Here is a 228,328-nt window from a genome sequence, read left to right as displayed (position 1 = left end):
CGAGGAGATCCAGGGACGCACCTGCTTGGTAGTCACGGAACTGCCGCATATGGTCAACCCTGACACCCTGGCCGCGAAGATCGCCTCCTACGTCAAGGACGGCAAGGTAGCCGGAATTGCGGACCTCCGCGACGAGTCTTCGGGACGCACCGGTCAGCGCCTGGTCATCGTGCTCAAGCGCGATGCGGTGGCCAAGGTTGTGCTCAACAACCTCTACAAGCACACCTCGCTGCAGGAGAATTTCTCCGCGAACATGCTGGCGATCGTCGACAGTGTGCCGCGCACCCTCAGCCTGGACTCGTTCCTGCGTCTGTGGGTCAAGCACCAGATCGAAGTCATCGTCCGTCGCACCGAGTTCCGGCTGCGTAAGGCCGAGGAACGCGCACACATTCTGCGTGGCTACCTCAAGGCACTCGATGCCCTCGATGAGGTCATCGCTCTGATCCGTCGTTCGCCTTCATCGGATGAAGCTCGTACCGGTCTGATGGAACTGCTCGAGGTCGATGAGATCCAGGCCAACGCCATTCTCGATCTGCAGCTGCGTCGCCTGGCCGCACTGGAACGTCTGAAGATCCAGGAAGAAGCCGAGAAGATCGAGCAGCAGATCGCCGAGTACAAATACATCCTCGCGACTCCCGCTCGTCAGCGCGAGATCGTGTCGGAAGAACTCGACGATATCGTCGATCGCTACGGTGACGACCGTCGGACCAAGATCCTGGCCGGATTCGACGGCGATGTGTCGATGGAAGACCTTATTCCGGAGGAAGAGGTCGTCGTCACCATCACCCGCGGCGGCTATGCCAAGCGCACCCAGAACCACCTGTACCGGGCCCAGCACCGCGGTGGCAAGGGGATCAAGGGCGCGAACCTGCGCGGCGATGACGTGGTCGAACAGTTCTTCGTCACCTCCACACACAACTGGCTGCTGTTCTTCACAAACACCGGTCGTGTCTACCGTGCGAAGGCCTACGAACTCCCCGAAGGTTCACGCGACGCCAAGGGCCAGCACGTGGCAAACCTGCTCGCTCTGCAGCCGGGCGAGACGATCGCCAAGGTGCTCTCGATCAGGGACTACGAAGAAGCTGAGTTCCTCATTCTGGCAACACAGTCCGGTGTGGTGAAGAAGACCCGTCTGAGCGAATACGACTCGAACCGCACGGGCGGCGTCATTGCAATCAACCTGCGCGAGTACAAGGGACAGCCGGATGAACTGGTCTCGGCACGGATCGTCAGCGCCGAGGACCACCTCCTGATGATCTCCCGCAAGGGAATGTCGATCCGTTTCGCAGCCGACGACGACTCGATTCGTCCCCTGGGCCGAGTCACCGGTGGCGTCACCGGCATGAAGTTCAAGGACGATGACGAGCTGCTGACCATGGATGTCATCCAGCCCGACACCTTCGTCTTCGTCGTGACAGAGGGCGGCTATGCGAAGCGAACTCCAGTCGACGAATACCGTCTGCAGGGCCGTGGCGGCCTGGGCATCCGGGTTGCCAAAATCACCGAACAGCGCGGAGACTTGGTGGGCGGACTGATCGTCGACGAGGGTGAAGAAGTCCTCGTCGTCATGGAACGCGGTAAGATCGTACGGTCGAATATCGATGAAGTTCCGGCTAAGGGACGCAACACGATGGGTGTGGTGTTCGCGAAACCGGGCAAAAATGATCGTATTATCGCTGTAACGCGTGGACCCGAGACCGTGGTCGAAGAAATTGACGAAGAAGCTGAGGAAACTGAGGGCGAAGACGTAGAGCCTCAGACCGGCAGCGAGGATGTGGAAGAGTGAGCGACAACAAACAGCCAGGCTCAGGCAAGATCATACGCACGTCCAGTGGTTCCACCCGCTTGACAGCAGGATCGTCGAAGAACGGGGAGAAGGCCGACTCTTCGGCCGCCGGCGGCAGTTCGACAGGTTCTGGCAACGCGGGCAACTCATCCGATAAGACCCGGGTGGTCGCTCCTCCTGCTCCCAAAGCCTCACCCAAGCCCAACCGAGCTCCTTCGGCGGGGCAATCCCCAGCCGGGCAGTCGACGGCTGCTGGAACCGCCACAGGCGGCTCCGCGCCCTCGAGCCAGGCGACAGGCTCACAGAAGCCTTCGTCAGGAACTGGCCAGACCACCTCGGCGAGGGAATCGGCAGCCAACACCATTCGCGCCAGCTCCGGCAGCGTGAAAATGGGTGTCAAGAACATGGTCGACAGCGGCAAGGGCAACAAAAAGAAGAAGGGCCCGCGCACCGTTCGCCTCACCGTCTCAGCGGTGGACCCATGGTCAGTCATGAAGATGTCGTTCCTCATGTCAGTGGCCATCGGCATCGCCACGATCGTGGCATTCATCGTCCTCTGGGTGGTCCTCCAGGCCACAGGCGTCATGAGCGGTCTGGAATCGACCATGACCGAAGTCGCGGGCGCGGAATCGGCTGAGAAGATCATCGGGATCTTCGGATTCGGCCGCGTCGTGGCGGCTGGCTTCATCATCGCGGTCATCAACATCGTCCTGATGACTGCCCTATCCACCTTGGCTGCGTTCATCTACAACATCGGATCTCTCATCGCAGGTGGCTTCCACCTGACGCTGACCGACGACTGAGACCTGCAGCAGCCTGGTACGGCTCTCAGCTGCTCCACCCTGCTCCCAGAACCTGAGGGCGGCTCCGGGTCCCTACACGGGGATTCTGAGCTGCCCTCAGGCGTTCTAAGGGTCGATCTCAGAGTATGATGAGATCATGTGAGGCGAGTCACTGTCAGCCGATTTGTGTTGGAATGACCCGTTGGGTATCGTTTTACTTCGGGTTCACCCCCTGAAAAGGGCCTATAGCTCAGGCGGTTAGAGCGCTTCGCTGATAACGAAGAGGTCCCTGGTTCAAGTCCAGGTAGGCCCACATCCTTTCGAGGAGGATCATGAAGAAATGGATTCTCAGTGGTCTCACACTTGTGGGACTCGGAGTTTTCTTCCGGTGGCGGCACGGCAATCAGAGTGCCCAAGCCGAATGGTCCGAACACACCGACTCGGTGTGAAGGTGAATCCCTTCTGGGGGTATGGCGCAATTGGTAGCGCACCTGCTTTGCAAGCAGGGGGTTAGGGGTTCGAGTCCCCTTACCTCCACCAGAAACACGAAGGCTCCGAATCGTATTGGTTCGGAGCCTTCGTATTCCTTCGCAGTGAGGATGCCGCATCAGCCGTCTGCGGTGGTCTCACTCCCGGACGGTGAGGGTGAGCGATCAGACTGTAGAAGGATGCCATTTCTATTGTGTCCTCCGGCCGGGACCGCCGAGTTCGATCCGACCATTTGCCCAGAGCAGCGACAACCAAGGGTCCACGCCGTGGTCGATCGCAGGAACCAAGCGCTCGAGTACTTTGGCAGCGAGCTTCGGATCCGATCGACAGTCCAGCCCAGATCATCTGGGGGTGTCCCAAGTGTGGACCAGCATCTCATCTCACGCCAATGCGGCGAAACCACTGGGATCAGGCGAACCGGGAGACATGACGGTTGGATCCAGCCATGCGAGTAGGGTTTTCCCGATATTCTCATGATCACGGAATAAGCTGATGTCGATTGCCGTTGTCCCCTTTGTCTGCACACAGAATCGGCTGCTGTGAGCAGGTTCCCGCCCAGTCCGGGCGATAACAGACCTTTTTCGATCGGAGCATCTCTTTGTCCAGCGACATCTCCCCCTCTCGTTCCCACGACCCGCGGGCTGACTCCATCGATCCAGCCGGGATGCGGGTGATCTGGCTGCTTCTGGTGGCCGCGTTCGTCGCGATCCTCAATGAAACGACGATGGCCATCGCGATCCCAGAGCTCAATGCTTCGCTGGGGATCCCACCGGAACTCGGTCAGTGGCTGACCAGCGCGTTCATGTTGACCATGGCCGTCGTCATTCCCACGACGGGCTTCCTTCTGCAGCGTTTCAGCACCCGCCATATCTTCCTGGCGGCAATGATCCTTTTCTCCGCCGGCACACTGATCTGTCTCGTGGCTCCAGGGTTCCCCGTCCTGCTCGTCGGGCGCGTTGTCCAGGCTGCCGGCACCGGCATCATGATGCCGTTGCTGATGACGACCATCATGAATGTCGTTCCTCCTCACTCGCGGGGTCGGATGATGGGTCGGGTCGGCCTGGTCATCTCGCTTGCCCCTGCAATCGGTCCGACGATGTCGGGCATCGTGCTCGACTCCCTGGGGTGGCGCTGGCTCTTCGCCATCGTCCTTCCGATCGCACTCATCGCCCTTGGCCTCGGCGCCAAGTGGATGACCAACCTGGGTGAGAGCACCCATGCTCCGATCGACTATGTCTCCGTCGTGCTCTCGGTCTTCGCCTTCGGTGGCATCGTCTTCGGCCTCAGCCAGTTCGGCGGCGGCCATAGCGGCGAAGGTGGAGGCGGCTCCACCACCGGCTTCGCTTGGACGGCGATCGCAGCCGGACTCGTCTTCCTGGGTCTCTTCGCCTGGCGACAGCTGATGCTGCAGAAGGAGGACCGGGCGCTGCTCGATCTGCGTGTGTTCACCGCGAAGAACTATGTCATCGCCGTCATCATCATGGCCGTCGTCTCGCTGGCCATGTTCGGCACTTTCTCCCTGCTTCCGCTCTACCTGCAGAACGTCGCCGGCCTCAACGCCACCCAGTCAGGTCTCGTCCTTCTGCCCGGATCGATCCTCATGGGCGTCCTCGCTCCCGTCATGGGACGAATCTACGACGCACGCGGCCCCAGAACCCTGCTGATTCCAGGATCGATCATGATCGCTGGGGCGATGTTCTCCTACGCCATGGTCGGCATCGGCACGCCCACGTGGGTCCTCGTCGTCATCCAAACTGTTATGTCACTTGGACTGGCCGCTTCGTTCACACCCCTGTTCTCCGCCTCACTGGGATCACTTGAACGGAAACTGTACTCACACGGATCCGCGGCGCTCAACACCATGCAGCAGGTGGCCGGAGCGGCTGGAACCGCGCTTCTCATCTCCATCTACTCCTCCGCCCTGCATTCGGGTGAGGCCGCCGGACGCACCGTCGCGGAGTCCGGTGCCCCGGGAGCGCACAATGCGTTCCTGCTGGCCTCAGTCATCGCCCTGGTGCCCGTGATCCTTTCCTTCTTCATCAAGAAGCCCGAAGACCAGGAGGATGCCCCCGCCGAGGCGGCCCCCTTGGCCCCGGAGACACCTGCCACCTGATCTGAGGACATCCCATTCCGGGACCACACCATGCTTTGGTGTGGCCCCGGACGTGCATCGGGCCGGTCTCAGACCGATTGAGCGCTCGGGGAGGAAGAGTTCGCCGACGCATCATCCTCAATGTCGTGCGCCGCTTGTTCCGTTCCTCCCGGTGTCTTCGAGGTCCTTCGCAGCTCTCCACCGCGTGCGAAGCCGGCGATGAGAAAGACGATGAGACCTGCAACCGTGACCAACGAGCCGGCCCACAGCGGAGACGAATAGCCGAGACCGGACGCAATGGTGAGGCCACCGATCCAGGCACCGACGGCATTTCCCACGTTGAAGGCGGCGATGTTCGTTCCCGACCCCAGGGTTTGCGCCTCCTTCGAGTGGATCATGATGCGCATCTGCAGCGCAGGCACGGCGGCGAAGCCGAAGCCGCCCATGAAGAACAGGGCGATGATGGTCCCGATCTGATTGCCGGCGACCCGGGAGAAGACGGCCAGAATGATGACGAGCCCGATGAGCAGGACCAGCAGCGTCATCCCGATGTTCTTATCCGCAGAACGCCCGCCGAGGAAGTTTCCGATGAACAGTCCCACTCCGAAGAGCGCCAGCAGCCACGGCACGGTCGAGCTGGCGAATCCGGACACGCCGGTGAGGGTGAAGGCCATATAGCTGAATGCTCCGAACATCCCGCCGTAGCCCAGGATCGTGATGAGGATCGAAGCCCAGACCTGCCCGGATGCGAAGATGCGGAATTCCCCGAGGATGCTGCCGGTCTTCTGCACCTGTGCAGCTGAGGCGGGGATGACCACGATGATGCCGATGAGTGCGACGACACCGATGATGCTGATCGCCCAGAAGGTCGACCTCCAACCGGTGGCTTGACCCAAGAACGTTCCCAGCGGCACACCGAGAACGTTCGCACTGGTCAGGCCCGCGAACATCATCGAGATGGCCGCGGCCTGACGGTTGGGAGCGACGAGACCCGCGGCAACGACCGAGCCGATGCCGAAGAAGGCTCCATGGCAGAGGGCTGCGATGATGCGGCCGAGCATCATGAGTTCGTAGCTCGGTGCGAGCGCCGAGAGGACGTTGCCGATGATGAAGAGGACCATGAGGCCGATGAGTGCGCTTTTACGGTTGAGCCTTGTCACGGCGACCGTGAGCACGATCGCTCCGACCGCCACTGCAAGCGCATAACCGGAGATGAGGTAGCCTGCAACGGTTTCGGTGACGCCGAAGTCGGCAGACACCTCGGGCAGCAGACCCATGATGACGAACTCTGTGAGTCCGATTCCGAACCCGCCGATGGCGAGTGCGAGCAATGCGAGTGGCATGGTGGTGACCTTCCAGAAATGTGTACCGTCGGTGCGATAGTTCAGTGCGCGTGCAATAGGCCGCGCGAGCATGGCCTATCGGTAGTGGAATTCACTGTCCTCGACGCACTCAGTCGCCAGGACGGATGGCATATGCGCATGCGCCAGCTGGCCCGAGCCGCGGCTCTGTCGAGCAGCGCGACGACGCGTTTGGTGACCCGCCTTGAGAATCGAGACCTGCTCACCAGGGTCCTCTGCGATGATGACCGCCGCGGGATCTACACAGAGTTGACCGCCGCGGGACGGACGCTGTTGGACGCAGCGAGGCCAACCCATGATGAGGTGTTGGAAGCCGCGCTGACTGAAGCCAGGCAGATGCCTGAGCTGGCGCCACTTGTCGCTGCCGTCTACGCCGAGCAGGTCGCGGTCTGAATTCAGGGTGCTGGTCGGTCCCCTCTGGAGCAGTCGGCGGTAGCCCGTGGCTTCGGCAGCATGCGCTGTTCCATCGACCCTCATTGAGCCACAAGCTCCTCATGCGTGAGCTTGACGGGTCCCGGATGGTGCACGGCACATCGTGTCCCTGGCTGCGTGGGTCGGTCTCCTCGCTTCGTTCCTGCTGACCCTGCTGGATTCACCTGTCGAGCTATGGGACTCGATGCTGGCGATCAGCCAGGTCTGGCATATTCCGAATGTCACCGATTCGGGAGTGGACTGGTGGGGACTCGTCTACTGTTTTCGAGGAGCGTAGGATGCTACCCACGATGAGAGGAAGTACTCAGAGCTGAGGAAGTGCTCATGACAGTTGAGATCCGACCCGCCGGAATCGAACGCTTCAATGATGTAGAGACGATGCTCGGGCCCAAGCGCAGCCCCAATGCCATTGCCTGCTGGTGCCTGACCTATCGCTTGGGCAGCAGAGAAGCTGCGAAGCTCGATGCTGTGCAGAGGCGGCAAACGGTTCGAGAACTCTGCACCCAGGAGCACCCACCAGGAATCCTGGCGTACTGTGACGGGGAAGTCGTCGGTTGGGCGTCGGTGGCTCCACGATCGCAGGTCGTGGAGCTCGCGGATGCGGAAACGTACCCCCACCTCGGCGAGGTGGAGCCGTGGTCGATCTTCTGCCTGCGCACTCGTGGTGGGAAACGTCGACGTGGAATCGGACAGTATGTTCTCCGAGGCGCAATCGATTTTGCCTGGGACAACGGCGCCGAGGTGATCGAAGCTTATCCTCTTGACACGACCGAGAAGATGGCGCCGATCTTCACCTACCCGGGCCTGCGGTCGATGTTCGAGAAGGAAGGATTTATGAAGGTCGCTGACACCGTGTCCGAGGTGGGAGGCTCGAATCGTGTGGTGATGCAGTTGGACAGGTCGTCATAGACCGCTCCGATTGCATCGGCCCTCCTCATGCGGGTAATATCGGCCTGTACTCCAGGGGGTATGGCGCAATTGGTAGCGCACCTGCTTTGCAAGCAGGGGGTTAGGGGTTCGAGTCCCCTTACCTCCACGTAAGTTGAGAAATTCGAAACCTGCCCCGCCTGATGGCGGGGCAGGTTCGCGTCCGGGTCCGGTTGGGGCGTCTCGCCCCGGTGCTCCTGAGCGAGGACAGCGGCAGCCGGCTCGGCTGGTAGGAACGTGACGTGTTCGTCCTCGTCGATGATGATCCGCTTGAACAGCGCGCGGTTGAGGATGCGGCGTTCAGCAGGTTCGCACTTGCTGTAGAGGTCCCCGAGGTCGGTGAGGACACCGAGGATCTGATCGAGTCCCTCGTGAGCGTTGTGGTAGGTGGTCGCGAGACTGTCGAGGCGGTTGGTGATCGCGTCCAGGCTGGTGCGGATGCGGTCCTGTTCGCTCTTGAGCAGGTCGAGCGGGATGGCGTCGGCGTAGTGGGCCTGGACGAGCTTGAGGCGTTCGGCTTCGAGCTTGTCGCGCTGGGCGGTCAGCACGGCGCGTTCATCGTCGCTGGAGGCTTCGAGCTGGGCGAACACCTGATGCAGGACCTGGCTGACGTGCTCGGCTTCCTCATTGGTGAGCCCGTTGGTGCCGTAGTCGCGTTCGATGCGGTCCTCGATCCGTTCGGCGAGGATCGCCGAGCGGGTGCAGCCGTTCTTCTTGCGTCGCCCTGAGCAGGTGAAGTACTCGTAGCGATCACCCTGCTTGTCACGGGGCCGTTCGATCATGAGCTTGGCGCCGCACGAGCAGCACACGGTCCCCTTGAGGTAGTGGTCGTATTTCTGGGGCCGCTCACCGACGGCGTTCTTCGCATCGAGCTGCGTCCGGACGCGCAGCCAGGTGTCTGTGTCGACCAGCGGGCTGTGGGCGCCGTCGTAGGTGACGCCGCGGAAGGTGACGGTGCCCTGGTAGTAGGGGTTGGTCAGGACCTTGTGCAGCCCCGTGGTGGTGACCGGCTTCGCCGGCTGGGAGGGCGTGGACCGGGTTGTCAGGCCACGGGTCTTCAACTCACGTGCGAGCGAGGACAGGGACCAGTCGCCGGTGGCGTAGGCGGTGAACGCGAACCGGATCAGGTCGGCGCGGTCGGGGTCCAATTCGATATCGCGGGCCTCTCGGCCCTTGGCGTCGGTGGTGCGCACGTTCAGGTAGCCCAACGGCGCTTTGGTCGGGGTGCCGCCGATTGAGGCCTTCTGCGTCATCCCTTTGAGGACTTCCTGGGCCAGGTTGAGGGAGTAGAACTCGGCCATCGACGCGAGGATGCCGTGCATGAGCATGCCGGAGGGGGACTCGTCGATGTTCTCCGTGACAGAGACCAGGGTGATGTTGGCCCCGCGCAGGGTGGAGTGGATGATCGCGTCATCGAGCCGGTTGCGAGCGAGTCGGTCGACCTTGTTGATGATGCAGTACCGCACCGGGTTGGCTGCGATGTAGTCGAGCATCTCCTGCAAGGCGCGGCGGCGGGCGGTCTTGGCGGACTCGCCGGGCTCGATGAACTCCTTGACGATGACCGCGCCGAGCTGTTCGGCCTTGCGCTGGGCGGCTTCTCGCTGGGCGGGGATGGACAGACCTTCTTCGAGGCCGTTGCGGGTGGCCTGGTCCTTGGTGGAGACCCGCAGGTAGGTGATCGCCGGTACCAGCCCGTCAGGTTTTTCCTCACCGGTCACGGCTATCTGGCGTCGTTTGTCAGTTGCCAGGGCGCGGAGTGCTGCGAGGTCGATGCCGGAGGGAAGGTCGAGGAACGTCATGGTGTGACTGCCTTTCAGGTGCCCAACTGTGGGTTGGGTGTCTGGGGCGCCGGATGGCGGTCACGTCAGGATTCGAAAAGAACACCCCTGAAGGGGGTTTAGGGTCTGTGCCAGCGACGCCGTGGTCGTCGTGTTGGCCTCTGATTCTACCGTCCGGGTGTGAGCAGTTGTCGGAGGTGCTTGCCTGCTTGGGCGGTGGCGTCGTCGTCGGATGCTCGCAGGGCGAGGCGGATGAGGACTTCGGCGACCTTCTCAGCGTCGATCTCCTCGCGCCGGTCGAATCGAACGCGGACCGGCCGGTCCGCGTCGGCCCGGTCGGTCTTGTGCGAATAAGAGCGAACCATCAGCGCTTGCCTTGCTCACGTTGGTCACCGGCGCGATGGTCGAACAGTTCACCGGTGGCGTCGTCGATGGTGGCGAAGAACGCGTCCTCGGCGGCTTGCCGTTGTCGGACCTGCTCGCGGACGAAGTCGACGAACTCATCGTCACGGTCAGCGATCACGTTGTCCTCCACCGGTGGTGCGGGCATTTCGCCGGGCCAGGTGGTCTGCCGGGTGGGGCGGTCTCGGTCGAGGCGGGTGCCGGAAGCAGCGATCCAGTCGCGCAGTCGCACCCTGGCGTCGGCGAAGTCGCGGTGCCAGCCGATGGGTGCGGAGCCGTTCTGTTCAGCGTCGTAGGCGCATAGCCAGTGCAGGTGCAGGGCAGATAGCTCCCAGACCAGTTCGGGGTGGTGGTGCCAGAACGGTGGGATCACGGCGGCGGGGAGCCCGTAGGTGTGGCGGAGCCAGTCGATCCACCGGTTCAGTTCCAGCCATTCTTGCTCCAGGTCGTGGGCTGAGAGCAGGTTCCAGTTCACCGGGTGCGGCGGTCCGCCCACCGACTCATTGGCCATCTCATCGCCGAAGTCGTCGTCCAGGTCGTCATCGAGGTCGCTCTCGTCGGGCTCCGGGGGCGGCATGTGGTCGCTCATGATGCTGTTCCTCCCGGTTCAGCGGCCCAGCACCGGAGCATCGGCAGCCGGCCGGGTTTGAGGCGGGTTGAACGCTCGATTGTGCTCACGGGTCGCGCTCTCGCGCTCTGCGGCTACACCGGTCCGGCGGGGTGTGCGGTCCACCTCGTAGCGGGTCCGGGCGGTATCGTGGCCGATCTTCTTGGCCACGAACTCCTCGCCCTCGATTTGTTGCCCGTCGCGGGTGTAGGAGTACTCGTGCGCGTAGCCTTCGGCGACGAAGTTGTCGCCTTTGGCGAACCGCTCGTAGGCGCGTTCGGCGGTGGCCCGGTACAGCACGAGGTTGCCGAAGCTCGGCTCTCGCTTCGTGAAGGACCCGTCCGGGTCCTTGCGGTAGTTCTCCTGCCCGAACCGGGCATAGAACCTTGCGTCACCGTTCTCCGTGGTGGTGAGCTGCGGATCGGTGGCGATGAACCCCGAGATGGACTGCTGCGTGCGGATAGCCATCGGACTTTCTCCTGACGATCAGTCGCGACCACCAGGACGTGGTCGCTGTGTCAGTCAGGTGCACGCCCCTACCCATGCAGGGCTCAGGACTGCGCGGGGTGGCGCAGCAGCGCTTCGATCTCTGCCCGGTCGGTCTTCAACTTGGCGGCGTCGGGCCGGGCCGGCCAGGCACGTAGGTCGGTGACGATGGGCGGTGCCGACCGCAGGAGGGTGATACCGGTGCCGAATGGCAGCGTTCTGATTCGGTCTGGCGGCAGGATCGGGACGCGACGGATGGAGCGCTGGTTCGAGCGGGTGCCGTGGTCGCCGAGGGTCACCGAGTCGGTGTATTCGTCGCGTTCGCCGATCAGGGTGGTCAGGTCTTGGAGGTCACGGCTGTTGGAGGCGCCGCCGAGGATGATCTTGACGATGCTGGCGTCCCAGATCGCGCCGGCGGCGTTCTCGTTCCACTTGTCCCGTGCCTGCGCCAGCGACTGCAAGACCGGGAGAGTGGTGATGCCGGTGCCCCCGCCTTCGGCCATCAGCGTCGGCAGTGACGGCAAGGGGGCCAGGTTGCCGATCTCGTCCAGCGCGAGCAGCAGGGGCGGGTCGAGGCGGGCGCCGGGTGAGCGCGCGGCGATCTTCCGTGCGGTTTCGATGAGGTCTTCGACAAACGCTGCCACCAGGGCGGCGGATGCGCCGGCACCGGCACCGGTGGCGAGCAGGTAGAGGGTGCCGCGTTCGGTGATGAAGTGTTCGGGGTCGAAGTCCTCACCGGGTCGTGGTGTCACGGCGTCGAGGACGCGGGGGTCGGCCAGCGCCCCGAGTGCCAGCGCCACGCCCTGCCAGATGGAGTCGCGGGTCTTCGGGTCGGCGTCGATCATCGCCCCGAGGGAATCCGCCCACCCGGTCGCCGCCTTTGTGCTGTTGGTGAGGATGGCGACGGCTTCGGCTGCCGCACTCGGGTCGAGGGTCCACCGAAACAGTTCGGCCGGTGGCCGGTGGTCGAGGGCGGCGGCGTGCAGGAGGGCTTGGAGGGCGGTGCGTGTTTTGCCTTCCCAGAAGCCCCCGGATTCGACCCCACCGGCGGACAGCCCGGTGGCCGCGGCGAGGCCGGTGGCGCGGATCATCGCGGTCAGCGGGTCTTCGCAGCCGCGGATAGGTGACCAGCGCAGTCCCGCCGGGACGCCATCGGCGAGGTGCTGGGGGTCGAACACCGCCACTGGTCCAATGCGCTGTCGGGCGCGGAGGGTGGCGGTGAGGTTGTCCGGCCGCGTGCTGGTGGTGACGACGGCGCCGGGCGCGTCGAGTATCGCCGGGATCACGATGTGCAGGCCTTTGCCGGATCGGGGTGGACCGATGAGCAGGATCGAGTCCTCCACACTCGCCCAGACCTCACGCCCCTTGGAGGTACCAATCCGATAGCCGACATCCGACGGCACTGGATCGCTCAGTGAGGGCCGAAGTGTCCCGGCGCGGCGTAGCAGCGCCTTGCCCGAAGCGGTCTGGGCGACTTCCTGGCTGGTGGCGGTCCCGGCGAGGCGCCGCGGGTCACGCTCGACCTTCCGTGAGTGCCGTCGTAACCGGCCCCACACCCATGCACCGGTGGCCATGAGCCCTGTGAGCAGGGCCGCGGTGGTGATCCAGTAGGCGACCGGGTGCAGGCCATCGGCGGCCAGCGCGCTTGCGGGGTCACCGGGGTTGAACAGCACCCCGAGTCCTGCGGCCGGGCCGGCTTCGGGTTGGTGTGTGCCGGTGAGGAACGCCGCGACGGACCCTGCGGCGCGCAGGATGAGCGCGACCCCGAACATGCCGACCAGGCCGATCAGGGCGGCGTTGGTCAGCTCCTCGCCCATGCTTCCGGTCTGCCGTTGCGGTGCGCTCACGGCAGCCGCCGCACATGCAGGGTCCCCGAGACGCGGCCCAGCAACACAACCTCACCCGTCCCGTCGCGCAGGACCTGCCGGAGGCGGTCGAGGTCGAGGAGGGTGCGGGCGTCCCCGGTGCCGGTGGCGTCGGTGTGGGAGACGATGATGGCGACGGCGACGTCCTCGCCTGGCACGAACCCGTCTGCGGTCACCTCGGCCAGCGCGGGGCCGCGGGGCTTCGTCGTGTGCTTCCCCCGCCCCGAGGCTGGCTCATTTGGTTCGGCATCGGCGGGTGGCGGGGTTCGGCGTCGGGCATGGATGATGTCGGTGAACACGGTTCCGTCGGTTTCGCGGACCTCGATGCGCACGGTGATCGTCCGGTCGGCGGTGATGGCGTCCAGGAGGGTTCCGAAGCTGCCCCGCGTCCACGTCTCTGCCTCTGATGGCGGCGGGAAGTCGGTGCCGTCGACGGTGACGCGCAGGGCGCCGGTCTCGGTGACGGTGATGACGACGTGGGGCAGCACCACCGGGGTCTCCTCGGGCTTGTGCGGGGGCGTGCGGTGTGGGGGTGTGCGGGTCATCACTTCACTCCCGAGGTCAGCCGGGAGCTGGTGTCGAACAGTTCCAGCTCGGCCGGATGCAGCTGGTGTTGTGTGACGAAGGCCCTGTCTTTGATCCGCCAGAGCCCCTGCCCGACCCCCAGGGATGGGAGGAGTTTCTGTTCGGTGCCGGTGAGTCCGAGGGCGTGGGCGGTGGGGCCGAGCTGATCGGACTCCTGCCGGTAGACGATCCGGGTCTCGGCATTGGCCAGGAGGCTGTTGGCGAGGGAGCGCATCGCGGAGCCGGCGTCGCCGACGTTGTCGAGGTCGGAGAGCTTGTGGAAGATCAGCATGTTCGCGATCCCGTAATGACGTGCCAGCCTCCAGTGCGCATCCATCCGGCGCAGCAGGGCAGGATGGGACATCAGCCGCCAGGCTTCGTCGTAGATCACCCAGCGCTGCCCACCGGCCGGGTCCAGCAGGGCCGATTCCATCCACGCCGACGAGCACGTCATCAACACCGACATGAGCGTGGAGTTCTCGGTGACCCGGGACAGGTCGAGGGAGATCATCGGCAGGTCGGGATCGAACGCCACGGTCGAGGGTCCGTCGAACAGGCCGGCGAGGTCACCGGCCACCAGGCGGCGCAGGGCGTGGCCGACGAGCCGGCCGTCTTCGGCCAACCTGCCGTCTGCTTCGTCGTTCGGTCGAAGGATGCGGTCGACGACCATCGGCAGGATCGGCACGGTGTTTTCCCGCACCGTCTTGGTCAGTGCCAGGTCGATCGCGGTGTGCTCCAAGGGTGTCAGCCCGCGGGCGAGGACGGTTTCGGCCAGGGCGCCGATGAGGTCGCGGCGGCGGGAGGCGACCGTGGTGGCCCACTGCGCATCCGAGAGCCCGGATGGTCGGTGGCCCTCGTCGAGGGGGTTGAGGCGGGTGTTCAGGCCGTGGCCGAGGACGATCGCTCGTCCGCCGACCGCTTCGGCCACCCGGGTGTGTTCGCCCTTGGGATCGCCGGGCACGTACACGCGCCGCCCGAACGGCAACGATCGCGTGTAGAGCGACTTCGCCAGGGAGGATTTGCCGGAGCCGACGATCCCGGCCAGGACGAGGTTGGGGGCGGTGATGACCCCGCGGGCGTAGAGCACCCAGGGGTCGTAGACGAAGGAGCCGCCGGAGTAGAGGTCTTGGCCGACGAACACTCCGTCGGCGCCGAGACCGCCCTCGGCGACGAACGGATACGCGCCGGCCAACGTCGCGGACGTGTCCTGGTGCCGGGGGAGGTGGAATCTGCCGGGTGTGCGCAGCGCTGCCGGTCCGGGTTCACCGGCGGCAGGCAGATACCGCGTGGCTTTGCGTTCGGCGCGCTCGGCCTCGGTCTTTGCTCGCGCTGCCGCCTGCTCGGTGCGGCGCTGTTCGGCTTGGAGGCGGGCGGCCGCCTCCCGGCGCTGCTTGCGCAGCCGGCGTCGCTCCTTCGCCGGAGCGACCAGCACCGAGGTGTGCAGCCTTTCGGTCTCGCGCGCGCTCATCGGGACAGCCCCCGCCCTGCCGGCCCGGCCGTGCGGGCGGGTCCGGCGAACCAGTCCTCCTGCGTCGCGGGCGATGTCCGCAGTGGCCGTTCCTGCATTGCTGTGCGGGTGGCATGCGATGTGCTCGTGTCGAGGGAACCGACGCCGGCGATGGCTTGGCGAGCGGGCACCACATCGGCGTCGTCCAGTTCCGTATCGGGTGGGACGGTGTGCTGGCGGAGCAGGCTGACGTGCCCCATGGCCGGGTTATAGGTCAGGGCGTAGTCGCCCTCGGTCACGACCCGGTCCAGTGCCCCGGTCGGGGGTGCGTCGTAGACGTAGCCGTTCTCCATGGCGGCGTCGGTGGTCTCCTCCCCGAAGTCCCACTGGGCCAGGTGGGTGATCGCGGGGTCGGTGCCGTCGCGGTCGATCAGGTCCAGCACCTCCTCGGCCTCCTCGCCCTGGAGGAACACCACGGAGACCCACCGCCGCTCGGCAGTATCGGTCGGCGCCTCGTGGGAGACGGCGGGCTCGGGGTGCCAGGCGATCCGCCCCGAGTGGCCGAACGCGGCGTCGAGGCGGTCCTGGGCCTGGTCGAGCAGGGTGCCGGCGTGGTGCAGCTCGTCGGCGGCAGCGAACACGCTGTCCGATCCTGCGAGGTGGTCGCCGTCGTCATCGTGGGCACGGTCGCGGTGGCTCAAATGCGTGTTCGCGAGCTGGTCGAGCACCTGCCGCAGCGACCGCACGCTGGCCACCAGGTCACCGAACACCGCGTACGTGTCGGCCGGATCGTCGAAGACCCGGCTGGCGTGCGCGAGACCGCGCAGCGCTTCGGATGCTTCAGCGGCATCTTTGAGCGGGTCATGGAACGTGGGCATGAGCGCCTCCTGTGGGCGAGAACGGAGAACCCCGGCATCCGGGGCTCGCCTGTCAGGTGCACGCACGCCCCCACCGTGAGCCTCACCCCGCAGTGAGTTGGGTCAGATGTGGCGGCACAGCGGCAGCGCGGCGGCGGTGAACGCCGCGGCCTGCTGGCCGACCAGCAGTCGGGTCTCGCAGGAGGCTTGGATGGCGGCCTGTTCGATCGCGGCCACGGCGGCGTCGAGTTCGTCGACGGTGGGTGCGGAGACGCTGATGAGGCCGGTGTAGCGCAGCACGCCGTGGCCGGCGGTCAGGTCGGCTTCCTGCTGGAGGACGTCGTGGTATTCGGCGGTGTGCGCGGCGTCTTCGATCTGCCCGATCTTGGCGCGTTGGGCCTGGTCGGAGATGTGTTCGACCTTCTTCTTGCGGATGTCCCGGGCCGCCTGGTCCGAGCGCATCGGCGTGCACAGCAGCGAGAACGAGCGCTGGATGCCGGTGGAGAGCAGCACCGGGGACAGGAAACCGGGGTAGACCATGGAGCGCGGCCACTCATTGATCCACAGCACGGCGTGGTGGGCGGAGTCGGTGCGCAGCCTGGTCCAGGATTCGTTGACGGCCACGGGTCCGGCCGTGGCGAGGTACTGGCCGAGTTCGCCGTGACGCGCCAAGGTGGCGGCGATGGCCGGGTCGTACGCGGCGCGCAGGATGACGGCAATCTGCCCCGGACTCAGCCAGCCCGAGGGGGTGAGGTCGGCCGAGCGTAGGGCGGCGGTGAGGGTGGACATCTCCTGGCGCAGCACGCCGGCGGCACCCCGGATGCCGCCCCCGGCGGTCCTGATCTGCCGCGCGGCGGTCTTCATGTCCAGGCTCAGGGACACGGTGGTGGCGTGGCGTTCCCCGGCGGGGCCGGCACGCTCGATCAACTCTGCGTAGGTGGTTGCGGCCCACGTGTCGTCGGCGGTGCCGTGGGTCGCCCACCATTCGGCCAGCCCGGTGCCGGAGTCCGGCAGGGTGCGCTCCAGCACCTGAAGGGTCGCGATCCGCCCGGAGCGGCACACGGTGGCCAGCACCCGGCCCCAGGAGGTGACCCGGCGTTCCTGCTCGCCGGGATCGAGCAGCACGAACGCGGGATGGGTCACCTCGCACACCACGGTCAGGGTCTGCTGGTGAGGGTCGTGAACCATCCCGGCACCGGTGTCGGGGTCGGTGTATTCACGCAGTCGGGCCATGTCGCCGGGCAGCGCGAGCGTGCCGGCCGGCCGTGGGGCAACGATGCGGCGCCGGTACAGAAGCTGGCCGCCGGTCGCACGCCACAGCCACCAGACGGTGACGGGCAGCCATTCCACGGCTGGACGCCCGGCGACCGGTACCCAGGTCAGGGCGGCGGCGAGCACCCAGACCGGCGCGGTGTAGGCCAGCAGGATGCCACCGCCTGCATACAGCGCGACCACGACCGAGAGAACACCGGTCGACAGCGTGATGAGTTGGGAGAGCGAGAGGCCGAGGAGGATGCCGCGGCGGGTCAGGCGGGAGAACTTGACCGGCACCAGCGCGGTCGAGGGCTCTTTCTGCTTCGAGGTCATGGCTGCCTCACTCCTTCCCGGTGGGCTTCGGCGCCGGCGGTGGTGGCGGCTTCGGCGGACGCGGCTCCGGCTGTGAGGGACCGGTCGACGGTGCCGTGGGTGCCGGCGTGGACGACGGCTTGGGCGTGGGGCTCGATGGCGGGGGCGCTTGCGATGGCGGTGGGGTGCTGCCGGACTGCCCGGCGGCGTCGGCGGCGGTCTCTCCCTGGCTGCCGAGCGCTGTGCCGGCCTGGGGGCCAGCGGTGGCGGCGTCCTTGGCGCCCTTCGCGGCGATCACCGCCGCTGCGGCCGGACCAGCCGCCGCAGCACCTGCACCTGCACCTGCACCAGCTCCAGCTGTGCCGCTCGCGCCGGCGGATCCGCTGCCGGCGGCGGCGGCTTTCCCTCCGCCTGCCCCGGCAGTGCTCCCCGCGGCCTGGGGTGTCGGAGTCTTCGGCTGAGGCGGGGTCTTCCCACCGCTCGCACCGCCACCGCCGCCACCGCTGTTCCCACTGCCACCGCCGCCACCGCCGCCACCGCCGCTGCCGCCCCCGCCGCTGCCGCTGTTGCCTCCGTCGAGGACCTTCTGCGGGCCGTCGCCGGCCGGTTTGCTCGGTGTCGGGATGGGCCGGTTGAGGGCGGTCTTGGCGTCCTGCTCGGACCCGATCGCGTGGTACATGTCGAAGCCCACAAAGGACAGGAACTTGTAGGTGAGGTAGGGGGCGAAGGCGGCCATCGCCATCAGCACGATCCCGGCGATCGGATCGCTGACCGAGGACAGGTCGCCATCGATCGGCGCCGCGACCTGGGTGACGGCGACGAGGAACATGACGACTAGGACCAGCTTGGAGCAGATCAGCGCGATGACGAACATCGCCCACTTGCCGATCCACCCCCGCGTGGCATCCCAGGACGCGCCGGAGAACGCCAGGGGTGCGAGCACGATCGCCACCAGTAGCAGCGCTTTTCGCACGAGGAGGGAGAGCCACACGATGGCCGCCGCGCTGATGGCCAGGCCGGCGAGGAAGATCGTGATGATCGCCCCCACCCCGGGTGCGGCGATGTTGATGCCGACCAGGCCGGCGGCCAGCAGGGTGATCTTGTCGCCCATCGACTCGGTGGTCTCGCCGGCGGCCTGGATGATCCCGACGCACAGCTGATCCACGATCTCCAACAACAACGCCGTCAGGGTGATGACGACGAAGCTGCCGAGCACGGACTTCGCTAGACCGAGCGCGGCGCGGGAGAGGGCGGTGGGGTCGCGGCGGATGAGTCCGGTGATGAGTTGGAGGCAGAAGAAGATCAGCATCACGAACACCGCGATGCCGAACAGGATGTTGTAGACCGCCACGTACTCGGGCCTCGTGACGTCCACCAGGGTGGTGGTGTCGAACACCGTCCAGACGGCTTCGAACAACCAGCCGGCGGCGGCGCCCATGGCTTGGGCGAGCCAGTCGAACGGCGCCGCCACCAGCGAGGCGGCGGCTTCGCCGGCGGTGTCGCACACGGCCGAGATGATGGGGACATCGCACACACCCACCGCAATCACTCCTCAGATCGAGTTGATGGAGGGGGTGGGTCAGACCTGCTGGCCGACGTTCCAGAAGAAGTTGATCAGCGTCACCGACGCGCCGCAGATCACTGCGGCGCCGCAGGAGACGAGGACGCCCACCTTGCCCCGGCCGGCCAGGTGCGGGTTGGAGGAGTTGGCGCCGAAGCCCCACACGATCGCCGAGATGATCAGGGCGAGGACGGACAGGATTAGGCCGATGGTCATGACGGCGCCGACGATGGTGCGCAGCTGGGCGATGCCGGGAAGACCGGAGTCGTTGGGGTCGATGTTGATGTTCATCGGCACCAGTGCGGGTGCGGCCAGGACGGTGGTGATGAGGTCGAACACGGTGGGTCTCCTGACGGACGGACCCGCCCCGGAGGGCGGGGAACGCGGATGGGTTTGTCGGTCAGGTGCACCGCCCGCCCCACAGTCCTAAGAACGCGGCGCGAGGGTTCGCGGGCAAGGGGGTCAGAGGTGCTGGCCGAGGTCGATGAGCCAGTTCAGCCACGCCACCCCGCCGCCGGCCAGAACCGCGGCACCGAGCGCGGTCCACGCGCCGATGCGCGCCTTGGTGGCGGTGGCGTGCTGGCCGTTGGCGGTGGCGAGTGCCCAGATGAGGGCGCAGACGATCAGCATCAACACGGCGATCACCAGGACGAAGGTGAGCAGCGCGCCGATCACTTCGCGCAGGTCGCCGATCCCACCGAGGCCGTCGAAGTCGGGGAACACGTCCATGCCGCTCAGCCCTTACCGAACGGTGACATGGAGGTGGTCGTAGTGGCCGCCGGTGACGTCGCCGGGGTCGTGCATGCCGCCGCCGTTGTAGCCGCGCCAACCATCCTCGTCGCGGGCCAGTGACCAGATCTTGCCCTGCCAGATCAGGTACTCGACACCGAGGGTTTCGGCGTGGTCCTTCATCCAGTCGGTGACGTCCCAGCCGGCTTCGAGCTGCGCCGGGGTGGGGTACTGGCCGATGGCGTTGCCGAAGGTCAGATCGCAGGCCCGGCCGAGCGGGTGTTCGGAGCGGGTGCCGGGACGCGGTGAGTAGCAGGCCCAGGAGGTGTCGGGGAAGGCGGCGGTGCCCTGCTGGTACAGGTGCAGCATCCGAGCGGTGATCTGTCCGTCGCTGGTGGGGTCATCCACGAGGCGGTCCGGGTCACCGTCGAGGGGGTCGGGCTCCCCGCCCGGCGTGCTGGTGTCGGGGTCGCAGCCGGCCGGGGCGCCGGTCTCGGGCTCGGGAAGGTCGGCGGCATCATGGGCGTTGAGCCAGGCGGCGGGGTCGGTGTGCTCGCCGTCGGTGCCGCCGGTCCGGACCTCGAAATGCAGATGCGGCCCGGTGCTGTTGCCGGAGGAGCCGATGTCGCCGATGTACTGGCCGGCGGTGACGGTGTCGCCGGGTTGGACGTGGATGCCGTGCTCCCACATGTGCCCGTACGCGGTCGCAACGGTCTGCCCGTTGAGGGTGTGTTCGATGACGATGAGCCCGCCGTAGCCGCCGGAGAACTCGGCGACGGTGACGGTGCCATCGGCCGCCGCGAGGATCGGGGTGCCGTCCGGGGCGGCGAAGTCGGTGCCGGTGTGGAACGAACTCTCCCCGGAGATCGGATGGACCCGCGGCCCGTACTCGCTGGTCAGCACCCAGGTACCCGCGGGCACCGGGAACACCACCCGCGAGGACTCCGCAGCAACAGTCTGCGCGGCCGGAACTGTGGTGCCGCCGGCCGTAGCGCCCGCGCTGGCTGTCGTGGTGGTGCCGGTGAGGGTGGTCAGGATGGTCTCGGCGACGGGCTCGTAGTTGCGGTACCGGTCGGGGTAGGCGGACACCTCGACGGCTTGGGCGGCTTCGCCCTTGTCCATCTGCTCCCAGCCGGGAATGTCCAACAGGCCCCGCGGTGAGGGGTGGTTGGGGCCGGTGGGTCCGCCGAAGAACGCCTGCGCCTGATACGTCGGGTCCATCAGCTCGGCGACGGTGCCCCACCCGGACTGCGGGCGCATCTGGAACAACCCCAGGGAGTCATGGTCGGAACCGTCGCCGTCGTTGGGATAGTCCGCCGACTCAGGATAGACGCTCGTGTTGGACAGCATCCGCAGGGTGGATTCGGTCAGCGCCGCCATCAGCGCGATCACCAGCCCGTCCCGGGTCACCCCGTCGATGCCGGACCCGGTCTCGATGATCGTCGCCGCATGCGTGAGCTGCTGATTGTTCAGTGTGAAGGTCTCGCCGTTGGCGGTCGTGACGGTGAGTTCGTCGGGGACGTCGCCGACCCTGACGCTTGTGCCGGCCACGGTGCAGGAGGCCGAGGCGGCAGGGTTCATCACCACCCCAACCCCGACCAGCACCAGCGACGGCGCCAGGAACACCAGCGCGAGAGCGGCGAGGGCGAGCTTCTTCACCATGAGCGCACCGCCGGCCTATCGGAGGGGGTTGTCGAGCTGGGACAGCCGCAGCAGGTGGCAGGTGTCGTAGGTCGGGCCGCAGACGAGGAACACGGTGAACGCCACCGGATGCTCGGAGGTGACCGTCTCGTCGTTCCAGACCCCGTCGCGGTGGCGGGTGCCCTCGATCGTGTAGGCGATGGTGCCCTCGGCGAGCTGCCCGGGTTGTGCCTGTTCGAGGGCCGCATCCCACGCGTCGGGGACGAACACCTGGTCGATGGTCAGGTGCTGGGCGGTGGCGTAGTGGCGCAGCTCAATCCAGGCGTCCCGGTTCGGCAGGTAGGTGGCGATGTCGGCGGCGAGCCCGGCCTGCTCGGCACCCGACGGGTCGCCGACGGCGAGGACGACCGAGGTGTAGTCCAGGGGCATGAACCCGCTGGCCGTGTCCCAGGCGAACAGCGCCGTCGCGACGTTGCGGGCGAAGGTCTCCGGATCAGCCGATGCCGATACGCTGGGCAGACGCGGTGTCGCGGTCGGGACCGGATCGCCGGGCGCTCCTGGATCGCTGGGGGAGGTCACAGCCGGTCCAGGCCCGGAGCCGCGGTTGGCGTCCTCGCCTGCGGTGGGTGGTCCGGCGAGGAGGCCGTAGACGCCGACACCGGCCAGCGCCAGGACCGTCACGAGGGCGGCGAGTGCGGCGATCAGCCGGTGACGGGAACGCGGGGCAGACAGGTCGGGAGTCTTCATGCCGTGTAGGTGCACCACGTGCATCCGCAGTCAGCCAAATGCTCAGAGGGCGCGCAGGTGTCCCCGTGCGGGCGGGGTCTCGTGGCCTGCCCGGCGGTCGCGGGCGATCCGCAGTTCCTCGGCGAACCTGCTGGTGCCCTCGACGGCGGTCAGGAAGGACTCGATCTGCTCATCGGTGAGTTCGGCGGCGAGCTGCTCGGCGTCGTAGTGGGTCCACCAGTTGGCCAGTTCGGTCCAGGTCAGCACGAACGCCCGCAGCGGATACTGCACTGGCGCAGCATCATCGTCGGCTGGCGACGTGGACCGGGGGGTGCGCTTCTTTGCTGTCGCGGTCTTGGCGCGGGCGAGCGCGTCGGCGGCAAGCTGGTGCAGGTCCGCCTCGCGGTGGTTCCTGGCCGTCTCGGCGAGATCGTGGATGTGCCGGTAGATCGGATCGACGGCGGCGCCGGCGTCGATCCGCTCCAGCTCGCCGGCCACGTAGTGGCGTAGCTCGGCCGGCTGGGCGGTGTCGTCGGCAAGCTGCTGGAGGTAGCTGATCTTGTCCAGCGTGGTGTGGGACGCACCGCCCGGGACCATCGCCGCCGCCTGCTCCCGGGTCTTCCCGGAGGCGCCAGGTGACGGTGGTGCACAATTTGCACCACCGTCACTTCCCGGCTGGTTCTCCGCACTGAACCGGGCCGCGGACTGCCTGCGGGCGGCGTCCTCGGCCATCAGCGCCTTCAGCTCCCGGTAGAGGGCGGCGGCCTCGGTCTGGGTCAGGGGTTTGTGCAGGACGTTGTCGTCCTGCTCGGCCAGCAGGTGCCCGAGCCGGTCGGAGATGCCCGAGCGGACCCACACGTTGACGGTCTTCCAGCCGAGCTGTTTGATCGCGGTCAGCCTCCTGGCCCCGCACACGAGCACGCCGTCGGGGGTGATGGTGATGGGTTGGAGGAGGCCGTCGCGGTCGATGGAGGCCGCCAGTTCGTCGATGTCGCCCAGCTCGGTGCGGTGTCGGCGCCCCACCTGGATCGAGGCGACGGTGCGTTCCAGCTCGATGAACCCCGCCGGCGCGCTCATCGCGACCCGCCCCCACGAGGATTCCGGCTGCCGGGGGAGGCGAGGGAGATGGTGAGCACGAGGTCGTCGTCGCGCAGCAGCACCGGCAGGCTCTCGCCGATCAGCAGCCGCAACAGCACGCCCCGCCCCGCGGTCGTGGCAGCGTAGGCAGGGTGGGGGTTACCCAGCAGCGACTTCAACAGCGCCGTCCAGGAGTGGCCGGGGATATCGAGCAAGGCGCGGGCCTGCTTGTCGCGGCGCAGCGCCTCGTAGGTGGCCTGGCGGGTGCCGGTCTTGGTCAGCACCCCGCACACATGCTCGATCCCGGCGCGCGCCGTGGCTGGCGGCCAGTCCAGCAGCGTGAACAACGCGATCGCATCCTCAACCGTGGAGCCCGCCGACGTGCACGCCCGTGACGACGCTGGTGCGCCGTCGTTCTCCTCATCCGTGGCCGGGGTGTCATCGGTGATCTGGAATGCGGAGTGGTAGTCGGCCAGCGGGTTCTCCCGGTCGGAGAAGCGTTCGGGGTCGTGGAACGCTGAGATGTGCGGGCGGCGTGCCTGGTGGACCGAGCACAGGAGTCCTTGGGCGCGTTCTTCGAAGATGCAGGTGATCCGCACCGCGTGGGTGACCACCGCCCACGGATCATTCGCCGTGCGGGCCGCTTGGGTGCGCATCACGTCGAACGCCGCACTGGCGGCCTCCCAGGGGTCCAGGCCGTGCTTGCGTGCCAGGGGCGTGTACTTCTCCGCCGCGTAGGCCATCAGTGCCGCGGCGGTGGGGTCGTGTTCCCACGCACCCGGCCCGGCATCGTGGAGGCGAGTCAGCAGCGTGCGTAGACCTTCGCTGCGCGTGAAATCCTCGCCGCTCTCGGTTCTGTGGCGATTGGTGGTGTGGGTGTTCTCGGTCATGGTGGGGGCACCTCCTGACAGGCAGGTGCGCACGCCGTCCCCAACGACGACGTCCATGCTGCCTGCCCGGGTGGTGCTCATGACCTCTCACCTGCTCAGCTCATCCGACCGGCGACCGCGACGGAACGGACTCGGTTGTCCTGCTGCGACCGAAGGCCGACAGCGGCGGCAACCGGCGCGCCCGATCCCCGAACCCCTGCACACCGGTGTTCGTGGCGGTGCGGGTGCGGCGAGCCAACTCGACCTCGAAGTCGATGCCCCGCCCCGCCAGCGCCGCCCCGTGGCGGGCGAGAAGGTCCGTAGGGCGCACCCACTCAACCCCCCGCGCACGCCGGCCCGCATCCTGGACGAGCCGCTCACGGCTGTTGCCCTGGAGACCAGCGATCCTCGCCGCTCGCACTGCCTCTGGTGTCTCCGTCTTCTCGGCCGGTGGTGTCTCGACCTGCTCGGCTGGCGTCGACCGCCGGTGGTTGGTCTCCGGCACCGGCGGTCGCCGGCGAGGTTCCTGCTGGTGGTCGTGATCGGGATTCATACGTCCTTCGCCTCCTCGGCATCGACGTGTTCGGTGGTATCGGGAAGGTGCGCACTGGTGAACCACCGGCCCACCGTGGAGGGGTGCACGCCCAGTTCGCGGGCGATCTTCTTGTTCGACCATCCCTGCCCGCGCAGTGCCGCCGCCCGCGCACGCCGGTCGGCGGAACCTGCCGCGGCATCGACGTGCGGGTCAGCGCGCCGGGCCGCTGATGCCTGCCTCGTGCCGGGAGCTGCGACGGGGTCGTTCTCCTGCCGGGTTGGCGCCGACAGCGCGGTGGCTTCCACGGCATCTGCTGGTGTCACCGCCGATACCGGCTCCCACGCTGCGTCCGGGCCGGGCTCCTCGATCGCGGACTCGTCGGTGGATGCGGGCACCTCGGCGGCGAGTTGCGGGCGGGTGAGGATGACGGTCAGGTGGGTGATCGCCAGCAGCACCACTGGCGGCACCGCCGCCACCGCAGCCGCCAGCACCCCAGGCACGTCCGCGTCGGCAGCCACCACGGCGTGGATCGCGTTGGCGGTCACCGACACGAGAGCGCCGCCGATCAGCAGCGCCCACGGATACCACGCCGACCGCTGGCCGGCCAGGGCGACGACGGCGACGGTGGCCACGACGATGATGCCGTCGACGATCAGCGGCCACGCCCACGCCTGTGAGCCGCCGACCCCGGAGCGGGCGGCCAGGTCCGCCAACGCCGTGAATGAGTATTTGAAGGCTTGGGGGCCACCCGTTCTTGCCGTTGGGGACCAGCGATATTGTCGGTGGGGACCAGCGGCCGCAGGTGTGGGGGCCACCGGCTCCCACGGGCTGTTCTCTCACTGATTCATGGTGGCGTTTTCACGCATGTTGTGGTTGCCGGTGTCCACCCAGATGGTGTTGTGCACGATGCGGTCCATGATCGCGTCGGCGTGGACTCCGGAGCCCAGGCGCTGGTGCCAGTCTTTCTTGGCGTACTGGGTGCAGAACACCGTCGATGCGGCGTCGTATCGGCGCTCAAGCAGTTCCAGCAGCATGCTGCGCATCGACTCATCGGGGTGGTCCAGCAGCCACTCGTCGATGACCAGCAGGGTGAAGGCCGCGTACTTCCTTCAGGAACTTCGTGCTCCCTTGGGGCTTGTCCTTCGCCAACGCCCAGGCTTCCTCCAGATTGGGCATCCGGATGTAGTGAGCCCGGATCCGGTGCTGGCAGGCCTGCTTGGCCAGAGCGCACCCCAGATAGGACTTCCCGGAGCCGGTGAAGCCCTGGAACACCACGTTCTGTTGGCGGGCGACGAAGGAACAGGTCCCGAGCTGGGCGATGACGTTGCGGTCCAGGCCCCGTTCGGAAGGAGCCTAAGCACGGTGGCCCCCAAACACGCCACTGCCGGCCCCCGAGCCCACTATCGGCCGGTCAGCGTACTGGCCCCCGAACGCACTACTGATGGCCCCCAACGAAGCGAGTATTCACGTGAACGACAGCCAGAACGCGCCGCCGGCGATGAACACCGTCCCGGCGACCGCCGTGATCACGGCCCACCGTCGACTCGTCGGACTGCTAGGGACGGTCATGACAACCGTCGTCCCGGAGCGGACGTCCGCACGGTCGCATCGCGAGCGAACCACCCGTCCGCGGCTCGCGGCGAGCCCTGCACCGTCGATGAAGGGCGGGCTTGGGGTTGGGTGGTGCGGTAGGCCGAGCGGACGGTCGTCGTGATCTCCCGCTCGCCCAACCCCGATTGCGAGGCCGCGGCCGTGAGCACATCGAGTGCATCGGGGGCGGGGACACCGTTCTCGGCCAGTCGGCAGGCGGCCCAGAACAGGCCCCGGTTGCGTTCCCCTTCGCCGCGGGCAGCGACCCACGTCGCCAGCCGCGACACATCCGCCGACCGCTGCACGTCGTCACTCGTCGTGGGCGGGGGCGTCGGGCGGGGGTCGAGGAAGTCCCGTAGCCGGTCCGAATCCAGCGTCGCCGAGGGGCCGGTGTTGATCTGCCGCACCCGGTAGCCGACAGTTGCACCGTTGGTGGACACCATCGAGGGTGGGAGGAGGATGTAGCCGCCGTCGCCACGGAAGTCCACGCCGGGGCGCGCGGCCTGCCAGGACCGCTGCGCCCGGTCAGGTGTCGCCGGGTAGTAGGCGTGCATCCCGCCCGACGGCGTGGACACCAGGAACGCCCACCTCGACACGAGGCCGGCACGGTAGGCGCGCTCGAACGCCTCATACCCGTCGGTGGGGGCGTGGACATCGACGTCCACCACCACCATCCCGGAGGTGGCGCCGGTGGGGACAGCGAGGTTCGCATCCGGGTGCGTCCGCCACCAGGCCTCCACCTGGCCGGGATCGGTGGTGGCGTCGTGGAACCCGTGCTCGGTGAGCGGACGCTTCCCGCCCGGCACGCACGGGAACACCGGCACGCCTGCGGCGGCGAGTTCTCGTGCTGCGGCGGAGACCGGCCATGGCCCGGTCATCTGCGTCAGCACACCCGCGAGCGCGTCCGTAGCGGCCATCACAGATCCCGTCCCTGCATCACGGCCGCGCTGGCCGCAGGACGGGTGCCCGTTTCGGGCACGGGCTCGACCTGCCTGCCCGACGCTGCGCGTTCGGCTCCGGCGCGCTCATGGGATGGCTGGTTGCGCTGCGGTGTTTCACGGTCGAGACCCGGTGGAGTGCCGTCACCGACTTGGGCGGTATCGAGCTGATCGAGGATCGTCAGGGCGGTCTTGCGGACCCGCTCGCCGGTGGCCTTGACGATCTCGACCGGTTCCTTGCCGTCCACCCGCGCGGCCCAGGTCGACACGTAGGGGATCGTGTACCCGGTCGTGTCCATGTGATGGGCGGCGCCGATCATCAGTGCCACCGATTCGGCCTCCACCTCCCCGATGCCGCGATGCTGGCGGGCGTCCTCCTGGTCAGGGCCGTGCAGCAGGACGTGCCCGAGTTCGTGGGCGAGCGTCTTGACCTGCGCGGCGGGGTCCATGTTCTCCCGGACCGCGACCGTCTTCGCGGTGTAGTCCGTCATGCCGTTGGCGCCGTGGATCATGCCTTCGTGCGGCACCGCCAGCACGGTGAACCCGCGCTCCTCAACCAGCTTGGCCAGACCATCCCACAACCCGACCGGTGCTTCGCCTTCCAGCAGCTTCGGTGCCGGCGGTTCCGGGATCGGGTCACCGGCAGTCTGGGAGGCGTCCCACACGTAGGCGGGCTTGGCGGTGATCATTTTCGAGCGCACGACCTCACCGGGGCGTGGCTTTTCGCCCTTGCCGAGCCGCCGCCACGACTCCGGGTCAGACGGTGTCGCGGTGGCGAATCGGCCGGTGACCGGGGCGAGGATCATGTATCCCGGCTGGCCCTTCTCCACCTGCCGGCCCAGGGTCTGCCACTGGCGATACCCGGCGACATAGGACGGCATCGGCTCGGGCACCCGACCCGCCTCGTAAGCCGCGGCATGCTGTGCCCAGATCAGCAGGGTGTTGGAGAACGATCTCGCCCTGAACTGTGCCGCGAACGTGAGCGCCCGGCCCCAGTCGTCGCCGGAGACGAGCTGTTCGACCGCACCGGTCAGCCGCTCGTGCAGCTCATCGAGCTTCGCCTCCCGCGCGGCCTGGGCTTCCTCCCGTGTCGTAGCCATCGTCTGTCTCCTCCCGATACCCTGAGCACCGGGCCGATCGGGCTCGGTGATCATCAGGTGCGCCGGGAACACCAGTGACGAGAGACGGACAACGACGGTGTGACCGTCAGTGCGCGGGTTGAACCCGACGAGTCCTACCGGACTACCAGCCCGTCAGGTGACGAGGGCGCGGGATCGGGCGATGATGCGGATACGCGTATCACAAAAGCGAATATCGGTATCGAACCGTCAAGTCGATGCCTTCTGCCGGACGAGCTGGCGGTAGCGGGTCGGGCTTGCTCCGACACACTGGCGGAACAGTCGCGCGGCGTGACCGCGGCTGTGCCACCCGACCGCACGCATCGCGACTTCGATCGGCAGATCGGTCTCACGCAGCAGAAGCGCCAACTCTTGGGCGCGCAGTGTCGCCAGGTACGTCATCGGTGTTTTCCCGTAGGCATCCACGAAGACTCGGCCCAACTGGGACGGCGAAAGATGCACTGCCTTGGCAAGCTCGTGCAGTGTCCACCGTTGTGCTGGCGCGCTGCGGAGGAGTTCAACGGCCTCGCGGGCTTCGGCCCGCAAGGGCGCGAACCGGCGGTAGTGGGGCAATCCAGGCCAGGTAGCCAACCGTTGGGACTGTGTCCGCCGCACCGGAGTCGTCTTGACGAAGGGGGTGATCACATCCAGCACCGCGAACAGCAGCGACTGGAGCCGGTAGAAGCTCTCCGGTGACGGTCCATCGATGCTGAGAGCAACCATCTCGTCCAGCCAGGGCATAAGCATCCCGGCGCGGTCCTCACCCAGGGTCAATATCTGTGCAGGCTCGGAGTACCGCTTGTTCATGAAGTCCTGCGCTTCAAGCCGGTCCGATAGCAGAGCGGCGTGCTGCCAGAACACCTGATCGATCACGTAGTCCCGATCCAGATAGAGCGTCGTGACGGTGATCGAACCCTCAGGCTCACTTCCGCACAGCGTGTTCGCTCCCAACATCACCACGTCACCGGTCGTAGCGGGTTTCTCGCCGAACTCACTGAGCAGGACCGCCGATCCAGCGCGCACAAAGATCAACTTCACGCAGTCATACGCGACTGGTCCCACCGGACGGAAAATTGTCCGAGTCCGCGCGAGAAGCGGACGGAATCGACCCGACGTGTCCGTCGGTGACTTCTCATGCGGGTCGAGGTCGGACGGCGCGGGGATTGAGTTCATCCTCACCGCTCACCAGTCAGATTCCTCGACGACCACCGCTAGTTCATCCCGCCGCAGTCCCTTGGCCGGAGCGTTGGCTGACAGTGGGAGAGCGTTCATCCGCTGTCCCGGGTTCGCGTGGAGTCGTTGAGGGCCGGTATTTCCGATGTGAGATCAATGATCTGGTCAACCCAGGCCTGATCCTCATCGTTATGGCTGATGATGAGAAGCGTTTGATCAGACTTCCGTTGTTGAAGAGAGGAGACGACCCGTCGTCGATTAGATTCGTCCAAACCGGTGGTTGGTTCGTCCACGATGAGCAAAGGCCGGTTTGCCAGCACCGCTCGGGCAAGCGAGAGTCGCTGACGTTGTCCGCCGGAAAGACCCTTCCCGTGTTCGCCGATCTCTCGATCCAGGGCGTGGCTCGGTCCGCCCAGGTCCGCGAGCAGTCCAAGTTCCGTCAGGACCGTGAGCATCTGAGCATCCGTGGTATGGATGTCGCCGTAGGCGAGAGCCTCGCGGACCGTCCCTGCCAGCAGAGGTGCATCTTGTTCTGCGATCGCCACGTGTCGCCTCGCTTCGTCCGGTGGCATGCGCAGCAGGTGGTGCCCGTCGAGTACGATCCGTCCTGCTTGGGGCTGGAGGAATCGACAGATTACGTTGACGAGTGTTGTCTTGCCGCTGCCCGAAGGTCCCCGGATCAGGAGTGAGTGCCCGCGGGGAATGCTCAACGACACGTTATTAAGAACGGGCGGCGCGGTGTCGTACTGCGCGGACAGTCCACTGATGTGCAGACCCGATGCCTCGTTCAATGTCTTGAGCGCCGCGGGAGTTTCCAGGGGTCTTGCCGGAGGTGCGTCCTCTCGAAGTTCATGGCCGGTGGATTCGTCGGGAAGTGTGATCACCTCGTTGATCCGGGCCAGTGCCCCCTTCGCTGTCGAGAGGCTGATGGTTGCCTCGATGAGGGCGCCGATTGGGACGACAAGGATGGTGGAGTATAGGAGCGCTGAGACGAGCGTGGCCAGGCTGATCTGGTCAGCCGCGACCCGCATTCCGCCGCCCAGCAGTAGGGCCAAGAAGCTGCCCGTCGCCGCGAGCTCGACCGCCGGGGTGACGGCTGCCGTCCACGTCGCGTACTTCTTGCCGGTCTCGAAGCCGTGATCGAAAGACCTATTGAGGCGGTTTCGTTCGCCTTCGGTCGCGTGGAACACGCGGATGGTGCGCATTCCGACCAGCGCACGATCCACGGTGGCACCAATCGTACCGAGTGTTTCCTGTCGCGCCGCCGATGCTGCCTCGATACGTTGCAGGAAGACCCAGGCGCCCGCGCCCGCCAAAATCATAATGACGGCCACGATCAAAAAGAGCACGGAGTCCAGCAGCCACAGCATGGTGCCGGCCCCTACCGCGGTCACCGTCGCGGTGACCACTTGAATATAGCCACGGGCCACGCCATCACGGATGGCATCGGCGTCCGTGGTGAACCGCGAGACGAGGTCGCCACCACGGTGCCGGGACAACGGAGTCAACGCCGAACGGAGGACAGCTTGCCCCATACCGATGCGCGCCCGGCGACTGCCGCGCTCGCCCATGGTCTGCTGCAAGTAGCCGCCGTAGGTCTCTGATGCGATCTGCACCACAGCCAAGGCGACGAGGATGGCGATCAATGGCACAACGGTATCCCCGCGCTCGACCATCTCAATCGTCCTGCCTACGATCATGGGCTGCACCAGTGACAGGCCGGCACCTCCCAGAACCAGCAGGAGTGCCACGACGAGGATGAACGGGCGCTCTCGCGCCAGACGCCAGATGGTCAGCGGCGTAGCTGGGTGTCCGCTCTTATGAGCTGTCATGGTCTCGCCGGCTTCGTGTCGAAGCGATCACGAAGCTGCCGCTAAACAAGCACATCCACGTCATCACCACGGCGGCAGGTCCGAATGCGGTTTCTGGTCATCGACCTCGGCGCATGCAAGCGAGAGGTTCTGGGCGCGGAGGAGGAGCCCAAGACCGTTGTTCAGCCGGATGAGCGGGGTCAGTACCGCATCGAAGATGCCGATGGGACGAACAGCGCGAGCCAGCGTCAGCTGTGTGCCGCCACTGACGGGTGCGAACCGCAGGTCGTACCAACCAAAGGGCTGGTCGTCCCACCGGTCATCCCAACGAACGTGCCCCTCTTCGTCCTCTGCGAGGACCAGACTCAACGTACTCGTGCGACCGCGCTTTGACACGGTCATAGTTAGAGTTCGGCCCGCGTCCGGCCGCATCGTGTCGGGAAACATAAGACAGTGCGGAGCACAGGTCGGATCGGCGGCAACCGAACGAACTAGCTGGGGGTCGGCAGGGATGAAGTGCGTCAGCTCGACTGCGGCGGTCCGGGTCTCTGCCTGCGCCTCGACAACACGATTGCGCCGCGGGATCGGAGTGGTCCACCCGCCGTGGTCACCGACTTCCTTGGATATAGCTTCCAGATCAGCGTCGCTGCGCTCAATCAGACCGCGGATCGTGCCGGATCGCTCTGCAAGCAAGGCCTTCAGAAGATCACGTTCAGTAGCGCGGCTGCCGAGGCTGTCGACGAGCCGGTCCGCCCGCTCGGCCATCGGCATTCGAGCATCATCTCGATTCAGCTCGTCGATCGTCAGCGGTGGCGATGAGGCAAGCGCGTGCACATCGACACCCAGGAAGGCAAGAGCTTCAGCGTGGACCGCGCTCGCGGCGGTGCGAGCGGAGTTCAGAGTGAGGCCGTACTGGGCGAGGGTCTGTGCCGCTGGTCCGCCAGCGGCGATCAGGCCGATTAGGAGGTGATCGAGGTCGATGTAGGGTTCCCGCGCACGGACGGCTTCGCGCCACCCGGCCATTAGGAAGATCGGCATCGTGCGTGCGCTCATCGGGCTCCTCCATGCTTCGGTGCCAGATCGGGGCGAACCCGGTTGCGGTACTTCTTGTGCACGGCTTGACGGGACACGCCGAGACTGTCCGCGATGTCGACCCAGCCAAGGCCGGCCGCAAGTGCGGCTTCCACCTGACGTAGTTCCAGCGTGTCCGCAAGGCGGCGCAATGCCGCGATGGCTCTCAGTCCCGACTCTGGGTCGGACAAGTCGGCCGCTCGAACGGCCAGGTCCATGGTCTCCATGCATGACAATTTACGTTGACATGGGGTGCAAGTCAAAGCTAGTTGTCTTGCAGGTAGTGTCATTACGCACGGGGCTTCGAGTTGGGCTATCGGGGATTGTGCCTGCTTGAGCCACGCGGGCGGACTGATCATCTGCCCTGAGTCCGCACCACGCCGCACTTGATCCTCGGTGCCCCCTTCAAGGATGCGCGATCGAGCATCGATACGACCTATGGCGCGTGGAGCCGCTGGGACACCGTCGCCGCCCAGCACCGTCCACGACTCCACGGCGTCGACCGGGGAGAGCACACGCTGGACGAGCATCGGATCATCCCTCAGCTCGGATAGTACCGGCCTGCACGTGATCGACTCGGCCTGCGTGCTCAGACATCCGGTCCGTCCTGGCGGTCGGCAGGGGCGGTAGCGGGCAATCGGATCAGAGCCGCCGCGCCGAGCAGGGCCAGGGCGATAGCGGCGATGATTATCGCGGCAGTGAAACCCACCTGCTGGACACCGAAGCCCGTGAGCAACGGCCCGCCGGCAAGGCCTGCGGCGTAGGCCAGGTTGTACAGCGAGAATGATCCACCCAGAGTTGGCGGGGTGGAGCGGAAGCCCTGATCGGCGATCATGGTCGTCGCCGGTGCCAGCAGGAGGGCTGAGGAGACTCCGAGCAGGATCATGCCGATGCTTGTCTGCCAGAGCTCGGCTGCGAACCCGATCACGATCAGGGCAGCGGCGACGGCGACGACACCGGTGCCGATCAGGAGCCGAGGCGGCGCGGTGGTCACGTAACGGCCCACGATGGGATTGGCGATGATCGCTGCCAGGGCAGCGAGACCGAAGAGCAATCCGATCGTCAAGGCGCTGGCCCCCAGATGCACCGGCAGGACCGGCTCGACGCCAGAGAGAACGGCCGCACCGACCGCGACAGCGATCACGATCGAGAGCGATCCCGGGACGCGCAGTACAGCAAGTGGTCCACCTATGTCGTCGGTGACCCGGGGAGAGCCCTTGACCAGGACGATACGCAGTACCCCGTCGATCAGGGCGATGGCGGCGGCGAAGAGGAACGGGGCTGCGGTGCCGAAGCGCTCGACGAGAAAGCCTGCCAGAGGCGGCCCCAGTAGCACGCCCAGAGTGAGCGAGGAGATGGCGATACCCATAGCCTGCCCTCGCTTGTCGAAGCGGGTGGTCGCGGCGATCAGCGACAGCGCCGCCACCCAGGACATGCCGCCGGCGATTCCTTGGGCGATCCGGGCCACCAGCAGCAGCCAGTATGGGCCGCCGGTGGCGAACAGCAGTGTCGCTGCCGCCAGACCGAGCAGCCCGATGAGCAGCGGGGTCTTGGGGCCGTGCCGGTCGACGATGCGCCCGGCGAACAGAGTGGCGATGATCATCGCCACCGCGTAGGAGGAGAACAGCACTCCGGTGGCTGCCGGTCCGGCCTCGACCACCGCGGGCAGCAGCGGGAGGACGGGCACGGCAAGGCCGTGGACGAGCATGTCGGTGAATACCGCTGCTGATCCCACGATCAGCGCGCGCGTGGGAGTGGTACCTCGCGCGAGGGAGGCAGAGTCGCGTGAAGTCATCTGTGTGGGACTTTCTAGGAGAGCAACCCTCTCACCAGTGCCGCGATCGCGGCGTCGAGGTGTTCGGGTTGCGGAAGGTCATCGGGTCGGGTCACCGCGGTCACGGTGAACCCTTGAATCAACACCAGCACCAGGCCGGCGACTGTCTTGGGTGGCACCGGCACGTCGGTGTCATCGCTCAACGACGCGGCGATCTGATCGCGCCACCCGTCAAGTGCCTCGTGCTTGCGACTGCTGTCATCGAGCGCTTGCGGAGCGACCAAGACCGTGGTGGAAGCCAGCGCACGGAACAGCTCATCGCTTCGCAGCAGCGCCACGAAATCACCCAGCAAGGCGTTCAGCTGGCCCGCAGCAGTGGGTAACGCGACCTCTTGGGTGAACAGCTGGTTCCCGTACTCCGCCCAGCCCCACTCCAGGGCCTCGGTCAGCAGCTCGGACTTGCTTCGAAAGTGATGGTGCACAGCGCCTCTCGTCACGCCGGCACGTTCAGCGACACGCTCGAACGTGGCTCCTGGCCAACCCTTCTCCTCGAAGGACATCAATGCCGCTTCCAGCAGCGCTACGCGGGTCTTCGCCGCATCCCCGGCCGATCGCTTCATACATACAGGCTAACACGTATGTAATTGGCGTCCACCCGCGAAGGTGAACTCAGCGCCGGCACCCTCGTCGTAGACACCGTCCGTGACACAGCGCCGAAAGTCATGTCATGCTGCGGGCCTCACGACTCCGAATATCGATCCTTACCGGACTGATCGCCTGACAGATGTACGCTCCCGACCACCACGACAGGGCGGCCAATCGACGGGACGAACGCCGACCATCCCCGGCGACACCTCTCGGAGACCCACCGAGCCGGCGGTACCTCGTGCCCGACCCTCTCGGAGCTGCCGTACCCGACCCTCTCAGAGCTGCCACACCTCTTGCAGATCGAGGGCATCGAGCATTATCGCAACAGATGTCACAGGCCTTGCCGCAGTTGGCCACGACGTTCTCGGGTCGGGTTGGCCTGATGCCGTGCGGCTGCTGGCGCCTTCGATGCATGTTACCGTAGATGCAACATAGTGATGTTTTAGGTAACGGATTGAGGATGGATGGCGGGCGAGTTTCCTGGGTCGGCCCGGCTGCTGTTGGTGCCGGGCGTGGTGCATCTGAACGAGCCCGCGGCGGCGTTTGAGGCGATGGTTACCGGGTGGTCCCGTCAGCAGCGCTCGCGGCAGCTCGGCGAGGTCACGGTCCGGTCCAGGGAACGACTGATCCGCCGATTCCAGGAGTTCTGCGAGGCGTATCCGTGGCAGTGGACGCCTGCCGATGTCGAGGACTTCACGGTGTCGCTGACGTCGGGGACGGACAGGCTGGCGTTGTCGACGATCCGCGGCTACCACCTGACGCTGCGGATGTTCTGCGACTACGTCACCGACTCGCGCTACGAATGGCCCACGCAATGCCATGACCGGTTCGGGCAGGTGCCCTCGCAGGTCTGCAACGAATGGAACACCGTCGCGCATCTCAACGACTACGAGGGTAGGCCGCAGCGCCGGCCGCTGACCTATCGCGAGCTGGAGACATTGTTCGACTGGCTCGACGACCGTGTCGATCGGATCGCCCGGTCGGGCCGCAAGGGCGCATTGGCGGGGTTGCGGGACGCGACGATGCTGAAGACGACGTACGCGTTCGGGTTGCGCCGCAACGAGGTGGCACGCCTCGATGTGGCGGACTTGCGCCCGAACCCGCACATGCGCGACTGGGGCAGCTACGGGTCGGTGCACGTGCGCTACGGGAAAGCGACCGCCGGGTCGCTGCCTCGTCGGCGCACGGTGCTGGCGGTCCCGGAGTTCGACTGGGCCGTCGACGGATTGCGGCAGTGGGTCGAGGAGGCGCTGCCGCTCTACGAGACGGGCGGGCATCCCGCGCTCTGGCTGACCGAGCGGCGCACCCGCGTGAAGGTCCGCCAGATCGACGACCTGTTCGCGACCGCCCGTGCCGAGATCGGGCTGGACGAGCATCTGAGCCTGCACTGTCTGCGGCACTCGTATGTGACACATCTGATCGAGCACGGCTACCCGGAACGGTTCGTCACCGAGCAGGTCGGGCACACGTATGCGTCGACGACGGCGATCTACACGTCGGTGTCCAACGACTTCAAGAACAAGACCCTCCAAGCCGCGCTGTCCAGGGTCTACGCGACGGACGAGAAGGAGCGAACATTATGAGGACGGTCCAGGTGCAGTGGAACCTGCGGCAGGTGATGGCCGATCGGGGCCTGTTCCAGACCAGCGAGCTGCTGCCCTTGCTGGAAGAACGCGGCATCCGCCTGACCCGCGAGCACGTCTATCGGCTCGTGACGAAGACGCCGCAACGGCTGAACACCGAGGTGCTGGTCGCGCTCTGCGATGCGCTGGGCTGCAGCCCGGCTGACCTGATCACTCCCGTCGTCGCCGAGCAGAAGCAAGCCAAGACCGGCACTACCGGTGAGGGTGGCCCGAAGATCGGCGAGCTGCGCCCGGTCCGCGCCAGAGTGCGGCGCCCCGACGGCGTGGACGAGTGACCCGCGAGACTGCGAGCCGGGACTGCGTCCGCTGCGGCACTCGGACCACGACGGTGATGCTGCCGACCGGGCCGATCTGCTATCGCTGCCGACGCGACATCGCCTACCACCCGACCGTCTGCCCGGAGTGCTTCGAGATGCGCCCGATTGCCTTCCCTTCGACGAGCAGTTACGGCACACTCGTCTGCGCCGCGTGCGCCGGCGAGGAGTCCGTGTTCGCCTGCGCCCAGTGCGGTCGCGAGGACCATCCCTATGGCTCCGACCGCTGTGCCCGCTGCATTCTCGCCGGCCGGCTCACCGAACTGTTCACCGACCCGGCCACCGGCCTTATTCACGAGCGGCTCCGTCCTGTCTTCGATGAGTTGGCCGCAGCGCCGCGCCCGCAGAGCGTGATCACCTGGCTGAAGAAGCCGCCCGCGACCGGCGCGAGCTTGCTCGGCCAGATGGCCCGCGGGCGGACACCGATCAGCCACGACACGTTCCGCGAACTGCCTGCGGACCGCTCGCACAACTACCTGCGCGACCTGCTCGCCTCAACCGGTGTCCTACCGCCGTATCACGCCCCGATCGAGCAGATGGAGCGCTGGCTCGGCGACAAGCTCGCGCCCCTCGGCGCCGATGACGCGGGCCTGATCGGCCGCTACGCCCGCTGGCACCTACTCCGCAACCTCCGCCGCGTCGCCGAGCGCAGCGGACTGACCAAGAGCGCGATCTACAGCGCACGCTCGCACGTCAACGGCGCGATCCGGCTCAGCCAGTGGGCAACCGCGCGCGGGATCACGATCAGCGGTCTCACCCAGACGCAGCTGGAGGCATACCTCGACGAGCATCCCGGCGGCCGCAACGGCCAGCAAGGCTTCGTCGCCTGGCTCGGCCGGACCCGCGCCAACGCTCGCATCACGATACCCGCGCGAGAGTCGACCCTGCCCGAGGTCATCGTCGCCGACACTGATCGCTGGGAACAGATCGATCGACTCCTCCATGAGGAGCAGATCGCCCTCTATGCCCGCATCGGTGGCCTGTTCACGCTCCTGTTCGCCCAGCCACTTGAGACGATCGTCGCGATGCGCACCGAGCAGATCGTAATCGACGACGGCCGTGTCATGGTCTGCTTCGACACCGTTCCCGTCGAGATGCCGCCCGGCTTGGACGACCTGATCCGCCGCCACCTCGCCCGCCCAAGCAGCCCGTCGATCGTGAGCACCGACCACGGTTGGCTGTTTCCCGGTAGGCACCCCGGCCGCCACATGGTCCGTGAGAACTTCCGCGCCAAGCTCGTCACGAGCGGCATCCGCCCGGGCCAGTCCCGTCACGCCGCGATGTTCGCCCTTGCCGGGAACATCCCCGCGCCCGTCCTCGCCGACCTCGTCGGCATCGCCGATACCACCGCGATTCGCTGGGCAGCCCTCGCCGCCCGCGACTGGTCCAGCTACATCGCGATGCGAAGCGACTGACCGAAGATAGCGGCTCGTTGATCAGTCAACGACGGCGGCAACCGCTTCGAGTTTCACCAGCTGGTCGTCATAGCCCAGCATCGTCACGCCCATCAGCGTGCTCGGCACGTCATGCAAAAGTATGCCTAACTAGCCAGCCAGGCGAACTGCTCCAGACGAGTAGTTCCATACCACCCGGCCGATCCCGACGCCGTATGTACCGCATCGGCTTACGAGATGGGCGATGCGTCGGCCCGACGAACGACTCGCTCGGCCGCTGGCACGAGCTACGCGCGCCAACGAGTGTCAACAAACGAGATACCTGTATCGCCGGAGGGGGAGCAGCGGTGTGCCCGCCGGCCTGATCGAGGACTTCCCGCCTGCCCGCCCCGGACCTTGCCGGCCGAGCCTAGCGCTGATCAGCGCGACCGATGGCCTCTGCGGCGTCGATGAAGGAGTGCCACTCGGCGCGGAGCGCCGCGCCCTGCGCGCGACCTGCGGCGGACAGCTCATAGACCTTCCTCGCGGGACCCGACTCGCTCTCCTCCCACTGCGCGACGATCGCTCCCTGGTCCTGGAGTCGCACCAGGGCCGGGTAGAGCTGGGCGCCCTTGATCGGCTGCAAGCCGGCCGCCACGAGGGCCTGCGAGATGCCGTACCCGTGCCGGGGCGCCACCGCCAGTACGTCGAGGATGAGCATCGTCAGTGACGCGCGCTGCCAGCCGGCGGTGCTCATCGCGCGTTCGCCCAGGGCCGGTCCTGCCAGCCGACGACGGGGGTGATCAGGGCGCTCAGCAGGAGTATCACCGCCACCGGGATGGTCAAGGCATCCCAGCTGCCATTCGCCAGGACGAGCGCGGCGATGACCAGCGGGGTGCCCGTGCCCGTACCCGTCGAGAGCCACCACCGCCTAGTGCGGGCGACCCGGTTGCCCTGGGCGATCTCCCGTGCGAGGACCAGGGGGTGGCCGAACTCGCTGGCGGCGCTCGACCCCGCCGAGGGGAGCACCTGCTCGACCTCGGCGACGTGACCGCGAGCCGTGGCCGCCGGGACGAGCCCGGCCCGCAGGCCCCCGCGGAAGCGGCGCAGCCACTCGGCGTCGGGCCAGCTCTCGCGCAGGCCCTGCCGGGGCATCCGGGAGCCGCCCACCAGCACGGCGATGCCCGGGAGGAGCAACCCGAGCGCGAGGAGCGGCACCGAGACGTCGTGGGCTATGACCCGGTCGAGACCCACGCTCGCCGCGGTCGCGATGCAGGCCACCGCGACCGCCCCCGTGGCGACGAGCACGCCCACCGTCGTGGCCGACCGGCCGCCGGCGAAGACCGCTCGCCCCACGACCCAACCCAAGAAGGCAATGAGCACGCCCACCGCGACGAGGCTGTGCGCGACCCCGATGTCGACCGACCAGCCGCTGCGCACGGCCGTGAGGACCGCGGCGACAGCACCGATCCCCAGCAGAGTGCCGCCCACCTCGATGAGCGCGGGTCGAAGCCCACCGCCCTGCGAGGTCAAGACGGCCTCCTCCGTTGTCGCGAGCTCGGCGACGTCCTCCGCCGCGAGATCGGCGGCGTCACCGAAGAGCTCCTCCGCAGGAAGCCTCGCGCCGCGGACCGCGTCGAGCAGCTCGCGCTCCCGCTCGTCGACCGCCGACGCCGGCACGTGCTTCCCCGTCATTCGCATCCGGTAGCGCGCCGCCCACTCACGGTCCCCCTCTGGCCACGTTCTGGCACTCGTCATCGCTGCACATCCCTATCTAGATCATATTCGTATCTAGATACTCGCACAGACTGGACGTTAAGGCAAAGACGCGAGGACATCGCTTGAGCCGCCCGGACACAGACCTGACCCGCCGGAGGCCCGGCGGCGGCTGCTATTCACCCACTTCTGACCCGGCAACGGCCAGCGGTCTCACACACGCCGCCGCGGCGGTCCTCTCCGGCGAGACTCTGCTCGCGGAAGTGGGCATGGAGCCAGGGACGCCGGGCCGGCTTGACCTACACCGCTGGTCGATCCTCCATCGGCGATGGCCCGCGTCCTTCATGCGGTCACCAGACACCCATAGGGACAACGCCGGTAACCGGTGGCCTTTACGGAGCCCTCCTACCCGCGGCCGGCAACAAACCCGGCGGCTCGTCCGCCAACATCGCTCAGCGCAGCGAATAATGCCCGCCCTCAATACCGCACGTCCCCCGACAAAGACGCTGCCGCAGCATGAGCCGGACTCTGGGAACTACCGTGGTTGTGTGAGTGCTTGGGAAGCGGTGAGCGGGCTCGTGAAGTTCCCGGACGGCCGTTCCATCAGAGGCACGGGAGTCCGGCGCCCCCGCGGCGACGTCCCGGCTCCGGACTTCGCTGTCTACTTGCTCGGCAGAGACCCCTTCATCGATGGCTGGCCGTACAGGTGGGTTAAGTGGCGCGACTTCTCCCTGCCCGACTCCATGGACGAAGCGATCAGCGCACTGGGCGAAGCCCATACTCGGGCGGAGCGCGAACGGGTTGAGATCGCCTGCGGTGGTGGGATGGGTCGCACCGGCACCGCCATGTCGCTCCTGGCGGTCATGAGCGGAGTCGAGCCCGCCGACGCCGTCGCCTGGGCGCGCGAGAACTACCACCTGCGCGCCGTCGAGACACGCCGACAGCGACAGTGGATCAAGGAGGCGGCGGCGCGCCTCCGCATGTGAGCGTGCGGGTTGCGCGCAAGCCCTTCGCGTTACCCGGACGCAACCACCTGCCACGAAGCCAGGAGGAGGCATCACGCAATCACATGTCCTTGAACTTGAAGAAGCTCGTTCAGTGCAATTCGGCAGCGTTGCGGTGGGCCGGTCATGAGCTTCAGTTCGTCCGTGGTGAGGGCGTCGTTGCCGCGCTCGGTCAGGATCGCCGGCTCTCGCATATACCTGGCCACCTCGTCTAGGTTGTCCTGCCGCTTCGTCGGGCCTCAGCACTTCGCGCGCTGTTGCGCTTGAGTCGCGCGGCGACGGCGATGGTCACGAGCGCCACGGCTGTGGCGACGGTGTTCGGGATGACGAGGGGCCAGTCGTGTCGGGACAGTCCGTAGAGGACCCAGAGCAGGAAGCCGGGGATGAGGAGGGCGAAGTACCCGAGCGATACATCGTCGGCTGATCGGGTCCGCAGCATCCGGTGAATCTGTAAGGCGGGGGCGATGGCCATCACGACTCCCCATGCCGCCGCCGCAAGACCAAGAACGTCAATGAGCACCATGTGGGCCTCCTACTGGTGGCCCTGGCTCTGGTCCTCGTCCGTACAGCACGGGGGGCGACACGAGGATGCGCTAAGACTACCAAGCGGGCCGTACAGGTGGGGTGTTGGATCACTGTGGGCCGCGAGTGGCGGTGCGGGGAGGAAAGCAGCTTGTCTCCGCCGCCGGCCGGTGTCGTCCGCTTCTCCCGCGCGTCAATCGCAGAGATGCGGGAAATGTCGGAGGCAAGGTCGACGAAGGTCGCAAGCCGGGCTGAAACCGTCAGATGAACGGCGTGTGCGGCCACGATTCTGGTCAGGGTGCGGCGACAAGCCACGGGCAGTTAGGACGCTCGACGAGGCTCAATATCACCCCACAACCTGGGGGCTTTGCGCTCTGGCTAGTTTTTCGGGCCGCGGATGGTTGGAGCGACCAGTTGTTGTTCGTAGGCGGTGATGACGAGCTGGGCGCGGTCGCGTGCACCCAGCTTCGACAAGAGGCTGCTGATGTGTGTCTTGACGGTGTTGTGGGAGACGGTCAGCTCTCGGGCGATCTCGTCGTTGGACAGTCCGCGCCCGACAAGCGTGAGCACTTCTGTTTCCCGTGCGGTGAGCCGTTCAACCTCGCGTGGGGCGCCGGGGGCGTGATGGTCGAGGAAGTGTTCGACGAGGTTCATGAGGATGGCGGGGGCAAAGAGCGATTCGCCGTGGTGGACGCGTCGGATGGCATCGATGAGCTGGTCGGGTCGGGCGTCTTTGAGGAGAAACCCGCTGGCGCCGGCGCGTAGCGCGCCGTAGACGTGGTCGTCGATCTCGAACATGGACAGCACGAGGACTCGCGTGTGGGCGAGGTCTGGTGTGCCGGTGATCTTTTCGGTGGCGTGGATGCCGTCGCCGTCGGGCATGCGGATGTCCATGAGGACCAGGTCGGGTCGTAGCTCTTGGGCGGTCCTGATGGCTTCTGCACCGGTGCCGGCCTCGCCGACCACGGTGAGGTCGGGTTCACGGTCGATCGCGATGCGCAGGCTGTGGCGTAGCAGCGCTTGATCGTCAACCAGCAGCAGCCGCACGGGCGCCTCGATTTGCGTTGTGGACTCTGGTGTCATGTGGCCTGCTCGGGTATCTGCGCGAGGAGGCGGAAACCGTCGTCGACTGGGCCGGTGATGAGGGTCCCGTGGTGGACAGAAAGTCGTTCGCGCAGTCCTCGCAGACCGTTGCCGGTGCCCGGGTGCAACCGCCACCCCGGCACACGCCCGTCGTCGCGGACGTCTACGCTGATGTTGTCGTGCACGCGCTGGATCGTGAGGTGCACGGTCGTCGGACCGGCATGCTGGAGGACATTGGTCAGCGCCTCGCGGACGGTTGCGCACACGGTCAGCTGCACCCCGGGTGGCACGTCGCCGAGGTCGCCCTGATCCACGGTCACAGTCAACCCGGCTCGCCGGGCGCTCTCGACGATGCCCGGCAGATCGGCCAGCGAATCGATGGGTCGCAGCGGCCCCGGGGCATCTCCGTTGCTCCGCAGCAGGGCGAGCATGCGGCGCAGCTCGGTAGTAGTCTCACGCCCGAGGCGTTCGATATCAGTCAGCGCCTGACGTCGTTCGGCATCGTCCTCGTCCTCAGTGAGATTCGCGGTGGCGGCCCGTACGGTCATCAACCCCAGTCCGTGGGAGGCGAGGTCGTGCAACTCGCGGGCGATCCGCAGCCGCTCAGCCTGCGCGGCTTTCTCCGCAGCCCAGTCGGTCAGCTGATCCTCGTAGGCGCGGCGCTGGGCGCGGGTGCGCAGCAGCGCCCAAGTGGTGACGATGACGGCGGCGGAGACGATAAGCGAGACCGCCACGACCAGGTAGGGCGAGTCCCGCCCCAGCGCCAGGAGGGCAAGCAGAAGCACGACCAGCACGCCAGCAGCGATCAGCCACGCGCGTGAATCCCAGGAGGGCCGCCCTTCGTGTTCCATACTCCTCAATCCTAGAAGACTGACTTCCCGGTGTCCTCACACCACGGGGTGACACACCCTGGGGTGAGAACGCGGGGGCAAGACCACCCCTGGCTGTGGTGAGTTTTGGCGCTCGCGTTGATGGCATAGAGGACATGCTCACGTTCGAACAGCTGACCAAGACACGCGGCTCCCGCGACATCCTCACCGACATTACCTTCCATGCCCGACCCGGGAGGGTGACCGGATTCCTCGGCCCCAACGGGGCCGGGAAGTCCTCCACTTTGCGCATCCTGCTCGGCCTGGACCGTCCCACCTCGGGTCAGGCGCTGGTGGATGGCCAACGATTCGCCTCGCTGCGCGACCCGCTGCGCAGCATCGGTGCGCTCCTTGACGGGTCCGGCGCCCACCGGTCCCGCACTGGCCGAGCCCACCTGCGTTGGGTTGCCCGATCGGCAGGCGTCGACAATAAGCGCGTCGAGGAGGTGTTGGAACTCGTCGGGATCGCCGACGCTGGCAGTAAGCGTGTGGCGACGTACTCGCTGGGCATGGGGCGCCGGCTCGGGCTCGCCGCGGCGCTGCTGGCCGACCCGGCGGCGCTGGTACTCGATGAGCCAATCAACGGGCTGGACCCCGAGGGCATCCGTTGGATTCGCACCTTCCTCCGCGAGCAGGCTCAGGCCGGGCGCACCGTGCTGCTGTCCTCCCACCTGATGGGGGAACTGGCCGAGACCGTCGATGATGTCGTGGTCATCCGCGACGGTCGGATCGTCGCCAATGGCACCCTGGTCGAGGTCACCGGGGACCACAAGAACCTCGAAGACGCATTCTTCAGCCTCACCGGCGACCGGGACCAGCGATGAGAGCACTACGCGCAGAGCTGTCTAAGCTCGCCACCCTGCCCTTCGCGTGGCTCGCCTTCGCGGCCGGACTTGTCGTACCGACCGGGATCGCCGTGATCACCAGCCTGACCAGCGACCCAGGTCCGGACACCGGCTTCGCCGAACTGGCCGTGGGAGTGCTCGGCGCGATCATCCTCGGTGTCGCAGGGATCGGCAGCGAGTACACCACCGAGGGTGAAGAATCTGCGGGAGGCCGGCAGATCACCACGACCCTCACCGCCATCCCCTCCCGAACCCGACTTCTGCTCGCGAAGACTGTGGCCGTGATCATTGCCACCGTGGTGCTGGCGGTGGCCGCGATCGCCGTCGTCTTCGGCACCGTCCACCTTCTGCTCGGCACCGACGCGCCCACACTCGACGGCCAGGCCCTCGCGCGGATGGGCGGGGCAGCCACCTATTGGGTGCTGATGGCGCTACTCGGCTTCGGGCTGACCGTGCTGACCCGCAACGGCATCATCCCCATGGCGATCCTGGTGGCGAACTCCTCCGCGGTCACCGTCACCTACCTCCTCGCGCAAAGCTTCCCCGTGGCGAACTACCTGCCCGACCTGGCCGGGATGCGCATGTTCACCACCGTGCGCACCGGCGTCGAGATCGCCCCGCTCACCGGGGGACTCATCATGACCGCCTGGGTCGCCGCGTTGCTGATCGCCGCAGGCGTCGTGTTCTCCCGGAGGGACGCATGACCACCACACTGATCTCCACACGCACCCGCGCCCAGGCGTTCCTCGACGCCGTCCGCGCCGAGGCCTCAAAGCTGTGGTCGCTGCCAGCGATCTGGCTGATCCTGGCCGGCACGATCGCGCTCACCATCGTCCTGTCGATCGCGTTTGGCGCGAACGCTCGAATCGGTCCGGGCTCCTCAGCGAACGTGCTCGACTACGGCGTCACTGCCGTCACCTGGACCCAATGCGGTTTCTTCCTGCTCGGCGTCATCGCCGTCACCTCCGAGTACATCGGTGGGCAGATCCGCACCACCCTGGTCGCCATCCCCGACCGGACGGCCCAGCGCTTGGCAGCCACTGCGGCGCTGGTCCCGCTCGCCTTCGCAGCCGCCGTGGTGACCGTCGTGGCGAGCATCACGACGATGCTCCTGACCACAGGGACCGGCGTGGGGCAGGTCGACCTCGCGCTGGCGCTTCGGATCACGTTGAGCGCCGCCGGATACCTCACCCTCATGGCGGTGCTCAGCTCCGCCTTAGGCTTCCTCATCCGCAGGGCGATCCCCACCGCGGCAATCCTGCTGGTCTACCTCCTCATCGTCAGCCCATTTCTCCAGGGCCAGAACTGGTATTTCCTGCCCGACATCGCCTCCTACACCCTCTGGTTCGCCACCATCCCCGACGATGCCCCACCAGCAGCCGTCTCGTGGCTCATCCTCCTCGCCTGGACCCTCGCGTTCCTGCTGCCCTCGATCATCGTGGCCAGAAGGCGCGACACGTGAGCATCTGCGGATGGAACCGCCGAGTGGGAAGCGAAAGATGATTCCCGGTGCCTGGACGGCGCGTGGGGCGGGTCTCTCGGATCGTGCCTCGCAGTCCGAGGGACCCGCCGGTTGTCACGGCGGCGACGATCATGACGAGCACCGGTGGCCTCATGCTTCAAGAGCCGGGAATTTATCAACCCATCGTGGCTCGCAGCAGGAGCATCCACGAGCCCACCGCTCCCATCGCCTACGACCGCGTGAAACTCATCTTCGTTCGGCACGGGTCGGCGATCCTGCTCAGCGAGTTCGGCGAGAAACCCGTCACCACAGGCGATGTGGTCCTGCTTGCGGCCAACACACTGTGCGGGAGCGAACCCGAAGGTTCGATCACCGTCACCACCCTCTACCTTGACCGGGACTACGTCATTGACCAGGTCTTCTGGCAGCACGCTGCGCTCCTGACCGACCGATTGCAAGCGCGTGACTTTGCGGAGGAGCTGTACTCCACGCCAGCCCAGATACTCCGCCTCGGTGCGGATGGGGCCGGGATGCTCATGCCCTGGCTCGATGAGCTGGTCGCGCTCAGCCTCAACGGCCCTTCTCCAGCGCAGTTCTATCGCCTTCAAGCGCTGCTGTTCTCTGTGCTCGATGTCGTGACGCCTCATGTCACGACGACCATGGCGCGTCACTCACCGTCACAACGCAGGTCCACGCGGTCACGTGTTCCGCGCTACCGCCACCTCGCGCCTCTGCGCACCGAAGCCCGCGCCGCGGCAGCGCTCTTGCGCGACGCCCCGGCCAAGCGGTGGACTCTGCCCGGGCTCGCTACTGCCGTGCACCTGTCACCCTCACAACTCGGCCGTATCTTCGTCGAGGCCTATGGAAAGACGCCGATGAGCTACCTCGCCACCGTCCGCGCCGAACAGTTGGCGCGGCTCCTGCGCGACACCGATCTAGCGGTGGACGCCGCGATGCAACAGGTCGGCTGGTACAGCCGAGGGCACGCCGCCCGAAGGTTTCGCCAGGCCGTCGGCGTCACGCCCAGCCGCTACCGGCAAGTCGTTCGCGCCCAGCGGCGCTTCACCGCTTGATCGCCGAAGCCACCGTCATCGCGCAGCGTGCACCTGCCTGGCATGACAGTGTCGATGCGGGCGATGAGCGCTGGCGACGGTTACAAGTACCTACTTCGCAGCGTGGTTGCCGCCGACGGTGACCGCTCCCTCTCAACACCCCTGACGCGTTACTACGCCGAGGCCGGCACCCCGTCCGGTCGCGAAAGTAGCTTCGTCTAGATCGGCTTAATCTCGGGCTCCTCAGCCTGCCCGCAGGGGAAGCAGCGACACCGTTCCATAGGGCAGGAGAGCGAACATAAAAAGTAGTGTGTATACTTTTGCAGTATGACCAGTCATACGGATGCCGAGACTCGCCGCTCGCAAGTGGCCGATGCACTCATGTCTACAGTTGCGGCTCGTGGCCTGGACGCCACGACGTTTCGTGACGTCGCCGAGGCTGCGGGGGTGTCGGTCGGTCTGGTGCAGCGGCACTTCCGCACCCGAGCCGAGTTAGTGCAATTCGGGGCTGAGATCACGATGGAACGAACTGAGAAGCGACTGCGGAACGTGACCATCGATGCCCCGTTCCGACAGTCAGTATTCAAGGCCGTGGAGAGTCTGCTGCCGCTGGATCAGAGCAGGAACGAAGAGTTCCGTGTCGCACTGGCGTTCTTCCAGGCCTCACTGCACGACTCCGAGATGGCCACGATCCACGCCGAAGGGATGACGCGACTCATCGACGGCCTCACCAACGCTTTCGCAGCCGCTCAGCAAGCCGGTGAGCTGGCTCCCGGTCACGTGCCAGCCGATGAGGCGCGTGGGCTTATCGCACTGATCGACGGCCTCTCGTTGCACGCTGTGGTCACCCCGGGTGCGTTCGATCCGCCAGCGATCCGCAGGATGCTCCATTCTCAACTTGACCGGGTCTTCACCATCGACGGATCAGCATGACTGTTTCGCTGGCTCTGGTCGTCCTCGGCCTGGCGCTGTTAGATACCACCAGTTTCGGCACCTCCCTGGTCCCGCTCTGGCTGCTGCTGGCTCCCGGGCGCGTGCGACCAGCCCGCATGATGGCCTATTTGTTCACCCTGACGGTGGCATACTTCCTCGCCGGCATCCTGCTCGCCCTCGGAGCCGACCGACTCCTGGACGCCATCGGCACCCTTCTGGATGCCGCCCCGCCAACAGCAGTTGAGATCGGATGGCTGCTCATCGGGGTTGCGCTCGTCGTGACGGCATGTCTGGTGCTCGCTCGCGCCAGAGCACGGCGTGCGCAGCCGGTCTCCGGACGGCTTGGACGCTGGCGTGATGACGCGATGACCGATCCGAGATCGTCTGCTGGTCTTATCCGCTTGGCGATGATCGCCTTCACCCTGGAGGTCGCCACGATGGTGCCCTACCTCGCGGCCATCGGACTGCTGACCCGGGCCGATATCGGATGGCCAGCCACGATCGCCTGGCTTGCGATCTACTGCCTGGTCATGGTGATACCGGCCGCCGCACTCACGCTCGTCCGGGTCTACGCCCACGAACGGATCGACCCCTTCCTCCGCCACCTGAGCGACTGGCTCGCACGCAACAGCACCACAACCGCAGGCATCACCCTCGGACTCATCGGCATCGTAATCACCATCGACGCCACCACCATCCTGGCAACGTGAGGCGCGACACGCGGCTGAACTTCCGCCGACGGAACTACCCCGAACAAGTGCCGCCGCCCGGACATTTTGCCAGGCCGTCCGTGTCACGCCAACCCGACACCGCCAACTCGTTCGCGCGCAGCAGCGCTTCACAACTTGATCGCCGAAGCCATAGTCATCGTGCAATGTGCACCTGACTTTCATGACCGTCTCGATGCGGGTGATGAGCGCCGGGGACGGCTACAAGTATCTCCTGCGCTCAGTCGCCGCTGCCGATGGTGACCGCTCGCTCTCGACCCCGCTCACGCGGTATTACGCGGAGCAAGGTACGCCCCCGGGACGGTGGCTGGGTTCCGGCCTCGCCGGCCTGGGTGATGGTCGGCTCTCGACCGGGGACCAGGTCTCGGAGGCGCAGCTTCAGCTCTTGGTCGGGATGGGCCGCGATCCTGTCTCCGGCGAGCCGCTAGGGCGAGCCTTCCCGCGGTACGCCGCGGTCGCCGAGCGCATCAAGCAGCGCGTCGAGCAACTGCCGGGTGAGCTGGGGCCGGCAGGTCGGGCCGAAGCTACGGCTCAGATCGAGAACGTGGAGACCACTCAGGGGACCAGGAGGGCGGTCGCCGGGTTCGACTACACATTCTCGGTGCCGAAGTCGGTCTCTGTGCTCTGGGGTGTCGCGGACGCAGGAATGCAGGCGTTGATCGCCGAGGCCCACCATGAGGCGGTGGCGGAGGTGGTGGATTTCATGGAGCGGGAGGTCGCCGCCACCCGTACCGGCATCTCGGCCGGCGATGGGGCGGTTGCCCAGGTCGATGTGACCGGGCTGATCGCGACCGCGTTCGATCACTACGACTCCCGGGCCGGAGACCCGCAGCTCCACACCCACGTGGTCGTGTCCAACAAGGTGCAGACGGCGCTGGATGGGCGGTGGCGGTCGTTGGATGGGCGGCCGATGCACGCCGCCGTGGTCGCCGTCTCGGAGCACTACAACGCGGTGCTGGCCGATCGGCTCACCCGTACCTTCGGCCTCGGCTGGGAGGCCCGCGAGCGGGGACGGGACCGGAACCCGTCCTGGGAGATCACCGGCGTCCCAGACGAGTTGATCGCAGCATTCTCTACCCGCTCGCACCACATCAAGGCCGAGGCCGACCGGCTCATCGCCGAGTACGTCGCCGAGCATGGTCAGCGACCGTCTGCGGCGACGATCGTGAAGCTGCGCGCCCAGGCCACCCTCGCCACCCGGCCGGACAAGGAGGTGCGGTCGCTGGCCGACCTCACCGCCGAGTGGCGTACCCGCGCCAGCAGCCTCCTCGGAGAGGACGTGACGACCTGGGCGCGCGGCGTGACGGGCACCGAGGCTCCGGTGGTGTTGCGGGTGGATGATGTGCCGCTGGAGACGGTCGCTGCACTCGGGGCCGCGGTGGTGGCCGTGGTCGGTGAGAAGCGCTCGACGTGGCGGCGGTGGAACCTGCACGCCGAGGCCTCGCGGCAGACGATGGGCTGGCGGTTCGCCAGCGCACGGGATCGGGAAGCGATCGTCGGGATGGTCGTCGATGCTGCCGAGCAGGCCTCGCTGCGGTTGACCCCGCCAGAACTGGCCAGCAGCCCTGCTACCTTCCGCCGCGTCGACGGGACGAGCGTGTTCCGGCCCAAGCACTCCACGGTGTTCTCCTCCGAGGAACTCCTCGCGGCCGAGGACCGGCTGCTCAGCCGCTCCGGCACCATCACCGCACCGACGGTCCCGGTGGTGACGATGGAGCAGATCACCGCCCGACCCGACAGCGAGGGGCGGATGCTCAGCGAGGATCAGGTCCAGGCGCTGATGAAGGTCGCAGTCTCGGGGCGCGTGGTCGATGTGCTGGTCGGTCCGGCCGGTGCGGGCAAGACCACTGCGATGAACGCCCTTCGGCGTACTTGGGAAAAGCACCATGGCCCCGGAAGCGTGGTCGGACTGGCACCGTCCGCGGTGGCCGCGCAGGTGCTGGCCGACGATCTCGGCATCGCCACGGAGAACACCGCGAAGTGGTGGAGCAACCGCCTCGCCCACGGTACGACGTTTCAGGCCGGGCAGCTCGTCATCATCGATGAGGCATCGCTGGCCGGCACCCTGTCCCTGGACCGGATCACCGTCCTCGCTGAGACTGCTGGGGCGAAGGTGCTGCTCGTCGGGGACTATGCACAGCTTCAGTCCGTGGACGCCGGCGGTGCCTTCTCCCTGCTCGTGGGCGACCGGGACGATGCTCCCGAGCTGGTCGACGTCCATCGGTTCACCAACGCGTGGGAGAAGACCGCGTCCCTCGAACTCCGGCATGGACGTACCGAGGTGATCGACAGCTACCTCGCCCATGACCGCATCCACGACGGCGATGCCGAGGACATGACCGATGGGGCCTACGCCGCCTGGCGCGCCGACCGCGATGAGGGGCTCGTCTCAGTGCTGATCGCCGAGACCCGCGACGACGTGACCACCCTCAACACGAGAGCCCGCGCCGACCTTATCCTCGACGGCACCCTCGCCCCCGGGCATGAGGTGGCGCTGCATGACGGCACCACCGCCGGTGTAGGGGACATAATCATCTCCCGCCGCAATGACCGCCGCCTGCGCAACCGTAGAGCGTGGGTGCGCAACGGCGACACCTGGACCATCACTGCCGTCCGCGACGACGGCTCGGTCACCATCCGCCCCACCGGGCGACGCCGCGGCGGGGCCATCGTTTTGCCTGCCTCTTATGTGGCCGAGCACGTCGATCTCGGGTAGCCGAGGTTCTGTAAACGCACCTACCTCTCACACGAGTAGGAAGGTGGGCCGACTGATGGGCCAGAACAAGCAGGAACAGACTACGGGAGCAGCGTCGCCGTTGCAGGCGGTGGTGTATGTGCGGATCAGTGATGATCCCGAGAGCACCGAACGCGGGGTTGACCGGCAGGAGGCCGACTGCCGAGCCTACGCGACCGCGCACGGATGGGAGGTCACAGCCGTGTTCAGGGAGAACGACACCTCGGCGTTCAAGCAGCGCACGATCACCTTGGCATCGGGTGAGCGGGTGCGACGCGTGGTTCGCCCGGAGTTCCGCGCGATGCTCAAACACCTGTCCGACGGGCAGGCGCAGGTGATGGTCGCCTATGACCTGGATCGAGCGGTGCGCGACCCGAGAGACTTGGAGGACTTGATCGACGCGAAAGTGCTGGCCGGGTTCACCGTGCGCTCAGTGACCGGCTCCCTACGATTGGACACCGATTCGGAGGTGGCGATGGCACGGGTGCTGGTCGCGATGGCGAACAAGTCCAGCGCCGACACCGCCCGCCGCGTCGCCCGTGCAGCCAAGCAGCAAGCCATCGAGGGCACCTGGCACGGGGGCAGGGTGCCGTTCGGCTACCGCGCCGAGTCCGGTGCCCTCATCATTGATCCGGTGGCCGGGCCGATGGTAGTCGAGGCCGCGCAGCGGGTGCTGGCCGGTGAGTCGCTATACCGGATTCGCAAGGACTGGAACGAGCGCGGCGTGCTGACCACCCACGGATGCGCGTGGTCGGACAAGACGATCAAGATGGTGCTGCGCAGCCCCTCCATCAAAGGCGTGCGCGAGTACCGCCCCGTACTGCCGGACGGCACCCGTGCGAAGACCTCGCAGATGCAGGTGCAAGCGGCCTGGCCTGCGATCCTCGATGAGGACACCTGGCAGCAGGTCTCCGATGTGCTCGATGCGCGGAAGCAGGCGCGGAACTTCCATCAGCCCGGCAGCGGCGCGGCGAAACGCATGTATCCGTTCTCGGGGCTGATCCGCTGCTCAGCGTGTGGGCGGGCGATGCTCCACCGAGGCGACGTGTACCAGTGCGTGCAGGCCACTCGCGGCGGGTGTCACCGCTCTATCCGCTCCGCCGACATCTCGAAACTGGTGGAAGAAGCAGTGCTGGCGACATTCGAGCAGATCACCCTCAGCCCCTCGAAGCGGGCGACGCCGAGCGCGGACGCGGGGGCGCGGGTCGGCCTCGCCGCCAGGCTCGACGCTGACCGGGAACGCCTAGCCCGGCTGGACGACGACCACTACGACGGGTTAATCGACAAGGCGATGTGGGTGCGTCAGCGGGCCAGGATCGCCGAACGGATCGAGGCGACCCGACGCGAGTACGCCGCCGCGATGCCCGAGCAGGAGGGGCCGGGGATCGACGTGACCACCGTCGCCAAAGAATGGGCAGGGCGCACCCCGCTGTGGCAGTGCCAAGCGACCAGCCTCATCTTGGAGGCCGTGCTCGTCCACGCTCTGCCGGAGGGGATGAACGGGGCGACCCCAGCACGTCGCCGCAACGAGACGGTCGAGGCGTTCCACGCCCGCCGTACCGTGTACCGCGCCGAGGTACTGGCCCACAGGGTGGAGTTCATCTGGCGAGCCTGAGCGCGGCTACCCGCAGGGCGGTTGTCGGCCCCGCATCTTGACTGGCGCAAAGCGGTTCAGGGTGCGGGGCCTTTCCGCATCTTGGCGACGGTGCGCTTGGTAAGGCGGGGTGCCGTGCAGAGTCCTCGCAGTTCGGCCAGCACCGCCGGATCGTCCACCGTCGTGGGCAAGCCCTGCGCCTGGCGTGAAGCAGCAGCCAGGCGTGCTCCCAGCGTGGAGACGGCAGGCTCTGACAGCGGCTCGGAGGAAGCGGGGGCGACAGCGGCGGGGTCGGTGGGGGTGCTCATGCTGATAGGTACGACGCCCCTCCCGCACGCTCGCTGTGGTTCAGGGTTCGGTCTGCTTGTCCGGGTTGGCGGCCCAAATCGCAGCCAACAGGCCGGTGTCGCAGCGCAGGGAGTCGAGGGGTTCGCCGCTGAGCAGGCGCAGCAGCACCCCGTCGCCGGTCGCAGTACCTGCGTGCTTCGGGGCGGGGTGTCCCAGCACGATCCTCAGCAACGCGGCCCACGACCTCGGCGGTATCCCCAGCAGCGTCGAGATCGCGCGGTCGCGACGCAGCACCTCCACTGCGTTCGGCCGTGAGGTCAAGTCACCGAGCCGGTAGGCGACGTGCTCGATGCAGTCAGTCACGAGCACGGCATCCCAGCCTGCCGAGGCGAACAGCCCAACTATCTCTGACAGTACGGCAGCGACCCGAGTACGGCCGCCGGAGTCTTCCTCATCGTCGGTGGTGGGGTTGACGGCGAACGCGGGGTGGCAGTCGGCCAGGTTCTCGCGCTCAGCGAACCGGATGGCGTCGTGGAACCCGACGATCCTGGCCGTGTGGCGCACCTTGCTCGGCGAGACGAGCATCCCAGCCGCTCGCACCTCGACGCCACAGGTGATCTTCATAGCGCGAGTGACCACCGCCCACGGGTTTCCTGCGTTCCTGGTCGAGGGTGCGAGCATGACCTCGAACGCTGCCGAGGCGATCTCCCACTCATCCAGCGCGTACTTGTGGGCCAGGCGTCGGTATCTCTCTGCCGTGTATCGCATGAGTTCCGCTGCCTCGCGGTCACTGCGCCAGGCCCCAGGCCCTGCCTCGTGCAACCGGATCAGCAGGGCACGCAAGCCTTCTGGCGTCTTGAACCCGTGGCGCGGCGAGCCATCCGGGGCTGCGGCGTCGTCGCCTGTAGTGGGTGGGGTGTGTTCGGTCACGGTGGCACCTCCCGTGAAGGAGGTGCGCCACCAGCACCCACACCAGAACGCTTTTACATACGACGCTCGTCAGCAGACGTACCGCTTGTGTCTCACGCAGCGCACCGAGACTTCGTGGAGCACCGTCTGCCGCGCTCTGGGTGCTCTCGCGACCGTTTCCGCTTTCAGGTCGCGATTTTTCTTGTGGACAGCAAGAAGATGGCTGTGATCGCCGCGATTGCGGCCCCCGAGAAGAACATCCAGGTTGCGTTTCCTGATCCGGCGAGACCGCCGATCAGCGTGCCGACTCCGATACCGATATAGATGCCGGAGGAGTTCAGTGCGACCACGAGGGGCGCTTCGCTGGGTGCGGCGGTGATGAGACGGTGTTGCTGGGGTGGGGTCTGGCACCAACTGCTCGCGCCCCAGGCGAACGCGAGGATGCCGACCAGGATTGGTAGGACAGTACTTATCAGGGTCAGCGACCCGAACGCGAGCAGCGTGCAGACCATCAGCGCGTATCCGACGATCAGTACTCTCGTGCCGCCGAACCTGTCCGTCAGTCGCCCGGAAGATTGCGCACCCGTGACGGCTCCGGCCCCATAGAGGAACAGCATCCACTGGGCGGCATCGGGCGAGATGCCGACCGCGTCGAACGCAGGAATCGCGTATGCGTAGGCGGTGTAGGCCGCAGCCATGCCGAATACCGTCACGGGCAGGATCACCCGCACGCCGGGGTTGCGCAGCACCGACAACCGTTCGGCCAGCGGCACTCTGCTCCCTCCCGCAAGGTTCGGCAGGAGTAACGCGAGTCCGGCACCGATCAGCAGACACAGCAGCGCTACGAGACCCAGGGCGATCCGCCACCCCATGAAGCGGGAAGCGAGATTGCCCAACGGCACCCCAATCGCAGTCGCCACGGTCAGGCCACTGACTACGAGAGCCAGCGCTCGCCCGCGCCGTTCCTGGGGCACGAGAGACGACGCCACGGCGCCCGCGTTCGGCGTGTAGGCGGCGGCTCCGAGGGCGGCCAGCACTCGTGAGGCCAGGAGGAGCGCGAAGTTCGGCGCGAACGCCGTACCTAGATTGGCGAGGCCGAGCACGACCAGCGCCGAGACCAGCAAACGTCGACGCGGCACGGTTGCCGTGACAGTGGCGAGCAGCGGTGAGAATACGGCGTAGCAGATCGCGAAGACCGTCACGGAGTAGCCCGCCGCGGCCTCTGTCACGCTGAGTTCGTTCGCCATCTCGGGTAGGAACCCGGCCACGACGAATGCGTCTGTGCCCACAGCAAAGGTGCCGAGCGCCAGGAGCGAGACTCGACCGCCAGACTGCCCAGTCGCTGTGGTGCGGCTCGCATCGAAAGATTTAGGGATATTCAATGTCCCGATTCTCCTTTCAAGAAGAGCCCGACAGGTCGCGTGTCCTTATCGGGCTGTGCGTGGGATTAGGCGGTAGCGGTGCGCTCGATGAAGCGCCGGGTGCGTCGCTCCGCCGTGTCCGGCGTGTTCGCGATGAGCTCGGCGAGCGTCTGGCTCGCGAGCTCTCTGCGCCAGGCCAGTTCAGCCTTGCGCATCGCCATCGAGATGCCGCAGGGGTGTGCGAACTCTGCGGGCGCTCCGGTCTGCCCGGCTCCGCGTTGGCGGATCTCGGTGCATTGGAACGGGTCGGTGCCGCCCTCGATCGCGGTCACGACATCCATGAGGGTGATGGCCTCGGGGTCGCGGCCGAGCCGGTAGCCACCGCGTGCGCCCCTCTCGGAGACGAGGATGCCCGCCTTGGCGAGTGGTTGCAGTTGCTTTTTCAGGTACTCCGGAGGGAGATCGAAGACCTCCGCAAGACGCCCGACGGGGAGGGGTGCCAAGTCGTCGAGCCAGGCGAGCACGAGGCAACAGTGCAAGCCCCACTCCACGCCCTCGCTCATCCGCATAATAGGGATACTACACCTCCCTAATGGCTCACTACCTCCCAGCTCGTCCGGGAGGCGGCTGGCGGCGTGCGCGGTACATCGCCAGGTGGGTGCGGTTGGCGCAGTTGCGCACGTCGCAGAAGCGCTTTGACCGGTTCTTGGTCAGGTCTGCGAGGGCGGCGGTGCAGTCGTTGGCGGCGCATCGGCTGAGCCGTGAAAGATCGCCGGATCGCACCAGGTCGGTGAGCACAAACGCGATGTCTGACGCCACCCGCTCGCTCAGTGGCGCGGAGCTGCCGGCGGCGTGCATGTGCCAGTCCCACTCGTCGTGACGTACCAGGCGGGGGAAGGCGCGAATCTCGCTGAGCGTGAGGTTGATCGCTTCGACCACGGGCTCGACCTCTTCGTCCAGAGCGGCTTGGAACCGGTCGCGCAGCGTGGCAACCGCAGCCGCGTCGAAGGCCGTCGCCTCCAGTGCTCCCGTGAAATCGTGTTCGGCGACGAACCGAGTCAGGTCTTCCGGGGTCGCCAGCCCATCTTCTGCGCCGCTGACGCCGGGGGCGGTGTTGAGCAGATCGACCAGCATCAGCAGGTTGGCCCGGACATCGTAGGAGTATTGCATGCCTCCATCCTACTCGTTCATGAACTAGCTCCACAGGCTATTGGAGCCTGTCAAATCCATGTCTACCATGTGATAGACATGGACTAAGACTACTTAGCATCTTTCTCGGTGATGGAGGTGCGGGAGGAGGTTGCCGATGCGACGTGGTGTGATCCTCGGGTTCATGTGCATGCTGCTGTCCACGTTCTTCTTCGCTGTGGCTGGCCCGGTTGCCAAGGCGCTCTACGGGATCGGCTGGACACCTGGTTCCGTGGTGATGATGCGACTGACAGGGGCCGCGCTCATTCTGCTCGTGCCGACGGTGGTAGCGCTGCGGGGGCGTTGGGGTGAGGTGCGACGCAACTGGAAGACTGTGGCTGCCTACGGGGTCGTGTCGATGGCTGGCGTGCAAGCGTTCTTCTTCCTCGCGCTTGAGCACCTGAGCGTCGCCGTGGCGATTCTGCTGGAGATGATGGGGGCACCTCTCATCATCGTGTTCTGGCTCTGGGCCCGCGCCCAAAAACGCCCCGGCCTCATTACCAGTGTTGGGGTAATCGTGTCGCTACTCGGTGTCGTGCTCGTACTCGACTTCCGAAACGCCTCATTGAGCTGGATCGGTATCCTCATGGCACTGGCCGCCGCCGCGTGCTTCGCCTCCTACTTCCTGGTCTCGTCAGACCACACAATCAAACTGCCACCGATCGCTTTTACCGGACTCGGCATGGGGATCGGCGCTCTCGCTGCTGTACTCGCCAACATCAGCCAGATCATGCCCGCACGGTTTGTCACTTCCGATCTCGACTTCGCTGGCCTACGTGTCTCCTGGATCGTTCCGGCGCTGCTGCTGATCGTCTTCACCGTTGGGGCCTATGTTTTCGGGATCATCGGCCTGCGTTATCTCGGAGCAACAGTCGGGTCGTTCGTGAACCTGACCGAGGTGCCGTTCTCTGCTATCGCCGCATGGATACTCCTGGCAGAGACCCTGACACCATTGCAGATGCTCGGCGGAACCATCATCGTCGGTGGCATCGTCCTCGTGAAATGGGGAGACATCGACTCCGCGACTCGGCCACTCAAGACACATTCCGGCAAGCGAAAAACCACCGCATCGCGCCAAGCCTCGCTCTCAAGCCCGCGCCGTCGTACTCCATAAACCCGCAGACCGCGCACAACCGCTCTTGCTTGACAGCAGGTTCCAATTCGCCGCCTCTCTCTGAGCCGCAGCCTCACCGACGCCCTGAGTCATCACGCCCGAATAACTTGATGCACGTATGCAACGGCGGGGCCGTTGAGCGCACCTCCCTCATGAGACGACTCATGAGGGAGGCAGCGGATGAAAGGCGGCGTGATCCCGTTCCGTGGGAACGGTGCTGCCGCGCGGCGGTACGTCGAGGCCGACCGCTCCCGCGCGGACGAGTACTACCTCGGCGCAGACGACGCCATCGCCGAGTACGCCGTCCTTAACGGCGCGGGCGACGTCACGACGGCGCGGTCGCTGTCGGCGGACGAGTACGAGGGGTGGGTGGACTGGATCAACCCCGACACTGGCGAGTCGATGGGCACCCCACGGCAGCCCGGTGAGGGCCGCAAGGGGTCGCCGTTGTTCATGGAGATGACGATCAACTCGCCCAAGAGTCTGTCGGTCGCCGCAGCCTTGCACCCGGAAGTCTCGGAAGCCCTCGACCGGGCGCAGCAGGACGCACTGTCAGAGATGTGCGGCTGGCTCGGCGAGCACTCCGTCACCCGTGTGGGGTCACGTGGCCGGGTCGAGGTCGTGCCGATCGAGCACATGCAGGTCGTCGGCATCAGCCACAAGACGAGCCGTGCGGGTGATCCGCACCGGCATATCCATATGCAGATCGGCACAAGAGTCTTCGCGGCCGGGAAGTGGCGGGCACTGGATACCGCCGCGTTGTTCAAGCAGCAGGGCGCGATCCGCGCGATGGGAACTGCTGTGATCGCCGCACACCCTGAGTTGGCCGAGACGCTGCACCGGCACGGTCTGACGCTCGACCCCGTGAGTGGCGAAGTGGTCGAGTTGGAGCCGTTCAACCAGGTGATGTCGAAGCGGTCGGCGCAGATCAATCGGAACCTTGATCGTCTCGAAGCCGAGTGGGAGCAGGCGCATCCAGGCGTTGCACTCGGCCCGGTCATGTCGGCCCGTCTGCAAGGGATCGCGTGGGCGCACCAGCGCCCCGGCAAGAAGCCGACAGACCTCAAAGATGAGCAGTGGTGGCAGCAGGAACTGCGAGAGGCCGGCTACGACCCCGACCGCGTGCAGCAGCACGAGTCGCCTGCACCGGCGTCACTCGAAGACCTCAGCGTGCAGCAGGTCGCCAGTCGTGCGCTGGATCGCAGCGCTGCCGCTGCATCGACCTGGACACGCCACACGGTGCAGGAGCACGTCACCCGCATCACTACCGAAGCGGGCGTGCAAGCAAGCCAGGCGGAGTTGCGCGAGTTCATTGCACTGGCAACCGGATTTGCAACCGAGGATTGCTTCTCGGTGCTGCCGCCGGATGTGGCGACGCCGGAGCATGTCGCGCACCTGACCAGCCTCAGTGTCGTTGCTGCCGAGTCCGCGCTGCGTGACCAGCTCACCACCGCGACACCGGAGCGGGAACCGAAGCACCCCGACGTGACCGACGCCGCGCAAGCAGCCGGACTCGACCCCGGGCAAACCGTCGCCGCCGCTGCCGTGGCCTCGACCGACCCGCTCGTGATCGTGGAAGGCGCGGCAGGTGCGGGCAAGACCACCATGCTCGGCGTCGCCGTCCAAGTCGCGCAAGAGCACGGCAGAGCATCGCGGGTGGTTGCGCCGACGCTCCGTGCGGCGCAAGTCGCCCACGAAGAACTCAACGTACGCGCAACCTCCGTCGCCGCGCTCGTCTACGCGCACGGGTGGCGATGGAACGACGACGGCGTATGGACACGCCTCAACACCGGCGACCCCGACCCTGCAACCGGGAACGTCTACACCGGCCCGCCCCGTGATGCGATGCTGTCGCGGGGTGAGCGGGTGATCGTGGACGAGGCTGGGATGCTTGACCAGGACACCGCCCACGCCCTCCTGACTGTCACCGCCGAGGCAGGGGCGTCGGTCGCGCTCGTGGGCGACCGGGCACAGTTGCCCACTGTCGGTCGTGGCGGGGTGCTCGATATGGCCGCACAGATCAGGGGCCGTACCTACGACATGACCGAACTCCACCGCTTCACCGACCCCGAGTACGCGGCGTTGACGTTGGCGATGCGCGACCGCGAGCACCCCGGCGACGTGTTCGACCGCCTCGCCGCGATGAACCTCGTGACCCTGCACGCCAACGAGGATGCGGCCCGCGAGCACATCACCGTCCACACCCACGACGGGGAAGCGATCACCGTTTCCACCAACGACGAAGCCGCAGGGCTGAACGAGCGCATCCGTGGCGGGCGGGTCGAGCGCGGCGAGGTTGATGATGCGGTGACGGCGACCGGCAGCGACGGGGTGAGCATCGGCGCTGGCGACCTGATCCAGACCCGGAAGAACAGCAGCGACCTCGGCGTGGCGAACCGGCAACAGTGGATCGTGCAGCGCGTCACCGACGAGAGCACCGTCTACGCGCGCGAGGTCGGCAACGACCGGAAGCACCTGCGCACGGTCGCCCTCCCTGCTGAGTACGTGGGAGAGCATGCGCACCTGTCGTATGCTGCGACTGCCTACGGCGTTCAAGGTGCAACCGTCGATGTCTCGCACACGGTGTTGTCGGAGGCGACGAGCGCGGCAGGTGTCTACGTCGGCATGACGAGGGGCCGCGAACAGAACCGGCTCCACGTCGTCGCTGAGGATATGGCGCATGCGCGGGAGCAGTTCGTTGAGGCGATGGAACGCGACCCGGCAGACCGGGGCCTCGACCACGCCACCGCCCAAGCCATCGACGCGGTGCGCGGCTTCGTCGCTGATGGCCCCGTGCGCCTGGTCACCGACGAACTCGGCCGCCTCACGGCTGAGGCCGAACGCGCAGAACGCGCGGCGGAGCGGTGGGAGCAGACCGCCACCCGGTTCGACGCCCAACGCTCCACCCACAAGGCCGAAGACGACGAGCACGCCGACGTGCTCCGCCGCACCGAGGAGGAGGCCGAGCGCATCCGGGCCAAGGTTGCGGAACCGCTCGTCGCGCAGGCCGAGGCAGACGGCAACACCTACCTGGCCGCCGTCGAGCGCGAGGCTGCTGCCAGTGGCCGACTCGCCACCGCCGGGCGATTCGACAGGCGCAAGGCCCGCGCCGAACACCGCGACGCGAGCGAGCGCACCCGGACAGTTCGGGCACGGGTGCGCGAGACCTGGGGCGAGCCACCCCGCACCGCCGAGGCGCTACCGAGGTGGGTAGCACAGCAGGCAGAGCGCCGCGCCGAGGCCGACTCCCGCGTGATCGACGCCGCTCAGCAGGTCGAAGCCGCAAGAGGTGACCGTGATGTGGTGCGGCAGCGGCACGACCAGGAACGCCGAGCGCTGCTGGTCAGCGAGTACGGAGCCGAGCAAGCCCGCCGCCTCCATCTCGGCATGCGCACCCCCAAGCCGCACCGCGCGGCGCGAGACGCCACGACCCAGGCCGCGATGCTTCGCGCCGAAGCCGACGAACTCCGCAACCTCCCGGTGAACGATGCCGCCCGACTGATCGAGGCCAAACGCGCCGAGCAGAAGAACCAGCGGCAGCAAGTAGCGCAGCGTGAGCGGCAGATCAGCAACTCGTTCGAGCACGACCAGCACCGCAGTACTCCGCGCCGCGACGGGCCGACACGGGGGCTGTAGGCGGGCAGTCCGGGTGTCCTTGCCCGGCTGCCCGCCCGGTGATGGTCAGGCGGTGAACTCACCGACGACCGTGTAGAGGCCTGGGGTTGCTTGGGCGAGAGCGGCGGTGCGCTTGGCGTACTCGGCGGCCTCGGGATCAGACTGAGTGGCCTTGACGTCTTCCGCGCTTTCCCAACGGGCGACGTTGATGACGCGGCTCTTGTCGAGGCTCGCCAGCAGCGTGACCGAGATGAACCCTGGCCGCTTGGACATGACTTTCTCGGTGCCCTCGGTCAGCAGGTCGATCACTTCTTGCTGCTTGGCCGGATCGACGTCGACCACATTGATGAACGTGACGGGGTTAGACATGGTTTCCTCCTTCTTCGGTGTTCCGTGCCCGGGCGGGCGCGGTCGGCTCTCGGAGGCATCTCGTGGAGGTGTCTGCCGGGAGAGCCGCGAGCGGGCGCGGATCGCTCGCTCTGTGGTGTAGACGACGCAGCCCCTTGGAGTGTCAGATCGGCGCTGCCGTCGCTGGGAGGCCTGACGTTCGCGCCGCCTACCTCGTCAACTCTTCGGACACCCATCACCCGGCGAGAGAGGAATGCCATTGCGCGGTTCAGGACGGAAAGGTGCGTTAGTCACAGGTCGAGTGACGCGGTGGTTGGATGAGAGGACGAGCCTCACGCGGGGACTTGAATCGTTGCGCAAGCGCGTCGTGCCGGATCATTGGTCGTTGCTGTTCGGGCAGATCGCGGTGGCAAGTTTCGTGATCTGCTCACTGTCGGGTGTCTTCCTGATGTTCTTCTACGATCCGTCAACGACCCCGGTTGTCTATGACGGAGCCTATGAGGGGCTGCACGGCGTCGAGATGTCACGGGCGCTGGAATCGACCGTGCATCTCTCGTTCGAGGTGCGCGGCGGGCTGCTGATGCGGCAACTGCACCACTGGAGCGCATCGGTGATGATCGCGGCGGTCATGCTGCATCTGCTCCGCATCTTCTTCACCGGAGCATTCCGTAAGCCTCGGGAACTGACGTGGCTGTTGTGGTTCGGCATCCTCCTGGCGGGCATGGGCGCAGGCTTGACCGGCCATATCTTGCCCGACGATGCCTTGTCGGGTACGAGCCTGATGGTGATGGACGGACTGCTCAAAGGCATTCCGATCATCGGTACCTGGCTCTCCGCGCTGGTCTTTCAGGGCCGGTTCCCGACCGGCGCAGTCGATACGTTCTACCCGCTGCATGTGCTCATCTTGCCCGCCGTGATCGTCGTGTTTCTGCTAGTCATCGGGATGCTGCATTTGCGGCATAAGCCCGCCCAGTTCCGAGGACCAGGAAGAACCGAGCACAATGTGGTGGGTCGGCCGTTCATGGTGGCGCTGGTCAAGAGCGGCGGGTTGTTCTGCATCGTGTTCGGCGTGCTGACGCTGATGGCCGCGACCACGCAGGTGAACCCGGTCTGGACGTATGGGCCAGCAGACCCCTCGGTCGCCTCCGCAGGTGGTGGAGCGCTCTGGTACCTCGCGTTCCTCGACGGCGCACAGCGGTTGGTGCCACCAGGATGGGAGTTCGTGTTCCTCGACCGCACCTGGACGCCCGCGATCGTCGTTCCGCTTGTCGTGGGTGGTCTGTTCTTCCTGACGGCGATGATCTATCCGCTCATCGAGCGCTGGGTCGTCGGAGACAACGCCGAGCATCATCTGCTCACTAGGCCACGCAACGCGCCGACCCGCACCGGCATCGGCGTCGCCGGGGTCGTGTTCTACGGCGTGATGTGGATCGCGGGCGGCAGTGACACGATTGCGCTGCACTTCTCCCTCAGCAACGAAGCCCTGATCCACACCTTGCAAGTGGCGTTTTTCCTGGGGCCGGTAGTCGGCTTCATTCTCACCAAGCGCATCTGTCTCGGGCTGCAACGCAAAGACCGCGAGATCGTCTTGCACGGCTTTGAGACTGGCAGGATCGTCCGTTCACCAGAGGGCGAGTACTCCGAGGTCCACAGGGCCGTCGATGCCTACACGCGATGGAAACTGATCGACTACGAAACCTACGAACCCCTCACCCTCAGACCCGATGAGCAGGGCCGCATCCGATTCCGTGGTCGCCTCCGCGCCCGCATCTCCCGCTGGTTCTTCGAGGACCGCATCGTTCCGCCACAGCCAGACGAGGTAGCGGCTCTGGATAGCGGGTCGTCTGCCCCTCACGCAGGCCGAAGCCAAGCCGCCGAGAGGTCACCAACGGTGGACGACTCGTGAACCTTGATCGGTGCGCCTGACACTTCGGAGCGCTATCTCGTCTACTTCTCAATGAGAGATGATGCGATAGGAAGACAGATGCCCGGCCAACACGATGCGTCAGGAGGGAGGAACGATGTCTGACCCCGTGACCTCTCGACACCCTGAGCCTCCCGAACTGGTCGATGCGATCCGCGAGCGAAGCGTCCTGATGGGCCTGAGTTACCGCCTCTTGGGTTCCCTCGCCGACGCCGAAGACGCCGTGCAGGAAACCTACATCCGCTGGTACCGCCTCAGCGAGCACGAACGCCGCGCCGTGAGCCACCCCCGAGCATGGCTGGTCAAGACTGCCAGCCGCATCGGTCTCGACATGCTCAAAACCGCTCGGGCGCGACGAGAGAGTTACGTCGGAGAGTGGTTGCCCGAACCCCTCCCCGCAGCGGGCAAGTGGAGCAGCCAGCAGGCAGAGGCGGTCATTGATCCCGCCGACCGTGTGACCCTGGACGACTCTGTTTCGATGGCGCTGCTCGTAGTGCTGGAAGCCATGACACCCGCCGAGCGCGTCGCGTTCATCCTCCACGACGTGTTTCGATATACGTTCCCCGAGATCGCGGAGATCGTCGGACGCACACCCGCCGCGTGCAAGCAACTCGCCTCATCCGCCCGGAGGCGCGTGCGCGAAGAACAACGCACCCCCGTACCAGCATCCGAGCACGCCGCAGCCGTGCAGTCGTTCAAGACCGCCTGGCAGACCGGCGACCTCGCAGCCCTCATCGACGTGCTCGACCCCGAGGCGACTGCTGTCACGGACGGCGGCGGCCTTGTCTCGGCAGCGCTCGAACCCCTCCACGGGCCAGAAGCCGTCGCCCGGTTCCTGCTCGGCGTGTACGAACGACAGCCCGACCTCATCATCCGAGAAGAACTCGTGAACGGCGAACCCGGACTCGTCGCAACCGACGCCCACGACCACACCCTCGCTGTCCTCGCACTCGCCGCGACCAACCACGGCAAGATCAAGCAGGTCTGGGCCATCCGCAACCCCCAGAAACTCGAAGTCTGGGCGTAGCGCCGGTCACGCTCCCAATCAGGCCGCTGCGATAGACTGGAACTGCGCACACGCGCACGATCACAGGTGGGTGTGTTTGGGGAACCTCGGCTACGCGGTCACCGCGCATCGTGCCCAAGGCGTGACCACCGACACCGCCCACGTGCTGGTGGAGCCGAGTACGACCCGGGAGAATCTGTATGTCGCCATGACCCGCGGCCGGGCCTCCAATCAGGCGTATGTGATCCTTGACCGCCCCGACGACCACGCACACCCGCACCCCGGCGACAATCCCGACGCCACCGCACGGTCCGTGCTCTACGGGGTGCTCCAGCACACCGGTGCCGAGCTCTCCGCCCACGAGACCATCACCGCTGAACAGGACACCTGGGGCTCTATCGCGCAGCTCGCCGCCGAGTACGAGACCATCGCCGCCGCAGCCCAGCACGACCGCTGGACCACCCTTATCCGCGTCTCCGGGCTCACCGAGGAACAGTCCGAGATGGTCATCGAGTCGGAGGCGTTCGGGTCGCTCACCGCCGAGCTACGCAGGGCAGAGGCGAACCGCCACGACATGGACCGACTGTTCCCACGCCTGGTCCAAGCGCGCGGGTTGGATGACTCCGACGACCTCGCGTCCGTCCTCCACCACCGCGTCACCCGCGCCACCGCACGCCCCGCCGGTTCCGGCCGCACCCGCAAGACCCCACGCCTGATTGCCGGGCTCATCCCGCGTGCGGACGGCCCGACGACCGGCGACATGCACCAGGCCCTGGAAGAGCGGCAGGAACTGATCGAAGCCCGCGCCGACGCCCTACTCGACACTGCGCTGGACGACCAGACAACATGGGCGACTGCCCTTGGCACCCCGTCACGCGACCAGCGCAAGGCAACAGTCTGGCGGCATCACGCTCGCGTCATCGCCGCATACCGCGACCGGTACGGCATCACCGACGACGCTCCGCTGGGCGCCCCACCCGAGACGACGGCACAGAAGATCGACCGAGCACGAGTCGAAGCCGCACTCCGAACCCTCACGACCGCGCAGGTGCAGACCAGCACCGATCGCCGGCCCGCGCGCCGGCCGGCGCGCGACCTGAGCCTGTGACCTCTGCACCGGATGCGCTGGCGCGATAGAAACAGGAGGCGCACCGCCTGCGCGAGAAGCCTCGGCTGAGTTCCGAGACGGAGCGGGCTTCAGATGGAGCGGCTCGGCGGCTCGGCACCGTGCGTCGGCCGATAGCTGAACTCGCGCGCCGGAACAGAATGATCCATATGTGCGCCGGATGGTGATGTTCCGGCACCAAGTAGACGTGCAACGTCGGAGGCGTCAGTCACGATCTGGGCCTTGCCCTCTTGAAGAAGACGATGCGGTCCAACGCTCGTCACACTCGTTATCGGTCCGGGCACTGCACCCACCCCGCGCCCCAGCCGGCGGGTCTCGGCGGCGACGTTCAAGGAACCCGACCGAGCGCCGGCCTCGACGACCACGCTCGCTCCCGACAAGGCAGCCATGATCCGGCCGCGAGCGAGGAACCGTTGTCGTGTCGGGGTCGCGCCGGGCGGCAGTTCGCTCACCAGGAGACCAGCATCCCCGACACGGTCCAGCAGCTCGCGGTGCCCGGCCGGGTAGGGCCGGTCAACGCCACCGGCGAGCACGGCGATCGTCTCGCCGCCTGCTGCGAGGGCTGCCCGGTGCGCGGCACCTTCGATTCCGTACGCGCCACCGGCGACGATCACACTCCTGCGCGCGGCAAGGTCGCGGGATAACGATCCGGAAATGTGCTCGCCGTACGCCGTGGCCGCACGGGCACCGGTGAGCGTCACCCGATCCGTGAACGGACGGGCCAGCAACGAGGTCGCGCTCCGCGTCCACAGCACATACGGCGCCCTGTCGCCCAGGTCGTTCACGGACACGGGCCAGTCCTTGTCATCAGGGACGAGGACGTCGAGCCCTGTCTGCTCCGCGACCTTGAGGCGTGCGGCCAAGTAATCGGTCCCGGCCGTCGAGGTGAGGTGATCACGCCACATGCGCGCGTCGACACGGTTCATGCCCGGCACCGCGCCGTCACCGTCGATGAGCCGGATTGTCTCGACCGCGCCGACGCGGGCGAGGAGGCGTCCAGTGATCGAGTCATCGGGCTCGACGATCATCGACAGCACGACGCGCGCGGTGCGCTCGTCTCGGGGCAGGTCAGCAATGGCGGCCATGATCGGCTCCTTCTCGGTCGGATATCACCGAGAAGGTGCGCGACGCCTCGCTACCGGCTTCGACGCCGATCGGTTCCGGAAGGTCAGACGAGAGCCTCGACCGAGCGACCTGTCGCCCGGCGCTGTCGCCACTCAGCCGCACGAGCGCGGAGCAGGAGGACGACACTGACCGGTCCCATGATGGCGAACTTCAACGCGTTCCAAATAAACAACAGCACCAACAGGTACAGCCAGCCCGGAGCACCGTCGTCAATCAGCACGGTCAGAAGGCTCGCGGCGTACAGGTAGGGGACGGCCAGCAGCATCGCCGGGACACCCCACTTCAACCCGCGCCGGGTACGAATCGCGTCGAGCGCGATGTTGGTGGGCATGTACCGGCGTAGGAAGTAGCGGGTGTGGGCGCTGGCGACCCAGATCGAGCGGAACATGAGCGCAGTCCTCTCCTCATCTCCGGCGACAAGGAATCAAGGAGGACGTCCGGCCGAGGCCGTCCGGTCGTGCCACCGCATCCGACGGTGGCGTAGCAGGTAGAGGCCGCCTACACCCCATGTTACCGCGGTTGTGAGCGCGTCGGAAGAGCATGGAGTGAGGGGAGCTACAGAGGGGGAGGAGGCGCGTGTCGCCGGATCGTCGTCGGAAGCCGCTGATATCATCCGGTTAGGCGCCAGTTTCGGTGCCGTTCGCTGACGCACCGTCCGTCCCAGCGTCACCCCGGCTCGCTCGCCGCCGGCCGGGTGTGCCTCGGAAACCTAACGGTGACCAGGTCAGAAGCTGAGTTCACTAACGAGGGAGGGGGCGCACCGATGCTACTGACTTCCAACTGGCGCGAGTGGTACCACCTTCGTCATCAGCAGTCGTGCCTGGTTTCCGGTTCGCAGTTCGAAGATTACGTGACGCGCCTTCTTGTTCGCTTTCATGACGATTTCGTCAACCCCGCGCCCGCAGGGACGCTGGGCGACGGCGGTTGCGACGGACTTGCTGACATGGGCCGGATATTCTACGCGTGTTACGGGCAGCGCCCAGGGCGCAATGCCGAGCGTGAACTCCAGGCGAAACTGAACTCTGATTTCGCCCGGGGAAGAGAATCGTGGTCGTCCTTCCATACTTGGATCTTCGTGACCAACGCACCGATTGGGCCGGAGACGCTGAAAACCTTTGCCGCACTCCAGCAGGAGCACAGCGAAGGTTCGGTGCGCCCGCTCTCCATGCGGATCTGGACTCCTGATGATCTCTGGAACAAGGCGTTGAGCACGTTCTCACAGGACGTGCTAAATGAGCTGTTTCCGGGTGCGCCCGGCGTCGAGGACCTTGAACTTGCGGATCTTCTGCCACTACTGGACTCTCTTGGTGAGAGTGATGATGGCGAAGATGTTGTGACAGCCATCCGGCCTGTGCCGCCTAGCAAAATGGACTTCAACGAGCTGCCCGAAGGTTCTCGGCTTGAGTTCAACGCCGGCAGATTGATGGCACCACGCGTTGACAAATGGTACGCAGACGCCTCGAATCCATCTCTATATGATTCGCACGGCGAACGCTTCGCCGAAATTTACAAAGCGGCACGGCGGGTCGCCGCTACGCCCGCCGAAGTCTTGGAACGAATCTACGTCGCGGTCGCGGGCGCGAACTTTCGTATGGATGCGAAGCGGGCCAACGCCGCGTACGCCGTCGTTTCCTACTTCTTCGATGCCTGCCACATTTTCGAAATGCCGCCAGTAGGCCTCGGGAGCGCACATGCTGCTGCCAACTAAGGGAGTGTCCACCCAGCGCGCCCTCGTCACCGTTGGCTCTGAACTACTCGAAGCCCTTGAAACGCCAAAGTCTGTCTCTGCCCTATGGGAGCAGTACATCGCTCGTGTTCAGAACCAAGGACGCACCGATCACATCACATTTGACTGGTTCTCACTCGCCCTCGCATCGCTGTTCGCGATCAACCTCGTGGAGTGGGCGCCGTCGGGCCATCTGAGGAGGGCGAGTGTTTCTTAGCTCCCTTAGGTCTTCCGATGACAGGTTCAAGTCCGTTCATTTCCACGATGGGCTCAACATCCTGGTTGCGGACCGCACTGAATCCTCCGAGCAGGGTGATAGCAGAAATAGCGTGGGCAAGACGAGCTTCGTCAAGATAATTCGTTACGTCATGGGTGGTGATTTACCGCCGGAGTTCAAGGCTCCTGAACTCGAAGAGCATTCCTTCACGCTGGCGTTTCGCCTTCCCTCAGCCGACGGATCGGGTGAAGAAGATGTAACCGTGACGAGGCCAGTTTCTCCGAGAACTCGTGTACAGGTAAGTGGTTGGTCAGCGGTCGCTGAACGCCAGCCCATCCCGGTTGATGAGTGGAAGGCTTTACAAGCGCAGTACCTGTTCCACATCCCTGAAGCCGTTTCACGACCTACGTCTGGTCAGCTCTGGGGGCAACTGGTACGTAGCTACTTTGGCGATCCTACTAAGGTGCATCACTCGGAGGCCGACTGGGAGTCGGGTGTGCGGATCGGCCACTTGCTTGGACTTTCCTCGGAGACTCTCGCGAAGTCGGGCGACGTGGATCAACTGACCAAGCAGGGCAAAGCCATTCGTAAGGCAGTAAAAGAAGGTGCCATCGCGCACTTATCGCTTGACGAGCCGAAGCTGCGCGCACAGCTCGCAAACCTGCGTCGCCAACGCGATCGAACGCAGGAGTCGCTCAGTGCGTTCAAGGTCGATGAGCAATACGCCGAACATCAGCGCCGGGCTGATAATCTCACCGGTTCGATTCAACAACTCAATGATGAAGGACTCGCTCTCCAGCGCCGCAGTCGCGAGCTAGATTCTGCTCTCCGGGACGAAGTTGATCCAGCCGAAGATGATGCGCTTAGGGACAAGCTCGAACGCGTCTATGGGGAACTCGGTGTTGTGCTCCCTGACCTTGTTGGGCGGCGCTACGAGGAAGTGTCCGAGTTCCACCAGTCCGTTGTGCGCAACCGCCGGTTCTTCTTGCAACAGGAGCTGGATTCTGTCCGGGCACGGCTCGTGGCAATTGACGGGGAGCGCAAGACCCTCGACGCAGAACGCTCTGAAGTATTGCGTCTGCTCGGTGAAACAGTCGCCCTCGACACTTTCCTTGCAGCGCAACGAGACCTCGCCAAGTTGGAGGCCGACGTCGCCGACCTTGAGCGAAGAGTTGAAGCAGCTGCATCTATCAGCCAAATCGGCGATCAAGTTAAATTGAAGACCGCAGAACTTGTGACGGCCGTCCGTGCAGAACTGCATGAGCGATCAGATTCGCTGGACGAGTCGATATCGTTGTTTGGCGAGCTTGGCGCAGAAATTTACACTGATCGCGACGCAAGCCTTTTGGTTGCGCCGACGGACAAGGGCATTCTGAAGGTAACGCCGCACATCTCGGGGGACGCCAGTACCGGTGTGCGAAGTGTCGAGACTTTCATGTTCGACATCGTATGCTTGATCGCTGCGATCAAGAGCAGTCGCGCTCCGCGCATTTTGGTTCATGATAGCCACCTGTTCGATGCCATCGACGGCCGTCAGATCGCGTCCTGTTTGAATATCGGGGCACGTCTAGCTGAGGCGCATGGGTTCCAGTACATTGCTGCCCTGAACTCTGACTTTATTGACCTTGTGGAAGCGCAGAGTGAGGGTGCCTTTGATGCGGAGCCCTACATCATGTCTACGAGGCTCACTGATGCAACCGAAGATGGTGGAATCTTCGGCTTTCGCTTCAGCTGACCCGATCGCCGTTCCACGCATGCTTGACGTGGGGCTCCACTGCGCGACGCTCCTGCCCCACGGACTTGGAGGTTATCGTTCGCGTCCATGCGAATCGCGCATCGGGACACCTCGCGCCATCAGCCAATTCCGAACTGTTCCCCCATCGAAGCCGAGCCGGGAGCCGACCACAGCCAGCGAGTCGCCGGCCTCGTATCGCCGGACCATCTCCACTACTTCGTGCTCTGAGGGCGATGAGCGCCGAAGACGCACCCCTCGTGAGCGGAGCAGCGAGCCGAGCCGCTGCCGACTCACCCCCACAACGGGGGCGAGTTCTCGCAGGGTAGCTCCGTGAAGGTATCGAGACTCTGCGCTGACAAGTGCGTCCTCACTCACGCGGAACTGCTGGCGGGCGCAGGGGCCTGCGCTAGGGCCGAAGGGAGCGGTCCTTGCCCTGATCAGCCTGTGCATCGCTGCCATACGCGCTAGCACCCGGGGAAGTTTCGAAAACGCTCCCGCTAGGTCCACTCGAGAAGCTATTGAGACAGCACTCGTAAAGGAAGATCCCGCCGACAGCAATATGGAAGCTGTCGGCGGGATCTTTGTCTGTGCAGATTCGAGGATCAGGCTCAGGCGTGGACGCGAATGAGGTGATCGTTCGTGAAGGCCTGGAAGGCCCACTGCGCGTTCTCACGACCGTAGCCCGAGCGGTTGATACCGCCGAATGGGTACTCGGGGCCGGATTCCATGTGGGAGTTGATCAGCGTCATGCCGGCGTTGACCTTGGCAGCGAAACGCTCACCCTTCTCGAGGTCATCGGTCCACACCGAGGACATGAGACCGTATTCGGTGTCATTGGCCAGACGCAGAGCGTCTTCTTCGTCCTTGGCCCGATAGACCATGACTGCGGGACCGAAGAGCTCGTTGCAGCCGAGGTCCGACTTCGGATCGATGTCAGAGAGCACGGCCGGCGACATGAACCAGCCGGGACGGTCGAGCTTCTTGCCTCCGGTGTGCAGCGTGGCACCATCGGACACGGCCTTGTCGATCATTTCCACGATCTCATCGCGGGCACCTTCGGACGACACCGGGCCCATGCCGACGTCGGGGTCGTCGAAGGTCGAGACCTTCGTCGCTTCGGCGGCCTTGATGGCTTCGGCAAGGAACTCGTCGTAGAGATCATCGACGACGATCATGCGCTTTGGTGAGGTGCAGACCTGACCGGCGTTCGCCAGACGCAGGCCGACGAGCTTCTTGGCGAGTGCAGGAACGTCCTCGGAGTCGAGGACGACAGCAGGATCGTTGCCGCCGAGCTCGAGCACGGCGCGCTTGTAGTACTTGGCGGCGATAGCTGCCACGGAGGCACCTGCACCCTCGGAGCCGGTGAGGGAGAATCCCTTGACGCGGAAGTCCTTGAGGACCTCCTCGGCGTGGGAGCTGTCGAGGTAGATGTTCTGGTACACACCCTTGGGCAGACCCGCCTCGGTGAGGAGATCTTCGAAGTACTGTGAGGACTTCGGGCAGATCGAGGCCTGCTTCATGATGATCGCATTGCCGACCATGAGGTTGGGCAGCACAAAGCGGGCGATCTGGTTGTAAGGGAAGTTCCACGGCATGATGCCCAGCAGCACACCCAGCGGCTGGTGGCGCACGTAGCTGCTGGCTGCACCGGCGGCGGCGAGATGCGTAGGAGCCAGATGAGTGGCGGCATTGTCGGCCATCCAGCGGGCCGTGCGAGCAACCTTGTCGACCTCGCCGAGCCCCTGCTTCTTGACCTTGCCCATCTCACGGCCGATGATGTCGGTCATCTCATCGGCATTGGCGTCGACGAGGTCCGCGAACTTCCTTAGGATCGTGGCGCGCTCATGCAGCGGCGTCTCCTTCCACGACATGTGAGCGTCATGGGCACGATCGATGTAGCCGGGAATGTCTTCCTTGGCGACGGAGGCGAACTCCTCCTCAACTTCACCGGTATTGGCATTTGTCACTGCGAACTTGCTCATAGATGGTCCTTTCGCACGGATGAATCGGCTTGTGGTCTTAACAAGAAGAATGACGTGCGCATTCCAGGAGGGCAAGTCGGTCTCACGCCTTGCCCTCCTCCTCTTCTCGAAATGCGGGCTCAGTTCCGAGCGCGGGGGACGCGTCAGTCCTCGATTCGGTCCTCGGCGCGGGCAGCAGCGCGGGGAGACGCCTCTGCGGTGGTCTTTGCTTCGCAGAGGGCGCATGCGATGGGCACGGCCCAGAACGAACGATGGCGCGCCGCGAAGATCTCGGCCCGGCGGGGTCGCTGGCTTAGACTGCGGGCATGCCCGATCAACGAAGACTGAGCTATTTCGTCGCCTCCTCTCTCGACGGTTTCATCGCAGGACCCGATGGGGGCGACCCGAGTTCCTGGTGGCCGATCACCGACGACTACCTCGACTTCATCCGCTCCGAATATCCGGAGACGTTGCCCGGACCTGCGCGGCAGGCATTGGGAATCACCGACCTCGGGCATCACTTCGACACCGTGGTCGAGGGGCGGCGATCATTCGACCTCGGTTTGGCCGCCGGACTGCCGGACGCCTATCCTCATCTGCGTCATCTGGTGGTCTCGAGGACCCTGGAGTCCGCACTCGATTCAGACGTTGAAATCGTCAGCGGCGATCCGATCGAGCGGATCAGGCGGCTGAAGGACGAACCTGGCAAGGGCATCTGGCTAGTGGGCGGAGGCACCCTCGCTGCGAGCCTGCGCCCGGAGATCGATGAGCTGATCATCAAGCTCGGGCCTGTGACACTGGGTGCGGGAATTCCGCTGTGGGGCTTCGACGCGGGCTTCGACAAGGAGACATGGACTCGGACCGAGGCAACTCCCCACCCTGGTGGAATGACCCTTCTGTGCTTCGAACGTAAGGTCACTGTCTGAGCTGCGAAGTGCTTGACCGCACGCCGGGTCGCGCTTAGGTTGTCGTCATGGAACACGTGAGTGGAATCGGCGGATACTTCATACGCGCGAACGATCCGGAGAAGCTACAGGCCTGGTACCGGGACGTGCTCGGAGTCGACCTCGGCGATCACGGACTCTGGAATCAGGAGGCCGGACCCACAGTATTTGCCACGTTTGAGTCCGATACCGACTACTTCGGTTCCACGTCTCAGCAGACCATGCTCAACTTCAGGGTGGCCGATCTCGAGGCTATGCTCGTCCAACTGCGCGAGGCCCACGCCCGTGTCGACGACGAGATCCAGGAGATGGAGGGGGTCGGCCTCTTCAGTTGGGTGCATGACCCCGAGGGGAACCGGATTGAACTGTGGCAACCGCCTGCCGATTGACTCTGACAGGTGTCCGCGTCGACTGAACCCGCCCGCCGATTGACCCGGGCCTCAGTCGGCGCCGCCGGAGGTGTCGACTGGGGAACGATCTGCGTCCACCGGTGCTGAAACGGTGCCGCGAAGCACACGCTTCCGCTCGATCCTGATCGCAATCGCAACCACCCCGAGTGCTGCCAGGGCCAACACGATGGCAACGACGACCGGTGCTGTGAAGCCCCAGCCGAGCGCGATGACCGCGGCTCCGAGTGCCGGTCCGATGGCGTTGCCGACATTGAACGCCGAGGTGTTCACGCTGGCCGCCAGGGTCGGCGCCCGGGTGGCGATCTGGAACACGCGGGCGTTGAGGGCCCCGGCGATCGAAAAGCCGCTGGCGCCGACGAGAACGATCATGACGATCGCCGCCCAGCCGTTTCCGGCCACGAGCCACAGGGCGAACAGACTGATGGCGAGGGCGATGAGGCTGCCGATGATATTGCCGAAGATGTTCTTATCAGCGAAGCGCCCGCCCACGACGACTCCGATGAAGGCACCGATGCCGAAGGCGGCCAGAACTCCGGGGACCAATGAGTGGGAGATGCCGGCGACCTGAGTCAGCAGCGGAGAGAAATAGGAGAAGGCAGCGAAGACGGAAGCCTGGAAGAGCGCCGTCGTTGCCAGAGCCAACCAGATTCGAGGGCCTTTGAACGCCTGGATCTCCTCTCTGATCAGAGTGGGCAGGTGAAGGCTTGACTCGCTGCGCTCATCGGGCGAAGTGCGCGTTGTCGCGGCGATGAGGACAGCAGCGAGTGCGGTGACGATCGCTACGGCCCAGAAGGTCGCCCGCCATCCGTACTGCGTGCCCAACCAAGTGCCCAAGGGCACGCCCACGAGGTTCGAAACGGTCAGGCCGCCGACGAGACTGGACAGCGCACGCCCATGCACCTCGGCGGGGGCGATGCGCGTCGTATGGACTGCGGCCACGGCCCAGAACCCACCGCAGGCGATGGCCGCCAGGACACGGGTGACCATGAGGATCGAATAGCTCGGCGACAGCGCGGCCAAGATGTGGAGAGCAGAGAATGCGATGATCGTGATGATCATCGTCGCCCGACGCGGCAGCTTGAGGGTCAGCAGCGCCATTGCCGGTGCCCCGACGATCATTCCCACGGCGAACCCGGTGATGAGCAGACCCGCCTGCGGGATCCCGACCTGCAGATCCGCACTGATGGGCTCGAGGATGCCGGCGATCATGAACTCGCTGGTGCCGAGGCAGAAGATCACCGATGCCAGGAGGTAGACCTGCGCCGGGACACGGACTCTGGTGGGAGTCGAAGTCGTCACTGTGTGCTGCTTTCGGTTGTGATGGGGTGTCCGGGTGTTTTGCGGCCATACGTATGAGGTGCCGTGTGGCCGTGCAGTGCTGCGAAACCCTCGGGGGTGCACAGACTTTCGATGAACGCGCTCGCCTGAGCCAGGACATTGTCGGCGGGCATGACCCGAGCGGCGATCCGCAATCCGGCGAGCACGCTGTGGATGAGTTCCGCGTGAACCTTCGCATCGAGCTCGGAGTGGATGTGACGCTCGACCTGGCCGCGTTCTAAGACGAGCCGATACGAATCCAGCCAGGCCTGACGATCAGGATCGAGGATGGTGCACACCGCGTCGACCTCGCGGCCGAGTTCAGCCGCGGTATTGGCCGACAGGCATCCGATCCGCTGGTCGTCCTCGCACTGTTCGGCCAGTTCCCCACCGAGACGGTCCATGATGAGCGTCGGGGCCGGTGCTGTTCCCGTGCGCAGTTCCTCCCGGGCCGGTATTCCTGTGGCGGTGTAGTCGCGCAGGGCCCGCAGGAAGAGGGCGTCGAGGCTGTCGAAGGTGTTGTAGAAGCTTGAGCGGCCGATGTTCGCACGCTCGCAGACCATGCCGACGTCGGTGCCTGTGTATCCGTGCTCGCTGAAGACGGCAATGGCGGCCTTGATCACCGTCTGCTCGTCGAAGGTCCTCTTCCTGCCCATGGTGCGAGCCTAAAGTATTTTGGACATCTCTGTCCAATAAACTGTCGTGGGCACCCTCTCAGCTGTTCTGACCTCGTCGGAGGCCAACAACAGGTGTACCGTGACGGCAAGGGTCTCTGACACTATCGCGGGTGAGACACCCGCGAAGAGCTATCCGCGACGAGGAAGGGAACATGCATGAGCACAGTGAGTAGGCAACGCAGGAAGCAGCTTCGCGATGATGATGCGAACTGGAAGTTCGGAATCTTCTACTTCTGTCCCCAGGATCCTTCATTCCTGATCCCGAAGCGTGTCGGCATCGGATGGTCGCTCAACTTCGGCAGCCCGTGGTCGCTGCTGTTCGTCATCGTCGTCATCGCCGTCTTGGTGTGGGGCGTCTTCTTCTGAGGACGAGTTCAAGCACCGAGGGCCACACTCAGACACCGAGGTTGTCAGTCAGACAGGGTCCAGGTCTGTTCTGTCGGAGGCACCCACGCACTACTTCCTGCGAGACGAGAGCACACAGAACTCATTGCCTTCCGGGTCGGCCAGGACAACCCAGGGTTCGTCCGCAGTCTGGCCCACGTCAGCTCGGCGGGCGCCGAGAGCGAGCAGTCGATCAACTTCGGCAGCCTGATCTTCGGGTCGGAAATCGAGGTGAAGGCGATTCTTCACTGTCTTGGTCGCCAGGTCGGCTCCGAAAAGAAGGCCGGGGAGAGTGTGCGCCTCGGCTCTGATCTCCACTTCGTCCTCGTCCTCATCGACGACGCTCCACCCGAGGGCCTCCGCCCACCAGTGGCCGAGCATGTGCGGATCGTGGGCATCGACGACGAGCTGTTCCCATTCCAGTCCCATGTCAACAGATTAATGCGTCCGCATGTGACTGTGAATGGCATTGTGCCGATTCAGGCGCCGACATCCTGCAGGTGATGCCTGAGCTCATGAAACCCATAGCGAGTCAATGAGGTCACAGTGAACTCGCGTCCATCGGAGCGGTAGCCGGTGCGATCCCACTGGTCATCGGTGATCTGGACCAGATCAGCCGCATATGCCAGCGCTGCCGCTCTCAGGTCGATGGCCACCTCGGCGGGATTCTGATGTCGATAATCGGACTCGATGGCCACGGCGTCGCCGTCGAAGTTCGGCAGGGTCGGGGCCGATTGGGAGACGATCAGCTGCGTGCGTTCGCGGAACAGGTCGAGGATATCGCGCACATGGGCCGCGTATTCGAGGTCCGACCAGCGATCCGGACGGACACGAATATCGGCATTCGGCCTGGTCAGCACCTGATCCCAGGTGTCAGCGGAAGCCGAGACATAACCCGGGACCATGCTGACATCCACATCGCCGGTGAACCCGCATTCGGCGCACCCGGTCTCCAACACGTCAGCCCAATCGCGTGTGTCCGGTTCGATGTTCTGTTGCGCATCGGGCAAAGTGCCCTGTGCATGTGGTTCGGTCTCGCTCATGTCATGCCCCTCTTCCGTTGCCGTCTCGCCCGCTCGCGTTGCCGCTGCCGCCAACGCGACTGCTTTTCGACTACTTCTTGTCCAGAACCTTCTTCAGGACCGTCGCGTCGCTGATGTCGTCGCGCTTCGACGCGGTGAGGAGGGTGAGTTTGCCCTTCTTCGCATAGTCCTTCAGCGACTTGAGGGCCTCGGCATGGTCATCGTCCTTGAGCTCTTCCTGGTAGCGCCGGGAAAACTCCTCGAACTTATCGGGATCGTGGGAATACCACTTGCGCAGATCGCTGGAGGGTGCAAGCTCCTTGAGCCAATCATCGAGTTCGGCCTTGTCCTTGCTGATCCCGCGCGGCCAGATGCGATCGACGAGGATCCGAGTGCCATCGCTGTTGACCGGATCATCGTAGATCCGACGAACCTGAACCTGATGTGTCTCTGCCATGATCGTCCTCCTCATACCGTGGAGCTGATGGTCGGCGGTGCTGATGCTCCGTCGTGCTGATTTCAGTCTAGGACGGAAGAAGTGGGACGCAAGGTCAGAGCGATCAACCCGATCCGTGGACCCCTCGAGCGTAGACTCAGAGCCTGAACACCAGAGTGCTGAGGCGAGGTGGCGATGACTGAGATTCCGAAGATCAACCGGTTCTTCCCCGACCAGGCGACGGACGTGAGCCTGTCGGAGGCCCTGGCATTTTCCCGAAATGCCGACCAGTGGGTGCGCGCAGTGTTCGTGGCCTCAGTCGATGGGGCTGCGACTATCGCCGGTCACGCCGGTGGTCTGGGCAATCACATCGACAAGCAGTTATTTGCCTTCAACCGGGCATCGGCAGATGTTATCCTCGTCGGCGCCGGCACTGCCCGGACCGAGAACTACGGTCCTGCCGAGGATGATCGGCAATGGCGGCATCTGCGGGTGGGCCGCAGCCCCACAGCCCCCATCGCGGTGGTCTCCCGCAGCCTGGACCTCGATTTCTCGGCCCCGCTGTTCACCAAGGCTCCCGAATCCGCCCCCACGATTCTCATTACCTGTGCTGATGCTCCCGAGCCGGCCAGAGCCCAAGCTGCTGAGGTCGCCGAGGTGATCGTGGCCGGTCAATCGTCTGTGGACCTGGGCGCGGCGATCGCCGAACTCCGGTCGTGTGGATTCGCCCGGATCATGTGCGAGGGCGGGCCGCAGCTGTTCACCGACCTGGTGGAGGCCGGAGGTGTCGATGAGCTGTGTCTTACCCGAAGCCCGACCCTGGTCGCCGGAACTGAGACGAACATCCTGCGCGGCGCCCAGTTCGACCCACCGGTCGAGCTCGAGCTGACGACCCTCTTCGGCACCGACGACGGATTTCTCTATCTGCTCTACCGACCGGCCGGGTCATAGGGGCCTGGAACGTCACAGGCCCGTCGAACCCTAGTTCAGGTTCACTCTCTTCCGCGCGCTGGTGCTGAGGTTGCTCAGCACCACGGTGCGAACCTGCCGGTCGATGTACTGGCTGAGACTGACCTGCGTCTGCTGGAAATACCAGTGTTTGAGTGCCCACATATGGGCCAAGGCCATGAGGTCGTGTCCGAGCGTGCCGGCGTCGACCTCGTACAGGTCACCCTTGTCCACAGCCTCACCAACGACATCGATGAGCGGCTGCAGAGTGGCCAGCTCCTGAGACTGGATGGACGCCAACCCGTCGCGTGAGAGAGACCTGGAAGTCTGATAGGTCAGAACGACGGCCTGACGATGCTCATCGACGACCTGACAGAACTCGGTGAACGCCGCAATGATCCGATGGACCGGATCTTCACTCGCCTCGATGGCTGCCGGCACGCGCACACGGAAGCCCTCGAGAACTCGGGTGATCGCGGCCAGCAAGATCTGCTCTCGGTCCGAGAAGTATTTGTACAGCAGCCCGACGCTGACGCCGGCAGATTTGGCGATCGCCTGCATCGACACGGCATGTGAGCCCTTCGTCTGCATGAGACTCACAGCCGCCTCGACGATCTGCTTCTCACGGTATTCCGCGCGAGCACCGCGGACTACGGCGTTGACGTCTTGAGTCTCACTTGTCATGCCTGCTGACCACTTCCTCGCGGAGCTTGAACTTCTGAATCTTACCGCTCGGGGTCCGTGGGAACTCATCCAGGATCTGCAGCACCTCGGGCCAGTAGTGTTTGGTCACGCCCTTGGCGGCGAAGAATTCGCGCAGGTCATCCATGGTGAATGTGTGGCCATCTTTGAGGGTGACCACGGCGCACGCGATCTCCTGCAATCGGGGGTGGGGCACCGCTACGATCGCCACTTGGGAGATGGCGGGATGCTCGTACATGACGTTCTCCACATAGGCGACGGGAATGTTCTCCCCACCTCGGATGATGATGTCCTTGGACCGTCCGCCGATCTTGATGAAGCCGTCTTCGTCCATCTCCGCGATATCGCCGGTGTCCAGCCAGTCACCGTCGAAGGCCTCCTCGGTGAGGTTCGGTTCGCTGAGATACCCGACGAACAGAAACGGGCCCTTGACCTGGACCTTTCCTTCCGTTCCGGCGGAGACCGGTTCGCGGAGGGGATCGACGATTCGCACCTGCATATCCCCAAGCGCCCGACCGTCCGTGCTTGTGACCTTCTCATCAGAGTCGCCGGGGGCGGTCATGGTGACCAGTCCGCATTCGGTCTGACCCCAACCGCCGAAGACGTTGAGTTCCGGGAGCACTTCTTTGGCCTCCTGGACCATGACGCGTGGAATCGGAGCGCCCATGCAGCAGAAGTGTCTGAGACTCGACAGATCGCGGTCCGTCGTCGTGGCAGCGTCGATGAGATCGTGCAGGAACGGAGTGGCGCCGGAGGTGTGTTCAATGCCGAACTCTTCGATGAGCTTTGCGAACTCCTCACCGTTCCAGACATCCTGGAACACGCCGGTTCCGCCGATGAGCAGCGGCAGGCAGACCCCATACATGTACCCGGTGAGGTGTCCGAAGGTCGACGCCATGTGGACGACGGAACCCGTCTTGAGTCCCAGGTGGTCCGGCCAGGGAAGGGCGGCCGAGAGCACCGAATTATGGGTGTGCATGACCCCCTTGGGATCACCGGTCGTTCCTGAGGTGAAGAGGATCAGACCGACATCGTTGGGGCCGGGTCTCCGCGCGTTCCAGTCGATGCTGGCGCCCACTGACTCTGAACTCGGCGTACGCTCTGAACCCGCCGTGCTCCGTCCATCACGTTCGAGGAAGTCCGACCATCGTTCGAGTCCCTCGCGGGAGGTGAACGGATCTTCGCCGGGTGCATCGAGGACGATCGTATGGCGCAGGTCAGGCAGATCGTTCTTGAGGCGGTCGACCATGTCCGGGTAGTCGAACTTCCGGAACCGGTTGGGGACGAAGAGGACTGCGACGCCGGACTTCTTCGCCATGTACCCGATCTCACGATCGCGGTAGATGGGGATGAGGCCGTTCGTAACCGCCCCCGCTTTCAGTGCGCCGAGGTGGATGACCAGCCATTCGTACCAATTGGGCAGATGGATCCCCACCACCTCGCCGGGCTGCACACCGAGGTCGATCAGCGCCCTCGCACACGCCTCGGCGTCGGCTGAGAGCTGACGATATGTGTGGGTTCCATAGGGATCCCGAGAGACGACCGAATCGGGAATCTCGGACGTCCAGTGGTCCAGATGATCGAGCAGCGTCTTGTTCTTCCAGGCGCCGGTCGAGGTGTGTTTCTCAATGAGGGAATCAGTGAGGATCGTGTCGAATCGGGTAGGCATGTCAGGGCTCCTTTGCTCTGGTTTGGTGCCGGTGGCGGGAGATCGTTGTGGTGACTCGGTGGGTAGGGCTCAGGCCATGGTGAGCCCGCCGGAGACGGAGAGGGTCTGACCTGTGACGTAGGTGGATTCGGGGCGGGCGAAGAAGGCAACGGCATTGGCCAGGTCATCGGGCTGAGCAAGGCGACGCATCGGGATGGCCTTCTCCAGAGCGGTCCGCAGCTTCGGATTGTCCTCGGAGATCTCAGCGAACAAGGGGGTGTCGGCCGGACCTGGGCACACGCAGTTGGAGGTGATGTTGTGTCGTGCGACTTCGCGGGCGAAGGTCTTGGAGAAGGAGATGATGCCGCCCTTGGCCGCAGAATAGACGGCTTCACCGCTCGAGCCCACGCGTCCGGCGTCGGAGCCGATGCTGATCACGGCCCCTGATTCGGCGGCGATCATGTGGGCTGCGGCCGACTGCGTGCAGTTGAGGGTGCCGATCAGATTGATCGCGATGACGCGGTCCCATGTCTCGGCCGTCGACTCCATGAAGGGTTCGACCTTGTCCCAGCCGGCATTGTTGACGAGCACGTCGATGCGGCCGAAGGTCTCGATCACTTGGGTGGTCATGGCATCGACTTTCGCCCGATCGGTGACATCGACGGCGAGGCCGATGGAGTTGTTGCCCAGCGCCGAGGCGGTTTCCTGTGATTTCGCAGCGTCGAGGTCGGCGACGACGATGGTGGCACCGTCTGCCGCCAAGCGGGTGGCGATCCCTTTGCCGATCCCGGAGGCGGCGCCGGTGACGATGATGATGCGAGAGTCCAGTTCAGACATGATATGTGGTCCCTTCGGATGGTGTCGTTGTCAGATATGTCGGATATGTGTGGCCGGGGTTCGGAGGACGGAGGTGGCTCAGGGGGCGAAGGCACGTCCGGCTGATTCTCGGGCGATGACGAGCTTCATGATCTGTGCTGCTCCGTCCCCGATCTGCATGCCGAGCACATCGCGGAGGCGCTTCTCCACGTCGCGGTTCTGCATGTAGCCGTTCTGGCCGTGCAGGAGGAGGCATTGATGGATGGCATGGTAGGACTCGAGCGGGGCCCACCATTTGCACATGGCTGCCTGTGAGGTGTGGGGCAGGCCTTCGTCGCCGAGCCACAGGGTGTTCAGACACAGGAGCCTGGCGGCTGCCATCTTCGTCTCCGCCTCGGCCAGGGGGAATGAGACGCCTTGGAACGTCGACAGCGGCTGGTCGAAGGCCTCCCTGCCCTTCACGTAGTCCCATGCGTCTTCGATAGCCCTCAACGCGCTGCCGGTGCATTGCAGTCCGATGAGGGCGCGGGAGAAGTCGAATCCCTGCATGACCTGGGAGAACGCTGCTCCCTCCGCGCCGAGGAGGTGATCGGCAGGGATCCTGACATCGGTGAAGTCGACGGAGCCGCGGGCCACCGCCGACTGCCCCATGTCGGTGATCGCTGTGCGGGTCACCCCGGGGGCGTCAAGGTCGACGAGGAAGGCAGAGATGCCCTTTCCCCTCTTCGCATTCGGATCGGTCCTCGCGAAGATGACCGTGGCCGCCGAGGTCAGTGCCAGGGACATCGACTTCGTGCCGTTGATGATCCAATCGTCACCGTCGTGCGTGGCGGTGGTCTGCGGATTCCCGGCGTCCGATCCGGCGTCCGGCTCCGAGAGCCCGATAGCCACTGTCTCCGTACCTGAAGTGATGAGACGGCAATAGTGCTCGGCCACCTCGGCGCTGGCATTGCGGGCAATGACCTGGCCCATCAATGAGCCCACCACCTGCAGGTACGCGACGTTGAGGTCTCCCCGGGCAATCGCCTCGGTGACCAGCCCCGCGGTCACCTTCGTCTGGCCCTGCCCTCCTAACTGGACTGAGAGCTCAGGTGCGATGAGTCCGGCACGACCCATTTCCTGGGTGATCTCAGCCCCGATCTGCCCAGCGGCTTCCCGGTCACGTGCCTCGGAGATGAGGCGCTCCTCGAAGGTCGCTGCGGTGTCGAGCAGTGATTGAGCCTCTGGGGTGATTGCGAAGTCCACTGTGATCCTCAAATTCTGGTGGGATGGTCGTTGTGTGAGCTGGTCCCGGGGATTGGGTACGGCTCAGTAGGCGTTGTCGAAGCCGCTGAAGTCCGGGTCGCGTTTCTCGGCGAAAGCGGCCGCGCCCTCATGCGACTCTGGTGAGTGTGCGTAGAGGTCCAGGGCGCTCATGGCCAGGTTGGTGAAACCGGTCTGCATCTCACTGTCGGCGTTGAATGACTGCTTGAGGAAGCGCAGCGCAGTGGGCGCCTTGAGTCCCAGGGCTCGGGCACGGTCCTTGGCCCGTGGCATGAGGTCTTGGGCCTCGACGACCTCATTGGCCAGCCCCCAGCTCTCGGCCTTCTGGGCGTCGATGAGTTCGCAGAAGTACCACATCTCGCGGGCTCGCTTCTCACCCACGACCCTGGCGAGGAAGGCCGTTCCGTATCCGGCGTCGAAGGACCCGACTTTCGGCCCGGCCTGTCCGAAGCGAGCATGTGCGGCAGCGATCGTGATGTCGCAGAGTGTGTTCAGCACATTGCCTCCGCCGATGGCGACACCGTTGACGGCGGCGATGATGGGCTTCGGCACAGAGCGCATGGTCTTGTGGAGTTCGGAGATACGGAACATGCCGTACCGGCTGGGACCGTAGTCTCCGGTCTTCGCCTTCTGCTTGACGTCGCCGCCGGCGCAGAATGCCTTCTCTCCCGAACCGGTGAGGATGATCGAGCGGACCTGGTTGTCTCCCCAGGCCTGTGTCAGTGCCTCGATGAGTTCGTCGACGGTCTGGGAACGGAAGGAGTTGAACGAGTCGGGACGATTGATGGTGATGACCGCGAAGGATTCTTCGACCTCATAGAGGATGTCCTCGAAGTCCTGTGTGGTAGCAGCGGGTTCGTGTGTCTCTGTCATCTTTGCCTCCTCAAGCTGATGTCCTACGGGGGGCGGCAGCCTGTCCCGCAAGAAAATGAATCTAAGTTCACTCCAAGTGAACACTAGTTCAGTACTGAGGTCAATACCCTTGAGTCGGTGAAGTGGGAGTGGTGAATCCTCATTTCTACTGCGGGTTCGCGGGAGCACCCGTTTCTACTGTGGGTTCGCGGAAGCACCCGGTGCGGAGTGCGAGAATGTGATGTAGAACCGATCCTCGTAATCCCGTGGTATCCGTGCACAATCGAGAGGGCAGTGATGACTCAACCCCGTGAGACCAGACCGCAGCCGGCTGCCGGCGCGGAGATCGGCTCCCTCATCGGCGGAGCATTCGGCCTGGTGTTCCTCATCGTCAACAGCGCATCGTTTTCGACCCTGGGCCGTATCCTCGTCCTCGTCATGGGGATCGCGGCCTTCGCCGTCATCGTGTTCTTCGCGATTCGTTCACTGGGCCGCATGAAGCGCGCCCAGGTCTCCTCAGCAACGTCCGTCGAGTCCGCTGAGTCCGCTGAGTCCGACGAGGGGCAGGCTGCGGCCGGACCGCGTCGGACCGTTCCCTTCGGACGCAGCTACTGGATCATCGTCGGGATCGAAGCACTGGCGCTCTTCGGCGGTACGCGCCTGCTGAGCGGTTTAGGGCATCCGGAACTCGGCGTGGCCTGGGTGGCGTTCGTCGTCGGCACCCACTTCTATGCTCTCGGCCACGTGTTCAAACTCAACCGGTTCCATATTCTCGCCACGGTCGTCACCCTGTGCGGCATTGCCGGCTTCATCGCCTTCTTCGCCTCGATCCCAGCGTTCATTCCCATCTTCAGCGGGATCATCTCCGGATTCGTGCTCCTGGCGTTCGGCCTCTGGGCGCTCGTCCCGGTCGAGGGTGAGCGTGCGTGAAACGCCGATTTGCTGTCCGCAAACGGTCGCCTGGTCGTTCTGGGGCGAACGTCTGCAGACAGTGAAAACCGTTTGCGGACAGTAATCGGCTGACCGAAGCCCGTGGCCAGTGACTCTTGACGAACAGGTCCCGTCGCCGGCTGCAGCGGTTGCGCGGGCCCAGGTCCTGGTGCTTCGTCGGAGGGTTGGCTCCGTCGCCGGTCCTACTCCGTGGGCGCGCCTGGGGCCTGCACCTTCGGCACCGACTGGACCCGTGGGGCTGGGAACTCGGGCGGTTGGGCCGCGGGTGCATCCTCCAAGCCAGCGAGCACCTCGGCGATGGCACGGTCGAGCTGCAGATCGTCCTCACTGAACAGCTGCGAGGGATCGTGCTCGACCTCGATGTCGGGATCGACACCGTAGTTCTCCACATCCCAGCCCTTGCCCTCGAGCCAGAAGGCGTAGCGCGGCTGAGTCACGCCGGTGCCGTCGACCAGTTCGTAGCGGCCGTCGATGCCGACGACGCCGCCCCAGGTGCGGACTCCGATGACAGGGCCAAGGCCCTTCGCCTGCACTCGTGCGTTGATGATGTCGCCGTCGGAACCTGAGAACTCGTTCGCGAGGAAGGCCACAGGGCCACGGCGGGTATCCTCCGGGTCGGGAAGCATCTTGTCGTAGCTCCTGGAGGCGTTCCAGGCGATGACCCTGTCCGCGAAGCGCTCGGCGACCAAGGCACTCGTATGACCGCCCCGGTTGAACCGGACATCGGCGATGACGCCCTCGGCAGACATCGCCTGCCGCAGGTCACGGTGCAGCTGAGCCCAACCACCGGCCATCATGTCGGGGACATGGACATAGCCGACGCGACCACCGGACTTCTTAGCCACATACTCACGCCGGGAGCGGACCCAGTCCTGGTAGCGCAGCTTCTCCTCATCGACCAGAGGAATGATCGCGACCACACGGTCCTTGCGCCCCCGCCGCAGAGTGAGTTCGACGATCGAATCGGCCGCTCCCACCAGGTGGGCCGCCGGGCCGCGGACTTCGTCGACGGACTGACCGTTGACGGCGACGATGAGATCACCTTCGCGGGCTCCGACACCTGCTTGACGCAGGGGCGACCTGGCGGCGGGATCACTGCTCTCACCAGGCAGGATACGGGCAATCGTCCAACCCTGATCGGTCCGTTTCAGATCCGCCCCCAAGAAGCCGAGCTTCTTCGACTGATCACCGGGAGGTCTGGACGGAGAGACATAGGCATGTGAGGTGTTGAGCTCACCCACGGTCTCCCACAGGATGTCGACGAGATCGTCATGGGTCAGCGCCTTTGCGGCGACTCGACGCCAGCGCAGGGTCACGCCCTCCCAGTTCACCCCGTTCATGTCCGCACGCCAATAATGGTCGCGCATGATGCGGGAGTTCTCCTCGAACATCTGCAGCCATTCGGCCCGCTGATCGAGTTCGAACCGCAGTCGTGTGAGGTCCACGGAGACCGTGTCATCGTCATCGGCTTCGACCTTGCGGGTGGCCGGCCGCACCGACACGTCACCATCGTTGGTCACGATGATGAGCTTGCCATCACCGGAGACCTCATAGTCATCGGCCTTGTCGACGACTGCGGAGACCTTGCGTTTGGCGAAGTCGAAGTACTGGACCACCTCGCCCGGCTTCTCACCGGCATCACCGGAATGCTTATCGCCAAGCTCACCATCCTCGGCATCACCGGTGCGCATCCACAGGACTCCGCCCTCGGCCGCACTCAGATTGCGGAAGACACCAGAAGAGACCGGGAACGCCACGATCCTCTCCTCTGCCCCGGCAAGCTCGACGTCGGCGGTGACGACGGTCTTCTCCGCCTTTGCCTTCTCCGTCTTCGACGTCTCATCGGTGACCTCACCGATCGCCCAACCGTTGGCACTCGGGCCGAAGGGTGCGGGCTCGGTCGAACTCAGCGGCAGCAGCCACGGTCTGGTCACACCGTTGAACGACAGGTCGAAGGAATGCTGATTGTAGGAGGGATCGAAGGTCCGATCCGAGAGGAACGCGACGTACTTGCCATCGACGGTGAATGCCGGCGAGAAGTCGTTGAACTTCCCATTCGTCAGCGCCTGACCCTCACGATCCGACTTCGTATCGACGATCATCAGCCGCTCCAACATCTCCTCGCCCTGGGTCGGCTGCGACCACACGAGGTAGCGGCCGTCGGGAGAGAACCGAGGAGTCTTGGCCTCACCGAAGCCCGAATGACCCACCAGGCGAGTCCTGCCATTGCCGACGTCGACGAGGCGGATACTGCCATCGTGAGAGATCGTGGCCAAGGTCTTCCCCGCAGGGTCCGAGGCCATATCGAGGACGCGTCCCAGGGCTCCGGCCCCGATCCGCCGAGGAGGTTTGTCACCGGAGACGGCCCGGACCTCGATCGAGTCCTCACCCTCGACATCGGTGATGTACGCGGCGAGTCCGGTCTGTCCGACGACGACGGGTTCACGGGTGCGGATCGACGAATCCGCACACAGCGCCCGCGCAGGGCCTTCGCGATGGGCCAGCCAGAACGTCTTTCCGCGCCATTCCACCACCGAGGCGTTGCCACCATGATCCGGGACGACGCTTAAGGTGCTGGAAGTGGGATCGATGTTGAGCGGCTGCACCCCGGTGCCGGGAAGCTGCACATTGAGGGTTCTGATCTGAGCGTCGAGACTGTCGAGGATGCGGATCTCACCGTGGCTGTGCCACACGATGCGGGTTCCATCGGTGGTGGCATCGCGGACATAGCCCTCGGACTCGGTCTGGAACGTCAGCTGCCGCGGCTCACCGGTCGCGGCCCGGTCCGACGTGGACTGCGTGGCCAAACCGTCCCAGATCCACAGGTTCGCCTGCTCATGAGCATGATCAGGGAAGGTTGCGGCACGGTCGGAGGTGAACACCAACGAGTCACCGACCCAGATCGGATCAGTCAGCGACGCAGCTTCCTCCCGGAGCAGACGCTGCCACTGGGCACCTGCACCCGAGGCATCACCGGCACGATCGAGCCACAGCCTTGGCGCAGTGCCGCCGCGATAGCGCTTCCAGTGCGCGGGCGGACGCGAGAACGGGGTCGACAGAGCCGTCACACCCGAGTGATGTCTGCTCAGCCCCGAGGCCCGACCCAGGAACAAGCGTTCGACACTGCCGTCCAGGCTGACTGACTTCACAACATGATTGCGGACCTCGAACTCACCGGCATTGGATCCGATGAGGATATGGCTCTCATCGGCCCACCCGAGCATTGTCGTAGTCGTTCCACCCAACCAGCTCAGCCGTCGCAGGGACCCGGAAGCCACCTCGGCGAGCATGAGTTCAGGATGCCCGTCGCGGAAGGACACATAGGCGACACGTGTCCCGTCCGGCGAAATCCGCGGACTGCGGACTGGGACATGATCCGAGGTCAGACGCCATGCACGTCCGCCAGCTGACGGGGCGATCCAGACATCGTCGTCGGCGGTGAAGGCGATGAGATCACCGTGGATGTGCGGGTACCGGAGGTAAGAATTCTGAGTCACGTGACCTACATTACAAGCTTGGGCGCCGAGGTGACACGGCCCATGCGGCGCAGTCGGTCCCCGACCAATAGAATGGTGACATGCCATCTCTGACTTCGCTTCTCAACGATCGTTTCGCACTTGCCCTCGAACAGTCCTTCGGCGAGGATTTCGCGCGACGCGACCCCGTGATCAGGAGCAGCCAGTTCGCCGACTTCCAGGCCAACGTGGCGCTGCCCCTGGCGAAGGAGCTGAAGTCCAAGCCACGCGATATCGCGACTACGATCGTGGATAATCTCGACCTCGAGGGGATCTGCGTGACCCCGGAGATCTCGGGTCCCGGCTTTATCAACCTCACCTTCACCTCAGAGTTCCTGGCCTCGACCCTGAACCAAGGACAGGTCACCGAGGTCGGATCTCAGGCGAGTGCAGCACCCGAGGGCGCAAGATCCGCCGGACAGCGCATCGTCATCGACTATTCGGCACCCAACGTGGCCAAGGAGATGCACGTCGGTCACCTGCGGACCACCGTCGTCGGTGATGCGCTGGCCCGCACCCATGAACTCTTCGGCAACACCGTGGTCCGCCAGAACCACATCGGTGACTGGGGCACGCCGTTCGGCATGCTCATCGAGCACCTCCTCGATGTGGGCATCGAGTCCGAGACGGCCCAGGACATCTCGGCCAACCCCAACGCCTTCTACCAGGCAGCCCGCGCGAAGTTCGACAGCGATGAGGCCTTCGCCACCCGTGCCCGCGCCCGCGTGGTCGCGCTGCAGGGCGGGGATCAGCAGACTCTTGAGCTCTGGGAACGCCTCGTCGGGTTCTCACGGATCTACTTCAACCACATCTACTCACTCCTCGACGTCACCCTGACCGATGACGATCTTGCAGGTGAGAGCATCTACAACGATGACCTCGCCGCGGTCTGCCAGGACCTTGAGGACAAGGGCCTGGCCCGCATCAGCGATGGTGCACTGTGTGTGTTCCCCGAGGGATTCACTGGCCGCGAGGGCGAACCCCTGCCGCTGATCATCCGCAAATCGGACGGCGGCTACGGCTACGCGACAACAGACCTCGCGGCCGTCCGCCACCGGGTGCGCACACTCAACGCCGACCGTGTCCTCTACGTCGTCGGTACCCCGCAGGCTATGCACTTCGAGATGGTCTTTGCCATCGCCCGGGCCGCCGGCTGGCTGCCAGAGGGCACCGAGTTCGAGCATGTGAAGATCGGCAATGTGCTCGGCGATGACGGGAAGATCCTGCGCACCCGCTCCGGCGCGCCCCTGCGTCTGGCCGAACTCCTCGAGGAGGCGGTCGCCCGCGCCAAGACCACTCTGCAGGAGTCCAACACCGAGTTCGCGGCCGAAGAGGAAGCCGTCGTGGCCAAGGCCGTGGGCATCGGTGCCGTGAAGTACGCAGACCTCTCCGTCGCCCACGACACCAGCTACACCTTCGACCTCGACCGCATGCTCGCCCCCTTCGGCAACACCGCCCCGTACCTGCAGTACGCCGGGGCTCGGATCCGTTCGATCCTGCGCAAGGCGGACGGGGAGGCATACACGGTCGCGCCGATCCACCTCGGCGAGGCGGCTGAACGTGACTTGGGTCTGGCGCTGCTCGGGTTCTCCGATGTCCTCGCCGATGTCATCGCGGGCTCCGCGCCGCACCGACTGTGCACGTACCTCTTCGATCTCGCCCAGTCGTTCACCTCGTTCTACGAGCAGTGCCCGGTCCTCATCGCCGAATCCGCCGAGGTGCGCGATTCCCGGCTGCGTCTGAGCCAGACCGTCCTCGAGGTGCTCGAAGCGGGTCTCGGAGTTCTCGGCATCCGCGTGCCCGAGCGCATGTGAACCAGCCTGACCCATCCGTTGCCCGGCGGATGCTGCCGTGGATGGTTGTGGGCATCGTCGTTCTGGCGATCAACCTGCGGGCACCGATCATCGCTCCGACGGCCGTCCTCAGTGACATCCAGGACGACACCGGGCTGAGTGCGGCCGGGGTCGGCCTCCTCACGGGTCTGCCGGTGCTGCTGTTCGCCCTGGTCACCCCTGTGGCGGGCAAGATCATCGGACGCTTCGGTGCGGAGGCAGCAGTGCTGTCGTGCCTGACCGGAGTCCTGCTCGGAACCGTGCTGCGCTCCGTGGGTCCGCCCTGGCTCGTGCTTGTGGGCACCGGAATCATCGGGTTCGCCATCACCTTGGGAAATATCGCCGTGCCGGTGATCATCCGCCGCGAGGTCCCGTGGAGCCAGGTGTCGATGGTGACGGGCCTGTACTCGGCCACCATGAACGTCGGGTCTATGCTCACGCTGCTCGGCACGGGGCCCTTGGCGGCAGCGTTCGGTTGGCGGTGGGCCATCGCCATCTGGGGCGCCATGGCAATGATCGGACTCGCCTACTGGCTATTCGCGATCCGGCTGCGGGTCCGTCGCAACGCGATCGTCGCAGCGTCGGCAGAAACACCACCGGCACCCCAGCCCACACCGGTACGGCGCCCGTGGCGCGAGGCACCTCCTGAATTCCGTGCCATCATCGCGCTCCTTGTGGTCACCTTCAGCGGACAGTCGATCGCGTACTACACGACCACGACGTGGCTGCCGTCGATTCTGGCGGACACGGGAGGGTTGAGTGCAACCGCGTCGGGCGGCACCGCTTCTCTGTTCCAGGTCGCAGCCATCCTCGGCGCATTCGGTGTCCCGCTGCTGGCGGCCCGAACCAAGCCGTGGGTGCCGGTGGCCATCATCGCGGCGCTGTGGCTCTCACTGCCCGTCGGGCTGCTGCTGGCTCCGAGCTCATATGTGCTGTGGGCGACCACCGGGGGTATCGCCCAGGGCGGCGGATTCACTGCGATCTTCTCCATCATCGCCCGCACCGCCGGCAGCGACCGGGAAACCGCATCCGCCTCGGCTCGGGTGCAGGGCGGCGGCTACCTGGCCGCCACACTGGCGCCGCCCTTCGCGGGCTGGCTGGGCAATGTCACCGACGGATGGACGGCCCCGATCCTGCTCATCCTCGCAGCGACCCTGGCCTTCACCATCGCGGGGCTGCTGGCCGTGCGGATCTCCGGCCGCTTCCGTGGCGGTGGGCCTGCCAATAGGCGTGAGGTGCTTGATGGTTGACGACCGGCCTCCTGAGTGACGCTCGCCTGAATGACGAACGGCTCCCGCTGCTGAAGTTGCCTCACGTGGATAAGTGAGGAATTCAGCGGCGGAAGCCGTTCTTTCTGTCTGTGCCAGCCAGCCGACCGGTCAGTTGACCAAGTCGGTCGACTTCTCAGAACAGATCAGTGCTTGGCATTCTTGTCTTCGACCGTCTCGGCGGCCGACTTCGAATCCTCTGCAGGCTTGGCGATGGTCGCCGGTGTGGCCTTGGTGTCCTTGGCCTCCTTGGCCTCGGTCGCAGGCTTCGGTGTCGGTGTGGTCGTGGCGGCCGCCTTCGACTCAGGCACTGCTGCCTGCGAGACCTCAGGTGCTGTTCCCTGGCGGGATGCGGGGGTCGAACCCACCGGGCGAGCATCTTCGGGACGGTTGTTGGGCAGCGGTGTCGACCATGGGTCCTCGACCGGCTGCGCCTTCTTCCACACGTAGTAGCCGATGCCGGCTGCAGAACCGATGACCAAGGTCCACACGACTGCGGCCTTGCCACCACCGGACTTGCGTGCGGTGTCCTTCTGGATTCGTTTGCCGGCGTTTGTGAGGGCCTTGCGAGCCTTCTTCACGGCTTTCTTGTCGCCGGTCAGGCGCACAGCGAGATCGTCGACGAGCTGAGGAGTCTCAGCGGCTGCAAGCGAGTTCGCGGCGTTGGACGCAAACTTGCCGGCACGTTCGGTGGCTTCGGGACGGTAAGCATCGAGCTTGTCCGCCCAGGCATGAACCTGCTCATTCGCTTTGTCTGCGAACGCTTCGACCTGGGGACGGGCCTTGTCGGCAAGGTCTTCGGCCCGATCGGCCAGTGCTTCAACCTGCGGGCGAGCCTTCTCAGCGAGCGCCTCGACCTGAGGGCGTGCCTTGTCAGCGGCTTCGCGGAGTTTTGGACTTGCGGCCCCGCTGGCATCGGCCAGGACTCGGAGTGACGTCTTCTTCGCGGAATCGAGCTTCGAAGCGAACGGATCTCGAGCTGACTTCTTCGACATGAACATTCCCAATCCTCTTTGTCGGGGGCAATTGATCTGTCTCAGTCTACGGCCTAGGTGCAAGCTGCTGGACATCAGGCCGTCATGAAATTGTCTGCAGAAACGCTGACAGAGTCCGCAAACGGGGCCGAGGGAATCTGCAGAAGCCACGAGGGCGTGGAAGAATGGTCGTATGACTACAGCTTCTACGCACACAGCGATCCTGCACACCAACCATGGTGACATCACCATCAACCTCTTCGGCAACCACGCTCCGAAGACCGTTGCGAACTTCGTGGAACTGGCCAGGGGCGAGCGTGAGTTCACCGATCCCGCCACCGGCGAACCCACCAAGCGTCCCTTCTTCGACGGCCTCAACTTCCACCGCATCATCGCGGACTTCATGATTCAGGGCGGCTGCCCACTGGGCACCGGCACCGGCGGCCCGGGCTACACCTTCGACGATGAGATCCACCCGGAACTCCAGTTCGACCGCAAGTACCTGTTGGCCATGGCCAACGCCGGCAAGCAGATGGGACGCGGCACCAACGGTTCGCAGTTCTTCATCACGACCGCCGAGACCCCGTGGCTCAACGGCAAGCACTCCATCTTCGGCGAGGTCGCTAACGAAGCGTCGCAGAAGGTTGTCGACGAGATCAACAACGTCCGCACCGCGGCCATGGACAAGCCGGTTGAACCAGTCACCTTGGAATCGGTCGAAATCAGCGGCTGATACGGATTCGTCGGTGAGCATCGGTACTTGCAGCTATCGAGTACTGAGACTCACTGAACTGAGTACCATGGTGTGATGGACACACCTGAGGAGGGCTCGGCACGGGAGACCGGCCGGGCCCTTTCTGTGTCTCCACCGCTGGTGACGAGCACGATCATGATCCTTACGGGCGTGGTCTTCCTCGCCCAACTGCTGCCCAGCCTGGATCTCGTCCATCGACTGAGCTTCGTGCCCGCGCTCGTTCTTGACCAGCCATGGCGGATCCTGACCGTGGCTCTGGTGCACGAACAACCCTCGCCGTACCACCTTCTGGCCAATATGATCGGCCTGTTCTTCTTCGGTTCTTTCGTCGAGCGAGCCCTGGGCCGGTGGCGATTCCTCGTCATCTACCTGCTGGGGACGATCGGCGGATCCGTCATGGTCCTCGTTCTGGCCAAGCCGTTCTCCGTGGATTGGGTGACAAACAATATCGGTGCCTCCGGCGCTGTCTTCGCTATCGTCGGCGTGCTGTTGGTGCCGACACGCAGGCTCGACCGCAACATCACAGGGGTCGTGCTGTTCGTGGCTCTCAATTTCGGATACGGACTCCTCGTGGCAGGAGTGTCCTGGCAGGCCCACCTCGGCGGGCTCCTCGCGGGTTTCGTGCTTGGCTGTGGCGCTCTGCTGGTGCCTAAGAAGCGGTCGACGCTGGTCTTTGGACTGACGGCTCTCGGACTGCTGCTGGCAATGGCTGCAGCTGGCACCTGGCGGATCAACGAGGCCTGGCGAATCCTCCCCGTGTGAAGGGTGCCGTGAAGGGTGCCGGGTCCCTATGTCGGGAGGGTGCCGGGTGGCTCTCAGGCTTATAACAGACTTCGGTGGAAAATTGGCGTCTCCATGGACTGAAATTAGTTGTCCACACCCTTTATCCACATGGTGGATAACTTACATGTGTGTATTTCCGCAGGTCACAGGCCCAAAATAAGTTATGCACAAGCGACGCTCCCGGCTTGGGTATAACTTCGACCTTGTGGACAAACGTGCTGGCAAGGCAGTTGAAGGGTCAATATCGGGTCACCGACCCACTCGCAGGTGAGCCTGGCGTGGACCTGAGCTGCTTCGCTCCCGCCTTCGAAAAACGGGGGTCGCGTCGACTGCCGGGTTTGTGCCCCCGTGTGTCGACGCAACCCCCGTTAATCGGGAGAAACGTGAACTAGCGCCAGCGCGTGGACATGATCAGTCCCGCCACGAAGAAGGCGAAGCCGATGAGGATGTTCCAGTTGCCCCATGCCTCGACCGGGAAGGCACCCTGCGAGACATAGAAGATCACAAGCCAGATCAGGCCGATGACCAGGAGGCCGATGAGCACCGGCAGGAACCAGCTCGGGTTCGGCTTGATCGTCTGCTGACCGGACTGCGAAGTGTACGAGGCGGTCTTGCGCCCCTGGGGCCGCTTGGCCGGATTGCCAGAACGTGAGGTGCGTTTGGCTGAGGAGCCCTTCGCAGCAGAACCCTTGGCCGTTGCAGCCTTTGCCTTATCGCTCTTCTTCGCAGACTTGCTGTCCTTGTCGGACTTGTCTGTCTTATCGAGCTTCTCGGCCTTCTTGGTTCTCTTGGCCTCAGCGGTCGAGTCATCAGCTGTCTCGGCCTTGTCAGCCTTGTCGGCCTTGTCAGCGTCCTCGGCGTCGCCAGTCTTCTTGGCCGCGGAATCCTTCGACGTGGACTTCTTGCTCGTTGCGGCACCAGCGGCTGTGGGTTTCTTGGCCACCTTGTCGTCTGCGGCCGTGTCGTCGCCTGCAACATTACTGTCGCCAGCAGCATCAGCATCGACGTCGCTGACAGTGTCGGGTTCGTCGGCAACCACATCGGATGAGTCGGAGGAGTCATCCAAGTCGAGGATGTCGCCGTCGAGGCGCTCGTCCTTCAGATCTCCTGTCGACTCAGCCTGCAGATCCTCGACTGCCTCCACATCGTCATTCGGCGCTGCCGTGGTTTCGACATCGGCTTTCGACGAATTGCGAGAAGTGCGCTGGGGGCGCTGGGTCCGTCCGTTGGACTTGGCCACGAGTACTCCTTATACGGCCGACCATTGCTGAGGTCACCGATTGATGAATAGGGACAATCGGACATCAGTCTACTCGTGACATACAGCAGTTTTAAAAACTCCAACTACCCTGAGAACGACCTGTTTGTGGAGCTTCATGCGATAAAGTGCAATACGGTGTCCCCGCTTGCCCTTTGGGCCAGCCCCGGATTCGAAATATTAGGCACGGTGCAGCAGTGGTGAATAGTCCCCCCTCGGGTAACGAATCAGACGCGGATGCGTCTTCGCGACCCACTATTCGTCCTGCTCAGAGGCAGGACTCCTCGCACTACCCGCCCAATGACCGATATCAGTCGCAAGGTGGGTACGGCGGGCACGAAGCTTCCCCGGCCACACAGCCTATGAATGCCGCACCAGATCTTGGTGGTGCTCCGAATTCCGGCGTCGATGCTAACTTCGCCCCCGGTTCGCATCCAGGGGACGATCAACCGCTTCCCAGCCGGCGTGAACTTCGGCGCCGCGAAGCCGAAGCAGCTGCAGCCAACGGCGCTCCGACCGCCGTGTACTCCGATGCCCCACCCGCGTACCCCGATTTCACTCAGGACCAACCGGCGGTCAACAGCGGACCAGCGGGCAACGGGGGAACAGACCCCCGCCTCGGCGTTACGATGGGTGCTGCGGCTGCCGGAGGAGCCGGGACTCGTGCCGGAGACCGTCGCACCAATCGTCGGAGGCAGAAGCCAGAGCGCGAGCCACTCGGCCCCGTCCGCGGCACCATCCGCACCTTCGGCGAACTCTGCATCACGGCCGGGATGGTTCTCATCCTGTTCGTGGTCTGGCAGCTGTGGTGGACCGATATCGAAGCCAACCGCGACAACGAAGTGCTGGCAGACAAACTCACCGAAGACTGGTCCAACCAGGACCCCAACAAGCTTCCGGACGACCCCGACGAACCTGTCGTGGCTGACCCAGTGGAGAAGAATCACGCATTCGGCATCTTCTACATTCCACGGTTCGGCGACGACTACTACCGCACGGTCGCCGAGGGCGTCGATCTTGAACCCGTCCTCAACCGGATGGGCGTGGGCCGGTACCCGAACTCCGCGATGCCCGGCGAAGTCGGAAACTTCTCGATCGCCGGCCACCGCGTCACCTACGGCAAACCACTCAACCAGATTGCGAAGCTGCGTCCAGGCGATGAGATCATCGTCCAGACCAAGGACGGCTTCTACACGTACACGTTCCGGAACTTCGACATCATCCTCCCCGATGCCGTCGAGGTGCTTGCCCCGGTCCCCAGCGAACCCAAATTCAAGGGCAAAGACCGGATCCTCACAATGACGGCCTGCAACCCGATGTTCTCGGCCAGAGAGCGCTACGTCGCCTACGCCGAGCTCACCGACTGGACCCCTGCCGGAGACGGCGCACCAGAGAACATCAAGGATTCCAAGGCCTACGACAAGGTCAGCAAGAATGGTGGTGCCTGAGTATGTACGGTCTGATCTGGCGACTGCTTCCGGGCAACTGGTTCGTCAAACTCATCTTCGCCCTCATTCTCATCGCGGCCGTGGTGCTGCTGCTCATGCAGTACGTCTTCCCGGTCGTCGCACCTTATATGCCCTTCAACAACGCAACAGTGACCGATGGAAGCGGTGGCCAGTGACGAAGATCCTCGTCGTCGACAACTATGACAGCTTCGTCTACACGCTTGTGTCTTACGTTCGTGAGCTCGGGGCGCAGACGCACGTCATCCGCAATGACGATATGTCCGCCGAGGCTGTAGTGGCCTTGGCCGCCGACTACGACGGAGTCCTCCTGTCCCCAGGTCCGGGTGTGCCGGCCGAATCGGGAGTGTGCCCGAACCTCATCGCCTGGGCTGAGACGTCCGGGACCCCGGTGTTCGGAGTCTGCCTGGGCCACCAGGCGTTGGGAGAGGTCTTCGGCGCCACTGTGACTCACTCGCCGGTGCTCATGCACGGCAAGACCTCCGTCATCACCCACGACAGTCAGGGCATCTTCTTCGGCTGCAAGAACCCCCTCACCGTGACAAGATATCACTCCCTGGCGATCGTGGACGAGACCATCGACCTCGAGAAGTTCATGGTCACCGCCCGCACCGAGGATGGCGTCGTCATGGCCATCGAACACCGTGAGCAGCCGCTGTTCGGCGTCCAGTTCCATCCGGAGTCGGTGCTCACCGAATGTGGCTACCTGATGCTGGGCAACTGGCTCGAGGTCTGCGGAATCGAAGGCGCCGCAGCGAAGGCCGCCGCAATGTCTCCGATGGCCTCGGCGATCGCAGCGAAGTCCGACCCGGCCGGAAACCCCGCCTAAGAGATTGCGCGGGTAGGCGGTTATCGCCAGTCATAACCCTTGACGGGCCTGGTAGCCCATCGCAATGCCACCCATGATTCTTTGAGTAGCCTGCGTAAGACGATGATCGCGTTGGCCAAACACGTCCAGGCTTGCTGGACCCGATCGACTCGATCGAGGACGACCTGCAGGAGCCCGAAGCCCCGAGTATGCCAGGAATTGACGCGCTCGACCTTCCAACGGCGGGTGTGGTTGATCTCGATGTAGGTGCCCTTTGGCGAGATCTTCGCCTGGCACCCGAGCTCGTCCAGCAACTCACGAGTGGCCTGAGAGTCGTAGCCGGAATCGAGATCAACCCGAATGGACTCGGGTAGGAAGAATCCGAACCGGGACAAACACTCCAGAGTCGGACGCAGAAGAGGAGAGTCATGCCGGTTGGCTCCAGCCAGTACCACTCCGATCGGTAAGCCGTGGCCCTCGGTGAGTACCGATCGCTTCTGCCCTGATTTGGCGCGGTCTGTGGGGTTTGGTCCGGTGTTGTCGCCACCACTGGGTGCTTTGACACAGCACCCGTCAACGCTGAGGTGGGTGAGGTCGAGACCGATGGCATGGTCAAAGGACTCAAGGACGATGTGCTCGAGGCGGGAGAAGACTCCGGCGGTGATCCATTCGTCACGACGGGCTCGCAGCGTTGTGGCCGAGACTCGATCATCGGCGTGTTTGGTGTAAGCACCGCCGAGAACGAGACGGGTGATGAGCTTGTCGAAGACCACTCGGTCGGGCACTCGAGGTCGGTGACATCCGAGTGGGTGATCATCGCCGATGGTTGGTAGGAGCGTTTCGAATTGGCTCCAGAGAGGGTCGATGACTGAAGATGGAAGTGCTGGCACGGGGAAGCTGTCCTTATGTCTTCGATTGTGATGTTTGCACTTCCATCGAAGCTGACGTTTCCCCGTGCCAGTCTGTTACGACACGCCGGGTGCAGGATACGTACACTTCCCGCCTATCCGCGCAATCTCTAAGTCTCAGCGGCTAGCCTAGGCCGCAGCGACGGCTCGGCTGGGCTCAGGCTCTTCCGGTGACCCTGCCCGACATATTAGGATCGTGACACACCAAGCGATCCAGAAGTGTTGGCGGATACACGGAACCGAGAGGACCACTGATGTCAGAGTCGAGTTTCAATCGGAGCGAACCCTTCTCCGAACTCACCGTGTTCGAAGCGACGCAGATCCCCACCGCGGTGGTGGAGGCGAGAAATGTCGCTTTGGAGGACCTACCCTCACTCTTCGACGCCACATTCTCTGGGCTGATCCCGGCCCTGGCCGAGGCTGAACAGGAGATCGCCGGCCCCGCGTTTGCGCTGTACACGCGCCAGCCCAGCGACACCGTCGATCTGGAGATCGGGCTTCCGCTGACTTCGGGGCTGACTCGCGCCCTGCCACTGGGCGAGGAGCTCATCGCGATCCCATCCCAGCTGCCTGGCGGATCAGTCGCAGCTTTGACCCACATCGGTGGATATGACGGATTGGGTGAGGCCTGGGCGGGGTTGATGAAGGAGGCCGTCGATGCCGGGCACCACCCGGATCTGCCGTTCTTTGAGGTCTACGTGACCGAACCGAGGCCTGACATGGACCCGAAGGACCTGCGCACCGACCTCTACCTCGCCCTGTCTTAAGGGCTCGACTCAATTGGCGTCTGAGAAGCCGTCGAACCAGCCGCCACCGTCGCCAGGACCCATGGAGTTGTCGTCGTCCTTGCCGTTGTCCTTCTCATCATCGCCATTGTCATCGCCGCTGTCGTCGCTGCCACCATCGTCACTCGGTGCGGTGGGAATACCGCCTGGGACCGAGGGGATGCCCGGAGACGACGGCTCCTCAGGCGGCTTCTTGGCCACCTTCACCGTGATCTCCGAGCCCTGCTTGACCTCGCTGCCGCCAGCCGATGACTGTTCGAAGACCTTCTTCTCTTCCTCATCGGCGGTCTCGACCTCTTCGGTCTTGCACCCCAGTTGGTAGTCGTCGCCCTTGAGGATCTTACAGGCTTCCTTCGCGGACTTGCCCGTCACATCGGGGACCTCGACCATTCCCGAGGATACGACGAGGTCGACGTTCGAGTCCACATCCACCTTGGAGCCGTGGCCGGGCTTGGTCTCGATGACCACACCCTTCTCCACGTCCGGAGAGTTCTCGGAGATGTGCGTGCCTGCCTGGAGCTTGGCGTCATTGAGGACCTTGCGGGCATCCTCCTCGGACTTGCCGGAGACATCGGGGACCTTGACGCTCTTCGGGCCGGAGGAGATGATGAGCTTCACGACGCTGTCCTCCGGTACCCGCTGACCGCCAGCAGGGTCGGTCTTGATGGCTTTGCCCTCGTCGACGTCCTCGCTGTACGACTCGTCCCGGTCGACTCTCAGACCTTGATCGATGAGGGCAGTTTCGGCCTCATCGGCGTCCATGTTGGCCACGTCTGTGACCTCGACTTGGATGATGTCTGGTGGTTTATTGATCTCGTAGACCCACAAGGCGATAGCTGCCAATGCCAACAACACGAAGATGCTGCCGATCCAGATCCAGGCGCGTGAGCGCCTCGGCGGTGGGGGTTCGTCCTCTTTCGCCATGATCGTCGACACGGCACCCGTCTCAGGCTCCACCTCGGCGTCCTGGGCGTACTGCGCGGGACCCATCATGGCCCCGGCCATGGGGAACGCCTGTGTGCGATCCATGTCGGTATCGAAACTCAGGGGGCGACCGTCACGGGCCGCGAGGACATCCTCACGGAAGATGTAGGCATCCTGGTAGCGCTCGTCACGATCCTTGAGCAGCGCATGCATGAGCAGACGGTCGACCTCAGGCGGGACATTGGGATTGTAGAAGCTCGGCGGCTGCGGCGTCTCACCTACGTGCTGGTAGGCGACCGCGAGCTGCGAATCCCCGACGAACGGGGGCCGGCCGACGAGGAGTTCGTAGAGCAGGCAGGCAGTCGAGTACAGGTCGGAACGGGCGTCGACGACCTCACCGCGGGCCTGCTCGGGGGACAGGTACTGGGCGGTGCCCACAACCGACTGGGTCTGGGTCAGACCGCTGTTGTCCTTGAGCGCGCGGGCGATGCCGAAGTCCATGACCTTGATGTCGCCCTCGGGGGTGAGCATGACGTTGGCAGGTTTGATGTCGCGGTGGACGATCCCGTTGCGGTGGGAGTACTCGAGTGGGGCGAGCACACCGGCGACGACGTTGAGCGCCTCGTCGATGGTCAGGGTGCCGTGTTCGTTGAGGACCTCACGCAGAGTCTGGCCCTCGATGTACTCCATGACGATGAAGGGCACGGAGACGTTGGAGCCACCGGTCTCGGCGAAGTCCTCTTCACCCGAATCGTAGACGGCGACGATGCCGGGATGGTTCAGCCCGGCAGCGGACTGGGCCTCACGCTTCAGTCGCGTGTGGAACGAGGGATCGCGAGCGAGATCGGACCGCAGAAGCTTGATCGCGACGCGCCGGCCGAGCCGGTTGTCGACGCCCTCGTGCACTTCTGCCATGCCCCCACGGCCGAGGAGCGCACGAACTTCGTATCGCCCCGACAGCACCTTGGGTTCATTCATTCTGGTCCTCCGCTTGGTTCACCCACGTTGTGGGAAAGTACTGGCGCATGTCATGTAGATTACTCGTCTTCTCGGCGCATCGTTTCAGCCAAAGATTGATTCATCCAAGTTCGCGCCGGCACTCGAATTCTCTTTGTCGCCACCGCCGGACTGGTCCCCGCCGCCGTCGGTCGAACTCGACGAACCAGTGTCCGAGCCGTTGCTGCCCGAGTTCGAACTGCTGCCGTCGCCACCGTTGTCGCCCCCATTGGAACCGTTGTCCGAACCGGAATTTGAGTTCGAGCCCTCGTTCGAGCTCGCCGAGTCATTCGAGGCGCCGCTGTTGGAATCGCTGCTCGAGCCGTTGTCATTCGAGGAGGCGTTGTCGTTTGAGCTGCTCTTCTCATTGTCGCTGTCGGAGCTGGAACCGTTGTCGGAACTCGAGCTGTTGTCACCACTGGTCTTCGACGGGCTGGGTTCGTTCGTCGGCTCCGGTTCCTGCGTCTTTTCGGGCGGGCCCGATGAGATGTAGAGCGTAACGGTGTCGCCCTCTTCGAAGGTGTAACCGTTCTCGCCCTCGCCCACATCGGCAACGGTGCCCGCAGCGCGGGAGGACTCGATGGTCTGGGTATCGGCTTCCAGACCCTGCTGTTCGAGGTTCTGAGTCGCCGAGGATTCGGAGAGTCCGATGTAATCGCTCTTGTCGATCTCGATTGTCTTCGCAGCCTCGGAGGTCGTGGGTGCGCTGGTGCTCGGATCCGGCTCGGGTTCTGCATTGCCCCCGCCGAGGAAGAACCACAGCAGAGAACCGACGGCGATGAGTGCGATGATCGCGAGGATCCAGATGAGCGCGCGGCCCTTCTTCGACTGCTTCTCGTCGAGTTCCTTGTCCTCTGCGTTCTCCGCATCGAGCTCGCTGCCATTCGCCGCCTCGGCGCCGGCAGCACCCGCTGCACCGGCACCCGGGTAGACACGAGTCTCGTCGTTGGATGCTGTGACCGGCATCGCCTTCGTGGTCGGCACGGGTTCGGGGTTGTTGAAGACCTGGGTCAATGCCTCGGAGGCGGCGCTGCCCAGACGCATCTGCGGCAGAATCTCCTCTGCACCGGCAACATCGCCTGCGGCCAGCGCATCGGCGGCTCGGGACACGGCCATGGCGTCAGAGGGCCTGCGTTCGGGCTTCTTCTCCAGCAGGCAGTCGACGAAGCGGCGCAGCGGTTCGGACACCGTGTCCGGCAGCGGTGGATGCTGCTGGTTGACCTGGGCGATGGCGATCGCGACCTGCGAGTCACCGGTGAACGGACGTTGCCCGGCAAGTGCCTCATAGGCGATGATGCCCAGGGCGTAGAGGTCTGAGCCGGGGCCCGAGCCCTTGCCGGTGGCCTGTTCGGGAGCCAGGTACTGGGCGGTGCCCATGACCTGTCCGGTCTTTGTCAGCGGAGCCTGGTCGGTGACGCGGGCGATGCCGAAGTCCGTGATCTTGACCCGGAAGTCCGGGGTCATGAGGATATTGCCGGGCTTGATGTCGCGGTGGATGACACCGACCTTGTGTGCCGCTCCCAGCGCTTGCGCGGATTGGGAGACGATGCTCAGAGTGTCCGTCTCCGACAGCGGTGCACTGCGTTCGATGATCGCTGACAGTGCCTCACCGGGAACGTACTCCATGACCAGGTACGGGGAACCGCCCTCGTCGCCGTAGTCGAAGACTCCGGCGATTCCGGGGTCGGAGGCGCGTCCCATGTTCTGCGCCTCGGCGCGGAACCGGGCGAGGAACGTGGTGTCGGAGAGGTATTCGTCCTTGAGGATCTTGGCTGCGACTTCACGTCCGAGCACGGAGTCCGTGCCCTTCCAGACCTCGCCCATACCGCCCACGGCGATTCGGGATGTGAGCGTGTATCGGTTTCCCAACACGGTGCCTTCGACGGGTCTCATTTTTCGACCACCGCTTCCATCATGTTCTTGGCGATCGGTCCTGCGACCGTCGCTCCATAAGCTTCGTTACCCGCATTGCCGCCGTTCTCCACGACGACCGCCACGGCGATCTTCGGATCATCGGCTGGGGCAAATGAAATGAACCAGGCGTGCGGGGCCGCGCCAGGTCCGTGCTGCGCTGTACCGGTCTTCGCCGCGACCTTCGTGCCGCCCATCTTGGCCACAGAAGCGGTTCCGTTCTCGACCACGCCTTCCATCATCGTGGTCAGCTGATCCGCGGTCTTACCTGAGACTGGCCGGGACTTCTCCGCCGGACGCATCTCCTTGATGGGTTCGAGAGTGTTCGCGTTCAGCACCCGGTCGACAAGCTGCGGCTTCATCATCTTGCCGCCGTTGGCGATTCCCGCTGTCATCATCGCCATCTGCATCGGCGTGGACCTGACCTCGTACTGACCCAGCGAAGACTGTGCCAACTGTGGTGGATTGAGGTCATCGGGGAACGTTGAGGGGCTGACCTTCAGCGGAATCTCCATGTCCTGGCCGAAGCCGAACTTCTCCGCCTGGTCCCGAATCGCGTCCTGACCCAAGTCCATGCCGAGTGAGGCGAACGAGGTGTTGCAGGATTCGGCGAGTGAGTCTGCCAGAGACGGTTTTCCGCCATTGCGGCAGGCGCCCGGATGGGAGTTGCCGATTGTGGAAGTGGTCTGGGGCAGGTCGAGCTTCGCCGGACCATTCAGGGTCGAATCCGGTTTGTAGTCGCCTGATTCCAGTGCGGCCGCGGCCACGAGGACCTTGAACGTGGAGCCCGGTGGGTACAGGTTGCCGCCGATGGCCCGGTTGTAGGCAGGCTTGCCCTCAGCATTGTTGAGAGTCTCAAAGGCGGACAGTGCCTTCTCGGAGTCATGGCTGGCAATGGGGTTGGGATCCCAGCCCGGCGTCGAGGCCATGGCGAGGATCTTGCCCGTCTTCGGGTCGATCGCGACGGCCGCACCGTTCTGATTGCCCAGTCCGTCCCACGCAGCCTGCTGCACCTTCGGGTCGATCGTGAGCTCCACGGCCGCCCCACGAGGCTGTTCGCCCGTGAAGAGGCTGCCGACCTTGTCGTAGAACAGGGCGTCGGAGTCGCCGGAGAGGTAGTCCCCGGTCGCGCGCTCCATACCGGAAGCCCCCGAGACGATTGAGTAGTACCCGGTCATCGAGGCGTACGCGCGGGGGTCGAGGCCCTCCGCGCCGTACTTGCGCTGGTACTTGTATTTGTCGTCGACGGGTTCGGAGTAGGCGATCGGCTTGCCGTCGACGAGGATCGGACCGCGGTCGCGAGCCAACTGGTCGAGGACCCGCCGGTTGTTGAGCGAGTTGTTGTTCAGCGAGTCGGCGGTTACGAACTGGATCCAGCTGGTGGAGGAGAACAGAAGGGCGAACATGACGAACCCGACGATGCTGATGTGTGTCAACGGCTTCTTCATCGTTCACCTCCGGTAGTGCCCAAGTTGGTTGTCGGGTCCTCATCGGACCCGGTTGCTGTGAGGTCGGCGGCGCCGAGATTCGTCGTCGGAGCCTCATCGCTGGTGGCGCGTTCGGTCGCGAGTTCGCCGGCAGCGTGTTCGCGTGCCCCTTCGACGCGTTTCGTATCGTTGCGGTTCTCAGATCTCCTCGCCGAGGTGGCGGAGGCTTCGGGGTCTTCCGTGATCTTGAGGACGCCGGTGTGGAATTCCTCCACCGGACGCCGAGCATTGTCGGAGATGCGCAGCAGCAGGGCGATGATCATCCAGTTGGCGACCAGAGACGATCCGCCTTGGGCGAGGAACGGCGTGGTCAGACCCGTGAGTGGGATGAGGCGGGTGACACCGCCGACGACGACGAAGACCTGCAGAGCGATCGTGAAGCTCAAGCCCGTGGCCAGCAGGGTGCCGAAGCCGTCGCGCAGCTGCTGCGCGGTCTTGATACCGCGCTGGAAGATGAAGAGGTAGCAGAGCAGGATGACGAAGAGTCCGGCCATGCCCAGTTCTTCGCCGAGGCTGGCGTAGATGAAGTCAGACTCCGCATAGGGGACCATATTCGGTCTGCCCTCGCCGAATCCGGTTCCGGTCAGGCCACCGTTGGACATGCCGAACAGGCCCTGGACCAGCTGGTATGAGCCACCGGGGGCCTTGTTGTACTCCTCAGAGGTGAGCGCATGGAGCCAACCGTCCACGCGCTGTTGGACATGGGAGAAGAGTAAGGTCGCGGCGACCGCGCCAGCGGCGAAGAAACCGAGGCCGAGAATGATCCAGGAGACCTTGCTGGTTGCGACGTAGAGCATGGCGACGAACAGGCCGAAGAACAGAAGTGAAGTGCCCAGGTCCTTCTCGAAGACGAGGATGCCGACGCTGGCCACCCAGGCGATGACGATGGGGCCGAAGTCGCGCAGGCGCGGGAATCGGATGCCGAGGATCTTGGGTCCGGCCAAGACCAATTGGTCACGGTAGGACACGAGGTAGCCGGCGAAGAAGATCGCCAGCAGGATCTTCGCAATCTCACCGGGCTGGAAAGACATTGTTTCGGTGCCGATCCAGATGCGGGCACCGTTGACGGTCTTACCCAGGCCCGGGATGAGCGGAAGCATGAGGAAGATCAGCGCGGCGAAGCCGGACACGAAGGTGTAGCGGCGCAACCACCGGTGGTCGGTGAGGAAGAAGAGGATGCCGACAGCCAGCCCCACACCCAGAGTCATCCAGATCAGCTGCGTCATTCCGCTGTTGAGATACTCAGGCCGGCCGAGGTCGACACGGTAGATCATCGCCAGGCCGAGGCCGTTGAGCAGGACCGCAATAGGGACGAGGACAGGGTCGGCGTACTTGGCCTTCCACCACACGACGACGTGGAGGATGAGACCGAGCGCGGCCAACCACGCCGCGTACTGGTAGACGTTCGCGGGGATCGTGTCCTCGGTGCCGAGTCCCACGAGCGCGTAAGCGCTGGTGGATACCGCGATCGCGAGGATCAGGAGGCCGAGTTCAGCCAGGCGATAAGGCCGTGGCCGCGCGCCTTGGTTGGGGTTCTCGGACATTACTGTGACTCCTCAGTGATGGCATCACTGGGAGCGACCGATTGGGAACTCGGTGGTGACGGTGCCGGATCGCTGGGGCTCGTAGAGTCCTCGACATTGCCCGAGACTGTGCCGGACTTGTCGGCTTCCTGACGCAGGTTCTCAATGATGCGCTCGGCTTCGTCGCGGGAATCGGCCTGGATGGAGCTGCGCAGACGGTCCTGTGAAAAGCGGTTGAGGGTGCCGACTTCGATGTCGGTGGTGTCCTCGAGCCTGCTGAGTTCGATGGGTCCCAACGTGGTGTCAAGACCCCGGTAGAGGGTGACCTTCCCATCGAGATTCGTCAGGTAGTAGTGGTTGTTCATGTAGTTGTAGGCGAAGAATCCGCCGACGGCGATAGCGACGATGACGATGGCGGCGATGATCCAACCCAGGTAGGACCGCTTTTCCACCTCGTCGTCGTCAGCGTCGAGGTCATCCTCCTCGGTGGCTTCGTCCCTGTCGGGCGACTCCGCGTCAGTGCGCTGGGAGGGTGAGACCACCTCGGCGGTGGGCTCCTGCTTTTCGGAATCGGACACCGCCTGCAGAGGCACGGTGTCGGTGGGGATGTCGCCGTTGCCGTAGTGGGGCTGGGTCTCGGCGGCGTCTTCGTCGGTGCCAGCGTCAGCGTCGGTGTTCATGCCGATCATGGCGTACTTCGGGTTGAGGTGGACAGAGCCCACGGAACTGCCCTGCACGGTGTCGACGGTGCCCTCTAGAACGTCACCGATGACGACGGTGACGTTGTCGGCGCCGCCTCCGGCCAAAGCCAGATCAATGAGCTGACGGCAGCATTCGTCGGGGTCGGAGACCTCGGCGAGGATGCGGGCGATGTCATCAACGTCGGCGAAGCCGGTCAGACCGTCCGAACAGAGCATCCAGCGGTCGCCGACGTGGGCTTCGCGCAGGGTGAGGTCGAGATCAGGGGAGGCTCCGACGTCGCCGAGGACCTTCATGACGACCGAACGCTGCGGGTGGGTCTCTGCCTCATCAGGGGTGATGCGGCCTTCGTCGACGAGCATCTGGACGAACGTGTGGTCGTGGGTGACTGTCTGCAGCTCGCCGTCGCGCAGCACATAGCCGCGGGAGTCACCGATGTGAGCCAATGCGAAACGATTGCCGGGAGCTCGCAGGAGAGCGGTGACCGTAGTGCCCATGCCGGCGAGCTCGGGCTGTTCGGCGACACCGCGGCAGATACGGTCATTGGCTTCGAGGATCGAGGTGCGCAGGATCTCCAGAGCGTCTTCGCCGCTGGGTTCCCGATCGAGGTCGGCCAGTCGGGACACGGTGATCGCCGAGGCGACATCGCCACCTGCGTGGCCGCCCATTCCGTCTGCGATGAGCAAGAAGTTCGGACCCGCGTAACCGGAGTCCTGGTTGTTCTTACGCACCAGCCCGGTGTGAGACCGGGCTGCTGAACGGAGGGTGATGGTACCGTCGGTCGTCACGATTGGGTCTCCAGCGTCGTATGGCCGATGGTGATCTGGGTGCCGATCCGCAGGCTGATGGGCGAATGCATGGGCGAGCCGTCGACGATCGTCCCGTTCGTCGAGCCCAGGTCTTCGAGGACCCAGGAGCCGTTGGAGGCCACGATTCGTGCGTGATGGCTGGAGGCGAAGTCGTCACTGATGACGATCGTATTGTCCGGTGCGCGCCCGAAGGTCACGGGTGCCCCCGAGAGCGTGACCAAGGTTCCGGCCAAAGGCCCACCGGTGACCCGGATGGCACCCGGATGAGCGTGTTGCTGCACAGGGGCTGGCGCGGGTGTCGGCGCAGGTCTGCTCGGGGCAGGACTCGGCGCTGCCTTGCGGGACGCCTTGCCGCCTCGGCGAGATTTTCTGGGGCCTTTCTTGGCACCGAAGATATCGCGTTTGAGGACACCGGCCACGCCGAGGACGAAGAGCCAGAGGATGATGAAGAAGGCGAACCGGAAGACGGTGACGGTGAACTCGCTCACTGGGCGTCCTGTTCGATCTCGTGGTAGCGCACCTCTGCGTCTCCGGCCATGAGGACATCACCGTCGGAGAGGTTCGCCGAGGTGAGCTTGCGTCCGCGCAGAAGTGTTCCGTTGGTCGATCCGAGGTCGTTGGCGACCGAATGATCGCGTTCGACGGTGATTTCGAAGTGCCGGCGTGAGACACCCGGATCGTCGATGACGTAGTCGGAGCTGGAGGAGGAGCGTCCGAAGACGTTCGTGCCCTGGCGCAGTTCGTAGTCCTGACCGTGGATGGTCACGTTCGCGACTATCGAGCGAGACCTCGAGGGAGCCGCCTGTCGCACTGGTGCCGAGGCCGGTCGGCTTGTGGCCGTTGGTCGGGCCGGCGCAGGTTCAGGGGTGCGCCTGGGTGCGACCGGACGGGAACCGGAGCTGGCCTGCCCTTCGCCCACGATGTTGTGCGAGCGCGACACGGGGTCATAACCACCGCGGTTGGCCGGTTGGGCCGCAGGAGAACCATCGGGACGCTGAGTACTGGAGACGACACGGTACATTCCCGTGTCGAGGTCTTCCGCTTCGACGAATTCGACGGAGACGGGTCCGACGAAGCTGTAGGCCTGCTCCACTGCGTGATCGCCGATCACCTGGCGCAGGTCGGAGCGAAGTTCGTTCTCGAGGCCCGAGAGCCGGTCGAAATCTGTGGGAGACAGCTCAATGCTGTAGTGGTTCGCCGTCAGTGTCCGTCCGCGTGAAACTACCGCAGCCTTGTTATCGGCTTCGCGTCGCAGAGAACCAGCCAGTTCGACCGGTTCCACCTGAGAGCGGAACGCTTTGGCGAAGGCGCCGTTGACGACATTCTCCAATCCTTTCTCGAAACGATCGAGAATCCCCATGGCACCTCCTCATCCAGGTGTCGTGCGCGTGACGAACCGTTCGCCACCAGCCCGGACTAAGAGTCCGGACGAGTCTGTATCAGTGAATCCGCCCTCGGAAAACGACACCGAGAAGGAGACACCAACACCCAATCCTAACGCGGTGAAGCTCTCAACTCACGTCACTAGGTTTTTCGGGACCGAGGTCTGCACGGATTCCCGGCAGTCGTCCAGCTTAGGGAAGGTCACTGAGTACTCCATGAGCCGCTGACGAGCGGGGATGAGTTCTGGGTCACCTGCGATGCGGGTATTCGGGACAGCGAATGTGAACGTCGACACGTTTCGGGCGTTTCGGGTGACCTCGGTTTCATTCTTCCCGGCCGCGATGCTAGAGTTTTCTCTTGTTCGCGCGAGTGGCGGAATTGGTAGACGCGCTGGCTTCAGGTGCCAGTGATCGCAAGGTCGTGGGGGTTCAAGTCCCCCCTCGCGCACAGTGAACAACAGCCCTTCACCGGGACCCTTCTGGGGCCAAGGTGGAGGGCTGTTTCGTGTGTGGAAGTGTTCGGAGGCCTGGACCGGGGTCAGCTTCCCGAGCGTCGGGACAGTTCCTCGACGTTGATTCCGCGCAGACGGCAGAATTCGCCGAGGCGGCCCCGCGTGAGCAGGTCTGTGCGGGTGAGGTCTTCTGCCGTCTTGGCTCCGAGCAGGGCGAATAGCGCCCTGGTCTGAGACTGCCACGTGTTCACCACTTCAACGAGACGGTCCGCGCCTCCATCGAGCACGGCCTGGAGGAACGTGCCGGCAACCCCGACGGCCCGCGCACCGCAGGCAAGGGCCTTGACGACGTCATAGGGGTTGCGCACCCCGCCGGAGGCGAGGAGCACGGGCCCCTGGTCGGGGGAATCGAGCAGGCAGGCCAGGGCGGATTGGCCGAATCCGGAGAGCATCGAGAAGTCCTCGGCGCCGGCGCGGTCGTTCTCGATACGGAGGAAGTCCGTGCCGCCGGCGCCGCTGACATCGGCGAAGCGCACGTCGATCGAAGCCAGCAGCTCCAGCGTGCGACGGCTGAGCCCGAATCCGACCTCCTTGACGATGACCGGCACGGGGCAGGATGCGACGATCTGTTCGAGCCCGTGTGCCCATTCGGAGAAGTCGCGGGTGCCCTCGGACATCGCGGTCTCCTGCACCGGGTTGATATGGATCTGAAGGGCGTCTGCCTGCAGCAGGTGGACGGCACGGCGGGCATCCTCGGCGCTGCGACCAGCACCGAGGTTGGCCATGACGAAGCCGTTCGGGTTCTCCTCGCGGATGATCGTGAAGCCCTTCGCCGCGTCCGAATCGTCGAGAGCCACGCTCATCGAACCGCAGGCCATCGGCAGCCCGGTCTTGGCGGCCGCGATCGCAAGGTTGCGGTTGATCGCCGCCGTCGTGTCGGTGCCTCCGGTCATGCCATTGACATAGAAGGGCGTCGGCCAGGTCCACTCGCCGAGGCGGACGCTGAGGTCGACCCGTTCCGGGTTCGTACCTCCGAGGGCATGGTGGATGAACTCGAGATCGTCGAAATCGGTGCGCCGCGGCGCTTCGGACTGCTGCTCGGAGGCCAGCCGGACGTGATCGTCCTTGCGTGTCGCGCGGGCGGAACGGGCCTGGGGACTCTCAGAAGTCATCGATGCTGCCTTCGGGTCGGTGCGGGGTCAGGCTGAGCCGGCGGATGCCGTGGCGCTCCCACTCGCGGAGGATGTCGATCGTGGGCAGTTCGGCGTCGGAGAGGGCGATGCCGCAGTCTCCTCCGCCGGCGCCTGAGGGTTTGGCCGCGGCACCGTAGGTTTCGGCGATATCGCACAGCGCGGCCAGCTGTTCGGTCTCGATCTGGCTGCCGGAGGACTCGCCGAGTCGCTGCAGCAGTCGGCGTGCCTGCCGGATGCGGTCGAGGGCGCCGATCGCATCATCCTCGTCGAAGGCGGCGACGAGTGCATTGACCCCGAGCCGGCTCTCGTCGGTGAACGACTCGAAGGGACGCGCCTTCTCCCTGCCCGGGGTGTGCACGCGCTTGACGAGATGGTCAGTCGAGGCCGGGGAACCGGTCCAGCCGACGAGCAGGTGCAGGGAGTCAGGTGGGCTGACGCGGGTGGCCCCTGACCCAAGCCATTCGCTGCAGTGCAGCGCCGAGGCGACTCCGTGGACTTCGCGGTGGAGTTTCAGAGCCGCGCGGTCGGGTGAAGAGTAGCGGATCCACCCTCCGAAGGTGCTCGCTGCGAGATCCCCGCCCGAGGCGTTGGGAGAGATGGCGATCGTGGCCAGAACAGCGAGCTTATAGCGTTCGGTCCGAGTCAAGCCCAATGTGTAGAACTCGTCGAGGGCGGCGATCGTGGCAGTCGTGACCGCGGCCGAAGAGCCGAGACCGAATTTCCGTCCGCTGGCATCGTCGAGCTCGCTGGAGATATCGAGGTCGAAGTACCGCGGCGGTGTCCCCATCTCTGCCCGCAGCTCTTCGACGACCGAGATCGCAGCGAGCACATAGTCTGTGGGCCGGTGGTCGAGCACGATGCTCTGGCTGTCTGCCTCGCGGAACCAGACCAGCGGGGTCTGACCGTATTCGCTGGAGTGGATGCGGCCGGCATCTCGGCTTTCGGTGAGCCGGACGGTGATATACCGGTCCACGGCGACGAGCACGGCGGGTTGGCCGGGTTCGACGACGGCGTATTCGCCGGCGACGAAGAGTTTGCCTGGTGCACGCGTCTCGATCATGAGATCCCCTCTGTCGCTGCGGGCACCTCGGAACCATCGGGCAGCGGATGGGCTCCCGGTCCGGGGCCGACGATTCGGAGCTCACCGAGTCCGTCGAGGGCCGCAGCCACGGCCTCGGCGTTCTCTGGTCGTACGAGGACGATGACATTGGGCCCTGCATCTGCTGTGGAGTAGGCCTCAAGTCCGTTCTCGCGTAACTTCTCGACCGCGTCGAAGATGGCCACGCTCTGAGGCCGGAGGAACCGGATGGGCGGAGTCGTCGACTGAATGAGAGCATGCATTCTCAGTGCATGCGACTCCGTGATCTCACCAATTCTCGTGAAATCGCCATCTCGACAGGCGTCGATCATTGCCGCCAGGCTGTCCTCGGTCGAACTCACCCAGGCATCGTAGAAGGGAGAGGTGGCGGCGGTCAGGCGCATGGCTGTGCGACTCGACACCGGTTTTCGACCCCGGTCAACGGTGACGACCACCATCCGCATATCCGGTGCGTCGACGGGCTCGGCGTACGAAGCCTGATCATCACCCGCGTGCCACACGGCCACCCCGGGCACGACGGAGCGGCAGGCCGAGCCCGAGCCGAGCCGGGCGAGCCGGCTGAGAGCGCGGGTGTCGAGGTCGAGCTCGAAGGCAGCGGCGGCCGCAGTCGCAAGGGCGGCGAACCCGGATGCAGATGAAGCGAGGCCAGCTCCCGTGGGCACGGAGTTGCGCGAGCGAACGATCACCGGCTGCTCGGAGCCTGCGAGGGAACGGACGTGGTCGAGAAACGCGGTAGTGCGTCGTGTCTGCTCCTCGTCGGCGGGTTGGCCGTCGAGTTCCAAGCTGTCGGCATCACCGGCAGGATTCGGCACGACCGTGGTCGTCGTTTCGAAGGCGTCGAGCGTCATCGACAGGCTGCCCGCCGCCGGGAGAATGCGGGACTCGTCGCGCTTGCCCCAGTATTTGATGAGGGCGATGTTCGGATAGGCGCGGGCGGTTGTGGTTCTCATGTCGTGGATACCTCCGTTGTCCAGGTGCGCGGTGCTCCGGCGGTGCGAAGCGCGAGCGCCAAGCGTTCGGCCTGTTCGTCCGAGTCGGCGAGAGCGAGGACGCAGCCACCGAGGCCGCCTCCGGTGAGTTTGGCGCCGTGCGCTCCGGCTCCAAGGGCTGCCTCGACGAGCGCATCGAGGGCCGGGCTGCTGACTCCGATGCTCCTCAGCAGCTTGTGTGCGTCGAGCATTCGCGACCCGAGCGTGGCGCGGTCGCCGGACCGAACGTCATCGACCGCGTGCTCCGTGAGTTCCGCGAGGTGGGAGATCGCGGTCTCAACGATCTTCGGCTGTGCGGCGCGAAGTTCGCGAACCCCGGCGACCGCCTCGGCGGTGGAGCCTTGCAGGCCGGAGTCTGCGACCACGAAGATCATTCGCCTGCCGACGTCGATCGCTGCGGCCCGACCGCTTTGGAACCTGATGGGCACCTGAGATGCGACAGCCCATGCATCGATTCCGCTGGGGCGACCGTGCGCAACAGATTCCGCCCTCGCCACGACGGCGTGGAGAGCGTCACGGTCGAGGACCTTCCCACGGAGATCAGCCACTGCCCGTGCGATCGCGGTGGCAACTGCGGCGCTCGATCCAAGGCCGCGACTATGGGGAATCGCACTGCGAATGCCGACCTGGACCTCGGCGGTCTCATCACCTGTGGCCTCGAGGGCCGCGCACAGTCCGGCGACCACGGGCCCCATCTGAGGTGGTGCCGCCTGGGCAGTGCCGGAGAACAGTTGGCTGTCGATGCGCGTCTCCCGACCAGGGGTGAGGCGAATGTCGGCCTGTGCTCCGAGTCCGTGAAGAGGGACGGCGAGTGCAGGGGCTCCGTAGACCACGGCGTGTTCGCCGAAGAGTATCGCCTTTGCATGGGCGTGGCCCTCTGCTGGATTTCCGAGCCCAGCGCCTCGCGCATTGGAGGGGGCGCTTGGGTCGGTCGGAGAGGAATTGTGCATGCGGCGCGAAGTCAGGGGGTGTCGTCGCGGTCGAGGTCGATCGCTGATGACCTCGTGCAAGGGGCGTGATTCTGTGTTTCGGTCATGGTTGTTCCATCCTATGCCGTAATCCGGTTCTGCTGCCGGGCGAGGGCACGGAGACGAGACCGGCGACGGAAACCGCCTATGCCTGTCCGAGCAGACTGCTGAGTACCAAGCCCGATCAGCAAGGAGGCTGACCGGATATGGACCATCTCTGAGGAGCTGACCGGGGTGGGGTTGTCGGTGAAGTGAGAAATCGCCCTGAGTCCTGGGCGCACAGTCTGCCGAGGTCAATCCTGACAGCGCTCGCCAGCACAGCCGTCGGCCTCGTGCTCGCCGGTGAGCACAGACACCGGTGCGGCGCAGCAGGCATCCCCGCGCCATGCTTCGATGCCCTCTCTGATGGCGAAGACGGCGATCACGAGAGCAGCGACGGAGTCCGCCCATGCCCACCCGATGATGCTGTTGAGCAGCAATCCTGCGAGCAGAGCGGCAGAGAGATACGTGCAGATCAAGGTCTGTTTGGAATCTGCGATCGCCGAGGCGGACCCGAGTTCGCGACCCGTGCGACGTTCGAACCAGCTGAGGAACGGCATGACGAGAAGGCTCAGCGCGGCGATGACGATGCCGACGGTGGAATGCTCTGGATCGCGCCAACCGGTCAGGGAGGCGATCGCATCGACGCTGACGTAGATTGCCAGGGCGAAGAAGGACACCGCGATCACGCGCAGGGCCGTCTTCTCCCTCCGCTCGGGGTCGGGCGCTGCGAATTGCCATGCCACGGCTGCCGCGGAGAGGACTTCGACGATCGAGTCGAGCCCGAACCCGATGAGAGCCGCCGACGAGGCTGCCCCACCTGCGATGAGAGCCACAACGGCTTCGATGACGTTCCAAGTGATGGTGATGGCCACGACGATCCTGATGCGTCGACGCAGAACCTGTACGCGTGGTGGAGCTATGGGAACAGCCGTGTTGCTCACGCCTTGGTCCCACTGTCATGGTCCTCGGCAGGTTCGCGATCGCAGCAGCCGGGCACGGTGCAGGAGGGGTTGAGGCAGGGGGCGCTCTCGTCGACTGCGAGAGTGACGTCGAGCAGACTGTTGAGGGCCGAGCTGATGTGGGGATCCGCGATCTCGTATCTGGTCTGTCGCCCCTCAGCCTCGGCAACAACTATTCCGCATCCGCGCAGACAGGCGAGATGATTTGAGACGTTCGTCCTGGTCAGATCCAGATCGCGCGCGAGCTGCGCAGGATATCTGGGAAAGTCCAACAGCGAGAGCAGGATTCGCGAGCGGGTTGAATCGGCCATGGCTCGACCCAGACGGTTCATCACGTCGACGCGAGAAGCAATAGTCAGCATATACTGACCATACAGTATACGCTGACCTATATCGATAGGGCTGAACGTATATGTTGGCCTGTTGGATCACCTTCCGGGTCGCATGACTGCAGAGAGCATGCGCAGCGGTCTGACTCCCGGATCGATGTCCGGGTGAGCGCATGCGCCCAGAAGTTCGAGGCGTCGATCAGGCAGCACGTCCTTTCGTGTATTGAGGGCAACCCGATAGAGCCACCCCCTCGAGATTCGTCGGGACTCCGCGCTCCCGCCACACATCCACGCCGCGTTCGGGAGCCGAGCTCAGGGCTGTACCCAGTGACCGTCTATATAGGAGACTGCCGCCGCTCTGACCTCGACGACTCCATAGCTGGTCCCGGGGAACTTCTCTGCCCAGGCCAGGGTCGCGTCTCGGCTCTCGACGTCGATGACGAAGACTCCGGCCAGCGCCTCCTTCGTTGCTGCGAAGGGACCGTCCTCGATGACGACACAGCCACCTCGGCGAGTGATGGTTGTCGTCTTTGCCTGCGGTTCGAGCATCTCGGCGGCGACGAAGACTCCTGCGGAGTAGAGAGCATCGGCGTAGTCGGACATCAGCTTCTGCATCTCTTCGATCACCTCGGGGGAGGGCTGGTGGCCGACTTCGTGGGGTTCGGGTGCGTGGAAGACCAGTGAGCAGCGCATTGTTTCGCTCCGTTCATCTCATGTGCGACCGCGTTTCGGTCGCTCATCATTGAGACGACTGAGTACACGTCGATTCGACACGTTGAGGACTATTATTACCGGAATTCACCTGTTGCGCGAGAGCCTCAGCGCTTTGCAATCGTGCGCCGCAGCAGAGGAGTCACGCGATACTCCACCATTTGCTTCATCGACACCAGAGTTCGTGTGCGTTCTGGTGGGGCTGGCGCCGGACCCACGGTCGCGGCCGCGTCCATCCTTCGCAGTACTGTTGAGGCATGACCAACCCAGCCACCGACATGCCTGAATGGTGCGTGATCGGACGTGCTCCCGACAGCGCCCTCGGCGGCGTGCGGGGTATGGGGTCGAAGATCGCCGTCGTCGACCTCGACGGTGCCCGACAGCGGATCGGCAGCCACCACCTCGGCGCCGATGAGCTGCCCAGGTTCGTGCGCGAATGTGAAGCACAGGGGCGGCCGAGGTGGGTCTTCAGTGACACTCCGAACTGGTACCCAGCCCTGCTGGCTGCCGGTGTGCAGATCGAACGCTGCTATGACCTGCGGCTGGCCCACGCGATCCTCATGCGCTCGGAACTCGTGAGCAACCGCAGCGACGTCGCCGGCGCCGAAGAATGGGACGCGGGCCCAGTGAGCGCACCGACCGCGCCGGAGGCGGAGGCACTGTTCGAGGTCACCGAGCGACGCAGCCACATCAAAACGGTCCCGCACGACATCGAGTCTGCGCTGGCCGAATTCGCACGTCAGTCCACGGCCCTGCAGACGGCCTCCGATCCTGGTCGGCTGCGTCTGCTGCTGGCCGCGGAGTCCGCCGGTGGGCTGGTGGCCGCAGAGATGCAGGCGGCCGGGGTGCCCTGGGACGTTGCCGAACACGACCGCATCCTCGCTGAGGAGCTCGGACCCCGTCCAGCCCGCGATGCGAAGCCGGCCAAGATGCTCGCCGTCGCCGAGGAGGTGCGGACCGCTCTGGATGATCCGCGGGCAAATCTGGACTCCCACGTCAAACTCCTCCACTCTTTGCACAGTGCCGGAATCAACGTCGCCTCGACCTCGAAATGGGAGCTCGAACAGAGCGAACACCCGGCCATCGCACCCCTGCTGCAGTACAAGAAGCAGTCTCGTCTGCTCTCTGCCAATGGTTGGCATTGGCTCGACGAATGGGTCAGCGAGGGTCGGTACCGTCCCGTCTACGTTCCCGGAGGCGTCGTCACCGGACGCTGGGCGGCCAGCGGTGGCGGGGCCCTGCAGATTCCCCGTCAGCTGCGGCCGGCACTGCGTGCGGACCCGGGGTGGCGTCTGGTCTCAGCCGATGTCGCCCAGCTGGAGCCACGCGCACTCGCCGCCATGTCCGGTGATCGGGCCATGGCCGAGGCCGGGCGTGGCCGTGACCTCTACTCGGGCCTCGTCGACGAAGGCATCGTCGCCACCCGGCAGGAAGCGAAGATCGCCGTGCTCGGCGCGATGTACGGTTCGACGACGGGTGACAGTGGTCGGCTCGTGCCCCGCCTGCGCACGAGTTTCCCCGCCGCAATGGGCCTGGTCGACTCCGCCGCCGAGGTGGGCGCGGCCGGAGGCGTCGTGTCCACATGGCTGGGTCGAACCTCTCCGGTGCCAGGCGAAGGCTGGCGACGAGTCCAGTCCGCGGCCAACCAGTTCGACGCCACACCGGCGGATGAGAACCGGGCCCGTCGTGCCGCCGGTGATCAAGGCCGCTTCACCCGCAACTTCGTTGTTCAAGGCACCGCCGCCGAATGGGCGTTGGCCTGGTTGGCCGACCTGAGACTGCGGTTGTCACAGCTGCCGAGCGTCGATAACGGGAACCCGGGCACCGCGTCGGCGGGGGAGCCGGTGGGTCACGTGGCCGCAGCCTCGGGACCGGTGTTCTCCCGGCGGGCTCACCTGGTGTTCTTCCTTCACGATGAGGTCATCGTACACGCGCCGGCCCAGCAGGCCGAAGCCGCGGCGGAAGCGATCAGGGAAGCGGCCGCCTCGGCGGGGAAGCTCCTATTCGGCAATGCACCTGTCGACTTCCCCCTCGACCTCACGATCTCCGAGCGGGCCGCGAAGGACTAGGGGACGGCAAACGACTAGCGGGCGACGAACCGGCAGCGGACTGTGCAGGGACATCAGCTGTCGCAGAGATCACGGGTGGGCCCCGGAATACGCGACAGATAATCGGTGCTGCATGTAAGGTATCCGCGGCCCCGCAGCGGAGTCGCTACAGCACTCGGAGTCGCCACAGCACAGAGGAGTTTTCATGACCTTCACCGTCAAAGCACTGCAGAAGACCGGCCCTGACGAGCCCTTCCGCGTCGCGAACATCGAACGCCGCGATCCTCGGCCCGATGACGTGGTCATCGACATCAAGGCCGCCGGGATCTGCCACAGTGACATCCACACCATCCGCAATGAATGGGGTGAGGCGAGCTTCCCTCTGACCGTCGGCCACGAGATTGCCGGCGTCGTCGAAGCCGTCGGCAGTGATGTCACCGGTTGGAAGGTCGGCGACCGGGTAGGCGTAGGCTGCATGGTCGATTCCTGCGGCGAATGTGAAGAATGCCGCGCCGGACAGGAGCAGAACTGCCTCAACGGCAGCGTCGGCACCTACAACGCACCTGACGTCGACGGCACCATCACCCAAGGCGGCTACGCCGAGAAGGTCGTCGTCAACGAGCGCTTCGTGTGCCGCATTCCCGACGCCCTCGATTTCGACGTCGCAGCCCCACTGCTCTGCGCCGGCATCACCACTTACGCTCCGCTCAACCGTTGGGGTGCAGGCGAAAGCAAGGACGGTGCACCCAAGAAGGTCGCCGTTCTGGGTCTCGGCGGACTCGGCCACATGGGTGTCCAGATCGCTGTCGCTATGGGGGCCGAGGTCACCGTCCTTTCCCGCACCCTGAATAAGGAGAAGGCGGCGCTCGAGCTCGGCGCGAAGCAGATGCTCGCCACGACAGACGATGACTTCTTCAGCCAGCACCGTGGAGAGTTCGACCTCATCCTCAACACGATCAGCGCCGGCATTCCCGTCGACAAATACCTGAGCCTGCTCAAGCCGCGCGGAGTCATGACCGTCGTCGGCCTGCCTCCGGAGAAGCAGCAGCTGTCCTTCGCCTCCGTCATCGGCGGCTCCAAGGTGCTGGCCGGATCGATGATCGGCGGCATCGCCGAGACCCAGGAGATGCTCGACTTCTGCGCGAAGCACGACATCGCGGCGAAGATCGAGACCGTCGGCATCGACGAGGCGGATGCGACCTACGAGCGCGTCGTCGCCGGCGACGTGTACTTCCGCGCCGTCATCGACACCGCGGACTTCGAGGGCGCCGAGGTGACCGCGCTCGCCTGATAACTGAGGTCAAGGGGCCGTTTCGCTGATTATTTCGCGCGGCGGCCCCTTTTCTGTGTTCGACAGGCGGGAGTGAGGAGCCTATTCACTTCAGAGCGCTGTGGCCGCGACCGCGATAAGCACGAACGCAGCGAGGATGATTGCCAAGCGGACGTAATGCAGTCTGTCCCAGCGCCGATACTGTTCCCGCCAATCCTCGGGGTGATCCTCTGCGGTCCACGTCAGTGAGCGGTTGTTGATGGGTACTAACAGCAGAACCGACATGATCACGCTGATGGCCAGCAATCCTGTTGCGATGAGCGCCATGGTGGCGGTGGGCATGCCCCACGAGACTGCCGTGAGGGCGAGGGAGAGGACGAGCGAGCCGATGTACCAGAAAGGCATCGCTCGTCCCATCATTCTCCCGCCGTCCGCTCGTGCAGCCAGCGAGGCTGCGACCGGCAGGCGGTGCGTGATCGGATTGATGACGAAGGCGACCGCGAACTCGACTCCGACCATGAGGCCTACGACTATCGCGGTGATGACGGCGAGAACTGGTGTCATGGGAGATCCTCTCTCTCCTAGCGCTGCTAGGAAATCTAGCAGTGCTAGAATATGCCTTGTTGAAGCGAGGCACAAGAGGGGACTATGGCAGATCAGGCGAAGCAGCGGCCGTATGCGAAGCAGCGGGCGCAGGCGAACCTACTCACCCGCGCTGAAGAGCGGCGCCTGAGTATTCTCGCGTCCGCTCGTGAGCGCGCCGACAGCGACGGGTGGGCGTCTGTGACCACCCGTCATCTCGCCGAGGCAATCGGATATTCCCAGCCGGTCCTCTATGGTCACTTTCCCGGCGGCAAGTCGGAGATCATGCTGACAATCGCGCTCGACGGCTTCGTCGACCTCAGAGATCGGTGCCGAGCAGCTATTGTCGGCAAGGTTGGGAAGCAGGCAATTGCGGCCGTGGCGCACTCCTACCTCGAGTTCGCCGATGACCACCCCGCGGTCTATGAGGCGATGTTCCTACAGCCGATCGACGCGCGCTTTGCCCAAGATGGCAATGAGACTGAGCTGCGTGAATCCTTCGACGCTCTGGCCGACGTCATCGGCGATCCCATCAGCACGGAGGTGTTCTGGGGCGCACTGCACGGAATCGGCCTGCTCGAGCGAGCCGGTCGCATGCACCTGAAGGACCGGGAGAAGAGGATTGACGAGCTCAGCGCTCGATTCGTCGGCTGAATGGGCTGGGACACGGATTGCGGATTACCGCAGCCCGGGCGCTGTCATCAGGTATCGGCGGTAGTCTGAGCCGCATGGCGAGTCGGCAGAGACAGATGGGCGATATGCCCCTGGTGCTGCTGATCCTCTACACCGTCTTCATCGGCTTCATGACGCTGACTCCCTACCAGCTCGACGTCAGCCCCGCTGGCCCGATCGGCAGGCTGCTCCAGTTCTTCGCCGATCATCAGATGACATCGTGGCTGACCTATACGCTCGTCGAAAAGCTGGCGAATGTCGCCATGTTCGTTCCGTTCGGATTCCTGATCGCACTCCACAAAGGCCGAAGGCGCTGGTGGGTCGGCTGGGTGGCCGGCGCGGTGTTCACCTGCCTGATCGAGGGGACTCAGGCGACCTTGCTCTCACCCACCCGCTACGCCACGATCAGCGATCTCATCACGAATACGCTCGGGGCCGGAATCGGTGCTGTCCTCGCGCTGGTCCTCATGATCCTGCTGCCCTCGCGAGACGACCCGGACGAGATCGACCGCGTGGTGCGTTGAGGACGGGAGCCTCGGCGGCCTCAATCCTCAAGCTCGACGGTCTCAACTCACGTAGGTGTGCTCTTCGAATCCTCGTTTTCGAGGGCACCGATGCACAGGTCGAGAGCCTCGCCGAGGTGGGCCTTCAGTTCGTCATCGAGTGTGGAGACCATGAGTGCGGAGATCCTCTCGACTCGTTCGACGGCCTGATCGAGAGCCTTGCTTCCCTCGGTGGTCAGGGTCGTCGGCAGGGCCCTGCCGGTTTCGGCCTTCGCAGCACGCGTTACAAGACCACGGTCCTGCAGGCTTCCCAACAGGGTGTTCATCGTCTGTCGGGTGACGAATGCCCCGCGGGCAAGTTCGGAGTTCGACGCTCCCGGGGACCGGCGCAGCAGCTCGAGGCAGGCGTACTGCGGGGTTGAGAGGCCCAAAGGCCGCAGTTTCTCGTCCATGCGTGAGCGCAGGACCGACTGCAGGTGCTTGAGCTGGTAGCCGATCATCGCTTCGAGGGCGCCGGGAGTATTTGACTCTTGACTCATGTAAGTATTCTGACATACATTGATTATGTCAGCACACTGACATAAGAGCAGTAACAAGAGATTGGAATCACCATGACCGTGACAGGACCGGATTTCCTCGCACTTCAAGTACGAGACTTAGAGAAGGCGGCCGAATTCTACGAAACGCAGATCGGACTCAAGCGGGCGCCGACAGCGCCTCCCGGTGCAGTTCTCTTCGCCACCTCACCGATACCATTCGCCGTTCGTGAGCCGCTGCCCGATGTTGATCTCGACTCGGTCGAGCGGCCAGGCACCGGAGTCGCACTGTGGTTCAGCTGCGATGACTCACAGGCGCTGCACGATAGTCTCGCCGCCTCAGGCGTCGAGATTCTGCGTGCGCCCGCACCGAGTCCCTTTGGGCTGACTTTCACCTTCGTCGATCCTGACGGCTATGCGGTGACGGTCCACGATGCGAGCTGAGCTCTATTTGTCGCGATCGCCCAAGTTGTCGCCGAAGTCATCGTCGGCACCATCGTCTGAATTGTCGTCGCTGTTGTCGTCCGTGTCGTCGGAGTCGTCGTCCGAACTTGAGAAGCGCGGAACCCAGCAGGAGACACGTGCAGCGTAGTCGTCGTACTCGGCGCCGAAGCGCTGCCGCAGGTCGGTCTCCTCATGCGGACGGATCAGCCAGTTCCACAGCAGGGATCCGACCAGGGCGTAGGCAATGACCATCCAGGAGCCGATGAAGATGCCGATCGCCACACCCTGGCCGATGCCGGCGATCGCCATCGGGTTCCGGACGAAGGCGTAGGGTCCACGGACGACGAGGTGGTTCGCCATCGCAGCAGGCAACGGCGTACCTGAACCGAAGTTCGCCACCGCCCGCGCCGACCACACGCCCAGGACGCTGAAGAGGGCAAGGAGGGCGAAGCCGGCCACGATCACGAGGATCGGGAACTTCACCGCCAGGTTCCAGCGGTCTTCGAAGGAGTTGATGATCGCGGGCAGGACCACGAGGAACACGCCCCAGAAGATCACCAGTTGGATCGTGGTCCGCACCAGCAGCTGGCCGCGGATGCGGGTGTGCGAGCTGCGGAAGGCGAATGGGCCGACAATGAGCCGATCGGACGGAATCTTGCCGAGGATCATGAGTGTCCCGGCGATGACGCTGCCGAGTGCGGCGGCCACCATGAGGACTGCGCCCAGTCCCGCCTCGGTGGTGACGGTGGCATAGATGACCATGAAGACCGCAACGAGAGTGGTCCAGGAGGCGGCGATCCACACGGCCCAGCGGAAGTTGAGGGCCGCCAAGGCAGAGCCGATGACGAAGAGCGGAATGTCGATGATGGAGACGAGCAGCGGGTCGAGGCCGCCCAGTGTCGCATCGCGCAGTGCTGGAAGTGTGATGACACCGAGCCACCAGGCGGCGCCGGCGAGAGCCTGGAGGGCGAAGTACATTCGGCCGTGGAAGATTCGCAGCGGCTTGTCCGGCGTATGGCGTTTGTTGTGCCTGATCCCGGTGACCGGCTTCTTGCCTGTAGGGCTCATGCGAACGCCGTCCCTCGGAAGCACACGGTCGTGGGTCCGCCGACCCAGACTTCACCGTCTTCCTGGGAGATCGAGATGACTCCGGCTCGTCCCAGCGCCGTGCCCTGGGTGACGGTGTACTTCGACGGTGCCAGGCTCGAACCGATGAGCCATTGCGCGACCGAGGCGTTGAGGCTGCCCGTCACAGGATCTTCGGCGACGCCTGCGCCGGGGACGAATGCACGGATCTCGTACTCATGGTCGCTGTCGTCGGGGTGGGAGCCCAGCACGCCGAGTTTGGTGTCGGGAATCTGCGAGAAGTCGGGCTGGAGGTCGAGGACCTGCTGCGCGCTCGCCAGTCTCACCGCGGCCCAGCCGGGTCCGTTGTCGACCCATTGGTGAGCGAGGATCTCGTCGCGCTCGACGTGGAGGGCGGCGGCGATCTGCTCGACGAAGCCTTCGTCGAGGTCACCGGTGCGAATCGGGTCGGGAGCGGCGAAGGATAAGGTCTGGCCACCTCGGCGAAGGTTGACGAGTCCGGCACCGCACTCCTGGACCACGGTTCCCTCGTTGTGTGGAATGCCTCCGGCCTCGAGCCATGCGGCAGCCGAGCCGAGGGTGGGATGGCCGGCGAAGGGGAGTTCACGGGCAGGTGTGAAGATTCGCAGTCGGTAATCGGCGCGTGGGTCGCTGGGTGGGAGGACGAAGGTGGTCTCCGAGAGATTCGTCCAATTCGCGATCCGAGCCATCTCCTCATCAGTCAGCCCGTCGGCGTCGAGGATCACGGCCACAGGGTTGCCGCGATAGGGCTCGCTGGAGAAGACATCGACTTGGGCGAAAGCTCGAATACGGGGCAAGACGGGGACTCCTTTGTTGAAAGGGCGCTGTTTCGTGGGGTGCGCACTTCCTATGGTAAGGGTGCGACCTCGTGGAACAGGCACTTAGGAGGAGTGGGGCGTGTGGGACGTTCCTCACTGCGGCTCTCATCTTTCCTGGGGCCGACCTCGGCGAGGGTGGGATCTCGTGTTGACCGGACATGGGGGCGTGCACCGAGACGACGCGGGAATAGATCGGTTCTGCTGTGCCGCCGAGGCGGTTGTGCGTCCTACTTGACGCCGCCGGTGGTGAGCCCGCCGACGAGGCGCTTTTCGATGAGCATGAACAGCAGCACGACCGGCAGAATGCCGATGATCGAGACTCCGAAGACGTACTGCCAGCTCGTCTCGTACTGCCCGACGAACTTCGTCAGGGCCACGGAGATCGGCTGATTGCCCGCGGTCGAGAGAATGACAAGTGATGCGGCGAACTCGTTCCAGCACGCCACGAAGGTGAAGATGATCGCCGTGACGATGCCCGGCCACACGAGAGGCAGATTGATCCGGAACAGAACGGACATCTGCGAGGCGCCGTCCATGCGGGCAGCCTCGTCTATCTCCTTCGGAATCCCGGCGAAGAACGAGTGCATGATCCAGGTCGCGAAGGACAGGTTGAATGCGGCGTTGACCACGATCATCGCCGCCCATGTGTCGTTCATTCCCAGCATCGAGAACTGACGGAACAGGCCCGAGGTCAGCACCGCCGGCTGCAGCATCTGCGTGACGATGACGAGGAAGAGGAAGACCATTCGCCCGGGGAACTTGAACCGCGCTGTGTAGTAGGCCGCCGGCAGGGCGACAGCGAGGACGAGCAATGTCGCGCACACCGCGATGATGACCGTCGAGATCATGTTCTGCACGAGCGGCGTCTCCGGAGTCGACCACATGTCGACGAAGTTCTCCCAGTGCCATTCCTGTGGGAAATACGTCGGATCGACGGACCTGATCTGCGACTTCGTCTTCACTGAACCGAAGAACATGATGAGGTAGGGCAGGACGAAGACCGCGAGGATGAAGAACCCGACGACCATACGCAGGATCACGGTGCCCAGGGGAACCTTGTCGGCGGTGTAGCGGCGGGTGCGCGGAACCGGTCCAGACCTGGATCCTGATCCGCCGCTATTGTGCATCGCCGAGGTGGTGGCAGGAGAAGTCGGTGCAGCTTCCATATCAGACCTCTCGCATGGGTTTGACGACTTTGACGTAGACGATGACGACGACGATCACGATGAGGAAGGCGATGACGGACAGGGCACTGGCCACATCGACCTTTCGGTGCAGCTCGATGTACTTGAAGATGAGCGTCATGATCGTGTCCGCGCCGTACCCGGGGATCGACCCGGTCATCACTTTGAGGATCGGCAGCGAATTGAAGACGTTGATGATGTTGATGAGCACAGCGACGCTGAGTGCGCCACGCAGCTGCGGCAGGACCACCGCGAAATACGTGCGGATGGGGCCGGCGCCGTCCATCTTCGCAGCCTCGACCGTATCGACGGGCACCGTGGCCAACCCCGCCAGCAGGGTATATGTCGTGAACGGCAGAGACACGAAGATCGCAATGACGATTGACCAGATGAATCCAGTCGTCGGGTTCTTCGTCCATCCGTATCCGGTCGAATTTTCGATGAAGCCGATATCGACGAGGAACTTGTTGATCACTCCGAAATACGGTTCGAGGCCGTAGTAGAAGACCATGGTCGTCATCACCACCGAGGCGGCCCACGGGATGATCACGGCCATGCGGACCAGCTGGCGACCTGGGAATGCCTTGTTGAGCACCTGTGCAAGACCCAGGGAGATCACGACGGTGAGACCGACAGCGGCCACGACCCACACGAAGGTTCGGAAGATGATCGGCCAGAACTGAGAGAAGCCGAACACCTCGGCGTAGTTGGCGAAGCCCACCGAGCCTTTGTCGAGACCAGAAATCGCGAGGTCCCTGGTTGAGTTGAAGAACATCAGCCCGGCGGGGAAGAACACGACCCCGACAATGAGGATGAGCGCGGGGGCCAGCCAAGGCAGGGCCCGCAGCGTGTCCTTCCAGCCGACCTGACCACGCACGACACCTCTGCCCCCACGAGCTGCACCGATTTTGCTGGTGCCGCGCTTGGCGGCGTGATCAGCGGTGCCGCGGTTTGCAGCGCCACGTTCAGTGACGCCACCATCAGCGGTGTCCCGGCCGCCGATGGTGCCGACGTCTGAACCCGACTGCGAGTCGGAGGTCGCGCGACTCACCCTTCGTCGACCTGATCCTGGATCTGCTTGAGGACATCAGCGGCCGGCTTGGATTCGAGTTCACCGAAGAGTGACTTGAACGCACCGTCCGCGGCAGACCACTTCGAGTTGGTCGACGGGTAGAACTTCGCATCGGGCAGCAGGTCGAGGAAGGGTTTGAGGTCCTCATCGGACTCAAGCTTCTTCGAACCGGACTTCGTCACGGGCAGGAAGCCCTCAGCCTCGACCCAGGGGAGATAGTTGTCGGTGGTGTAGAAGTAGTCGAAGAACTTGGTGATCGCCTCGGCCTTGTCGTCGTCGTTCTTGAACGCCATGAGTTGGTCACCGACGCCGAGGGTCATCGCCGATCCGTCCTTCGTAGGGATCGGGACGACCGAGTAGTCGAGGTCAGGGTTGGACTCCTCGATCTGGCCGACTGTAGGGGGAAGGCCGACCTGCATGCCGATCTTTCCCTGGACGAAGATGTCGAGGAGCGGCGTGCGCTGAGAGGATCCCGGGTCATCCTGCGTTGCACCGGCATCGATCATCTTCTTGATCTGCTCGGCACCCGCCTTGTTCTCCGGGGAATCGATCGTGATCTTCTTTTCGTCGCCGAAGGTGCCTCCTCCGCCCCACAGCCAGATTGCGGCTTCGGCCTGAGCTTCCTCGGATCCCAGCGGCATGCCGTATCCGGCGACCCCATCACCGAGTTTGGAGACCTTCTTGGACGCGGAGAGGAGCTCGTCCCAATCTTTGGGTGCCTCTTTCACACCGGCCTTGTCGAGCAGTTCGTTGTTGACGAACAGTGCCCTCACCGAGGCGATGAGGGGGACGGCGTAGGCCGTGCCGTCTAGAGTCTCATTCTTGAGGAATCCCTCGTCGAAGTCCGACATGGTCTCGGGGCTCGTGACCTCTTCGGCCTTGTAGAGCAGGTCGTCAGAGGCGAAGCCGGTGAAGGGGCCGCCGTTGTAGATGTCGGGAGCCTCGCCGGCCTGGATCTTCGTTGACACGACCTTTTCGAGGTTGTCCCAGGACTGCACCTCGAGATTGACCTTGATGTCGTCGTTCTCTTTCTCGAATCCCTTGATGACGTCCTCCCACAGTCCCTTCGTTGCGTCGGAATACGTGGGTACGAGGAAGTCCAAGGTGGTCTTGTCTGTATCGCCGTCGGAACTGGATCCTCCGAAACCGCAGCCAGATATCGTCATCGACAGGGCTGCAGCGGCGGCGAGGATGCCAAGGCTGCGTGTTCTCTTCATATGCTGTTCTCCGTGACCAGAATTGGTGTATCCGATGTCCCAGTCGCCGTCGACTCGTCACATTGACCAGAACAGATGCAATGAATGAAAGTATGTAGTGAGTAGGGTCACAGGTCAAGTATGTAATCGCATCAGTGATGCAATTGAGGCCAAATCGAGCATTTTGGCGTATTGTTTATCATACTTTCGTGCAAGACTATGCTCTAAGTTTGGTTTTCTAAGGAAGCAGTTCTCAACGGTGAGGCGAGTGAAGGAAGTCTATGGTCAACGTTTCATTGAGCGGTGTGGGGCTGAATTATCCGGGCACGGACCGTCCTGCTGTCTCAGATGTCGATCTCGACGTCGTCGACGGTGAGTTCCTCGTCCTTGTCGGACCGTCGGGATGTGGCAAGTCGACAACGCTGCGAATGCTGGCAGGACTCGAATTTCCGAGCGTCGGCAGTATTCTCTTCGACGGTGAAGACGTCACCGATGTCTCCGCCAAGGTGAGGGACGTGGCGATGGTGTTCCAGTCCTATGCCCTCTATCCCCATATGACTGTCTCGGAGAATATGGAGTTCGCTCTTAAGAATGCCGGTATGCCCAAGGCGCAACGACGGGACCTGGTCGCCGAGGCTGCGGCGATGTTGGAGTTGGAAGATCTGCTCGAGCGCAAGCCCAAGGCTCTCTCCGGCGGTCAACGTCAGCGGGTGGCGATGGGGCGCGCAATTGTCCGACGTCCCAAGGTGTTTCTCATGGACGAGCCCCTGTCGAACCTCGATGCGAAGCTGCGAGTGCAGACGCGCGCGCAGATCTCGGCGCTGCAGAGCAAGCTCGGTGTCACCACGGTCTACGTCACGCATGATCAGACCGAGGCGATGACGATGGGCGATCGGGTCGTGGTGATGAACGAGGGGCACATCGAACAGATCGGTACCCCGCGGGAACTCTACAACTCTCCGGCTACTCTCTTCGTCGCCGCATTCATCGGATCCCCGACGATGAATCTCATTTCCGCAACGCGGAACGCCGATGGCAGTGCGAGCGGTTCTGGAATCACCGTGCCTCTGCGCTCGGATCTTCCAGACTCGAGTGACGAGATCGTGCTCGGAGTCCGTCCTGAGGACTTCTCCGTGACCCCGGGTGAGGGCACCAGCCCACTCGACCTCGAGATCTCCCTCGTCGAGGAGCTCGGCTCCGACACCTTTGTCTACGGCACCACCCCGAATCAGGATCCCCTGCGATTGCGGGACAAACCTTTCGTTGCACGCCTGAGCAAGGGCGGAGTGCCCCGCCGGGGTGAGCGGCTGACCGTCCATATCGACCCCACTCAGGTCCGAGTCTTCGATTCCCAGACGCAGCAGCTGGTCGGCTGAGTCGGTGACTGACGCCGAACAGCGTCAGCAGCTGGAACTGAACGGTGTCACCGGCTGGAACTGAACGGTGTCACCGGCTGGATCCGAACGGTGTCACCGGGCTGGCACCGAACACTTTCACTGGCTGGCGAAGGCCAGGGTTCCGCCTAAGCCGATGAGCATGCCGCCGCCGATTCCACGGATACGCGACATCCGCCTCGGCGAGCGAGCGAACCAGTTTCTCGCCGTTCCGGCGATGAATGCCCAGGAGCCGTCGGAGAACAGGGCGAGGGCTTGGAAGAAGAGACCGAGGATGATCATCTGCAGCGGCACATGTCCGGCTTCGATCGAGACGAATTGCGGGAGGGCCGCGACGAAGAAGATGATGGTCTTCGGGTTCGAGATGCCCACGATGAAGCCCTGCATGAACATTGAGCGGTAGCTGAGTTCGCGTCCGGCAGGGACAAAGGAATCCACCTCACAGTCGCCGCTTGTGGCGAGTGTCGGGTCCTCGGGCACCTCGTTGCCGATCTTGCGATGACGGATGCCCTGAACACCCAAGTACACGAGGTAGCCGGCGCCGAGGATCTTGACGATCGTGAAGATCACGACCGACTGGGCGACGACCGTGCCCACTCCGAAAGCCACGGCCACAATGAGCGGGATGATGCCGACGCTGCCGCCGAGTACGCTCGTCAGGCCCGACCGTCGTCCATGAGACAGTGATTGGCCGACCACGAAGAGCACTGTGGGCCCCGGGATCACGATGATGATGAGGGCGGCGGCGAGAAAAGCGAGAAGAGCGTCGGTGGTCGGCACAGAAGAATTCTATGGTCGCGACTGAACCGCAGGTAAGGGGCTGACGCGGAGATTTCGATCACGTGAAGGGTGCCGGGTGGGGAGATGTCGGGCGGGGAGACGTCGGGCGGAGGGGACCCTGAAGACTCCACTCAGACTCAATTCATAGACTGGGCCGCTATGAATGAGCAGCAGTTGTCTGTGGTGCGGACGATGTCGGCGGTGCCCGCGTGGATCTGAATCAAGGCCTATCGACATGGTGGGACGCCATCACGTCCGGATTCGGGCGCCAGGACGGCCTTGAGCCCGATGCCGTGCAGCTGCTCCTCGTCATCGGCATTCCTCTTCTCGTCACGCTGACGCCCGGAATCTGGCGCTTCTTCGGCATGTTCGTCACCTTCGTGCACGAACTCGGCCACGCCTTCGCCGCGCTGATGACCGGTCGAGTCGTGAAGGGAATCTCCCTGAATTTCGACCACTCCGGACAGATGAACTCCTTCGGCAAGGTCGGCTTCTCCGCGACCTGGTCGGGCTTCTGGGGATATCCGGCACCCGGCGTCCTCGGATTGGTCCTCATCACCTCGGCGACTCAGGGCTGGGCTCCTCTGGCGCTGTCGGTCGGTGCCCTCATCCTGCTTGTTGCGCTCATCTTCATCCGGAACCTCGCGGGCGCCTTGATCGCGGTGGTCACGGCTGTGGCCGCGCAGCTCGTCGTCGTGTTCCTGCCGATCGAATGGATCTCCGTGTTCGTCGCCGGCCTGGGAACAGCTCTGGCTATCGGCTCGCTCAAGGACCTCGTCAAGGTCATCAGAGTCCACACCCGCAGGCGCCATATCCAGCAGTCCGACGCCTACATCCTCGCCCAGGGCTCCAGCCTGCCCGCGGGCGCCTGGCTGAGTCTGTTCGCGCTGGTCATCATCGTCTGCGCGCTCGCCTCCACCTCCATCCTGTATTCGGCATCCACGCTTTCGCTCGGCTGATCTGAGGCTGGGTGTTCCACGACCGATCTGAGGTCACTCGGGGCGGCTCGAGACCGAGGGCGGCGGCAGCTGGGTCAGTGCCGAATGGCAGAATCGGAGTATGAATCTGAGCCCGAAGTATGCCGCTGTGTTGTTCGACTGCGACGGAGTGCTCGTCGACTCTGAGCGCCTCACGAACACGGTTCTGTGGGAAATGCTCAATGAAATGGGGTGGCAGATCTCGCGGGAGGAGTGCATTTCCCGGTTCGTCGGGAAGATGCTCCGCGATGAGGCCGACGTCATCGAGGAACATTCCGGAGTCCGCATCGACGCGCAGTGGCTCAGCGAGTTCCGTGAGCGTCGCAATGACGCTCTCGAGGCTTCATTGGAAGCAATTCCGGGAGTCGCCGAGGCGGTTCGTGCCCTTGACGCCGCCTACCCCGGCCGGCTCGCGGTTGCATCGAGCGCTGACCGTCCCAAGATCAACCTGCAGCTGCAGAAGATTGGACTTTTCGGCGTCTTCGACGGCCGGATCTTCTCCGGTATGGAGCTGCCGCAGTCGAAGCCGGCTCCGGATGTGTATCTGGCGGCCGCCGATGCTCTCGGCGTCGATCCTGCCGAGACAGCAGTGATTGAGGATTCACCGACCGGTGTGAAAGCGGGAGTGGCGGCGGGCGCACACGTGCTCGGGTTCTGCCCTGACTCACCAGTCCACCAACGGCCCGAAGTGCTCGAAGACGTGGGAGTCCATGAGATCTTCACCGAGATGCAGCAGCTGCCGGGGTTGCTCCTGCGCTGATATTGCTGGATCTGGACGGAGTTCGCCGGGCCTGCTGGGAGGTGCGCCCGGATAGGTTGCTCAGTGAAAGTCGCTCAGACATCCAGGTCAATAAAGCGATGTGATCGAATCATTCTCGAACTAAACCACTGTTTGTGATCATATTGTGATGTTAACCACCGATGACTGCGACTAGAATTGAGGTAGGCACACACAGCGACGTGAAGATCAGGTGACCACCCGTGAAGCTTCCTTCCGATTCCGACAGAACCGAATCCGAACCTGCACGTGACTTCGTTGGAAATCCTCGTCGCCTCCGCATCGATGCGGATTCTCCTTTCGCCGATGCCGCTCAGATATTTGCCGCAAGCGACCAGGCGCAGCTGTCGGCACTGGATGTCTCTGCCGAACTGTTCTTCAACGAAACCGTAGAGAATCTGCGCCTCTACAACCCTCGGCCCGGCCAGCCATATGCACACGCGACGATCGCCGAGACCGTCCGCAGGTTCCAACATGACCGTCGTTCGTCCAAAGTTTCGAAGGCCAAGAATCGGAAGAAGCAACTTCCGTCCTTTCCTCGCTTCAGGCTGGACCAGACCTTCTACGGCTGGGTGCACGACCTTTCCCAAGCTGAAGACATCGCGGAGTTCACTACAGTTCTGGGCACGACGACCGCACGAGCATTTGCGCAGATAACTTCAGCGATGATTCTCCTCCACGGACTGCCCAAATTCTTTGCGCGCTGCCTCGCCGGTGACTTCACCATCGAGCACGTCCACGCCACTGCTCATGCCTGCCGGGACGTGAAGTTCGAGAATCTTCCTCTCATCGATGACTACCTTGCGCAGCGTCGCCCCGACATCACCATTGAAACCTTCAAGAAGTCCTTGGGGATGAAGATCGCCGCCCTCGAACCCCTCGAAGAGCGTATGGAAGAGGCGAGCAAGCGTCGCCGAGTCTCCATCACGACCACTGCCGATGGGACCGCGTTCCTCACATTGTCTGGACCGGCTCCCGAACTCCAGGCGTGCTATCTGCGGATAGCAGCTTTCGCACGAGCGATACGCTCCGGGAATATCGCAGCATTCAGCGACCAACTTGAGCCGGGCACCGCGATTGACGATGACCGGGGAATTGATGCGCTGATGTTCGACATCCTCACTCGCACCGTTCCCCAGCTCAGCATTCAAGTCACCTCGACCGATACGACGACGGGGGAGACGTCGACACGCGACATTCCCCTTGATCTGTCTGCTGAGCAGCCTCCGACTCCGGCGTCCGTCGTCAATGCCGTGAATAAGAGTGTCACCGGGGCTTCTGCTGACAACGCCAGCGGTTGCGAATCAGACAGCAGAGGTGACGCAGACGCTGGTGAAGCTGCGAGAGGAGCGGAAGTCGTTCTCACGATGCCTACTCACGAGCAGTGGCTGGACTCGCAGGCAAAGATGATCACGACGGTCCCTTTCCTCACCCTCGCAGGCTCTGCCGAACTCCCCGGAACGTTCTCTGACGGTTCTCCGATTCCAGCGGATACCGCGCGACGCGTCGCCCAACACGCGAAGTCCTGGACTCGGATTCTCACAGACCCGGCCAGCGGTACACCGGTCGACGCCAAGGCTACGACCTACCAAATACCCGCAAATGTTCGCCAGACTCTGATTGCGAAATGGCAGTCATGCACGATTCCCGGTTGCACGCGCAGAGCGGAGACCACTGAGATCGACCACATCGTCCCCTTCGACTACGATCATCCGGCCGCCGGTGGGCTTACTCGATTCGGTAATCTCCACCCGCTGTGCAAGCTGCACCATCAGGCGAAGACAGATCGTAAGTACTCGGTACGGATGAATAGATCGGGTTTCGTGCAGTACGTCTTCCGACACGGCATGAGCGCCGAAGTTGCGGCCGGAGACCATCCGATCAATGCCGCTCACGCGAAGATATTCGCTGAGTTGCAGCAGCCCGTCACCACGTCTGATCCACCGAAACCGGAAAGCCGGCCCGCAGGCGAGCCCTGGCACGGGGAGAAGCGAACGTCTCAGGAATGTCCAGGGCCGGCGGCTGCCAATGGGCAAGCCGGATGGGTGAAGAACAGCTCGATGCTCAGCGATCACGCGAGCGAAGACGAGTGGATTTGGGATTCCGGTGGCCCGCCGCCCTTCTGAGCCTCAGGTTCCAGCAGTAAGCCGCCAGTGCTGGGTGCGTATGCACCACCACCGGCGGCTATGACTGAGCTGCGGGACGACGAGACTATGGAGCTGGGTCGTCCGTTCAGTTGGACAGGTGTCAGTCTTCGGTCTCTCTGATCACTCGGCGCACGTCATCTTGAGTCTGCGCCTCGCCCTTGTTGATCGCCTCCACAACCTTCTCGTGCTGATGGTCGGTGACGACAGGAATCTCCTCACCGTTGCAGTCGACGATCTTTCCGTCCTTTACGGTGTCGCCCTCCGCGAGAAGAGCCTCGCGGTTGATGAGTCGTTCGAGTTCGTCTTTGCGGATTGCTCGGCCGGTGCCTGCGACGAACACCGAACGATCTGTGCGGTCCTTGTTCTTCACACCGATGTGGTTGAACACCAGGTTGAGCAGCACAGCCATCAGAGTGGCCGAGGAGATGCCGGACTGGAGGATGATGCCGACCCAGGATGGGAACGAGCTGTAGAACTCGGGCTCGACGACCGGGATGATGCCGAACGCCAGGGCGACGGCGACGAGGATCATGTTGAGGTTGCCCTCGTATTCGACCTTGGACAAGGTGCGGATGCCCGAGGCTGCCACGGTGCCGAAGAGGACGATGCCAGCGCCGCCGAGTACCGGAGAGGGAACCGCGGCGACGACTCCGCCCATGACCGGGAGCAGGCCGAGGACGACGAGGATGGCACCGCCGGCAGTGACGACGAAGCGGGACTTCACCCCGGTGATCGCCACAAGTCCGACGTTCTGAGCAAAGGCTGACTGGGTGAAGGAGTTGAAGATCGGTGACACTGCCGAGGACAGCATGTCTGCGCGCAGGCCCGAGGCGATGCGCTTGGAGTCGACCTTGGTCTTCACGACCTCGCCGACAGCGATGATGTCAGCGGTGGTCTCTGCAAAGGTCACGATGATGACGATGAACATCGAGACGATGGCGGCCGCTGAGAATGTCGGCATACCGAAGGCGAAGGGCTCCGGGAATGCGAAGATTCCTCGATCGAGGACCTGGGAGAAGTCGGCCCAGCCGAAGATCGCGCAGACGACCGTCCCGACGACGATGGCCAAGAGGATCGAGAGTCGAGAAACCATCGCCACGGGAATTCGGCTGAGCACGAGGACGATCGCGAGTGTGCCGACGGCGATGAGGATGTTGCGGCCACTGCCGTAATCGGGGGCCTCGGCGTTTCCGCCCATTGCCCAACCGGCGGCCACCGGCATGAGGGACAAGCCGATCGTCGTGATGACGGTGCCTGTGACGACAGGTGGGAAGAACTTCACAATGAGCGCGAAACCTGGTGCGACGATGAGGCCGATCACCGAGGCGACAAGGACTGCACCGAAGACCTCCGGCAGTCCGTCACCTCCAGCGAGGATCGACGTCATTGTGGCGACTCCGGCGAAGGACACTCCCTGGACGAGAGGCAGCTGTGAGCCGAAGAAGGGAACGCCGAATGACTGCAGAATGGTGGCCAAGCCGCCGACGAACAGGCAGGAGGCGATGAGTACGCTGATCCCGCCGCCATCGAGGCCGGCTGCTTTGCCGATAATGAGGGGGACGGCGATGATGCCGCCGTACATGGTCAGTACGTGCTGTAGACCGTAGGCGAATGAGGTGCCGACCGGAAGTCTCTCATCCTCCGGACGAGTCGATTCCGTTCGCGTGTTCTTAGGAGCCTGCTGAGATGCCGACATCTATCTCTCCGTTGAGTTCCTCCCTGAGTGACAGCCTCGGGCCCGTTGCCGCGATGGGCGATTCGGGTGGTCGACTGAACGTGAGGGATCGGTTTCACTACTTCCGAGATGTGAAAGTATATTTCCTTATCGCAAAATGCTAGGTGAATGGTCAGTGGATGGCAACTTCATTTGGTGACCTGCCACACATGCTAGAGTTCAGTCTTGCCGGTGGCGCCACGGGGGACAAATAAGTGCCCCCTGAGGTGCATTACCCGAAGGTAAGCGGTATAGCGCGGTATTGCTGCGAGTGCGGAAAGCACTCGCATCCTGCGACCCGCACCATCACACCGGACGGCGGAGCAGCAGACGCCGAGAAACCTGAGCTGGCGGCGATTCGCCCCCAGTCGTGTCGCCGCACAACGGTCGAACTGATGATTTGACCGATTCAGCACTGAAAGGCGGCACCATGAACACGGGAATCGAAACTCCAGCAGCCAACACCCCAACTCCAGCAGCTCGCACCCGGGTAGCCAATACCTCGGCAGGCTCCACAATGTGGCTGCGCAATCCTATGGCCGTCCACCTCGGCCGCGGAATCGATCCGGCTCAGGCCTCGGGCGGAATCGTCGTGGACACGACGTCCGGAACGATTGTCGAGCTTGTTCCCGCAGGTGGTGAGCCCAGTGGGGGAGCGCAGTCCGTCGCCGAGGTGGTCGATGCGAGTGCGCACGTGATCACTCCGGGACTCATCAACACCCATCATCACTTCTACCAGACCTTGACTCGGGCCTGGGCTCCCGTGGCGGATTTGCCGCTCTTCGGTTGGCTGACCAATCTCTACCCGGTGTGGGCCCGTCTGACACCGAAGGCCCTCGAGCTGGCCACCACGGTGGCCATGGCGGAACTGCTTGAATCGGGATGCACGACAGCCGCCGACCACCACTACCTGTTCCCGACCGGCATGGATGAGGCGATCGACATTCAGGTCGACGTGACCAGAATGCTCGGCATGCGCGCCATGCTCACCCGCGGATCGATGTCCCTGGGAGAGAAGGATGGCGGACTGCCGCCGCAGCAGACCGTGCAGGATGCGGACGTGATCCTCGCCGATTCCCGCCGCCTCGTCGAGGCCTATCACGAACGCGGCGCCGGGGCGCAGATCCAGATCGGCTTCGCCCCATGCTCGCCCTTCTCCGTGACCACCGAACTCATGCGCGATAGCGCGATCCTTGCCGAGGAGCTCGACGTCCGGCTTCATACTCACTTGGCGGAGACCCTCGACGAGGAGGAGTTCTGCCGGGAACGATTCGGACTGCGCACCGTCGACTACCTCGAGTCGGTGGGTTGGCTCACCGATCGATCCTGGCTGGCCCACGGTGTGCACTTCGACAGTGATGAGATCACCCGCCTCGGCGAGGCCGGTGCCTCCGTGGCACATTGCCCGACCTCGAACATGCGACTGGCCTCGGGAATCGCTCGGGCCGTTGAACTCGAGGATGCGGGCGTCAACGTGGGCCTCGGGGTCGATGGTTCGGCGTCGAACGATGCCTCGAATCTTATTCGTGAGGTCCGCCAGGCCCTGTACATTCAGCGTCTGCGCTACGGCTCGGAAGACGTCACCTGCGCTCGCGTCCTCGACTGGGCCACCCGTGGATCCGCTGCGGCGCTGGGCCGTGATGACATCGGTCGCATCGAGGTCGGCAAGCAAGCGGATCTGGCGATGTTCCGCCTCGACGGACTGGCCTTCTCCGGCTCACACGACCCGATTCCTGCGCTCGTTCTCTGTGGGGCGGAGAAGGCGGATCGGGTCATGGTCGCCGGCCACTGGCGCGTCCTCGACGGCAATGCCATCGGCAGCAACGGTGTACAGCTGGACAAGGAAGCACTCATCGCAGCCCACCAGGAAGAGGCCCGGAAGCTCGTGGCTGGCTGAGCTGCAGTCCCCGAGCTGAGTCCAGCCCTACCTGAGTCCAGCCCTACCTGAGTCCAACCCAGCCGTACCTAAGCCCAGGCTCAGTTCTCGGGTTTCCGGAATACCTCGCGCATGTGATCGCTGGTGAGGAAGTCGCCGACGCCGATCATGATGAGGCTGAAGACGATCTGCTCGGTGATCATCCACACGGGATAGAGGCCGGGGATGGCGGCCATGACCAGGGTGATCACCGGGAAGATCTGGGCAAACAGGCGCAGCCGCTGGTAGCCCCAGTAGAAGCCCTTTGTTGAGCGCCAGAAGAAGTAGAACAGTGTCGCGGTCATGCCGAGGACGACGACGGTGCGCATCCAGACCGCGAACGGCACAGGTTCGCCGGCGCGAGCGATGATGATGGCGAAGACGACGGCACCGAACCCGAGGACCAACTCGAAGATGAGCAGCCCCGTGATCCACGCGAACGCGCGCTTCGTCTTCGGGTGAGTAAGACCTTCGGCCGGAACGATGAGCCCGGCCTTGCTGCCACCCGCGATATGGTCGATCTTTGCGAACACATTTTCGAAGGCCATGACTTCAGGCTAGCCTCCGAACACGCTGGTTCTCCGCGAATCAAGGGATTTTGACCGTGTGAGGACGAACATCAATCAAAAGTTGGGAATAGAGTTCAATCCTCTGGGTCAGGATACTGGGGCCGAATCTTGATGAAGTATAAGCATGAAGAAAATATTCAACGCGGCATTCGCATACATGATCATCGGTGTCCTCGCCGGCCTGTTCTACCGTGAGTTCACCAAAGCCAACGACTTCCCTGAAGGAGACTTCACCCAACTGAGCGTGGTTCACACGCACCTGCTGACGCTCGGCTTCATCGTCCTGCTCATCGTCCTCGTCCTCGACAAGGTCTTCGGGCTCTCGGGCACGAAGATGTTCTCCTGGTTCTTCTGGACCTACAACGTGGGCATCATCCTCACTGTCGGCATGATGGTTTGGCATGGATCGCTGACTGTCCTCGGCCAGGAATCCAACGCCATGATCGCGGGCATCGCCGGACTCGGCCACATCGCGCTCTCCGTGGGCATGGTCCTTCTGTTCCTGTCACTGCGGAAGGCGATCGTCACCGGTTCCAATAAGGTCACCGGAACCGATCCGGTCGCACCGTCGATCACCTACTGATCACGACCAGCAAAGGATCGTCACCTACTGATCACGACCAGCAGCAGGCCAAGCCCGATCAACTGATCACCGCCGCCGAGGTGGCTCAGGGGCCCGCACCGAACGACGTCATCGTTCGGGGCGGGCCCCTGTTCGACACTCTGCGATTCGTCGAAGGCGCGCGACTCATCGACGCTCTACGATTCATCGACAGCCTGCGGCTCGTCGAGGGCGCGCGATTCAGCTCGTGATCGGCTGCTGAAGTTCGACCACCCAGCCGGAGCGGTCTGAGTCGCTGTTGCTGGAGTCGGCACTGTCGTCGCCGACTTCCAAGTAGACCTCTCGGCACGGACCGATGAGAGAGTATCCCTGAGTAACGCACCACTCCGAGAGGTGCTGCCAGCTCGCGCCGATCCGACTCATCGACCCTTCGTGAATGAGTGTGCCCGCAGTGCACGACGGCAGCTCGGTGACGCGGAGGTCATCAGCGTGGAGTTCAACAGCGTGTAGCGAGGCGCTGTTCTGACCGTCGGACGCGGTCGCACGGTAGCCGCACGTGACTTCGGTTCCTGCTTCGGTGTCGGCGTAGAGGCCGATTCCGATGTCCGGATCTCCTCCGGCGCTCGCAATCTGTTGGGCGGCTCTGCCGAAGCGCGGCCCAATCTCCGAGGTGTCGAACGGTGGCTCACCGAGCATGACCGTCGTGCCGACGATCCTCTCTGCTGGAAGCTCCTTGATGATGCAGTCCGGGTGGTCCATGGTCGTCCTTTCGATGAGGGCCAGTCGAAACTCGACGTCGGCCAATGAGGCTGCCGCGGCCGACTGTTCGGCCAGCAGCTGGTGACGACGCAACTCGAGCATGTCGACGAGCTCGGGTGTGCTGAGGCCCGAATCGAGGAACTCGGCGACTTTCCTGAGCGGGATGCCCAGAGAATTCAGCGCCATGATTCGGTTCAATCGGGTCAGCTGAGCCACCGAATAACTGCGATGGCCGCTGAAGTGGTCGACCTCGTACGGCTGCAGCAGGCCAAGTGTCTCGTAGTGCCGGAGCATCCGGACGGAGACCTGGCCGAGCCGGGCGAATTCACCGATCTTCATGAGTTGCCCTCCGCATCACTCAGATTCTTGAGCTGTTCGTGTCGTCATTGCCATTGACTCACCTGCCACAGTGTCAGATTCAACCCTCTGTCAGACACAACCCCGTGTTAGGTTCAAGACTATGTCGACGTTCGTGTTCGACATCAGTGACAATGGTCGGCATGAGCGATATGAGGATCCTGGTCATCGAACATGAGGCCGGCGCGGGACCGAAGAGATTCGGCGAATGGCTGACCGAGGCCGGCGCCGAGGTGGTTGTCCTTCGCCCCTACCTCGGCGATGAGATTCCTACCGCTCTGGACGGCTATGCCGCTCTTCTCGTTCTCGGTGGGTCTGCCGGGCCACTCGAGGACACGGTCAATCCATGGCTGCCCGAGGTCAGGGACCTGTTGCGGCGATCGGCGGCCGGGGAGTTCCCGAGCTTCAACATCTGCCTCGGCGGTGAGCTCTTGGCCGCTGCCACCTCGGCGAAGATCATCCGCCGTGAGCACCCGCAGATCGGGATCTACGACCTGCACACCACCTCGGCGGGAGAAGCAGATCCCGTGTTCTCCGCCATCGCGGGGGAGACGATTCCGGCGGTCCTCTTCCACCAGGAGGAGATGGAGCTGCCCGGCGGTGCCGAACTCCTGCTGACGGGATCCGACGCACCGATCCAGGGCTACCGCGTCGGCGAATTCGCGTGGGGCACCCAGTTCCATCCCGAGTCCGACGCCGCGCAGGTTCAGCTGTGGCTGAGTTCGGATCCCCTCCAACTGCCTGCGGGCAAAACCAATGAGTCCATCACGGCCGAAGTCGCCGAGGCGGACTCCGATCTGATCAGGATCAACCGGGCACTCGCGCACAGCTTCGTCGACTTCCTGCGCGGACGCGAGTGAATTCTGGAAGAGCCCCGGTGACCTCAGGGTTTGTTGAAAGCTGAATGTCAGCTGACAGCCGGTGGCGTTCTTGCTAGGTTGATCTCAGGCGCCGGTCCCGGACCGATCCTCCGGACGAATCGCAACCAAGCGCCCGTGAAGATGAAACCTATAATTGAAAATTTTGGCCAGATCCACGACATTGCCGTCGTGGATTCCACTCCGATCAGTGCAGACCGGATGACCACCGTTTCCCAATCCGTTGACGTATCAGCAGGCGGAGACGTCATAGCAAGCACGGGCATCACAGCAGACACAGGCATTACAGCAGGTACAGACGTCACAGCGGCAGGCGTCGACCAGGCGATCGAGTCGTTCTTCGGTCCGATCGCTCAGACCTTCAGCGAGATCGTCTTCTTCGAACTCAACATCGGCGGACTGGGCATCCCGCTCATCGTCGTCTGGCTCATGGCAGCAGCCGTCTTCCTCACCATCTATCTGAGATTCCAGCCGGTCACAGGACTGAAGTACTCAGTCGGAATCATCCGCGGACGCTTCACCCGCAAGACCGACCCCGGGCAGGTCTCGAGCTTCCAAGCGCTCGCCACCGAACTCTCCGGCACGGTGGGACTGGGTAATATCGCCGGTGTCGCGGTCGCCATCACGATCGGCGGGCCCGGTGCTGCCCTGTGGATCATCATGTTCGGCTTCTTTGCCATGACGGTGAAGATGGCCGAGGCTACTTTGGGCGTGAAGTATCGCAAGGTCCATGCTGATGGGACAGTCTCCGGCGGGCCCATGTATTACCTGCGTGACGGGCTGGCTGAAATCGGGCGCCCGAAGTTGGGTAAGTTCCTCGCAGTCTTCTACGCAGTCACCACAGTCATCGGCGTGATCGGTGCAGGCAATCTGTTCCAGGCCAATCAGGCGGCCTCGATCCTCGTCAAGGCCTCCGGTGGTGAGGGCAGCTTCCTCGATGGGAAATCCTGGCTCATCGGTGTTGTGTTCGCAGCGCTGACCGCGTTGGTCATCCTCGGCGGAATCAAGAAGATCGGGCAATGGACGTCGAAGCTGACTCCGCTGATGGCGATCCTCTACTTCTTCAGCGTCATCGTCATCCTCGCCGTGAACGTCGGAGAGATTCCGCACGCCTTTGCCCTCATGTTCACCGGCGCCTTCAGCCCCGACGGGGTGACCGGCGGAATCATCGGCGTTGCGATCGTCGGGATTCAGCGTGCCCTGTTCTCCAATGCCGCAGGCGTCGGCTCGGCCGGTATGGCCCATGCCGCGTCGAAGACGACGAAGCCAGCGACCGAGGGGTTCGTAGCGATGTGGGAACCTCTCATCGACTCCGTCATCATCTGCACCCTGACCTCACTGGCAATCATTACCACAGGCCTTTACGGATCGACGACCGAAGACGGAATCGGTTTGACGTCGGAGGCCTTCGCGACCGTCGCCGGTTGGTTCCCGCTTCTGCTGACGGTCTGCGTCGTCCTCTTCGCATTCTCGACGATCCTCGCCTACGGCTACTACGGTCAGCAGGCCCTGGGATACCTGACCGGCAACTCGAAGAAGGCAGACAAGGCCTATCAGATCTTCTGGATCCTGGCCGTCATCATCGGCGCGTCCATGTCGCTGGATTCGGTCATCGCGTTCTCCGATGCGATCTTCTTCCTCATGGCATTCCCCAACCTTCTGGGACTCTACTTCCTGTCGAGGATCTTGCGGCTGGAGATCCTGCGCCTGCGCAAGCGCATCGATGTCGGAGTGATGCGGGAGATCACGCCCGCCGAACTGCAGGTGGGCATGGGTGACCATGAGCCGACCGCCGAGCAGATCAAAGCCGCCGAGGCGGGCCGTCGTCGCAAGCGGGACAAGTTGCGTGAGGTGCGGGATTCCCTCCGAGCAAAAAAATTGGAGCGTACGAAGAGGAGCGGCTGACCCGTCGCTGAACCGATGGCCGCAATAGGTGTGAGCGCGTCGCAGATCCCGGTGACCCGGGAAACTTCCCTGGTGAGAACATTTGCAGTAGTTTTCGGTCCGCGAACTGGCGGGAAAAGGTTGTGGGGATTTATCCTGGGAGACAAGACCTCTTGGTGTGCATCGGCTGAAAAGAGAGTCGTCTCGAAGTGTTGACTCGAAGTCCAGGACCGATATACTCGTCGGTAACACCTGCTAGTAACTTACGTCACAATAGCGGCTCCGACATAGCAGTCGGTGTCGACAGGAGGATCAATGAAGTTCCCGAAGTTCAACAGTCTTCGCAAGATCGGCTCGTCCCACACAGGACGGATCGCCCTTGTCGGAATACCTGCCGGCATCGTCTCCGCAGCCCTGCTGGGAGGAGTCGCACAGGGTGCCGTACCGGTTTCATTCGCCATCTCGGGCACCCAGTTCAAGATTTCGTCCTCGCAGCTTGAGGGAACTGGGTTCTCCCAGTACAGCGGCACCGCAAAGGACGCCGAGGGCGTTGAGCACTCGGTCGTGACCGCCAACATGAAGGACGCCACGCTCAAAGACCTCTGCCAGTCGGCCGTCACGAAGACACCGATGGGCAAGGTGGGCGTCCTCATCAGTGCAGGCGGCGGCAAGGAGCCAGCATCTGCGAAGAACCTGCAGATCGGCATGACAGGACTCAGGGGCGATGCTGAGTTCAAGAACATTCGGATCGGCGTCGACGCATCAGACGTCAACACCAAGGAAAAGGGTTCCAAGGGTGACTTCGCTCAGGACTCCGACACGGTGTCGATCAAGGACCTGAAGCAGGACTCGTGGAGCACCACGGCATCGGTCTTCACCCTCAAGGACATGAAGTTGAAGCTCACCGACGGAACCGAGACGTGCTTCTGATGAAAGAAGCGGGTACAAGCGCCCAGCAGCTCAGTGAACAGGAGGCAGGTGTGCAGAAGACCAATGAACAGCGGACCAGCCTGCTCGCCTTGTCCCGGCGAAGTCGTCGCGTCGCTGAGCAGGAAACAGGTACTGAACAGGACACGATCGAGATGGAACGCTCCGAACAGGAGAACGACGGTTCGGCTCGGGACGGGTCCCAGGAGGACGCCGGTTTTCGGCATTGGTGTCGGCAGCGGCCGTTCATCAGTGGACTGCTGGTCGTGGTCGGCGGAGTTGAGCTCTTCTTCTCCGGCCAGCTTGATCTGGGGAATCTGCAGATTCAGTTCGGAATCGAGGGTCTGCAGGCCACAGTCATTCCGATCGTGCTCGTTGTGCTGGGCGCCCTTGCGATCTTCAAGCCGACGCATCACGTGTTCTACGGAATCATTGCGCTCGTTCTTGCGGTCTACTCGCTGATCGGGGTGAACCTCGGTGGGTTCATCGTCGGCATGCTGCTGGCGAGCATCGGTTCGGTTCTCGTGGTCGCCTGGATGGGTTCACGTGAGCCAAAGGCCAAGAAAGCCAAGAAGCTGAAGAAGTCCCGTAAAGCGGAACTGGACGCCGAGGCGCCAGCGGCTGAGCGGAGGGGAAGCCAGGATTCCGTCGGCGAAGAGGGAGATTTATGAAGGTGCCCAATCGCCGCACGGCGTCACTCGTTGCGGTACTCGCTCTGAGTGTCGCTTCGACGCTCAGTGCGACGGCGGCGGCCACGGCCGACCCCGCCGCCCCGCTGTGCAACTCACAGACCGGGTGTGAAAGTCCTGACGCATCCGGACCCGGAGAGAGTTCGAAGCCGAAGGTTCCGAGCTCGCCTGGTGCCCCGACGACATCACCGACGGACCCATCAACTCCGGGACCCAGCGAGTCGCCTGCTCCGAAAGATGAGCCGACGGATCCAGCGACACCTGATCCCACCGAATCTGGAATTCCGACCAAGGAACCGACCGAAGAGCCGAGTGAAGAGCCGAGCGAAGAGCCGAGTGAGCCTGTCAAGGCGCAGAAAGATGACGACGCACCGATCTTCACGAAGACTCCGGCGGCAATGGGTTCTGAGTCGCTGTCGTTCAAGGGACTCAGCGGAATCGCCATCGTGAAAGTTCCTACGGCTGATGGAGGGTCCACCCGTGCGCTGAAGATCTCGGCGGATGAGATCAAGATCGAAGGGTTCTCGCTCACGGTCAGCCCTCCCGAGCAGGCTGGAGAGGGCGGACTGGTGACCAAGGCCGACACGATGACGCTCAAGGGAGACGTTGAGGTGTACATCGGGTCGATCACCGCGACGACGAAGGATGGTTCCTCGTTGACGATCGGCACCGACACGCCGCCGCCACTGGATGACGTGGAGCCCGGGTTGCTTCGAGTCACGATGGGGCTGGTCGGCTCCACTGCGGACTCTATTGAGTACACGAACACCGACCAGGCGATCGTCGAACCCTGACCCGCCTCGGGCTGCGTTCGTACGCTGCCCATCGTTCAGGCCCCGTCTCCCACCACGTCACAGTGCTGGGAGACGGGGCCTGACTTGGCTTCTGGCGACGAGGACCTGCCGAACAGAACTGGGTGATCTTCGTCGGTCTCGGCCGATCACCGAACCGGTGCATCGGGGCCCAGCGGGATGCCCAGGCCCCACCAGAGGAAGAAGAGCAGGCTCCACATGATCGTCATGCACACCGCAAGCGGCAGGGTGTGGGAGGCGAGTGTGCCGATGCCGGCGGACTTCTGATAGCGCTGCATGAAGCCAAGTGCAAGGATGAAGTAGGGGCTCATCGGGGTGATCGCAGTCGAGCCCGAATCGGCGATGCGGAAGATCGCCTGCGAGGTCTCGGGCGGAACCTCGAGGAGCATGAGCATCGGCACGATGACCGGGGCCATGATCGCCCACATCGCAGATCCGGAGGTAATGAGGACATTGACGACCGAGAGAACGAGCAGGACGAGGACGAAGACCACCCAGGTGGGCAGGCCGAGTCCCATAAACAGCTCCGAGGTCGACACCGAGACGAGCATGCCGATGTTCGTCCACTCGAAGTATTCGAGAAACTGGGCGATCGCGAAGAAGAGAACAAGGACTGGTGCCATAGACACGATGCCCTGGCTCATGAGCTTGGGGACATCGGCAAACTTCTCGACCGTGCCCTCGCGGAAGCCGTAGACGATTCCGCCGACGCCGAAGAGCATGGCGATGATGAAGGCGATGCCGGTGAGGAACGGGGACTCGCCGATCGGGCCGTCCCCGCGCAGCGGCGCATTGTCCGGCACGACGAGGACGACGATGAAGATGACCATCGCGAACACGGCGACCATCGCGAGCTTGAGAGCCGAACGTTCCTTGTCGCTGATGATGAGGTCCTCGTGCTCGGCGTCTTCATCGGCGTCGAGGTTCTGCCGCTTCGTGAGCACAAGTTCGGTGACGATGGTGATCACGATGGCCAGAAGGATGGAGCTGGCGATGTTGAAATACCAGTTGCCGATCGGAGTCACAATGTAGTCGGGATCGATGATGTTCGCCGCCGCCGAGGTGATTCCCGCGAAGATCGCGTCATTCGGCGTCGGGATGGGGCTGGCGTCGTAGCCCGATGCGATCGAGGTGTAGGCGACGATGACGCCGAGGACGGGGGGCCGCCCGACCGCCTTGAACACCATGCCGCCGAGCGGGACGAGGATGACATAGGCCGCAGCCGAGGCGACGTGTGAGACCGTTCCCATGAAGGCGACGGTGAAGACGACGAGAGACGCCGGGACTCGGGCGATCGAGACCTTCATGGCCGTCGACAGCAGCCCGGTGCGCTCGGCCAGTGCCACACCCATGATGACGACCATGATCGTGATCAGCGGAGGGAACGACTGGTAGGCATCGAGCGAGGTGCTCACGGCCATCGCGATCCCGTCGCCGCTGAGCAGGTTGTTCACCGGGGTCCATTCCCCGCTGCCGGGATCGTTCACCCCGACTCCCATGACAGAGAGGACGAGGCTGAGGACGGCGAGGATCCCTGCGAGGATCCAGAACAGCCAGAACGGATGCGGCAGTCTGTTGCCGACGTTCTCGATGACATTGAGGAACCGGATGACTGCCGGGAGTCGTTCCTGAGTGGGTTTGTCGGTGGTGGTCGTTTCCATGTCTTACTCCTGAAATCCAGGTGAGTGAAGGAGTGACAAGGCACGACTCGGCGATGCCCGTGAACTCCATCGGTCAAAGTGGTGGGAAGGAAGGCTGGCGGTAGGTGATGGTCTGGTGCGTGGTGGCCCTGCAGCGGCTGGCTCGCGCTCGGCTGCGAGCGGGGGAGGGGGAGTCCTGCAGGTCGGCTCAGGCGGTGGTTGCTGTCATAGGCGCAGCATCTCCCGGGCGTAGGCGGTGAGCTTGCCGGTGATCTCGCCGAGGATGTCCCGCCCGGCCTCGGCAGTTGCGGTACGGGGATCCCCGAGGACCCCGTTTTCGGCGTACTGGTCGAAGGTGACCGCGCTCGATGGCGACCTGGTCCGGCTCAGTCGTGCCCGGGGGCCGAGCTCATCGAGCGTCGTGGCCCCGGGCGTCAGTCGCGGAGAGTCGACGAGGCGGTCATCGATGGCGAGGATCTGCGCGGTCTCTGACTCCCCGCAATGGCCGCTGACCTCGGTGCGCGGCAGAGCGGAGGTCGTCTCCGTCGCTAGGGCACTGACGGGCGAGTAGGCGAAGACCAGGTCCGGATGGGAGTCGAGAAGCGCCTGCTGGGCCACGCCGAGTGCTGCCAGGTTGCCGCCGTGGCCGGTGATGACGAGGATCTTGGCGAATCCCGAATCGGCGAGTCTGCCGGCGACCGTGGTGACGATGTCGATGAAGGTCCGAGGGTCGAGGCTGATCGTGCCAGGGAGGAACTTATGGTGCGGAGACACTCCGTAGTCGATGCTCGGGAGGACGAAGGCTCTTCCTGCCAGCTCTTCGGCCACCGTGAGAGCCACATGGTCGGCGCGGATACTGTCCGTGCTCAGCGGCAGCCCATCGCCGTGCTGTTCGCAGGCTCCCACCGGGAGGATGAGAAGGCTGCCGCTGTCCTTGGCAAGTTCGACCTCGAGCGAGGTCAGCTCCCCGTAGGAGTGGATCGCCGGTCGGATCTCGCCTGGCGTTGGTCGTGTCATCCCTCGGCTCCGTTCTGTGGGGCGGCCAGCGGTGAGGTGCCCTCGGAGCCTTCGTCGTTCGTCCAGTCTGCGAGGACGACGGTCTTGATCGCCTCGAGGTGCTTGCGGGTCCGATGTGCGGCTTCGAATCCATCCCCGCGTTTGATCGCGTCGAGGATGTCCGCGTGCTCATCGTGATCGCGCAGTCGGTCATAGGTGGTCCGGGCCGCCTGCTGAGTCCGCGAGTGGATCGCGAGCAGGGAGACGAGCATCTCGTGCAGGGCACGGTTTCCCGAGGCTCTGGCGAGTTCGACGTGGAAGTGTCCGGCCGGCACCGCTGTCTCGACCTGCAGAGCATTGTCGAGTGCAGACTCCATCGAGGCGACAGCCTCGACGTCTTGGACCTGAGCCGCCAGATCGGCGATGCCCGGCTCGATGGCGATGCGGGCATCGAGGAGCTCGATCGCCGCAGCAAGGTCGACGGGCACATAGTGCGGGTTGTCGAGGATGCGGCGGTTGATCGCTTCCCGCACATAGGTTCCCGAGCCGTGCATGAGCTCGACCGAGCCCGTGGCTTCGAGCCGGCGCAGCGCCTCGCGGACGGTGGGGACGGTGACCTCGAAGCGTTCGGCGAGGACCTTCGCCGAGGGCAGCGACTGGCCGGGCTGAAGATTCTCGGTTCGAATCGTGTGAACGATTTCGCGAGTGAGACGTTCGACGAGTCCGATAGTTGATGTCATGCCACTCTCCTTCAAGTGTTTAAGTCATCAAATCACTTTGATATGTGTGTGTCAACGGTCACGTGCCGATCCGCTGCCGGCGGGCGCGACTGCGCCGGCTCGACGCGCCTGCGCCGCTTCAGTGCGCCTGCGCTGGCTCGGCGCGCCCGCGTCGGCCGGGGCCCTCAGCGGCTCGTCGGTCCGGGGTGTTTCTTGAAGAACTCCCACAGGGTGTCGGTCGCCGAGAAGCTCTTCGTCACGTACCCGCCGCCGCTGTAGACCACTTCACCAGGCCAGACGTGCCCGCCGTCGGTGACGGAATAGAGCTCGACATCGCCCGTGCGCGAGCCTTTCGCGTCCTGCTTCGACGTGCCGGACGAACACTTCTTCCAGCTCGTGCGCAGGACGTGCTCGCCCTTCTTGCCGATGTCGCGCTCTGTCTTCACCGTGCAGTTCGAGGCCTCGACCCAGGGTTCGATCCATTCGCGCACGCCCGGATAGGTCTCGCCCTGACGCTCGCCTCCGTCGTAGTCCATCGTCGCGTCGCCGGTGCCGTGGATGGCGAGCATCGGCGTCGGCTCCGTGTAGTCGCAGCCCTGCGTCGACTGCGGATAATAGGCTCCGGCGACGATGCCGAAGGCCGAGAATCGCTCGCGCAGATTGCAGGCCAGCACCGAGACGAAGCCGCCGCCGTTGGACTTGCCGGTGGCATAGACACGGCTGAGATCGATGCAGTGCTCGTCCTCGATCGAATCGAGCAGATCGGAGACGAATCGGACGTCGTCGGCACCGCTGGCATAGGGGGCGCCCTGCCACGATCTCTTGCCGTCCTTGAGCGCCCCATCGGGGAAGATGGTGATCGCAGGCAGTGCGGGCAGGCCCGTGTAGTTCTGGAACTCGGCGCCATCGGAGCCGTTTCCGTGGAACCCGATCACCAGCGGCAGGGGCGTCGATGCCTCGTAGTCCCGAGGAATGTTGATTCGAAAGGTCCGCTCCTGACCCGCCGAGGTGATCGTCCGTTCGTCATTGCCCGGAGTCTGCTCGGTGCCGCAGCCCGCGGAGGGAATGGGCTTGACCGTCGCAGAGGTGTCGGCTGCCTCACTCGGGTTCGAGGCCTGGGCTGGTCCCAAGGCCGGGCCCAAAGCAAGAAGGCTTGAGGTGAGTACCGCGGCGGAGCTTGCCGCGAGGATGGTGGTCAGGGTGCATTTCGTTCTCGATTGCATCATGAGTCCTTTGATCGTCGGTGATCGTGGACAGGACTCTAGCACAGGTCATTAGATGACTATATGACTCACGCGATTCCAGGCTGCCCGGATGTCGAGTGTCGTTACGTGGCGAACGGGATCGCTCAGGGAGCGGTCTGCCCGGTGAGGACGGACCAGTTCTCCCTGGTCAGCTCCACGGCTCGGCTCTGGTCGCCGCGGCGGATCGCGGCGATGATCTCGGTGTGCTGCTCGGGGGAGGCGGAGCCCTTCACGGAGTCGAAATGCAGATACTCCGCGCGGCGCAGGGTGGCCGTGACGACCTCGAGGTGATCGGGGATGAGCGGATTCTCGCTGCGTGCGAGGGCCACCTCGTGGAAGTCGTCATCGGCGGTGATGGCCGCGTCGATGTCGCCCTTGGCGAGAGCCGTGCGCAGCCGTTCATTCGCCTCGGCCATCTCTGCGAGGTCCGCCTCGGTGAGGGCGGCGAAAGCGAGTGTCATCGCCAGGGCATGAAGCTCGGCCGCGATCTGGCGCGCGTTGATGATGGCTTCGGGATTCTCCGGTGCGACCCGGGTCATCCTTCCCGGCTGGGCGACGACGAGTCCGGCTTGGGCCAGGCGCTGAAGGGCCTCGCGCACGGGTGTGCGGGAGACCTGCAGCCAGGCGCCGAGCTCTTGGTCACGCAGCTGCTCACCGGGCGCGAGCTGTCCGCGTACGATGGCATCGCGGATCGAGCGGTAGACGTCATCGCGCAGCAGGGTGCGATGCGGCGCGGGCGAATTCTCTGGAATAGGCACGCGCCCATTGTAGTCGAAGCCGAAATGCAATATATTGCATATTGCAGGGTGCGAACCAGATCACACTCTGCGGCAGGTCACCCCACCACACGAAGAGGACGTCATGGCCATCACTGATTTCGAACGCTATCCGCTCACATTCGGGCCGAGCCCGGTCCACACGCTCGACCGACTCGGCGACCACCTCGGCGGGGCCAGGGTCTGGGCCAAGCGTGAAGACGTCAACTCGGGGCTCGCCTTCGGCGGCAATAAGACCCGCAAGCTCGAATACATCGTTCCCGACATTCTCGCCTCCGGGGCCGACACCCTCGTGTCGATCGGCGGCTACCAGTCCAACCACACCCGGCAGGTCGCGGCGGTCGCCGCCCACCTCGGGCTGGGGGCCCGACTCGTGCAGGAACGCTGGGTCGATTGGGACGATCCGGTCAATGACAAGGTCGGCAACATCGAGCTCTCCCGGATCATGGGCGCCGACGTCCATCTGGATTCGGCCGGTTTCGACATCGGCATCCGCTCGAGCTGGGAGCACGCGATCGCCGAGGTCGAGGCCGCAGGCGGCAAGCCCTACCCGATCCCGGCGGGTGCCTCCGAGCACAAGTTCGGCGCCCTCGGGTTCGTCAACTGGGCCTACGAGGTCGCCGAACAGGAGAAGGAACTGGGCGTCTTCTTCGACACCATCATCGTCTGCACCGTCACCGGGTCGACCCACGCGGGAATGATCGCCGGATTCGCGGCCCTCGAAGCCGCCGGGGGACGCCCACGCCAGGTGATCGGCATCGACGCCTCCGCGACCTTGGAGAAGACCCACGACCAGGTGAAGCGAATCGCGAACAACGCGGCACAGCTCATCGGTCTCGGCCGTGAGATCACCGATGCTGATGTCGACATCCGCTCGGGTTGGGAAGGTCCCGCCTACGGCATCCCCGATGAGTCCACCGTCAACGCCATTCGAACCACCGCGCAGCTTGAAGGCGTCATCCTCGACCCTGTCTACGAGGGCAAGTCGATGGCGGGTCTGATCGATCTCGTCGGAGAGGGTACGGTCGGCAAGGATTCGACGGTGCTCTACGCCCACCTCGGCGGTCAGCTGGCGCTCAACGCCTACAGCTCGATCTTCTGACCGCGCTTCGATCTTCTGACCGCGCCGTCAACCACCCCGCCCGCCAACGAAGGATCAATGACGATGAACACGCCGGCCGCCCAGCACTCAAGTGACCTCGACCCGGACCGCGCCCCGGACCCGGATCACGTCCAGGACCGGGACCATATCCAGGTCCCGGACGAAGAACTCCACCAGTTCGAAACGTCCCTGCAGGTCAGTCCGCCCGGGACGAATGACCGTCCGCTGCGGGCGTCGGTCTCGGGGGAGGACACGGTGCTCGACGAGATCGCGCAGCGGGTGCTGTGGCTGGCGACATCGATCATCGACCGGGCCAATCGGGGGCGGGTCAACAGCGACGGCGTCAAGGTCGGCGGGCATCAGTCGTCCTCGGCGTCGATGACCGGCATCATGACCGCGCTGTGGTTCACCCAGCTGAGCTCGATCGATCGGGTCTCGGTCAAGCCGCACGCCTCGCCGGTCCTCCACGCGATCAACTACCTCCTCGGCGATCTCGAGGAGAGGCACCTTGACTCGCTGCGATCGCGCGGGGGTCTGCAGCCCTATCCGTCGCGGACGAAGGACCCCGACACGGTCGATTTCTCGACCGGGTCCGTGGGAATCGGCGCGACCGCACCGATCTGGGCGGCGCTGTCCCACCGCTATGTCTCCGATCGGTTCCCGGAGACCCCGAGCGCGGGTCGCTTCTACTCGCTGCTCGGGGATGCGGAGATGGACGAGGGCGCGGTGTGGGAGGCGATCATCGATCCCGAGGTGCGCACGCTGGGCGAAATCGTGTGGATCGTCGACCTCAACCGGCAGTCCCTCGACCGTGTCATCCCCGACGTGCAGATCAAACGGCTGCAGGGCATGTTCGCCGCAGCCGGCTGGCAGGTCCTCACCTGCCCCTGGGGGCGCAGACTCGAGGCCGTGTTCGCCGGGCCCGGCGGTCAGGCGCTCAAGGACCGCCTGGTGTCGATGCCCAACCCTGAATACCAGCGGCTCCTGCGCGCCCATCCGACGGAGGTCCATGATCGGCTGCTCGCCGGCCTCGCCGAGGCGGCCGCTTCGTCCCTGAGGGCCGTGATCGACCGTTTCGACGCCGATTCCCTCGCCTCCCTCATCCGTGACCTGGGAGGACACGATCTGGGTCAGCTCGTCGAGACCTTCGAGGCCATCGATGACGCACGGCCCACCGTCGTCTTCGCCTACACGATCAAGGGCAAGGGGCTGGCCACGGAGGGCCACCCCGGCAACCATGCCGCGCAGCTGACCGAGGCGCAGATGCGCGACCTCGCGACCGCCTCGGGGATGGATCTCGACAATCCCTGGGTCACCTTCGACCCGGACACCTCGGCCGGACGGCTGTGCGCGAAGACCGCTGCTTCACTGGAGCGGGAGGGCCACCAAACCCATGCCGTCGCCGAGGTGCCTGCAGAGTTGGGCTTCACCCCGCGGCCCGTGATCTCGACCCAGGCCGCGCTCGGTCGTTTCCTCTCCGACCTCAAACACGTCGCTCCCGAGGTTGCCCGCCGGGTCGTGACCGTCTCACCCGATGTGGCCACGTCGACCAACCTCGGCGGGTGGATCAACAAGACGGGGATCTGGTCACCGGCCGGGCGCGAGGACTGGTTCTCCGACGATCGGGAACGGGTCCTCAAATGGCAAGAAGGCTCGCGCGGACAGCACATCGAAATGGGCATCGCCGAGGTCAACCTCGTGTCCCTGGCCGGGGAGCTGGGCTCGACAGGATCCCGCTGGGGACAGCCGCTGCTGCCGATCGCGACGATCTACGATCCATTCATCAACCGCGCGCTCGAGCCGTGGACGTTCAGCCTCTACGCGGGCGGGCGCTCGATCATGGTCGGCACGCCCTCTGGGGTGAGCCTGGCGCCGGAGGGCGGGGCACACCAATCGTTCAACACCCCCTCGGTGACCCTCGAGATTCCTGGCCTGACCAGCTGGGAGCCGGCGTTCGCGCAGGATCTCGAGTGGACGCTGCTCGAAGCGCTGCGCGAACTCGCCGATCCCGAAGGTGACTCCGCCTACTTCCGGCTCACCACACGACCGGTGAGTCAGGACTTGGCCGCCGTGCCCGGGGACCCCCTGCTGCGGCAGCGCAGACGCGAACAGGTCATCGCCGGCGGTTACCGCCTCAGCGCGCATCCGGCCAGCCAGGACCAGGTGACGTTGGTGGGTGCTGGGGCGATCATGACCGAGGTGATCGAGGCCGCAGCCAGGCTCGAATCGCTGGGGGTGCGGGCAGGTATCGTGTGCTTGACTTCGCCATCGAAGCTCTTCCGTGCTGTCCAGGAGCGCTCACGCGTGAACTCGACGCCGCGCTCGGCGATCGCCGACGAACTCTTCCCGGCCGCGCATCCGGCACCGCTGGTGACCGTCCTCGATGGACACCCGCACACGCTGGCCTTCCTCGCCGGTGTGCGCGGGGATCGCACCCGCAACCTCGGTGTCACCGAATTCGGTCAGGCCTCCTCTGTCAGCGAGGCCTACGAGATCCACGGGATCGACACGGCCTCGATCGCCTCACATGCCTTGGATCTGCTTGGCGTGTGAGGCGCTTCTGCGGTGTTCGGGGACAAGGTGGGGGCGCCGATGTCCGACGCCTCTGTCATTGCCCACCGATCATCGCTAGACTCACAGGCGACTGCTTCTGTTGTGTTCGCTGTTGAACACAAACTCAAATGGTGAAAGGACAACCGACGTCATGGATGCCGTTGCAGAATTTTTCGACACGATCAGCGGATTCGTCTGGGGTCCGTTCCTCCTCATCCCCCTGCTGCTGGGGACAGGCCTGTACCTGACGATCCGTCTGGGTGGACTGCAGTTCACCAAGCTGCTGCCGGCTCTGTCCCTGGGGATACTCAAACGCAAAGATGCCGGCTCCGAAGGCGACATCACCCAATTCCAGGCGCTGACAACGGCTCTGGCCGCCACCGTGGGCACCGGCAACATCGTCGGCGTGGCCACAGCGATCGGCGTCGGCGGCCCCGGCGCGCTGTTCTGGATGTGGATGACGGGGCTCCTGGGCATGGTCACCAAATACGCAGAGGGGTTCCTGGCGGTGCGCTTCCGCGGTACAGATGATGCGGGGGAGAAGTCGGGCGGCCCCCAGTACTATCTCGAACGCGGTATCAAGGGGCCGTTGGGCAAGGTCCTGGGACTGATGTTCGCTGTATTCGCCGTTTTCGCCTGCTTCGGCATCGGCAACATGACCCAGGGCAACTCGATCGCGGCCAATGTCGAATCCAGCTGGTCGATCCCCGCCTGGATCACCGGTGCCGTCCTCACCGTCCTCACCCTGGTGGTGCTCGTCGGCGGCATCAAGTCCATCGGCCGGGTCACTGCCGGACTTGTGCCGGTGATGATCGTCTTCTACGTCCTTGGGGCCCTGTTCATCCTCCTCGCCAACATCGACAAGGTGCCCGGCGCCTTCGCTGCGATCTTCACCGAAGCCTTCACAGGCACCTCGGCGGTCGGCGGATTCGCGGGGTCGGCGATCATCATCGTGGTGCAGATGGGCGTGGCCCGTGGTCTGTTCTCCAATGAGTCGGGCCTCGGCTCGGCGCCGATCGCCGCTGCTGCCGCGCAGACCACGCACCCTGTCCGCCAGGGGCTGGTCTCGATGACCCAGACATTCATCGACACCATCATCGTCGTCAGCTTCACCGGACTGACGATCATCGCCACCGGCACCTGGAATCAGGTCGACCCCGAGACCGGGGAACAGATCAGTGCCGCACTCATGACCGGAGAGGCCTTCTCCAATGGGCTGCCCGGGCAATGGGGCCATTGGATCGTGACCATGGGCATCGTTCTCTTCGCCTTTTCTACTCTGCTCGGTTGGTCGTACTACGGCGACCGCAATGTCGAAAGGCTCGTCGGCCGCCGCGGTGTCCTGCCGTTCCGGATCTTCTTCTCACTCGTCGTGTTCGTCGGCTGTACCACCGAACTCGAGCCGATCTGGAACTTCTCCGATGTGATGAACGGTCTGATGGCCCTGCCGAACCTGCTGGGCATACTCATCTTGTCGGGTCTCATCTCTCGCGAGACCAAGCACTATCTCAAGAACGACCCGAATCTCACCGCGGACAAGTCCACGATCGAGGCGTTCATGGTCGGTCAGCCGGGCTGGAGTCAGTGGAAGGCGGGCGACGTGGTCGGTTCCTCACGACGGTTTGACTGAGCGACCGTCCGGTCGACAGTCTGTCTGATCGCTCGTGCGGCCGAACGCTGGTTTCGTCGAGCTAGTAGTTCGCGCGGAAACCGTCGCATAAACTGCGGAATTCGCAGCAATGTAGCAATACGCCAGGGCTGTGTGTGGAACTGATGATTCCCCCAGGTTCCCTCACTTGTTGCGCACGTCACGTGTTGATAGCGTGAGAGGTGGGCCTACGCAATCCGTCGATTTCGACGGTGATCAGGTAGGCAAACGCCTTTTCCGGCGCCACCCGGGCGCCACACAAGTCAAAGGAGTCTGGAATGAGCAATGTAGGCAGTGCTGCAGGCGGTTACCGCGTCGAGAATCCGGCCACGGGCGAAGTCGTCGAACGCTTCGAGAACGCCACCGACTCACAGGTCGAGGAGGTCCTTGAGGGCGCTCACCAGGGCTTCCTGAGCTGGCGGGAGAAGACCACCGAAGAACGCGGAAAGATCGTCAATAAGGTTGCCTCGCTCTTCGGGGAGCACAAGGAAGAACTCGCGAAGATCATCGCAGAAGAGATGGGAAAGCCCGTCGCGGAAGGCATCGAGGAGGCCGAATTCTGCGAGGAGATCTTCAACTACTACGCGGACAACGGACCGGATTTCGCCGCCGACGAACCCATCAAGTCGATGTCGGGCGGCAAGGCTTTCATCCAGCGCCGCCCCGTGGGCGCGCTGCTGGGCATCATGCCGTGGAACTTCCCGTATTATCAGGTCGCCCGCTTCGCAGCACCGAACCTCGTCCTCGGCAACACGATCATCCTCAAGCACGCTGAGATCTGCCCTCGTTCGTCGGCGAAGATCGCCGAGATCATGAAGGAGGCCGGCGTTCCTGAAGGTGTGTACAACAACATCTACGCCACCCACGATCAGATCGAGACCATCATTGCCGACGATCGGCTCGAAGGCGTCTCGCTGACCGGTTCCGAGCGCGCCGGTTCGGCCGTCGCGGCCACAGCGGGCAAGCACCTGAAGAAGGCCGTACTCGAACTCGGCGGCTCCGATCCCTACATCGTCCTCGACACGGACAATATGGACGAAGCCGTCGACACTGCTTGGGGCACTCGTCTCTACAACACCGGCCAGGTCTGCAACGCGAACAAGCGCATGATCGTCATGGACGACATCTACGACGACTTCGTCACCGGACTGACCAAGCGCGCCCAGGATTGGACGAAGGGGACTCCCGCCGAGGCGGGCGACGGCAAGTACTCGCCGCTGTCCTCCCGTGGAGCCGCAGAGAACCTGCGCAAGCAGCTCGACCGCGCTGTCGAGCAGGGTGCGACACTCGTCGGCGGCGAGCTGGCATCGGACGGCTCGGCTTACGTCTCGCCAGCCGTGCTGACCGGAGTCACCTCTGACATGGACGCCTACCGCGAAGAGCTCTTCGGGCCGGTGGCCACGGTGTACAAGGTGACCAGCGACGATGAGGCCCTCAAGCTGGCCAACGACACGCGCTTCGGCCTCGGCGGCGCGGTGTTCGCCAAGGACGAGGAGCGTGCCGCGAAGCTCGCCCAGCGCCTCGAGGTCGGCATGTCGAACGTCAACACCCCCGCCGGGGAAGGCGCCGAGATCCCCTTCGGCGGCACCAAGCGCTCGGGCTTCGGCCGCGAGCTCGGCCCCTACGGCATGGACGAGTTCGTCAACAAGCGCATGTACTACGTCGCTGGCTGACCGTCACCGATTCCAGACGCGGGCGCTGAACTGAGACGCGGGTGCGCACCCGTTTCTCAGCGCAGCGCCCGCGTTGTGCTGTCACGGTGGGATCAAGACTTCACCCTATGACGGGCACCGTGGGTGAGGTTCGTCGGAACCTCGACACTCGGGGAGGCACTCGGTAGCGTCTGTGACGTCCCTGACCGATGAGCGAACCCATGAATGAGGCGAGACGGATGCCCAGAATGCTCATCCTCGGCCTGTGTGCCGGACACTTCCTCGTTCTCCTCGATGTGACAGTGGTCAATGTTGCGCTGCCGCAGATCAATGCTGACCTCCAGGCAGGTCAGACGGGGATGGCCGGGGTCGTCAATGCCTATACCTTCGTCCTGGCAGCGCTGCTGCTCGCGTTCGGCGCAATCGGGGACAGATGGGGCCACCGTCGTGTCGTGGTTCTCGGTTACCTCTGCTTCTTCCTCGGTTCGCTGGCCTGCTCGCTGTCGCCGACGATCGATCTGCTCGTCGCCTCGCGCGCCCTCCAGGGCGTGGGGGCTGCCGCAACGATGGCTGGGACCCTGGCGATGCTCTCCGAATCGGCCGCGGACGAGCGCGAGCGAAGCAAGCTCGTCGGACTCTGGGCGGCTCTGGGCGGGATCGCTCTGCCGATCGGGCCTCTGCTGGGAGGACTGCTCGTCGACGTCGGCAACTGGAGGGCGGTCTTCTGGCTGAATCTGCCGGTCATTCTGCTGGCGCTCATCCCGATCCTTGTGCAGTCCTCACCGTCGAGAACATCGGTCCCGTCGAGAAGACTCGGCCGAGGAGGCGGTGACCTGATCGAGGATGCCGGGCCGTCCGAGTCCTCGCACCCAATGCGAGCGAGGTTCGCCATCGCCTGCGTCATTGCGGGACTGCTGAACTTCTGTGTCCTCGGCTCACTGTTCCTCCTTACCCAGTACTTCCAGGACGAACGAGGGCTGTCTCCGTTCCAGGCAGGGCTGGCCACACTGCCTGCCCTGCTGCCGCTGCCGTTCTTCGGGGCGTTGTCAGGGGTGATCAGCAACCGGCTCGGCGTCTGGAAGACAAGCGCAGTGGGGCTCATCGTGGCTGGAGTGGGCCTGGGGCTCATGGGGCTGACGATCTCGGGGGCACGTCTGTGGCTCCTGTCGTGCGCCCTCGTCGTGTGGGCGATCGGTGTCGGGATCCTGATGCCTGCGATCGTGGCGGCGGCCATGCATGCCCTGCCGCAGAGGCCAGGATTGGCCTCGGGTGCTGGAAGCACTGCGCGCAACGTTGGAGGAGCCCTGGGCGTGGCGGTCTTCGCCGCTCTGCACGAGGTGGAGACCGGTATCCTGATGGCAGGGGCCGGCGTCGCCATGGTCGCCGCCGCATTCCTCTGCATGAAGGTGCAGCAGCGTGGGAGAGCTCAAGTCTCGAGCGCCAACCGCGCATCAGTCGGCCGTGAGGGAAGCGGTCACTCTGGGCCTCCGGGGCACGTCATCTCCGAGAATCGGCGGCATTGACACCGGAACCCGATGTCAGGGTCGAGATCACCTCTGCCGGACTGAGTGCGGTGTCAGTGAACCAGCGGCTTGCCGCGTTCTCGGCAATGCCCTCAGCCTGGTCGATGAGTACTCGGCCGCTGTCGGTGAGGGTGAAGTCGCCGGACTCCGAACGTGAAAGCCAGCCGAGCTTGACCAGAGGAAGGCTGGAACGCACCGTAGACGACCGGGTCTCGCCCATCGCCTCGGCGAGATTCTCCCGGGTCAGTCCCTGCGGGCGCGCGCCGATGATCCGCAGCCGGCGGAGATCGTCGAGTGACAGGCCCACGCGAGAGAGCGCAGTGCCGATCACAGTGTCCAGTGAACTCTTCGCCCCGGCCAGGAGCAGTGCAGCATCCAGGTTCGGTGCTGCATCCGCGGTCTCGAGCGTCGGATGCTCAGAATTCATCGGCGTGGCCCCGAGCGCACTTTGACATCCTCGACGCACACGGGGGAGACATCGACGGTCCTGCCGTCGAGACCCCGATTCTTGAGGTCGGCTTCGGAGAGTTCCTGAGCTCGGATGCTCGCCGCCACATCGGCGTCATCGGGATTTGCTTCGTCGATGGAGAGCAGAAATCGGTGCTGATAGTTCACGAGTTCGGGTGTGTAGAGGAACGTCCCCTCCGGTGTGAAGCGCGCGGCGAACATATCGTGGTCCTCCTGTGCTTCTCGCAGGGACGTGCGCTGGGAGTCATCGAGGTCGATGAAGCGGCCTCGGACCGTGGTGCGGTAGGTGCGAATCATAGATGTGTTCCTTCTGGAGCTGCGTTGGTGGTGCTGCGGGTGGCATGGTCGAAGAGCGACACGAACTCAGCTGTCATGGCTTCTGTGCGGGAGGCACCAACAGGTGCTCTGCTGCTGCTCAGGCTCGCGGCCGCCGTGTCGAGGACCGAGCGGAGTGCCAGTGCCATCGTGAGCGGGTCGAACCTCCGCATCTCCCCCAGCCGCTGTCCGTCCTCGAACAGTGCGATCAGATCGCCGACGGAGTCCCTGGCGCGATCTTCGTAGGACTCGGTGCCGTTGCGGCTGAGGTAGCCGACGGCGGCGACGATGGCTGCGGCCGAGGCCGGCTTGGCACGGGAGTAGTCCATCGAGGTGGTGATGTAGTCTGCCAGCCGTGTTCTGCTTGAGGCGGCGCGGGAGAGAGCTTCAGCCAGCTGTGCGCCGAGGTCATTCGAGACTGAGTGGACCACGGCGCGGGCAAGCTCGTCCTTGCCGGAGAAGTTCCCATGCACTGCACCCCTGCTGAACCCCGCGTGCTCGGCCACAGCATTGAGCGGGGAGCCTGACACCCCCTGAGCGGCGAAGAGTTCGATCGCCGCAGCGACGAGGTCTCGCCGAGTTCTCTCGCGACTCTCCTTGCGTGTGAGGCGAACCGGGCGGTGCTCGGAGTCGGTTGGTGATGTCATAAATATAAGGATACATGAGGGTATCCGAATACTTAAATGTATCTTTAGGCGATGTCGACGGCTGCCGATCCGGGTTCGGCCGCACGCCTGTGTCAGGGGCACGGGCGGGTGGAGGCAGCGCGCGCAGTTCAGCTCTGGCGCGGTACAGTTTCAAACGCGGTTCAGCCCTGGAGTTCAGCTGCCTTCGCGGCGGCGCGCTCTACGGCGGTGGGAATCTGGACGATGGGGCCGAGCACCACGGTGAAGAAGAAGATTCCGATGGCCAGTATGACCGCGCAGACGATGAAGGCGGCGCTGAAGCCGCCGGTCGCCTGCACGACGAAACCGGTGACGATCGGTGCCGAAACGCCGATGAGGTTATTCACTGAGTTCATGATCGATCCGGTGGCCCCGACTCCGCCCTCGGGGGCGATGAGCGCGGGCAGTGAGTTCGTTACGCAGAAGGTGATCGTGATTCCGCTTGTTCCCAGAGTGATCCAGAACAGGGCCCACGCCGGATCGTGCGTGAATGCCGCACCCATGACCGTCATGGCGATGAGCATGCCCGAGATGATGAAGACCTTGCGAACCGCGGTGCCGGACTTGCCGATGCGCATGAGGTGGTCGAGCAGCCAGCCGGGGAAGATGAACTCCACGGCCACTGCGACGAGCCAGGGCAGTGCGGTGAAGATGCCTGAAGACATGATGCTCATCCCCATCTCCGACTGCAGATATCCGGGCAGCCAGGTCAGCAGCATCCACTGCGTGTAACCGGCGCAGCCCAGGCCCAGTGACATCCCCCAGACCTTGCGTTGTTTGAGGATGTATCCCAGGTTCGCCAGGGGGTTGGGGCGAGGCGCGTCCTCGTCCTGTGCACCGCCCTCCCGGATGTAGTCGAGCTCGGTGTCCTTGAGTTTGCCGAGGCGGTTCATTGCACCGCCATTGCCACCAGGGGGAACCCGACGACATTGGACAGACGCTGCCCGGAGTCGAAGATGGCGGTCGCTGTCCCGCGCTCAGATCGCGGGAACCAATAGCCGGTGGCCTTCATTGCGCCCGGGAAGATCGGTGACTCGGCAGGCCCAGGATGATGCGAGCGAGGATGAGCAGCCCGGTTCCGCTGATGATGGCAGTGAGAAAGCAGGAGAGGCTCCACGGTGAGTCCCTTCGTTGGTGTCTCGCTCGTCAGTGAGCGTGTGGCGTAGTGGACTCCGCGGCGAACTCCCCAGAACTTCCACGCTATAGAAACATGATTTCGCTGGATCGAAGTCAATGTATAGCGGCGATTAGTCGAGTGTCGAAGCGAAGATCTACCCCGGGTGTCGTTTGGGGTGTTTTCCGGCGCGCATTAAGTCCTGTGATAAATCATCATCCCAGGTAATCGAGGCTCCTGGCTTGATTCGCCCCTCGGTATATTGGAATGACTCAAATGAACTCCATGGTCATTCTGTGCTCAGATCACCGTTAGCGAGAATCGAATCATTCCACAATAGGCAAACTGCGAAAATGCGACTCAGGAAACCGTATCGACTACCGGGCTGAGTGAGAGCAGAACTGCATCGAGTCGTGTGCGCTCCTATACTGAGAAGGCGAGTCCCGCAGGCGTAATGACTGCCCGTGGACGCGATGAACACTCGTCGATCCAGCGAATCCAGGAGGCTGCACTTGCCGATCACCGCGATGATCCTCAACGTTGCGCAGTCCGATCCAGAGCAGCTCGCACTTGTCGGTGCCCGAGATCGCCTGACCTACAGCGGGCTTGTCGAGGACTCACGGTCCATGTTCGCCATCGTCGACGAACTGCATCGGACGCAGCCACTGCCTCCCACGCCTGCGCCGGAGACCGACAACATACCGATTACGGCGATCAGCACCACCTCGGCGTACGACACCTCACGCATCATCGCCGGACTCGCCGGCTACCGTGCCGTGTCCGCGACGATCGACCCGCGGTGGCCGCTGAACCACCAGCTCGGCGTTATCCGAACCACCGGGATCGGCGTCGTGATCAGCGACTCGCCCGCCCTTGCCGAGGCGCTCGCCGCCTCCGGGTGGACAGGCACGGTCATCAGCCTCACCGACTTCCGGGCTCGTCAAGCAGCCGCGCTCCCCGCTCCCGCACCTGCCGTTCGGGACGGGAATGAGCCGTTCCTCATGCTCTTCTCCTCGGGCACGACGAGCAATCCGAAGGCCTTCATCAAAACCCGTCAGCAGTATCGGGAGAACGTGGCCGTCTCTTCGGCCCACCTGGGGCCCTTGCCCGGTGTCGCGACCTTGGCACCAGGGCCGGTGTCCTACAGCCTCACGCTCTACGCCGTCATCGAAAGTCTGGCGACTGGCGGCAGCGTGCATCTCGCCGATGAATTCGATCCGATTACGATGGGCAGCCGCATTGCCGCGGAGGAGATCACCCGTGTCGTTGCGGTCCCCGCAGTGGTCCGTGCCCTCGCCGAGGCTGCCCGCCGTGACTCCGAGCGCTTCGCCTTTGTCGACCTCGTCGTCACCGGGGGAGCCAATCTGCCCGCGAGCATCCGGGACCGCCTCGGCGAGATCCTCCCCACAGCTCGCCTCATCAGCTACTACGGTGCTGCCGAGATTGGATTCATCGGTGACAGTCGAGACGGTGACGGCACCTGGATCCAGGTCTATCCGAGCATCGGTGCCCAGATCCGTGACGACTCCGGTGCAGAGCTTCCCGAGGGCGAGCTCGGCACTCTGTGGATTCGAGCCGCCGCCTGTTCCTATGGCTACGTCACGGGCACCACTGAGGCGGTGCTGCGCGGCGCGGACGGTTGGGCCACCGTCGATGACCAGGGGCGGATTGTCAACGGCATGCTGCAGCTGGCCGGTCGGGCCGGGGACATCGCGATCACCGGAGGTCACAAGGTCTCACTGCCGGAGGTCGAGCGCGCATTCGAAACGTACGACAACCTCGGCGAGGTCTGCGCTATCGCCCTCGACGACCCTGCGTTGGGCAGCATCATCGTACTCGTCATCGAAGCGAGCACAGACAACGCAGACAACGCAGGCAAGGCTGCCCTGCTGAATCACGCACGCGCCCGCCTGGCACCGCAGTTCGTTCCGCGTCGCATCTATCGGCTCGATCGCCTACCCAGGACGGTCGGCGGGAAGGTTCGGCGGACCGAAACCGTTGACCTCATCATGGACGGACAAGGACAGAGACTGTGAGAGAAGAACGCCGCGTCGTCATCACCGGGATGGGCGCGATCACGCCGAGCGGCAATGACGTCGACTCCCTCTGGGACTCGGTGGTCACCGGCCGCAGCGCGATCGGCGTGCTCGAGGGGGAGCAGTTCGCGGACCTGGCTGTTCGCATCGGAGGCCAGGTGAGAGATTTCGACGCCGAGGCAGTCCTGCCCCGAACGCTTGCCCGACGTCTCAGCCCGGTCCAGCACTGGGCCGTCGCCGCGGCCGACCAGGCCCTGGCCCAGGCGGGGATCGCGAGCCCGACAGCTGGCGCGAAGACGGCTCAGAGGGAGACATCGCGTGGTGGAGACGCCGACGAACTCCCCTGGGGCCGATCCCGCGTCGCCGTCATCGCGGCCACCGGCTCCGGACCTGTCGACGCCATGCAGAACGCTACACGCTCGCTGCTCGACGGCGGCCCCCGCTCGGTTCCCCTGACACTGGCGATTCACGGCGCACCCGACTCGGCCGCGGCGCTGCTGAGCCAACGCTTCGACTTCCGCGGGCCCGGGCAGGGAGTCTCGGCCACCTGCGCCAGCGGAGCGATCGGCGTCGGCGAAGCACTGCGGCGCATCCGTCACGGATACGCCGACGCGGTGCTCGTCGTCGGGATGGAGGACTGCCTCAACGCGATCAACCTGGCCTCGAACGCGAACATGAGGGCCCTGGCCGCCGGCTTCGAAGACGACCCGAGTTCGGCCAGCAGGCCCTTCGACAGTGCGCGGACCGGGTTCGTCATGAGCCAAGGTGCCGGCGCGATCCTTCTCGAGTCCGAGACCGGCGCCGCAGCCCGCGGGGCCACCGTGCTCGCCGAACTCGCAGGATTCGGTGCTGCCAGCGACGCCCACCACCCGACGAATCCGCACCCCGATGGTCGCGGTGCTGCCTCGGCGATGCGAGAAGCCCTGGCCGACGCGGACCTGAGGGCCGCCGATATCGATCACATCAACGCCCATGCCACCGGTACCCCCGCCGGCGATGCGGCCGAGCTCAAGGCCTTCGACGCGGCGCTTGGAAAGACCGCGCACTCGATTCCGATCAGCGCCACGAAGTCGTCCACGGGCCACCTCCTTGGTGCCTCCGGTGTCGTCGAAGCCATCATCGCCATTCGTGCGATGGCAGATCAGAGGCTTCCGCCGACACTCAATCTCAAGAACTGCGAATTCGACGGCTGGGACATCGTCACTGATCAGGCCCGTGCAGTTGACCATTCTGAGAAGCCGATCGACACCGTCTTGTCGACGTCGTTCGGATTCGGCGGACACAACGGTGCAATCATCCTGCGCCGAGTCCGCACCGACTGATCGCCCGCTGTGGTGAGACCGACCCAATGAGCAATCGACTCCATGAGCAACGGACCCCGTGAACAAGGAGACATAATGTCTGACCGTGAGACCCACCTCGGCGAACTTGCCGAAAAATACCTCCCCGACGAGGTGCTCGAGCGCTTCCGCGAACGCGCTGGCGTCTATGACCGCGAGAATCGCTTCTTCGACGAGGACCTCGCCGAGCTGAAGTCGCTGGGCTACCTCACGCTGTTCGTTCCAGACGCCTACGGCGGTCCCGGACTGAGCCTGCACGAGGTCTCGCTCCTGCAGCAGCGATTGGCTGCAGCGGCCCCGGCCACGGCCTTGGCGATCAACATGCACCTCATGTGCACAGGTGTCGTCAAGGCCCTCAACGATCGCGGCGATGCCTCCCTGAACTGGGTGTTCGAGGAGGTGATGGCCGGAGAGATCTTCGCCTTCGGCATCTCCGAACCCTCCAACGACTGGGTGATGCAGGGGTCGGACACGGTGGCCCAGCCGACCTCCGACGGCGGCTACCTGCTCACCGGAGTGAAGATCTTCACCTCCTTGTCCCCGGTGTGGACCCGACTCATCGTCCACGGAGAGATCGCTACCGATGAGGAGGGAATCGCAGGCCCCAATGCGGAGCAGCCGGCCGAAGGCCAGTTGGTCTATGGCTTCATCGAACGCGGCACCGAGGGCATCACGATCTCCGATCATTGGGACGTCATGGGGATGCGGGCCTCGCAGTCGCGTGCGACGATCCTCAATGAGGTGTTCATGCGACCCGAACGGGTCTCGCGCATCATCCCGGCCGGCAAACACCCCGACCCGCTGACCTTTGCCATCACCAGCAATTTCCAGCTGCTCATCGCCTCCGTCTACGCCGGTGTCGCCGCCCGAGCGCTCGAACTCGGCGCGGCTGGTCTGAAGAAGCGCAAGTCTGCGAAGGCCGGAACCACTTTCGCCGAGGTGCCCGAGACTCGCGCTCGCCTCGCAGACGCGCACCTGGACTACCTCGCCGTGCCCGCCATGCTCGATGCCTACACCAGGGACTTCGACGCCCTCGTCGACCACGGGGCAGGCTGGCCATTGCGCCTGGTCGGAGCCCGGATCAAGGCTTCCGATGCGGCCCGGAACGCGGCCGAGACAGCACTCATGTGCAGCGGTGGCAGCGGCTTCGACAACAGTCACGAACTCTCCCGCCTCTACCGGGATGCGACCGCCGGCCTGTTCCATCCGCCGAGCGCCGATGCCGCCCGCCCGATGTATGCGGCGGCACTGCTCGACGGCTGAGGAGAATTGTCTGCTGGTCTCAGCGGCGAAAGACGTCCGACCGCTGAAGGTTGTGACGTGGCACGATGGTGAGCAACTCACACCAGCTGCAGAGACGGAGCACCCCATGGAGGAGAGAACACCGACGATCGTGCGCGCGGATTCGATCGTGTCGCAGGCAGGGACCCCAGCAGGGACTCAAGCAGGCGCCCCCGAACCCGAAGCGCTCGCGATCACCGGCGAGACCATCAGCGCGAGCGGGACGCTGGCCGAACTGCGGGAGCGGTTCCCCGCCGCCGAGGTGCTCGACTTCGGTGACTCGACCATCATCCCGGGCCTCAACGACGCCCACATCCACCTCGCCATGACCGCCGGTGATGCCCTTCACCTCGACCTGTCCCATGAAGCGGTGGGAAATGTTCCCACGCTTCTGGACACGATCGCCGCTGAGGTCAGCACCACCTCGCCGGGGGAATGGGTCAAAGGCAGTCGCTATGACGACGAAAAGACCGGGATCGTCCTCCGCGACGAACTCGACCGGATCGCGCCCGAGACCCCGGTGATCGTCAACCACGTCGCCGGGCACTGGGGCGTTCTCAACTCTGCCGGACTGCGATTCCTCGGGATCGAGGAGTCCTCTCCCGACCCTGACGGTGGCCGCTTCGACCGCTACTCCGACGGTCGACTCAACGGGAAGCTCATCGAGCGGGCGCTGATGAACGTGCTGATGCCGGCCACTGCCCGCGGTGACCGTTTCATCCCCGGTGACACGGTTGAAGATCTGCAGCTCGGTGCCGCGCGGACGATCGCGAAGTGGAGCGCCGCGGGCCTGACCTCGATTTGCGACGCACTCATCAGCCCCCAGGACATCGGGATCCTCTCCGCCGTGCGCGATGCCGATGCGCTGAACCTGCGCATCGGAATGCTCCTGTCCATCGACCACTATGACAAGGCCGTCGAGCTCGGAGTGGGCAGTGGATTCGGTGATGATCGGCTCAAGCTCATCGGCGTCAAAGCCTTCCTCGACGGAGCGATCGGGGGACGAACCTGCCTCCTCTCCGAACCCTTCACCGACCCGAACTATCAGGGTGTGCAGACCACCTCGACCGAGGAGCTGCGGGCAAACGTCGAACGCGTCCATGCCGACGGCAACAGGATCGGCGTCCACGCCAACGGGGACGCCGCGATCCGTCTCGTCCTCGACGCGTTCGAAGACGTCGCCCAGCGCATTCCACGCCCGGGCCTACGTCATCGGATCGAACACTGCAGCCTCATCGACGACGACATCCTCGAGCGGATGAACCGCCTCGGCGCCATTGCGGTCCCCTTCGCCGGATATCCCGGCTATCACGGCGGGGCGCTGAACTCCTGGTACGGGGAGGAGAGGATGGAGAGGATGTTCGCTCACCGCTCGTTCCTCGACAAGGGTGTGACGGTGGCAGGTTCCTCGGACTATCCGTGCGGGCCCTACCAGCCGCTGTTCGGACTGCAGTCACTGATCACCCGCACCGGCGCCGACGATGGGACCACCGTCGGAGCTTCGCAGAAGGTCACAGCAACCGAGGCGCTGTCGATCTTCACGCTCGGATCCGCCGAAGCCTCAGGGGAAGAGTCTTACAAAGGCAGGCTGGCGCCGGGTTACCTCGCCGACTTCACCGTCCTCGGAGACAACCCACTGAGCATCGACCCGCACGGAATCGCGGACATCGACGTGCGAGCGACCTATGTCGGTGGGGACGAGGTGTACGCGGGCTGAGGCCTCCGGCGCCGTGCGTGCAGGTGCCGCTGCCGTGCCTCAGGTGCCCACCTTCGCCCGCTCCGCCGCCGGAACCCAACGCGGGTCCGGCTTAGCGAGAGTGACAACCACGACGACGATGAGGTTGGCGGCGACGGCCCACAGGCCGCCGTTGATGCCCAGCAGCGGATCGTTGCCCGTGTAGTGCAGGGCCACCATGGTCACCGATCCGACGATGAGTCCGGCGGCAGCAGCCTGCTTGCTCATCCGCGGCCAATAGAGGGCGAGGAGCGCGGCGGGCACGACCTGTGCCAGACCTTCGTAACTGAGCACGGACAGCTCAACCAGTGCGTCGGGCATGAGCAGGCTCATCACCAGGGCAATCACACCGACGATGAGACACACCCACTGGGACAGTGTCTTCTGCCGCAGACCCCGCGCAGCCAGCTGGTCCTTCGTCATCGTCGCGGAGTTCTTCGGTCCAGACAGTCCTCCGCCGAGGACCGTGCGTCCCCACATCGAGCCGATCGAGAGCATGTACACGCTCATCGGCACGATGGCTGAGAGTGCACCGGCGACGCCGATGACAGCGACGAGCGGGGCCGGCAGCGAGTCGATGACCACGGAGAACAGCGCCAAGTCTGCATCCTTGAGAGCGGGAATGACGAGGAGCGCTGCCACACCGACCATCATCGGCACGAGAAGCAGCAGCTGGTACCAGGGCAGGATGATGGAGTTGCGGCGCAGAGTGTTCGCCGAGGTGCCCGAGAGGTAACCAGCGATCGACGTGGGGAAGACGGTGATCGTGATCCCGTTGAGGATGATCGTCGAGATGAACCAGGCGCTTCCATACGTTCCCTCGCCCGCACCCGGGAAGGTCAGCCACTGTGACTTCTCGACCACGAGCCGGTCGAGCAGCGGGGCCAGACCGTCGAAGTAGTGCAACGGAACATAGATCGCGAGGAAGGCCACGGCGAGGATGACGAGCCCATCCTTGAGCGCACTGACCCAGGCGGAACCGCGCAGACCGGAGAAGAGGATGAACGCCTCGGCGACGATGAAGGAGATGATGGCGGCGACATTGAGGTCGATGGCCCCGTAGCTCATGGCGTTGACGACGGCGCCCATGCCCTGAATCTGCAGCTGGATGTAGGGGACGATGAACACGGTCGCGAGCACGGCCACGAGGATCGCCAGACCTCGCGAGCGGAAACGGTGCTCGACGATGTCGGAGAGGCTGACGAGTTTGTGCCTGGCCGCATAGGTCCAGAACAGCGGTCCGACGAGGTAGGCGACAACGAGCCCGACGCTGAGGTAGCCGATGAGGTAGAGGATCGGCACACCGTAGGAATACGACCAGCCGGCGGTGCCGAGGAACGAGAACGAGGTATAGGTCTCGCCCGCCATGAGGAGGAGGATGAAGATGAATCCGAGGCCGCGTCCGGAGACCGACCATTCGTCGAGTGACTTCTCACGGCCCCTGCCTGACCAGATGCCGATGCCGATGGTCGCGAGCATACTGAGGCCGAAGATGATGCAGGCGATGATCGCTGAAGAGCTCATTTCTCGGTCTCCTCTCCACCGGCTGCGGGGGTGCTATCGATCGCATAGTCCTCACCGAAGGCAACGTCGGCTGGGACGTATTCGGCCTTGTCGCTGCGGTAGTAATGATCACCGCGTGCGGCCATCCACACGAAGAACCAGGTGAGGATCGTGACGACGATTGTGTAGGTGAGAATGAACGGCATCCCGAAGATACGCGGTTCGATCGTGTTCGCCACGAACGGGGTGAGCAGGTAGAGAACGACCGGCACGATGAGGAAAAGCAACGAGAACCGCCGCCGAGGTGGCCTCGACGGCGGTGATGAATCGTGAACTCCCGACATGCGCAACCTCTTCCCCATCGAATGGACACCGCAGGTGAGCGGACTGCGCCAGGTTAGTGCTGCGCGTCACGGGAGGTGAAAGTCAGTCCGAAATGTGGAATCGGGGTGCGCCGCGCACAATCCTCAAAGGAGAGAGCTGAAGATCTGCTCCCTCAATTGGCCCCAGGCGACTACAGCTCCGGCAGCAGCGAGATCGGGTTTTCGATGCAGTCGGCGATGAAGGTGAGGAACTGGCTCGGTTCGGCACCGTCGCAGGCGCGGTGGTCGAAGACGAATGATAAGAACATGACCTTGCGGACGGTGAGTTCGCCGTCGACGACCCAGGGGCGATCCTTGATCCGTCCGAGGCCGAGCATCGCAACCTCGGGCAGGTTGATGATCGGCGCAGAGCCGTCGACTCCGAACACGCCGTAGTTGTTGAGCGTGAACGTCCCGCCGGTCAGTTCCTGGGTGCTGAACTTGCCGGTCGAGGCCTTGCCGACGGTCTCGGATACCGAGTCGCGCAGCTGCCGCAGGCTCATCTCGCCTGCGCCATGGACGACGGGAACCATGAGGCCACGTGGCGTTTGCGCGGCCAGGCCGAGGTTGATGTCCCCGTGGGTGACGATCTCGTTGTTCTCGGTGTCGATCGAGGAGTTGATGATCGGGTGCTTCTTCAACCCCGCGACGACGAAACGGGACACGAGTGAGAGCAGGGAGTATTTCTCCCCGGTCCTCGACTCGAGGGCGCGTTTGGTATTGAGCAGTTCGGTGGCGTCGACGTCGAGCCAGATCGTGGCTTCGGGAATCTCCTGCCGCGACCGCGTCAGACGCTCGGATACGACCTTGCGCAGTCCCGTGATCGGAGTCCTGGTATCGCGGTCGGCGGGTGACCCGAAAGGGGCCACGTTCGCCGAGGTGGTAGTGCCGACGTGGCCGTCACTGGCCAGAACGGTGTTGTTCGGGACGGAGGTCGTCGTGCCGGACTCGATGGCCTTGAGCACGTCCGCCCTGGTGACGATACCGCCAGCGCCGGTACCCGGGAGATGTTTGGCGCTGAGTCCGTTGTCTTTTGCGAGCTTGCGCACGATCGGGGAGGAGACCGGAGAGACTGAAGGTTCGGCCGGGGGAGTGGCCGCCGGGACTGCACTGTGAGCAGCCGTTGAGCCGCCGGTCTTCGCACCGAAGGACCGTTTCTTCGTCGACCGCGTCTTGGGCTCGGACGTGCCGTATCCGATGAGGTTCGCGCCGCTGCTATCTGAACCGGCACCGGAATCGGAACTGGAACCGGGACCAGAGTCCGCGTTCGCACTCGAACCGGCACCTGCCTCGGCGACGGAAAGCAGGGGCTGACCTGCGGACACGGTGTCACCGGCGTTCGCGTGCAGCGCCTCGATTCGCCCCGTAAACGGGCACGGCAACTCGACGACGGACTTGGCGGACTCGACCTCGACGACCATCTGATCGACATGGACCTCATCGCCGACGTTGACCAGCCAGCTGATGAGCTCGGCCTCGGTCAGTCCCTCACCCAGGTCGGGGAGGATGAAATCGCGGGCGTTCGTCGCGCGCGCGGAACTCGTCTCGGCACCCATCACAGCTCCCAATCCCAGGATTCGAGGGCATCAAGAATGCGTTCGGCGGTCGGCAAGAAGTACTCCTCAAGCTTCGGCGACGGATAGGGCACATCGAAGCCGGTGATCCGCAGGATCGGAGCCGAGAGGTGGGTGAAATTAGCCTCGGTGACCCGGGCAGCCACCTCGGCGCCGTAGCCACCGAACTGGGCAGCCTCATGGATGATCGCGGCACGAGACGTCTTTCGCACCGACGCGGACACCGTCTCATCGTCGAAGGGCGAGAGCGACCGCAGGTCGATGACCTCGATCGACAGTCCATGCTCTGCACCGTCCTCGGCCGCGGCCAGGGCGGTGCGCACGGTGGGACCGTAGGTCAGCAGGGTCACGTCCGAGCCTTCGCGGACAACCTGCGCTCGATCCATCGGTGCGGTCTGCACGGGCAGGCTGAGCTTGTCCTTCATCCAGTACCGGGACTTCGGCTCCATGAAGATGACCGGATCCTCGGAGGCGACTGACTCGCGCAGCAGAGAGTAGGCATCGGCTGGGTTCGAGGGCGTGACGACGGTCAGGCCCGGAGTCGAACACCAATAGGCCTCTGAGGAATCCGAGTGATGCTCGACGCCGCCGATGTCACCGGCGTAGGGAATCCGGATGGTGATCGGCAGGCTGACATGGCCCTTCGTGCGGTTGCGCATCTTCGCCACGTGGGACACGATCTGCTCGAAGGCAGGATAGGCGTAGGCATCGAACTGCATCTCGATGACCGGGCGCATCCCGGCCATCGCCATACCGATCGCGGTGCCGACGATGCCGGACTCCGCCAGCGGCGAGTCCCAGACCCGTTCGGGTCCGAATTCCTTCCGCAGACCTTCGGTGACACGGAATACCCCGCCGAGGCGACCGACATCTTCACCGAAGACCAGGACGGTGTCGTCCTCGGCCAGACTGTCGCGCAGAGCCTGGTTGAGTGCCTTCGTCATCGTCACCGAGGCCGGTGCCGGAACGTCTTCTGCCGTGGTGAGCGCGGTGACGGTCATGACTGAGCCGCCGCTGCCAGCTCGGCTTCGAGCTTGCCCTGCTGGGCGATGAGGTTCGCACGCGGATTCGCATAGACGTAGGCGAAGAGTTCGCTCGGATCGACCTCGGCCTCGGTGTTCATGGCGTCACGGACCGAGGTGGCAAGCTCCTCTGCGCTCGCCGTGATCTCAGCGGCGGTCTCGTCATCGAGGACCCCGGCTGTGCGCAGGTGCTTCTCGAGGCGGTCGATGGGATCGAACTGCTTCCAATGCTCGACCTCCTCGGCGTCACGGTACTTCGTGGGATCGTCGGAGTTCGTGTGCGACTCCATCCGGTAGGTCAGGCACTCGATGAGGGTCGGCCCCTCACCGTTGCGGGCGCGTTCGAGGGCTGCCGTAACGGCGGCGAACACGGCGGCGATGTCGTTGCCATCAACGCGCAGTCCCGGCATTCCATAGCCGGCGGCGCGGTCGGCGAGCATGGTCGCGTTCGACTGCTCACGCAGCGGAGTCGAGATCGCATACTGATTGTTCTGCAGCACGAAGACGGTCGGGGTCTGCCACACCGAGGCGAAGTTGAAGGCCTCATGGGTGTCGCCCTCGCTGCTGGCGCCATCGCCGAGGAAGGTCAGGGTGCAGGCGTCTTCGCCCTTGAGCTTCGCGGCCATGGCGAAGCCGGTCGCGTGCAGGGTCTGCGTTGCCAGGGGTGTCGCCGCAGGTGAGGTGTGATATTCGTTCGGATCGAACCCGCAATGCCAGTCGCCGCGGAAGGCCGCGAGGATCTCTGTCACAGGAACACCGCGGGTCAGCAGCGACGCGGAGTCGCGGTAGGTGGGGAACAGCCAGTCGTTGGGTGCCAGTGCGGTGGTCGCACCGACCTCGATGGCTTCCTGGCCGGCGGCGGAGGGGTAGGTCGCCAGGCGTCCCTGTCTGGTCAGATGCGTAACCTGTGCCTCGAATCGACGGACCTGCACCATCTTCTGATAGAGCCCCAAGAGGGTGCGATCGCTGGGGATCGTGAGCCCATCGGCAGGGACATCGGCGGGCTGCCCGTCTGCACCGATGAAGCTGACGGGCTGCAGCTGGGGCAGTGCGCGGCGAGAGGTGGGAACGTCAATGGTCATGACCCCATCGTGGCGTGAGCCGAGTCACCGATCCAGGGTCTGCGAGCAGCCCCGGACGCCGATGCCGATTGTGTTGAGAAGTGTGGACGAAGTGCTCGGTTGTCGTGTGGGCGGAGGGACGTTTGGCCGGGGTGCGGAGCTCAGATTTCGCCCCACCGATAGCCGCGCGAGGTGAACGCTTCGGCGACCTCATCCTTCTTGCCTTCGACGTCTCCCTTGTACGCCTGGTGACCGCCTGCGGTGAGGACCGTCAGTTTGCCGCCGTCGAAATAGGCAGTGGAGAAAGAGGCTCGCGAGATCCGCAGCGGATGGTCGTCGGGGCGCCCGATGAGGATGTCGTCATCGCTGATGCGCAAGGGAGTCGTCGAGACGGTGATGACAACGGTGGCGATCGCGCCGATTACCGCACCGATGATGGGTCGGGCGATGACGACCCAGGCCTGGTCGAATTGGCTGAGCTTTTCGACGGCATCTCCGAAAGGGATCGGGAATCTCGCGGCGAAGGCACCCAGCGCGGGAAGGAAGAATCCGAGGGCGATGCCGACCCCCACGCAGACTGCGCCGATGACGATGACCTCGGTCCAGCCGAGGGCGAACACCGAGGCGTCGTCGGGTGCGGGACTTCCTGAAGTGCCGTTTGGCTCGGACGTCTCGATCGAATGTGTGCGGTTGGTGTGGGGTTCCCTGTCTGCCATGGTCTCTCCGAGCCTTGCTGCGACGACGATCTGTGGGGAATCGTCGGGCATTCGCGTCAATGTCGATGGTTCGCGTAGGGGTCAGCGAACCAAGTGGTATATGAGTGTACCAAACTGGAACAATGGTGTACCACCATAAATGTGATCAGGCATGATTGACGGAAGGAAGAGACTGGCCGAAGGAATGAGGGCGTTGATGGGTGAGGTGAACGGCGGAATGCGTCGGCTGGGGAAGGACGCCCTGGTCACGGAGGCGCTGGCCGTGCTCGCCGAGGATTCGGGGGCGTCGATGGCGGATATCGCGAATTCCATCGGTGTTGGGCGGACGACTCTCTACCGGCACTTCGGTGACCGTGAGGCCCTGATTGCCGAGGTGGCTCGGCAGGGGGCGCGCATGTTCACCGACGCATTGCAGGGCGCTCGCCTGCACGCGGGTCTCGGCCTCGAGGCCGTCGAGAGAGTCTGCGCGCAGCTGTTCACCGTTCCGGATGTCCTCACGCTCATGTTCGCCGACAATCCGATCATCACAGACGATGTCTTCGCCGAGGTGGAGCGTGAGCAGAGTGCCGGGCCGGGAGCCGCCTCGACGGGCGGTGACGACGCGACTGGCGAGGGTGGCCCGGGGGAAGGCGACCCCGTTGAGGTGATCATCCGGAGGGGCCAGGGCGACGGCTCCATTGCCCGGGATGTGCCTGTCGAGTGGGCGGCGATGTACGTGTTCCTGACAATCGGATCGGGGCACCTCTACGACGTGAGCTCTCGCTCCGGTGATCGCGACCAGAGCGGTCGCGCGGCCGCTCTGGAGCTGACGATCCGAGCGATCAGGAAGACTCTGAGCCCAACCTAGGGCAACCTCGGCGTCGGCACTTGTAGGGTTTCCATCGGTTAGGTTAGGCTGACCTTTGAGACAGAAGGAGCATTCGTATGCCTCTGGCAGTTGACACACCTGCTCGAAGCGGCGAACTCCTGGTCTCGACGTTTCATCCGTCAAGAGACCCTCGGAGCTGAATCCATGCCGCGAACTTCCAGGCCTATGCAGGTATTGCCGATCGTCCTGCGCGAGGTGGAAGTCACGGACATCACGGACATCACGCCGAACATGCGACGCCTGACAGTGGCAGGCGACGACTTGTCGGCGTGCATGGTGAACGGGATGCCACGGCCGCAATTCCGCTCCGAGGGCTTCGACGATCACGTCAAACTCGTCATCCCGACGCCCGAAACCGAATCCATCGACATCGGTGAGCAGGGAGAATTCCGGTTCAACTGGAATCGCGAGGCTCTGAACTTCACCCGCGACTACACGGTTCGAAGCATCGCCGCGGACTCCAGCTCTTTCACCTTCGACGTCGTCCGCCACGACTCGGGACTCGCCTCTGATTGGGCCTTCGACGCAGCTGTCGGCGACAGCCTCAATTTCGCCGGACCCAAGACCTGCTCCGGCATCAGCGAAGGAATCGATTTCCACCTGCTCGTCGCCGACGAAACCGCCCTGCCCGCAGTGGGGCGCTGGCTCGAGACCGCTCCCGCAGGCACCAGGGGACATATCATCGTCGAGGTCGCGAGCACCACTGATATTCAGGAGATCCGCACGGAAGCCGAAGTCGAAATCGACTGGCTGGTCCGAGGCTCCACCGCGCCGGGGGAGTCCACCCTCTTGTACGAAGCCGTGCAGAACATCGCTCTGCCCCCAGGCCGAACTTACGCATGGTGCGCGGGTGAGGCGCTGACCGTTGCACCCATCCGGCGTCACCTGCGACGTGACCTCGGGCTGCCCAAGGAAGACGTCGAAGTCCTCGGGTACTGGCGCAAGGTCTCCACGGTGAAGGACTCCGAGCCCGCAGCGCACGAGAACACTGAGGCTGCCGCAGGTGAGAAGGGCGAGAATGCCGAGGTTGCCGCAGGCGAATCAGTCGGTTCCCCAGAGGCTTCCGATAGCAGCCAGAACATCGTCAGTGACGTCCATGAGATGACCGAGATCCTGCCCCCGATCATCACCCGTATCGCAGTCACCCTCGGCATCGGCGATCTCATCGCAGGGGGAGCCACCACCGCCGAGGCGATCGCCGCCCAGGCGGGCATCGATCCCGATGGTGCACGCGTAGTCCTCACCGCCCTGTGTGCACTCGGCCTGCTGACACGCGAGGGCGAGAACTACCGCAACACTCAGTCCGGCGCCGTGCTCATCGGCGACGGTGTCGGGGACGGACTCAACCTTGACGATCCGGCGGCGCGGGACCTGTTCTCGATCGTCAACCTCCTCGACCTCATCAGGGGCGGTGGCAGGTCCACGGCCACACCCACCTCGGCGACGGAGTCCCTCGTCTGGGCGGAACGGCGCGCGGCCGACGCCACTCTCGACGCCGCTCACCGGAGCCGGACGCTCGAGCACCTGCAGTACGTCCTCGACATCATCCTAGATCTCGACCCCATCGCCTCCGCCTCGAGCATCGCTCTGACCGGCGACGCCGGCGCCGAGGTGGCCGCCGCCCTCACGCGCAAGGCCCCGGAGGCAGGACGCAGCATCCACTCCCCCGGGCTTCGCGCCCATGCGGGCGAGGAAGCCTGGCCCGTCGTCGACACCACCCTCGTACTCGCGGGACTGACTGGCCGTTCGCGAGAGGATGCGAAAGCGCATTTGGCGCGAATTCTCGCGTCCAGTCGCAGCCTCGTCATCGTCGAACCCTTCACCGACGACGCCGAGGCCGATGACCATCAGGCCGAGGAGCTCGTCGCCACTTTCGCAATGACCGGAAACGCTTCGTGGACGAGTCGCGAGGTCTGTGCCTGCATCACCGAGCTCGGCGTCGAGTCGGTCGAGGTCGTCGACATCGGGTGGGGCTTCGGACGCTTCCGCAGTGCTGTCATCGCCCGAAGGCCTTAAGCGCTCACCCCTCACCTGTCCCTCTGACAACCCGCATTCTTCCCTCTGCCCAGGAGGGGTCATCAGTCGCGAGCCGCCTGCTCGACGTTGAAAGGAACACATGAAACTCAATCGCATCGCCACAGCCGTGATCGCCTCAGTGGCCAGTCTTGGACTATTGGCAGGCTGTGCAGGCGGTGGTGGAGGCGCCGAGGCCTCGGGTGAGGCCGAGACCCGCACCGTCACGGATTCCAGTGGCGCCGAGGTCGAAGTCCCCGCTGATCCGAAGAACGTCGCGACCCTGCACTATGCCGCCACCGAGACCCTCATGGACCTTGACCTGCCTCCCGTCGGGCAGGGCGAATTTCAGGAGCCCTCAGTGCCCGAAAAATGGGTCGATCAGCTCGGCGACATCCCTGTCGTGGCCCAAGAGGAGCCCGACCTGGAGAAGCTCGCCGAGGTGTCACCCGACCTCATCCTCGCCCCCAACATCTATGAGCAGGACATGATCAAGCAGTTGGAGGAGATCGCGCCGGTCTACCAATTCACACTGCGCGGCGGCGACCGGGCGAACTGGCAGCAGCGAGTCGAGGAAGTCGCCGAGGCGATCAACCAGACCGATGATCTCAAAGAGCTCGACGCCGACTTCCAGGCGGAGCAGAAGGAGATCGCCGAAGAGTACGGCGAGGTCACCAAGGGCACGAAGCTCGGAGTCGTCTCCTCCTTCGAAGACAACTCCGCCTACCTCTGGGGCAGTGAGAACATGGTCGGCACCCTGTTCACTCCGCTCGGCCTGGATTGGTCGGCTGACGAGGACGCCACTATCAAGAAGTACGCGAAGGCCAGCCAGGGCGGCAACAAGTCGGGCATCAAGGAGCCCGAGGCCCAGATCTCAATGGAGGTCCTCGACAAGAGCCTGACAGATGCCGACGTCATCTTCGTGACCTCGAACATGCGCGGCGAGTACGACGAGCTGACGAAGACGATGATGGATTCGGCGGTCTTCAAGGACCTGCCCGCGGTCAAAGCCGGACATGTCTACCCGCATGGCAAGGCCACGATCGCCGGATACTCCGACGCGAAGTACGGGGTCGAGATGGCCGAGAAGGCGATCAAGGAATACCAGAAGGGCTGAAGGCCGGGACTCTGAGTGAGTCGCTCAGTGGCCTGAGCCGGGCCTGTGTCCTTCCGCCTCATCGAGGATGAGCAGAGAGCGGGAGGACACCACGCCGGGTACTTCGTGGATCCTGCGCAGGATGACCTGGGACAGTGCAGTGTTGTCGGGAGCATTCACGGTCACCAGGGCATCGATGTCACCGCTGACAGCCTGAACCTTCTCCACGAACGGCAGCTCGGCAAGATCGTCTCTGACTTTGGGCCACGGGCGATCGCCGATTTTCACGACGACCACTGCGGTCACGGTCATGCCGAGGGCACTGCGGTCCACCTCGGCGGTGAATTTCTTGATCGCCCCGGACTCGACGAGAACCGAGAAGCGTTTATGGGCGGCCGACCGGGAGATGTGCACCCTCTCGGCCAGTTGGCGCACGCTCAGGCGTGAGTCGTCGACAAGAGCGGCGATGATGCTGCGGTCGATGTCGTCGAGATCGAATGCCACGTGGCGCTCCTTCAACGTTGATGCGGGCGTCGGACTCTTCGGTCCAGTTCCGGTACCTGGTCGCAGTCGGTGGCTTCCGATGCCTGGTCACGGTCGGTGCCTCCATTCTAGGGCCCCTTTTCTGTGCGCGCTCCTCACTGCTTTCGGAAGCCGCCTCGTACATCGCGATGATGACCAATCTGCTTTGGAGATGACGACCCATCAGCTTTTGGCGGGTAGAATTTGTTCGAACGTTCGTACAATTGGCATGTTAGCTATGGCACACAGGAAGTAGGATGTCTGACTGAGTACTTTTCCGGGCTTCCTCGTGAACCCGGGTGTCGGGCGAGAACGTGCTGACGGTAGATTATGAGGCAGAAGTCTCATTTGCAGATGAATTGCCTCACGGAATAGGAGTCATCCTTGAAGATCGCGGTGTTGGTCAAAGAGGTCCCGGATACATACGGGGATCGGAAACTGAATTTGGAAACCGGCTTGGCGGATCGTTCCGCCTCGGAAGCGGTTCTCGACGAAATCGGCGAGCGTGCCCTCGAAGTCGCGCTTTCCTATAAGGACAGCAGTGACGGAACCGAGGTGACCGTCATTTCGATGGCGCCATCGACCGCGACCGCCACGATCCGCAAGGGCCTGGCTATGGGCGCGGACAACGCCGTACACATCTCCGACGAGGAACTCCTCGGCGCCGACCTCGGCCTCACCTCCGAAGTCCTGGCCGCAGCCATTCGCCGTGGCGGCTTCGACCTCGTCGTCACTGGCAACGTCTCCACCGACGGCAACGGCGGCATGATTCCCGCCATGCTCGGCGAGCACCTGGACTTCCCGCATGTGACCGGCCTGACCTCGGTTGAGATCAGCGACGGCAAGGTTGCAGGGACCCGCGGAGTCGAGGGCGGCAAGCAGGAAGTCAGCGCCGAACTCCCGGCCGTCGTCTCCATCACCGAGGCGCTTCCCGAGGCCCGCTTCCCGAACTTCAAGGGCATCATGGCCGCGAAGAAGAAGCCCTTCGAGGTGATCGCGCTGTCCGACCTCGAGGTCGATGCTAACGACCAGTCCACAGCACGATCAATCATGGTCACCGTGGCCGAGAAGCCGCCGCGCGAAGCCGGAGAGAAGATCGTCGACGAAGGAAACGGCGGAGCAGAGCTCGCCGAATACCTCATCAAGAACCGCCTGGCCTAAGGAGAATCGATATGTCCGAATTCGCACAAGACTCCATTCTCGCCGTCCTCACCGTCGACTCCGAGGGTCAGTTGGAGAAGCCGGCTGCTGAGCTGCTCGGCGGTGCCGGTGAGATCGGTTCACCCGTTGCGCTCGTGCTCGCACCTGCTGGTCGCGGCGAGGCCGCGGCGCAGCAGGCCGCATCATTGGGTGCCGTGCAGGTGCTCACCGCCGAGGTTCCAGAGGGCAACTCCGCTCTGGGAACCTTCGCAGTCGATGCCCTCAGCGCTGCGAGCGACCTTGTCGCACCCGATGCCATCCTCATCTCGCACTCGATCGACGGCAGAGACATCGCCGGACGCTTCGCAGTCCGCAACGGCTCGGCCGTCTCGGTCGACGCACTGGGCGTCGAGCGTGACAGCGAAGGTATCGTAGCCAACCACTCCGTCTACGGCGGCGGCTACACCGCAACCTCGGCACCGACCTTCGGTGCCCCGGTCATCACCATTCGTCAGGGATCCATCGAGACCCGTGGGGAAGCCCAGTCTGCGAACGCTCAGGCCATCGAGGTTGCCGATTCCGGCAAGCGCTCGGCCCAGATCGACTCCTTCGAAGCCGTGGTCGAGACCTCTTCGCGTCCCGAGCTGCGTGGCGCCTCGAAGGTCGTCTCCGGTGGCCGCGGTGTCGGCTCCGAAGAATCCTTCGAGCTCGTCGGCGAACTCGCCGACGTCCTCGGTGCTGCTGTCGGTGCCTCACGTGCGGCCGTCGATGCCGGATACATCGCCCAGTCTCACCAGGTCGGACAGACCGGTGTCTCCGTGTCGCCGCAGCTCTACGTTGCACTCGGCATCTCCGGTGCGATCCAGCACAAGGCCGGTATGCAGACCTCGAAGACGATCGTGGCTGTGAACAAGGACGGCGAGGCGCCGATCTTCGACATCGCCGATTACGGCGTCGTCGGCGACCTGTTCAAGGTCGTCCCGCAGTCGATCGAGACCTTGAAAGAGAAACAGTCCTGATATGGCCACGTACTCCAGTTCGCTGCGCTCGGGCCTGCCCAGAGTTCCGGGCGGTGAGCCATGGCCCCCAGAGGGTGTCATCGGTGAGCCGGTCGAGCCGGGTGCCTCAGCTGCAGCGGAAGAATCGTTCGAGCCGGAATCAGCCGATGCCGGCGCCGAGGTGGATGACTCGGTAGACGCGGATGAGTCGGCAGCTGCCGAGTCGCCCGAAGCTGCCCAAGACTCCGGCTCCGTCGGGGCCGGTGCGGCAGTCGGCGTGGCCGGTGTTGCTGCGGGTGCAGCTGCTGGTTCCGCCGCCGTTGCCTCCGAGGCGAGCAGTGAGGTTCCGCTGCGCCGGGGTCTGCCCCGCGTTGAAGGCGGCGAACCATGGCCACCCGAGGGGCTCGCGCCCGCCGGCGTGAAGGCCGCCTCGAGTTCGGAAGCTGCTCCGGCGGCCTCCGACTCTGACGCTCAGGAAGCAACTGCTTCCGAGGCGCCTGCTGAAGCTGAGTCTGCTGATGCGAGCTCCGCAGCGACTGGGTCTGCAGCATCTGAGCCAGAAGCGACTGAGTCGGCACCTGCCGGCGACGTTCCCCTGCGCCGTGGACTGCCCCGCGTTGCCGGCGGCGAACCATGGCCGCCAGAGGGACTGGCTCCAGCCGGTGCGAAAGCCGCCTCGGCGACTTCTGCTTCCACGTCCGCGCCTGCAGCTGCCGCCGCTCCGGCCGCCGCAGACTCAAGCGCATCCACAGATACTCCAGCTGCAAGTGAGAAGCCTGCCGAGACGGAAAAGTCATCGGCAGCTCCCGCCGGTGCAGCAACCGCTGGCGCAGCCGGTGCAGCTGTTGGTGCGACTGCCGCCGGTGCCGCTGCTTCCTCCGGGAAGAAGTCATCCGGTGAGCTCAGCGATACACCTCTGCGTCGTGGACTGCCTCGTGTGGCGGGCGGGGATCCATGGCCTCCAGAGGGCTTTGCACCTGCTTCTGCCGAGTCGGCTCCAGTCTCCACCGAACCGGCTCCTGCTGCTTCAGGGGCGTCGGCTCCGGCTGAGAAGACGCCTGAACAGTCATCGAGTGATTCCTCTTCGGCTGCTCCTGCAGCCGCTGCGGGAGCAGCAGCCGTCGGTGCCGGTGCGGCCGGTGCCGCAGCTGCGGCCTCAAGCTCGGACGATAAGGCAGATCAGTCCGCTCAGGACGAGAAGCCAGCCGCCACCTCGGCGGCTCCGAAGTCGTCACGGTCCGGACTGCCGAAGTCCACAGGACCCGCGCAGAAGAAGCCGACGGCCAAACCCGCCGCTAAGGCGACGGACAAGCCGACCGCGAAGCCGGCAGCGAAGCAGGCCGACAAGCCTGCCGCCAAGGCGAGCTCGGCCTCGGCTGCCAAGAGCGCTGCACCGAAGAAGAAGGAACCGACGATGATCGGTTCGAAGTCCGTGGGTCAGTGGGCGAAGCTCGGTGGCTTGGGACTCGTCGGACTCGTCATCGTCGCGGGCGTCATCGTCCTCGCCGCAAGGGGTCTGACGACTCTGCCCGGTGTACCTGAGTTCCTCAAGCGCTACCCGGGCGAGTATGAACTGCCCGCGTTCGTCGATGACGGATTCCCCGGTTGGGCGAGGTGGACTCACTTCCTCAACATGTTCTTCATGGTCCTCATCATTCGGTCCGGGCTCCAAGTTCGGCACCAGCAGAAGCCGCCGGCTTTCTACACCCCGAAGAAGGGTGGCAAGAAGGTCAGCATCAACCTGTGGTTCCACACTGGTCTCGACCTGCTGTGGATGGTCAACGGCGTCGTCTTCGTCGTCCTGCTGTTCGTGTCCGATCACTGGGCGCGCATCGTACCGACCAGCTGGGAAGTGTTCCCGAACGCTGTCTCGGCCATGCTGCAGTACATGATGTTGGACTGGCCTGCGGAAGACGGCTGGGTCAACTACAACTCGCTCCAGCAGCTGATGTACTTCCTGGTGGTCTTCGTGGCAGCTCCGTTGGCCGCGATCACGGGTCTGCGAATGAGCGAATGGTGGCCGAAGGACGCCACCAAGCTCAACAAGATCTACCCGGCGCCGCTGGCTCGGGCGATCCACTTCCCGACGATGATCTTCTTCGTTGTGTTCATCCTCATCCACGTGTTCCTCGTCTTCACGACGGGAATGCTGCAGAACCTCAACCACATGTTCTCAGGATCGGATCAGCTCAACTGGGTCGGCTTCATCTGGTTCGTGGTCTCGCTGGCAGTCATCGTCGGCGGCTGGTTCGCCGCCAGGCCGATGCTGCTGGCACCGATCGCGAATATGTTCGGCCGGGTCTCCAGCCGGTAGCGGGATTCGCAGCACAGGACCTCGAGGGCCCCTGCAGGACGTTTGAGTTCTGCAGGGGCCTTCGTCGTGCCGCAATACGTCCTGCAGGTGAATGTGTGCCAGCGGTTGGCAAGTTCTTCGCGATCCAGCGCCGCTTCTCGAACATTCGATACCAACAGTTGTCGGGGGATGGCTGGCCCACAGCCCTTTGCGAACTGCGAGGTAGTCGATCAGTTGCGAAGAGCGTCGGCGTTCGATGCCGACCTGCGATAGTGCACCGTTGACGACTGACGTGCGTCGACCCAGCACACGGTTTCCTTGGCGACAACCCTTGACCGGGAAGTTCGCCGCCTCTATTGTTGATGCAACAGGGTTGCACTGATTGCAACTGACTCATATCAGTCACGATGATGGAGAAGACAAAGATGTCGATATTCGCTCCCATGAGATCGGCGGTGTGACCATGACTCAGGTCTCGGATCCCGCCACCTCCCCTTCGGTCAAACAGAAGCGCGTCCTGCGCCGTGTCATCTCCGCGAGCTTCATCGGCAACTTCGTTGAGTGGTTCGACTACGGCGTCTACGGATACTTCGCGGCTACGATCGCACTCGTCTTCTTCCCTGCCTCAGAGGGCAACATCGCTCTGCTCTCAACCTTCGCGGTCTTCGCGGTGTCCTTCGTCGTTCGTCCGATCGGCGGGTTCATCTGGGGTCACATCGGCGACAAGATCGGTCGTCGTTCGGCGCTGTCCGTGTCGATCCTCATCATGTCGGTCTCGACCTTCGCCATCGGCCTGCTGCCCAGCTACGCTATGGTCGGTCTGTTCGCGCCTCTCCTCCTCCTGCTCGTCCGCCTCGTCCAGGGATTCTCCGCGGCTGGCGAATATGCGGGTGCCTCGGCATTTCTCGTCGAATATGCGCCCCCGGGCCGGCGTGGTCTCTACGGGGCAGTGGTCCCGGCCAGCACCGCTTCCGGGCTCCTGCTGGGCTCCGTGCTCGCCGCGATCCTGACCTCTGTGCTCACCGACGTGCAGCTGGAGACCTGGGGCTGGAGGTTGCCGTTCTTCCTCGCGGCTCCCATGGGTCTCATCGGCCGCTATATCCGCACGCGACTCGAAGACACCCCGGCCTTCCGTGAACTGGCCCAAGAGGACGAAGTCATCAAGGCGCCGGTCTTCGCAATGTTCCGCGACCATTGGCGCCCCCTCATCATCGCCATGTGCGCGGTTCTGCTCAATGCGGTCGGTTTCTACGTGGTGCTCACCTATATGCCCACCTACCTCACGACGGAATTGGGATACGGTGCCACCGAATCCTTCGTCGCCACGACGATTGCGCTGCTGACGTATATCGGCTTCATCCTGCTGACAGGGCTGGCCTCGGACCGGTTCGGGCGCAAGCGGATGCTCTTCATCGCCTCCATCGTCTTCATCATCTTCACAGTTCCGGCGTTCATGCTTCTCGGCTCCGGCAGCTTCACCGTCGTCGTCCTCGTCCAGATCGCTCTGGGCGGCATGTTGACGCTCAACGACGGGACGCTGCCGACCTTCCTCGCCGAGATGTTCCCGACGAGGATCCGCTACACCGGATTCGCCGTCAGCTTCAACCTCTCGAATTCCCTCTTCGGCGGCACGGCACCGTTCATGGCCACCCTGCTCATCGGAGTGACGAATTCGCCGCTGGCACCCGGCTGGTATCTCATGGCTGCCGCCGTCGTCTGCCTGGGCGCGGTCCTCTGTGCCAAAGAGACTTTCCACAAACCCCTGCGCGAAGTTTGATCCGCGCAGACGCACCCCTCCCGGCTCACTCGCAACGCACCCCGACCCACCCACGGTTCACCCACACGAGAAGGAGATCTCATGACCACCACAACCACCGACACCGCCTCCGTCGCCGACCTCGAGCGCCTCAAGGTCCTCCACAACGGTTCCAAGTCGACGCTGACGTTCTCCGACGCAGAGATGGAGCGGCGCCTGACCGGGCTGCGGACGATCATGGCCGAGAAGGAACTCGACGCCGTTGTGCTCACCTCTTATCACAACATCAAATATTATTCAGACTTCCTCTTCACCTACTTCGGTCGCTCCTACGCGATGGTCGTCACCCCAGACGACTCTGTGACGATCACGGCCAACATCGACGCGGGCATGCCCTGGCGGACGAGTTACGGTGAGAACATCGTCTACACGGACTGGCGCCGGGACAACTACCTCTACGCCATCCAGGAAGGTCTGCGCCAGCGCGGCATCGCCGCCCCCAAGCGCCTCGGCGTCGAGGACGACAACCTGCCCCTGGAGAATCGCAACAAGATCCAGGGGGCCTTCCCCTCGGCAGGCCTCGTCGACATCTCACAGGCCGCGATGCGTCAGCGTATGATCAAGTCAGCTGAGGAGATCGAGGTGATCAAGCACAGCGCCCGGATCGGAGACCTCGGCGGGGAGGCGATCAAGGCCGCGATCACCGAAGGCATCAGTGAGTACGAAGTCGCCCTCATCGGCACCGAGGCGATGGTCCACGAGATCGCCGAGACGTTCCCCGACCAGGAGATCCGCGACACCTGGGTGTGGTTCCAATCGGGCATCAACACCGATGGAGCGCACAATTGGGCGACGACGCGGAAGGTGCGCAAGGGCGACATCCTCAGCCTCAACTGCTTCCCGATGCCCTCGGGCTACTACACCGCTCTCGAGCGCACCCTGTTCTACGGTGAGCCCGACCAGGCCTCGCTCGACCTGTGGAATGTCAACGTCGAGGTGCACAAGCGGGGCATCGAACTGATCAAGCCCGGAGCGGTGTGCAAGGACATCGCGGCCGAGCTCAACGAGATCTACTTCGAGCACGGTCTGTTCCCGAACCGCACCTTCGGATATGGTCACTCCTTCGGTGTGCTCAGCCACTACTACGGCCGCGAAGCGGGCCTCGAACTGCGCGAGGACATCGACACCGTGCTCGAGCCGGGCATGGTCGTGTCGATGGAGCCGATGATCACCGTCCTCGAGGGGCAGCCGGGAGCCGGCGGCTACCGCGAGCACGATATCTGCGTCGTCGGCGAGTCCGGATTCGAGGACATTACGAAGTTCCCCTTCGGACCCGAGCACAACATCATCCCTGCCTGAGCGGCACGACCGCTCACGCAGGAGCTGAAGCAGGAAGGACCGGGTCGCTCCCGGAAATGTCCGCGGGCACCGCGTCAGTCGGTGCCCGCGGACGAATACACTGACATCATGCCTCGACAGTCTTCCGACATCTCCCACCGCGGTGCCTCCGTCATCGAGAACACGGTGTCGATCCTCCGCTGCTTCTCCCCAGATCGGCAGGAGCTCGGCGTCACTGAGATCGCGCCGCGAGTGGGTCTGCACAAGAGCACCGTGTCCAGAATCCTCACCGCGCTCGAAGCCCAGGGCATCGTCGAGCAGGAATCCTCACGCCGCTACCGGCTGGGTCTGGGAATCCTCGCGATCGCCGGGCCCCTGCTCGCCGACCTCGATGTCAGGAGGGCCGCCTATCCGATCCTCCAGGATCTCACCCGCCGGACCGAGGAGACGAGCGCCCTCATCGTGTGGAACGGGACCGAGGCGATCACGGTCGAGCAGATCCCCAGCCCGCAGCAGGTCAAGCACACCTCGAGCCTGGGGTCGCGCTATCAGACCGCCTACAGCGCATCGGTGCAGGTCTTCCTCGATTTCGCTGAGGTCGCCGAGGTCCAGGCGCTCGCCGACAGCGACTCCCTCCTCGGTCTGGACTCCAGCCCCGAGAGCTTCGACGCCTACCGCGCGCTTCTGCGCAGCAATCGGCAGCGAGGCTACGCGCTCAATGATGCCCACACGTCGCCGAACGAGGTCGGGATCGCAGCCGGGGTGCACGACCATCGCGGAGCGCTCGTCGCCGCCGTTCTCATCGCCGCACCCAAGTTCCGCACCGATGCGGATCAGATCGCGAAACTCGGTCAGTGCTGCGTCGACGCCGCTCGACGAGTCTCGCAGCGTCTGGGCGGCCACTGACTCGCAGCGGACACTGACTCGCAGTGCTCGACCTGCCACGTGCCAGATCGATCCACCACGGGCGTCATCGCCGGCTTCTTTCCAGAACTCACCTCAAGGCTGCGCGCAGGGTCCTGTCGAAATCGCGGACATGGTCGGCGGCAAGTTCCGCCACTGCCTCCTCGTCGCCCTCGACGATCGCCTCGAGCAGGTCGATGTGCTCACGGATATGTCCGATGAGGTCCGGCATGCGCGGGATGACCAGGCACCAGATCCGCGTCGCCAGATCGTCGAGGCGCACGAGGGTCTCGGTGAGATGCAGATTGTCGACGGAGCAGTAGATGAGGCGGTGGACGGACAGATCTCGCTCCATCAGAGTCCGCTGATCAACGTCGGTTCCGAGGGCTCGGAGCTCCGAGATCATCGCGGTGAACTCCTCGCGGCGGGTGGCCTCGAGGTTGGCGGCCGCCTTGCGTGCGGCGATGGGTTCGAGGACTTCGCGCATCTCAGAGATCGTGCTCAGGTCGGTGAGATCGACGTTCGAGGCGAAGGTGCCGCGGCGCGGGAACGAGACGACGAGGTGATCGCTCTCCAGGCGTTTGAGCGCTTCGCGGATCGGGGTGCGACCGACATCGAGCTCATCGCTGAGCGTGGCCTCGTTGATAGCGTCGCCGGGTGCGATGTCGAGCATGATGAGCCGATGACGGAGAGTCTCGTAGGCGTAGTCGGAGAGAGACCCTCGGTTCGACTTCGGGGCTGCCGATGTGCGCATGGCTCAACTCCTGAAAAAGCTGTTGCATTCGGTGACTGACACTGCTTAGAATACAGGAAGACAACTGATATATTAGTTGATGATCAATGATCGAAGGAGATCACATGACACAGCAGATTGCAGAACGAGTCGAGCCCTCAGGTGTCTCCGTCGGCAACGCTGACGCCGGTTTCCCCAGCCGGGAGCCCGTCGAGCTGAGTACGTCCATCGCCGAACTCGATCCTGAGATCGCCGGCTTCATCGACGCCGAGCTCGGTCGTCAGCGCGAGGGCCTCGAGATGATTGCCTCCGAGAATCACACCGCGGCCGCCGTCATGGCCGCGCAGGGTTCGGTGTTGACGAACAAGTACGCGGAGGGGTATCCCGGTCGTCGCTACTACGGCGGCTGCGAGCATGTCGACGAGATCGAACGCATCGCAATCGCCCGGGTCAAAGGGCTGTTCGGAGCCGAGTTCGCGAACGTCCAGCCGCACTCCGGGGCGCAGGCCAACGCCTCGGTGATGCACGCACTCATCCGCCCCGGCGACACGGTGCTCGGCCTCGATCTCGCCCACGGAGGTCACCTCACCCACGGGATGAAGATCAACTTCTCCGGACGCCTCTACGACATCGTCGCCTACGGCGTGCGCGATGACACCCATCGTGTCGATATGGCCGAAGTCGATCGTCTGGCTCAGGAGCACCGCCCCCAGCTCATCGTCGCGGGCTGGTCGGCCTACTCACGTCAGCTCGACTTCGCCGAATTCCGTCGCATCGCCGACTCCATCGGCGCCTACCTGATGGTCGACATGGCCCACTTCGCCGGTCTCGTCGCCGCCGGTCTGCACCCTTCGCCCGTGCCGCATGCCCACGTCGTGACGTCGACGACGCACAAGACCCTCGGCGGGCCGCGTGGCGGAATCATCCTGTCGAATGACGCCGCCATCGCCAAGAAGATCAATTCCGCGGTCTTCCCCGGCCAGCAGGGCGGGCCCCTCGAACACGTCATCGCGGGCAAGGCCGTGGCCTTCGGACTCGCCGCCACAGAGAACTTCGCCGACAAGCAGCGTCGCACGCTGGCCGGTGCGGCGGAACTCGCCCGCCGCCTCGGCGAGTCCGACGTCTCCGAGCGGGGCATCTCGATCGTCACAGGGGGCACCGACGTCCATCTCGTTCTCGTCGACCTGCGCAACTCCGTGCTCGACGGCGGACAGGCCGAGGACCTCCTCGCCGAGGTCGGCATCACCGTCAACCGCAACGCCGTGCCCAACGACCCGCGACCGCCGATGGTGACGTCGGGCCTGCGTATCGGCACTCCGGCCCTGGCCAGCCGCGGATTCGGCTCGGACGCGTTCGCCGAGGTCGCCGACATCATCGCAGAGACCCTCATCGCCGGAACCGCAGAGAGCGGAGCCGCTGCCGAGACCATCGTTGAACTCGGCGCCCGTGTCTCCACGCTCGCCGCCGCCCACGCCTTGTATCCCACCATCGCAGAGATCGGAGCACCCTGATGGCCGACCAACTCCCCGAACATCCGGACTTCCTCTGGCGCAACCCCGAGCCTAAGGCTTCGTACGACGCGATCATCATCGGCGGCGGCGGCCACGGTCTCGCGACGGCCTACTACCTCGCGAAGGATCACGGCATGACGAACATCGCCATCCTCGAACGCGGATGGCTGGCCGGGGGCAATATGGCCCGAAACACGACGATCATCCGCTCGAACTACCTCTGGGACGAGTCCGCCGCGATGTACGAGAAGTCCCTCAAGCTCTGGGAGCAGCTGCCCGAGGAACTCGACTACGACTTCCTGTTCTCCCAGCGCGGAGTCCTCAACCTCGCCCACACCCTGCAGGATGTGCGCGAGTCCCAGAGGCGTGTGAATGCGAACGCGCTCAACGGCGTCGACGCCGAATGGCTCGACCCCGAGCAGGTCAAGGAAGTCTGCCCGATCATCAACATCGGCGATGACCTGCGATATCCGGTCATGGGCGGCACCTACCAGCCGCGTGCTGGCATCGCCAAGCATGACCACGTCGCCTGGGCCTTCGCCCGCAAGTGTGACGAAATGGGCGTCGACATCATCCAGAACTGCGAGGTCACCGGCATCGAGCGCATCGGCGACAAGGTCATCGGGGTCCAGACCACTCGCGGCAACATCGCCACCGAGAAGGTGGCCATGTGCGTGGCCGGCGACTCCTCGGTCCTGGCCGACATGGCCGGGATCCGACTGCCGATCCAGTCCCATCCGCTGCAGGCGCTGGTGTCCGAACTCTTCGAACCCGTCCACCCGACCGTCGTGATGTCCAACCACGTCCACGTCTATGTCTCCCAGGCGCACAAGGGCGAGCTGGTCATGGGCGCCGGGGTCGACTCGTACAACGGATACGGACAACGAGGCGGCTTCCACGTCATCGAAGAGCAGCTCGCCGCCGCGGTCGAACTCTTCCCGATCTTCGCCCGCGCTCATGTGCTGCGCACCTGGGGCGGCATCGTCGACGTCACCCTCGACGCCTCACCGATCGTGTCGAAGACCGAAGTCGCAGGACTCTACGCCAACTGCGGATGGGGCACCGGAGGCTTCAAGGGAACACCTGCCGCCGGCTACACCTTCGCCCACACCATCGCGAACGACGAACCGCACCCGCTCAACGCCCCCTACGCCCTCGACCGGTTCGAAACCGGCCACCTCATCGACGAGCACGGCGCGGCCGCTGTGGCCCACTGACCGGATCGACTCAGGAAGGACGACCATGCTTCTCATCGACTGCCCGCACTGCGGGCCACGCGACGAAACCGAATTCCACTACGGCGGACAGGCTCACGTTGCCTACCCAGCCGACCCTCACGCACTGAGCGACCGGGAGTGGGCCGAGTTCCTCTTCTATCGCGACAACGACCGCGGCCTCTACGCCGAGCGGTGGAGCCACAGCCTCGGCTGCCGCAAGTGGTTCAACGCCGTCCGCGACACCGTGACCTATGATTTCACGGCCATCTATCCCATGGGTGCTCCACGCCCGACTCCAGCAGAAGGCGAGGCCGCACGATGAACTCCCTACATACGAGCTCCGCGGACGCTGGCGCACGGCGCCTGCCGCAGGCCACCGGGATCGACTCCTCGCGTCCTTTGCGCTTCACCGTCGATGGGCGGGCCTACGCGGGCTTCGCCGGCGACACGATTGCCAGCGCGCTCATCGCCGCGGGCCGCATCGACTGCGGTGCTTCGACGTACCTGGGACGATCTCGCGGGATCCTCAGCGCCGGCATCGAGGAGTCCAACGCCCTCGTCCGCGTGCATCCGCGCGTGGCCGGCGACGTCAGCGAATCAATGCTTCCGGCCACCCGTGTGCCTATCACGGACGGTCTCGAGGCCGATTATCTCTCGGGTCTGGGCATCCTCGACCCCGGTCAGGACGAACTTGTCTATGAGCACAAGCACGTCCATGTCGATGTTCTCATCGTCGGTGCCGGGCCCGCTGGTCTGGCCGCCGCGCGTGAGGCCGGCCGCTCCGGAGCCAGGACGCTCCTGCTCGATGACCGGTCCGCTCCCGGCGGGTCGCTGCTGGCAAGCTCGGGACGCACCGTCGAGGGAGCCCTCGACGAGTCCATCGACGATGTCCCCGCGGCGGAGTGGATCGAGACCACTGTCAACGGCTTCGCCGAGGCGGAGGAAACCACTTACCGTCCGAACACGACCGTCTTCGGCAGCTACGATTCGAACTTCTTCGTCGCTCTCGAAGACCGGACACGCGAACACGTCGAGACCGAGGGCTCGGGCGCGAGCGTCGGCTCTGCGGACAGCGACCGCGACGGCACCGCCTCCCGCGCGGGCACCCGGCAGCGGGTGTGGCACATCCGAGCCAAGCAGGTCGTGCTCGCCACGGGAGCACATGAGCGCCCCATCGTGTTCGCCGACAATGACCGACCGGGCATCATGCTCGCCTCGGCCGTGAGGACCTATCTCAACCGCTTCGGCGTCGTCGCCGGTCAGCGCATCGCGATTGCGGCGACGAACGATTCGGCCTACGAACTGCTGGCCGATCTGCACGCGGCCGGAATCGACGTTCCGGCGATCATCGACTCCCGGACCACAGCCTCGGCGATGGCAGAGAGGGTCGTCGGCAGGACGGGAACCCGACTCATCCTCGGCTCCACGGTCACCGGCACCGCAGGCGAGGGCCCGGCGGGGCGCATCAGCCGGGTCACCGTCGCACCCCTCGATGAGGATGCTGTGGCGGCCGAGTACGGCGAAGACATCGACGTCGACCTGCTCGCCGTGGCCGGAGGGTTCTCCCCGGTCATCCACCTGCACGGACAGCGCAGGGGCCCAATCGTTTGGCGCAGCGACATCGCCGCCTTCGTTCCGAGAACACCGGTGCGCGACCAGTTCACTGTCGGCGCGATCAATGGTGACTACGCTCTCGAAACGGCTCTCAAGGACGGTGCCGAGGCGGGCAATGCGGCAGCCGACCGCACCGGCTTCGCCGCCGCGCTCACCGTTCCCAAAGCCGCGGCGATGACCTACGCACCGGCGCGCCCACTGTGGCTGGTCACCTCGGCCGAGGCCGATCACACGGCGCTGACCACGCACTTCATCGACTTCCAGCGCGATCAGAGTGTGGCAGACGTGCAGCGGGCGATGAACGCAGGCATGCGCTCGGTCGAGCACGTCAAGCGCTACACCTCGATCTCGACAGGAGGCGACCAGGGCAAGACGAGTGCGGTCAATGCCATCGGCGCCATCGCCAGCATCCTCGGCGAGACCGACCTGGGCGCGGTCGGGCACACGACCTTCCGCGCTCCCTTCGCCCCAGTGCCCTTCGCAGCATTGGCTGGCCGCAGGAAGGGTGAGCTGTTCGATCCGGCACGCATCACCGCGATCCACCCCTGGCACGTTGCCCACGGAGCCGAGTTCGAAGACGTCGGACAGTGGAAGCGGCCCTGGTACTACCCCCTGCCGGGCGAGGACATGGAGGCAGCGGTGCTGCGCGAGGGCAAGGCCGTGCGTGAATCGGTCGGCTTCCAGGATGCCTCGACGCTGGGCAAGATCGAGATCCGGGGAACCGACGCCGGCGAGTTCCTCGGCCAGATCTACACGAACGGCTTCAAGAAGCTCAAGGTAGGCAAGGGCCGCTACGGTCTCATGTGCAAACCCGACGGCATGATCTTCGACGACGGCGTCACCCTGCGCGTGGCCGAGGACCGCTACTACATGACCACGACCACCGGCGGTGCCGCGACTGTCCTCGAATGGCTCGAGGAATGGCACCAGACCGAATGGCCCGAACTCGACGTCGTCTTCACCTCGGTGACGGAGCAGTGGTCGACAGTCGCGGTCGCCGGCCCGAAGTCGCGAGAGGTCATCGCCAAGATCGCCCCGAACCTCGACGTGTCCAATGAGAACTTCGAGTTCATGGGCTTCCGCGAGACGACCCTGGCCAACGGGATCCCGGCGCGCGTCTGCCGGATCTCCTTCTCCGGTGAACTGGCCTTCGAGATCAATGTCGAGAACTACTACGGCCTGGCCGTGTGGGAAGCCGTCGCCGAGGCGGGAGCCGAGTTCGACATCACCCCCTACGGCACCGAGGTCATGCACGTCCTGCGTGCCGAGAAGGGCTTCATCATCGTCGGTCAGGACACCGACGGGACCGTGACCCCGCAGGATGCGGGCATGGAGTGGATCGTCTCGAAATTCAAGGACTTCATCGGCAAACGCTCCTACTCACGGATCGACACGGCCCGCGAGGACCGCAAACACCTCGTCGGGGTCCTTCCCGTCGACGGCACGACCCGGCTGGCCGAAGGCGCGCAGCTCATCACCTCGGGCACCCCGGTGACTCCGGAGGCCGGGCCGGTGCCGATGATCGGCCACGTCACCTCCTCCTACATGTCGCCGAGCCTCGATCGCCCGATCGGTCTCGCCTTCGTCGAGAACGGCCGGAACCGGACGGGTGAGATCATCCAATCTCCGGTTGCCGGCTGCCTCGTCGACGTCGAGATCACCTCGCCCGTCTTCTACGATCCAGAAGGGAACCGCCGTGATGGCTGAAACCACCCACACCACCGAGCAGCGCCAGACTCAGCTGCGCAACGTCGAGTCCTCCGCTGAGGCACTCGATGCCCTCCGCGTCTCACCCGGTGCCCACCTCGCCGAGGAGATGGCCACCGCCACCGCTGTCGGCGGAGACGCCGTGGGGCTGCGGGAGCGAGCGTTCGCCGTCCAGCTCGGGCTGCGAGCCGCGCCGGGAACCGCCTCGGCCGAGGCGCTCGAGTCTGCTCTCGGGATCACCTTGCCCAAGCAGGTCGGCGAGGTCACCGGTGACGAAGCGGGACTGTATGCGCTCTGGCTGGGTCCCGACGAGTTCCTCGTCGTCGACGTCTCCCGGCGTCAGCGGCCCGGGGAGACACTCATCGCCGAAGCCTCTCTCGAGGGGTTGCCGGGACAGGCCGTGGATCTGTCCGCGAACCGCACGATCCTCGAACTGACCGGGTCGAAAGCCCGTGAGGTCCTCGAGAAGAGCGTGCGTACCGACCTCCACCCGCGGGCTTTCGGCGTCGGCACGGCGATATCGGCCCAACTGGGGCCGGTGCCTGTAATCGTGCACCACTGTGCGGCGCTGACGTACCGCATCTACCCGCGGGCGAGCTTCGCGGACTTCACGGTCCGCTGGCTGCTTGACGGAATGGCGGAGTTTCTCGCCGACGGGAGTGCCGTGGGAGTCGTCGGCAGCGCGAGTGCCGAGGCCGAGAGCAGCGACTGATGGCACTCGGTGTTCTCGACCTCTTCTCCATCGGCATCGGCCCTTCCTCCTCACATACGGTGGGTCCGATGCGGGCGGCGGCCCGGTTCCTGACCGACCTCGACGAATCCGGGGACCTCGATCGAGTTGAGAGGGTCCGGGTCGGACTCTACGGATCTCTGGGTGCCACCGGCATCGGCCACGGCTCCGACTCCGCAGTGCTGGCCGGGCTGTCGGGTCACGAACCCGAGACCCTCGACCCGGACATCATGGCACCGCTGGTCGCCGAGGTGAGCGCTCAGAGATCGCTCAACCTCGGCGGGCGGAGGCCGATCGTCTTCGACCCGGAGACCGACTTGGTTCTGCATCTGCGCGAATCGCTGCCCGGTCATCCCAACGGGATGCGTCTGAGCGCCGAGGTGGCCGGCTCCGTGATCGAACGCGACTACTATTCGATCGGGGGCGGCTTCGTCCTCACCGCCGACGAGATGGGAGGCGATTCCGACGTCTCACGCGACCGCTTCCACTTCTCGTCGGCCGATGAGCTATTGGCGCTCTGCCGGGACAACGAGCTGAGCATCGCCGAGCTCATGGCGCTCAATGAGCGGGAGCGACAGGCCGAGAGCGAACTGCGCCGGCAGCTGCTCGAGATCTGGGCTGTCATGCGCGATTGCGTCGATAACGGGTGCTCCCGCACCGAGAGGCAGCTTCCGGGTGGGCTGAAGGTCAGGCGTCGTGCTCCCGAACTGCGCGCCACGCTCGAAGCGGCCGAGTACCGGGCGTCGGGGTCCCTCGACGCTCTCGAATGGGTCAACCTCTACGCGCTGGCCGTCAACGAGGAGAACGCGTCCGGAGGGCGCATCGTCACCGCTCCGACGAACGGTGCTGCGGGGATCATTCCCGCAGTGCTGCACTACATGGACCGGTTCGTGATCAGCGATGACGAGTCACAGCAGTTCAGAGACGAGGCTGTGGTGACGTTCCTGCTCACCGCCGGCGCGATCGGAATCCTGTTCAAGCGCAATGCCTCGATCTCCGGGGCGGAAGTCGGCTGCCAGGGTGAAGTCGGCTCCGCCTGCGCGATGGCCGCCGCAGGGCTGTGCGCCGTGCTCGGCGGGAGTCCCGAACAGGTTGAGAACGCCGCGGAGATCGGCCTCGAACACAATCTGGGCCTGACCTGCGATCCGGTCGGGGGACTCGTCCAGGTCCCGTGCATCGAACGCAACGCTATCGCCGCAGTGAAGGCGATCAACGGCGCTCGGCTGTCGATGCACGGCGACGGCAGCCACCGGGTCAGCCTCGACCAGGCGATCGAGGCCATGCGTCAGACCGGTGCGGACATGAAGTCGAAGTACAAGGAGACCTCACGGGGCGGACTCGCCGTCAACGTCGTCGAATGCTGAGTCGCGGACTGGCGAACGGTGATAGCTGCGAGGGGCGGCTGCGAGGCCTGACGACCTGCGTGAAGTTGACCAGCACGACCAACCCGCCAATGATTGAAGACACCCACCGAGTAAGGAAGCAGCGGACATGCAGGACTACATCTTCACCCTTGAATGCGACGAACGACCGGGCATTCTCCATTCCGTCACCGGTGCGCTGCTGACTCATGGGGGTGACATCAAGGAACTCAAGCAGTTCGACGATCAGTACACGCAGCGCCTGTTCTTGCGCATTGATTTCAGCGTCGAGGACGAATCGAGCGCGGCGATCGATGGTCTGCGCAGCGACTTCGAGGCCATCGGCACCGAGTTCGGCGCCCGCTGGCAGCTGTGGCCGCAGGGAGAGAAGCGTCGGGTCCTCATCATGGTCTCGAAGTTCGAACACTGCCTCAACGATCTGCTCTTCCGCGCCCAGATCGGCGAACTGCCCATCGAGATCGCGGCCGTGGTGTCCAACCACCCCGACCACCGCGAACTCGTCGAATGGCACCACATCCCGTTCTTCCGCATCCCGGTGACCAAGGAGACGAAGCCCGAGGCCGAAGCGAAGCTGCTCGAACTCGTCGACCGCTTCGAGATCGACCTCGTCGTCCTCGCCCGCTACATGCAGGTCCTCTCCGATGACCTGGCCCGCGAGCTGACAGGCAAGGCCATCAACATCCACCACTCGTTCCTACCCTCGTTCAAGGGCGCCAAGCCCTACCACCAGGCATGGGAACGGGGAGTCAAGACCGTCGGGGCGACCGCACACTTCGTCGACAGCGAACTCGACGAGGGTCCGATCATCGCCCAGCAGCTCGTCGAGGTCGACCATTCCTTCGGCCCCAAGGACCTTGTTGCCGCTGGTCGTGACGCTGAGTGCAAGGCCCTGTCCAATGCGGTGAAGTGGCACTGCGACGGCCGCGTGTTCCTCTCAGGGAAGCGGACCGTCGTCCTGCGCTGAGTGAGCGGGCCCGGGGGCGCCGGGGCCGAGGCGCGGTCGCGGTGCCTCTGCACGGTGGCGGTGCCGCTGCATTTCATCGCGGGGCTACCTTAGCTTCGAGGGCAGAGGGTAGAGAGTGCGCGCTCGAAGCTAACCTGCACTCTCGGCGATCTGGCGATCCCGGCGCTGGGCGATCACGGCGCTGGGCGACCACGGCGCGCTCAGCCGACCGCAGGTTTCTCGGCCACGACGTTGAAGGTGTCCATCCTCGAATCCTGTGCTCCGCGGACATACCCGGAGGGAGCAGCGGCAGTGGCACGAAGGAACTCGACGACCTCTGCGCTGAGTACCTCACCGGGCAGAACGTTGGGCACACCGGGCGGGTACGCGGCCAGAGCATCGGCCGAGACTTGGCCGACCGCCTCGGCGAAGGGGACGGTCTGCGGCGTTGCAAAATAAGCATCGCTGATCTCCAGGCGCTTCTCGCAGCTGCCCGGAAGAACGATGGGACGCTCCGGCTCGGCCTCCGAGCGCGGCAGTTCCTGCAGCGCCGTCCAGAAGCGATCGACGTCGACGGGCGAGGTGGCGCCGATGAGCAGCAGCAGCGCCGAGGGCGTGGCCAGCTCGCAATAGATCCGGTGATCCCGAATCAGCTGACACTGGGCCTCGGCGCCTGTGATTCCCGCACCACGGGTGTCGATGACGATCTTGAACGGATCGTTGCCGATCGCATCATGCCCGCCGAGGATGTCAGGAGTCGCGTCGCGGAATCGGGTGTCGTTCTTGACCCGGGTGCGGATCTCCTCGGCAGTGGCCAGCGCCTCGTCGATCGCCTCCGGATGGGTGACCAGGTGGCGGCGCGCCTCGTCGAGGGAGGACAGGAGGATCGCACTCGATGACGTTGACTGATAGGACTTCACGACTCGATCGACCAAGGTCTCGATGCGCCTGGCCTGCGTGCCGTGGCCCAGGTGGATCATCGCGGACTGCGCGAGCGAGCCGGCGCCCTTATGAGTGCTGGAGATGACGAGGTCGGCGCCCAGGCGTACAGCATTGACTGGCAGCTGCGGGTGCATGCCGAAGTGGGATCCCCAGGCCTCATCGACGATGAGGGGAACATCGTGAGCGTGGGCCACCTCGGCGATGGCGGCGATATCGGACACGGCACCAAAGTAGCTGGGGGAAACGAGGTAGACGGCCGCGGACTCCGGATGCTCGGTCAGGGCGTACTCGACCTGGGCCGGAGTCACGCCGTGGGAGGAACCGAGTCCAGGGTCGACGCGACCGTGGATGAAGTGGGGGCGCAGTTCGGCGTGGGTGACACCGTCGATGACCGAGGAGTGGACGCTGCGTTGGAGCACGAACTCACGGCCCAAACCGCGTACGACGGTGGTGGCGATGTGATTGCCGCCCGATGCTCCGTTGGTGATGAACCAGGTGCGGGACGCTCCCCAGGCCTCGGCGGCGAGCTGCTGCGCGGCCATGATCGGGGTGACGCGATCGTGGTTGATCATCCGCCAGTTCTCTTGGTCGACGCCGCTGAAGAGCATGGGGAAGTCGATGCTCATGCCGGCCTCACCGACGACCTCGGCGAGTCCGGGAGCATGCGAGCGGCTGCCCTGATGGGCGGGCACGTGCAGTCTCTGCCAGCCCTCGGCGGCCAAGGACCGCAGGGCCTCGGCATAGGGCGCGGTGTGCTGACGGGGGTCGATAGCGGAGTCTGCCTGTGCAGGCGCGGAGCTGATTGCGGTGGAGGACGCTGGGTCTGGCGCGGACGTTGAGTCGGCGTTCGCAGGGCGGGTCGCGGTGTCTGGGTGCAGATGGGTTTCGGCGAGCATGTGTCCCACACTAGGGATCACAGGCCGCCTAGGATATAGCAAGAAATCGTCCACAGTGTCATAGTGTCTATACTATGATGAATCTGCAGCAGTTCCGGGTGCTTCTGGCCATTCGGGACGAGGGAAGTCTCAATCGGGCCGCCGAGGTGCTCGAGCATGGAGTCCCGACCGTGACCCATCATTTGCGCACCCTCGAATCGCATCTGCGGATCAAGCTCGTCGACCGCTCCCGAAACGGAACCCGTCTGACGCCTCTGGGCGAGTCCTTCGCCGAAGAGATCGAACCGGTCCTTGCCCGGATCGACCGGGCCGAGCAGCTCGTCACAGCCCAGCGCGATGCCGGTGTCGTCTCCCTGCGCATCGGGTCGTTCTCCTCGATCGGTTCGCGCCTCCTGCCGGCCGCGATCGCCGAGCTCCAGCAGCGGACGTCCGTGCGCGTCGAGGTCATCGAGGCCGAACCCAGCGAGGTGGTGAGGATGCTTCACAGCGGTGAGGTCCACGCCGGCCTCATCTATGACATTCCCGAACTTCCCGAATTCGCGGGACCTGAACTGCGTCTGCGCACCCTCCTCGACGAGCCCTACCGGGTGATGGTCGCCCGCGACGGTGAGCTCGCGAGGCATGAGGTCCTCGACTTCGCGACGATGAGCGAGGTCGATTGGGTGCTCAGCCACAACGAATCCGAGGCTTCGGTGCGGGTGCTGCGACGGATCTCCCGCGGCCTCGGCCATGAGCTGCGCGAACTCATGCGCAGCGACGATCTATACATGATCCATGGGCTCGTGGCCGAAGGCCTCGGATGCGCCCTGACCACCGAGGTGGCCGTGGACACCGACTTCGACGTGGTCTTGCGTCCGGCGAAGCAGGACCTCGGCCAGCGTCGAGTCTCCTTCGTCACCAGGCCGGGAGCAAACCCCGCAGCCGTGGGCTGGCTGGGCGAGATCCTGAGCTCGGTGGCGGCGCGACTGGGGGCCGCCTCGGCGAGGTGATCAGGGATCTGCCTGCGTGCTCAGCGCCTCGCTGATGGCGTTGGCTTCGCGGCGGAGTAAGGCGACGAGGCGTTCGACGCGGGATCCGGTGACACGATCGGCGATGCTCGCGATCGACAGGGCTGCGCGGGGTCGGCTGCCGCGGATCTTCAGGGGCACGCCTACAGCCCAGGAGCCTTGGGCGAAGAGGCCGGGATTGTGCACGAAACCGTCGACGCGGGCCCGGTCGATGATGTCGCGCAGGGCCGCGACGGAGACCTTGGGGTAGCGTTCGGCGAAGATCTGGGCGTTGGCCTCGAAATGGGCATCCACCTCGGCGGGGGAGAGTTCGGAGAGGATCGCGAGGCTGCCGGCGCCGATGCCCAAGGGGTGGCGATCGCCTACCGACAGAGCGTTGTTCAGTATTTCGCCGAAGCCCTCTTCGCGCCGGGCACAGATTGAATAGCTGCCGGTGCGCAGGGTGAGGAAGGCCGTGTCCTGGCTGAGCTCGGCCAGGCGCAGCAGGCTCGATTCCGACTCTGTGACCAGGGGGTCCACGGATTTCTGCGCCAGCTGGCCCAATATCTGCGACTGCACGCCGAGTCGATATCCGCCTTCGTCGAGGCGTTCGACGTAACCCATGGCGATGAGCGCTTGAAGCATGCGGTGGACGCTGGCCTTAGGGCGTCCGCTGATCGAGGCGACCTCGGAGAGGCTGGCACCGGTTCCGCGCTCGCCGGCGATGAGTCCGACGAGGTTGAGCAGGGACAATGCACGCTGGATGCTCTGGGCGCCCGTGCCGGGTTCGAGATCATCGACGGCATGAGCGACGTTGAAGGACGCCGAACGGCGCAGGATCTTCCCCCGCATCTTCATCCGGTGTTCGTCTTGAGGGTCGGCGCCGTTGTACATGCATCCATTATGGTCCCGCTCGATGGCCGCAGCTGCAACGGGTCTGGTCATCATCGGCGACTGGGCGCACACTGAGTGCACCGCCTGAGTGCACCGCATCCGCTCTGGGAGGAGCAATCATGACTGCCACCTATACCTTCGACGTGTTCTCCAGCTTCGATGGGTTCGCATCGGTCGGCGCCGATGGCGACTGGGGAGGCTACTGGGGCAAGCAAGGTCCCGAACTCCTTGAACATCGGCTCGAACTCTACAGCGGCGAGAACCGCCTCGTCCTCGGCGCAAACACCTATCGCGATTTCGCCTCTATGCTCACTGACTCCGAGGTCTACTCCGACGTGCTCGATCCGTGGGTCACTGCAATGCGCAACTGCCCGACCACGGTCGTCTCGAACTCGCTGACAGAGCCGCTCGACTGGCCCGACGCGACGCCGGCTGCCGGTGACGCTCTCGAGGTGGTGGCGCGGATGAAAGAGGAATCCGATGTGCCGATCCGCTCGCATGGAAGCCTGTCGATGAACCGCGCCCTCATGGATGCAGGGCTCGTCGATCGCCTGCAGGTCACGGTCTACCCGGTCATCACCGGCCGCACAGGCACCCAACCCATCTTCGCCGGAACACAGGACTTCGACCTCGAGCTGCTCGAATCCACACTGCTCGACGGGAGAACTCAAGAGCTTATCTACCGACCGAGACTGCACTGAATCCAGGATGTGGAACATGGTTCTGCCGGGTCAGGTCCACCTTCGCGACACCGGGACCTAGAATCGACAACGGCTCCGTACGGGAGTCGGCCCCGAGTGGAGCCGAGCGACCTTGACCTGGTCGGCCGAGTGGCCTCGACGTGGAAAGAGAGTGTGGACGACGTGGGAACGACTGTCCTGAAACTGGACGAAGTGACCTTCCGACGTGGGGAGACGAAGATCCTCCACGGCATCGATCTGGAGATCGGGCAGGGCGAGCACTGGGTCCTCATCGGCCCCAACGGCGCCGGGAAGTCGACGATCCTCAGCTTCGCTTCCGCACAGGTCTTTCCCACCTCCGGAACGGTCGACATCCTCGGACAGCGCATGGGCCGGGTCGAACTCCAGGCCCTGCGCCGCCACATCGGACACGTCAACCCACGCCACCCCCTGCGCTCGAACCTGTCCGTGCGCGAGGTCGTCCTCACCGGCCTGACCGGAACGATCGAACGGCCACTGCGATGGGAGCCGACCCCGGACGAGATTGCGAAAGCCGATGGTCTCATCGCCGAGGTGGGTCTGAGTTCCCGTGCGGACGCAGGCTGGAAGGTGCTGTCCCAGGGTGAACGGGGGCGCGCACTCGTGGCCCGATCTCTCATCGCTGATCCCCAGCTCCTCCTGTTCGACGAGCCGACCACTGGTCTCGATGTGGCCGCCCGCGAGCAGCTGCTCGAGACCATCGACTCGCTCTCGGTCACCTCGCCGCAGCTGACGACGCTGCTGGTCACGCACCATCTCGAGGAGATTCCGGAGTCGACGTCCCACGCGATGCTGATCTCCCACGGCCGGCTCACCGCGGCAGGTGAGATCGCCGAGGTGCTCAGCACCGAGCAGGTCAGCGCCGCCTTCGAACACCCCATCGACGTCGGTTTCGCCGACGGTCGCTGGTCGGCCCGCGCGATCCGGCAGCGTCAGGCTGCGGTGCTCTAGTCTGCGAGCAGGCCCACCAGGTCATCGGTGATCGCCGTCATCCCTGCTTGATTCGGGTGAAACGATCCGCCGATCTTGTCGAGAGCGGTGTGCAGAGGCTGAACCCACGGATCCGCTGAACCGAGGCTATGACCTCGGCCCAGCTCGGACGCGAGCAGCAGATCGACGTCTCTGAGTGCGGCGGCCTCGGCGAAGACGCGCTCAATCGCTGACTGGAGTGCCAGCAGTTTCGACAGCTCTTCAACGGTGAACGGCGTCGCTTCGGGCGTGGAGATGTCTGCTTCCAGCACGGTGAGATAGTCGACGAGAACGACCCGAGCAGTGGGTGCCTGTGCCCGAATCCCATCGATGACGGCGACGAGACTTCGGGTCGCCTCGGCGATGACATCTTCTGAAGCCGGCGGAATCCCGTTGGGGAACATGAGCCCCATCATCTCCAGGAGCGGACTGCTGGGTTCTGCGTGTTTCAGCGCCGTGTAGAGCATCGACCCTGAGAATTGGAGATCGTTGCCGCCAACCGTCACGGTCACCACATCCGCGTTGCCGGGCAGCCCCTCCAGTTGGGGCGGAAACTGACCCGGTCCGATCTGTGACTGCTGCGGGGTGTCGACGACATTGGCCGATGTCGCACCGCTAACGCTGAGGTCGCTCAGCTGCCAGCCGAGTCGCCGAGCCAGCTGATGAGCGTAGTTGTTCGACGATCGCATCGCCTGGACGTCGGCGACCGGTTCGATGCCGGGACCAGCGGCGAAGGAGCTTCCGAGCGCGACGAGGTGCTTTGCTGTGGTCATGGGCTCATCTTCCCATGGTGAGACTGCGCAGCGGGGGTGATGCAATCGATGATTGCGCGCCCACTCCGCGCGGCTTAGTCTTGAGGTATGAAGATGAGTACCGTATGGAGCATCATTGGCGCAATCATCGCCATCATCATCGCGTGGTGGGTGGTCAACGTCGCGTTCTCGATCGCGTGGTTCCTCGTCAAAGCCATCATCGCCGTCATCGTCGCGGCCGCAATCTTCGGCCTCATCAAGGCCTCGCTGAAGTCCAAGGACAAGCAGCGCAGCTAGGGCAGCTAGGGCAGCTTGCTGAGTCCTACAGGGTTGGTTGCTGCGTATTACACGGCTGGCTTCTGAGTTCTTCAGAGATCGCCGAGGCTGGTGTTCGCCCCGCACAGAACGACGCACACCTTCTCATCCGGTCCGGGAACGTAGCTCGCGGGACTGCCAGAACCTGAACTTGAACCTGAACCACCTGAGCCGTGGATTCCGGCCAGCGCCGTTGCCGCTGCATGTTCAACCGCCAAACGATGCTCGCTCCACAGGTGCTGGCGAGCGGAGATGATCTGCTCATCGGCGACGAACACCGAGGTGACAAGGTCACTCTGCGTGGCCGCCACCGCCAAGGACGTGGCTCGCCTGGCACCCAGAGAATCGGCGGCCACCGAATCGACCGGAACATCGACAGGCTCACCCGCAGCCAACGCAGCATTCAACGCCCGACAGTTCGCAGGCTCCACCACGACGGTGCGCACCCCGTGGAAGGTCGCGGCCGTCGCCACTCCGGCGAACAGGCCCCCTCCTCCGGCAGAGACGACGATCGTGTCGAGGTCGGGAATCTGGGACAAGATCTCGGTCATCAACGTGCCGGCGCCAGCGGCGATGAGCGGATTGTCATAGGCGTGTGAAGCCAAGGCACCGGAGGCTTTGACGAATTCCTCGCAGGCCAGGGCCGCCTCGGCGAATTCGGAGCCGATCAGGCGCACCTGCGCACCATAGCCGCGCAGTCGCTCGACCTTGACTGCCGGCGCATTGGTGGGCAGGAACACGGTTGCTGGAACACCGGCGTCGCGGGCCGCCCACGCGCACGCCAAGCCCGCGTTGCCACCTGATGCGATCGTGACTCCGGCTTCGGGGAAGGTGCCCTCTGCCAGATGTGTCTGGATGAAGTTCTGCGCGCCCCGAGCTTTGAATGAGCCGGTGTACTGCATGAACTCGAGGGCGAAGTGGACCCCTGAGCCAGCCGGGTCATGAGCAGGTGAGGCAGACCACGTCGCGGCCGTCGGCGTCGGTGCGGCGGGTGCCTGACCGGGCTGGGCGGAGGCCACCGTCACCGGACGCACCCGCCCGGAGATCCTGGTCGCCGCCGCTTCGATATCGGGGTAGGACAACTGCGTCACTGGAGCCTCCTTAAATTGTGCACTCTCAGTTGTTGAGACTGGACAGGCTGATCACTTTTGATGCACCGAGCCAGTCTGCAGACTGGTCTGCTGCACCAAAAGTGATCGGTTCCGCCTCCACCCTACGGGCATGCGCCTACGGGCGTGCGCGTTCAGCTCGTGTGCTTGACGATTCCCAGTGGTGCGCCCTTGGGCTCCTTGACCAGGCTGACGGCGACGAGGGAGATGATGCAGACGACGATCATGTAGGCCGCGATCGACAGTGAGCTACCGGTCCGGGCCAGCAGCGTTTCGGCGATCGTGGGGGCGAAAGCCCCGCCGAGGATCGCGCCGAGGGCGTAGCCGATCGAGACTCCCGAGTAGCGGACCTGCGGTGGGAACATCTCCGCATACATCGCCGACATCGGGCCGTAGGACAGGCCCATGCCGACTGTGAGGATGAAGATGCCGATGCCGTACAGCCAGATGTTGGCCTGATCGATCATGATGAATGTCGGGATGAGCCACACGATGAGGAGGACGTAGCCGATCTGGAAGGTGCGCACCCGACCCAGCTTGTCCGAGAGCGCGCCACCCCACATAGTGAAGACCAGCCAGCCGAAGCTCGCCAGGGTCGTGGCCAGAAGCACGGGGGCGCGGTCGAGGCCGACCATGCCGCCCTGATCGAGAGGCCTGGAGGCGTAGGCAGCGAAGAAGGCGATGATCATGTAGCCCACTGCATTGTTGCCGATGAAGATGAGGGCCGAGAGGATGACTTCCTTGGTGTTCTTCTTGAACAGGGTCGACAGGGGTGCGGAGGATTCGGCGCGGCGTTCGGCGAGTTCGGCGAAGACCGGGGACTCCTCGACCTGGCGGCGGATGTAATAGCCGACGATGACGAGCACGACGGAGAACAGGAACGGAATCCTCCAGCCGAAGCTCGCGAACTGGTCGGGGGTGAGGATGGTGGTCAGGATCCAGATCACGCCGGTGGCGAGGATCATGCCCACCGGAACGCCGATCTGTGGGTAGGCACCGAAGAGTCCGCGCTTATTCACCGGGGCGTGTTCGACCGAGAGCAGAGCGGCACCGCCCCATTCGCCGCCGGCGGAGAAGCCCTGCAGGATGCGCAGCAGCGTGAGCAGGATGGGCGCACCGATTCCGATGGCCGCATAGTTTGGCAGGAGCCCGATGAGCGTGGTCGCGGCACCCATGAGGATGAGCGTGAGGACCAGCATCTTCTTGCGTCCGATGCGGTCGCCGAGGTGGCCGGCGATGATCGCGCCCAAGGGCCTGAACAGGAACGAGATCCCGAGCGAGGCCCACGCCATGATCTGACCGAGCGCCGGGTTGTCAGACGCCAAAGGACCGAAGTACTGGACCGAGAGGATGAGCCCTGCCGCCTGGGCGTAGATGAAGAAGTCGTACCACTCGATGGTGGTGCCGACGAGGGTCCCGGCCAGGACTCTGCGTTCCTCGCGGGTGATCGAAGCCGGCACGGGTGCCGCGGGTGATGTTGTGGACATGAGTGGATCTTCCTTGGATGGCTGTCTGCAGGAGCCGATCTGCAGGTGACGTATCTGCGTTCGCAGGTCGAGCTGCGTGCGGCGAACGCGGTGGTCCTCGACTCTGAGTGATCGCCGGTGCGTACGCGCAAGTGACTGAATGGTCAGTAATTACTTTCGAGCATAGTGCAGATGGTGATCGCTGTCACTCGGGCGGCAGCTCAATGACAATAACCGACCAATTGGTTAGTATTGCCTTCAGGAAGCGGCAGCGGTGCCGATGTCGGCCGCCGTGCACCGGGAGACAGAGTTCGACCAGGGAGAGACGATATGACCGAAATTCTCAGTTCGTATGTGGCAGGCGACTGGCACACCCCCAGCGGAGACACGAGCAGTGCCCGAGCCGTCCATGATGCGACCAACGGGCAGCTCCTCCATCACGTCTCTTCGTCCGGCATCGACTTCAAGGCCGTTGACGATTACGCCAAGACCACAGGCATCGCCGAACTGCAGAAGCTGACCTTTCACCAGCGCGGCGTCATCCTTAAGAAGCTCGGCGCCTACCTCATGGAGCGCGCCAAGAACTATCACGAGATCTCGTTTTCCACCGGCACCACGAAACGCGACGGCTTCGTCGACATCGAGGGCGGCATCGGCACCCTCTTCACCTACTCTGGTGTGGCCCGTCGGCAGATGCCCAACTCCACGGTCCACCTCGACGGGGGAATCGAGCGCCTGTCGAAGAACGGCACCTTCGTCGGCCGCCACATCCTGACCTCCCGGCAGGGCCTGGCGCTCCAGATCAACGCCTTCAACTTCCCCGTCTGGGGCATGCTGGAGAAGTTCGGCCCCATGTTCGTGGCCGGCATCCCCGTCGTCGTCAAGCCCGCCACCGACACCGCCCACCTGACCCGCGCCGTTGTCGCGGATATGATCGAATCCGGACTGCTGCCCGACGGTGCCCTCCAGCTCATCAGTGGTGATGTCACCCCACTCTTCGACCACCTGGCAGAGCAGGACGCGATCGCCTTCACCGGCTCCGCGAACACAGCCAAGCACCTCGGCGGCCTGGACTGCGTACGCGATCGCGGCACCCGCTTCTTCGCCGAGGCGGACTCGCTCAACTTCTCACTGCTCGGTCCCGATGCCGGACCAGGCACCGAGGAATTCGACCTCTTCGTCTCCGGCGTCGTGGCCGAGATGACCGTCAAGGCCGGGCAGAAGTGCACTGCGATCCGCCGTACCTTCGTCCCCGAGCAGCACAAGCAGGCAGTCGCCGAGGCGCTCGTCACGAAACTCGAGACGCAGGGTGTCGGCGATCCTCGTGAGAAGGCGACGCGACTGGGGCCGGTCGTCTCTGTCAAACAGCGTTCCGACGTTCTCGACGCCATCGACACGATCACCTCGGCGGGGGCACGCGTCCTCACCGGCGGACGCGAAGCCTCGGACGAACTGGCGAAGAACCTCGGCGGAGCCTATGTCGCGGCCACCGTGCTCGAGGTCGACGACCCCTGGGTCGACGCCGTTCACGACATCGAGGCCTTCGGCCCGGTGACCTCGCTGATCACCTATTCCTCCACCGAGGAGGCTGTGCGTCTGGCCGCCCGCGGACGCGGTTCCCTGGTCGGCTCGGTCATCACCCACGATGCCGAGTTCGCCACCGAATTCGTCCGTCAGGTCGCCCCCTGGCACGGACGCATCCTCGTCCTTGACCGCGATGACGCCGGGGAATCGACCGGACACGGCTCACCCCTGCCCACCCTCATCCACGGCGGCCCGGGACGTGCCGGCGGCGGCGAGGAGATGGGCGGCCTGCGCGGCGTCGAGCACTTCATGCAGCGCACCGCGATCCAGGCCTCCCCAGACATGCTCACCGCCATCGGCGGCGAGTGGGTGAACGGAGCCCAGCGCCGGGCCGGTCAGCACCCGTTCACGAAAACCTTGGCGGACCTGCGCGTGGGCGACGCCCTCGAATCCGAATGGCGTGAAGTCACGCTCGAGGACATCTCGCACTTCGCAGAGTTCACCGGCGACACCTTCTACGCCCACACCGACGAGGAGGCGGCGGCCGCGAACCCGTTCTTCCCGGGACGCGTGGCTCACGGCTACCTCATCGTGTCCTTCGCCGCAGGACTCTTCGTCCAGCCGGACCCCGGCCCGGTGCTCGCAAACTACGGTCTCGAAGGCCTGACCTTCATCACCCCGGTCTCACCAGGTGATTCACTCAAGGTCACGCTGACCGCCAAGCGCATCACTCCGCGTGAGACCGATGAGTACGGCGAGGTCCGCTGGGACGCTCAGGTCGTCAACCAGAACGACGAACCCGTCGCGAACTACGACGTGCTGACCCTGGTCGCGAAGGAATAATCGCCGGCGTAATTGTGTCGGGCCGGGCCGTGCTTCGGACGTGTCCCGGCTGGGCTCAGTCCGGCAGACCCTCGGCAGATCAGCGCGGAACGCGGACCCGCAGCGCCGCAGGTCGGATCGAGAGTGTGGCGGGGGTGTGTGCGACGGCATCACCGTCGGCGACGATCTCGACCGGCGCGGCTCCCTCGCGGGCCGCAATGGACACCTCACGGGCGTGACGAAACGTGATATGCGGGTGAAAGGCGTGCAGACCCAGCGTGAACGCTACGAGCTCGACGGCCAGCCGCGGCAGCCACACGTCCCTGAGCAGCACCACATCGATGAGACCGTCGTCGATCTTCGCTCCCGGAGAGAGTTTCAGTCCACCTCCGTAGCGGCCGGAGTTGGCGAAGCCTGCCGTGTATCCGCGGAAGTCGACCTCTTCGCCATCGAGGATCAGTGACAGATCAATGCGCTGCGGCGCCAGGATTGCGCGGATGATGCCGTACAGATAGACCCAGTGTCCCTTGATTCGGTGCACCGAATCGGCATAGACCTGGACTGCGGAGTCCAGTCCGAGGCAGACATTGCCCACCGATATCCGCCCGTTGAGGTCGATGACATCGATGGAGCGGTCGCGTCCCTCAGCGATGATGGCGACGGCGGCTTCGATTCCCTTCGGAATGCCGAGCTTGCCGATGAGGTCATTGCCTCGCCCTCCAGCGACGATGCCCAGAGCGGTCTGTGTGCCGATCAGTCCGGCAGCGACAGCGCGAACCATTCCATCTCCACCCAGAGAGACGACGAGTGCTGCATTCTGCGCCGCATAGTGTGCGGCCAGCTCTCCGGCGTGCTGTTCGCTGGTGGATTCGATCAGCTGCGCTGTCATCCCATTAGCGGCGAAGGCTGCTTTGACCGGTCCGATCCGCTTCCAGACTGCTCCATGACGGGCTGCCGGGTTGAGGATGACGGGCACCGACAGCGGCGGCGGTGCGGTGGTCATAGTTCCGTCGGTCCGTGCATGAGCTTTCCCGGATTCATGATTCCTTCCGGGTCCACTTCGGCTTTCGCTGCGCGCAGCATCTGCAACCACAGATCGCCGGTTTCCTGGGGCAGCCACGGTGCATGGTCTGCTCCGGTGCCATGGTGGTGGGTGATCGTGCCGCCGTTATTGACCGCAGCATCACTGGCCGCTGTCTTCAGCGCCTTCCACTGCTCCATCTCCTGGCCCTCCTGCTGCTGAGCGAACACGGTGTAATAGAGCGAGCAGCCGGAGGTGTAGAGGTGAGAAATATGGCACAGCACCAGAGCCGGCGTGCCGCGCTCGGCCAGTGATTTCTCGATGTCCTGCTTGATCGTCTCGTGCAGGTCCTCGATCCTGCTCCAGGGTGCGGCCGTCTCCATCGTCTCGACGATGATGCCTTCGGTCAGCAGCTGATCGCGCAGATATGGGGTCGAGAAGCGGTGCTTCTCCCACATGGTCTCGGGACTGCCGCCGACGCTGACGCCCCGGTGCCTCTTCGCGATTTCACGCCCGGTGGACCGGCGCACCCTCGCCTCCGCTTTGGGGCCGTCGTAACGCAGCACCAGCATGCAGGGGGTGGTGACTCCTCGAGCGCGAAGATAGGCCAGGAGGCCCTTGCGTTGGACGTCGCTGCCGAGCTGCGCCAGACCGAACGCAGTCTCGTTGACATCGGAGAGTCGCGCAATGTCGGGACGCAGTCCCTGTTGTTCCAGCTCACGCAGTGCCGTGGCACCCGAGTGGAAGTCGCGGAAGAACCAGGCATCCGGCAGCATCGCCTCGGGCAGAGACTTGATGCGCAACGTGGCCTGGGTGATGATTCCGAATGTGCCCTCGGACCCGACGAACATCTGACGAGGGTTGGGCCCGGCCGCTGTGGCGGGTGTCGAACGCAGTGTGATCGGGCCGCTTGGAGTCGAGGCACGCAGACCGAACACGTTGTCATCGATGCGACCGTAGCCGCTCGACTGCTGACCAGCCGATCGTGTGGCGACCCAGCCACCGACGGTGCTGAACTCGAACGATTGCGGGAAGTGGCCGAGTGTGAAGCCCTCAGACTGCAGCTTTTCCTCGAGGTCCGGGCCGAAGACTCCGGCTTGGGCAGTCACCGTCAAGGATTCCTCATCGATATCGAGGACCTCATCGAGGCGAGCCAGACTGATGCACACGCAGCTGCGGAAGTTGGGGCGGAACGCGGCGATACCTCCGACGACGCTTGTGCCGCCACCGAAGGGCACGACCGCTATGCGCTCCGCCTGACAGATGGCCAACAGCTCGTCGACCTCGGTCTCGGATTCCGGGTAGAGCACGGCATCGGGGGCGAAGGGCATGGTGCCGCTGCGCAGGCGCAGCAGGTCCGGCAGGCTGCGTCCGGCGGCATGGGAGACGCGGGTCGCATGATCCTCGCGAACGTAGTCGGCACCCAGCAGCTCGATAAATTGAGCATGCGCCCGCCCAGGAAGCTCGGGTTCGGGCAGCTGCACGGCGTCGAGATCGATCGGCGTGTGGTTGACACCTTTGGGCCAGCCGCAGGTTGCGGTCAGCATCTTCTTGGCGCCGGGCTTGACCGGGTCGTCATTGCCGTCCTCGCCCCAGCCCCACCAGCGCATCCTCGGTTGAGTCTTCTCCATGGGGGTCATCCTTCGTCCTGTGTGGTTCGTATGGGTCGTGTGGGCTGTGCGAGCCGCGCATTCTGTCCGGTCTCGGTCGGCTCGCTGGTTTCGAGAAGCTCTGGGGCGTGCTTGCGCACGGCAGCGGCAAGGTCGGCCCGATCAGCGTCGACGAGGCCCCAGCGGGTTCTGCGGTCGATGACGTCCTCAACGGTGACGGCGAGTTCGTGCTCGACGGCGAACCTGATCTCCGCGCGACTGAGCGGAATTCCGGCTCTGACCGGTTCACTCAGCGCAGGGTCATCGGCACTGTAGGAGGCGACCGCCTCGGCGTCGGTACCGTAGCGGCGGACCAGATGGCTGGGAAGACCTGCTCTCGGTGTGCCGGCGCCGACGAGGCTGAGCGTCGTGGTGCGGCACGGTCTGGCTGTCAACCCGCCGGCCTCGACCGCCGCATCCACGGCGTCTTCGGCCATGCGCCGATAGGCCGTGAGCTTGCCGCCGACGATGGTGAGGAGGTTGGTGGCTGAGTCTCGCAGCAGCGCGTGTTTGCGTGAGAGGTCGGCACCAGAGTCGGCCTTGCCCTTGAGCAGTGGCCGGAACCCGGCAAAGCTGCCCACCACGTCCTCGGGTGTGAGCGGGTTCTCCAGCACGGCGTTGATGGTGTCGAGCAGGAATGCCCGCTCCTCGGCGTCCGGGCGGGCTCGCTCGGGAATCTGACCAGTGTGTGGATCATCGGTCAGGCCGATCATGACGAGTCCGTCGTCCCAGGGCACCGCGAAGACGAACCTGCCGAAGCGACCGGGGACCGGCGCGGTCACGGCAGCGGTCGGATTGCCCATGCTCTCGGCCCGAACCAGCAGGTGCGAGCCCTTGGACGGAGCGAGCTCGACATCCTCGGAGAGTGAATCGGCCCAGACGCCGGCGGCGTTGATGATCTGCTTCGCACGAATGGTGTGAGGCTTCCCGGTGAGCCGATCGGTGACCTGGACTCGTCCGGATTCGACACGGGATTCGACGCCGGATTCGACCCCTGTGGCGGTGGCATAGGTGATGATGCGCGCCCCATGGGCCGCAGCGGTGCGAGCCATGGTCACCACGAGCCGGGCATCGTCGACGATCTGGCCGTCCCAGCTGAGCAGTCCGCCGCGCAGCCCGCTGGAAGCCGTGGCCGGAGCGAGTCGGCAGACCTCGCCAGGCGAGATCCGGTGGGGGTGGGGCAGCAGTGATTTCGGGGTGCGCGCCAGCATTCTCAGCACATCTCCCGCGAAGAATCCGGTCCCCGTCAGTGCGGCATCAAAATGGCTGACGTGGGTGTGCAGCGGAAAGAGCATCTTGACCGGCCGGATCAGATGCGGCGCGATCCGGCGCATCAGATGGCCACGTTCTACCGCGGATTCCCACGCGATCGGAACGTCGAGCTTCGCCAGATAGCGCAGACCACCGTGGGCCAGCTTCGAACTCCAGCCACTGGTGCCCGACGCGAGATCCCCGCGCTCAACGAGCACGACGCTCAGGCCACGGGAGGCCGCATCGAGTGCAACACCTGTACCGGTGATCCCGCCACCGATCACCACGAGGTCGAAGGGTTCGGCGCCCGAGGCCTCCGTCTCTGCGAGTTCCGCGAGGTCCCGCGCCCGCCGTTCGGCGTTGAGCGCGGTGTTGCCTAACGAGCTGGATGTCATTCCTGGCCTTTCTGGTACGGAGTCGTACCAGTTTGCGTTCGCTGGGCTTTGTTGTCAAGATCACAGTGTGAGTGATCAGGGACGACCGTATGCCGGGGCCAGCCGGGAAGCGCGTGAGAGCGCACGTCGTGAGCAGCTCGTCACGGCTGGGATCTCGCTCTTCGGCACTCAAGGCTATCGGGCTGCAACGGTCGGTGCGGTCTGTGCGGAAGCTGGTCTCAACAAGCGCTACTTCTACGAGTCGTTCGCCACTCTGGAGGACCTCCTCTGCGAGGTCTATGAGCGAGTGGTCGCCGACCTGCGCGCCTCCGTCCTCGCCGGCGGCGGTGAGGATGCCGCGGCGGTGCTGCGAGGATTCATGGGCGGTTTCCTCGCCTGGGCCCAGGCCAACCCGGTGCAGGCCCGAGTCCACCTCTTCGAGGTTCTGGGAGTCAGTGCGCGCGTCGACGAACTCTATCGACGACAGGGTCGAACGATCGGTGATGAGCTCGCAAGTCGCCTGTCCGCGACGGCTGCCGGCCCCCAGCTGACCGCTGGCCAGCAGAGAATCCTCGGTGACATGCTCGTCGGCGCCGGCGTGCAGATGGTCGTCGACTGGGTCATCAGCGACTATCAGCCCCCGCGCGATGAGCTGCTCGGTCAGATGGACGCGACCTTGGGGTGGATCCTCGTGGCAGGCCTGGCAACCCTGGGCGAAAATCGAGGCGACTGAGTGTTCCTGCGGAGAACATCACCGTCGACAACCAGCCTCGTGCTGACGCGGTAGCGTGGGTGGCAGCAGTCCGTCGACAGGAGAGCACATTGAACGCACACCTCATCATCTTCGGAGCCACCGGTGACCTGGCAGGACGGTTCCTGCTCCCGGCTCTGGCGGAGCTCGCCGCCGTCGACGCGCTGCCGCAGAGCTTCTCGCTCATGGCGTCTGCCACTCGGGATATGAGCGAGGACGACTACCGCGACCACGCGGAGGCGAAGCTGAACGAGCACGGCGCCGACCATCCGGAATGCGCCCGCCGGTGGATCCTCGACCGAACGCGATACCGGTCCGCCGATGTCACCGACCCGGCCGATATGGCCGATCTTCTGGCAGAAACCGGCCGCGGACAGGATTCGCCGGTGACCGTCTACCTCGCACTGCCCACAGGACTCATGCCTGATGCGCTGGGTGCCCTGGCCGCCGCTGACCTTCCAGCAGGCAGCCGGATTGCGATGGAGAAGCCCTTCGGAGATGACCTCGACGGTGCGCTGGAACTCGACGACCTCCTCGGCGAGCTCTTCGGTGACGATGCCGCTTCGATCGTCTTCAACGTCGATCATGCGCTCGGCATGGCTCCTGTGCAGGCGATGCTGGCGCTTCGATTCGCCAATCCGCTGCCCGAGGCCGTCTGGAACAGTGAACATATCGAGGAGTTCCGGGTGCTGTGGGATGAGGCCATCGCGCTCGAGGGCCGGGCCCGGTTCTACGACAGCACAGGAGCGCTCAAGGACGTCCTGCAGAACCATATGATGCAGGTGCTGACGATGAGCGCCATGGACCGGCCAGACGGGATCGAATCCGGATGGCCGAATGCGGCAGAGTTGCGAGAACGCAAGACCCAGCTCCTGTCTGCCGTCCGGCCGCTGTCTGCCGCTGACGTTGCGACCTCCACTCGCCGCGCCCGCTACACCGCGGGGACGCTGGCCGATGAGCCGGAGGCCGCGGCGAAGACGGTGCCCGACTACATCGACGAGGACGGTGTCGATGGGACCCGTAATACCGAGACCTTCGCCGAGGCTGTCCTGCACATCGATTCTCCCCGCTGGGCTGGCACCCGGTTCCGTCTGCGCACGGGAAAGGCGCTCGCCCACTCGCGCAAGGGCCTTGAGATCCTCTTCCGCCCGGTCGGGTCCGCTCAGCAGAGCGCGCGACTGTGGATCGGCCTCGACGGACCGTTCGACGTTGAACTCGACCTCAATTCGAGCAGCTCCCGCGACAAGATGACTCCGATGAGTCTGACCGGTGAGCAGCCGCGGCCGGACTTCTCCCCTTACGGACACGTGCTCAAGAGCGCCCTCGAAGGAGAGTCGGATCTGGCTGCAGGCCCGGAGGAGTCGAAGCTGGCCTGGCAGATCCTCACCCCGGTCCTCGAAGCTTGGGAGGCAGGAACCGTGCCGATGGAGAACTATCCCGCGGGCAGCGCCGGCCCGGATTCGCAGCCGCCGGCAGGGCAGCAAACAAGTTCAGCGCACCAGTCGGAAGGAGCACAGTCATGAGGGCCGAACAGGTCACCGATCCGATCGTCTACCACGGCGAGGGGCCCGCGTGGTCGCCGTCCTGGGGCGGTCTGCGCTGGGTCGACATGCTCGCCGGTGACATCCTGACCCTGCGTGATGACGACGTCGAACGCCGTCACGTCGCCGAGGTCGCCGCGGCGGTCCGACCTCGCCGAGGCGGTGGCGCGGTCATCGGAATCGAGCGCGGTTTCGCCCTCGAAGGTCCCGATGGGCAGGTCACTGCTCTGCCTGAGGTCTGGGCCTCGCCGAGCATCCGCATGAATGAGGGCGGCTGCGATCCGCAGGGGAACTTCTGGTGCGGATCGATGGCCTACGACCAGAGTCCCGGTGCTGCCTCGCTCTATCGTCTCAGCCCCGAAGGCCGGGTCGACGTCATGCTCGAGGGGGTGACCGTATCCAACGGTCTGGAGTGGAGCCCCGACGGTTCACTCGCCTACTACAACGACACACCCACAGGGCAGGTTGGCGTCTTCGACTTCGATCCGGATCAGGGACTGCTCAACCATCGGGTCCTCGTCGAACTCCCTGACGGCGGTCGCCCCGATGGACTCACCGTCGACAGCGAAGGTTGCGTATGGACGGCCGTGGTCAACAGGGGAGCGGTTCACCGCTACCGACCGGATGGCACCTTGGACGCAGTCATCGACGTTCCGGCCGGCAAGGTCACCGCCTGCACCTTCGGCGGGGAGAGCCTCGATCGGCTCTTCATCACCACATCGCAGGAGAACGTGGACACCGCTGAGGATCCCTTGGCGGGTGCCCTCTTCGTCGCCGAGGTGGGCGTGAGGGGACTGCCGCTGCGCGACTTCGCAGGGTAGAGCTGTCAGGCTTCGAGGCCGTTGAAGGCCATTGAGGTGACCGCGTCGGCGATCTTCTCAGGGGCGGCGGGGTAGCTGGGCCGATACCACTCGGTGATGGAGTTGACCATGCCGAAGAGCAGACGCGTGATCAGACCGGGTGTGAAGTCCGAACGCAGCCCGCCCTCCTCGATCGCCGCAGCGACGAGAACCCGGATCTTATCGTCGATCCTCCGTCGAGCCTCGAGGGCCCTGCGCTCGATGTCCGAATTTCCGCGCACCCGCAGAAGCAGGGTCACCGAGTGGTGGTATTCGATGAGGATGACCACGCTGGCATGGACGGCGGAGCGCAGACGTGTGAGGGCGTCCAACCCCGTCCGCTGGCTTTCGGCCTCGACCGCGGAGTCAAGGGCGCGAATGCCGCGGTTGATCGCCAGGTGCAGCAGCTCTTCCTTCGACTTCACATGGTGATAGATCGCGGACTTCGTGATGCCGAGCTCACGTGCCACCGTGTCCATGGACGTACCGTCGTATCCGCGAGAGACGAAGACCTCTGTGGCCTTGTTGATCAGCGTCTCCCGGTCGTAACCGGGCCGTCCACGACGGGTGCGCTTGGGCTGGTCCGATGCGCCCGCCTCGGCGTCGGTGGACTTCGTCGCTGCGTCCACGGCCGGATCGACACCGGACTCGAGGTCGGGTGTCGGCGCAGGTGAAGTCGTTTTCGGAATGCGCACCAGTCTAACCAGCCTGGACCGCGGCTGCCGCGTACGGCACCGCAGCCCGCCTCATGGGGGAGCTCATCTGAGGCCCTCACGGCGGTCGATGATGCGCTTGATCTTGCCCACCGAGCGAGGCAGCTCGCCCGGTTTGAGCACGGATACGGTCGAGGAGACACCGAGGCGTTCCTTGATCCGCGCGGCCACGAGCTTGTTCAGACCTTCGACTTCCGCGGCTCCGACGCCTTCACGGCACTCGACCTCGACGGTGACCTCATCCATCCGGCCGGGGCGAGTGAGCACCAGCTGGAAGTGGGGGCTGAGGTGTGCGAATTCGAAGAGCACGGACTCGACGTTGGCCGGGTAGACGTTGACGCCGCGGATGATGATGAGGTCATCGGAGCGGCCGGTGATGCGTGAGATGCGACGGAAGTTCGGGTTCGCGGTGCCCGGCAGCAGGCTCGCCAGATCGTGTGTGCGGTAGCGGATGATCGGCAGGGCCTCCTTCGTCAGCGAGGTGAAGACGAGTTCGCCTTCCTCACCGTCGGGCAGGACCTCGCCGGTGTAGGGATCGACGATCTCCGGGTAGAAGTGGTCCTCCCAGATCGTGGGTCCGTCCTTGGTCTCCACCGACTCGCAGGCCACGCCCGGGCCCATGACCTCGGAGAGGCCGTAGATGTCGACGGCGTTGATGTTGAAGGACTTCTCGATCTCCTTGCGCATCTCATCCGTCCACGGTTCGGCGCCGCAGATCGCGGTCTGCAGGCTCGTTGTGGTGGGGTCGACGCCCTGTTTGTGGAATTCGTCGAGGATCGTGAGCAGGTAGGTCGGGGTGGCCGTGATGATGTCGGGCTTGAAGTCCTGGATCAGCTGGACCTGACGCTGCGTCTGACCGCCGGAGATCGGGACGACTGTGAACCCGTGGCGCTCGGCTCCGTGGACGCCGAGGCCACCGGTGAAGAGTCCGTAGCCGTAGGCATTGTGCATCATCTGCCCGCGTTTGCCGCCGGCACCGAGGATGGAGCGTGCGATGAGGCTGCCCCACGAGTCGAGGTCGCCCAGTGTGTAGCCCACGACCGTCGGCAGCCCGGTCGTGCCCGAAGACGCGTGGATGCGAGCGACCTCTTCGCGAGGGACTGCGAACATGCCGAATGGGTAGTTGTCGCGCAGATCCTGCTTGTTCGTGAATGGCAGCTTCGCAATGTCGTCGAGACTGGTGATGTCCGCTGGAGTCACGCCGAGGTCGTCGAAGGCTTTCTTGTAGAACGGCACCTTCTCGTACACCTTCGTCACGCTCGACTTGAGGTTGGCGAGCTGATCGGCGCGCAGCTCGTCGAGGCTCATGCGCTGTCCGGCGTCGCGATCATTGGCAGTCATCGTTGTCTCCTTGGTGAATCTTGTTGTGCTGAGCAATCTGTGGGGCGCCGAGGTGGGGCGCCGGTTCAGGGCCGTACCAGGGCCGCGGTGGGACCTCGTGTCAGGAAGTCGCGGGCTTTCGTGCGGGCAGCGTGCGGGAGCGGCCGCGGTAGGTCGCAACGATCTCGTCTCCGCGAGTGACTTCGATGTCGTAGATGCCCGAGCGGCCCTGTTTGACGATCTCTTTGCCGCGGGCGACGAGTTCGTCGCCGACGTAGGTGGGCTTGAGGAAGTCGATGTCACCGCCCGAGGCGACGGTGATCGAGCCGGGATAGTTGCAGGCCATCGCGAAGGTGGTGTCGGCGAAGAGGAAGATATAGCCGCCGTGGGTGATGTCGTGCCCGTTGGCCATGATCTCGGTGATCGTCATCGAGCACCGTGCCCAGCCGGGGCCGTGATCGTCGACCGTGATGCCCAGGTGCTGAGAGGCGCGGTCATTGGCGAACATCGCCGCGGCGCCGGTCAGCGGTTCGCTGTCCGTGCCCGGTTCGCCGTTCGCGCTGTCCGCAGACGCCGCCGTGCGAGCGGTTGTCGTTGCCTCGGGGCTGGGCTCTCCCATGTCAGGCTCCTCTTCGAGTCGCTGATTGCTGTGGCGATCACTTGCCGGGCAGTGGTGAGCGCATGTGGACGATGGCTGTCAGCAGCCCGAAGCTCCCGGTCGCGGCACCTTCGAAGAATAAACGACCATCTGGTCAATAAATATGGTTGTGATCGGCGTCGCTGTCAAGTCGGACCACGGTATCGCGTCGCCTGCGGCCCGGTGGTGGCAGGTCAGTCTAACCTCGCCGCGGACCGCGCGTTGCACCGAGACTCGGGGGCGCACGGGAGCGTCTCGGGGCAGCGTGCGGTTCTCGGTGAGGCCGCTGCGAGGCGAGGCGAGTCTCGGCGCGCGGCCCGAGTGCCGCTGGGTCATCCGCGGCCCGGCGACGAGCTGGTGCTGTGCGTTGCACCTCGGCGGGGGGTGTGCCACACTGATAGTGAACAATACAGAACAAACGGTCAGTAAATGGTTGTCCCGGGTCGACGGTCGTACGATGGTCGACCCGAACGCACAGTCCTCAGCGGTGCAGAATTTGAAACAGCGCACCGCCAGGAAGGGCGCATCCAAGGGTGGAGTGGTCATGACGACGCAAATCAACGAATCAGAACTCGAGGCACAGTTCGCCGCGACGATCGGAGCCAAGGACCGAATCGAACCGCGCGACTGGATGCCGGAGAAGTATCGCAAGACCGTCGTGAGGCAGGTGGCCCAGCATGCGCACTCGGAGATCATCGGCATGCAGCCCGAAGGCAACTGGATCTCCCGTGCGCCCTCACTGCGTCGCAAGGCGATCCTGCTGGCCAAGGTCCAGGACGAAGCCGGTCACGGCCTCTACCTCTACTCGGCCGCTGAGACCCTGGGCGCCTCCCGCGATGAGCTCACCGAGAAGCTCATCGCCGGCAAGCAGAAGTACTCCTCGATCTTCAACTACCCGACGCTGGCCTACACCGACGTCGGCACGATCGGCTGGCTCGTCGATGGTGCCGCGATCGTCAACCAGGTGCCCCTGTGTCGGACCTCCTTCGGTCCTTATGGTCGCGCCATGATCCGCGTCTGCAAGGAAGAATCCTTCCACCAGCGTCAGGGCTACGAGCTGCTGATGACGATGATGCGCGGCACCGATGAGCAGCGTGCCTCGGTTCAGGAGTCGGTCGACCGCTTCTGGTGGCCGGCACTTATGATGTTCGGCCCACCCGATGACGACTCGCCGAACACCGAGCAGTCGATGGAATGGGGCATCAAGACCCACACCAACGATGAGCTGCGTCAGAAGTTCGTCGACATGTCCGTCCCGCAGGCCGAGGCCCTGGGCGTGACCTTCCCCGACGGGGGACTGAAGTGGAACGAAGAACGCGGCCACTACGACTTCTCGACCCCGGACTGGGACGAGTTCTGGTCCGTCGTCAAGGGCAACGGTCCCTGCAATGATCAGCGAGTTGCCCACCGCAAGCGTGCCTGGGACGAGGGAGCCTGGGTCCGCGACGCAGCACTGGCCTTCGCCGAGAACTCCGCCGTGGACTCCGCTCCCACCGATTCGTCCGAAACGTCGACAGCCGACACAGCTGACACCACCGCCGAGGAGGCCGCCAAATGAGCGCAGAGACCACACCGGGCACCGGCGCCGGCTCCGCAGAGACCCGCACCCCGAGCGTCCGCGGCGAATGGCCCCTCTACGAGGTCTTCGTGCGCGGCAAGCGCGGACTCAACCATGTCCACGTCGGATCGTTGCACGCCCCCGATGACCAGATGGCCCTGCGTCACGCCCGCGACGTCTACACCCGCCGCAATGAAGGCGTTAGCCTGTGGGTCGTACGCTCCTCGTCGATCACGGCCTCGAGCCCCGATGAGAAGGACCCCATGTTCGCCCCCGCAGGCGACAAGGTCTACCGCCACCCGACCTTCTACGACATCCCCGACGATGTCCCCCACATGTGAGGAGGGTCTGACGATGAGCAACGAACCTTCCATCAATGTCGACCACGACGAGGCCGGCGCCAACATCGAGCACGGTGACCACGAGAACGCCTACTCGGGCCTGCTCGTCAACGACGCGCACTGGGCCTTCGGCACCGACTTCGAAGACCCCCTGGCCGGAGTCGACACCACCGTGCCCGAGGGCGTCGACCCGAAGGACCTTGCCGCCTACTGCCTCATGCTCGGCGACGACGCCCTCGTCTTCTCCCAGCGGATCTCCGAATGGTGCTCCAACGCGCCCGACCTCGAAGAGGACATCGCGTTGGCCAATATCGCCCTCGACCTGCTCGGCCAGTCCCGGCTTCTGCTCGCCCGCACGGCGGCAGCCGATCCGAGTCTCGTGCCCGAGCTGCCCGAAGGCTCCCCGGTGCCCGATGAGGACCGCCTCGCGTACTTCCGCGAGGACCTGGCGTTCCGCAACGTTCGCCTGGCCGAAGTGCCCAACGGTGACTTCGCCGAGGCGGTCGCGAAGATCCTCATCTACTCCACCTGGCGTCTGGCGATCTTCGAACGTCTCCAAGCCAGCCGCGACTCCGTGCTCTCGGCCATCGCGGTCAAGGGCGTCAAGGAAATGTCCTACCACCGCGACTTCGCCGGCCGCTGGGTCCTCACCCTGGCCCGCGGGACGGAAGAGTCGAAGACCCGCCTCCTGAAGGCACTTGATGGGCTCTGGCCCCTGTGGAACGAACTCTTCGAAACCCACCCGGTCGAAGCCTCGGTGGCGGCCGCAGGCATCGGAGTCGATCCCGCCGAGGTGGCCGATGAGGCAGGAGTCATCCTCGACCAGGTCTTCGCGGCAGCCGGAATCGAGCGCCCCGAACGCGGCGCTCTGGCCGGTGTCCGAGGACAGAAGGGCCGCGACGGACTGCACACCGAAGCACTCTCGAAGATGCTCGCCGACATGCAGGTAGTCGCTCGCCAATACCCGAAAGGACAATGGTGACCGCAACACTTCAGCCCCACGCTTCCACCGTCCACGGAGACCGTGAGCACACTTCCGCCCGGTCGAACGGCACCGACGCCGAGGCGCTCGATCGTGCCCGCATAGCCGCGGCTCGCGTCACGGACCCGGAGATGCCGATGCTCACGCTCGTCGACCTCGGCGTGCTCCGTGACGTCGCGATCGAAGACGGACGCGTCGTCACGACCATCACCCCTACCTACTCGGGCTGCCCGGCGATGGCGACGATGCGCGATGATCTGCAGCGCGAACTCCAGGACGCAGGATTCCCCGACGCCGAGGTGCGGGTGTCCCTGACTCCGGCCTGGACCAGTGACTGGATCACCGAAGAGGGGCGCAGGGCACTCAAGGGTGCCGGAATCTCCCCACCCGGGCAGGCGCCCCGTCACACAGGGCCTGTGGCTTTGACTCTGATGCCCACGAAGCGGGCCCTGACCTGCACTTTGTGTGGTTCGGCCAATGTGAAGCTGTCCTCGGAATTCGGACCGACGGCATGCAAGGCGATGTACCAGTGCCTCGACTGCCTCGAACCGTTCCAACACGTGAAGGAGATCTGAGATGACCGAAACGATCAATCAGAGCGCCGAGGTGGCTTCCACGACCCAGCCGACCGACCCGGCCGTCAAGGGCGAAGGCGCCTCCCGATCGAGCTTCTACCCGCTGACCGTGAAGTCCGTCGACCACCTCACCGACGACTCAGCGGCAGTGACCTTCGACGTCCCGGACGAATACGCTGAGATCTTCGACTTCGCCGCAGGGCAGTCCCTGACTCTGCGCCGGATGATCGACGGAGCAGAACACCGCCGCTCCTACTCCATCTGCGCACCGGCCGGAACGAATCCGCGCATCGGCGTCCGCGAGATCCCCGACGGACTCTTCTCCAATTGGCTCGTCCGTGACGTTCGCCCTGGTGAGACCATCGAGGTTCAGCCACCCAGCGGAAGTTTCCAGGCCGACCCTGAGCTCGGCGGCCGGCACCTGTGCATCGCCGCAGGCTCGGGCATCACCCCGATGCTCTCGATCGCCACGACCGTCCTGTCGAACCCCGACGCCTCGGTCACGATGCTCTACGGCAACCGGAACACGAACACCGTGATGTTCGCCGAGGAGCTCGCCGACCTCAAGGACTCCCGCAACCAGCAGCTCGACCTCATCCACGTCCTGTCCCGCGAGCCCCGGGAAGTCGATCTGTTCTCCGGTCGCCTCGACGAGGAGAAGCTGCGCCAACTCCTGACGAACCTGGTGCCCATCGGCGATATGGACCACGTGTGGCTGTGCGGGCCCTTCGGCATGCTCAGCGACGCCCGCGCGGTGCTCGCCGAGTTCGGTGTGCCCAAGGACAAGATCCACTTCGAACTCTTCTACGTCGACGAACCGCCACCAGAGGTCGTCCACGCGGACAAGATCGTCGAGGGTGCCACCAGTGACGTCACGATCGTCCTCGACGGACGACGGACCACCTCGGCGATGTCGCAGGGTCAGACGATCCTCGACTCCGCACAGGAATCGCGTTCGGATCTGCCTTTCGCCTGCAAGGGCGGAGTCTGCGGCACCTGCCGCGCCAAGATCTGCGGCGGCGAGGTCGACATGGTGCGCAACTATGCCCTCGAAGACGCCGAGGTGGAGGCGAACTTCGTCCTCACCTGCCAGACTTTCCCCGTCAGCGCCGAGGTCACGGTCGACTACGACTCGTGATCGCTGGGATCCTCAAGCGTCGATCTCTGTTCGAGATTAGGCTTGAGGATCATCGACGCGCCACCACACACCACACCTGAGGAGACCCATGCCCGAGGCATTCATCCTGGACGGACTGCGCACACCCATCGGCCGCTACGGCGGAGTACTCGCTGATCAGCGACCCGATGATCTGGTTGCGGCCACGCTCAAAGCCGTTGTCGAGCGGTCAGGCGTCGACCCGACCGACATCGACGAGGTGATCCTCGGCTCGGCGAACCAGGCCGGAGAGGACAACCGCAACGTCGCCCGCATGGCCGTGCTGCTGGCCGGTCTGCCCGAATCCGTGCCCGGCTTCACCGTCAACCGCCTCTGCGCCTCAGGACTGACCGCGATCACGACGGCCCGGCAGATGATCGCATCCGGCGACGCCGATGTGGTCTTGGCCGGTGGCGTCGAATCGATGACCCGTGCCCCATGGGTGACCGAAAAGCCTCAGCGGGCCTGGTCGAAGCCGGGCAGGTCCTGGGACACGTCGATCGGTTGGCGCTTCACCAACCCCGCCTTCGGCGAGGACACCACCCTGTCGATGCCTCAGACCGCTGAACGTGTGGCCGAGCAGTGGAAACTGGGCCGCGAAGAGCTCGATGCCTTCGCCTACGCCTCCCACCAGAAGGCGCTGGCCGCCCAGGAGGCAGGCAAGTTCGCTCCCGAGATCCTGCCCATCGGCGATATCAGCGCCGATGAGGGACCACGTGCGGACACCACCCCGGAGAAGCTCGCGAAGCTGCGGGCGATCCACGGACCCGGGGGAGTCATCACCGCCGGCAACTCCTCCTCGCTCAACGACGGTGCCGCCGTCACGATCCTCGTCAGCGAACGCTATGCCCAGAAGCACGGTCTGAGCCCCAGGGCACGCGTCGTCAGCGGTGCCAGTGCCGGTGTCTCCCCGGAGATCATGGGCATCGGACCCGTCCCGGCCACCCGCAAGGTCCTCGACCGCGTCGGCTGGAACGTCGATCAGCTCGAGGCCGTCGAACTCAACGAAGCCTTCGCCTCACAGTCCCTGGCCTGCATGGGCGATCTGGGGCTTGACCCGGAGACGGTCAACGGCTTCGGCGGAGCGATCGCGCTGGGCCACCCCCTGGGCTGCTCGGGCGCACGTATCACCCTGACCCTGCTCAACCGCCTCGAACAGGCCGATGCCAAGCGCGGACTGGCGACGATGTGCGTCGGCGTCGGCCAGGGCTCGGCACTCCTGTTGGAGCGAGTATGAGCGCCGGCGGCGGGGGCGCAGCGACCGACCCGGCCAGCGGTGCCGGCGGCGGGAATTCCCCGCTTGTCGTCGAACGCCTCCCGGATCGCGTCATCATCCGACTCAGCCGGCCAGAGGTGCGCAACGCCATCGACCAGGACATGGTCGATGCCCTCCATGAGGTGTGTGCCGAGCTTGAGGCCGAGCCGAAGGTCGCCATCCTCACCGGCTCGAACGGCGTCTTCGCCGCAGGGGCCGATATCGGGCAGCTGAGAAATCGCGGCCGCCACGAGGCACTGGCCGGCATCAACTCGAAGGTCTTCACTCGGATTCAGGAACTGCCGATGCCCGTCATCGCTCTCGTCGAGGGCTTCGCTCTGGGCGGCGGTGCGGAACTCGCCTTCGCCTGTGACTTCCGGATCGGGACACCCACGACGAAGATCGGCAACCCCGAGACCGGACTCGGCATCCTCGCCGCGGCCGGCGCTGCGTGGCGTCTGCGCGAACTTGTGGGCGAGCCTCGGGCCAAGGAGATTCTGCTGGCCGGGCGCACGCTGCAGGCCGATGAAGCCAAATCGATCGGACTGCTCAACGACGTCGTCGACCCCGAAGACCTCGAACTCGCGGGGCAGGCTCTTGCCGACCGGATCGCGAGCTTCGCGCCGCTGGCAGTGCGGCTCTCGAAGTCGGCGTTCCATGCTCCACGCGAAGCGCACCCGCTCATCGACAATCTGGCCCAGGCCGTGCTGTTCGAAACCGAAGAGAAGTACACCCGCATGGATGCATTCCTGGCCAAACGGGAAGCGAAGAAGCGGAAGAAGGCCGAAGCCGTGGCGACCCAGGCCATGGACGAACAGGCAAGCCCACGGACCGACCAGGCAGGACCGCGGACCGACCAGGCAGGACCGCGGACCGATCAGGCAGGACCGCGCACTGATCAGGAAGGCACCACCGAATGAGCGAGCAGACGCCGCAGCAGACTGAGGCGGCACACGAACCTGACGCCGTGCACACCCCGGAGGTGAAAAACTCCGCCCAGGTTCCAGAGACCGTCGGCGTCTACGGCGGCGGCCGAATGGGTGCAGGCATCGCCCACGCATTCGCCACCGCTGGATCTCGCGTCATCATCATCGAGAACACCGATGAGACCGTGGCCGCAGCAAAGGAACGCGTCGACGCCTCGATCGAGAAATCGAAGTCCAAGGGCCTCGAGGTCAAGGGCAGCGTCGAGGTCGTACGCGATCCCACACTGCTCGATCAGGCACTGCTCGTCGTCGAAGCGGTCCCGGAGATCGTCGAACTCAAGCAGGAGATCCTGGCCGCCATCGCGAAGCACGCGCCCGCCGCGAGTATCGCCACGAACACGAGCGCTTTGTCCATCAACGAGCTCGCCGTCGGCCTGCCCCGGCCCCAGGCGCTCATCGGACTGCACTTCTTCAATCCCGTCCCCGTGTCCGACCTCGTCGAGATCGTCGTCGGCACCCACACTCGGCCAGAACTCGTCGACGTCGCAAAGTCATGGGTCGAGGGGCTGGGGAAGACGGCGATCACGGTCAAGGATTCGCCCGGATTCGCCTCCAGCCGCCTCGGCGTGGCTCTGGCTCTCGAAGCGGTGCGGATGGTCGAGGAAGGAGTCGCGAGTGCCGAGGACATCGACAACGCGATGACCCTGGGCTACCGCCACCCGGCGGGGCCGCTGAAGACCACGGACATCGTCGGACTCGACATCCGCCTCGGCATCGCCGAGCATCTCGAAGCGGAGCTGGGACCCAGGTTTGCACCGCCACAGCTGCTCAAGGACAAGGTCGCAGCAGGTGAGCTGGGCCGAAAGTCCGGCCAGGGATTCTATACTTGGTGACCAGCTAGGCACCAAGCCTGCCTGCCGTTTTCATCTGCACCATTGTCATCTGCGAAGGAGCACACGTGACCGAGATCCGACTGTCCAACCGGGGAAACATCGCCGAGATCGTCCTCGACGGAGCCGAATCCCGCAACGCCTTGGATGCTGACAACCTCCGCGATCTCGCGGCGGCAGTGTCCAAGGTCGCCGAAGCGATCCCGAGCGTTCGCGCGCTCCTGATCAGGGGAGAGGGCAAGGTCTTCAGCTCAGGTCGCGACATCTCGGCCGTCGACGTCGAAACAGATGACGCGCACGCGTTCCTCGCCGAGATCTTCACCCCCGTCTTCCAAGCGATCCGTGCGCTGCCGATCCCCGTGATCTCGCAGGTCCAGGGTGCGGCGCTGGGGCTGGGCTTCGGGGTCGCGGCGGCTGCGGACATCATCATCGCAGCCGACAACGCTAAGTTCGGTTCGCCCTTCGCCGCGATCGGCGCGATGCTCGACTCGGGCGCCCACCATGTGTTCCTCGACCGCGTGGGGTATCACCGGACGATGGACCTCATCATCACCGGTGATTTCATGACCGGCGCCGAGGCTGCAGCCGCGGGCGTCGTGTCCCGCGCGGTTCCAGCCGAGGAACTGAGTGAGTTCGTCGAAGCGAAGCTGGCGAAGATCGTGAGTGGTCCGGCTGAGGCCTTCGCGATGGAAAAGGGCTTCGTGCAGAAGATCGCCGATGAGCGCCCGACTCTGGCGCAGGTGTTTGCCGAAGAGGCCAACCTCCAAGAGACCGCTCGTCAGACCCCGGACTATGCCGAAGGATTCAAGGCCTTCCAGGAGCGTCGGGCACCGAATTTCGGGTGACCCAAGGCCGGCGTTGAGCGGCTGAGCTGTGCCATAAGCTCAGCTGTTCGAGGCGTCTTCGCCTGTGTCAGTCCGGTCCGTCGGCTCAGCCTGTTTCCCCGGCTCTGACTGCTCAGCCTGCTGTGACTGCTCAGGTTGCGCTGACTTGGACGTCGAGTCCTTCTGCTCCGACTTCCAGCGGCGGAAGGTGAGGATCGTGAGCACGATGACCAGTGCCCACGAAATGGCGACGGCAGTGCCGGTGAAGACACCGGGGTTCCCGATGAATGCGCCGACGGCGACAAGGGACAGCTGGCCCGGCAGCGCTGAGACGATGGTGGCGATGAGGAACGTGCGGCTCCTGATGCCCAGCGCTCCGCTGCCGTAGTTCACCGGCCAGTAGGGGAAGCCGGGCATGAGGCGAAGCATGCACACCGCGTAGAAACCGCCGTTTGTCAGACGTGATTCGACGGCCTCGGCGTGATTGCCCAGCAGCCTCATCACGGTTTCTCGTCCCAGGCCGCGGGAGATCCAATAGCCTCCGAAACAGCCGGCCAGGACACCGATCATCGACAGGATTGTGCCGAATACGAGGCCGAACGCCAGGCCGCCTGCCACGGCCATGATGGTGACGGGGATCGGTGTGGCCGCGACGACCGCGTAGAGCAGAATGAAGATGCCGAAGCCCCAGAAACCGGCATCGGCGATCTGCTTCTGGATTCCGTCGAGTGAGGGCAGGTGCACATTGAACACCAGCCACAGTCCCGCGAGCACGGCCAGGGCCAATGCCACATTGCGCAGAATCGATCCCCAGGGCACTCGAGATCCGCCGTGAGAGCTCTGGTGTGGTGCGGAGTCCTCGTCATTCGGCATGGAACGATCCTACGTGCCCGGACCAGCGGGCAATGAATCGGAGGGCCGCCTCGGGGAGGGTGCGGGTGGTTCTCAGCCGGTGAAGATTGCCACGGCCTTGATCACGGTCAGCGCCAGGCCCCAGAGGAGACCGCCGACCACGACGACCGTCAGGGTCGAACCGACCGCCTTGTATGTACTGCCGACGGGTGACTGCGGTGAGCCCTCGAGCGGGACGTGTGCAGTGGGTGTGGATTCGCTCATGGTCTTCCTCCCAGCCTTTCAGTTGTCGCCTTCGAGGGCGGCGGCCTGTTTGGCCTTGACGTCCTCTTCGCGTTCGAAGAATTTCTCCTTAACCGGACGGACGAGGATGTTGGCGATGAAGCCGATGGCCAGCGCGCCGACCATGATGTACATGCCCGGCGTGTAGAGCTCGGGCCCTGTCTTGCCGGCCTTCTCTCCGGCCTCGACGACGGAGTTGACGATGAGGGGGCCGGCCACGCCTGCCGCAGACCATGCGGTGAGGAGGGCGCCGTGGATCGCGCCGACCTGATAGACCCCGAACAGGTCCTTGAGGTAGGCGGGAATTGTTGAAAAGCCACCGCCGTAGAACGAGATGATGACCAGCGTCGCAAGGATGAACAGGACGATGGAGCTGCCACCGAAGAGCGCGACGATTAGGTAGAGCAGCAGCCCGAGGCCGAGGTACATCATGTAGTTGTTCTTCCGGCCCAGGTAGTCCGAGGTCGTCGACCAGATGAAGCGACCGCCCATGTTGCCGATCGAGAGGAGACCGACGAACCCTGCTGCGGCCGCGGCGGTGATGCCGAAGTAGGCCTGGATCATCGGCGCGGCATTCTCGAGGATGCCGATGCCGGCGGTGACGTTGAGGAAGAGGACCACCCACAGGAACCAGAACTGCGGGGTGCGGATCGCATTGCGAACGGAGACGTTGCCCTTGGTCTGCATGGGTTTGGTCGTCGCCTTGGCAGGATCGAAGCCCTTCGGCGACCACTCGGGGTGAGGGACTCGGATGACGAAGGCACCGGCGGCGATGACCACGGCGTAGACGATGCCGAGGGTGATGAAGGTCGGGGTCAGGCCTGCGACCAGGTTCTCCGGTTCCGTGCCGCCGCCGTACATGCTCATCAGCTGATTCGACATGGGGCTGGCGATGAGTGCGCCGCCGCCGAAGCCCATGATGGCCAGGCCGGTGGCCAGACCTGGGCGGTCGGGGAACCACTTCATCAGCGTCGAGACCGGCGAGATGTAGCCGATGCCCAGACCGATGCCGCCGATCACGCCGTAGCCGAGGTAGACGAGCCACAGCTGACCGGTCAGAATCCCCAGCGACGCGATGAAGAATCCGACGACCCAGCAGGTGCCTGCGGCGACCATCGATGCGCGGGGGCCGTTCTTCTCCACCCACGGGCCGAAGACGGCCGAGGAGATGCCGAGCATGAGGATCGCGATGGAGAAGATCCAGCCGATGGAGACCTCACCGGCGTCGAAGTGCGACATGAAGGGGATCTTGAATACGCTGAACGCGTAGACCTGGCCGATGCACAGGTGGATCGCCAGAGCGGCAGGCGGGATCAGCCATCGGTTGAAGTTCTTCGGCGCGACGATCGCTGACCGCGTGAGGACGGAAGCCATGCAGGAATCCTTAGATTGGTGTGCTCTGC

General features: G+C 64.6%; 211 protein-coding genes, 4 tRNA genes and 4 pseudogenes (1 of these 219 cut by a window edge). 104 read left to right on the top strand and 115 right to left on the bottom strand.

Annotation, left to right across the window (positions count from 1 at the left end):
- The 5 genes from gyrA to INT40_RS04980 form a co-directional block, all read left to right on the top strand.
- On the top strand, positions 1-1,786 hold the 3' portion of the coding sequence (gene gyrA / locus INT40_RS05000) for a DNA gyrase subunit A (RefSeq protein WP_101572316.1). It extends 773 nt beyond the left edge of the window; only the last 1,786 of its 2,559 coding nucleotides appear in the window; its start codon lies off the left edge, out of view; its stop codon occupies positions 1,784-1,786.
- The gene (locus INT40_RS21150) at positions 1,783-2,589 is read left to right on the top strand and encodes a DUF3566 domain-containing protein (protein ID WP_319021941.1); all 807 of its coding nucleotides are present in this window, start codon (positions 1,783-1,785) and stop codon (positions 2,587-2,589) included. Before gyrA ends, INT40_RS21150 begins: the two co-directional genes overlap by 4 nt.
- A gap of 218 nt (positions 2,590-2,807) precedes the next feature.
- Positions 2,808-2,881, top strand: a tRNA-Ile gene (locus INT40_RS04990).
- 151 nt (positions 2,882-3,032) lie between these two features.
- Positions 3,033-3,108: transfer RNA gene (locus tag INT40_RS04985), tRNA-Ala, on the top strand.
- A gap of 613 nt (positions 3,109-3,721) precedes the next feature.
- Positions 3,722-5,170 carry a DHA2 family efflux MFS transporter permease subunit gene (locus tag INT40_RS04980; RefSeq protein WP_101572368.1) on the top strand — a complete coding sequence of 483 codons (1,449 nt, stop codon included), beginning with the start codon at positions 3,722-3,724 and terminating at the stop codon, positions 5,168-5,170.
- Between the two features lie 68 nt (positions 5,171-5,238).
- Here INT40_RS04980 and INT40_RS04975 read toward each other — a convergent pair whose 3' ends face one another.
- Positions 5,239-6,492: an MFS transporter gene (locus tag INT40_RS04975; RefSeq protein WP_101572319.1), complete on the bottom strand. Its 1,254-nt coding sequence runs from the start codon at positions 6,490-6,492 to the stop codon at positions 5,239-5,241.
- A 66-nt stretch (positions 6,493-6,558) separates the two neighbouring features.
- Between INT40_RS04975 and INT40_RS04970 the strand changes: the two are divergent.
- The 5 genes and pseudogenes from INT40_RS04970 to INT40_RS20530 form a co-directional block, all read left to right on the top strand.
- Positions 6,559-6,903 (top strand): annotated as a pseudogene (locus INT40_RS04970) (MarR family winged helix-turn-helix transcriptional regulator); the annotation flags it as partial.
- Between the two features lie 142 nt (positions 6,904-7,045).
- Positions 7,046-7,219: a hypothetical protein gene (locus tag INT40_RS04965; RefSeq protein ID WP_193095662.1), complete on the top strand. Its 174-nt coding sequence runs from the start codon at positions 7,046-7,048 to the stop codon at positions 7,217-7,219.
- Positions 7,220-7,266: 47 nt separating this feature from the next.
- Positions 7,267-7,851: a GNAT family N-acetyltransferase gene (locus INT40_RS04960; RefSeq protein WP_101572323.1), complete on the top strand. Its 585-nt coding sequence runs from the start codon at positions 7,267-7,269 to the stop codon at positions 7,849-7,851.
- Positions 7,852-7,905: 54 nt separating this feature from the next.
- Positions 7,906-7,978 (top strand) — tRNA-Ala (locus INT40_RS04955).
- A gap of 133 nt (positions 7,979-8,111) precedes the next feature.
- A complete protein-coding gene (locus INT40_RS20530; protein WP_226830811.1) occupies positions 8,112-8,597 on the top strand; it encodes a hypothetical protein in 486 nt (161 codons plus the stop codon).
- On the opposite strand, the pseudogene INT40_RS21315 reads toward INT40_RS20530, so the two are convergent.
- The 26 genes and pseudogenes from INT40_RS21315 to INT40_RS04820 form a co-directional block, all read right to left on the bottom strand.
- A pseudogene (locus INT40_RS21315) lies at positions 8,580-9,668 on the bottom strand (recombinase family protein); the annotation flags it as partial. The gene INT40_RS20530 and the pseudogene INT40_RS21315 overlap by 18 nt on opposite strands.
- 146 nt (positions 9,669-9,814) lie before the next feature.
- Positions 9,815-10,012 carry a hypothetical protein gene (locus tag INT40_RS04935; RefSeq protein WP_193095660.1) on the bottom strand — a complete coding sequence of 66 codons (198 nt, stop codon included), beginning with the start codon at positions 10,010-10,012 and terminating at the stop codon, positions 9,815-9,817.
- Entirely contained in the window at positions 10,012-10,638 is a 627-nt protein-coding gene (locus INT40_RS04930; protein ID WP_193095659.1) for a hypothetical protein, read from the bottom strand. The genes INT40_RS04935 and INT40_RS04930 overlap by 1 nt, the downstream gene beginning before the upstream one ends.
- A gap of 18 nt (positions 10,639-10,656) precedes the next feature.
- Positions 10,657-11,124: a single-stranded DNA-binding protein gene (locus tag INT40_RS04925; RefSeq protein ID WP_193095658.1), complete on the bottom strand. Its 468-nt coding sequence runs from the start codon at positions 11,122-11,124 to the stop codon at positions 10,657-10,659.
- A gap of 83 nt (positions 11,125-11,207) precedes the next feature.
- Entirely contained in the window at positions 11,208-12,959 is a 1,752-nt protein-coding gene (locus INT40_RS04920; RefSeq protein WP_193095657.1) for a type IV secretory system conjugative DNA transfer family protein, read from the bottom strand.
- 26 nt (positions 12,960-12,985) lie between these two features.
- A complete protein-coding gene (locus tag INT40_RS04915) occupies positions 12,986-13,552 on the bottom strand; it encodes a hypothetical protein (RefSeq protein WP_193095656.1) in 567 nt (188 codons plus the stop codon).
- Positions 13,552-15,039: an ATP-binding protein gene (locus tag INT40_RS04910; protein WP_193095655.1), complete on the bottom strand. Its 1,488-nt coding sequence runs from the start codon at positions 15,037-15,039 to the stop codon at positions 13,552-13,554. The genes INT40_RS04915 and INT40_RS04910 overlap by 1 nt, the downstream gene beginning before the upstream one ends.
- Complete coding sequence (locus INT40_RS04905; RefSeq protein ID WP_193095693.1) at positions 15,036-15,896, bottom strand: hypothetical protein; 861 nt, start codon at positions 15,894-15,896, stop codon at positions 15,036-15,038. The genes INT40_RS04910 and INT40_RS04905 overlap by 4 nt, the downstream gene beginning before the upstream one ends.
- A gap of 102 nt (positions 15,897-15,998) precedes the next feature.
- On the bottom strand, positions 15,999-17,462 hold the full coding sequence (locus tag INT40_RS04900; RefSeq protein WP_193095654.1) for an SCO6880 family protein: 1,464 nt from the start codon (positions 17,460-17,462) through the stop codon (positions 15,999-16,001).
- Positions 17,463-17,469: 7 nt separating this feature from the next.
- A complete protein-coding gene (locus INT40_RS04895) occupies positions 17,470-18,981 on the bottom strand; it encodes a conjugal transfer protein TrbL (RefSeq protein WP_193095692.1) in 1,512 nt (503 codons plus the stop codon).
- Positions 18,982-19,020: 39 nt separating this feature from the next.
- Positions 19,021-19,341, bottom strand: a complete 321-nt coding sequence (locus INT40_RS04890) for a DUF6112 family protein (RefSeq protein ID WP_193095653.1) — start codon at positions 19,339-19,341, stop codon at positions 19,021-19,023.
- Between the two features lie 123 nt (positions 19,342-19,464).
- The gene (locus INT40_RS04885; RefSeq protein ID WP_193095652.1) at positions 19,465-19,731 is read right to left on the bottom strand and encodes a DUF6112 family protein; all 267 of its coding nucleotides are present in this window, start codon (positions 19,729-19,731) and stop codon (positions 19,465-19,467) included.
- 12 nt (positions 19,732-19,743) lie between these two features.
- Entirely contained in the window at positions 19,744-21,393 is a 1,650-nt protein-coding gene (locus tag INT40_RS04880; protein WP_193095651.1) for a M23 family metallopeptidase, read from the bottom strand.
- Between the two features lie 15 nt (positions 21,394-21,408).
- Entirely contained in the window at positions 21,409-22,119 is a 711-nt protein-coding gene (locus INT40_RS04875; protein ID WP_193095650.1) for a hypothetical protein, read from the bottom strand.
- 42 nt (positions 22,120-22,161) lie between these two features.
- Positions 22,162-23,175 (bottom strand): ParB N-terminal domain-containing protein, encoded by a 1,014-nt coding sequence (locus INT40_RS04870; RefSeq protein WP_193095649.1) that lies wholly within the window; start codon positions 23,173-23,175, stop codon positions 22,162-22,164.
- On the bottom strand, positions 23,172-24,065 hold the full coding sequence (locus tag INT40_RS04865) for a hypothetical protein (RefSeq protein WP_193095648.1): 894 nt from the start codon (positions 24,063-24,065) through the stop codon (positions 23,172-23,174). The genes INT40_RS04870 and INT40_RS04865 overlap by 4 nt, the downstream gene beginning before the upstream one ends.
- Before the next feature lie 100 nt (positions 24,066-24,165).
- Positions 24,166-24,597, bottom strand: coding sequence for a hypothetical protein (locus tag INT40_RS04860; RefSeq protein WP_193095647.1), 432 nt, complete (start codon positions 24,595-24,597; stop codon positions 24,166-24,168).
- The gene (locus INT40_RS04855; protein WP_413463550.1) at positions 24,594-25,292 is read right to left on the bottom strand and encodes a helix-turn-helix domain-containing protein; all 699 of its coding nucleotides are present in this window, start codon (positions 25,290-25,292) and stop codon (positions 24,594-24,596) included. The genes INT40_RS04860 and INT40_RS04855 overlap by 4 nt, the downstream gene beginning before the upstream one ends.
- 123 nt (positions 25,293-25,415) lie before the next feature.
- Positions 25,416-25,643 (bottom strand): ATP-binding protein, encoded by a 228-nt coding sequence (locus tag INT40_RS21145; protein ID WP_319021945.1) that lies wholly within the window; start codon positions 25,641-25,643, stop codon positions 25,416-25,418.
- Positions 25,627-25,899 (bottom strand): ATP-binding protein, encoded by a 273-nt coding sequence (locus INT40_RS21140; RefSeq protein ID WP_319021944.1) that lies wholly within the window; start codon positions 25,897-25,899, stop codon positions 25,627-25,629. Before INT40_RS21140 ends, INT40_RS21145 begins: the two co-directional genes overlap by 17 nt.
- Before the next feature lie 245 nt (positions 25,900-26,144).
- On the bottom strand, positions 26,145-27,089 hold the full coding sequence (locus INT40_RS04845; RefSeq protein ID WP_193095646.1) for a bifunctional DNA primase/polymerase: 945 nt from the start codon (positions 27,087-27,089) through the stop codon (positions 26,145-26,147).
- Positions 27,086-28,207, bottom strand: coding sequence for an ArdC-like ssDNA-binding domain-containing protein (locus tag INT40_RS04840; protein WP_193095645.1), 1,122 nt, complete (start codon positions 28,205-28,207; stop codon positions 27,086-27,088). The genes INT40_RS04845 and INT40_RS04840 overlap by 4 nt, the downstream gene beginning before the upstream one ends.
- A 228-nt stretch (positions 28,208-28,435) precedes the next feature.
- Positions 28,436-29,263, bottom strand: coding sequence for a helix-turn-helix transcriptional regulator (locus INT40_RS04835; protein ID WP_319021938.1), 828 nt, complete (start codon positions 29,261-29,263; stop codon positions 28,436-28,438).
- Between the two features lie 230 nt (positions 29,264-29,493).
- Positions 29,494-31,230: an ABC transporter ATP-binding protein gene (locus INT40_RS04830; RefSeq protein WP_193095643.1), complete on the bottom strand. Its 1,737-nt coding sequence runs from the start codon at positions 31,228-31,230 to the stop codon at positions 29,494-29,496.
- Positions 31,231-31,293: 63 nt separating this feature from the next.
- Positions 31,294-32,262 (bottom strand): Clp protease N-terminal domain-containing protein, encoded by a 969-nt coding sequence (locus INT40_RS04825; protein WP_193095642.1) that lies wholly within the window; start codon positions 32,260-32,262, stop codon positions 31,294-31,296.
- Entirely contained in the window at positions 32,259-32,507 is a 249-nt protein-coding gene (locus tag INT40_RS04820) for a hypothetical protein (RefSeq protein WP_193095641.1), read from the bottom strand. Before INT40_RS04820 ends, INT40_RS04825 begins: the two co-directional genes overlap by 4 nt.
- A gap of 159 nt (positions 32,508-32,666) precedes the next feature.
- Between INT40_RS04820 and INT40_RS04815 the strand changes: the two genes are divergently transcribed.
- Positions 32,667-32,834: a hypothetical protein gene (locus INT40_RS04815; protein ID WP_193095640.1), complete on the top strand. Its 168-nt coding sequence runs from the start codon at positions 32,667-32,669 to the stop codon at positions 32,832-32,834.
- A 35-nt stretch (positions 32,835-32,869) separates the two neighbouring features.
- On the opposite strand, the gene INT40_RS04810 is transcribed toward INT40_RS04815, so the two are convergent.
- Both INT40_RS04810 and INT40_RS04805 read right to left on the bottom strand, forming a co-directional pair.
- Positions 32,870-34,075: an MFS transporter gene (locus tag INT40_RS04810; RefSeq protein WP_193095639.1), complete on the bottom strand. Its 1,206-nt coding sequence runs from the start codon at positions 34,073-34,075 to the stop codon at positions 32,870-32,872.
- Positions 34,076-34,089: 14 nt separating this feature from the next.
- Positions 34,090-34,674 (bottom strand): TetR/AcrR family transcriptional regulator, encoded by a 585-nt coding sequence (locus tag INT40_RS04805; protein WP_193095638.1) that lies wholly within the window; start codon positions 34,672-34,674, stop codon positions 34,090-34,092.
- A 492-nt stretch (positions 34,675-35,166) separates the two neighbouring features.
- Here INT40_RS04805 and INT40_RS04800 point away from each other — a divergent pair, with 492 nt between their 5' ends.
- The 3 genes from INT40_RS04800 to INT40_RS04790 are packed head-to-tail and all read left to right on the top strand — an operon-like array spanning position 35,167 to position 38,074.
- Positions 35,167-36,285: a tyrosine-type recombinase/integrase gene (locus tag INT40_RS04800; protein ID WP_193095637.1), complete on the top strand. Its 1,119-nt coding sequence runs from the start codon at positions 35,167-35,169 to the stop codon at positions 36,283-36,285.
- Positions 36,282-36,620 (top strand): helix-turn-helix domain-containing protein, encoded by a 339-nt coding sequence (locus tag INT40_RS04795; protein ID WP_193095636.1) that lies wholly within the window; start codon positions 36,282-36,284, stop codon positions 36,618-36,620. Before INT40_RS04800 ends, INT40_RS04795 begins: the two co-directional genes overlap by 4 nt.
- Positions 36,621-36,673: 53 nt before the next feature.
- Positions 36,674-38,074, top strand: a complete 1,401-nt coding sequence (locus INT40_RS04790; protein ID WP_193095635.1) for a hypothetical protein — start codon at positions 36,674-36,676, stop codon at positions 38,072-38,074.
- A 21-nt stretch (positions 38,075-38,095) separates the two neighbouring features.
- Here the strand turns inward: INT40_RS04790 and INT40_RS20515 are convergent.
- The 3 genes and pseudogenes from INT40_RS20515 to INT40_RS04780 form a co-directional block, all read right to left on the bottom strand.
- Positions 38,096-38,188 (bottom strand): annotated as a pseudogene (locus INT40_RS20515) (RidA family protein); the annotation flags it as partial.
- Positions 38,189-38,462: 274 nt separating this feature from the next.
- The gene (locus INT40_RS04785; RefSeq protein WP_226830809.1) at positions 38,463-38,789 is read right to left on the bottom strand and encodes a PadR family transcriptional regulator; all 327 of its coding nucleotides are present in this window, start codon (positions 38,787-38,789) and stop codon (positions 38,463-38,465) included.
- Entirely contained in the window at positions 38,786-39,727 is a 942-nt protein-coding gene (locus INT40_RS04780) for a hypothetical protein (RefSeq protein WP_226830808.1), read from the bottom strand. The genes INT40_RS04785 and INT40_RS04780 overlap by 4 nt, the downstream gene beginning before the upstream one ends.
- Before the next feature lie 569 nt (positions 39,728-40,296).
- Between INT40_RS04780 and INT40_RS04775 the strand changes: the two genes are divergently transcribed.
- Positions 40,297-40,734: a protein-tyrosine phosphatase family protein gene (locus INT40_RS04775; protein ID WP_319021937.1), complete on the top strand. Its 438-nt coding sequence runs from the start codon at positions 40,297-40,299 to the stop codon at positions 40,732-40,734.
- 71 nt (positions 40,735-40,805) lie between these two features.
- Here the strand turns inward: INT40_RS04775 and INT40_RS04770 are convergent, their stop codons facing one another.
- From INT40_RS04770 to INT40_RS04755, 4 genes are all read right to left on the bottom strand, one after another.
- On the bottom strand, positions 40,806-40,946 hold the full coding sequence (locus INT40_RS04770; RefSeq protein WP_193095632.1) for a hypothetical protein: 141 nt from the start codon (positions 40,944-40,946) through the stop codon (positions 40,806-40,808).
- Positions 40,947-40,963: 17 nt separating this feature from the next.
- Positions 40,964-41,275 (bottom strand): SemiSWEET family sugar transporter, encoded by a 312-nt coding sequence (locus INT40_RS04765; RefSeq protein WP_193095631.1) that lies wholly within the window; start codon positions 41,273-41,275, stop codon positions 40,964-40,966.
- Between the two features lie 377 nt (positions 41,276-41,652).
- Entirely contained in the window at positions 41,653-42,357 is a 705-nt protein-coding gene (locus INT40_RS04760) for a response regulator (RefSeq protein ID WP_193095630.1), read from the bottom strand.
- Positions 42,354-43,208 carry a sensor histidine kinase gene (locus INT40_RS04755; RefSeq protein WP_193095629.1) on the bottom strand — a complete coding sequence of 285 codons (855 nt, stop codon included), beginning with the start codon at positions 43,206-43,208 and terminating at the stop codon, positions 42,354-42,356. The genes INT40_RS04760 and INT40_RS04755 overlap by 4 nt, the downstream gene beginning before the upstream one ends.
- Positions 43,209-43,342: 134 nt before the next feature.
- Here INT40_RS04755 and INT40_RS04750 point away from each other — a divergent pair, with 134 nt between their 5' ends.
- From INT40_RS04750 to INT40_RS04710, 9 genes are all read left to right on the top strand, one after another.
- Positions 43,343-44,050, top strand: coding sequence for an ABC transporter ATP-binding protein (locus INT40_RS04750; protein WP_193095628.1), 708 nt, complete (start codon positions 43,343-43,345; stop codon positions 44,048-44,050).
- Positions 44,047-44,775 carry an ABC transporter permease gene (locus tag INT40_RS04745; protein WP_193095627.1) on the top strand — a complete coding sequence of 243 codons (729 nt, stop codon included), beginning with the start codon at positions 44,047-44,049 and terminating at the stop codon, positions 44,773-44,775. The genes INT40_RS04750 and INT40_RS04745 overlap by 4 nt, the downstream gene beginning before the upstream one ends.
- Positions 44,772-45,533, top strand: coding sequence for a hypothetical protein (locus INT40_RS04740; RefSeq protein WP_193095626.1), 762 nt, complete (start codon positions 44,772-44,774; stop codon positions 45,531-45,533). Before INT40_RS04745 ends, INT40_RS04740 begins: the two co-directional genes overlap by 4 nt.
- A gap of 131 nt (positions 45,534-45,664) precedes the next feature.
- Positions 45,665-46,606, top strand: a complete 942-nt coding sequence (locus tag INT40_RS04735) for a helix-turn-helix transcriptional regulator (protein ID WP_226830807.1) — start codon at positions 45,665-45,667, stop codon at positions 46,604-46,606.
- Between the two features lie 42 nt (positions 46,607-46,648).
- Entirely contained in the window at positions 46,649-46,807 is a 159-nt protein-coding gene (locus tag INT40_RS04730; RefSeq protein WP_193095625.1) for a hypothetical protein, read from the top strand.
- A gap of 105 nt (positions 46,808-46,912) precedes the next feature.
- Positions 46,913-47,518, top strand: coding sequence for a TetR/AcrR family transcriptional regulator (locus INT40_RS04725; protein ID WP_193095624.1), 606 nt, complete (start codon positions 46,913-46,915; stop codon positions 47,516-47,518).
- Complete coding sequence (locus INT40_RS04720) at positions 47,515-48,228, top strand: GAP family protein (protein WP_193095623.1); 714 nt, start codon at positions 47,515-47,517, stop codon at positions 48,226-48,228. Before INT40_RS04725 ends, INT40_RS04720 begins: the two co-directional genes overlap by 4 nt.
- 181 nt (positions 48,229-48,409) lie before the next feature.
- Positions 48,410-50,962: a MobF family relaxase gene (gene mobF / locus INT40_RS04715; protein ID WP_226830806.1), complete on the top strand. Its 2,553-nt coding sequence runs from the start codon at positions 48,410-48,412 to the stop codon at positions 50,960-50,962.
- 55 nt (positions 50,963-51,017) lie between these two features.
- On the top strand, positions 51,018-52,595 hold the full coding sequence (locus INT40_RS04710; protein ID WP_193095622.1) for a recombinase family protein: 1,578 nt from the start codon (positions 51,018-51,020) through the stop codon (positions 52,593-52,595).
- 56 nt (positions 52,596-52,651) lie between these two features.
- Here INT40_RS04710 and INT40_RS04705 read toward each other — a convergent pair whose 3' ends face one another.
- From INT40_RS04705 to INT40_RS04685, 5 genes are all read right to left on the bottom strand, one after another.
- Complete coding sequence (locus INT40_RS04705) at positions 52,652-52,882, bottom strand: hypothetical protein (protein ID WP_193095621.1); 231 nt, start codon at positions 52,880-52,882, stop codon at positions 52,652-52,654.
- 40 nt (positions 52,883-52,922) lie between these two features.
- Positions 52,923-53,792, bottom strand: a complete 870-nt coding sequence (locus INT40_RS04700) for an exopolyphosphatase (RefSeq protein WP_193095620.1) — start codon at positions 53,790-53,792, stop codon at positions 52,923-52,925.
- Between the two features lie 164 nt (positions 53,793-53,956).
- Entirely contained in the window at positions 53,957-55,153 is a 1,197-nt protein-coding gene (locus INT40_RS04695) for an MFS transporter (RefSeq protein WP_193095619.1), read from the bottom strand.
- Positions 55,154-55,218: 65 nt separating this feature from the next.
- The gene (locus INT40_RS04690) at positions 55,219-55,695 is read right to left on the bottom strand and encodes an RrF2 family transcriptional regulator (protein WP_226830805.1); all 477 of its coding nucleotides are present in this window, start codon (positions 55,693-55,695) and stop codon (positions 55,219-55,221) included.
- Positions 55,696-55,732: 37 nt separating this feature from the next.
- The gene (locus tag INT40_RS04685) at positions 55,733-56,302 is read right to left on the bottom strand and encodes a CGNR zinc finger domain-containing protein (RefSeq protein WP_193095617.1); all 570 of its coding nucleotides are present in this window, start codon (positions 56,300-56,302) and stop codon (positions 55,733-55,735) included.
- A gap of 136 nt (positions 56,303-56,438) precedes the next feature.
- Here INT40_RS04685 and INT40_RS04680 point away from each other — a divergent pair, with 136 nt between their 5' ends.
- Positions 56,439-57,434, top strand: coding sequence for an EamA family transporter (locus INT40_RS04680; RefSeq protein WP_226830804.1), 996 nt, complete (start codon positions 56,439-56,441; stop codon positions 57,432-57,434).
- 180 nt (positions 57,435-57,614) lie between these two features.
- Entirely contained in the window at positions 57,615-61,070 is a 3,456-nt protein-coding gene (mobF, locus tag INT40_RS04675; RefSeq protein ID WP_193095616.1) for a MobF family relaxase, read from the top strand.
- Between the two features lie 45 nt (positions 61,071-61,115).
- Here the strand turns inward: mobF (INT40_RS04675) and INT40_RS04670 are convergent, their stop codons facing one another.
- Entirely contained in the window at positions 61,116-61,418 is a 303-nt protein-coding gene (locus tag INT40_RS04670) for an antibiotic biosynthesis monooxygenase family protein (RefSeq protein WP_193095615.1), read from the bottom strand.
- 331 nt (positions 61,419-61,749) lie between these two features.
- Between INT40_RS04670 and INT40_RS04665 the strand changes: the two genes are divergently transcribed.
- The 3 genes and pseudogenes from INT40_RS04665 to INT40_RS04655 form a co-directional block, all read left to right on the top strand.
- The gene (locus INT40_RS04665) at positions 61,750-63,303 is read left to right on the top strand and encodes a cytochrome b (protein ID WP_226830803.1); all 1,554 of its coding nucleotides are present in this window, start codon (positions 61,750-61,752) and stop codon (positions 63,301-63,303) included.
- A 115-nt stretch (positions 63,304-63,418) separates the two neighbouring features.
- Positions 63,419-64,348, top strand: coding sequence for an RNA polymerase sigma factor SigJ (gene sigJ, locus INT40_RS04660; RefSeq protein ID WP_193095613.1), 930 nt, complete (start codon positions 63,419-63,421; stop codon positions 64,346-64,348).
- An 82-nt stretch (positions 64,349-64,430) separates the two neighbouring features.
- Positions 64,431-65,435, top strand: a pseudogene (locus INT40_RS04655) (C-terminal helicase domain-containing protein); the annotation flags it as partial.
- An 89-nt stretch (positions 65,436-65,524) separates the two neighbouring features.
- Here the strand turns inward: INT40_RS04655 and INT40_RS04650 are convergent.
- Positions 65,525-66,538, bottom strand: coding sequence for a DNA-processing protein DprA (locus tag INT40_RS04650; protein WP_193095612.1), 1,014 nt, complete (start codon positions 66,536-66,538; stop codon positions 65,525-65,527).
- Positions 66,539-66,621: 83 nt separating this feature from the next.
- Positions 66,622-66,966 carry a sulfate permease gene (locus INT40_RS04645; protein WP_193095611.1) on the bottom strand — a complete coding sequence of 115 codons (345 nt, stop codon included), beginning with the start codon at positions 66,964-66,966 and terminating at the stop codon, positions 66,622-66,624.
- A 375-nt stretch (positions 66,967-67,341) separates the two neighbouring features.
- Between INT40_RS04645 and INT40_RS04640 the strand changes: the two genes are divergently transcribed.
- The 3 genes from INT40_RS04640 (at position 67,342) to INT40_RS04635 (ending at position 70,256) form a co-directional block, all read left to right on the top strand.
- A complete protein-coding gene (locus INT40_RS04640) occupies positions 67,342-68,286 on the top strand; it encodes an ABC-three component system protein (protein WP_193095610.1) in 945 nt (314 codons plus the stop codon).
- Complete coding sequence (locus INT40_RS21310; protein ID WP_413463548.1) at positions 68,270-68,521, top strand: ABC-three component system middle component 6; 252 nt, start codon at positions 68,270-68,272, stop codon at positions 68,519-68,521. The genes INT40_RS04640 and INT40_RS21310 overlap by 17 nt, the downstream gene beginning before the upstream one ends.
- Positions 68,522-68,633: 112 nt before the next feature.
- Complete coding sequence (locus tag INT40_RS04635; RefSeq protein WP_319021936.1) at positions 68,634-70,256, top strand: ABC-three component system protein; 1,623 nt, start codon at positions 68,634-68,636, stop codon at positions 70,254-70,256.
- A 608-nt stretch (positions 70,257-70,864) separates the two neighbouring features.
- Here the strand turns inward: INT40_RS04635 and INT40_RS04630 are convergent.
- The gene (locus INT40_RS04630) at positions 70,865-72,238 is read right to left on the bottom strand and encodes an aldehyde dehydrogenase family protein (RefSeq protein ID WP_101569965.1); all 1,374 of its coding nucleotides are present in this window, start codon (positions 72,236-72,238) and stop codon (positions 70,865-70,867) included.
- Positions 72,239-72,543: 305 nt separating this feature from the next.
- On the opposite strand from INT40_RS04630, the gene INT40_RS04625 reads away from it, so the two are divergent.
- Together INT40_RS04625 and INT40_RS04620 are read left to right on the top strand one after the other, a co-directional pair.
- A complete protein-coding gene (locus INT40_RS04625) occupies positions 72,544-73,143 on the top strand; it encodes a dihydrofolate reductase family protein (protein ID WP_193095608.1) in 600 nt (199 codons plus the stop codon).
- Between the two features lie 47 nt (positions 73,144-73,190).
- A complete protein-coding gene (locus tag INT40_RS04620; RefSeq protein ID WP_101569967.1) occupies positions 73,191-73,550 on the top strand; it encodes a VOC family protein in 360 nt (119 codons plus the stop codon).
- A gap of 51 nt (positions 73,551-73,601) precedes the next feature.
- Here the strand turns inward: INT40_RS04620 and INT40_RS04615 are convergent, their stop codons facing one another.
- Positions 73,602-74,870, bottom strand: a complete 1,269-nt coding sequence (locus tag INT40_RS04615) for a Cmx/CmrA family chloramphenicol efflux MFS transporter (protein ID WP_193095607.1) — start codon at positions 74,868-74,870, stop codon at positions 73,602-73,604.
- Positions 74,867-75,544, bottom strand: a complete 678-nt coding sequence (locus tag INT40_RS04610; protein WP_193095606.1) for a TetR/AcrR family transcriptional regulator — start codon at positions 75,542-75,544, stop codon at positions 74,867-74,869. Before INT40_RS04610 ends, INT40_RS04615 begins: the two co-directional genes overlap by 4 nt.
- Positions 75,545-75,721: 177 nt before the next feature.
- Between INT40_RS04610 and INT40_RS04605 the strand changes: the two genes are divergently transcribed.
- The gene (locus INT40_RS04605; RefSeq protein ID WP_101569970.1) at positions 75,722-75,931 is read left to right on the top strand and encodes a DUF5808 domain-containing protein; all 210 of its coding nucleotides are present in this window, start codon (positions 75,722-75,724) and stop codon (positions 75,929-75,931) included.
- 90 nt (positions 75,932-76,021) lie between these two features.
- On the opposite strand, the gene INT40_RS04600 is transcribed toward INT40_RS04605, so the two are convergent.
- From INT40_RS04600 to INT40_RS04590, 3 genes are all read right to left on the bottom strand, one after another.
- Complete coding sequence (locus tag INT40_RS04600) at positions 76,022-76,378, bottom strand: VOC family protein (RefSeq protein ID WP_101569971.1); 357 nt, start codon at positions 76,376-76,378, stop codon at positions 76,022-76,024.
- A gap of 50 nt (positions 76,379-76,428) precedes the next feature.
- Positions 76,429-76,992 carry a DinB family protein gene (locus tag INT40_RS04595; protein WP_193095605.1) on the bottom strand — a complete coding sequence of 188 codons (564 nt, stop codon included), beginning with the start codon at positions 76,990-76,992 and terminating at the stop codon, positions 76,429-76,431.
- 70 nt (positions 76,993-77,062) lie between these two features.
- The gene (locus INT40_RS04590) at positions 77,063-77,428 is read right to left on the bottom strand and encodes a DUF488 domain-containing protein (RefSeq protein ID WP_193095604.1); all 366 of its coding nucleotides are present in this window, start codon (positions 77,426-77,428) and stop codon (positions 77,063-77,065) included.
- 174 nt (positions 77,429-77,602) lie between these two features.
- Here INT40_RS04590 and INT40_RS04585 point away from each other — a divergent pair, with 174 nt between their 5' ends.
- Positions 77,603-78,358, top strand: a complete 756-nt coding sequence (locus INT40_RS04585; protein ID WP_193095603.1) for a pyrimidine reductase family protein — start codon at positions 77,603-77,605, stop codon at positions 78,356-78,358.
- 30 nt (positions 78,359-78,388) lie between these two features.
- Here the strand turns inward: INT40_RS04585 and INT40_RS04580 are convergent, their stop codons facing one another.
- The 5 genes from INT40_RS04580 to INT40_RS04560 all read right to left on the bottom strand — a co-directional run bounded on the left by INT40_RS04580 (position 78,389) and on the right by INT40_RS04560 (position 83,657).
- The gene (locus INT40_RS04580; protein WP_180958890.1) at positions 78,389-79,039 is read right to left on the bottom strand and encodes a TetR/AcrR family transcriptional regulator; all 651 of its coding nucleotides are present in this window, start codon (positions 79,037-79,039) and stop codon (positions 78,389-78,391) included.
- Positions 79,029-80,726, bottom strand: coding sequence for an AMP-binding protein (locus INT40_RS04575; RefSeq protein WP_101569976.1), 1,698 nt, complete (start codon positions 80,724-80,726; stop codon positions 79,029-79,031). Before INT40_RS04575 ends, INT40_RS04580 begins: the two co-directional genes overlap by 11 nt.
- A 69-nt stretch (positions 80,727-80,795) precedes the next feature.
- Complete coding sequence (locus tag INT40_RS04570; RefSeq protein WP_101569977.1) at positions 80,796-81,542, bottom strand: SDR family NAD(P)-dependent oxidoreductase; 747 nt, start codon at positions 81,540-81,542, stop codon at positions 80,796-80,798.
- Between the two features lie 78 nt (positions 81,543-81,620).
- Positions 81,621-82,766, bottom strand: a complete 1,146-nt coding sequence (locus tag INT40_RS04565; protein ID WP_193070948.1) for an acyl-CoA dehydrogenase family protein — start codon at positions 82,764-82,766, stop codon at positions 81,621-81,623.
- 63 nt (positions 82,767-82,829) lie between these two features.
- Entirely contained in the window at positions 82,830-83,657 is an 828-nt protein-coding gene (locus INT40_RS04560; RefSeq protein WP_101569979.1) for an enoyl-CoA hydratase-related protein, read from the bottom strand.
- Positions 83,658-83,933: 276 nt separating this feature from the next.
- Here INT40_RS04560 and INT40_RS04555 point away from each other — a divergent pair, with 276 nt between their 5' ends.
- Positions 83,934-84,566, top strand: coding sequence for a hypothetical protein (locus tag INT40_RS04555; RefSeq protein WP_193071101.1), 633 nt, complete (start codon positions 83,934-83,936; stop codon positions 84,564-84,566).
- A 203-nt stretch (positions 84,567-84,769) separates the two neighbouring features.
- Here INT40_RS04555 and INT40_RS21135 read toward each other — a convergent pair whose 3' ends face one another.
- Complete coding sequence (locus tag INT40_RS21135; RefSeq protein ID WP_319020840.1) at positions 84,770-88,084, bottom strand: PDZ domain-containing protein; 3,315 nt, start codon at positions 88,082-88,084, stop codon at positions 84,770-84,772.
- 80 nt (positions 88,085-88,164) lie between these two features.
- On the opposite strand from INT40_RS21135, the gene argS reads away from it, so the two are divergent.
- The gene (gene argS / locus INT40_RS04545; RefSeq protein WP_193095602.1) at positions 88,165-89,916 is read left to right on the top strand and encodes an arginine--tRNA ligase; all 1,752 of its coding nucleotides are present in this window, start codon (positions 88,165-88,167) and stop codon (positions 89,914-89,916) included.
- Positions 89,913-91,184 carry a CynX/NimT family MFS transporter gene (locus tag INT40_RS04540; RefSeq protein ID WP_319021935.1) on the top strand — a complete coding sequence of 424 codons (1,272 nt, stop codon included), beginning with the start codon at positions 89,913-89,915 and terminating at the stop codon, positions 91,182-91,184. The genes argS and INT40_RS04540 overlap by 4 nt, the downstream gene beginning before the upstream one ends.
- Positions 91,185-91,348: 164 nt before the next feature.
- On the opposite strand, the gene INT40_RS04535 is transcribed toward INT40_RS04540, so the two are convergent.
- The gene (locus tag INT40_RS04535; RefSeq protein ID WP_226830802.1) at positions 91,349-92,197 is read right to left on the bottom strand and encodes a hypothetical protein; all 849 of its coding nucleotides are present in this window, start codon (positions 92,195-92,197) and stop codon (positions 91,349-91,351) included.
- Between the two features lie 172 nt (positions 92,198-92,369).
- On the opposite strand from INT40_RS04535, the gene INT40_RS04530 reads away from it, so the two are divergent.
- Together INT40_RS04530 and INT40_RS04525 are read left to right on the top strand one after the other, a co-directional pair.
- Positions 92,370-92,909, top strand: coding sequence for a peptidylprolyl isomerase (locus INT40_RS04530; protein WP_193095600.1), 540 nt, complete (start codon positions 92,370-92,372; stop codon positions 92,907-92,909).
- Positions 92,910-92,984: 75 nt separating this feature from the next.
- Positions 92,985-93,692 carry a rhomboid family intramembrane serine protease gene (locus INT40_RS04525; RefSeq protein ID WP_101569986.1) on the top strand — a complete coding sequence of 236 codons (708 nt, stop codon included), beginning with the start codon at positions 92,985-92,987 and terminating at the stop codon, positions 93,690-93,692.
- Positions 93,693-94,101: 409 nt separating this feature from the next.
- Here the strand turns inward: INT40_RS04525 and INT40_RS04520 are convergent, their stop codons facing one another.
- Positions 94,102-94,953, bottom strand: a complete 852-nt coding sequence (locus INT40_RS04520; protein ID WP_193095599.1) for a cell division protein CrgA — start codon at positions 94,951-94,953, stop codon at positions 94,102-94,104.
- A gap of 380 nt (positions 94,954-95,333) precedes the next feature.
- Between INT40_RS04520 and INT40_RS04515 the strand changes: the two genes are divergently transcribed.
- From INT40_RS04515 to INT40_RS04505, 3 genes are read left to right on the top strand one after another with little or no spacing between them, the layout of a single operon-like run.
- Positions 95,334-96,419 (top strand): class E sortase, encoded by a 1,086-nt coding sequence (locus INT40_RS04515; RefSeq protein ID WP_193095598.1) that lies wholly within the window; start codon positions 95,334-95,336, stop codon positions 96,417-96,419.
- 2 nt (positions 96,420-96,421) lie between these two features.
- Positions 96,422-96,595 carry a hypothetical protein gene (locus tag INT40_RS04510; RefSeq protein WP_009884833.1) on the top strand — a complete coding sequence of 58 codons (174 nt, stop codon included), beginning with the start codon at positions 96,422-96,424 and terminating at the stop codon, positions 96,593-96,595.
- A complete protein-coding gene (locus INT40_RS04505; protein ID WP_193095597.1) occupies positions 96,592-97,266 on the top strand; it encodes an anthranilate synthase component II in 675 nt (224 codons plus the stop codon). The genes INT40_RS04510 and INT40_RS04505 overlap by 4 nt, the downstream gene beginning before the upstream one ends.
- 20 nt (positions 97,267-97,286) lie before the next feature.
- On the opposite strand, the gene INT40_RS04500 is transcribed toward INT40_RS04505, so the two are convergent.
- Positions 97,287-98,135, bottom strand: coding sequence for an IS5 family transposase (locus INT40_RS04500; protein WP_193095596.1), 849 nt, complete (start codon positions 98,133-98,135; stop codon positions 97,287-97,289).
- Positions 98,136-98,407: 272 nt separating this feature from the next.
- Between INT40_RS04500 and INT40_RS04495 the strand changes: the two genes are divergently transcribed.
- Positions 98,408-98,920 carry a GyrI-like domain-containing protein gene (locus INT40_RS04495; RefSeq protein WP_193095595.1) on the top strand — a complete coding sequence of 171 codons (513 nt, stop codon included), beginning with the start codon at positions 98,408-98,410 and terminating at the stop codon, positions 98,918-98,920.
- Positions 98,921-98,929: 9 nt separating this feature from the next.
- Here the strand turns inward: INT40_RS04495 and pknB are convergent, their stop codons facing one another.
- From pknB to INT40_RS04460, 7 genes are all read right to left on the bottom strand, one after another.
- Positions 98,930-100,840, bottom strand: coding sequence for a Stk1 family PASTA domain-containing Ser/Thr kinase (gene pknB / locus INT40_RS04490; protein WP_193095594.1), 1,911 nt, complete (start codon positions 100,838-100,840; stop codon positions 98,930-98,932).
- 84 nt (positions 100,841-100,924) lie between these two features.
- The gene (locus tag INT40_RS04485) at positions 100,925-102,751 is read right to left on the bottom strand and encodes a protein kinase domain-containing protein (protein ID WP_193095593.1); all 1,827 of its coding nucleotides are present in this window, start codon (positions 102,749-102,751) and stop codon (positions 100,925-100,927) included.
- Positions 102,748-104,217 carry a peptidoglycan D,D-transpeptidase FtsI family protein gene (locus INT40_RS04480; RefSeq protein ID WP_101569993.1) on the bottom strand — a complete coding sequence of 490 codons (1,470 nt, stop codon included), beginning with the start codon at positions 104,215-104,217 and terminating at the stop codon, positions 102,748-102,750. The genes INT40_RS04485 and INT40_RS04480 overlap by 4 nt, the downstream gene beginning before the upstream one ends.
- Positions 104,214-105,800 (bottom strand): FtsW/RodA/SpoVE family cell cycle protein, encoded by a 1,587-nt coding sequence (locus INT40_RS04475; protein ID WP_101569994.1) that lies wholly within the window; start codon positions 105,798-105,800, stop codon positions 104,214-104,216. The genes INT40_RS04480 and INT40_RS04475 overlap by 4 nt, the downstream gene beginning before the upstream one ends.
- Positions 105,800-107,266, bottom strand: coding sequence for a PP2C family protein-serine/threonine phosphatase (locus INT40_RS04470; protein ID WP_193070940.1), 1,467 nt, complete (start codon positions 107,264-107,266; stop codon positions 105,800-105,802). The genes INT40_RS04475 and INT40_RS04470 overlap by 1 nt, the downstream gene beginning before the upstream one ends.
- Positions 107,263-107,775, bottom strand: a complete 513-nt coding sequence (locus INT40_RS21130) for an FHA domain-containing protein (RefSeq protein WP_101569996.1) — start codon at positions 107,773-107,775, stop codon at positions 107,263-107,265. The genes INT40_RS04470 and INT40_RS21130 overlap by 4 nt, the downstream gene beginning before the upstream one ends.
- Positions 107,772-108,647 (bottom strand): FhaA domain-containing protein, encoded by an 876-nt coding sequence (locus INT40_RS04460; protein ID WP_101569997.1) that lies wholly within the window; start codon positions 108,645-108,647, stop codon positions 107,772-107,774. Before INT40_RS04460 ends, INT40_RS21130 begins: the two co-directional genes overlap by 4 nt.
- Positions 108,648-109,033: 386 nt before the next feature.
- Between INT40_RS04460 and INT40_RS04455 the strand changes: the two genes are divergently transcribed.
- Positions 109,034-109,117 (top strand) — tRNA-Leu (locus tag INT40_RS04455).
- Positions 109,118-109,207: 90 nt separating this feature from the next.
- On the opposite strand, the gene fni is transcribed toward INT40_RS04455, so the two are convergent.
- The 7 genes from fni to INT40_RS04420 all read right to left on the bottom strand — a co-directional run bounded on the left by fni (position 109,208) and on the right by INT40_RS04420 (position 115,393).
- Positions 109,208-110,293 carry a type 2 isopentenyl-diphosphate Delta-isomerase gene (gene fni / locus INT40_RS04450; RefSeq protein ID WP_101569998.1) on the bottom strand — a complete coding sequence of 362 codons (1,086 nt, stop codon included), beginning with the start codon at positions 110,291-110,293 and terminating at the stop codon, positions 109,208-109,210.
- On the bottom strand, positions 110,283-111,374 hold the full coding sequence (locus INT40_RS04445) for a phosphomevalonate kinase (protein ID WP_193095592.1): 1,092 nt from the start codon (positions 111,372-111,374) through the stop codon (positions 110,283-110,285). The genes fni and INT40_RS04445 overlap by 11 nt, the downstream gene beginning before the upstream one ends.
- A complete protein-coding gene (mvaD, locus tag INT40_RS04440) occupies positions 111,371-112,363 on the bottom strand; it encodes a diphosphomevalonate decarboxylase (protein WP_193095591.1) in 993 nt (330 codons plus the stop codon). Before mvaD ends, INT40_RS04445 begins: the two co-directional genes overlap by 4 nt.
- Positions 112,360-113,352: a mevalonate kinase gene (mvk, locus tag INT40_RS04435; protein WP_193095590.1), complete on the bottom strand. Its 993-nt coding sequence runs from the start codon at positions 113,350-113,352 to the stop codon at positions 112,360-112,362. Before mvk ends, mvaD begins: the two co-directional genes overlap by 4 nt.
- A 311-nt stretch (positions 113,353-113,663) precedes the next feature.
- Positions 113,664-114,353, bottom strand: a complete 690-nt coding sequence (locus INT40_RS04430; protein ID WP_101570002.1) for a cation transporter — start codon at positions 114,351-114,353, stop codon at positions 113,664-113,666.
- Positions 114,350-114,733 carry a Cd(II)/Pb(II)-sensing metalloregulatory transcriptional regulator CmtR gene (gene cmtR / locus INT40_RS04425; RefSeq protein ID WP_101570003.1) on the bottom strand — a complete coding sequence of 128 codons (384 nt, stop codon included), beginning with the start codon at positions 114,731-114,733 and terminating at the stop codon, positions 114,350-114,352. Before cmtR ends, INT40_RS04430 begins: the two co-directional genes overlap by 4 nt.
- 279 nt (positions 114,734-115,012) lie before the next feature.
- A complete protein-coding gene (locus INT40_RS04420) occupies positions 115,013-115,393 on the bottom strand; it encodes a YciI family protein (RefSeq protein WP_101570004.1) in 381 nt (126 codons plus the stop codon).
- 275 nt (positions 115,394-115,668) lie between these two features.
- Here INT40_RS04420 and INT40_RS04415 point away from each other — a divergent pair, with 275 nt between their 5' ends.
- Both INT40_RS04415 and INT40_RS04410 read left to right on the top strand, forming a co-directional pair.
- Positions 115,669-117,480 (top strand): bifunctional 3'-5' exonuclease/DNA polymerase, encoded by a 1,812-nt coding sequence (locus INT40_RS04415; protein WP_193095589.1) that lies wholly within the window; start codon positions 115,669-115,671, stop codon positions 117,478-117,480.
- A 184-nt stretch (positions 117,481-117,664) separates the two neighbouring features.
- Positions 117,665-118,750 carry an NAD(P)-dependent alcohol dehydrogenase gene (locus tag INT40_RS04410; protein WP_193095588.1) on the top strand — a complete coding sequence of 362 codons (1,086 nt, stop codon included), beginning with the start codon at positions 117,665-117,667 and terminating at the stop codon, positions 118,748-118,750.
- Positions 118,751-118,840: 90 nt separating this feature from the next.
- Here INT40_RS04410 and INT40_RS04405 read toward each other — a convergent pair whose 3' ends face one another.
- Complete coding sequence (locus INT40_RS04405; RefSeq protein ID WP_193095587.1) at positions 118,841-119,293, bottom strand: DUF1772 domain-containing protein; 453 nt, start codon at positions 119,291-119,293, stop codon at positions 118,841-118,843.
- 84 nt (positions 119,294-119,377) lie between these two features.
- Between INT40_RS04405 and INT40_RS04400 the strand changes: the two genes are divergently transcribed.
- A complete protein-coding gene (locus tag INT40_RS04400) occupies positions 119,378-119,965 on the top strand; it encodes a TetR/AcrR family transcriptional regulator (protein ID WP_193095586.1) in 588 nt (195 codons plus the stop codon).
- A 74-nt stretch (positions 119,966-120,039) separates the two neighbouring features.
- On the top strand, positions 120,040-120,507 hold the full coding sequence (locus tag INT40_RS04395; protein ID WP_226830801.1) for a VanZ family protein: 468 nt from the start codon (positions 120,040-120,042) through the stop codon (positions 120,505-120,507).
- 47 nt (positions 120,508-120,554) lie between these two features.
- On the opposite strand, the gene INT40_RS04390 is transcribed toward INT40_RS04395, so the two are convergent.
- On the bottom strand, positions 120,555-121,025 hold the full coding sequence (locus INT40_RS04390) for a MarR family winged helix-turn-helix transcriptional regulator (RefSeq protein WP_193095585.1): 471 nt from the start codon (positions 121,023-121,025) through the stop codon (positions 120,555-120,557).
- Positions 121,026-121,097: 72 nt separating this feature from the next.
- On the opposite strand from INT40_RS04390, the gene INT40_RS04385 reads away from it, so the two are divergent.
- Entirely contained in the window at positions 121,098-121,466 is a 369-nt protein-coding gene (locus tag INT40_RS04385) for a VOC family protein (RefSeq protein ID WP_193095584.1), read from the top strand.
- Between the two features lie 3 nt (positions 121,467-121,469).
- On the opposite strand, the gene INT40_RS04380 is transcribed toward INT40_RS04385, so the two are convergent.
- The 5 genes from INT40_RS04380 to INT40_RS04360 all read right to left on the bottom strand — a co-directional run bounded on the left by INT40_RS04380 (position 121,470) and on the right by INT40_RS04360 (position 126,864).
- Positions 121,470-122,534 carry a methyltransferase family protein gene (locus INT40_RS04380; protein ID WP_193095583.1) on the bottom strand — a complete coding sequence of 355 codons (1,065 nt, stop codon included), beginning with the start codon at positions 122,532-122,534 and terminating at the stop codon, positions 121,470-121,472.
- Positions 122,531-123,370 carry a PhzF family phenazine biosynthesis protein gene (locus INT40_RS04375; RefSeq protein WP_193095582.1) on the bottom strand — a complete coding sequence of 280 codons (840 nt, stop codon included), beginning with the start codon at positions 123,368-123,370 and terminating at the stop codon, positions 122,531-122,533. The genes INT40_RS04380 and INT40_RS04375 overlap by 4 nt, the downstream gene beginning before the upstream one ends.
- Before the next feature lie 248 nt (positions 123,371-123,618).
- Positions 123,619-124,557: a carbohydrate ABC transporter permease gene (locus INT40_RS04370; RefSeq protein ID WP_226830800.1), complete on the bottom strand. Its 939-nt coding sequence runs from the start codon at positions 124,555-124,557 to the stop codon at positions 123,619-123,621.
- A 1-nt stretch (position 124,558) separates the two neighbouring features.
- Positions 124,559-125,626: a sugar ABC transporter permease gene (locus tag INT40_RS04365; protein WP_319021934.1), complete on the bottom strand. Its 1,068-nt coding sequence runs from the start codon at positions 125,624-125,626 to the stop codon at positions 124,559-124,561.
- Positions 125,623-126,864, bottom strand: coding sequence for an extracellular solute-binding protein (locus tag INT40_RS04360; RefSeq protein ID WP_193095581.1), 1,242 nt, complete (start codon positions 126,862-126,864; stop codon positions 125,623-125,625). Before INT40_RS04360 ends, INT40_RS04365 begins: the two co-directional genes overlap by 4 nt.
- A 260-nt stretch (positions 126,865-127,124) precedes the next feature.
- Between INT40_RS04360 and INT40_RS04355 the strand changes: the two genes are divergently transcribed.
- Positions 127,125-128,219, top strand: coding sequence for an ABC transporter ATP-binding protein (locus tag INT40_RS04355; protein WP_101570020.1), 1,095 nt, complete (start codon positions 127,125-127,127; stop codon positions 128,217-128,219).
- A gap of 117 nt (positions 128,220-128,336) precedes the next feature.
- Here INT40_RS04355 and INT40_RS04350 read toward each other — a convergent pair whose 3' ends face one another.
- On the bottom strand, positions 128,337-129,017 hold the full coding sequence (locus INT40_RS04350) for a LysE family translocator (RefSeq protein WP_193070924.1): 681 nt from the start codon (positions 129,015-129,017) through the stop codon (positions 128,337-128,339).
- 209 nt (positions 129,018-129,226) lie between these two features.
- On the opposite strand from INT40_RS04350, the gene INT40_RS04345 reads away from it, so the two are divergent.
- The 3 genes from INT40_RS04345 to INT40_RS04335 all read left to right on the top strand — a co-directional run bounded on the left by INT40_RS04345 (position 129,227) and on the right by INT40_RS04335 (position 132,898).
- On the top strand, positions 129,227-129,976 hold the full coding sequence (locus INT40_RS04345) for a M50 family metallopeptidase (protein ID WP_101570022.1): 750 nt from the start codon (positions 129,227-129,229) through the stop codon (positions 129,974-129,976).
- A gap of 100 nt (positions 129,977-130,076) precedes the next feature.
- Complete coding sequence (locus tag INT40_RS04340) at positions 130,077-130,754, top strand: HAD family hydrolase (protein WP_193070922.1); 678 nt, start codon at positions 130,077-130,079, stop codon at positions 130,752-130,754.
- Between the two features lie 221 nt (positions 130,755-130,975).
- Positions 130,976-132,898 (top strand): HNH endonuclease signature motif containing protein, encoded by a 1,923-nt coding sequence (locus tag INT40_RS04335; protein WP_193095580.1) that lies wholly within the window; start codon positions 130,976-130,978, stop codon positions 132,896-132,898.
- Positions 132,899-133,019: 121 nt separating this feature from the next.
- Here the strand turns inward: INT40_RS04335 and INT40_RS04330 are convergent, their stop codons facing one another.
- Positions 133,020-134,615, bottom strand: a complete 1,596-nt coding sequence (locus tag INT40_RS04330; protein ID WP_101570025.1) for a nucleobase:cation symporter-2 family protein — start codon at positions 134,613-134,615, stop codon at positions 133,020-133,022.
- Between the two features lie 535 nt (positions 134,616-135,150).
- Between INT40_RS04330 and INT40_RS04325 the strand changes: the two genes are divergently transcribed.
- The gene (locus INT40_RS04325) at positions 135,151-136,530 is read left to right on the top strand and encodes an 8-oxoguanine deaminase (protein WP_193095684.1); all 1,380 of its coding nucleotides are present in this window, start codon (positions 135,151-135,153) and stop codon (positions 136,528-136,530) included.
- An 80-nt stretch (positions 136,531-136,610) separates the two neighbouring features.
- Here the strand turns inward: INT40_RS04325 and INT40_RS04320 are convergent, their stop codons facing one another.
- Positions 136,611-137,096: a hypothetical protein gene (locus tag INT40_RS04320; protein ID WP_193095579.1), complete on the bottom strand. Its 486-nt coding sequence runs from the start codon at positions 137,094-137,096 to the stop codon at positions 136,611-136,613.
- A 145-nt stretch (positions 137,097-137,241) separates the two neighbouring features.
- On the opposite strand from INT40_RS04320, the gene INT40_RS04315 reads away from it, so the two are divergent.
- Positions 137,242-137,700, top strand: coding sequence for a DUF2871 domain-containing protein (locus INT40_RS04315; protein WP_193095578.1), 459 nt, complete (start codon positions 137,242-137,244; stop codon positions 137,698-137,700).
- Between the two features lie 219 nt (positions 137,701-137,919).
- Here INT40_RS04315 and INT40_RS04310 read toward each other — a convergent pair whose 3' ends face one another.
- Positions 137,920-138,777 (bottom strand): MerR family transcriptional regulator, encoded by an 858-nt coding sequence (locus INT40_RS04310; RefSeq protein WP_193095577.1) that lies wholly within the window; start codon positions 138,775-138,777, stop codon positions 137,920-137,922.
- A 161-nt stretch (positions 138,778-138,938) separates the two neighbouring features.
- Between INT40_RS04310 and INT40_RS04305 the strand changes: the two genes are divergently transcribed.
- The 5 genes from INT40_RS04305 to INT40_RS04285 all read left to right on the top strand — a co-directional run bounded on the left by INT40_RS04305 (position 138,939) and on the right by INT40_RS04285 (position 143,967).
- Positions 138,939-139,655, top strand: a complete 717-nt coding sequence (locus INT40_RS04305; protein WP_193070918.1) for a type 1 glutamine amidotransferase — start codon at positions 138,939-138,941, stop codon at positions 139,653-139,655.
- 141 nt (positions 139,656-139,796) lie between these two features.
- A complete protein-coding gene (locus tag INT40_RS04300; RefSeq protein ID WP_226830829.1) occupies positions 139,797-141,578 on the top strand; it encodes an alanine/glycine:cation symporter family protein in 1,782 nt (593 codons plus the stop codon).
- Between the two features lie 294 nt (positions 141,579-141,872).
- A complete protein-coding gene (locus INT40_RS04295) occupies positions 141,873-142,487 on the top strand; it encodes a DUF6230 family protein (protein ID WP_101570029.1) in 615 nt (204 codons plus the stop codon).
- Positions 142,487-143,155, top strand: a complete 669-nt coding sequence (locus INT40_RS04290) for a DUF6114 domain-containing protein (protein ID WP_226830828.1) — start codon at positions 142,487-142,489, stop codon at positions 143,153-143,155. The genes INT40_RS04295 and INT40_RS04290 overlap by 1 nt, the downstream gene beginning before the upstream one ends.
- Positions 143,152-143,967: a hypothetical protein gene (locus tag INT40_RS04285; RefSeq protein ID WP_193095575.1), complete on the top strand. Its 816-nt coding sequence runs from the start codon at positions 143,152-143,154 to the stop codon at positions 143,965-143,967. The genes INT40_RS04290 and INT40_RS04285 overlap by 4 nt, the downstream gene beginning before the upstream one ends.
- 146 nt (positions 143,968-144,113) lie before the next feature.
- On the opposite strand, the gene INT40_RS04280 is transcribed toward INT40_RS04285, so the two are convergent.
- From INT40_RS04280 to INT40_RS04260, 5 genes are all read right to left on the bottom strand, one after another.
- Positions 144,114-145,646 (bottom strand): AbgT family transporter, encoded by a 1,533-nt coding sequence (locus INT40_RS04280; protein WP_193095574.1) that lies wholly within the window; start codon positions 145,644-145,646, stop codon positions 144,114-144,116.
- Between the two features lie 204 nt (positions 145,647-145,850).
- Positions 145,851-146,642: a creatininase family protein gene (locus INT40_RS04275; protein ID WP_193070915.1), complete on the bottom strand. Its 792-nt coding sequence runs from the start codon at positions 146,640-146,642 to the stop codon at positions 145,851-145,853.
- Complete coding sequence (locus tag INT40_RS04270; RefSeq protein ID WP_101570033.1) at positions 146,639-147,361, bottom strand: FadR/GntR family transcriptional regulator; 723 nt, start codon at positions 147,359-147,361, stop codon at positions 146,639-146,641. The genes INT40_RS04275 and INT40_RS04270 overlap by 4 nt, the downstream gene beginning before the upstream one ends.
- Positions 147,362-147,525: 164 nt before the next feature.
- Positions 147,526-148,566 (bottom strand): alpha/beta hydrolase family esterase, encoded by a 1,041-nt coding sequence (locus tag INT40_RS04265; protein WP_193070914.1) that lies wholly within the window; start codon positions 148,564-148,566, stop codon positions 147,526-147,528.
- A 122-nt stretch (positions 148,567-148,688) separates the two neighbouring features.
- Positions 148,689-149,342: a GntR family transcriptional regulator gene (locus INT40_RS04260; protein WP_101570204.1), complete on the bottom strand. Its 654-nt coding sequence runs from the start codon at positions 149,340-149,342 to the stop codon at positions 148,689-148,691.
- Positions 149,343-149,445: 103 nt separating this feature from the next.
- Between INT40_RS04260 and INT40_RS04255 the strand changes: the two genes are divergently transcribed.
- The 5 genes from INT40_RS04255 to INT40_RS04235 all read left to right on the top strand — a co-directional run bounded on the left by INT40_RS04255 (position 149,446) and on the right by INT40_RS04235 (position 157,838).
- Positions 149,446-150,462 carry a 1-aminocyclopropane-1-carboxylate deaminase gene (locus INT40_RS04255; protein WP_101570035.1) on the top strand — a complete coding sequence of 339 codons (1,017 nt, stop codon included), beginning with the start codon at positions 149,446-149,448 and terminating at the stop codon, positions 150,460-150,462.
- Positions 150,463-150,519: 57 nt separating this feature from the next.
- Positions 150,520-153,015 carry a transketolase-like TK C-terminal-containing protein gene (locus INT40_RS04250; protein WP_226830799.1) on the top strand — a complete coding sequence of 832 codons (2,496 nt, stop codon included), beginning with the start codon at positions 150,520-150,522 and terminating at the stop codon, positions 153,013-153,015.
- A gap of 151 nt (positions 153,016-153,166) precedes the next feature.
- Positions 153,167-154,645 (top strand): alanine/glycine:cation symporter family protein, encoded by a 1,479-nt coding sequence (locus INT40_RS04245; protein ID WP_193070913.1) that lies wholly within the window; start codon positions 153,167-153,169, stop codon positions 154,643-154,645.
- Between the two features lie 296 nt (positions 154,646-154,941).
- Positions 154,942-156,336: an NAD-dependent succinate-semialdehyde dehydrogenase gene (locus tag INT40_RS04240; RefSeq protein ID WP_193070912.1), complete on the top strand. Its 1,395-nt coding sequence runs from the start codon at positions 154,942-154,944 to the stop codon at positions 156,334-156,336.
- Positions 156,337-156,536: 200 nt separating this feature from the next.
- Entirely contained in the window at positions 156,537-157,838 is a 1,302-nt protein-coding gene (locus INT40_RS04235) for an MFS transporter (RefSeq protein WP_226830798.1), read from the top strand.
- On the opposite strand, the gene INT40_RS04230 is transcribed toward INT40_RS04235, so the two are convergent.
- From INT40_RS04230 to INT40_RS04215, 4 genes are all read right to left on the bottom strand, one after another.
- The gene (locus INT40_RS04230; RefSeq protein ID WP_101570039.1) at positions 157,813-158,265 is read right to left on the bottom strand and encodes a hypothetical protein; all 453 of its coding nucleotides are present in this window, start codon (positions 158,263-158,265) and stop codon (positions 157,813-157,815) included. The genes INT40_RS04235 and INT40_RS04230 overlap by 26 nt on opposite strands.
- Positions 158,262-158,603: a DUF6204 family protein gene (locus INT40_RS04225; RefSeq protein WP_101570040.1), complete on the bottom strand. Its 342-nt coding sequence runs from the start codon at positions 158,601-158,603 to the stop codon at positions 158,262-158,264. The genes INT40_RS04230 and INT40_RS04225 overlap by 4 nt, the downstream gene beginning before the upstream one ends.
- Complete coding sequence (locus tag INT40_RS04220; protein ID WP_193070911.1) at positions 158,600-159,268, bottom strand: TetR/AcrR family transcriptional regulator; 669 nt, start codon at positions 159,266-159,268, stop codon at positions 158,600-158,602. The genes INT40_RS04225 and INT40_RS04220 overlap by 4 nt, the downstream gene beginning before the upstream one ends.
- Before the next feature lie 161 nt (positions 159,269-159,429).
- Positions 159,430-160,179, bottom strand: coding sequence for an MFS transporter (locus tag INT40_RS04215; protein ID WP_193070910.1), 750 nt, complete (start codon positions 160,177-160,179; stop codon positions 159,430-159,432).
- Between the two features lie 694 nt (positions 160,180-160,873).
- Here INT40_RS04215 and INT40_RS04210 point away from each other — a divergent pair.
- The 4 genes from INT40_RS04210 (at position 160,874) to INT40_RS04195 (ending at position 166,774) form a co-directional block, all read left to right on the top strand.
- Positions 160,874-162,436, top strand: coding sequence for a class I adenylate-forming enzyme family protein (locus tag INT40_RS04210; RefSeq protein WP_226830797.1), 1,563 nt, complete (start codon positions 160,874-160,876; stop codon positions 162,434-162,436).
- Entirely contained in the window at positions 162,433-163,758 is a 1,326-nt protein-coding gene (locus tag INT40_RS04205; protein WP_193070908.1) for a beta-ketoacyl-[acyl-carrier-protein] synthase family protein, read from the top strand. The genes INT40_RS04210 and INT40_RS04205 overlap by 4 nt, the downstream gene beginning before the upstream one ends.
- A 75-nt stretch (positions 163,759-163,833) precedes the next feature.
- Complete coding sequence (locus INT40_RS04200) at positions 163,834-165,039, top strand: acyl-CoA dehydrogenase family protein (protein WP_193070907.1); 1,206 nt, start codon at positions 163,834-163,836, stop codon at positions 165,037-165,039.
- A 106-nt stretch (positions 165,040-165,145) separates the two neighbouring features.
- Complete coding sequence (locus tag INT40_RS04195) at positions 165,146-166,774, top strand: amidohydrolase (RefSeq protein WP_193070906.1); 1,629 nt, start codon at positions 165,146-165,148, stop codon at positions 166,772-166,774.
- 39 nt (positions 166,775-166,813) lie between these two features.
- On the opposite strand, the gene INT40_RS04190 is transcribed toward INT40_RS04195, so the two are convergent.
- The 6 genes from INT40_RS04190 to INT40_RS04165 form a co-directional block, all read right to left on the bottom strand.
- Positions 166,814-168,316 carry a sodium:solute symporter family protein gene (locus INT40_RS04190; protein ID WP_193070905.1) on the bottom strand — a complete coding sequence of 501 codons (1,503 nt, stop codon included), beginning with the start codon at positions 168,314-168,316 and terminating at the stop codon, positions 166,814-166,816.
- Positions 168,313-168,582, bottom strand: a complete 270-nt coding sequence (locus INT40_RS04185) for a DUF3311 domain-containing protein (RefSeq protein ID WP_226830796.1) — start codon at positions 168,580-168,582, stop codon at positions 168,313-168,315. The genes INT40_RS04190 and INT40_RS04185 overlap by 4 nt, the downstream gene beginning before the upstream one ends.
- Positions 168,583-168,809: 227 nt before the next feature.
- Entirely contained in the window at positions 168,810-170,213 is a 1,404-nt protein-coding gene (locus INT40_RS04180; protein ID WP_101570048.1) for a dihydrolipoamide acetyltransferase family protein, read from the bottom strand.
- On the bottom strand, positions 170,213-171,232 hold the full coding sequence (locus INT40_RS04175; protein ID WP_101570049.1) for an alpha-ketoacid dehydrogenase subunit beta: 1,020 nt from the start codon (positions 171,230-171,232) through the stop codon (positions 170,213-170,215). The genes INT40_RS04180 and INT40_RS04175 overlap by 1 nt, the downstream gene beginning before the upstream one ends.
- Positions 171,229-172,335, bottom strand: coding sequence for a pyruvate dehydrogenase (acetyl-transferring) E1 component subunit alpha (gene pdhA, locus INT40_RS04170; RefSeq protein WP_101570050.1), 1,107 nt, complete (start codon positions 172,333-172,335; stop codon positions 171,229-171,231). Before pdhA ends, INT40_RS04175 begins: the two co-directional genes overlap by 4 nt.
- A 140-nt stretch (positions 172,336-172,475) precedes the next feature.
- On the bottom strand, positions 172,476-173,081 hold the full coding sequence (locus INT40_RS04165) for a hypothetical protein (RefSeq protein WP_226830795.1): 606 nt from the start codon (positions 173,079-173,081) through the stop codon (positions 172,476-172,478).
- A gap of 145 nt (positions 173,082-173,226) precedes the next feature.
- Here INT40_RS04165 and INT40_RS04160 point away from each other — a divergent pair, with 145 nt between their 5' ends.
- The 3 genes from INT40_RS04160 (at position 173,227) to INT40_RS04150 (ending at position 177,028) form a co-directional block, all read left to right on the top strand.
- Positions 173,227-173,877 carry a TetR/AcrR family transcriptional regulator gene (locus tag INT40_RS04160; RefSeq protein WP_226830794.1) on the top strand — a complete coding sequence of 217 codons (651 nt, stop codon included), beginning with the start codon at positions 173,227-173,229 and terminating at the stop codon, positions 173,875-173,877.
- Between the two features lie 165 nt (positions 173,878-174,042).
- Positions 174,043-175,914, top strand: coding sequence for a siderophore-interacting protein (locus tag INT40_RS04155; RefSeq protein WP_193070903.1), 1,872 nt, complete (start codon positions 174,043-174,045; stop codon positions 175,912-175,914).
- Positions 175,915-176,014: 100 nt separating this feature from the next.
- Complete coding sequence (locus INT40_RS04150) at positions 176,015-177,028, top strand: ABC transporter substrate-binding protein (protein WP_101570052.1); 1,014 nt, start codon at positions 176,015-176,017, stop codon at positions 177,026-177,028.
- A 24-nt stretch (positions 177,029-177,052) separates the two neighbouring features.
- On the opposite strand, the gene INT40_RS04145 is transcribed toward INT40_RS04150, so the two are convergent.
- Entirely contained in the window at positions 177,053-177,511 is a 459-nt protein-coding gene (locus tag INT40_RS04145) for an Lrp/AsnC family transcriptional regulator (RefSeq protein WP_101570053.1), read from the bottom strand.
- A gap of 402 nt (positions 177,512-177,913) precedes the next feature.
- On the opposite strand from INT40_RS04145, the gene INT40_RS04140 reads away from it, so the two are divergent.
- From INT40_RS04140 to INT40_RS04115, 6 genes are all read left to right on the top strand, one after another.
- Complete coding sequence (locus INT40_RS04140; protein ID WP_193070901.1) at positions 177,914-178,690, top strand: electron transfer flavoprotein subunit beta/FixA family protein; 777 nt, start codon at positions 177,914-177,916, stop codon at positions 178,688-178,690.
- A gap of 11 nt (positions 178,691-178,701) precedes the next feature.
- A complete protein-coding gene (locus INT40_RS04135; protein WP_193070900.1) occupies positions 178,702-179,688 on the top strand; it encodes an electron transfer flavoprotein subunit alpha/FixB family protein in 987 nt (328 codons plus the stop codon).
- Between the two features lies 1 nt (position 179,689).
- Complete coding sequence (locus INT40_RS04130) at positions 179,690-181,981, top strand: cytochrome b/b6 domain-containing protein (protein WP_193095573.1); 2,292 nt, start codon at positions 179,690-179,692, stop codon at positions 181,979-181,981.
- Between the two features lie 442 nt (positions 181,982-182,423).
- Positions 182,424-183,737, top strand: a complete 1,314-nt coding sequence (locus tag INT40_RS04125) for an MFS transporter (RefSeq protein ID WP_193070898.1) — start codon at positions 182,424-182,426, stop codon at positions 183,735-183,737.
- An 81-nt stretch (positions 183,738-183,818) separates the two neighbouring features.
- On the top strand, positions 183,819-185,075 hold the full coding sequence (locus INT40_RS04120) for an aminopeptidase P family protein (RefSeq protein WP_193095572.1): 1,257 nt from the start codon (positions 183,819-183,821) through the stop codon (positions 185,073-185,075).
- A 108-nt stretch (positions 185,076-185,183) separates the two neighbouring features.
- Positions 185,184-185,960 carry an IclR family transcriptional regulator gene (locus INT40_RS04115; RefSeq protein ID WP_101570210.1) on the top strand — a complete coding sequence of 259 codons (777 nt, stop codon included), beginning with the start codon at positions 185,184-185,186 and terminating at the stop codon, positions 185,958-185,960.
- An 88-nt stretch (positions 185,961-186,048) separates the two neighbouring features.
- Here INT40_RS04115 and INT40_RS04110 read toward each other — a convergent pair whose 3' ends face one another.
- Positions 186,049-186,711 (bottom strand): GntR family transcriptional regulator, encoded by a 663-nt coding sequence (locus tag INT40_RS04110; RefSeq protein ID WP_101570058.1) that lies wholly within the window; start codon positions 186,709-186,711, stop codon positions 186,049-186,051.
- 104 nt (positions 186,712-186,815) lie between these two features.
- On the opposite strand from INT40_RS04110, the gene glyA reads away from it, so the two are divergent.
- The 7 genes from glyA (at position 186,816) to purU (ending at position 195,815) form a co-directional block, all read left to right on the top strand.
- Complete coding sequence (gene glyA, locus INT40_RS04105) at positions 186,816-188,201, top strand: serine hydroxymethyltransferase (protein WP_319021933.1); 1,386 nt, start codon at positions 186,816-186,818, stop codon at positions 188,199-188,201.
- On the top strand, positions 188,201-189,418 hold the full coding sequence (locus INT40_RS04100; protein WP_101570059.1) for a sarcosine oxidase subunit beta family protein: 1,218 nt from the start codon (positions 188,201-188,203) through the stop codon (positions 189,416-189,418). Before glyA ends, INT40_RS04100 begins: the two co-directional genes overlap by 1 nt.
- A 25-nt stretch (positions 189,419-189,443) precedes the next feature.
- Positions 189,444-189,740: a sarcosine oxidase subunit delta gene (locus INT40_RS04095; protein ID WP_101570060.1), complete on the top strand. Its 297-nt coding sequence runs from the start codon at positions 189,444-189,446 to the stop codon at positions 189,738-189,740.
- Positions 189,737-192,739: a glycine cleavage T C-terminal barrel domain-containing protein gene (locus tag INT40_RS04090; protein WP_193070896.1), complete on the top strand. Its 3,003-nt coding sequence runs from the start codon at positions 189,737-189,739 to the stop codon at positions 192,737-192,739. The genes INT40_RS04095 and INT40_RS04090 overlap by 4 nt, the downstream gene beginning before the upstream one ends.
- Positions 192,732-193,451, top strand: a complete 720-nt coding sequence (locus INT40_RS04085) for a sarcosine oxidase subunit gamma (RefSeq protein WP_101570061.1) — start codon at positions 192,732-192,734, stop codon at positions 193,449-193,451. Before INT40_RS04090 ends, INT40_RS04085 begins: the two co-directional genes overlap by 8 nt.
- Positions 193,451-194,833: an L-serine ammonia-lyase gene (locus INT40_RS04080; protein WP_193070895.1), complete on the top strand. Its 1,383-nt coding sequence runs from the start codon at positions 193,451-193,453 to the stop codon at positions 194,831-194,833. The genes INT40_RS04085 and INT40_RS04080 overlap by 1 nt, the downstream gene beginning before the upstream one ends.
- A 127-nt stretch (positions 194,834-194,960) precedes the next feature.
- On the top strand, positions 194,961-195,815 hold the full coding sequence (gene purU / locus INT40_RS04075; RefSeq protein WP_193070894.1) for a formyltetrahydrofolate deformylase: 855 nt from the start codon (positions 194,961-194,963) through the stop codon (positions 195,813-195,815).
- Between the two features lie 200 nt (positions 195,816-196,015).
- On the opposite strand, the gene INT40_RS04070 is transcribed toward purU, so the two are convergent.
- A complete protein-coding gene (locus tag INT40_RS04070) occupies positions 196,016-197,632 on the bottom strand; it encodes an aminotransferase class I/II-fold pyridoxal phosphate-dependent enzyme (protein ID WP_226830792.1) in 1,617 nt (538 codons plus the stop codon).
- A gap of 74 nt (positions 197,633-197,706) precedes the next feature.
- Here INT40_RS04070 and INT40_RS04065 point away from each other — a divergent pair, with 74 nt between their 5' ends.
- Entirely contained in the window at positions 197,707-198,621 is a 915-nt protein-coding gene (locus INT40_RS04065; RefSeq protein WP_193095570.1) for a LysR family transcriptional regulator, read from the top strand.
- Here the strand turns inward: INT40_RS04065 and INT40_RS04060 are convergent, their stop codons facing one another.
- On the bottom strand, positions 198,622-199,512 hold the full coding sequence (locus tag INT40_RS04060; protein ID WP_193095569.1) for an IclR family transcriptional regulator: 891 nt from the start codon (positions 199,510-199,512) through the stop codon (positions 198,622-198,624).
- A gap of 119 nt (positions 199,513-199,631) precedes the next feature.
- Here INT40_RS04060 and INT40_RS04055 point away from each other — a divergent pair, with 119 nt between their 5' ends.
- A complete protein-coding gene (locus tag INT40_RS04055) occupies positions 199,632-200,213 on the top strand; it encodes a dihydrofolate reductase family protein (RefSeq protein ID WP_193070892.1) in 582 nt (193 codons plus the stop codon).
- A gap of 192 nt (positions 200,214-200,405) precedes the next feature.
- Positions 200,406-201,182 carry an ABC transporter ATP-binding protein gene (locus INT40_RS04050; protein WP_319021932.1) on the top strand — a complete coding sequence of 259 codons (777 nt, stop codon included), beginning with the start codon at positions 200,406-200,408 and terminating at the stop codon, positions 201,180-201,182.
- Here INT40_RS04050 and INT40_RS04045 read toward each other — a convergent pair.
- Entirely contained in the window at positions 201,179-201,973 is a 795-nt protein-coding gene (locus INT40_RS04045; RefSeq protein ID WP_193095567.1) for an SGNH/GDSL hydrolase family protein, read from the bottom strand. The genes INT40_RS04050 and INT40_RS04045 overlap by 4 nt on opposite strands.
- 87 nt (positions 201,974-202,060) lie before the next feature.
- On the opposite strand from INT40_RS04045, the gene INT40_RS04040 reads away from it, so the two are divergent.
- Positions 202,061-202,249, top strand: coding sequence for a hypothetical protein (locus tag INT40_RS04040; RefSeq protein WP_193095566.1), 189 nt, complete (start codon positions 202,061-202,063; stop codon positions 202,247-202,249).
- Between the two features lie 71 nt (positions 202,250-202,320).
- On the opposite strand, the gene INT40_RS04035 is transcribed toward INT40_RS04040, so the two are convergent.
- Positions 202,321-203,358 (bottom strand): threonine/serine dehydratase, encoded by a 1,038-nt coding sequence (locus INT40_RS04035; RefSeq protein ID WP_193095565.1) that lies wholly within the window; start codon positions 203,356-203,358, stop codon positions 202,321-202,323.
- A 152-nt stretch (positions 203,359-203,510) separates the two neighbouring features.
- Positions 203,511-204,863 carry an MFS transporter gene (locus INT40_RS04030; protein ID WP_193095564.1) on the bottom strand — a complete coding sequence of 451 codons (1,353 nt, stop codon included), beginning with the start codon at positions 204,861-204,863 and terminating at the stop codon, positions 203,511-203,513.
- A 309-nt stretch (positions 204,864-205,172) separates the two neighbouring features.
- On the opposite strand from INT40_RS04030, the gene paaZ reads away from it, so the two are divergent.
- Entirely contained in the window at positions 205,173-207,209 is a 2,037-nt protein-coding gene (paaZ, locus tag INT40_RS04025; protein WP_193070889.1) for a phenylacetic acid degradation bifunctional protein PaaZ, read from the top strand.
- Positions 207,210-207,288: 79 nt separating this feature from the next.
- Here paaZ and INT40_RS04020 read toward each other — a convergent pair whose 3' ends face one another.
- The 3 genes from INT40_RS04020 to INT40_RS04010 are packed head-to-tail and all read right to left on the bottom strand — an operon-like array spanning position 207,289 to position 211,504.
- Entirely contained in the window at positions 207,289-208,191 is a 903-nt protein-coding gene (locus INT40_RS04020; RefSeq protein WP_193095563.1) for a diacylglycerol/lipid kinase family protein, read from the bottom strand.
- Positions 208,188-209,840, bottom strand: a complete 1,653-nt coding sequence (locus INT40_RS04015) for an FAD-binding oxidoreductase (RefSeq protein WP_193095562.1) — start codon at positions 209,838-209,840, stop codon at positions 208,188-208,190. The genes INT40_RS04020 and INT40_RS04015 overlap by 4 nt, the downstream gene beginning before the upstream one ends.
- Before the next feature lie 5 nt (positions 209,841-209,845).
- Positions 209,846-211,504 (bottom strand): glycerol-3-phosphate dehydrogenase/oxidase, encoded by a 1,659-nt coding sequence (locus INT40_RS04010; protein WP_193095561.1) that lies wholly within the window; start codon positions 211,502-211,504, stop codon positions 209,846-209,848.
- Positions 211,505-211,571: 67 nt separating this feature from the next.
- Here INT40_RS04010 and INT40_RS04005 point away from each other — a divergent pair, with 67 nt between their 5' ends.
- The 3 genes from INT40_RS04005 to INT40_RS03995 all read left to right on the top strand — a co-directional run bounded on the left by INT40_RS04005 (position 211,572) and on the right by INT40_RS03995 (position 214,596).
- Entirely contained in the window at positions 211,572-212,216 is a 645-nt protein-coding gene (locus tag INT40_RS04005) for a TetR/AcrR family transcriptional regulator (protein WP_180958897.1), read from the top strand.
- An 89-nt stretch (positions 212,217-212,305) separates the two neighbouring features.
- Positions 212,306-213,757, top strand: a complete 1,452-nt coding sequence (locus INT40_RS04000; RefSeq protein ID WP_193095560.1) for a glucose-6-phosphate dehydrogenase — start codon at positions 212,306-212,308, stop codon at positions 213,755-213,757.
- On the top strand, positions 213,754-214,596 hold the full coding sequence (locus INT40_RS03995) for an SMP-30/gluconolactonase/LRE family protein (protein WP_193095559.1): 843 nt from the start codon (positions 213,754-213,756) through the stop codon (positions 214,594-214,596). The genes INT40_RS04000 and INT40_RS03995 overlap by 4 nt, the downstream gene beginning before the upstream one ends.
- A 5-nt stretch (positions 214,597-214,601) precedes the next feature.
- On the opposite strand, the gene INT40_RS03990 is transcribed toward INT40_RS03995, so the two are convergent.
- From INT40_RS03990 to paaI, 3 genes are all read right to left on the bottom strand, one after another.
- Positions 214,602-215,309 (bottom strand): TetR/AcrR family transcriptional regulator, encoded by a 708-nt coding sequence (locus tag INT40_RS03990; protein ID WP_413463547.1) that lies wholly within the window; start codon positions 215,307-215,309, stop codon positions 214,602-214,604.
- A gap of 63 nt (positions 215,310-215,372) precedes the next feature.
- Positions 215,373-216,668, bottom strand: coding sequence for a phenylacetate--CoA ligase PaaK (gene paaK, locus INT40_RS03985; protein ID WP_193095558.1), 1,296 nt, complete (start codon positions 216,666-216,668; stop codon positions 215,373-215,375).
- A gap of 100 nt (positions 216,669-216,768) precedes the next feature.
- On the bottom strand, positions 216,769-217,266 hold the full coding sequence (gene paaI / locus INT40_RS03980) for a hydroxyphenylacetyl-CoA thioesterase PaaI (RefSeq protein WP_193070880.1): 498 nt from the start codon (positions 217,264-217,266) through the stop codon (positions 216,769-216,771).
- 562 nt (positions 217,267-217,828) lie between these two features.
- On the opposite strand from paaI, the gene paaA reads away from it, so the two are divergent.
- The 9 genes from paaA (at position 217,829) to INT40_RS03935 (ending at position 225,812) form a co-directional block, all read left to right on the top strand.
- Positions 217,829-218,842, top strand: a complete 1,014-nt coding sequence (gene paaA / locus INT40_RS03975; protein ID WP_193095557.1) for a 1,2-phenylacetyl-CoA epoxidase subunit PaaA — start codon at positions 217,829-217,831, stop codon at positions 218,840-218,842.
- A complete protein-coding gene (paaB, locus tag INT40_RS03970) occupies positions 218,839-219,183 on the top strand; it encodes a 1,2-phenylacetyl-CoA epoxidase subunit PaaB (RefSeq protein ID WP_101570081.1) in 345 nt (114 codons plus the stop codon). The genes paaA and paaB overlap by 4 nt, the downstream gene beginning before the upstream one ends.
- A gap of 13 nt (positions 219,184-219,196) precedes the next feature.
- Positions 219,197-220,165: a 1,2-phenylacetyl-CoA epoxidase subunit PaaC gene (gene paaC / locus INT40_RS03965; RefSeq protein WP_226830790.1), complete on the top strand. Its 969-nt coding sequence runs from the start codon at positions 219,197-219,199 to the stop codon at positions 220,163-220,165.
- The gene (paaD, locus tag INT40_RS03960; RefSeq protein ID WP_413463546.1) at positions 220,159-220,740 is read left to right on the top strand and encodes a 1,2-phenylacetyl-CoA epoxidase subunit PaaD; all 582 of its coding nucleotides are present in this window, start codon (positions 220,159-220,161) and stop codon (positions 220,738-220,740) included. The genes paaC and paaD overlap by 7 nt, the downstream gene beginning before the upstream one ends.
- Before the next feature lies 1 nt (position 220,741).
- The gene (gene paaE, locus INT40_RS03955) at positions 220,742-221,878 is read left to right on the top strand and encodes a 1,2-phenylacetyl-CoA epoxidase subunit PaaE (RefSeq protein ID WP_226830789.1); all 1,137 of its coding nucleotides are present in this window, start codon (positions 220,742-220,744) and stop codon (positions 221,876-221,878) included.
- An 88-nt stretch (positions 221,879-221,966) separates the two neighbouring features.
- On the top strand, positions 221,967-223,133 hold the full coding sequence (locus INT40_RS03950) for a thiolase family protein (RefSeq protein ID WP_193095556.1): 1,167 nt from the start codon (positions 221,967-221,969) through the stop codon (positions 223,131-223,133).
- Positions 223,130-224,071, top strand: a complete 942-nt coding sequence (locus tag INT40_RS03945) for an enoyl-CoA hydratase/isomerase family protein (protein WP_226830788.1) — start codon at positions 223,130-223,132, stop codon at positions 224,069-224,071. Before INT40_RS03950 ends, INT40_RS03945 begins: the two co-directional genes overlap by 4 nt.
- Positions 224,068-224,970: a 3-hydroxyacyl-CoA dehydrogenase family protein gene (locus tag INT40_RS03940; RefSeq protein ID WP_193095555.1), complete on the top strand. Its 903-nt coding sequence runs from the start codon at positions 224,068-224,070 to the stop codon at positions 224,968-224,970. The genes INT40_RS03945 and INT40_RS03940 overlap by 4 nt, the downstream gene beginning before the upstream one ends.
- Positions 224,971-225,035: 65 nt before the next feature.
- The gene (locus tag INT40_RS03935) at positions 225,036-225,812 is read left to right on the top strand and encodes an enoyl-CoA hydratase/isomerase family protein (RefSeq protein WP_101570085.1); all 777 of its coding nucleotides are present in this window, start codon (positions 225,036-225,038) and stop codon (positions 225,810-225,812) included.
- Positions 225,813-225,851: 39 nt separating this feature from the next.
- On the opposite strand, the gene INT40_RS03930 is transcribed toward INT40_RS03935, so the two are convergent.
- The 3 genes from INT40_RS03930 to INT40_RS03920 form a co-directional block, all read right to left on the bottom strand.
- Positions 225,852-226,664 carry a TVP38/TMEM64 family protein gene (locus tag INT40_RS03930; RefSeq protein WP_193095554.1) on the bottom strand — a complete coding sequence of 271 codons (813 nt, stop codon included), beginning with the start codon at positions 226,662-226,664 and terminating at the stop codon, positions 225,852-225,854.
- Between the two features lie 72 nt (positions 226,665-226,736).
- A complete protein-coding gene (locus tag INT40_RS03925) occupies positions 226,737-226,907 on the bottom strand; it encodes a hypothetical protein (RefSeq protein WP_180958899.1) in 171 nt (56 codons plus the stop codon).
- Between the two features lie 18 nt (positions 226,908-226,925).
- Entirely contained in the window at positions 226,926-228,299 is a 1,374-nt protein-coding gene (locus INT40_RS03920; RefSeq protein WP_193095553.1) for an OFA family MFS transporter, read from the bottom strand.
- Positions 228,300-228,328 lie beyond the last annotated feature (29 nt).

This window comes from Brevibacterium sp. FME17, from assembly GCF_014897515.1.
Classification (GTDB): domain Bacteria; phylum Actinomycetota; class Actinomycetes; order Actinomycetales; family Brevibacteriaceae; genus Brevibacterium.
The sequence above is the reverse complement of the archived record's forward strand: the minus strand, read 5'-3'. Positions and strand labels throughout refer to the sequence as shown.

Bases quoted from the DNA above. Each gene is read 5' to 3' on its own strand.
- INT40_RS04390 (WP_193095585.1), bottom strand. From the start codon at position 121,025: ATGAGTCAAGAGTCAAATACTCCCGGCGCCCTCGAAGCGATGATCGGC.
- INT40_RS04585 (WP_193095603.1), top strand. From the start codon at position 77,603: ATGACTGAGATTCCGAAGATCAACCGGTTCTTCCCCGACCAGGCGACG.
- paaK (WP_193095558.1), bottom strand. From the start codon at position 216,668: ATGACTGCCAATGATCGCGACGCCGGACAGCGCATGAGCCTCGACGAG.
- INT40_RS04485 (WP_193095593.1), bottom strand. From the start codon at position 102,751: ATGAGACCCGTCGAAGGCACCGTGTTGGGAAACCGATACACGCTCACA.
- INT40_RS04650 (WP_193095612.1), bottom strand. From the start codon at position 66,538: ATGGCCGCCATTGCTGACCTGCCCCGAGACGAGCGCACCGCGCGCGTC.
- INT40_RS04300 (WP_226830829.1), top strand. From the start codon at position 139,797: ATGAAACCTATAATTGAAAATTTTGGCCAGATCCACGACATTGCCGTC.
- INT40_RS04255 (WP_101570035.1), top strand. From the start codon at position 149,446: ATGGCCATCACTGATTTCGAACGCTATCCGCTCACATTCGGGCCGAGC.
- argS (WP_193095602.1), top strand. From the start codon at position 88,165: ATGCCATCTCTGACTTCGCTTCTCAACGATCGTTTCGCACTTGCCCTC.
- INT40_RS04800 (WP_193095637.1), top strand. From the start codon at position 35,167: ATGGCGGGCGAGTTTCCTGGGTCGGCCCGGCTGCTGTTGGTGCCGGGC.
- INT40_RS04960 (WP_101572323.1), top strand. From the start codon at position 7,267: ATGACAGTTGAGATCCGACCCGCCGGAATCGAACGCTTCAATGATGTA.
- INT40_RS04840 (WP_193095645.1), bottom strand. From the start codon at position 28,207: ATGGCTACGACACGGGAGGAAGCCCAGGCCGCGCGGGAGGCGAAGCTC.
- INT40_RS04710 (WP_193095622.1), top strand. From the start codon at position 51,018: ATGGGCCAGAACAAGCAGGAACAGACTACGGGAGCAGCGTCGCCGTTG.
- INT40_RS04930 (WP_193095659.1), bottom strand. From the start codon at position 10,638: ATGAGCGACCACATGCCGCCCCCGGAGCCCGACGAGAGCGACCTCGAT.
- INT40_RS04180 (WP_101570048.1), bottom strand. From the start codon at position 170,213: ATGGGTGCCGAGACGAGTTCCGCGCGCGCGACGAACGCCCGCGATTTC.
- INT40_RS04240 (WP_193070912.1), top strand. From the start codon at position 154,942: ATGAGCAATGTAGGCAGTGCTGCAGGCGGTTACCGCGTCGAGAATCCG.
- INT40_RS04680 (WP_226830804.1), top strand. From the start codon at position 56,439: ATGCGACGTGGTGTGATCCTCGGGTTCATGTGCATGCTGCTGTCCACG.
- INT40_RS04135 (WP_193070900.1), top strand. From the start codon at position 178,702: ATGTCCGAATTCGCACAAGACTCCATTCTCGCCGTCCTCACCGTCGAC.
- INT40_RS04225 (WP_101570040.1), bottom strand. From the start codon at position 158,603: ATGATTCGCACCTACCGCACCACGGTCCGAGGCCGCTTCATCGACCTC.
- INT40_RS04405 (WP_193095587.1), bottom strand. From the start codon at position 119,293: ATGACACCAGTTCTCGCCGTCATCACCGCGATAGTCGTAGGCCTCATG.
- INT40_RS04760 (WP_193095630.1), bottom strand. From the start codon at position 42,357: ATGACACCAGAGTCCACAACGCAAATCGAGGCGCCCGTGCGGCTGCTG.
- INT40_RS04525 (WP_101569986.1), top strand. From the start codon at position 92,985: ATGGACACACCTGAGGAGGGCTCGGCACGGGAGACCGGCCGGGCCCTT.
- INT40_RS04420 (WP_101570004.1), bottom strand. From the start codon at position 115,393: ATGCGCTGCTCACTGGTCTTCCACGCACCCGAACCCCACGAAGTCGGC.
- INT40_RS04080 (WP_193070895.1), top strand. From the start codon at position 193,451: ATGGCACTCGGTGTTCTCGACCTCTTCTCCATCGGCATCGGCCCTTCC.
- INT40_RS04265 (WP_193070914.1), bottom strand. From the start codon at position 148,566: ATGATGCAATCGAGAACGAAATGCACCCTGACCACCATCCTCGCGGCA.
- INT40_RS04685 (WP_193095617.1), bottom strand. From the start codon at position 56,302: ATGCAATACTCCTACGATGTCCGGGCCAACCTGCTGATGCTGGTCGAT.
- INT40_RS04920 (WP_193095657.1), bottom strand. From the start codon at position 12,959: ATGGGCGAGGAGCTGACCAACGCCGCCCTGATCGGCCTGGTCGGCATG.
- mobF (WP_193095616.1), top strand. From the start codon at position 57,615: ATGAAAGGCGGCGTGATCCCGTTCCGTGGGAACGGTGCTGCCGCGCGG.
- INT40_RS04555 (WP_193071101.1), top strand. From the start codon at position 83,934: ATGACTCAACCCCGTGAGACCAGACCGCAGCCGGCTGCCGGCGCGGAG.
- INT40_RS04340 (WP_193070922.1), top strand. From the start codon at position 130,077: ATGAATCTGAGCCCGAAGTATGCCGCTGTGTTGTTCGACTGCGACGGA.
- INT40_RS04770 (WP_193095632.1), bottom strand. From the start codon at position 40,946: ATGCGAGAGCCGGCGATCCTGACCGAGCGCGGCAACGACGCCCTCACC.
- INT40_RS04190 (WP_193070905.1), bottom strand. From the start codon at position 168,316: ATGAGCTCTTCAGCGATCATCGCCTGCATCATCTTCGGCCTCAGTATG.
- INT40_RS04880 (WP_193095651.1), bottom strand. From the start codon at position 21,393: ATGGTGAAGAAGCTCGCCCTCGCCGCTCTCGCGCTGGTGTTCCTGGCG.
- mvaD (WP_193095591.1), bottom strand. From the start codon at position 112,363: ATGAGAACCACAACCGCCCGCGCCTATCCGAACATCGCCCTCATCAAA.
- INT40_RS04400 (WP_193095586.1), top strand. From the start codon at position 119,378: ATGGCAGATCAGGCGAAGCAGCGGCCGTATGCGAAGCAGCGGGCGCAG.
- INT40_RS04280 (WP_193095574.1), bottom strand. From the start codon at position 145,646: ATGGAAACGACCACCACCGACAAACCCACTCAGGAACGACTCCCGGCA.
- INT40_RS04460 (WP_101569997.1), bottom strand. From the start codon at position 108,647: ATGGGGATTCTCGATCGTTTCGAGAAAGGATTGGAGAATGTCGTCAAC.
- paaC (WP_226830790.1), top strand. From the start codon at position 219,197: ATGAGCAACGAACCTTCCATCAATGTCGACCACGACGAGGCCGGCGCC.
- pdhA (WP_101570050.1), bottom strand. From the start codon at position 172,335: ATGACCATTGACGTTCCCACCTCTCGCCGCGCACTGCCCCAGCTGCAG.
- INT40_RS04780 (WP_226830808.1), bottom strand. From the start codon at position 39,727: ATGACGGGGAAGCACGTGCCGGCGTCGGCGGTCGACGAGCGGGAGCGC.
- INT40_RS04320 (WP_193095579.1), bottom strand. From the start codon at position 137,096: ATGGCCTTCGAAAATGTGTTCGCAAAGATCGACCATATCGCGGGTGGC.
- INT40_RS04095 (WP_101570060.1), top strand. From the start codon at position 189,444: ATGCTTCTCATCGACTGCCCGCACTGCGGGCCACGCGACGAAACCGAA.
- INT40_RS04245 (WP_193070913.1), top strand. From the start codon at position 153,167: ATGGATGCCGTTGCAGAATTTTTCGACACGATCAGCGGATTCGTCTGG.
- INT40_RS04590 (WP_193095604.1), bottom strand. From the start codon at position 77,428: ATGGCAGAGACACATCAGGTTCAGGTTCGTCGGATCTACGATGATCCG.
- INT40_RS04570 (WP_101569977.1), bottom strand. From the start codon at position 81,542: ATGTCTGAACTGGACTCTCGCATCATCATCGTCACCGGCGCCGCCTCC.
- INT40_RS21310 (WP_413463548.1), top strand. From the start codon at position 68,270: ATGCTGCTGCCAACTAAGGGAGTGTCCACCCAGCGCGCCCTCGTCACC.
- INT40_RS03995 (WP_193095559.1), top strand. From the start codon at position 213,754: ATGAGGGCCGAACAGGTCACCGATCCGATCGTCTACCACGGCGAGGGG.
- INT40_RS04100 (WP_101570059.1), top strand. From the start codon at position 188,201: ATGGCCGACCAACTCCCCGAACATCCGGACTTCCTCTGGCGCAACCCC.
- paaD (WP_413463546.1), top strand. From the start codon at position 220,159: ATGGTGACCGCAACACTTCAGCCCCACGCTTCCACCGTCCACGGAGAC.
- INT40_RS04830 (WP_193095643.1), bottom strand. From the start codon at position 31,230: ATGACAGCTCATAAGAGCGGACACCCAGCTACGCCGCTGACCATCTGG.
- INT40_RS04785 (WP_226830809.1), bottom strand. From the start codon at position 38,789: ATGAGCACCGCCGGCTGGCAGCGCGCGTCACTGACGATGCTCATCCTC.
- INT40_RS04395 (WP_226830801.1), top strand. From the start codon at position 120,040: ATGGCGAGTCGGCAGAGACAGATGGGCGATATGCCCCTGGTGCTGCTG.
- INT40_RS04200 (WP_193070907.1), top strand. From the start codon at position 163,834: ATGTCTGACCGTGAGACCCACCTCGGCGAACTTGCCGAAAAATACCTC.
- paaZ (WP_193070889.1), top strand. From the start codon at position 205,173: ATGACCGAAATTCTCAGTTCGTATGTGGCAGGCGACTGGCACACCCCC.
- INT40_RS04155 (WP_193070903.1), top strand. From the start codon at position 174,043: ATGCCGCGAACTTCCAGGCCTATGCAGGTATTGCCGATCGTCCTGCGC.
- pknB (WP_193095594.1), bottom strand. From the start codon at position 100,840: ATGAATGAACCCAAGGTGCTGTCGGGGCGATACGAAGTTCGTGCGCTC.
- INT40_RS04215 (WP_193070910.1), bottom strand. From the start codon at position 160,179: ATGAACCGCCTCGGCAAACTCAAGGACACCGAGCTCGACTACATCCGG.
- INT40_RS04160 (WP_226830794.1), top strand. From the start codon at position 173,227: ATGGGTGAGGTGAACGGCGGAATGCGTCGGCTGGGGAAGGACGCCCTG.
- INT40_RS04975 (WP_101572319.1), bottom strand. From the start codon at position 6,492: ATGCCACTCGCATTGCTCGCACTCGCCATCGGCGGGTTCGGAATCGGA.
- INT40_RS04820 (WP_193095641.1), bottom strand. From the start codon at position 32,507: ATGGAGACCATGGACCTGGCCGTTCGAGCGGCCGACTTGTCCGACCCA.
- INT40_RS04290 (WP_226830828.1), top strand. From the start codon at position 142,487: ATGAAAGAAGCGGGTACAAGCGCCCAGCAGCTCAGTGAACAGGAGGCA.
- paaE (WP_226830789.1), top strand. From the start codon at position 220,742: ATGACCGAAACGATCAATCAGAGCGCCGAGGTGGCTTCCACGACCCAG.
- INT40_RS04580 (WP_180958890.1), bottom strand. From the start codon at position 79,039: ATGACAAGTGAGACTCAAGACGTCAACGCCGTAGTCCGCGGTGCTCGC.
- INT40_RS04720 (WP_193095623.1), top strand. From the start codon at position 47,515: ATGACTGTTTCGCTGGCTCTGGTCGTCCTCGGCCTGGCGCTGTTAGAT.
- INT40_RS04325 (WP_193095684.1), top strand. From the start codon at position 135,151: ATGTGGCTGCGCAATCCTATGGCCGTCCACCTCGGCCGCGGAATCGAT.
- INT40_RS04220 (WP_193070911.1), bottom strand. From the start codon at position 159,268: ATGACATCACCAACCGACTCCGAGCACCGCCCGGTTCGCCTCACACGC.
- INT40_RS04305 (WP_193070918.1), top strand. From the start codon at position 138,939: ATGAGCGATATGAGGATCCTGGTCATCGAACATGAGGCCGGCGCGGGA.
- INT40_RS04935 (WP_193095660.1), bottom strand. From the start codon at position 10,012: ATGGTTCGCTCTTATTCGCACAAGACCGACCGGGCCGACGCGGACCGG.
- INT40_RS03925 (WP_180958899.1), bottom strand. From the start codon at position 226,907: ATGAGCGAATCCACACCCACTGCACACGTCCCGCTCGAGGGCTCACCG.
- INT40_RS04900 (WP_193095654.1), bottom strand. From the start codon at position 17,462: ATGACCTCGAAGCAGAAAGAGCCCTCGACCGCGCTGGTGCCGGTCAAG.
- glyA (WP_319021933.1), top strand. From the start codon at position 186,816: ATGACACAGCAGATTGCAGAACGAGTCGAGCCCTCAGGTGTCTCCGTC.
- INT40_RS04495 (WP_193095595.1), top strand. From the start codon at position 98,408: ATGTCAGAGTCGAGTTTCAATCGGAGCGAACCCTTCTCCGAACTCACC.
- INT40_RS03920 (WP_193095553.1), bottom strand. From the start codon at position 228,299: ATGGCTTCCGTCCTCACGCGGTCAGCGATCGTCGCGCCGAAGAACTTC.
- INT40_RS04150 (WP_101570052.1), top strand. From the start codon at position 176,015: ATGAAACTCAATCGCATCGCCACAGCCGTGATCGCCTCAGTGGCCAGT.
- INT40_RS04030 (WP_193095564.1), bottom strand. From the start codon at position 204,863: ATGTCCACAACATCACCCGCGGCACCCGTGCCGGCTTCGATCACCCGC.
- INT40_RS04415 (WP_193095589.1), top strand. From the start codon at position 115,669: ATGACCAACCCAGCCACCGACATGCCTGAATGGTGCGTGATCGGACGT.
- INT40_RS04745 (WP_193095627.1), top strand. From the start codon at position 44,047: ATGAGAGCACTACGCGCAGAGCTGTCTAAGCTCGCCACCCTGCCCTTC.
- INT40_RS04090 (WP_193070896.1), top strand. From the start codon at position 189,737: ATGAACTCCCTACATACGAGCTCCGCGGACGCTGGCGCACGGCGCCTG.
- INT40_RS04905 (WP_193095693.1), bottom strand. From the start codon at position 15,896: ATGCCCACGTTCCATGACCCGCTCAAAGATGCCGCTGAAGCATCCGAA.
- INT40_RS04620 (WP_101569967.1), top strand. From the start codon at position 73,191: ATGGAACACGTGAGTGGAATCGGCGGATACTTCATACGCGCGAACGAT.
- INT40_RS04270 (WP_101570033.1), bottom strand. From the start codon at position 147,361: ATGACATCAACTATCGGACTCGTCGAACGTCTCACTCGCGAAATCGTT.
- INT40_RS04330 (WP_101570025.1), bottom strand. From the start codon at position 134,615: ATGTCGGCATCTCAGCAGGCTCCTAAGAACACGCGAACGGAATCGACT.
- INT40_RS04250 (WP_226830799.1), top strand. From the start codon at position 150,520: ATGACGATGAACACGCCGGCCGCCCAGCACTCAAGTGACCTCGACCCG.
- INT40_RS04795 (WP_193095636.1), top strand. From the start codon at position 36,282: ATGAGGACGGTCCAGGTGCAGTGGAACCTGCGGCAGGTGATGGCCGAT.
- INT40_RS04065 (WP_193095570.1), top strand. From the start codon at position 197,707: ATGATGAATCTGCAGCAGTTCCGGGTGCTTCTGGCCATTCGGGACGAG.
- INT40_RS04285 (WP_193095575.1), top strand. From the start codon at position 143,152: ATGAAGGTGCCCAATCGCCGCACGGCGTCACTCGTTGCGGTACTCGCT.
- INT40_RS04085 (WP_101570061.1), top strand. From the start codon at position 192,732: ATGGCTGAAACCACCCACACCACCGAGCAGCGCCAGACTCAGCTGCGC.
- INT40_RS04115 (WP_101570210.1), top strand. From the start codon at position 185,184: ATGCCTCGACAGTCTTCCGACATCTCCCACCGCGGTGCCTCCGTCATC.
- INT40_RS04735 (WP_226830807.1), top strand. From the start codon at position 45,665: ATGACGAGCACCGGTGGCCTCATGCTTCAAGAGCCGGGAATTTATCAA.
- INT40_RS04310 (WP_193095577.1), bottom strand. From the start codon at position 138,777: ATGAAGATCGGTGAATTCGCCCGGCTCGGCCAGGTCTCCGTCCGGATG.
- INT40_RS04060 (WP_193095569.1), bottom strand. From the start codon at position 199,512: ATGTACAACGGCGCCGACCCTCAAGACGAACACCGGATGAAGATGCGG.
- INT40_RS04235 (WP_226830798.1), top strand. From the start codon at position 156,537: ATGAATGAGGCGAGACGGATGCCCAGAATGCTCATCCTCGGCCTGTGT.
- INT40_RS04560 (WP_101569979.1), bottom strand. From the start codon at position 83,657: ATGACAGAGACACACGAACCCGCTGCTACCACACAGGACTTCGAGGAC.
- INT40_RS04010 (WP_193095561.1), bottom strand. From the start codon at position 211,504: ATGACATCCAGCTCGTTAGGCAACACCGCGCTCAACGCCGAACGGCGG.
- INT40_RS04480 (WP_101569993.1), bottom strand. From the start codon at position 104,217: ATGAAGAAGCCGTTGACACACATCAGCATCGTCGGGTTCGTCATGTTC.
- cmtR (WP_101570003.1), bottom strand. From the start codon at position 114,733: ATGCTGACTATTGCTTCTCGCGTCGACGTGATGAACCGTCTGGGTCGA.
- INT40_RS04230 (WP_101570039.1), bottom strand. From the start codon at position 158,265: ATGAATTCTGAGCATCCGACGCTCGAGACCGCGGATGCAGCACCGAAC.
- INT40_RS04875 (WP_193095650.1), bottom strand. From the start codon at position 22,119: ATGAAGACTCCCGACCTGTCTGCCCCGCGTTCCCGTCACCGGCTGATC.
- INT40_RS04915 (WP_193095656.1), bottom strand. From the start codon at position 13,552: ATGACCCGCACACCCCCACACCGCACGCCCCCGCACAAGCCCGAGGAG.
- INT40_RS04670 (WP_193095615.1), bottom strand. From the start codon at position 61,418: ATGTCTAACCCCGTCACGTTCATCAATGTGGTCGACGTCGATCCGGCC.
- INT40_RS04825 (WP_193095642.1), bottom strand. From the start codon at position 32,262: ATGAGCGCACGCACGATGCCGATCTTCCTAATGGCCGGGTGGCGCGAA.
- INT40_RS04385 (WP_193095584.1), top strand. From the start codon at position 121,098: ATGACCGTGACAGGACCGGATTTCCTCGCACTTCAAGTACGAGACTTA.
- INT40_RS03930 (WP_193095554.1), bottom strand. From the start codon at position 226,664: ATGCCGAATGACGAGGACTCCGCACCACACCAGAGCTCTCACGGCGGA.
- paaB (WP_101570081.1), top strand. From the start codon at position 218,839: ATGAGCGCAGAGACCACACCGGGCACCGGCGCCGGCTCCGCAGAGACC.
- INT40_RS04630 (WP_101569965.1), bottom strand. From the start codon at position 72,238: ATGAGCAAGTTCGCAGTGACAAATGCCAATACCGGTGAAGTTGAGGAG.
- INT40_RS04755 (WP_193095629.1), bottom strand. From the start codon at position 43,208: ATGGAACACGAAGGGCGGCCCTCCTGGGATTCACGCGCGTGGCTGATC.
- INT40_RS04690 (WP_226830805.1), bottom strand. From the start codon at position 55,695: ATGAGCGAGGGCGTGGAGTGGGGCTTGCACTGTTGCCTCGTGCTCGCC.
- mobF (WP_226830806.1), top strand. From the start codon at position 48,410: ATGACCGTCTCGATGCGGGTGATGAGCGCCGGGGACGGCTACAAGTAT.
- INT40_RS04070 (WP_226830792.1), bottom strand. From the start codon at position 197,632: ATGCTCGCCGAAACCCATCTGCACCCAGACACCGCGACCCGCCCTGCG.
- INT40_RS04765 (WP_193095631.1), bottom strand. From the start codon at position 41,275: ATGGTGCTCATTGACGTTCTTGGTCTTGCGGCGGCGGCATGGGGAGTC.
- INT40_RS04870 (WP_193095649.1), bottom strand. From the start codon at position 23,175: ATGAGCGCGCCGGCGGGGTTCATCGAGCTGGAACGCACCGTCGCCTCG.
- INT40_RS04740 (WP_193095626.1), top strand. From the start codon at position 44,772: ATGACCACCACACTGATCTCCACACGCACCCGCGCCCAGGCGTTCCTC.
- INT40_RS04120 (WP_193095572.1), top strand. From the start codon at position 183,819: ATGACCACCACAACCACCGACACCGCCTCCGTCGCCGACCTCGAGCGC.
- INT40_RS04625 (WP_193095608.1), top strand. From the start codon at position 72,544: ATGCCCGATCAACGAAGACTGAGCTATTTCGTCGCCTCCTCTCTCGAC.
- INT40_RS04045 (WP_193095567.1), bottom strand. From the start codon at position 201,973: ATGACCACAGCAAAGCACCTCGTCGCGCTCGGAAGCTCCTTCGCCGCT.
- INT40_RS04530 (WP_193095600.1), top strand. From the start codon at position 92,370: ATGACTACAGCTTCTACGCACACAGCGATCCTGCACACCAACCATGGT.
- INT40_RS04865 (WP_193095648.1), bottom strand. From the start codon at position 24,065: ATGACCGAGAACACCCACACCACCAATCGCCACAGAACCGAGAGCGGC.
- mvk (WP_193095590.1), bottom strand. From the start codon at position 113,352: ATGCACAATTCCTCTCCGACCGACCCAAGCGCCCCCTCCAATGCGCGA.
- INT40_RS04195 (WP_193070906.1), top strand. From the start codon at position 165,146: ATGGAGGAGAGAACACCGACGATCGTGCGCGCGGATTCGATCGTGTCG.
- INT40_RS04595 (WP_193095605.1), bottom strand. From the start codon at position 76,992: ATGAGCGAGACCGAACCACATGCACAGGGCACTTTGCCCGATGCGCAA.
- INT40_RS04355 (WP_101570020.1), top strand. From the start codon at position 127,125: ATGGTCAACGTTTCATTGAGCGGTGTGGGGCTGAATTATCCGGGCACG.
- INT40_RS03950 (WP_193095556.1), top strand. From the start codon at position 221,967: ATGCCCGAGGCATTCATCCTGGACGGACTGCGCACACCCATCGGCCGC.
- INT40_RS04730 (WP_193095625.1), top strand. From the start codon at position 46,649: ATGACAGTGTCGATGCGGGCGATGAGCGCTGGCGACGGTTACAAGTAC.
- INT40_RS04910 (WP_193095655.1), bottom strand. From the start codon at position 15,039: ATGAGCGCGCGCGAGACCGAAAGGCTGCACACCTCGGTGCTGGTCGCT.
- INT40_RS04725 (WP_193095624.1), top strand. From the start codon at position 46,913: ATGACCAGTCATACGGATGCCGAGACTCGCCGCTCGCAAGTGGCCGAT.
- INT40_RS04575 (WP_101569976.1), bottom strand. From the start codon at position 80,726: ATGCCTACCCGATTCGACACGATCCTCACTGATTCCCTCATTGAGAAA.
- INT40_RS04750 (WP_193095628.1), top strand. From the start codon at position 43,343: ATGCTCACGTTCGAACAGCTGACCAAGACACGCGGCTCCCGCGACATC.
- INT40_RS04130 (WP_193095573.1), top strand. From the start codon at position 179,690: ATGGCCACGTACTCCAGTTCGCTGCGCTCGGGCCTGCCCAGAGTTCCG.
- INT40_RS04535 (WP_226830802.1), bottom strand. From the start codon at position 92,197: ATGTCGAAGAAGTCAGCTCGAGATCCGTTCGCTTCGAAGCTCGATTCC.
- paaI (WP_193070880.1), bottom strand. From the start codon at position 217,266: ATGGGAGAGCCCAGCCCCGAGGCAACGACAACCGCTCGCACGGCGGCG.
- INT40_RS04110 (WP_101570058.1), bottom strand. From the start codon at position 186,711: ATGCGCACATCGGCAGCCCCGAAGTCGAACCGAGGGTCTCTCTCCGAC.
- INT40_RS04125 (WP_193070898.1), top strand. From the start codon at position 182,424: ATGACTCAGGTCTCGGATCCCGCCACCTCCCCTTCGGTCAAACAGAAG.
- fni (WP_101569998.1), bottom strand. From the start codon at position 110,293: ATGACTTCTGAGAGTCCCCAGGCCCGTTCCGCCCGCGCGACACGCAAG.
- INT40_RS04925 (WP_193095658.1), bottom strand. From the start codon at position 11,124: ATGGCTATCCGCACGCAGCAGTCCATCTCGGGGTTCATCGCCACCGAT.
- INT40_RS04410 (WP_193095588.1), top strand. From the start codon at position 117,665: ATGACCTTCACCGTCAAAGCACTGCAGAAGACCGGCCCTGACGAGCCC.
- INT40_RS04705 (WP_193095621.1), bottom strand. From the start codon at position 52,882: ATGAGCACCCCCACCGACCCCGCCGCTGTCGCCCCCGCTTCCTCCGAG.
- INT40_RS04315 (WP_193095578.1), top strand. From the start codon at position 137,242: ATGAAGAAAATATTCAACGCGGCATTCGCATACATGATCATCGGTGTC.
- INT40_RS04475 (WP_101569994.1), bottom strand. From the start codon at position 105,800: ATGTCCGAGAACCCCAACCAAGGCGCGCGGCCACGGCCTTATCGCCTG.
- INT40_RS04445 (WP_193095592.1), bottom strand. From the start codon at position 111,374: ATGATCGAGACGCGTGCACCAGGCAAACTCTTCGTCGCCGGCGAATAC.
- INT40_RS04980 (WP_101572368.1), top strand. From the start codon at position 3,722: ATGCGGGTGATCTGGCTGCTTCTGGTGGCCGCGTTCGTCGCGATCCTC.
- INT40_RS03940 (WP_193095555.1), top strand. From the start codon at position 224,068: ATGAGCGAGCAGACGCCGCAGCAGACTGAGGCGGCACACGAACCTGAC.
- purU (WP_193070894.1), top strand. From the start codon at position 194,961: ATGCAGGACTACATCTTCACCCTTGAATGCGACGAACGACCGGGCATT.
- paaA (WP_193095557.1), top strand. From the start codon at position 217,829: ATGACGACGCAAATCAACGAATCAGAACTCGAGGCACAGTTCGCCGCG.
- INT40_RS04515 (WP_193095598.1), top strand. From the start codon at position 95,334: ATGAATGCCGCACCAGATCTTGGTGGTGCTCCGAATTCCGGCGTCGAT.
- INT40_RS04645 (WP_193095611.1), bottom strand. From the start codon at position 66,966: ATGTTCCGCTCGATCTGGGTCGCCAGCGCCCACACCCGCTACTTCCTA.
- INT40_RS04295 (WP_101570029.1), top strand. From the start codon at position 141,873: ATGAAGTTCCCGAAGTTCAACAGTCTTCGCAAGATCGGCTCGTCCCAC.
- INT40_RS04055 (WP_193070892.1), top strand. From the start codon at position 199,632: ATGACTGCCACCTATACCTTCGACGTGTTCTCCAGCTTCGATGGGTTC.
- INT40_RS04015 (WP_193095562.1), bottom strand. From the start codon at position 209,840: ATGGAGAAGACTCAACCGAGGATGCGCTGGTGGGGCTGGGGCGAGGAC.
- INT40_RS04600 (WP_101569971.1), bottom strand. From the start codon at position 76,378: ATGGGACTGGAATGGGAACAGCTCGTCGTCGATGCCCACGATCCGCAC.
- INT40_RS04510 (WP_009884833.1), top strand. From the start codon at position 96,422: ATGTACGGTCTGATCTGGCGACTGCTTCCGGGCAACTGGTTCGTCAAA.
- INT40_RS04805 (WP_193095638.1), bottom strand. From the start codon at position 34,674: ATGAAGCGATCGGCCGGGGATGCGGCGAAGACCCGCGTAGCGCTGCTG.
- sigJ (WP_193095613.1), top strand. From the start codon at position 63,419: ATGTCTGACCCCGTGACCTCTCGACACCCTGAGCCTCCCGAACTGGTC.
- INT40_RS04040 (WP_193095566.1), top strand. From the start codon at position 202,061: ATGAAGATGAGTACCGTATGGAGCATCATTGGCGCAATCATCGCCATC.
- INT40_RS04610 (WP_193095606.1), bottom strand. From the start codon at position 75,544: ATGGGCAGGAAGAGGACCTTCGACGAGCAGACGGTGATCAAGGCCGCC.
- INT40_RS04640 (WP_193095610.1), top strand. From the start codon at position 67,342: ATGCTACTGACTTCCAACTGGCGCGAGTGGTACCACCTTCGTCATCAG.
- INT40_RS04885 (WP_193095652.1), bottom strand. From the start codon at position 19,731: ATGGACGTGTTCCCCGACTTCGACGGCCTCGGTGGGATCGGCGACCTG.
- INT40_RS04860 (WP_193095647.1), bottom strand. From the start codon at position 24,597: ATGAATCCCGATCACGACCACCAGCAGGAACCTCGCCGGCGACCGCCG.
- INT40_RS04210 (WP_226830797.1), top strand. From the start codon at position 160,874: ATGAACACTCGTCGATCCAGCGAATCCAGGAGGCTGCACTTGCCGATC.
- INT40_RS04810 (WP_193095639.1), bottom strand. From the start codon at position 34,075: ATGACTTCACGCGACTCTGCCTCCCTCGCGCGAGGTACCACTCCCACG.
- INT40_RS04370 (WP_226830800.1), bottom strand. From the start codon at position 124,557: ATGGAAGCTGCACCGACTTCTCCTGCCACCACCTCGGCGATGCACAAT.
- INT40_RS04020 (WP_193095563.1), bottom strand. From the start codon at position 208,191: ATGACCACCGCACCGCCGCCGCTGTCGGTGCCCGTCATCCTCAACCCG.
- INT40_RS04605 (WP_101569970.1), top strand. From the start codon at position 75,722: ATGAGCACAGTGAGTAGGCAACGCAGGAAGCAGCTTCGCGATGATGAT.
- INT40_RS04165 (WP_226830795.1), bottom strand. From the start codon at position 173,081: ATGCCCGACGATTCCCCACAGATCGTCGTCGCAGCAAGGCTCGGAGAG.
- INT40_RS04275 (WP_193070915.1), bottom strand. From the start codon at position 146,642: ATGACACGACCAACGCCAGGCGAGATCCGACCGGCGATCCACTCCTAC.
- INT40_RS04175 (WP_101570049.1), bottom strand. From the start codon at position 171,232: ATGACCGTCACCGCGCTCACCACGGCAGAAGACGTTCCGGCACCGGCC.
- INT40_RS04380 (WP_193095583.1), bottom strand. From the start codon at position 122,534: ATGAGCCCTACAGGCAAGAAGCCGGTCACCGGGATCAGGCACAACAAA.
- INT40_RS04360 (WP_193095581.1), bottom strand. From the start codon at position 126,864: ATGAAGAGAACACGCAGCCTTGGCATCCTCGCCGCCGCTGCAGCCCTG.
- INT40_RS03945 (WP_226830788.1), top strand. From the start codon at position 223,130: ATGAGCGCCGGCGGCGGGGGCGCAGCGACCGACCCGGCCAGCGGTGCC.